At 63.8% G+C, this 227,010-nt stretch carries 208 protein-coding genes, 4 tRNA genes, 1 pseudogene and 6 riboswitches (1 of these 219 only partly in view); of the genes and pseudogenes, 112 read left to right on the top strand and 101 right to left on the bottom strand.

Translation table 11 applies throughout. The features are described 5' to 3' along the window. On the bottom strand, positions 1 to 148 hold the 5' portion of the coding sequence (locus DIC66_RS07215; protein WP_117175900.1) for a hybrid sensor histidine kinase/response regulator. 3,230 nt of this gene lie to the left of the window's left edge; the window shows 148 of its 3,378 coding nt (coding positions 1-148); the start codon lies at positions 146 to 148; the stop codon falls past the left edge of the window. A gap of 274 nt (positions 149 to 422) precedes the next feature. Between DIC66_RS07215 and DIC66_RS07210 the strand changes: the two genes are divergently transcribed. The 4 genes from DIC66_RS07210 (at position 423) to ureC (ending at position 3,561) form a co-directional block, all read left to right on the top strand. Beyond that, positions 423 to 725, top strand: a complete 303-nt coding sequence (locus DIC66_RS07210) for an urease subunit gamma (protein ID WP_117175518.1) — start codon at positions 423 to 425, stop codon at positions 723 to 725. Positions 726 to 873: 148 nt separating this feature from the next. Beyond that, complete coding sequence (locus DIC66_RS07205) at positions 874 to 1,482, top strand: HupE/UreJ family protein (RefSeq protein WP_117175516.1); 609 nt, start codon at positions 874 to 876, stop codon at positions 1,480 to 1,482. 25 nt (positions 1,483 to 1,507) lie between these two features. Further along, a complete protein-coding gene (locus DIC66_RS07200; protein WP_117175514.1) occupies positions 1,508 to 1,843 on the top strand; it encodes an urease subunit beta in 336 nt (111 codons plus the stop codon). Next, positions 1,843 to 3,561, top strand: a complete 1,719-nt coding sequence (ureC, locus tag DIC66_RS07195) for an urease subunit alpha (protein ID WP_117175512.1) — start codon at positions 1,843 to 1,845, stop codon at positions 3,559 to 3,561. The genes DIC66_RS07200 and ureC overlap by 1 nt, the downstream gene beginning before the upstream one ends. A 129-nt stretch (positions 3,562 to 3,690) precedes the next feature. Here the strand turns inward: ureC and DIC66_RS07190 are convergent, their stop codons facing one another. Both DIC66_RS07190 and DIC66_RS23580 read right to left on the bottom strand, forming a co-directional pair. Then, the gene (locus DIC66_RS07190) at positions 3,691 to 3,915 is read right to left on the bottom strand and encodes an AbrB/MazE/SpoVT family DNA-binding domain-containing protein (protein ID WP_117175510.1); all 225 of its coding nucleotides are present in this window, start codon (positions 3,913 to 3,915) and stop codon (positions 3,691 to 3,693) included. Between the two features lie 62 nt (positions 3,916 to 3,977). After that, positions 3,978 to 5,792: a methyl-accepting chemotaxis protein gene (locus DIC66_RS23580; protein WP_117175508.1), complete on the bottom strand. Its 1,815-nt coding sequence runs from the start codon at positions 5,790 to 5,792 to the stop codon at positions 3,978 to 3,980. A gap of 130 nt (positions 5,793 to 5,922) precedes the next feature. On the opposite strand from DIC66_RS23580, the gene ureE reads away from it, so the two are divergent. The 13 genes from ureE (at position 5,923) to DIC66_RS07125 (ending at position 13,761) form a co-directional block, all read left to right on the top strand. After that, positions 5,923 to 6,459: an urease accessory protein UreE gene (gene ureE, locus DIC66_RS07180; protein ID WP_117175898.1), complete on the top strand. Its 537-nt coding sequence runs from the start codon at positions 5,923 to 5,925 to the stop codon at positions 6,457 to 6,459. An 11-nt stretch (positions 6,460 to 6,470) separates the two neighbouring features. Then, positions 6,471 to 7,148 (top strand): urease accessory protein UreF, encoded by a 678-nt coding sequence (locus DIC66_RS07175; protein WP_117175505.1) that lies wholly within the window; start codon positions 6,471 to 6,473, stop codon positions 7,146 to 7,148. A gap of 12 nt (positions 7,149 to 7,160) precedes the next feature. After that, positions 7,161 to 7,823, top strand: a complete 663-nt coding sequence (gene ureG, locus DIC66_RS07170) for an urease accessory protein UreG (RefSeq protein ID WP_117175503.1) — start codon at positions 7,161 to 7,163, stop codon at positions 7,821 to 7,823. Positions 7,824 to 7,852: 29 nt separating this feature from the next. Then, positions 7,853 to 7,939, top strand: a tRNA-Ser gene (locus DIC66_RS07165). Between the two features lie 159 nt (positions 7,940 to 8,098). Then, the gene (locus tag DIC66_RS07160) at positions 8,099 to 9,319 is read left to right on the top strand and encodes a tyrosine-type recombinase/integrase (RefSeq protein WP_117175501.1); all 1,221 of its coding nucleotides are present in this window, start codon (positions 8,099 to 8,101) and stop codon (positions 9,317 to 9,319) included. A 38-nt stretch (positions 9,320 to 9,357) separates the two neighbouring features. After that, the gene (locus tag DIC66_RS23075) at positions 9,358 to 9,528 is read left to right on the top strand and encodes a hypothetical protein (protein WP_158558862.1); all 171 of its coding nucleotides are present in this window, start codon (positions 9,358 to 9,360) and stop codon (positions 9,526 to 9,528) included. A 191-nt stretch (positions 9,529 to 9,719) separates the two neighbouring features. Continuing rightward, positions 9,720 to 9,983, top strand: a complete 264-nt coding sequence (locus tag DIC66_RS07150; protein WP_338052482.1) for a helix-turn-helix transcriptional regulator — start codon at positions 9,720 to 9,722, stop codon at positions 9,981 to 9,983. Continuing rightward, entirely contained in the window at positions 9,947 to 10,177 is a 231-nt protein-coding gene (locus tag DIC66_RS23220; RefSeq protein WP_199534686.1) for a ribbon-helix-helix domain-containing protein, read from the top strand. The genes DIC66_RS07150 and DIC66_RS23220 overlap by 37 nt, the downstream gene beginning before the upstream one ends. Positions 10,178 to 10,185: 8 nt before the next feature. Further along, entirely contained in the window at positions 10,186 to 10,404 is a 219-nt protein-coding gene (locus DIC66_RS07140; RefSeq protein ID WP_147321262.1) for a hypothetical protein, read from the top strand. Further along, positions 10,385 to 11,176: a hypothetical protein gene (locus DIC66_RS07135; RefSeq protein WP_117175493.1), complete on the top strand. Its 792-nt coding sequence runs from the start codon at positions 10,385 to 10,387 to the stop codon at positions 11,174 to 11,176. The genes DIC66_RS07140 and DIC66_RS07135 overlap by 20 nt, the downstream gene beginning before the upstream one ends. A gap of 462 nt (positions 11,177 to 11,638) precedes the next feature. Further along, on the top strand, positions 11,639 to 12,046 hold the full coding sequence (locus tag DIC66_RS07130) for a hypothetical protein (protein ID WP_117175491.1): 408 nt from the start codon (positions 11,639 to 11,641) through the stop codon (positions 12,044 to 12,046). Positions 12,047 to 12,246: 200 nt separating this feature from the next. After that, positions 12,247 to 13,146, top strand: a complete 900-nt coding sequence (locus DIC66_RS22870) for a hypothetical protein (protein WP_147321261.1) — start codon at positions 12,247 to 12,249, stop codon at positions 13,144 to 13,146. A 288-nt stretch (positions 13,147 to 13,434) separates the two neighbouring features. Beyond that, the gene (locus DIC66_RS07125; RefSeq protein ID WP_117175489.1) at positions 13,435 to 13,761 is read left to right on the top strand and encodes a hypothetical protein; all 327 of its coding nucleotides are present in this window, start codon (positions 13,435 to 13,437) and stop codon (positions 13,759 to 13,761) included. Here DIC66_RS07125 and DIC66_RS07120 read toward each other — a convergent pair. The 5 genes from DIC66_RS07120 to DIC66_RS07100 form a co-directional block, all read right to left on the bottom strand. Then, complete coding sequence (locus DIC66_RS07120) at positions 13,731 to 14,756, bottom strand: bile acid:sodium symporter family protein (RefSeq protein WP_117175487.1); 1,026 nt, start codon at positions 14,754 to 14,756, stop codon at positions 13,731 to 13,733. The two genes, DIC66_RS07125 and DIC66_RS07120, sit on opposite strands and share 31 nt — an antisense overlap. Continuing rightward, the gene (locus DIC66_RS07115) at positions 14,740 to 15,099 is read right to left on the bottom strand and encodes a hypothetical protein (protein WP_147321260.1); all 360 of its coding nucleotides are present in this window, start codon (positions 15,097 to 15,099) and stop codon (positions 14,740 to 14,742) included. Before DIC66_RS07115 ends, DIC66_RS07120 begins: the two co-directional genes overlap by 17 nt. Positions 15,100 to 15,249: 150 nt before the next feature. Then, positions 15,250 to 15,672, bottom strand: a complete 423-nt coding sequence (locus tag DIC66_RS07110; RefSeq protein ID WP_117175483.1) for a hypothetical protein — start codon at positions 15,670 to 15,672, stop codon at positions 15,250 to 15,252. Then, positions 15,669 to 17,156, bottom strand: coding sequence for a S41 family peptidase (locus DIC66_RS07105; RefSeq protein WP_117175481.1), 1,488 nt, complete (start codon positions 17,154 to 17,156; stop codon positions 15,669 to 15,671). Before DIC66_RS07105 ends, DIC66_RS07110 begins: the two co-directional genes overlap by 4 nt. Positions 17,157 to 17,274: 118 nt before the next feature. Further along, positions 17,275 to 17,742, bottom strand: coding sequence for a type II secretion system protein N (locus DIC66_RS07100; protein WP_147321259.1), 468 nt, complete (start codon positions 17,740 to 17,742; stop codon positions 17,275 to 17,277). Between the two features lie 30 nt (positions 17,743 to 17,772). On the opposite strand from DIC66_RS07100, the gene gspG reads away from it, so the two are divergent. The 10 genes from gspG to DIC66_RS07050 are packed head-to-tail and all read left to right on the top strand — an operon-like array spanning position 17,773 to position 26,907. Next, positions 17,773 to 18,210, top strand: a complete 438-nt coding sequence (gene gspG / locus DIC66_RS07095; RefSeq protein ID WP_117175477.1) for a type II secretion system major pseudopilin GspG — start codon at positions 17,773 to 17,775, stop codon at positions 18,208 to 18,210. Then, the gene (locus DIC66_RS07090) at positions 18,185 to 18,685 is read left to right on the top strand and encodes a pilus assembly FimT family protein (RefSeq protein WP_117175475.1); all 501 of its coding nucleotides are present in this window, start codon (positions 18,185 to 18,187) and stop codon (positions 18,683 to 18,685) included. The genes gspG and DIC66_RS07090 overlap by 26 nt, the downstream gene beginning before the upstream one ends. Next, on the top strand, positions 18,682 to 19,071 hold the full coding sequence (gspI, locus tag DIC66_RS07085) for a type II secretion system minor pseudopilin GspI (protein ID WP_117175473.1): 390 nt from the start codon (positions 18,682 to 18,684) through the stop codon (positions 19,069 to 19,071). The genes DIC66_RS07090 and gspI overlap by 4 nt, the downstream gene beginning before the upstream one ends. Further along, positions 19,071 to 19,751 (top strand): PulJ/GspJ family protein, encoded by a 681-nt coding sequence (locus tag DIC66_RS07080; RefSeq protein WP_117175471.1) that lies wholly within the window; start codon positions 19,071 to 19,073, stop codon positions 19,749 to 19,751. Before gspI ends, DIC66_RS07080 begins: the two co-directional genes overlap by 1 nt. Then, complete coding sequence (gene gspK, locus DIC66_RS07075) at positions 19,748 to 20,755, top strand: type II secretion system minor pseudopilin GspK (protein ID WP_117175469.1); 1,008 nt, start codon at positions 19,748 to 19,750, stop codon at positions 20,753 to 20,755. Before DIC66_RS07080 ends, gspK begins: the two co-directional genes overlap by 4 nt. A 13-nt stretch (positions 20,756 to 20,768) precedes the next feature. After that, positions 20,769 to 22,016, top strand: a complete 1,248-nt coding sequence (gspL, locus tag DIC66_RS07070) for a type II secretion system protein GspL (RefSeq protein ID WP_117175467.1) — start codon at positions 20,769 to 20,771, stop codon at positions 22,014 to 22,016. Further along, on the top strand, positions 22,013 to 22,528 hold the full coding sequence (gspM, locus tag DIC66_RS07065; RefSeq protein WP_117175465.1) for a type II secretion system protein GspM: 516 nt from the start codon (positions 22,013 to 22,015) through the stop codon (positions 22,526 to 22,528). Before gspL ends, gspM begins: the two co-directional genes overlap by 4 nt. Before the next feature lie 23 nt (positions 22,529 to 22,551). Then, on the top strand, positions 22,552 to 23,379 hold the full coding sequence (gene gspN / locus DIC66_RS07060; RefSeq protein ID WP_117175463.1) for a type II secretion system protein N: 828 nt from the start codon (positions 22,552 to 22,554) through the stop codon (positions 23,377 to 23,379). A 16-nt stretch (positions 23,380 to 23,395) separates the two neighbouring features. Next, positions 23,396 to 25,501: a type II secretion system secretin GspD gene (gspD, locus tag DIC66_RS07055; RefSeq protein WP_420820481.1), complete on the top strand. Its 2,106-nt coding sequence runs from the start codon at positions 23,396 to 23,398 to the stop codon at positions 25,499 to 25,501. A gap of 11 nt (positions 25,502 to 25,512) precedes the next feature. Continuing rightward, positions 25,513 to 26,907 (top strand): GspE/PulE family protein, encoded by a 1,395-nt coding sequence (locus tag DIC66_RS07050; protein WP_117175458.1) that lies wholly within the window; start codon positions 25,513 to 25,515, stop codon positions 26,905 to 26,907. A gap of 47 nt (positions 26,908 to 26,954) precedes the next feature. Here the strand turns inward: DIC66_RS07050 and DIC66_RS23695 are convergent, their stop codons facing one another. Together DIC66_RS23695 and DIC66_RS07040 are read right to left on the bottom strand one after the other, a co-directional pair. Then, positions 26,955 to 29,939, bottom strand: a complete 2,985-nt coding sequence (locus tag DIC66_RS23695; RefSeq protein WP_147321258.1) for a methyl-accepting chemotaxis protein — start codon at positions 29,937 to 29,939, stop codon at positions 26,955 to 26,957. Positions 29,940 to 30,134: 195 nt separating this feature from the next. Beyond that, a complete protein-coding gene (locus tag DIC66_RS07040) occupies positions 30,135 to 30,929 on the bottom strand; it encodes an acetyltransferase domain-containing protein (RefSeq protein WP_117175455.1) in 795 nt (264 codons plus the stop codon). A 41-nt stretch (positions 30,930 to 30,970) separates the two neighbouring features. On the opposite strand from DIC66_RS07040, the gene gspF reads away from it, so the two are divergent. The 5 genes from gspF to DIC66_RS07015 all read left to right on the top strand — a co-directional run bounded on the left by gspF (position 30,971) and on the right by DIC66_RS07015 (position 35,997). Beyond that, positions 30,971 to 32,188, top strand: coding sequence for a type II secretion system inner membrane protein GspF (gspF, locus tag DIC66_RS07035; protein WP_117175453.1), 1,218 nt, complete (start codon positions 30,971 to 30,973; stop codon positions 32,186 to 32,188). A 175-nt stretch (positions 32,189 to 32,363) separates the two neighbouring features. After that, on the top strand, positions 32,364 to 32,825 hold the full coding sequence (locus tag DIC66_RS07030) for a DUF2844 domain-containing protein (RefSeq protein WP_117175451.1): 462 nt from the start codon (positions 32,364 to 32,366) through the stop codon (positions 32,823 to 32,825). Positions 32,826 to 32,843: 18 nt separating this feature from the next. Further along, positions 32,844 to 34,094: a DUF3443 family protein gene (locus DIC66_RS07025; protein WP_117175449.1), complete on the top strand. Its 1,251-nt coding sequence runs from the start codon at positions 32,844 to 32,846 to the stop codon at positions 34,092 to 34,094. Between the two features lie 92 nt (positions 34,095 to 34,186). After that, on the top strand, positions 34,187 to 34,630 hold the full coding sequence (locus tag DIC66_RS07020; protein ID WP_158558861.1) for a DUF2844 domain-containing protein: 444 nt from the start codon (positions 34,187 to 34,189) through the stop codon (positions 34,628 to 34,630). Then, a complete protein-coding gene (locus DIC66_RS07015) occupies positions 34,630 to 35,997 on the top strand; it encodes a DUF3443 family protein (RefSeq protein WP_117175445.1) in 1,368 nt (455 codons plus the stop codon). Before DIC66_RS07020 ends, DIC66_RS07015 begins: the two co-directional genes overlap by 1 nt. Here DIC66_RS07015 and DIC66_RS07010 read toward each other — a convergent pair. The 6 genes from DIC66_RS07010 to DIC66_RS06985 all read right to left on the bottom strand — a co-directional run bounded on the left by DIC66_RS07010 (position 35,994) and on the right by DIC66_RS06985 (position 41,331). Continuing rightward, entirely contained in the window at positions 35,994 to 36,695 is a 702-nt protein-coding gene (locus DIC66_RS07010) for a CBS domain-containing protein (protein ID WP_117175443.1), read from the bottom strand. The two genes, DIC66_RS07015 and DIC66_RS07010, sit on opposite strands and share 4 nt — an antisense overlap. Before the next feature lie 68 nt (positions 36,696 to 36,763). Then, positions 36,764 to 37,996, bottom strand: a complete 1,233-nt coding sequence (gene hemW / locus DIC66_RS07005) for a radical SAM family heme chaperone HemW (RefSeq protein ID WP_117175894.1) — start codon at positions 37,994 to 37,996, stop codon at positions 36,764 to 36,766. A gap of 21 nt (positions 37,997 to 38,017) precedes the next feature. Further along, the gene (locus DIC66_RS07000) at positions 38,018 to 38,632 is read right to left on the bottom strand and encodes a non-canonical purine NTP pyrophosphatase (RefSeq protein ID WP_117175441.1); all 615 of its coding nucleotides are present in this window, start codon (positions 38,630 to 38,632) and stop codon (positions 38,018 to 38,020) included. Between the two features lie 14 nt (positions 38,633 to 38,646). Continuing rightward, positions 38,647 to 39,375 (bottom strand): ribonuclease PH, encoded by a 729-nt coding sequence (gene rph / locus DIC66_RS06995; protein ID WP_117175439.1) that lies wholly within the window; start codon positions 39,373 to 39,375, stop codon positions 38,647 to 38,649. Between the two features lie 40 nt (positions 39,376 to 39,415). After that, the gene (locus DIC66_RS06990) at positions 39,416 to 40,330 is read right to left on the bottom strand and encodes a PP2C family protein-serine/threonine phosphatase (protein ID WP_117175437.1); all 915 of its coding nucleotides are present in this window, start codon (positions 40,328 to 40,330) and stop codon (positions 39,416 to 39,418) included. After that, positions 40,327 to 41,331 (bottom strand): serine/threonine protein kinase, encoded by a 1,005-nt coding sequence (locus DIC66_RS06985; protein ID WP_117175435.1) that lies wholly within the window; start codon positions 41,329 to 41,331, stop codon positions 40,327 to 40,329. The genes DIC66_RS06990 and DIC66_RS06985 overlap by 4 nt, the downstream gene beginning before the upstream one ends. 106 nt (positions 41,332 to 41,437) lie before the next feature. On the opposite strand from DIC66_RS06985, the gene DIC66_RS06980 reads away from it, so the two are divergent. The 4 genes from DIC66_RS06980 to DIC66_RS06965 all read left to right on the top strand — a co-directional run bounded on the left by DIC66_RS06980 (position 41,438) and on the right by DIC66_RS06965 (position 45,587). Continuing rightward, a complete protein-coding gene (locus DIC66_RS06980) occupies positions 41,438 to 42,355 on the top strand; it encodes a YicC/YloC family endoribonuclease (protein WP_117175433.1) in 918 nt (305 codons plus the stop codon). A gap of 35 nt (positions 42,356 to 42,390) precedes the next feature. After that, the gene (gene gmk / locus DIC66_RS06975) at positions 42,391 to 43,011 is read left to right on the top strand and encodes a guanylate kinase (protein ID WP_117175892.1); all 621 of its coding nucleotides are present in this window, start codon (positions 42,391 to 42,393) and stop codon (positions 43,009 to 43,011) included. Positions 43,012 to 43,026: 15 nt separating this feature from the next. Beyond that, on the top strand, positions 43,027 to 43,230 hold the full coding sequence (gene rpoZ / locus DIC66_RS06970; RefSeq protein ID WP_117175431.1) for a DNA-directed RNA polymerase subunit omega: 204 nt from the start codon (positions 43,027 to 43,029) through the stop codon (positions 43,228 to 43,230). Positions 43,231 to 43,328: 98 nt separating this feature from the next. Next, the gene (locus DIC66_RS06965) at positions 43,329 to 45,587 is read left to right on the top strand and encodes a RelA/SpoT family protein (RefSeq protein ID WP_117175890.1); all 2,259 of its coding nucleotides are present in this window, start codon (positions 43,329 to 43,331) and stop codon (positions 45,585 to 45,587) included. A 29-nt stretch (positions 45,588 to 45,616) separates the two neighbouring features. Here the strand turns inward: DIC66_RS06965 and greB are convergent, their stop codons facing one another. Continuing rightward, positions 45,617 to 46,177 (bottom strand): transcription elongation factor GreB, encoded by a 561-nt coding sequence (gene greB / locus DIC66_RS06960; protein ID WP_117175429.1) that lies wholly within the window; start codon positions 46,175 to 46,177, stop codon positions 45,617 to 45,619. 200 nt (positions 46,178 to 46,377) lie between these two features. Here greB and DIC66_RS06955 point away from each other — a divergent pair, with 200 nt between their 5' ends. After that, positions 46,378 to 47,643: a nitronate monooxygenase gene (locus DIC66_RS06955; RefSeq protein ID WP_117175427.1), complete on the top strand. Its 1,266-nt coding sequence runs from the start codon at positions 46,378 to 46,380 to the stop codon at positions 47,641 to 47,643. 373 nt (positions 47,644 to 48,016) lie between these two features. Here DIC66_RS06955 and DIC66_RS06950 read toward each other — a convergent pair whose 3' ends face one another. After that, positions 48,017 to 48,922 (bottom strand): acyltransferase, encoded by a 906-nt coding sequence (locus DIC66_RS06950; RefSeq protein ID WP_117175424.1) that lies wholly within the window; start codon positions 48,920 to 48,922, stop codon positions 48,017 to 48,019. 225 nt (positions 48,923 to 49,147) lie between these two features. Here DIC66_RS06950 and DIC66_RS06945 point away from each other — a divergent pair, with 225 nt between their 5' ends. Together DIC66_RS06945 and DIC66_RS06940 are read left to right on the top strand one after the other, a co-directional pair. After that, positions 49,148 to 49,411 carry a hypothetical protein gene (locus DIC66_RS06945; protein WP_117175422.1) on the top strand — a complete coding sequence of 88 codons (264 nt, stop codon included), beginning with the start codon at positions 49,148 to 49,150 and terminating at the stop codon, positions 49,409 to 49,411. A gap of 85 nt (positions 49,412 to 49,496) precedes the next feature. Further along, entirely contained in the window at positions 49,497 to 51,095 is a 1,599-nt protein-coding gene (locus DIC66_RS06940; RefSeq protein ID WP_233505818.1) for a methyl-accepting chemotaxis protein, read from the top strand. Here the strand turns inward: DIC66_RS06940 and DIC66_RS06935 are convergent. From DIC66_RS06935 to thiO, 4 genes are read right to left on the bottom strand one after another with little or no spacing between them, the layout of a single operon-like run. Continuing rightward, entirely contained in the window at positions 51,092 to 51,769 is a 678-nt protein-coding gene (locus tag DIC66_RS06935; protein WP_117175420.1) for a thiamine phosphate synthase, read from the bottom strand. The genes DIC66_RS06940 and DIC66_RS06935 overlap by 4 nt on opposite strands. A gap of 8 nt (positions 51,770 to 51,777) precedes the next feature. Then, positions 51,778 to 52,611 carry a thiazole synthase gene (locus DIC66_RS06930; protein ID WP_117175418.1) on the bottom strand — a complete coding sequence of 278 codons (834 nt, stop codon included), beginning with the start codon at positions 52,609 to 52,611 and terminating at the stop codon, positions 51,778 to 51,780. A 1-nt stretch (position 52,612) separates the two neighbouring features. Beyond that, positions 52,613 to 52,822: a sulfur carrier protein ThiS gene (gene thiS / locus DIC66_RS06925; protein WP_117175416.1), complete on the bottom strand. Its 210-nt coding sequence runs from the start codon at positions 52,820 to 52,822 to the stop codon at positions 52,613 to 52,615. Next, positions 52,819 to 53,904 carry a glycine oxidase ThiO gene (thiO, locus tag DIC66_RS06920; protein WP_117175414.1) on the bottom strand — a complete coding sequence of 362 codons (1,086 nt, stop codon included), beginning with the start codon at positions 53,902 to 53,904 and terminating at the stop codon, positions 52,819 to 52,821. Before thiO ends, thiS begins: the two co-directional genes overlap by 4 nt. A 152-nt stretch (positions 53,905 to 54,056) precedes the next feature. Then, positions 54,057 to 54,169: riboswitch (TPP riboswitch) on the bottom strand. Between the two features lie 78 nt (positions 54,170 to 54,247). Between thiO and atzF (DIC66_RS06915) the strand changes: the two are divergent. The 13 genes and pseudogenes from atzF (DIC66_RS06915) to DIC66_RS06855 all read left to right on the top strand — a co-directional run. Next, a pseudogene (gene atzF, locus DIC66_RS06915) lies at positions 54,248 to 55,567 on the top strand (allophanate hydrolase); the annotation flags it as partial. Between the two features lie 11 nt (positions 55,568 to 55,578). After that, entirely contained in the window at positions 55,579 to 55,806 is a 228-nt protein-coding gene (locus DIC66_RS06910; RefSeq protein ID WP_117175410.1) for an AtzG-like protein, read from the top strand. After that, positions 55,803 to 57,200 carry an AtzE family amidohydrolase gene (locus DIC66_RS06905; RefSeq protein WP_117175408.1) on the top strand — a complete coding sequence of 466 codons (1,398 nt, stop codon included), beginning with the start codon at positions 55,803 to 55,805 and terminating at the stop codon, positions 57,198 to 57,200. The genes DIC66_RS06910 and DIC66_RS06905 overlap by 4 nt, the downstream gene beginning before the upstream one ends. A 1-nt stretch (position 57,201) precedes the next feature. Further along, a complete protein-coding gene (hpxZ, locus tag DIC66_RS06900; RefSeq protein ID WP_117175406.1) occupies positions 57,202 to 57,585 on the top strand; it encodes an oxalurate catabolism protein HpxZ in 384 nt (127 codons plus the stop codon). 115 nt (positions 57,586 to 57,700) lie between these two features. Next, positions 57,701 to 58,819, top strand: a complete 1,119-nt coding sequence (locus DIC66_RS06895) for a BMP family ABC transporter substrate-binding protein (protein ID WP_117175404.1) — start codon at positions 57,701 to 57,703, stop codon at positions 58,817 to 58,819. Positions 58,820 to 58,848: 29 nt separating this feature from the next. Then, complete coding sequence (locus DIC66_RS06890; RefSeq protein ID WP_117175402.1) at positions 58,849 to 59,940, top strand: ABC transporter permease; 1,092 nt, start codon at positions 58,849 to 58,851, stop codon at positions 59,938 to 59,940. Next, entirely contained in the window at positions 59,937 to 60,857 is a 921-nt protein-coding gene (locus DIC66_RS06885) for an ABC transporter permease (RefSeq protein WP_117175400.1), read from the top strand. The genes DIC66_RS06890 and DIC66_RS06885 overlap by 4 nt, the downstream gene beginning before the upstream one ends. Before the next feature lie 9 nt (positions 60,858 to 60,866). Continuing rightward, positions 60,867 to 61,565 carry a biuret amidohydrolase gene (gene biuH, locus DIC66_RS06880; protein ID WP_117175398.1) on the top strand — a complete coding sequence of 233 codons (699 nt, stop codon included), beginning with the start codon at positions 60,867 to 60,869 and terminating at the stop codon, positions 61,563 to 61,565. Continuing rightward, positions 61,562 to 63,199 carry an ABC transporter ATP-binding protein gene (locus DIC66_RS06875; RefSeq protein WP_117175396.1) on the top strand — a complete coding sequence of 546 codons (1,638 nt, stop codon included), beginning with the start codon at positions 61,562 to 61,564 and terminating at the stop codon, positions 63,197 to 63,199. Before biuH ends, DIC66_RS06875 begins: the two co-directional genes overlap by 4 nt. Before the next feature lie 47 nt (positions 63,200 to 63,246). Continuing rightward, complete coding sequence (locus DIC66_RS06870) at positions 63,247 to 63,918, top strand: cysteine hydrolase family protein (protein WP_117175394.1); 672 nt, start codon at positions 63,247 to 63,249, stop codon at positions 63,916 to 63,918. A gap of 37 nt (positions 63,919 to 63,955) precedes the next feature. Further along, positions 63,956 to 64,681, top strand: a complete 726-nt coding sequence (locus tag DIC66_RS06865; protein ID WP_117175392.1) for a GntR family transcriptional regulator — start codon at positions 63,956 to 63,958, stop codon at positions 64,679 to 64,681. Positions 64,682 to 64,843: 162 nt separating this feature from the next. Next, positions 64,844 to 65,614 carry a Crp/Fnr family transcriptional regulator gene (locus DIC66_RS06860; RefSeq protein ID WP_233505816.1) on the top strand — a complete coding sequence of 257 codons (771 nt, stop codon included), beginning with the start codon at positions 64,844 to 64,846 and terminating at the stop codon, positions 65,612 to 65,614. Positions 65,615 to 65,626: 12 nt separating this feature from the next. After that, positions 65,627 to 66,682, top strand: a complete 1,056-nt coding sequence (locus tag DIC66_RS06855; protein WP_117175388.1) for an extracellular catalytic domain type 1 short-chain-length polyhydroxyalkanoate depolymerase — start codon at positions 65,627 to 65,629, stop codon at positions 66,680 to 66,682. A 49-nt stretch (positions 66,683 to 66,731) separates the two neighbouring features. On the opposite strand, the gene DIC66_RS06850 is transcribed toward DIC66_RS06855, so the two are convergent. The 3 genes from DIC66_RS06850 to DIC66_RS06840 all read right to left on the bottom strand — a co-directional run bounded on the left by DIC66_RS06850 (position 66,732) and on the right by DIC66_RS06840 (position 68,993). Further along, entirely contained in the window at positions 66,732 to 67,547 is an 816-nt protein-coding gene (locus tag DIC66_RS06850; RefSeq protein WP_158558860.1) for a hypothetical protein, read from the bottom strand. Continuing rightward, the gene (locus tag DIC66_RS06845) at positions 67,544 to 68,644 is read right to left on the bottom strand and encodes a WD40/YVTN/BNR-like repeat-containing protein (RefSeq protein WP_117175384.1); all 1,101 of its coding nucleotides are present in this window, start codon (positions 68,642 to 68,644) and stop codon (positions 67,544 to 67,546) included. Before DIC66_RS06845 ends, DIC66_RS06850 begins: the two co-directional genes overlap by 4 nt. Positions 68,645 to 68,723: 79 nt before the next feature. Further along, on the bottom strand, positions 68,724 to 68,993 hold the full coding sequence (locus tag DIC66_RS06840) for a MoaD/ThiS family protein (RefSeq protein ID WP_117175382.1): 270 nt from the start codon (positions 68,991 to 68,993) through the stop codon (positions 68,724 to 68,726). A 173-nt stretch (positions 68,994 to 69,166) separates the two neighbouring features. Further along, positions 69,167 to 69,401: riboswitch (cobalamin riboswitch) on the top strand. A gap of 170 nt (positions 69,402 to 69,571) precedes the next feature. Between DIC66_RS06840 and DIC66_RS06835 the strand changes: the two genes are divergently transcribed. The 6 genes from DIC66_RS06835 to DIC66_RS06810 all read left to right on the top strand — a co-directional run bounded on the left by DIC66_RS06835 (position 69,572) and on the right by DIC66_RS06810 (position 76,085). After that, entirely contained in the window at positions 69,572 to 71,371 is a 1,800-nt protein-coding gene (locus DIC66_RS06835) for a TonB-dependent receptor domain-containing protein (RefSeq protein ID WP_233505815.1), read from the top strand. Between the two features lies 1 nt (position 71,372). Then, on the top strand, positions 71,373 to 72,752 hold the full coding sequence (locus DIC66_RS06830) for a cobyrinic acid a,c-diamide synthase CobB (protein ID WP_117175378.1): 1,380 nt from the start codon (positions 71,373 to 71,375) through the stop codon (positions 72,750 to 72,752). A gap of 29 nt (positions 72,753 to 72,781) precedes the next feature. Further along, the gene (locus DIC66_RS06825) at positions 72,782 to 73,633 is read left to right on the top strand and encodes an ABC transporter substrate-binding protein (protein WP_233505831.1); all 852 of its coding nucleotides are present in this window, start codon (positions 72,782 to 72,784) and stop codon (positions 73,631 to 73,633) included. Between the two features lie 87 nt (positions 73,634 to 73,720). Beyond that, a complete protein-coding gene (locus DIC66_RS06820; protein WP_117175374.1) occupies positions 73,721 to 74,116 on the top strand; it encodes a DUF1636 family protein in 396 nt (131 codons plus the stop codon). Next, entirely contained in the window at positions 74,113 to 75,090 is a 978-nt protein-coding gene (cbiB, locus tag DIC66_RS06815) for an adenosylcobinamide-phosphate synthase CbiB (protein ID WP_117175372.1), read from the top strand. Before DIC66_RS06820 ends, cbiB begins: the two co-directional genes overlap by 4 nt. Next, positions 75,087 to 76,085, top strand: a complete 999-nt coding sequence (locus tag DIC66_RS06810; protein ID WP_117175370.1) for an aminotransferase class I/II-fold pyridoxal phosphate-dependent enzyme — start codon at positions 75,087 to 75,089, stop codon at positions 76,083 to 76,085. The genes cbiB and DIC66_RS06810 overlap by 4 nt, the downstream gene beginning before the upstream one ends. 90 nt (positions 76,086 to 76,175) lie before the next feature. Here the strand turns inward: DIC66_RS06810 and DIC66_RS06805 are convergent, their stop codons facing one another. Beyond that, the gene (locus tag DIC66_RS06805; protein WP_117175368.1) at positions 76,176 to 79,328 is read right to left on the bottom strand and encodes a bifunctional diguanylate cyclase/phosphodiesterase; all 3,153 of its coding nucleotides are present in this window, start codon (positions 79,326 to 79,328) and stop codon (positions 76,176 to 76,178) included. Positions 79,329 to 79,476: 148 nt separating this feature from the next. On the opposite strand from DIC66_RS06805, the gene DIC66_RS06800 reads away from it, so the two are divergent. Next, positions 79,477 to 80,853: an HD-GYP domain-containing protein gene (locus tag DIC66_RS06800; RefSeq protein WP_117175885.1), complete on the top strand. Its 1,377-nt coding sequence runs from the start codon at positions 79,477 to 79,479 to the stop codon at positions 80,851 to 80,853. Between the two features lie 18 nt (positions 80,854 to 80,871). Here DIC66_RS06800 and DIC66_RS06795 read toward each other — a convergent pair whose 3' ends face one another. The 8 genes from DIC66_RS06795 to DIC66_RS06760 all read right to left on the bottom strand — a co-directional run bounded on the left by DIC66_RS06795 (position 80,872) and on the right by DIC66_RS06760 (position 92,217). Further along, positions 80,872 to 81,468: an energy transducer TonB gene (locus tag DIC66_RS06795; RefSeq protein ID WP_233505830.1), complete on the bottom strand. Its 597-nt coding sequence runs from the start codon at positions 81,466 to 81,468 to the stop codon at positions 80,872 to 80,874. A 49-nt stretch (positions 81,469 to 81,517) separates the two neighbouring features. Beyond that, a complete protein-coding gene (locus DIC66_RS06790) occupies positions 81,518 to 88,282 on the bottom strand; it encodes a PilC/PilY family type IV pilus protein (protein WP_147321256.1) in 6,765 nt (2,254 codons plus the stop codon). Between the two features lie 14 nt (positions 88,283 to 88,296). Continuing rightward, positions 88,297 to 88,890 (bottom strand): hypothetical protein, encoded by a 594-nt coding sequence (locus DIC66_RS06785; RefSeq protein ID WP_147321255.1) that lies wholly within the window; start codon positions 88,888 to 88,890, stop codon positions 88,297 to 88,299. A gap of 2 nt (positions 88,891 to 88,892) precedes the next feature. Further along, positions 88,893 to 90,023 carry a PilW family protein gene (locus DIC66_RS06780; protein WP_158558858.1) on the bottom strand — a complete coding sequence of 377 codons (1,131 nt, stop codon included), beginning with the start codon at positions 90,021 to 90,023 and terminating at the stop codon, positions 88,893 to 88,895. Further along, positions 90,001 to 90,504, bottom strand: coding sequence for a type IV pilus modification protein PilV (gene pilV, locus DIC66_RS06775; protein WP_117175358.1), 504 nt, complete (start codon positions 90,502 to 90,504; stop codon positions 90,001 to 90,003). Before pilV ends, DIC66_RS06780 begins: the two co-directional genes overlap by 23 nt. 10 nt (positions 90,505 to 90,514) lie before the next feature. Further along, positions 90,515 to 91,126, bottom strand: a complete 612-nt coding sequence (locus DIC66_RS06770; RefSeq protein WP_117175883.1) for a GspH/FimT family pseudopilin — start codon at positions 91,124 to 91,126, stop codon at positions 90,515 to 90,517. After that, positions 91,120 to 91,548, bottom strand: coding sequence for a type IV pilin protein (locus tag DIC66_RS06765; protein ID WP_117175356.1), 429 nt, complete (start codon positions 91,546 to 91,548; stop codon positions 91,120 to 91,122). Before DIC66_RS06765 ends, DIC66_RS06770 begins: the two co-directional genes overlap by 7 nt. Before the next feature lie 592 nt (positions 91,549 to 92,140). Continuing rightward, positions 92,141 to 92,217 (bottom strand) — tRNA-Arg (locus DIC66_RS06760). A gap of 58 nt (positions 92,218 to 92,275) precedes the next feature. Here DIC66_RS06760 and dmeF point away from each other — a divergent pair. From dmeF to DIC66_RS06745, 3 genes are all read left to right on the top strand, one after another. Then, complete coding sequence (gene dmeF, locus DIC66_RS06755; protein WP_117175354.1) at positions 92,276 to 93,256, top strand: CDF family Co(II)/Ni(II) efflux transporter DmeF; 981 nt, start codon at positions 92,276 to 92,278, stop codon at positions 93,254 to 93,256. Positions 93,257 to 93,276: 20 nt separating this feature from the next. Continuing rightward, on the top strand, positions 93,277 to 94,464 hold the full coding sequence (locus tag DIC66_RS06750; RefSeq protein WP_117175352.1) for an MFS transporter: 1,188 nt from the start codon (positions 93,277 to 93,279) through the stop codon (positions 94,462 to 94,464). Between the two features lie 152 nt (positions 94,465 to 94,616). Continuing rightward, positions 94,617 to 95,219 (top strand): GGDEF domain-containing protein, encoded by a 603-nt coding sequence (locus tag DIC66_RS06745; protein ID WP_117175350.1) that lies wholly within the window; start codon positions 94,617 to 94,619, stop codon positions 95,217 to 95,219. Here DIC66_RS06745 and DIC66_RS06740 read toward each other — a convergent pair. From DIC66_RS06740 to hrcA, 6 genes are all read right to left on the bottom strand, one after another. Further along, a complete protein-coding gene (locus DIC66_RS06740) occupies positions 95,216 to 95,890 on the bottom strand; it encodes a methyltransferase domain-containing protein (RefSeq protein WP_117175348.1) in 675 nt (224 codons plus the stop codon). The genes DIC66_RS06745 and DIC66_RS06740 overlap by 4 nt on opposite strands. Before the next feature lie 59 nt (positions 95,891 to 95,949). Further along, positions 95,950 to 97,161 carry a type II toxin-antitoxin system HipA family toxin gene (locus DIC66_RS06735; protein ID WP_117175346.1) on the bottom strand — a complete coding sequence of 404 codons (1,212 nt, stop codon included), beginning with the start codon at positions 97,159 to 97,161 and terminating at the stop codon, positions 95,950 to 95,952. After that, positions 97,161 to 97,466, bottom strand: a complete 306-nt coding sequence (locus DIC66_RS06730; protein ID WP_117175344.1) for a helix-turn-helix domain-containing protein — start codon at positions 97,464 to 97,466, stop codon at positions 97,161 to 97,163. Before DIC66_RS06730 ends, DIC66_RS06735 begins: the two co-directional genes overlap by 1 nt. 276 nt (positions 97,467 to 97,742) lie before the next feature. Next, positions 97,743 to 97,819 (bottom strand) — tRNA-Ile (locus DIC66_RS06725). A gap of 43 nt (positions 97,820 to 97,862) precedes the next feature. After that, positions 97,863 to 98,330 carry a hypothetical protein gene (locus tag DIC66_RS06720; RefSeq protein WP_147321254.1) on the bottom strand — a complete coding sequence of 156 codons (468 nt, stop codon included), beginning with the start codon at positions 98,328 to 98,330 and terminating at the stop codon, positions 97,863 to 97,865. A 3-nt stretch (positions 98,331 to 98,333) separates the two neighbouring features. Further along, entirely contained in the window at positions 98,334 to 99,338 is a 1,005-nt protein-coding gene (gene hrcA, locus DIC66_RS06715; protein ID WP_117175340.1) for a heat-inducible transcriptional repressor HrcA, read from the bottom strand. Positions 99,339 to 99,376: 38 nt separating this feature from the next. On the opposite strand from hrcA, the gene DIC66_RS06710 reads away from it, so the two are divergent. From DIC66_RS06710 to rapZ, 3 genes are read left to right on the top strand one after another with little or no spacing between them, the layout of a single operon-like run. Then, complete coding sequence (locus DIC66_RS06710; RefSeq protein WP_117175338.1) at positions 99,377 to 100,279, top strand: NAD kinase; 903 nt, start codon at positions 99,377 to 99,379, stop codon at positions 100,277 to 100,279. A 3-nt stretch (positions 100,280 to 100,282) separates the two neighbouring features. After that, a complete protein-coding gene (recN, locus tag DIC66_RS06705; protein WP_117175336.1) occupies positions 100,283 to 101,932 on the top strand; it encodes a DNA repair protein RecN in 1,650 nt (549 codons plus the stop codon). A 29-nt stretch (positions 101,933 to 101,961) separates the two neighbouring features. Further along, complete coding sequence (rapZ, locus tag DIC66_RS06700; protein ID WP_117175881.1) at positions 101,962 to 102,858, top strand: RNase adapter RapZ; 897 nt, start codon at positions 101,962 to 101,964, stop codon at positions 102,856 to 102,858. On the opposite strand, the gene mutY is transcribed toward rapZ, so the two are convergent. Genes mutY through mutM form a run of 3 tightly spaced genes read right to left on the bottom strand, consistent with a single transcriptional unit; the run spans position 102,855 to position 106,720 of the window. After that, positions 102,855 to 103,898 (bottom strand): A/G-specific adenine glycosylase, encoded by a 1,044-nt coding sequence (gene mutY, locus DIC66_RS06695; RefSeq protein ID WP_233505814.1) that lies wholly within the window; start codon positions 103,896 to 103,898, stop codon positions 102,855 to 102,857. The genes rapZ and mutY overlap by 4 nt on opposite strands. Continuing rightward, on the bottom strand, positions 103,895 to 105,856 hold the full coding sequence (locus DIC66_RS06690; RefSeq protein WP_117175334.1) for a dynamin family protein: 1,962 nt from the start codon (positions 105,854 to 105,856) through the stop codon (positions 103,895 to 103,897). Before DIC66_RS06690 ends, mutY begins: the two co-directional genes overlap by 4 nt. A gap of 48 nt (positions 105,857 to 105,904) precedes the next feature. Then, entirely contained in the window at positions 105,905 to 106,720 is an 816-nt protein-coding gene (gene mutM, locus DIC66_RS06685; RefSeq protein WP_117175332.1) for a bifunctional DNA-formamidopyrimidine glycosylase/DNA-(apurinic or apyrimidinic site) lyase, read from the bottom strand. A 51-nt stretch (positions 106,721 to 106,771) separates the two neighbouring features. Between mutM and DIC66_RS06680 the strand changes: the two genes are divergently transcribed. The 8 genes from DIC66_RS06680 to DIC66_RS06645 all read left to right on the top strand — a co-directional run bounded on the left by DIC66_RS06680 (position 106,772) and on the right by DIC66_RS06645 (position 113,042). Continuing rightward, a complete protein-coding gene (locus tag DIC66_RS06680) occupies positions 106,772 to 108,508 on the top strand; it encodes a tetratricopeptide repeat protein (RefSeq protein WP_117175330.1) in 1,737 nt (578 codons plus the stop codon). 14 nt (positions 108,509 to 108,522) lie between these two features. Further along, positions 108,523 to 109,029, top strand: coding sequence for a lipoprotein insertase outer membrane protein LolB (locus DIC66_RS06675; protein WP_158558857.1), 507 nt, complete (start codon positions 108,523 to 108,525; stop codon positions 109,027 to 109,029). A 32-nt stretch (positions 109,030 to 109,061) separates the two neighbouring features. Next, a complete protein-coding gene (gene ispE, locus DIC66_RS06670; RefSeq protein WP_117175326.1) occupies positions 109,062 to 109,937 on the top strand; it encodes a 4-(cytidine 5'-diphospho)-2-C-methyl-D-erythritol kinase in 876 nt (291 codons plus the stop codon). A 10-nt stretch (positions 109,938 to 109,947) separates the two neighbouring features. Beyond that, a tRNA-Gln gene (locus DIC66_RS06665) sits at positions 109,948 to 110,024 on the top strand. A 79-nt stretch (positions 110,025 to 110,103) separates the two neighbouring features. Further along, entirely contained in the window at positions 110,104 to 111,081 is a 978-nt protein-coding gene (locus DIC66_RS06660; RefSeq protein WP_117175324.1) for a ribose-phosphate pyrophosphokinase, read from the top strand. Positions 111,082 to 111,177: 96 nt separating this feature from the next. Next, complete coding sequence (locus DIC66_RS06655; RefSeq protein WP_117175322.1) at positions 111,178 to 111,849, top strand: 50S ribosomal protein L25/general stress protein Ctc; 672 nt, start codon at positions 111,178 to 111,180, stop codon at positions 111,847 to 111,849. A gap of 96 nt (positions 111,850 to 111,945) precedes the next feature. After that, positions 111,946 to 112,593, top strand: a complete 648-nt coding sequence (pth, locus tag DIC66_RS06650) for an aminoacyl-tRNA hydrolase (RefSeq protein ID WP_117175320.1) — start codon at positions 111,946 to 111,948, stop codon at positions 112,591 to 112,593. Then, complete coding sequence (locus DIC66_RS06645) at positions 112,590 to 113,042, top strand: hypothetical protein (RefSeq protein WP_117175318.1); 453 nt, start codon at positions 112,590 to 112,592, stop codon at positions 113,040 to 113,042. Before pth ends, DIC66_RS06645 begins: the two co-directional genes overlap by 4 nt. Here the strand turns inward: DIC66_RS06645 and DIC66_RS06640 are convergent. Further along, the gene (locus DIC66_RS06640) at positions 113,039 to 113,332 is read right to left on the bottom strand and encodes a YfhL family 4Fe-4S dicluster ferredoxin (RefSeq protein WP_117175316.1); all 294 of its coding nucleotides are present in this window, start codon (positions 113,330 to 113,332) and stop codon (positions 113,039 to 113,041) included. The two genes, DIC66_RS06645 and DIC66_RS06640, sit on opposite strands and share 4 nt — an antisense overlap. Positions 113,333 to 113,412: 80 nt before the next feature. Here DIC66_RS06640 and DIC66_RS06635 point away from each other — a divergent pair, with 80 nt between their 5' ends. Next, positions 113,413 to 114,834, top strand: a complete 1,422-nt coding sequence (locus DIC66_RS06635; protein ID WP_117175314.1) for an amidase — start codon at positions 113,413 to 113,415, stop codon at positions 114,832 to 114,834. Between the two features lie 7 nt (positions 114,835 to 114,841). Here DIC66_RS06635 and coaD read toward each other — a convergent pair whose 3' ends face one another. The 4 genes from coaD to DIC66_RS06615 are packed head-to-tail and all read right to left on the bottom strand — an operon-like array spanning position 114,842 to position 118,856. Then, complete coding sequence (coaD, locus tag DIC66_RS06630; RefSeq protein ID WP_117175312.1) at positions 114,842 to 115,330, bottom strand: pantetheine-phosphate adenylyltransferase; 489 nt, start codon at positions 115,328 to 115,330, stop codon at positions 114,842 to 114,844. A 13-nt stretch (positions 115,331 to 115,343) separates the two neighbouring features. Then, the gene (gene rsmD, locus DIC66_RS06625; protein WP_117175310.1) at positions 115,344 to 116,018 is read right to left on the bottom strand and encodes a 16S rRNA (guanine(966)-N(2))-methyltransferase RsmD; all 675 of its coding nucleotides are present in this window, start codon (positions 116,016 to 116,018) and stop codon (positions 115,344 to 115,346) included. A gap of 9 nt (positions 116,019 to 116,027) precedes the next feature. Further along, a complete protein-coding gene (locus tag DIC66_RS06620; RefSeq protein ID WP_233505813.1) occupies positions 116,028 to 117,413 on the bottom strand; it encodes a M16 family metallopeptidase in 1,386 nt (461 codons plus the stop codon). Between the two features lie 15 nt (positions 117,414 to 117,428). Continuing rightward, positions 117,429 to 118,856, bottom strand: coding sequence for a M16 family metallopeptidase (locus tag DIC66_RS06615; RefSeq protein ID WP_117175875.1), 1,428 nt, complete (start codon positions 118,854 to 118,856; stop codon positions 117,429 to 117,431). Between the two features lie 28 nt (positions 118,857 to 118,884). Between DIC66_RS06615 and ftsY the strand changes: the two genes are divergently transcribed. The 7 genes from ftsY (at position 118,885) to DIC66_RS06580 (ending at position 126,128) form a co-directional block, all read left to right on the top strand. Further along, on the top strand, positions 118,885 to 120,006 hold the full coding sequence (gene ftsY / locus DIC66_RS06610) for a signal recognition particle-docking protein FtsY (RefSeq protein WP_117175308.1): 1,122 nt from the start codon (positions 118,885 to 118,887) through the stop codon (positions 120,004 to 120,006). Between the two features lie 75 nt (positions 120,007 to 120,081). Further along, positions 120,082 to 121,308 carry an ABC transporter substrate-binding protein gene (locus DIC66_RS06605; protein ID WP_117175306.1) on the top strand — a complete coding sequence of 409 codons (1,227 nt, stop codon included), beginning with the start codon at positions 120,082 to 120,084 and terminating at the stop codon, positions 121,306 to 121,308. Positions 121,309 to 121,345: 37 nt separating this feature from the next. After that, positions 121,346 to 122,026, top strand: a complete 681-nt coding sequence (locus DIC66_RS06600; RefSeq protein WP_117175304.1) for an alpha/beta hydrolase — start codon at positions 121,346 to 121,348, stop codon at positions 122,024 to 122,026. Then, a complete protein-coding gene (locus DIC66_RS06595) occupies positions 122,023 to 123,318 on the top strand; it encodes an Hsp70 family protein (RefSeq protein ID WP_233505812.1) in 1,296 nt (431 codons plus the stop codon). Before DIC66_RS06600 ends, DIC66_RS06595 begins: the two co-directional genes overlap by 4 nt. A 4-nt stretch (positions 123,319 to 123,322) precedes the next feature. After that, positions 123,323 to 125,062, top strand: coding sequence for an ABC transporter permease family protein (locus tag DIC66_RS06590; protein WP_199534680.1), 1,740 nt, complete (start codon positions 123,323 to 123,325; stop codon positions 125,060 to 125,062). Beyond that, complete coding sequence (locus tag DIC66_RS06585; protein ID WP_117175302.1) at positions 125,059 to 125,511, top strand: Rieske (2Fe-2S) protein; 453 nt, start codon at positions 125,059 to 125,061, stop codon at positions 125,509 to 125,511. The genes DIC66_RS06590 and DIC66_RS06585 overlap by 4 nt, the downstream gene beginning before the upstream one ends. Beyond that, positions 125,508 to 126,128 carry an ATP-binding cassette domain-containing protein gene (locus DIC66_RS06580; protein ID WP_117175300.1) on the top strand — a complete coding sequence of 207 codons (621 nt, stop codon included), beginning with the start codon at positions 125,508 to 125,510 and terminating at the stop codon, positions 126,126 to 126,128. Before DIC66_RS06585 ends, DIC66_RS06580 begins: the two co-directional genes overlap by 4 nt. A gap of 465 nt (positions 126,129 to 126,593) precedes the next feature. Here DIC66_RS06580 and DIC66_RS06575 read toward each other — a convergent pair whose 3' ends face one another. Then, on the bottom strand, positions 126,594 to 127,175 hold the full coding sequence (locus DIC66_RS06575) for a bacteriohemerythrin (RefSeq protein WP_117175298.1): 582 nt from the start codon (positions 127,173 to 127,175) through the stop codon (positions 126,594 to 126,596). An 18-nt stretch (positions 127,176 to 127,193) separates the two neighbouring features. On the opposite strand from DIC66_RS06575, the gene DIC66_RS06570 reads away from it, so the two are divergent. The 5 genes from DIC66_RS06570 to DIC66_RS06550 all read left to right on the top strand — a co-directional run bounded on the left by DIC66_RS06570 (position 127,194) and on the right by DIC66_RS06550 (position 134,216). Further along, entirely contained in the window at positions 127,194 to 127,799 is a 606-nt protein-coding gene (locus DIC66_RS06570) for a CDP-alcohol phosphatidyltransferase family protein (RefSeq protein WP_117175296.1), read from the top strand. Further along, positions 127,796 to 129,994: an FAD-dependent oxidoreductase gene (locus tag DIC66_RS06565; RefSeq protein ID WP_117175294.1), complete on the top strand. Its 2,199-nt coding sequence runs from the start codon at positions 127,796 to 127,798 to the stop codon at positions 129,992 to 129,994. Before DIC66_RS06570 ends, DIC66_RS06565 begins: the two co-directional genes overlap by 4 nt. After that, positions 129,991 to 131,118, top strand: a complete 1,128-nt coding sequence (locus DIC66_RS06560) for an FAD-dependent oxidoreductase (protein ID WP_158558856.1) — start codon at positions 129,991 to 129,993, stop codon at positions 131,116 to 131,118. Before DIC66_RS06565 ends, DIC66_RS06560 begins: the two co-directional genes overlap by 4 nt. A gap of 62 nt (positions 131,119 to 131,180) precedes the next feature. Beyond that, positions 131,181 to 133,115: a YhgE/Pip domain-containing protein gene (locus DIC66_RS06555; RefSeq protein ID WP_117175290.1), complete on the top strand. Its 1,935-nt coding sequence runs from the start codon at positions 131,181 to 131,183 to the stop codon at positions 133,113 to 133,115. A 105-nt stretch (positions 133,116 to 133,220) separates the two neighbouring features. Continuing rightward, positions 133,221 to 134,216 carry an AAA family ATPase gene (locus DIC66_RS06550; RefSeq protein WP_117175288.1) on the top strand — a complete coding sequence of 332 codons (996 nt, stop codon included), beginning with the start codon at positions 133,221 to 133,223 and terminating at the stop codon, positions 134,214 to 134,216. Positions 134,217 to 134,730: 514 nt separating this feature from the next. On the opposite strand, the gene DIC66_RS06545 is transcribed toward DIC66_RS06550, so the two are convergent. Further along, on the bottom strand, positions 134,731 to 136,773 hold the full coding sequence (locus DIC66_RS06545; RefSeq protein WP_117175286.1) for an NADH:flavin oxidoreductase: 2,043 nt from the start codon (positions 136,771 to 136,773) through the stop codon (positions 134,731 to 134,733). A 4-nt stretch (positions 136,774 to 136,777) separates the two neighbouring features. Next, on the bottom strand, positions 136,778 to 138,319 hold the full coding sequence (locus DIC66_RS06540; protein WP_117175872.1) for a trimethylamine methyltransferase family protein: 1,542 nt from the start codon (positions 138,317 to 138,319) through the stop codon (positions 136,778 to 136,780). A 101-nt stretch (positions 138,320 to 138,420) separates the two neighbouring features. On the opposite strand from DIC66_RS06540, the gene DIC66_RS06535 reads away from it, so the two are divergent. Beyond that, a complete protein-coding gene (locus DIC66_RS06535) occupies positions 138,421 to 139,356 on the top strand; it encodes a LysR substrate-binding domain-containing protein (RefSeq protein WP_117175284.1) in 936 nt (311 codons plus the stop codon). Here DIC66_RS06535 and DIC66_RS06530 read toward each other — a convergent pair. Continuing rightward, complete coding sequence (locus tag DIC66_RS06530; RefSeq protein WP_117175282.1) at positions 139,353 to 141,617, bottom strand: autotransporter outer membrane beta-barrel domain-containing protein; 2,265 nt, start codon at positions 141,615 to 141,617, stop codon at positions 139,353 to 139,355. The two genes, DIC66_RS06535 and DIC66_RS06530, sit on opposite strands and share 4 nt — an antisense overlap. A gap of 212 nt (positions 141,618 to 141,829) precedes the next feature. Further along, a riboswitch (TPP riboswitch) is annotated at positions 141,830 to 141,923 on the top strand. 37 nt (positions 141,924 to 141,960) lie between these two features. Between DIC66_RS06530 and thiM the strand changes: the two genes are divergently transcribed. Genes thiM through thiD form a run of 3 tightly spaced genes read left to right on the top strand, consistent with a single transcriptional unit; the run spans position 141,961 to position 144,327 of the window. Continuing rightward, entirely contained in the window at positions 141,961 to 142,788 is an 828-nt protein-coding gene (gene thiM, locus DIC66_RS06525) for a hydroxyethylthiazole kinase (RefSeq protein WP_117175280.1), read from the top strand. Continuing rightward, positions 142,782 to 143,456 (top strand): thiamine phosphate synthase, encoded by a 675-nt coding sequence (thiE, locus tag DIC66_RS06520; RefSeq protein ID WP_233505811.1) that lies wholly within the window; start codon positions 142,782 to 142,784, stop codon positions 143,454 to 143,456. Before thiM ends, thiE begins: the two co-directional genes overlap by 7 nt. A gap of 25 nt (positions 143,457 to 143,481) precedes the next feature. Then, positions 143,482 to 144,327 carry a bifunctional hydroxymethylpyrimidine kinase/phosphomethylpyrimidine kinase gene (gene thiD, locus DIC66_RS06515; RefSeq protein ID WP_233505810.1) on the top strand — a complete coding sequence of 282 codons (846 nt, stop codon included), beginning with the start codon at positions 143,482 to 143,484 and terminating at the stop codon, positions 144,325 to 144,327. Here thiD and DIC66_RS06510 read toward each other — a convergent pair. After that, positions 144,324 to 145,619, bottom strand: coding sequence for a purine-cytosine permease family protein (locus DIC66_RS06510; RefSeq protein ID WP_117175276.1), 1,296 nt, complete (start codon positions 145,617 to 145,619; stop codon positions 144,324 to 144,326). The two genes, thiD and DIC66_RS06510, sit on opposite strands and share 4 nt — an antisense overlap. Positions 145,620 to 145,676: 57 nt before the next feature. Beyond that, a riboswitch (TPP riboswitch) is annotated at positions 145,677 to 145,781 on the bottom strand. Between the two features lie 55 nt (positions 145,782 to 145,836). Further along, positions 145,837 to 147,591 (bottom strand): methyl-accepting chemotaxis protein, encoded by a 1,755-nt coding sequence (locus tag DIC66_RS23570; protein WP_117175274.1) that lies wholly within the window; start codon positions 147,589 to 147,591, stop codon positions 145,837 to 145,839. Positions 147,592 to 147,867: 276 nt separating this feature from the next. Between DIC66_RS23570 and DIC66_RS06500 the strand changes: the two genes are divergently transcribed. From DIC66_RS06500 to DIC66_RS06475, 6 genes are read left to right on the top strand one after another with little or no spacing between them, the layout of a single operon-like run. Next, on the top strand, positions 147,868 to 149,652 hold the full coding sequence (locus DIC66_RS06500; protein ID WP_117175272.1) for a TolC family protein: 1,785 nt from the start codon (positions 147,868 to 147,870) through the stop codon (positions 149,650 to 149,652). Positions 149,653 to 149,673: 21 nt separating this feature from the next. Further along, positions 149,674 to 150,333, top strand: a complete 660-nt coding sequence (locus DIC66_RS06495; protein WP_117175270.1) for a hypothetical protein — start codon at positions 149,674 to 149,676, stop codon at positions 150,331 to 150,333. A gap of 8 nt (positions 150,334 to 150,341) precedes the next feature. Next, complete coding sequence (locus DIC66_RS06490; protein WP_117175268.1) at positions 150,342 to 151,601, top strand: HlyD family type I secretion periplasmic adaptor subunit; 1,260 nt, start codon at positions 150,342 to 150,344, stop codon at positions 151,599 to 151,601. A 51-nt stretch (positions 151,602 to 151,652) separates the two neighbouring features. After that, entirely contained in the window at positions 151,653 to 153,041 is a 1,389-nt protein-coding gene (locus DIC66_RS06485; protein ID WP_117175266.1) for a hypothetical protein, read from the top strand. A gap of 38 nt (positions 153,042 to 153,079) precedes the next feature. Beyond that, the gene (locus DIC66_RS06480; protein ID WP_117175264.1) at positions 153,080 to 159,322 is read left to right on the top strand and encodes a calcium-binding protein; all 6,243 of its coding nucleotides are present in this window, start codon (positions 153,080 to 153,082) and stop codon (positions 159,320 to 159,322) included. 44 nt (positions 159,323 to 159,366) lie between these two features. Further along, complete coding sequence (locus DIC66_RS06475; RefSeq protein WP_158558855.1) at positions 159,367 to 161,409, top strand: peptidase domain-containing ABC transporter; 2,043 nt, start codon at positions 159,367 to 159,369, stop codon at positions 161,407 to 161,409. Positions 161,410 to 161,529: 120 nt separating this feature from the next. Here DIC66_RS06475 and DIC66_RS06470 read toward each other — a convergent pair whose 3' ends face one another. From DIC66_RS06470 to DIC66_RS06385, 18 genes are all read right to left on the bottom strand, one after another. Beyond that, positions 161,530 to 162,498, bottom strand: a complete 969-nt coding sequence (locus tag DIC66_RS06470; RefSeq protein ID WP_117175260.1) for an alpha/beta fold hydrolase — start codon at positions 162,496 to 162,498, stop codon at positions 161,530 to 161,532. Positions 162,499 to 162,543: 45 nt separating this feature from the next. Continuing rightward, entirely contained in the window at positions 162,544 to 162,975 is a 432-nt protein-coding gene (locus DIC66_RS06465; RefSeq protein WP_117175258.1) for a MarR family winged helix-turn-helix transcriptional regulator, read from the bottom strand. Next, on the bottom strand, positions 162,975 to 163,337 hold the full coding sequence (locus DIC66_RS06460) for a GIY-YIG nuclease family protein (RefSeq protein ID WP_117175256.1): 363 nt from the start codon (positions 163,335 to 163,337) through the stop codon (positions 162,975 to 162,977). The genes DIC66_RS06465 and DIC66_RS06460 overlap by 1 nt, the downstream gene beginning before the upstream one ends. 25 nt (positions 163,338 to 163,362) lie before the next feature. Further along, a complete protein-coding gene (locus tag DIC66_RS06455) occupies positions 163,363 to 164,001 on the bottom strand; it encodes a DUF2239 family protein (protein WP_117175254.1) in 639 nt (212 codons plus the stop codon). Between the two features lie 269 nt (positions 164,002 to 164,270). Further along, the gene (gene atzF, locus DIC66_RS06450; RefSeq protein ID WP_117175252.1) at positions 164,271 to 166,097 is read right to left on the bottom strand and encodes an allophanate hydrolase; all 1,827 of its coding nucleotides are present in this window, start codon (positions 166,095 to 166,097) and stop codon (positions 164,271 to 164,273) included. Positions 166,098 to 166,126: 29 nt separating this feature from the next. Then, the gene (gene uca, locus DIC66_RS06445; RefSeq protein WP_117175250.1) at positions 166,127 to 169,819 is read right to left on the bottom strand and encodes an urea carboxylase; all 3,693 of its coding nucleotides are present in this window, start codon (positions 169,817 to 169,819) and stop codon (positions 166,127 to 166,129) included. A gap of 29 nt (positions 169,820 to 169,848) precedes the next feature. Then, positions 169,849 to 170,499, bottom strand: a complete 651-nt coding sequence (locus DIC66_RS06440; RefSeq protein ID WP_117175248.1) for an urea amidolyase associated protein UAAP2 — start codon at positions 170,497 to 170,499, stop codon at positions 169,849 to 169,851. 62 nt (positions 170,500 to 170,561) lie between these two features. Beyond that, the gene (locus DIC66_RS06435; protein ID WP_117175246.1) at positions 170,562 to 171,344 is read right to left on the bottom strand and encodes an urea amidolyase associated protein UAAP1; all 783 of its coding nucleotides are present in this window, start codon (positions 171,342 to 171,344) and stop codon (positions 170,562 to 170,564) included. Positions 171,345 to 171,387: 43 nt separating this feature from the next. After that, on the bottom strand, positions 171,388 to 172,212 hold the full coding sequence (locus DIC66_RS06430) for an ABC transporter ATP-binding protein (protein WP_117175244.1): 825 nt from the start codon (positions 172,210 to 172,212) through the stop codon (positions 171,388 to 171,390). Positions 172,213 to 172,214: 2 nt separating this feature from the next. After that, positions 172,215 to 173,042: an ABC transporter permease gene (locus DIC66_RS06425; RefSeq protein WP_199534679.1), complete on the bottom strand. Its 828-nt coding sequence runs from the start codon at positions 173,040 to 173,042 to the stop codon at positions 172,215 to 172,217. 50 nt (positions 173,043 to 173,092) lie between these two features. Further along, positions 173,093 to 173,200: riboswitch (guanidine-I (ykkC/yxkD leader) on the bottom strand. 216 nt (positions 173,201 to 173,416) lie between these two features. Next, entirely contained in the window at positions 173,417 to 174,124 is a 708-nt protein-coding gene (locus DIC66_RS06420; RefSeq protein ID WP_117175240.1) for a hypothetical protein, read from the bottom strand. A 68-nt stretch (positions 174,125 to 174,192) separates the two neighbouring features. After that, positions 174,193 to 174,933 (bottom strand): N-acyl homoserine lactonase family protein, encoded by a 741-nt coding sequence (locus tag DIC66_RS06415; protein WP_117175238.1) that lies wholly within the window; start codon positions 174,931 to 174,933, stop codon positions 174,193 to 174,195. Then, positions 174,930 to 175,628 (bottom strand): cysteine hydrolase family protein, encoded by a 699-nt coding sequence (locus DIC66_RS06410; RefSeq protein ID WP_117175236.1) that lies wholly within the window; start codon positions 175,626 to 175,628, stop codon positions 174,930 to 174,932. Before DIC66_RS06410 ends, DIC66_RS06415 begins: the two co-directional genes overlap by 4 nt. An 18-nt stretch (positions 175,629 to 175,646) precedes the next feature. After that, positions 175,647 to 176,414 carry a creatininase gene (locus tag DIC66_RS06405; protein WP_117175234.1) on the bottom strand — a complete coding sequence of 256 codons (768 nt, stop codon included), beginning with the start codon at positions 176,412 to 176,414 and terminating at the stop codon, positions 175,647 to 175,649. Between the two features lie 45 nt (positions 176,415 to 176,459). Beyond that, positions 176,460 to 177,209 carry an SDR family NAD(P)-dependent oxidoreductase gene (locus tag DIC66_RS06400; RefSeq protein WP_117175232.1) on the bottom strand — a complete coding sequence of 250 codons (750 nt, stop codon included), beginning with the start codon at positions 177,207 to 177,209 and terminating at the stop codon, positions 176,460 to 176,462. Continuing rightward, positions 177,209 to 178,009 carry an SDR family NAD(P)-dependent oxidoreductase gene (locus DIC66_RS06395; protein WP_117175230.1) on the bottom strand — a complete coding sequence of 267 codons (801 nt, stop codon included), beginning with the start codon at positions 178,007 to 178,009 and terminating at the stop codon, positions 177,209 to 177,211. The genes DIC66_RS06400 and DIC66_RS06395 overlap by 1 nt, the downstream gene beginning before the upstream one ends. 1 nt (position 178,010) lies before the next feature. Then, positions 178,011 to 179,024, bottom strand: coding sequence for a fatty acid desaturase family protein (locus tag DIC66_RS06390; RefSeq protein ID WP_117175228.1), 1,014 nt, complete (start codon positions 179,022 to 179,024; stop codon positions 178,011 to 178,013). A gap of 9 nt (positions 179,025 to 179,033) precedes the next feature. Further along, on the bottom strand, positions 179,034 to 180,071 hold the full coding sequence (locus tag DIC66_RS06385) for an ABC transporter substrate-binding protein (RefSeq protein ID WP_117175226.1): 1,038 nt from the start codon (positions 180,069 to 180,071) through the stop codon (positions 179,034 to 179,036). A 53-nt stretch (positions 180,072 to 180,124) separates the two neighbouring features. Next, positions 180,125 to 180,231, bottom strand: a riboswitch (guanidine-I (ykkC/yxkD leader). A gap of 326 nt (positions 180,232 to 180,557) precedes the next feature. Between DIC66_RS06385 and zwf (DIC66_RS06380) the strand changes: the two genes are divergently transcribed. Then, positions 180,558 to 182,021, top strand: coding sequence for a glucose-6-phosphate dehydrogenase (gene zwf / locus DIC66_RS06380; protein ID WP_117175224.1), 1,464 nt, complete (start codon positions 180,558 to 180,560; stop codon positions 182,019 to 182,021). 44 nt (positions 182,022 to 182,065) lie between these two features. Here the strand turns inward: zwf (DIC66_RS06380) and DIC66_RS06375 are convergent, their stop codons facing one another. Both DIC66_RS06375 and DIC66_RS06370 read right to left on the bottom strand, forming a co-directional pair. Beyond that, a complete protein-coding gene (locus DIC66_RS06375) occupies positions 182,066 to 182,368 on the bottom strand; it encodes a helix-turn-helix domain-containing protein (RefSeq protein WP_233505809.1) in 303 nt (100 codons plus the stop codon). After that, entirely contained in the window at positions 182,361 to 182,672 is a 312-nt protein-coding gene (locus DIC66_RS06370) for a transcriptional regulator (RefSeq protein ID WP_117175222.1), read from the bottom strand. The genes DIC66_RS06375 and DIC66_RS06370 overlap by 8 nt, the downstream gene beginning before the upstream one ends. A 199-nt stretch (positions 182,673 to 182,871) precedes the next feature. On the opposite strand from DIC66_RS06370, the gene groES reads away from it, so the two are divergent. Next, the gene (groES, locus tag DIC66_RS06365) at positions 182,872 to 183,162 is read left to right on the top strand and encodes a co-chaperone GroES (RefSeq protein ID WP_117175220.1); all 291 of its coding nucleotides are present in this window, start codon (positions 182,872 to 182,874) and stop codon (positions 183,160 to 183,162) included. 54 nt (positions 183,163 to 183,216) lie between these two features. Beyond that, positions 183,217 to 184,875 carry a chaperonin GroEL gene (gene groL, locus DIC66_RS06360; protein ID WP_117175218.1) on the top strand — a complete coding sequence of 553 codons (1,659 nt, stop codon included), beginning with the start codon at positions 183,217 to 183,219 and terminating at the stop codon, positions 184,873 to 184,875. A gap of 224 nt (positions 184,876 to 185,099) precedes the next feature. Here the strand turns inward: groL and DIC66_RS06355 are convergent, their stop codons facing one another. From DIC66_RS06355 to tal, 5 genes are read right to left on the bottom strand one after another with little or no spacing between them, the layout of a single operon-like run. Next, a complete protein-coding gene (locus tag DIC66_RS06355) occupies positions 185,100 to 185,726 on the bottom strand; it encodes a DNA-3-methyladenine glycosylase I (protein WP_117175216.1) in 627 nt (208 codons plus the stop codon). Next, complete coding sequence (locus DIC66_RS06350; protein WP_117175214.1) at positions 185,723 to 186,373, bottom strand: HAD family hydrolase; 651 nt, start codon at positions 186,371 to 186,373, stop codon at positions 185,723 to 185,725. The genes DIC66_RS06355 and DIC66_RS06350 overlap by 4 nt, the downstream gene beginning before the upstream one ends. Beyond that, a complete protein-coding gene (locus tag DIC66_RS06345) occupies positions 186,370 to 187,683 on the bottom strand; it encodes a winged helix-turn-helix domain-containing protein (RefSeq protein WP_117175212.1) in 1,314 nt (437 codons plus the stop codon). The genes DIC66_RS06350 and DIC66_RS06345 overlap by 4 nt, the downstream gene beginning before the upstream one ends. Then, entirely contained in the window at positions 187,683 to 189,236 is a 1,554-nt protein-coding gene (gene pgi, locus DIC66_RS06340; RefSeq protein ID WP_117175210.1) for a glucose-6-phosphate isomerase, read from the bottom strand. The genes DIC66_RS06345 and pgi overlap by 1 nt, the downstream gene beginning before the upstream one ends. Before the next feature lie 3 nt (positions 189,237 to 189,239). Then, on the bottom strand, positions 189,240 to 190,187 hold the full coding sequence (gene tal / locus DIC66_RS06335; protein ID WP_117175208.1) for a transaldolase: 948 nt from the start codon (positions 190,185 to 190,187) through the stop codon (positions 189,240 to 189,242). 87 nt (positions 190,188 to 190,274) lie between these two features. Between tal and zwf (DIC66_RS06330) the strand changes: the two genes are divergently transcribed. Together zwf (DIC66_RS06330) and DIC66_RS06325 are read left to right on the top strand one after the other, a co-directional pair. Continuing rightward, on the top strand, positions 190,275 to 191,741 hold the full coding sequence (gene zwf / locus DIC66_RS06330) for a glucose-6-phosphate dehydrogenase (RefSeq protein ID WP_117175206.1): 1,467 nt from the start codon (positions 190,275 to 190,277) through the stop codon (positions 191,739 to 191,741). A 17-nt stretch (positions 191,742 to 191,758) separates the two neighbouring features. Beyond that, positions 191,759 to 192,607, top strand: coding sequence for a MurR/RpiR family transcriptional regulator (locus DIC66_RS06325; protein WP_117175204.1), 849 nt, complete (start codon positions 191,759 to 191,761; stop codon positions 192,605 to 192,607). A gap of 104 nt (positions 192,608 to 192,711) precedes the next feature. Here the strand turns inward: DIC66_RS06325 and DIC66_RS06320 are convergent, their stop codons facing one another. Next, positions 192,712 to 193,701 (bottom strand): porin, encoded by a 990-nt coding sequence (locus tag DIC66_RS06320; protein WP_117175202.1) that lies wholly within the window; start codon positions 193,699 to 193,701, stop codon positions 192,712 to 192,714. A gap of 230 nt (positions 193,702 to 193,931) precedes the next feature. Between DIC66_RS06320 and coq7 the strand changes: the two genes are divergently transcribed. Next, positions 193,932 to 194,549: a 2-polyprenyl-3-methyl-6-methoxy-1,4-benzoquinone monooxygenase gene (coq7, locus tag DIC66_RS06315; RefSeq protein ID WP_117175200.1), complete on the top strand. Its 618-nt coding sequence runs from the start codon at positions 193,932 to 193,934 to the stop codon at positions 194,547 to 194,549. 3 nt (positions 194,550 to 194,552) lie between these two features. On the opposite strand, the gene DIC66_RS06310 is transcribed toward coq7, so the two are convergent. After that, a complete protein-coding gene (locus DIC66_RS06310) occupies positions 194,553 to 195,002 on the bottom strand; it encodes an OsmC family protein (protein ID WP_117175866.1) in 450 nt (149 codons plus the stop codon). Between the two features lie 80 nt (positions 195,003 to 195,082). Between DIC66_RS06310 and ilvA the strand changes: the two genes are divergently transcribed. The 5 genes from ilvA (at position 195,083) to DIC66_RS06285 (ending at position 202,599) form a co-directional block, all read left to right on the top strand. Further along, positions 195,083 to 196,672 carry a threonine ammonia-lyase, biosynthetic gene (ilvA, locus tag DIC66_RS06305; RefSeq protein WP_117175198.1) on the top strand — a complete coding sequence of 530 codons (1,590 nt, stop codon included), beginning with the start codon at positions 195,083 to 195,085 and terminating at the stop codon, positions 196,670 to 196,672. Between the two features lie 21 nt (positions 196,673 to 196,693). Then, positions 196,694 to 197,593, top strand: coding sequence for a 5'-nucleotidase (locus tag DIC66_RS06300; protein ID WP_117175196.1), 900 nt, complete (start codon positions 196,694 to 196,696; stop codon positions 197,591 to 197,593). A 150-nt stretch (positions 197,594 to 197,743) separates the two neighbouring features. Next, positions 197,744 to 199,354, top strand: coding sequence for a DUF1800 domain-containing protein (locus DIC66_RS06295; protein ID WP_158558854.1), 1,611 nt, complete (start codon positions 197,744 to 197,746; stop codon positions 199,352 to 199,354). 13 nt (positions 199,355 to 199,367) lie between these two features. Next, the gene (locus DIC66_RS06290) at positions 199,368 to 200,687 is read left to right on the top strand and encodes a DUF1501 domain-containing protein (RefSeq protein ID WP_117175192.1); all 1,320 of its coding nucleotides are present in this window, start codon (positions 199,368 to 199,370) and stop codon (positions 200,685 to 200,687) included. Between the two features lie 88 nt (positions 200,688 to 200,775). Then, complete coding sequence (locus DIC66_RS06285; protein WP_117175190.1) at positions 200,776 to 202,599, top strand: ABC transporter ATP-binding protein/permease; 1,824 nt, start codon at positions 200,776 to 200,778, stop codon at positions 202,597 to 202,599. Here the strand turns inward: DIC66_RS06285 and queC are convergent. The 4 genes from queC to DIC66_RS06260 all read right to left on the bottom strand — a co-directional run bounded on the left by queC (position 202,548) and on the right by DIC66_RS06260 (position 206,254). Next, on the bottom strand, positions 202,548 to 203,294 hold the full coding sequence (gene queC / locus DIC66_RS06280; RefSeq protein ID WP_117175188.1) for a 7-cyano-7-deazaguanine synthase QueC: 747 nt from the start codon (positions 203,292 to 203,294) through the stop codon (positions 202,548 to 202,550). The two genes, DIC66_RS06285 and queC, sit on opposite strands and share 52 nt — an antisense overlap. 151 nt (positions 203,295 to 203,445) lie before the next feature. Beyond that, a complete protein-coding gene (locus DIC66_RS06270; protein WP_117175184.1) occupies positions 203,446 to 203,928 on the bottom strand; it encodes a hypothetical protein in 483 nt (160 codons plus the stop codon). Between the two features lie 194 nt (positions 203,929 to 204,122). After that, the gene (locus DIC66_RS06265) at positions 204,123 to 204,650 is read right to left on the bottom strand and encodes an anti-sigma factor (RefSeq protein WP_117175182.1); all 528 of its coding nucleotides are present in this window, start codon (positions 204,648 to 204,650) and stop codon (positions 204,123 to 204,125) included. A 59-nt stretch (positions 204,651 to 204,709) separates the two neighbouring features. Then, positions 204,710 to 206,254: an acetyl-CoA hydrolase/transferase family protein gene (locus DIC66_RS06260; RefSeq protein WP_117175180.1), complete on the bottom strand. Its 1,545-nt coding sequence runs from the start codon at positions 206,252 to 206,254 to the stop codon at positions 204,710 to 204,712. Between the two features lie 158 nt (positions 206,255 to 206,412). Here DIC66_RS06260 and DIC66_RS06255 point away from each other — a divergent pair, with 158 nt between their 5' ends. After that, the gene (locus DIC66_RS06255) at positions 206,413 to 207,306 is read left to right on the top strand and encodes a DMT family transporter (RefSeq protein WP_233505808.1); all 894 of its coding nucleotides are present in this window, start codon (positions 206,413 to 206,415) and stop codon (positions 207,304 to 207,306) included. 4 nt (positions 207,307 to 207,310) lie between these two features. Here the strand turns inward: DIC66_RS06255 and DIC66_RS06250 are convergent, their stop codons facing one another. Genes DIC66_RS06250 through acuI form a run of 4 tightly spaced genes read right to left on the bottom strand, consistent with a single transcriptional unit; the run spans position 207,311 to position 211,522 of the window. Continuing rightward, positions 207,311 to 208,234: an NAD(P)-dependent oxidoreductase gene (locus tag DIC66_RS06250; RefSeq protein WP_117175176.1), complete on the bottom strand. Its 924-nt coding sequence runs from the start codon at positions 208,232 to 208,234 to the stop codon at positions 207,311 to 207,313. Positions 208,235 to 208,253: 19 nt separating this feature from the next. Further along, on the bottom strand, positions 208,254 to 209,237 hold the full coding sequence (locus tag DIC66_RS06245) for an aldo/keto reductase (protein WP_117175174.1): 984 nt from the start codon (positions 209,235 to 209,237) through the stop codon (positions 208,254 to 208,256). Then, positions 209,238 to 210,503 carry an MFS transporter gene (locus tag DIC66_RS06240; RefSeq protein ID WP_233505829.1) on the bottom strand — a complete coding sequence of 422 codons (1,266 nt, stop codon included), beginning with the start codon at positions 210,501 to 210,503 and terminating at the stop codon, positions 209,238 to 209,240. A 41-nt stretch (positions 210,504 to 210,544) separates the two neighbouring features. Further along, a complete protein-coding gene (gene acuI / locus DIC66_RS06235) occupies positions 210,545 to 211,522 on the bottom strand; it encodes an acrylyl-CoA reductase (NADPH) (protein WP_117175862.1) in 978 nt (325 codons plus the stop codon). A 208-nt stretch (positions 211,523 to 211,730) separates the two neighbouring features. Here acuI and DIC66_RS06230 point away from each other — a divergent pair, with 208 nt between their 5' ends. Next, positions 211,731 to 211,961: a helix-turn-helix domain-containing protein gene (locus DIC66_RS06230; protein ID WP_117175172.1), complete on the top strand. Its 231-nt coding sequence runs from the start codon at positions 211,731 to 211,733 to the stop codon at positions 211,959 to 211,961. A 49-nt stretch (positions 211,962 to 212,010) separates the two neighbouring features. Here the strand turns inward: DIC66_RS06230 and DIC66_RS06225 are convergent, their stop codons facing one another. From DIC66_RS06225 to DIC66_RS06180, 10 genes are all read right to left on the bottom strand, one after another. Then, positions 212,011 to 213,405: an efflux transporter outer membrane subunit gene (locus tag DIC66_RS06225; RefSeq protein ID WP_117175860.1), complete on the bottom strand. Its 1,395-nt coding sequence runs from the start codon at positions 213,403 to 213,405 to the stop codon at positions 212,011 to 212,013. 14 nt (positions 213,406 to 213,419) lie between these two features. Further along, positions 213,420 to 216,590: an efflux RND transporter permease subunit gene (locus DIC66_RS06220; RefSeq protein ID WP_117175170.1), complete on the bottom strand. Its 3,171-nt coding sequence runs from the start codon at positions 216,588 to 216,590 to the stop codon at positions 213,420 to 213,422. Positions 216,591 to 216,602: 12 nt separating this feature from the next. Next, on the bottom strand, positions 216,603 to 217,892 hold the full coding sequence (locus DIC66_RS06215; protein ID WP_117175168.1) for an efflux RND transporter periplasmic adaptor subunit: 1,290 nt from the start codon (positions 217,890 to 217,892) through the stop codon (positions 216,603 to 216,605). 507 nt (positions 217,893 to 218,399) lie between these two features. Continuing rightward, entirely contained in the window at positions 218,400 to 219,050 is a 651-nt protein-coding gene (locus DIC66_RS06210; RefSeq protein WP_117175166.1) for a histidine phosphatase family protein, read from the bottom strand. Further along, on the bottom strand, positions 219,050 to 219,730 hold the full coding sequence (locus DIC66_RS06205; protein WP_147321251.1) for a DUF4136 domain-containing protein: 681 nt from the start codon (positions 219,728 to 219,730) through the stop codon (positions 219,050 to 219,052). The genes DIC66_RS06210 and DIC66_RS06205 overlap by 1 nt, the downstream gene beginning before the upstream one ends. A gap of 2 nt (positions 219,731 to 219,732) precedes the next feature. Then, complete coding sequence (ttcA, locus tag DIC66_RS06200) at positions 219,733 to 220,656, bottom strand: tRNA 2-thiocytidine(32) synthetase TtcA (protein ID WP_117175162.1); 924 nt, start codon at positions 220,654 to 220,656, stop codon at positions 219,733 to 219,735. Beyond that, entirely contained in the window at positions 220,653 to 221,066 is a 414-nt protein-coding gene (locus DIC66_RS06195; protein WP_117175160.1) for a dihydroneopterin aldolase, read from the bottom strand. The genes ttcA and DIC66_RS06195 overlap by 4 nt, the downstream gene beginning before the upstream one ends. Next, positions 221,063 to 221,473 carry a dihydroneopterin aldolase gene (locus tag DIC66_RS06190; protein WP_117175158.1) on the bottom strand — a complete coding sequence of 137 codons (411 nt, stop codon included), beginning with the start codon at positions 221,471 to 221,473 and terminating at the stop codon, positions 221,063 to 221,065. The genes DIC66_RS06195 and DIC66_RS06190 overlap by 4 nt, the downstream gene beginning before the upstream one ends. Beyond that, positions 221,470 to 222,255 carry an SDR family NAD(P)-dependent oxidoreductase gene (locus DIC66_RS06185; RefSeq protein WP_117175156.1) on the bottom strand — a complete coding sequence of 262 codons (786 nt, stop codon included), beginning with the start codon at positions 222,253 to 222,255 and terminating at the stop codon, positions 221,470 to 221,472. The genes DIC66_RS06190 and DIC66_RS06185 overlap by 4 nt, the downstream gene beginning before the upstream one ends. Next, positions 222,248 to 222,880, bottom strand: a complete 633-nt coding sequence (locus DIC66_RS06180; protein WP_233505807.1) for an SDR family NAD(P)-dependent oxidoreductase — start codon at positions 222,878 to 222,880, stop codon at positions 222,248 to 222,250. Before DIC66_RS06180 ends, DIC66_RS06185 begins: the two co-directional genes overlap by 8 nt. Positions 222,881 to 223,012: 132 nt before the next feature. Between DIC66_RS06180 and DIC66_RS06175 the strand changes: the two genes are divergently transcribed. From DIC66_RS06175 to DIC66_RS06165, 3 genes are all read left to right on the top strand, one after another. Then, a complete protein-coding gene (locus tag DIC66_RS06175) occupies positions 223,013 to 224,104 on the top strand; it encodes a class I SAM-dependent methyltransferase (RefSeq protein WP_117175858.1) in 1,092 nt (363 codons plus the stop codon). A 126-nt stretch (positions 224,105 to 224,230) separates the two neighbouring features. Then, entirely contained in the window at positions 224,231 to 224,599 is a 369-nt protein-coding gene (locus DIC66_RS06170) for a phosphomannose isomerase type II C-terminal cupin domain (RefSeq protein WP_117175152.1), read from the top strand. Between the two features lie 42 nt (positions 224,600 to 224,641). After that, on the top strand, positions 224,642 to 225,625 hold the full coding sequence (locus tag DIC66_RS06165) for an ROK family protein (RefSeq protein ID WP_117175150.1): 984 nt from the start codon (positions 224,642 to 224,644) through the stop codon (positions 225,623 to 225,625). 12 nt (positions 225,626 to 225,637) lie between these two features. On the opposite strand, the gene DIC66_RS06160 is transcribed toward DIC66_RS06165, so the two are convergent. Next, positions 225,638 to 226,732: a hypothetical protein gene (locus tag DIC66_RS06160; protein WP_147321250.1), complete on the bottom strand. Its 1,095-nt coding sequence runs from the start codon at positions 226,730 to 226,732 to the stop codon at positions 225,638 to 225,640. A gap of 45 nt (positions 226,733 to 226,777) precedes the next feature. Further along, the coding region (locus DIC66_RS23070; protein ID WP_199534677.1) for a phosphatase PAP2 family protein at positions 226,778 to 227,010 on the bottom strand (233 nt) is incomplete at its 5' end.

Below are 227,010 nucleotides of genomic sequence, written 5' to 3'. Positions count from 1 at the left end.
CGTTGGCAAAACCGTATTGCACCAGCAGGGTGGCGCCCACCGCCTCCAGAATCAGGAACGAAGCCGCGCCAAAGGCGGTGTTGGCCACCCGCCACTCGGACCAGCGCCGAAAGCGCTGCGGCGTGAAGCGCAGGGCGTAGTCCTCCATGGTCTCGCTGGCCACCCAGTTGTTGTAGTCGCGGCGGATTTTGACCACCCGCTGGCGGGCAGCGGGGTTGCTCTGGAGGTCTTCCGGGGACGGGGGTGGGACAGGGTGCACCCTGTTTCGGGTGCAGTTTCTGTGCCACCCCCGCGCACACTCAGCTTGCTGCAAGGTTTCAGCATGCCCGCGCGTGGGGTCAATGCGACAGGGCACGGGCCTTGCTTAGTCCTATGCATTAATCTGTAGCCTGAACTAAAGCGACACCTACGAGCACACCGCCATGGAACTGACACCACGAGAGAAGGACAAGCTGCTGATCTTCACAGCCGCTCTGCTGGCCGAGCGCCGCAAAGGCCGTGGACTGAAGCTGAATTACCCCGAAGCCATCGCCCTGATCAGCGCGGCGGTGATGGAAGGCGCGCGCGACGGCAAGACCGTGGCCCAGCTCATGTCCTATGGACGCACCGTGCTGACGCGCGACGATGTCATGGACGGCATTGCCGAGATGATTCCCGACATCCAGGTGGAAGCCACCTTCCCTGATGGCACCAAGCTGGTCACCGTCCATCAGCCAATAATATGAACACCCCCCGGCTTGCCCACTGCGTGTGGCCTCTTTCCCCCTTGCAGGGGGCAACACCAGTGGCCCGGCGGAGCCGGTTCCACGGTGTTCCTGAAAAATGCTTTCCCTCCTCCACCCTTTCAATCAACACCACGTTTTGGGAGCCCCTATGCATACGAAACTGAAAGCTCTTTTGGCCCTGTTGGCCACGGCCGCCGCATCGGGCAGCGCCCTGGCCCACACCGGGGTGGACGTGCACCAGCACATGGGTTTCATGGCGGGCTTTCTGCACCCCTTTGCCGGCCTGGACCACATGGCGGTGATGCTGGCTATCGGCCTGTGGAGCGCGCTGATTGCCAAACAGTTTGGCCGTGAAATGCTGTGGGGCCCACTGGGCTTTGCCAATGTGCTGCTGGCCGGTGCGGCCCTGGGGCTGCAAGGCATGCAGATCCCCGCGGTGGAGCCCATGATTGCTGCATCCCTGGTGGCAGCCGGTTTGCTGGTGGTCAGCAAGCTGCCGCTGCGCGGTGTGGCCGCTGCCATGCTGGCGGGTGTGTTTGCGCTGTTCCACGGCCTGGCCCACGGCTATGAGCTGGCCAACAACGCCAATGCCTTCCAGGCCCTGGCCGGCATGGTCAGCGCAACACTGCTGCTGCACACCATGGGCCTGGCACTGGGCTGGTCCTTGCGCGGCGCCAACGTCTGGGTACCCCGCATGCTGGGTGGCGCTGTGGCCGCCTTGGGCAGCGCCCTGCTGTTCCTGCAACTGACCAACTAAACCGTTTTTGATTGGGCACGCACTTATGACCCCGGGCGAAATCCTCACCGACGACGGTGAACACACCCTCAACGCCGGACGGCGTACCCTCACCCTGGTGGTGCAAAACACCGCCGACCGCCCGGTGCAGGTGGGCTCGCATTACCACTTTGCCGAGACCAATGGCGCCTTGGGCTTTGACCGTGCAGCCGCGCAGGGCATGCGCCTCAACATCGCATCAGGTTCTGCCGTACGTTTCGAGCCGGGCCAGCAGCGCACCGTAGAACTGGTGGACTTTGCGGGCGACCGCGTGGTGTATGGATTTCGCGGATTGACCCAGGGGCCATTGGCTCAAACGACAGCCCAGGGCGGAGACAAATAATGGCAACCATCGGACGCCGCGCCTATGCGGAAATTTTTGGCCCCACCACCGGCGACCGCGTGCGCCTGGCTGACACCGGCCTGCTGATTGAAGTGGAAAAAGACTACACCCTGGCTGCAGGCAGCTATGGCGAAGAAGTGAAGTTCGGCGGTGGCAAGACCATACGGGACGGCATGGCGCAAAGCCAGCGCACCAACGCCGAAGGTGCGGTGGACTGCGTGATGACCAACGCCCTCATCATCGACCACTGGGGCATTGTGAAGGCCGACATCGGCCTCAAGGGCGGGCGCATCGTGGGCATCGGCAAGGCCGGCAACCCCGACACGCAGCCCGGCGTGGACATCATCATCGGACCCGGCACCGAGGTCATCAGCTGCGAAGGCAACATCGTCACCGCTGGCGGCATTGATTCGCACATCCACTTCATCTGCCCACAGCAGATTGAGGAAGCCCTGGCCAGCGGTGTGACCACCATGCTGGGCGGCGGCACGGGCCCGGCCACCGGCACCTTTGCCACCACCTGCACGCCCGGCCCCTGGAACATCGAGCGCATGCTGCAAGCGGCCGATGCCTTCCCCATGAACCTGGGCTTTCTGGGCAAGGGCAATGCGTCCTTGCCAGCTGCCCTGCACGAGCAGGTGAATGCTGGCGTGATTGGATTGAAGCTGCATGAAGACTGGGGCACCACGCCCGCGGCCATCAGCAACTGCCTGGATGTGGCGGATGAAACCGATGTGCAAGTGGCCATCCACTCCGACACGCTCAACGAATCCGGCTTTGTGGAAAACACCATAGCCGCCACCAAAGGGCGAGGCCTGTGCGCCTTCCATACCGAAGGTGCCGGCGGCGGCCATGCCCCCGACATTCTGAAGGTGGTGGGCCAGGCCAACTTTTTGCCCAGCTCCACCAACCCCACCATGCCCTACACGGTGAACACGCTGGACGAGCATGTGGACATGTTGATGGTTTGCCACCACCTGGACGCGGGCATTGCCGAAGATTTGGCGTTTGCCGAGAGCCGCATCCGCAAGGAAACCATTGCTGCAGAGGACATCCTGCACGACCTGGGCGCCATCAGCATGATGAGCAGCGACAGCCAGGCCATGGGCCGCGTGGGCGAGGTGATCATCCGCACCTGGCAGACCGCACACAAGATGAAGGCGCAGCGCGGCAGCCTCGGTGATGACACATCCCGCAGCGACAACTTCCGTGTCAAACGCTATATCGCCAAATACACCATCAACCCGGCCATTGCCCACGGCATCAGCCACGAGGTGGGCAGTGTTGAGGTGGGCAAGTTTGCCGACCTGGTGGTCTACAAGCCGGCCTTCTTTGGCGTGAAGCCCGCACTGATTTTGAAGGGCGGATTCATCGCTTTCGCCGCCATGGGCGACCCCAATGCCAGCATTCCCACACCGCAGCCGGTGCACTACCGCCCCATGTTCGGCGCCTATGGAGGCGCCCTCACGCGCGGCTCTTTGACTTTCGTGTCACAGGCCGGGTTGAATGCCGGCATCAAGGACCGCTTTGGCCTGGCCAAGAATCTGAGTGCCGTAAAAAACATCCGCGGCGTGCGCAAGCAGCACATGGTGCACAACAGCTATTTGCCCACCATGGAGATCGACGCGCAAACGTACTCGGTGCGCGCCGACGGGCAACTGCTGACTTGCGAACCGGCCGTGAGTTTGCCGCTGGCGCAGCGGTACTTTTTGTTCTGAAAGTGGGCTTGGTTTGGCAGACTCAACGTAACTGACTAAGGTCGCCCAGCCCACTTGCGCTGCCCTGTTCTGCCAGGCTCTGGTCATGCATCAAAAGCAGCACCTGCCGGTTCATTCATTTCGTCTGGCTCATTTGGCAAGTTGATGGAATGTGTCGCGGTACTCACGCATGAATTCGCGGCCCGCCTTTAACTGCTCATCCAGTTCCGGGTCATACGGTGTGAGCGTGAGGCCATTGGTGGCTTCGGTCAGAAACAAGGTGTCTCCTCTGGCAACCTTCAGGCGTGCGAGAACATCCTTGGGCAAGATCACCCCCACCGAATTGCCGATTTGTATGAGCTTGAGTGCGGACATGGACGACTCCGGAGGGTTCTAGCGTTCGTCATATTAAGTCTGCCAGCAAGAGGATTCAAGCGCTAAAAAGTCTCCCACTCTTCATCCGCCTTGGCGCTGGCCGTCACCACCGGGGCTTTGGCAGGCGCCGGTGCAGCGGGCCGGGCCAGAGCGACCTGCGCTTTGGGTTTGGGCATGGCAGCAGGCTTGCTCCTAGCAGCCAGGCTGACGGGCTTGGAGGGCGCCAGCGCAGGGCGCGGCTTGTGTGCCAGCGGTGCGTGCGCATGGTCCACCAGCGAGCTGTGCACATTGCCCGCCAGCTTGAACACCGCCACCACCTGCACCAGGTCTTGCGCCTGTGCCTTGAGGCTGCTGGCCGCTGCGGCCATCTGCTCCACCAGGGCCGCGTTCTGTTGCGTGACCTGGTCCATCTGCGTAACGGCTTCGCCCACTTGCGATACGCCCAGGGACTGCTCGCTGCTGGCGGCGCTGATTTCGCCCATGATGTCGGTGACCCGGCGAATCGCATCCACCACTTCGGTCATGGTGCTGCCAGCCTGGTCCACCAGCACCGTGCCGTGCTCCACGCGCTCCACGCTGGCGTTGATCAGGCTCTTGATTTCCTTGGCTGCCTCGGCACTGCGCCCGGCCAGGGACCGCACCTCGGAGGCCACTACCGCAAAGCCGCGCCCCTGCTCACCGGCACGAGCTGCTTCCACCGCCGCATTCAGCGCCAGGATGTTGGTCTGAAACGCAATGCCGTCGATCACGCTGATGATGTCGGATATCTTGCGTGAGGACTCATTGATGCCCTTCATGGTGTCCACCACCTGGCTCACCACATCACCGCCACGCACTGCCACGGTGGAGGCGTTCATCGCCAACTGGTTGGCCTGGCGCGCATTGTCTGCATTCTGTTTGACGGTGGCGCTCAGTTCTTCCATGCTGGCTGCGGTTTGCTCCAATGCACTGGCCTGGCTCTCGGTACGTGCTGACAGGTCGTGGTTGCCCTGCGCAATTTCAGAGCTCGACGTGGCCACTGCCTCGGAGCCCTGGCGCACATTGGCCACCACCACGGCCAGGCGCGTCTGCATCATGTCCAGATTGCCCAGCAGGTGGCCCAGTTCATCCGTGCCGTGGCTCTTGACGGAGTGGGTCAGGTCACCATCGGCAATGCTCTGGGCCAGAATCACCGCATCCTGCACCGGCACAATCACGCTGCGCGGAATCACATAGATCAGCCCCAGGCCGACCAGCATGATGATGAGCGTGGCCACCAGCATCGCGTTCTCGGCCGAGGTAACAACGTCCGCCACCTTCTTGGCGGCACCCGCTGTGCCCTCCAGATTGAATTGGAGTATGGACTCCATGGCCGCGTAGGCACCCCGGAAGTCGGCTGGCCCTTTGTCGGCAAAAAGCTTGCGCGCCAAGCCCTGCTGTTCTTCGGTGCTGCCCGCACCGTCCACACCGGCCAACGCTTCCTTGGACAGTTTGAAATAGGTATCGCGTTTGGCCTGGTAGTCTGCATACAGCGCCTTTTCGGCATCGCCCTGCACCTTGTTTTCTTCGGTGTAGGTGAGCAGGGTGGCTGCGTAGATTTCGGTGGCCTTGGCCAGTTCGGCGTCCACGGTCTGCAGCTTGGCGGCAAATGCGGGGATGTCACTCGGGTCACGCCCGGCCAGGCGGTCACTGACCATCAGGTAATGGTCCGCCACAAAGCCCTTCATGTGGCCCAGATTTTCAATGGCCGGTATCCAGGAACCCGCCACCTCCCCGGCTTCGTATTTGACAGAGATGTTGCGATACAGGGAGTTGGCGGCACTGAGCACGGCCAACAGCAGTATCAGCGCCAAACCCACGGTGATGCGGGCGCGGATGCCCAGTCGATTGATATTCATTCGATAATGATCGCCCAGATTGGCAGCCGCCATGGAACTTAATGCACAGGCCCTTGCGGGTGTTGCAATTTTCAAACGACCTGCAGGCAGGATGCCGCAGGCACAAATGCTGCTTAGTACGCACCACACCATGATCCAAGCTTCCAAACTCATCCCCCAAGGCAAGGGCCTGGCTGCCGCCCTGCTCAAGCGCGCCAGCACCGTCGAGCTCGACTGGGACGTGCGGCAGAAAAGCCGCTTCGAGACCACCGACTCTGTCGACCGCACCGTGGGCGTGTTCCTGCAGCGGGGCACCGTCTTGCGCGGTGGCGATGTGCTGTTGGCCGAAGACGGCTCACTGATCCAGGTCTGGGCCGCACCGCAAAAAGTGCTGCGCATCACCCACTGCACAAACCACGGCACGCCGTTTGACCTGATACGCGCGGCCTACCACCTGGGCAACCGCCATGTACCCATTGAGCTCAAGCCCGACTTCCTGCAAATCGAGCCCGATCACGTGCTGGCCGAGATGCTGCGCGCCATGCACCTGATCGTGAATGAAGTAGACGCGCCCTTCGAGCCCGAGAACGGCGCCTATGCCACGGGTGGGCACGGCCACGGGCATGGACACGATCATGGTCATGCGCACGTTCATGGACCGGACTGCGACCACGGGCACGAACACTGAAGCCTCTGCCCATGCACGACATGTCCCTCATGCAGCTGATGTGGCTGGCCTCACCGGCTCTGCCCATTGGCGGATTTTCGTATTCCGAGGTGCTGGAGGCAGCCATCGATGCGGGCCGCGTCAGCAACGAGGCCGAAGCGTCAAGCTGGCTGGTGGACCAATTGCACCTGAGCCTCTCGCGCTCCGATTTGTCGGCCGTGGCCCAGGCCATTCCGGCCTGGCGCGCACAGGACCACACGCGCATTGCCCAGCTCAACGCCTGGGTGCTGCAGACGCGCGAGAGCAGCGAGCTGCGTGCGCAAACCGAGCAAATGGGCCGCAGCCTGCTGGAGTGGCTACGCAACCACACCACCGCCACCCCCGCGCAAATTGCCACCCTGGCCGCCATGGATGCCAGCTACCCCCTGGCCTATGCGCTGGCCGCCAGCAGCACGGGCGCACCGGTGCGCGACTGCCTGCTGACGTATGCCTTCGGCTGGGCCGAAAACATGACGCAGGCCGCCATCAAATCCGTGCCCTTGGGCCAGAGCGCAGGGCAGCGCATCCTGTCTGCCATCACCGCCGAAATTCCCGCGGCGGTAGACCACGCGCTGGCGCTGGATGACGACACGCGCCAAGCCTTTTCCCCCATGTTGGCGATTCTGAGCAGCCAGCATGAAGTCCAATATTCCCGTCTGTTTCGATCCTAGGAAAAACCACCCATGTCCTCCGCACTGCACCACATTCCCAACCGCACCAAGAAGCTGCCCCCCTTGCGCGTGGGCATAGGCGGCCCGGTGGGTTCGGGCAAGACCACCATTCTGGAAATGCTGTGCAAGGCCATGCGAGAGCAATACGACCTGGTGGCAATCACCAACGACATCTACACCAAGGAAGACCAGCGCCTCTTGACCGTGAGCGGCGCCCTGCCCGCCGAGCGCATCATGGGCGTGGAAACCGGCGGCTGCCCGCACACCGCCATCCGCGAGGACTGCTCCATCAACCTGGAAGCCATTGACCGCATGCTGGTGGACTTTCCCAACGCCGACATCGTGTTTGTAGAGAGCGGTGGCGACAACCTGGCAGCCACCTTCAGCCCCGAACTCTCGGACCTGACCATCTACGTGATCGACGTGGCCGCCGGTGAAAAGATCCCGCGCAAGGGCGGCCCCGGCATCACCAAGAGCGACCTGTTCGTGATCAACAAGACCGACCTGGCCCCATATGTAGGCGCCAACCTCGAAGTGATGGAAGCCGACACCATCCGCATGCGCACCACGCCCAAGGGACTCAAACCCTTTGTCATGACCAACCTGAAGACCCTGTCCGGCCTGGACACGGTGGTGCGCTTTATCGAGAGCCGGGGCATGCTGAGCGCAGCGTGAATTTGCGGCCGGTTAGAATACCGGCCACAGGAAGCTTGGCCGAGCGGTTTAAGGCACCGGTCTTGAAAACCGGCGAGGATGTGAGTCCTCCGTGAGTTCGAATCTCACAGCTTCCGCCGCAACCGCCTATCAGGCGGTTTTTTTACGTCTTTTCCAGACTCCAGTTACCCACATAAACCAAACTCTCCGCTCTATAATTCGAATCACAAAGTCTCACCGCGTCTTTTTCAATCCTACGTTTTTATGTGGGGCTTGATGTGGGGAAAGAAATTCGAATGCCAAAAATTGCCAAGCCACTGACCGCCATTGAGGTGAAGCGCCTGCAAGCGCCTGGACTCCATGCCGTTGGCACCGTCCCAGGTCTTCACCTGAGCATAGGCAAGTCTGGTTCAAGTTCGTGGATTCTCAGAACCAAGGTGGGCGATAAGCGCAAAGACATAGGGCTGGGCGGATACCCAGCAATACCGCTTGCGGAAGCCCACGCAAACGCCCGCCAAGCGCTTCAAAGCATCAAAGAAGGGGTAGACCCCGTGGCCGACAAAAAGGCCAAGCGAAACGCCATTGAATGGACTTTCAAGACTTGCGCTCTAGCCTACATAGAGTCACACAAGCCAAGCTGGAGCAACCCAAAGCACGGTCAGCAGTGGGAAAACACCCTTGCAACTTACGTGTATCCCCATTTCGGTGACAAACACGTCAAGGACGTGGACATTGCAGACGTAACGACCGCAATTCGACCAAACTGGGCCACCAAGAACGAAACAATGGTGCGAGTACGCAACCGGATTGAATTGGTGTTGTCATGGGCTGCGGCCCAGGGCTACCGACCTAGGGGACTCAATCCAGCAGCGTGGCGCGGTAACTTGGATCAAGTGCTACCCAAGCCCTCCAAGGTGAACAACCGCAAGCACCACGGGGCCATTCCCATAGCAGACATGTTCGAATTCATGGTAACGCTCGGCGGTGTTGGCGGCACAAGCGCCCGATGTCTTGAGTTCGTCATCTTGACGGCAAGCCGTTCAGGCGAAGCGCGGGGTGCAACATGGAGTGAAGTGGCCCTTGATAGCGGCGTATGGACCATTCCGGCGGAGAGAATGAAGGGACGCAGACCACATCGCGTACCCTTGAGTGCTGAAGCGCTAGCCCTTCTAAACGGGCTGGTGCGATTCGAAGATACAGACCTGCTGTTCCCAGGCCGCGACGGAAAAAAACCATTGTCGGATATGTCACTCACCGCCGTGATGCGTCGATTGAAACTAACTTCCGTTCCCCACGGCTTCCGATCCACATTCAGCGACTGGGTTGCGGAGCGCACAAGCTACCCCAGCGAAGTGAGGGAAATGGCGTTGGCCCATGCAATAGGCAACGACACTGAAGCAGCATATCGGCGCGGCGACTTATTCGACAAGCGCCGCAACCTGATGACGGACTGGGCCGCATACCTCAAGACCAAGCCGGTAACAGCTAACAACGTCGTCAACATCAAGGCGGCATGAGCCGCCCGATACCTTACCAACCCAGGAGCAACCACCCCATGAAAATGACTTTCCAGCAAACTTGCGACTTCCTGGAAGCCGCAGCGCATACCGAGCCACCCGTTGATTGCGGCAATGCCGTCTTGAATCGCGGCATTGATGCTGACGGCAACAGCTTCACGCTTTATGTTGATGCAATGAACGGGGACGGGACACTCACGACAATCTGAAATATTCTTGTCGGTGCCAGTCAAAACTTGTTGGCACTTGACTACAATAGACTTGCGGTTGAACCCTACGCAATGTAGGGAAGCAGTCATCCGTGAAGTTTTCCAGAGAGTGGGCTTGAAACAGGCCAAGTTAGTCCACTCACTTATTGCGCTATTTTTGCGCTCCTTGCAACTAAGCCGAACTCACCCTCATGGGGTTAGCTTTCGCTTGCGTGGCTGACTCCCTGAGACATTCCCTTGTGTTTCATACGGAGACAGAAATGTCCTTAAATCAGAAAATCCTTCGCCTACGCGACGTTGTCGGCACCACCGGCCTATCCAAAAGCTCAGTCTACCGCCTGCTATCCATGCAGCTATTCCCGGCTCCCGTAAAGCTCGGCCTTGCGGCTGTCGGCTGGCGCTCCAATGAGATCGAAGCGTGGATTCAGTCACGCCCAACAGTGGGGGCCGTGTGATGTGCTGTCCCGAACTGAAAATTTACCCGAGCGAAACAGACCCAGGCACAGAAACGGTGAAGCTGGAACTAGACGCGCACACCGCGCTGACGCTTGAGCAAGCGGCCATCCGAGAAGGTCTGTCACAAGGGCAGCTTATCGCGCACATGGTCGCGGACTACACAAGCCGCATTTACTTCTGGGCGGCGGCATGAAAGCTCCCATGACAAACCACGACCTAAACAGCGTCAGCGGCTTCTATGCCGTTGACCTGGACGTCTACCTTCAAACCCTCGAAGAATGCATCATCCTGCAATCGTTCGAAATGGGAGGTGGTGTCGTAATCCACTACGGTATGAGGGGCAGTTCACCGGCTTGGCTGATGGACAACCCACACGGACTGTATGCAATCTGGGTGGAAGATGCTGGCGCCGTTCACTGAAGGTGCGGGGCTGGCTAGCACCAGCCCCATTCCAGCACACAGAGTCGCGCTTGACACACTGGAAAGCGGCACCGACTACAGAGAGGAAGCGCTTAAACAAGCACTTTCAAAAGCAAGCTTAGGCGAGCTGAAACGGTCACTGCAAAAGCAAGCAGAATCCTTGAACGAAGGCGCAGCAATGCGCCTTTCTCAAGAGTTCACGCGGCGCGGAATTGCGCCAGCCTTTAGAGGCATTCCCGTCCGGGGTGACCCGTGGTGGCGGCACCCTACTGAAGAAGTTAATTTCATACTGGTGTGTGCTGACATCGAATGGCTTGCCAGCCGCTACCCAAGCCACACAACGGCATGGAAGCGCGCGCAAACTGCCTTCGACCCCAAGAAGTTGGAAGCTACTGCAAATTACCTCTGTTGGAATGGTCGCGAACCTGGACAGATTGCGATTGCACTTGGTCTGTCTGTTGACCAACAACGCCAACTAGCACGCGTTCAGTTCACCAACGTACGGCGGTGGGTTGACCAACTGCATGAGCGCCTACCCTTTGCTGAATCTGCTATCCGGCGCGAGGTGGAGTCACGCCCCTGGAAGTCTAAAGACCCAATGGAATTCACCATTAAGCGGCGGCTGGCGCTTTGGCATTGCGCAAAGCTTGCCGACGACAAGCCGCAAAGAACCGCCGACTTCTACAAAATGCAAACCGGCGAATCGATTACACGCGGAATTGTGGCGGTGCAGTTGGTCAAGTTACCTACGGTACGTCGCTCACCCCTCTAGTTTTCTCTAATAGGGATGACTCCTAGAACGAAGTTCTAGGCTATGCCAAATCAGCCGGAAACCCGCATGGAATAAGGGCCTCAAGCTATTACAACTTTCAATAATTAAGCTATGACAACTTTATTTTGGTTGTCATAGCTTCTTATCCATAGCCGTAATACCTTGAGCGCCAATGGAGACGCTCATCTTGCAAAATGAATCCCCCGACGGAATTGGAGTGACTGCATCACATGCACACAATGCAATCATTTCCTGCGCAATCAAAAGTTCCTCAAACCTGCCAGCAACCCACCCAAAAACACCCTCAATAATAGGAAGTTCAGGCAATCAAAGTCTTAGGAAATTTTGCCGACCTCCAAGGTAGAGCTTTCAATATTTTCCGATAAAAATTGTTCAAAGCTTACACGGCTCAACTATTGCCATGAGATACATTTAAAGTGTCACACTAGGGAGCAAAAATAATTGGAATCTGAGAAGTCGAACCACAAAAACATCAACAACATCACTATCGGAATTGTTGGCTTGGCGGCAGCGATAGGAGCATTCCTTGCTCCTCCAAACCTAAAGGACAAGATTGAAGGTCTTGCAATGTACGGATCACAGGAGCGCACCTGTTACCGTGAGTATGTTGGCGATCTAAAAGACCCATATTCAGCATATCTCGTCGAAAGCAGAGTTCTGGTTCGTCCAAAAGGCTTTCCAAACTTCTACCCTGTTCTCGAAAAATTCGATGAGGCGATTCAAATCACTATCGCGTCCAAGAACGGCTTTGGAGCTTACACGAAGCAACAATTTCAATGTCCAACTCGAAATGGAATAGTTGATACGACCGACACACACCTTTGGCAATTGCAATCTGAGCGGCTCTAACTGTCTCTAAAGCCCAACATTTGAACCCTGAAATAGTGGTGTTTTCACGGTACTAAAAATTTAAAAATTTGCCTTCGCCTAATAGCGATGGGGCACTTCACATTGTTTGAGGTGTCGTCTATGCATTTTCTATCAAATCTTGGCAAAGATTAAAGCGAAAATGTATTGACGAGATTCAAGACAACGATTGGAAAACCACGATGCAATTTCTTCCATCCGTAATCGGAAGTAGTAATGGCAAGGAATCAATTTTGCCGGCAGATAGCGTTTTTCAGGTTCGTCCATTCCTGAATAAGTTATGCCTTGAATATGAACATTTGCAACATTTCAAGAAGCTAGTATTTCGCCAACACCCAACATACGCTTTCGAACTTATCGAAAATGTAAAGGAAGACCCTCCAGATTTTCGAATCAAAAGAGGCGGAAAAATTATTGGACTTGAACTTACTGCTTACACGCCTTCAACTCGACGTAAACAGGTAGCTTTTTTCGGAAAAATACAGGATCAATTTCTCCAGGCTCACAGGTGCGGGGCACTAAGAAATCTACAAGGCGTCTACATTGAATTGTCATTCAAGACGGATGACGGCACCCCAAAGAAAGTGGACGAAAAAACATTCGTGGAACTTACCCAAGCGTTTAGCAAATTAAGCCCCAGAAGGGATAAAAAAAACCGTATCTGCTCCAATGGAGGCAATCCTTATCCACTCGGGGAATCTGGAGAAACCAATGACGGAGGTATTGGCTGGTATGTCTACGCCGTTTCTGAGACACCGTCTTACGGCACTGCACTCGCCAATGAAACAGGTTTCGACATCAACTATGTCTATAGGCGATGGACTGATTCCAGCGAAGTATTCGAAGAACTTCAGAATCGCATTGATGCCAAAGATCACGGTAGGAACGGAACTGAGGAATTGCTAATTTCCGCAGGGGCGCCCAGCCTAGATGGCTGGGTCATAGCGTCAGAATCGACTTGTATGGCGCATTGCATCAAGGAGTGGACTGGACCAAAGGCTAAACCGAAGCATTTGAAGCGGATTTTCTTAGACATTTGGGGTGCTGATCAATTGCATATACTGTACGAAGCAAACCAGTAGCCCATCTAACCACATTCTTTTTAAAGTGGGTAAGGATGTGGGTAAATTGAAAATTTGACCTTGAAACCCGCATGAATGCTAGATGTTCTACGGACACAGCTTCCGCCAGCCAGGCTGCCGTACGGCCCACGCCAGCTGCCCCACCCCCAGTTCAGTTTTCAAGCCACCAGCCACCCAGACCGTGGCGGTGCCGCACCCCCAGCCATACATCAGCCCATTGCATGACGCAACACTGGTGACCTGGACCAGTCTGCCCCCATACTGTGCGCAACCCAGAAGGACTGACCTATGCAATACGAAGAACGCTTTACCGACGCACAACTGGGCAAGATCATTGAAGAGGGCATGATTTACATGTGTGCCTGCCCGGCCCAGGTGGCCGAAGCCCTGCGCAAGCTGCGCGAGTTGCACCGCTACCAGCAACAGTGCCTGACACAGCCCACCAATGACGCCACCGTGCACAACGCCATTGCCACGAGCACCGTCCAGGCCCATGCCCTGCTGCAGGACTGCCTGGACCACGTTCTGACGCTTGAAAAATGGGACCGGCTCACCCTGCAAATGCCGGACAACCTGCGGGTGCGTCAGATGACTGAAATGTTGGCTGAAGACTGATCGTCCCGCGCCGCCCAGTGCTGCGCCAGCACCCCGCAGATGGCGAGCTGCAGCGGGTGGTAAATCATGATGGGGATGAGGATCAGCCCGAGCGCCGGGTTGGCACCAAAAATCAGGTGCGCCATGGGCACACCGGAGGCCAGGGTCTTTTTGGAGCCGCACAACACGGCTGCAATGCGGTCTTCATCGGGCAGGCCCATGCGCCGGGATACCAAGTTGGTCAGCCCCAGCACCACAAAGAACAGCGCAGAGCCCAACAGCACGGTCTGCAACAGCACAGTCCAACCATAGCTGTGCCAGATGCCTTGCTGCACCGAATCACTGAACGAGGTGTAGACCAGCATCAGAATCGTCACCCGGTCCACGATCTGCAGGCGCGGCTTGTGGCGCGCAGCCCAGTGCTGCAGCCAAGGCCGCGCGGCCTGACCGGCCACCAGCGGCAGCACCACCCACACGAGCAGGTTGACCACCACCGGACCCACCTCAAAGGCCGTGCCCTCGTGCCCCATGGCCCAGGCCATCCACAGAGGCGTGAGCACCACGCCAATCAGGCTCGACAGCGTGGCGTTGAACAGTGCCACCGGCACATTGCCGCGCGCCGCAGCCGTCAGCGCCACCGAGGACGACACGGTGGATGGCAAGGCGCACAGGTAAAAAAAACCCAACTGCAGGTCGGGTGCCATCCAGCCATCACTGACCTTGATCAGGGCCAGGCCCAGCAGCGGAAAGAGCAAAAACGTGCTGAGCTGAACCAGCAGGTGCACGCGCCAGCGCGAAACGCCCTCGCGCAGTGCGGCCAGCGGCAGGCCCAGACCGTTCAGAAAAAACACCAGCGCAATGCCGACTTTGTTGAGCACATCCGGATGCAGAAAGCCGCCCTGCGCGCCGGGCCCGGGCCAGACAAAGGCCAGCGCCACCACCAGCACCATGCCTTTCATGAACCAGTCGAACCTGAATTTCGGGCTTGCGGTTTTTGCTTTATTGGGTGTTGCCATGCTGCGATGCTAGTGCATGGAGCGTGCCACAAAATATCTGGCCGTCGCGTTCCAGCAGCATCAGGCGCGGTGCCACTTGTGAAGCCCTGGCCACGCCTGACTTCACGGCCACCCAGGCCCGCACGCCATGCTGGCTGCGAAAGATGCCATCTGAGAGGCGGTAGTCCACCCCATCCACCTGCATGACACCTTGGGCAGCAAAAGCGTCTTCTATGCGGGCATTGGGTACGCCATAGCCCAGCACATGGCCTCCATCGCAGGTACCGGTACTGGGCGAGTCAAAAAAGTCCAGCAGCACTGCTGCGCACAGGCAGGTGATGGCCAGAAGCACTGCGGGATTCAAGGGCGGGCGGGTCTGCACGGCACAAGGTGAACTGCAGTGCCGCCATCCCTGGCATGGTGGATCGCGGCCTGTGGTCCAAAGTGGTTGGGTTAGCGCGCAATGTGCCGCGCACCGCGCACCCGCGTGCGCCGCTTTGTCCGAACGAGAACACTATTGAGTAGGGGGAGTCGCGAGAGCGGAAAGCGCCCGGCAATGGGCCTGCTTGAGCAACTGGCGTTTTCCGCTGGACTGGTGCAACAGCCAGCATTGCCCGTCCTGGATCTGCAGGTGCAGGCGCTGCGGCTGCTCCAGATCGCGCCCCTGCAGCAAGTCCCCACTGGCCGTGTACTGGTGTCTTCTTTCAAGCACCAACTCGCTGCTGCGGGTCAGGTCGCTGTCGGCCAGGGTGACGCTGGCAAAGCCGCTCAAGGTCAGCACAGCCTGGCGCAGCTCCAGGCGCACGGCTGCATCCGGATCGATCAGCACTGCCGCTTGGGCGGGTTGTGCCTGGCCCACCTGGCAGCCGGGCAACAGCCAGGTGGCCAGCACCAGCACCAAGACCTGCCCGTGGAAGCGTGCGAGCTTGCTCTTCATGGCCTGTCCGTCAGGATACGCAACGCACGGACTCCGGGTTGCACCACAGTCGGCACGTTGGGTTCAAAGGGCGTGCCCCTGAATGCCTGCGCGCTGGGCCCCGCAGGCGCACTCGCCACGGCCGGGCAGGCGCCGGTGAGGCGATAGTGCAGTGCTGTGCTGAGCATGGTCTCCAAAGGGTCGCCGCGCCCATGGTTGAAGTCATCGGCTGCAGCGCAGGTGGGTCGGAATCCGTCGGCGTAATCACCAAAACCCGCGTTGTTGACGCCCTTGAACTGGATCGCAAAGTAGGTATAGCCGCAGTTGTCCTGCGGCACAAAGCCATAGGGCTTGCCGCGTGTGGTGCTACCCATCAAATGCACCGTCACACCGACGCCGCGCAAACTGTTGATCACCGACTCACTGGCCGAGGCCGTGTCGCGCGTCACCAGCAGCGTCACACGCGACAAATTCAGGTGCGGCAGGAGCTGGCCATTCGAGTCCAGGTCGTAGAACGGAAACGTTGTACTTCTTGCGCCCAGCTTGTCGTTGTAAATCAGGGTCTCAAAGGCCTTGCCTGCGGTGCTGGCCGGGTCGGCAATCATGGAGGCCAGGCCGTCTGCGATATACAACAATCCCCCACCGTTATAGCGCATGTCAATCACCAGATCGCTCACCTGGTCTGTCTTGAGCTGGTTGATGGCGGCAATCAGTTCCTGCTCGGACTTTGCAATATGGGTATCGAAGACAAAGTAACCAACCGTGCCATTGGCCGTGGCCAGGGTCTTCACGTTTTGCACGCTGGGAATGCTGTAGGTGCCGGCAGCCAGGGAAGTGACCAGGTTGTCGGAAAATACCAGCACGTGTGGTGCCAGCGTCCTGGGGAACAGGCCTTCGTTCAGTATGGCAACGCCAGCGCTGGTGTTGCTGGTTGCAAAGTCAACGCCGTCCACCGAAATGATTCGGTCACCCCGCTTGACGCCGGCCACCGCTGCGGGCGAGCCGGGTGCAACCTCTGCCACCACCCAGTTGCGTGGAATGGTGTTGACCAAGTCCGCCCACAGAATGCCGTAGTCCTCGGAGATTCCCGCACTGGTATCGTTCCAGGACTGTGTGGTCTGTGACCAGTGAAACTGGTCCACCAGGGCCCCCGTCGCCGTCGTGGCGTTGGTCTTCAAGACATTGAAATAGGCTTGCGGGGTTGTGTAGCTGGCCGCGTTGACGGCAGGCACATCCCGGTACCACAAGTAGGTTTCATCGACGAAGGACCGCAGGTAGGCTTTCTCCTGGTCCACAGTTCCCTGCCGGTCTGCCGTACCGGGTCTGGGGTTGGCGCACAGATGGGCCAGTTGTGCCGATGGGGCAAAGGCCGTAGCCAACGGTGGGGCACTGTTGCCGCCACCGCCACCGCCACAGGCCGCCAAGAGCATGGCCACGCACAGGGCAGCCATGCGGGCAGAGCTGGCAGTGCGCTGCCCAAAGGCCCGATTGAGAGATGTTTTCATGGGCTGCTGTGTCCGTAAATTGCGATGCGTCCAATGTGCCGGGCACCTAAACCCGCAACGAACTCCTCTGTCCAAAGGCAAACACTGTGGGCGCAACTTCGTCGCCCGGCAAAACCCCTCAGGGCTGGCGCGGCGGCAGTTCCAGCTTCAGGCCCACAGGGCCCGTGGCCTGTGTGCCCAGCGCCACAGCGCGCGCCTCAACCGACTGCAGCACCCAGCCCGCTTCCACGGCATTGCCCACGCGAAAAGGTTTGGCGGGCTTGCCATCAATGGACAGCAAGGCCACGCCCGTGCCGGAACCCAGGGCCACGATGCCGGTGAGCTTGAAGCGGCTGCTGGCCTCGGGCGCAGCGGCTGCCTCCGCCGGGGTGGTCACGGCACCCAGCAGGCGCGCAACCACGCCAGCGCCCACAGGCGGGGTGTCCTCACTGGCCAGGGGCAATGGCAGGGGCGGCCCGGCGTCTGCCACCGGCCAGCGCAAGACCCAAAACACCACACTGCCCGCCAGCAGCAGCGCCACCCCAAAGGCGGCAAGGCGTGGCATCCAGGGTGTGGCGGTGTTGGTTTGCATATTCGCGATTATCATGGTGTGGCTTTAGTCGCACTAGGTGTTCCCATGAATATTGTTGTCTCGTCCTCACGCCGCATCACCCGGGGCTTTACCCTGATCGAACTGATGGTGGTTCTGGTCATCATTGGCGTGCTGGCTGCACTGATCGTGCCCAACGTGCTGGACCGGGCCGATGACGCCCGTGTCACCGCCGCCAAGACCGATGTGGGCAACCTGATGCAGGCGCTCAAGCTCTACAAGCTCGACAACCAGCGCTACCCTGCAGGCGCACAAGGCTTGCAGGCGCTGGTGGCCAAGCCCACGGTAGATCCAGTGCCGGGCAACTGGAAGCCCTACCTCGACAAGCTGCCCACCGACCCCTGGGGCGGCAGCTACCAGTACCTGAACCCCGGCATCAAGGGTGAAGTTGACGTGTTGTCGCTGGGTGCGGACGGCAAGCCCGGTGGCGAAGGCAAAGATGCGGATATCGGCAGCTGGCAGTAACCCTGGTCCTGGCAGTCCAGCAGCAACCCGGCGGCACGGCTTCACGCTGATTGAGTTGCTGGTGGTGATCAGCATCATCGCCATTGCCAGCGCCGGCGTGGCCTTTGCCATGCGCGACAGCGCGCAAACCCAGCTTGAGCGAGAAGCGCAACGCCTGTCGGCCCTGCTGGAATCGGCCCGGGCCCAGTCGCGCACGCGCGGGGTGGCCGTGGTCTGGCGCAGCACAGCCCAGGGCTTTGTGTTTGAGGGCCTGCCGCCCGGTACCCTGCCCGGAAACTGGCTGGATGCCACAACCACCGCGGCCGCAGGCAGCCGCCTGGAGCTGGGGCCGGACCCCATCATTGCCGCCCAATCGGTCACCCTGGGCAATCTGCAGCAAAGCAGCGTGGCCTGGCGGGTGGCCAGCGACGGCCTGCGCCCGTTTACCGTGCAAAGGGCGGACGCGCCAGCCGCTGGCGCAGGCATACCGCCATGAGCCGCCAGCCCCGGCCCGGCGCCCGCGCCGCCAGCCAAGCCCGCGGCTTTACCCTGATTGAAGTGCTGGTGGCCTTGGGCATTGTGGCCATTGCGCTGACTGCCGGCCTGAAGGCTGTGGCCTCGCTCAGCCGCAATGCAGAGCGCCAGTCGGATGTGATGCTGGCGCAGATGTGCGCCGAAAACGAACTCATCAAGCTGCGCCTGGCGCGCCAGCTTCCCGGCGTGGGGGACAGCAGCAGCGACTGCGAACAGGCCGGCCAGACCCTGCAGGTGCAAACCACAGTGCGACCCACGCCCAACCCCAATTTCCTGCGCGTGGACGCCCAGGTGCTCAAAGAGACCACTCCGGTGTTCCAGATCACCACCGTGATGGGGCGCAACTGATGGCAACCTGCAAAACCCCTGCACGCCGGGCGCGCGGCTTCACCCTGGTGGAACTGCTGGTGGCCCTGGTGGTGATGGCCCTGCTCAGCCTGATGAGCTGGCGCGGGCTGGACGCCATGGCCCGCGCGCAAACCCAGACCCAGGCCCGGGCCGACGACCTGCTGGCCCTGCAAAGCGGCCTGGCGCAATGGGGGGCGGACCTGGACGCCATGGCAACCGAGCTCACCAAACCGGGTGCCACCAGCGCGCTGCCCAGCCCGCTGGAGTGGAACGGCCAGGTGTTTCGCATCACCCGTTACAGCAGCGGCACCGACGCCGGCCTGCGCGTGGTGGCCTGGGCCCTGGGCGAGGACCAGGGCCGCAAGGCCTGGCTGCGCTGGCAGTCGCCCGTGCTGCGCACCCGCGCGGAATGGCAGGCAGCCTGGCTGCAGGCCGGTGTCTGGGCGCAAAGCCCCACCGCCGCCAGCCGTGCCCGCCAGGTCAGCATCGTGCCCCTGGTGGACTGGCAGATCTTCTATTACCGGGGTGACGCCTGGAGCAACCCCGGCTCCAGCAGCGAGGCCGCCTCTGTCAACCCGGACGGTGTGCGCCTGCTGCTGACACTGCCCGATGGACAGCCGCTGGCGGGCAAGATCACCCGCGACTGGATTCGCCCCACGGCCGTGGGAGCCAAGACATGAAGCCCATCACAGCGTCGGCCACGGGCACCAGGAGGCAAAGGGGCGCGGCCCTGCTCACCGCCATGCTCACCGTCACCCTGGTGGCGACCTTTGCATCTGCCGCGCTGTGGCAGCAATGGCGCAGCGTGGAGATAGAGGCTGCCGAGCGCAGCCGCACGCAAATGCAGTGGGTGCTCAACGGCGCGCTCGACTGGGCACGGTTGATCCTGCAGGAAGACGGGCGCAATGGCGAGATCGACCACCTCTCCGAGCCCTGGGCCCTGCCCTTGCAGGAAGCGCGCCTCTCGAGCTTTCTGGCCGTGGACAAGAACAACACCGATGACGCCATGGACGCCTTTCTGTCCGGCCAGATCAGCGACCAACAAGCCCTGCTCAATGTGCGCAACCTGGTGGTGGACGGCAAAGCCAACCTGCCTGCCTTTCAGGCCTTCGGGCGCCTGTTCACCCTCCTCAACCTGCCGCGCAACCAGCTGCAGGTGCTGGTCGACCAGCTGATCGCCAGCGATGCCGCCAGTGCGGATGCCACGGCCAACTCAAAATCCGCGAGCCTGGCCCAGGCACCGCTCAAGCCCTACCGCATGGAACAGCTGGTCTGGCTAGGCCTGCCTGCGGCCACCATCAAGGCCCTGATGCCGTATGCCACCCTGCTGCCGGTGGTCACGCCGGTCAACCTGAACACCGCCGGTGCCGAAGTCCTGAGTGCCGCCCTGCCCAACACGGATTTGGCACAGGCACAGCAAATGGTCACGCAGCGGGCCACGGCCCATTTCAAGACCCTGGCCGAAGCCCTCAAGGCGGCCGGCATCCCGGACGCCACGGCGGCCCAGGTGGACACCAAGGACTACGCCATAGGCACCCATTTCTTTGCCGTGCTCGGGCGCTTGCGCCTGGGTGACAGCGCGGTACAAGAGGTTTCACTGGTCGAACGCATGGGCTCGGATGTGAAGGTCCGGTGGCGCCAGCGCGAGGCCCTGACTGCTGCGGCAACGGCATCCCTACAATGAGCATCAGCAGCCCATGTCCACACTGATACTTTCCCTCCCCTCCATTTCAGGTGCAGCCTCGCCCGAATACGACTACGTGCTCACGCCCGACGGCGAGCAACTGACGCTGCAGGGGCGGGCCGCTGCAGCCCTGCTGCCTGCGCAAGGCACGCGTGGCGCCGAGGTGGTGGCGGTGATTCCGGCGCGCGCGCTGTCCTGGCACAGCATCGCACTGCCCGAAAAGGTGTTGCGCGGCCTGCTGTCGGGGCGCACCGAGTCGGCCCGCGTGCGGGGTGTGCTGTCCGGGGTGCTGGAAGACCAGTTGCTGGACGAACCCGATCGCCTGCACTTTGCGGTGTTTGCCGCAGCACCCGGCACGGCGGACGAGGCACCCCGGGCCTGGGTGGCCGCCTGTGACCGGGCCTGGCTGCAGAGCAGCCTGCAGGCCCTGGAGGCTGCGGGCCGCACGGTGGGCCGCATCGTGGCCGAATGCACGCCCACACCGGCGGGCACGGCCCGCGCGCTGATCAACCCGGACTTGGAGCCGGCACAGATGCTGCTGTGCACCGCCCAGGGGGTAAGCCTCCTGCCCCTGTTGCCCAACACCCTGGCGCTGGCCCAGGCACAGGCCGGGCTGGAAGTGTTCGCCGAGCCGGCCGTGATGGAACTGGCGCAGAGCAGCTTTGGCAACCAGGTGGCCTTGCAGACCCGCGCCCAGCGCCTGCTGATGGCCGCCCAGTCGCCCTGGAACCTGGCGCAGCTGGAGCTGAGCGCCTCGCCCGGCGGACGCCTGCAAAAGCGCCTGGCGCTGGCCTGGCAGCAAGGGCTGCATGGCGCGGCCTGGCGACCGGTGCGCTGGGGCCTGGTGGCCCTGCTGCTGGTGCAGGTGGTGGCGCTCAACGCGCTGGCCTGGCACCAGCGCAGCCAGCAGGACCAGCAACGCGCTGCCATCCAGGGCATGCTGCAACAGACTTTTCCGGATGTGCGCCTGGTGATTGACGCACCGCTGCAAATGCAGCGCGCGGTGGACGATCTGGCACGCTCCCACGGCGCAGGTGCCGACACCGATCTGGCCCGCGTCTTCTCTGCCCTGGGAGCGTTGGTGCCCCCCACCCTGAACCTGTCGGCCATTGAGCTGACCGACAGGCAGCTGCTGCTCAGCGCCACCGGCCTGGACGCGGGCAACACGCAGCCGCTGATCGATGGTCTGGACGCGCGCGGCCTGCGCGCCCAGATTCAAGACGGACAAATCACCATCAGCCCCAAGGAAGCACGCCCATGAGCCGCCCCATCTTGGTCTGGCAACAAGCCCTGCAGGCGCGCTGGAACGCCCTGGGTGCGCGCGAGCAGCGTGGCCTGAGGCTGGCCGCTGCGGCACTGTTGGTGCTGCTGGTCTGGAGCGTGGCACTGGCGCCCGCGCTGCGCACACTGAAAAACGCCCAGACCCAAAGTGCGCAGCTGGGCCAGGCGGCCGAGCGCATGCAGGCCCTGCAGGCGCGCGCCCGGCTGTTGCAGGCCAAGCCGGTGGCTGCCCCGCAGGAGGCTTTGAAGCCCCTGCAAACCGCTGTGACGGCGCTGGGCCAGAGCGCCAGCCTGCAGGTCAGCGGCGAGCAGGCCACCCTGACCCTGAAGTCAGTCAGCGCGCAAAGCCTGGGGCCGCTGCTGGCCCCCGCACCGGGCAGCGGCAGCAGCCCGTCCGAGGCGCATTTGCAGCGCGATGCCGCCAGTGCCGAGCCGCTCTGGAGCGGCAGCCTGGTGTATCGCCTGCCCGCGCAGACGCGCACCAAACCCTGAACCGGCCCGCAAGCAACACCCGCATGGCCCGCCCCACCTTTGCCCCATCCGTGCGCCCCGCCACGCGCTCTGCAAGCGCGCCCAGCCGCGGCGTGTGGGCCTGGGCGCTGCTGGGCGGCCTGATAGGGGCCCTGTGGGCCACGCTGCAATGGGCACCGGCCGTCTGGGTGCAGCGCGCCGCCTTTGCCGCCACCAGCGGCCGCGTGGTGCTGCGTGACAGCCAGGGCACGCTCTGGCATGGCTCGGCCCAGCTGGGCTTTACCGGCGGCACCGGCAGCAGCGACAGTGCGCGCCTGCCCGGGCGCGTGCAGTGGGACCTGGGCCTGGGTCTGGGCGGCCTGCAGCTGGCCTTGCGGGCGGACTGCTGCACCCCGCAAGCGCAGCAGCTCACGCTCACGCCGGGCCTGCGCAACTGGCGCCTGCAGGTCGCAGCAGGCGAATCCACCTGGCCCGCCGCCGTGCTGAGCGGCCTGGGCACGCCCTGGAACACGGTGCAGCTGCAGGGCCCGCTGCAACTCAGGACGCCGGGGCTGACCCTGGTGTCATCGGTGGACCGCCTGTCGGTAGAGGGCTCGCTCAGCCTGGACATGCCAGCGCTCAGTTCACGCCTGTCCACCCTGCGCCCCCTGGGCAGCTACCGCCTGCAACTGCAGGGGGGCGAGCAACCCAGCCTGGACCTGCGTACGGTGGAAGGCAGCCTGCAATTGCAAGGAGTAGGCCACTGGACCGCTGCTCATCTGCGCTTTGTGGGCGAAGCCAGGGCCGATACTGCCCACGAGGCAGAACTCTCGAATCTTCTCAACATCATGGGGCAGCGCGACGGCGCGCGGTCTGTCATCACCCTGGGCTAGCCATATGCAATATCCCTTGCCATTTCGACTTGTCAATCAATGGGTACGCGCAGGTGGCCTGGTTGCGGCACTGGCCGTGTACTCCCTGTCCTTTGCGCAAGCCGACGCCCCACCGGTGCCCAAGCTGACGCGGGGCATGCCGGTCACGCTGAACTTTGCCAACGCCGAGATCGAAGCCGTGGCCCGCGCCATGTCCAGCATGACGGGGCGCCAGGTGGTGGTGGACCCACGCGTGAAGGGCACCATCACCCTCACCACGGACCAGCCCATCTCCCCGGCGCGCGCCTACAACCAGTTCCTGGCGGCGCTGCGCCTGCAGGGCTTTACCGTGGTCGAGTCAGCCGGGCTGGACAAGGTGGTGCCCGAGGCCGATGCCAAGCTGCAAAGCGGCGGCGTCAGTGTCGACGGCAGCGGCAAAGGCGGCGCTGCGGGCAACCAGATCGTCACGCAGATCTTCAAGCTCAACTTCGAGAGCGCGGCCAACCTGCTGCCCGTGCTGCGCCCGCTGATCAGCCCCAACAACGTCATCAACGTCAACCCCGGCAACAACTCGCTGATCATCACCGACTACGCCGACAACCTGCAGCGCCTGGCCCGCATCATTGCCGCCAGCGACGTGGCCAATGGCAGCGACCTGGAAATCCTGCCACTCAAATACGCCATTGCCAGCGACCTGGCACCGCTCATCCTGCGCTTGATGGACAGCGGCACAGCGGCCGCGCCCGCGGCCGGCCAGACCGACAGCGGCTTCAAGACCACCATCATTGCCGAGCCGCGCAGCAATGCGCTCATCGTGCGGGCTGCCAACCCGGCCCGGATTTCACTGGTGAAATCGTTGGTGGCGCGGCTGGACCAGCCCACGGTGCAAGGCGACGGTGGTACCGGCAACGTCCATGTGGTGATGCTGAAAAATGCCGACGCCACCAAGCTGGCCGCCACACTGCGTGCCGTGATTTCGGGTGAGGTGCGCAGCAGCGTGGCCACGGCCACCAGCGGCGGTGCCGCTGCTGCCGCACCGGCCAGCGCCACCACCGGTGGACAGGTGCAGGCCGACGTGGCCACCAATTCACTCATCATCACCGCGCCCGATCCGCAATACCGGCAACTGCGCGCCGTGATCGACCAGCTCGATGGCCGGCGCGCGCAGGTGTTCGTGGAGAGCCTGATCGCCGAGGTCAACGCCGACCGTGCCGCCGAATTCGGCATCCAGTGGCAGGGCCCCATCGGCAAGGCCGGCGACTCCACCATCGGCCTGCTGGGCACCAACTTTGGCAGCGGCGCCAAGAACATCATTGCGCTGGCCACCGGCGCTGCGGCCGGCACGGTCGCGCCAGCGGCCGGTCTGAACATCGGTGCGGCCACCCTGAACAACGGCGTCTACACGCTGGGCTTTCTGGCGCGCTTTCTGGAGCAGAACGGCGACGGCAACATCCTGTCCACACCCAACCTGCTGACGCTGGACAACGAAGAGGCCAAGATCGTCATCGGCCAGAACGTGCCCTTTGTCACCGGCCAGTACACCAATGCCAATTCGGGCGGCACCGGCTCGGTCAACCCCTTCCAGACCATTGAGCGCAAGGACGTGGGCCTGACCCTGCGTGTGAAGCCCCAGATCAGCGAGAACGGCACGGTCAAGCTGTCCATCTTCCAGGAGGTCTCCACGGTGCAGGCCTCCAGCGTGAATTCGGCCACCGGCCTGATCACCAACAAGCGCTCCATCGAGTCCAATGTGCTGGTGGATGACGGCTCCATCGTGGTGCTGGGCGGCTTGCTGCAGGACACCTACTCGGGCAACAACGACCGCGTGCCCGGCCTGGCCGACATCCCGTTCTTTGGCGCCTTGTTCCGCAGCGAAGCACGCAGCCGCAGCAAGACCAACCTGATGGTGTTCCTGCGCCCGGTGGTGATACGTGACGGCTATGCCAGCGACGTGCTGTCCAACAGCCGCTACGACCAGATGCGCGGCACCCAGCAGGACTCGCAGCCCCTGCCCAGCAAGGTGATGCCCATCAACGGGGCAGCCGTCCTGCCCGAGGCACCACCCATCAAGCCCCGGGCCAAGGCAAGCCCTGCCACGGTGCAACCACTGGTGGCACCCGCCAGCGCAAGCCCGGTGCAATAAACGCTCACCGCATGGCCTCACGCTACCCCCTGCCCTACGCCTTTGCCCGCAACCAGCAGCTGCTGCTGGAGCAGGAGGGTGACAGCCTGACCCTGTGGCTGCATGCCGCCACGCCCCCTGGCGGCATCAGCGAAACCCTGCGCAAGCACCACGCGCACCACATCGAGATGCTCAGTGCCGACCAGCTGCAGCAGCGCATCAGCGCCGCCTATGCGCAGGGCGAGTCCAGCGCCGCCTCGGTGGTGAGCGAGGTGCAGAGCGACGCCGACCTGTCGCGCATGATGCAGGAGCTGCCCGCGGTGGAAGACCTGCTGGAGAGCGCGGGCGACGCGCCCATCATCCGCATGCTCAATGCCTTGCTGACGCAGGCTGCCCGCGACGGCGCCAGCGACATCCACATCGAACCCTACGAGCGCCACAGCAGCGTGCGCTTCCGGGTGGACGGCACGCTGCGCGAAGTGGTGCAGCCCAACCGCGCGCTGCACGCTGCGCTGATCAGCCGCCTGAAGATCATGGCCCAGCTCGACATCTCGGAGCGGCGCCTGCCGCAGGACGGGCGCATCTCGCTGCGCATCGGCACGCGCGCCATGGACGTGCGCGTCTCCACCCTGCCCAGCGCGCATGGCGAACGCGCCGTGCTGCGCCTGTTGGACAAGAGCCAGGGTGCGCTCAACCTGGAATCGGTGGGCATGCAGGGCGAGGTGCTGCAGCGCATGGAGAGCCTGATTGCCCAGCCCCACGGCATCATCCTGGTGACCGGCCCCACCGGCTCGGGCAAGACCACCACGCTGTATGCGGCGCTCTCGCGGCTGGACGCCACGACCAGCAACATCATGACGGTGGAAGACCCGATCGAGTACGAGCTGGCCGGTGTGGGCCAGACCCAGGTGAACGCCAAGATCGACCTGACCTTCGCCAAGGCCCTGCGCGCCATCCTGCGCCAGGACCCGGACGTGATCATGATCGGCGAGATCCGCGATTTCGAGACCGCCCACATCGCCATCCAGGCCTCTCTCACGGGCCACCTGGTGCTGGCCACCCTGCACACCAACGATGCCGCCAGCGCCGTCACCCGCCTGATCGACATGGGCGTGGAGCCGTTTTTGCTGAGTTCGAGCCTGTTGGGCGTGCTGGCCCAGCGCCTGGTGCGCAAGCTCTGCGCGCATTGCCACGGCGCGGGCTGCGCCGAATGTTCGCAGAGCGGCTACCAGGGCCGCACCGGCATCTTTGAGTTGCTGGTCACTGATGATGCCCAGCGCGCCCTGATCCACCGCCGTGCGTCGGATGCCGAATTGCGTCAGGCTGCGATCAACGCGGGCATGGTGCTGATGCGCGACGACGGCGCGCGCCTGGTGCAAGCCGGCATCACCTCACCGGAAGAGCTGCTGCGGGTGACGCGGGATTAGCGTTCTGCAGGACAACAGCGCCCACCCGCGGGCGCCGTATCTCCGGTTCAATAAGGTTTGAAATTCGAGCCCGTCTGTGAAGCCATAAGGGAGAGCCGCCGTGGGTCGCCCCGGCGATCCGGCTTTTGCGTGGACAGACGCGGGGCCACGCTGGCCCCGGATGCGCCGGTATGGAAGAAGGCGATGCTGGTCTGGAGTTGCTCTGCCTGGTTGGAGAGCTCCTCGCTGGTGGCCGCCAACTCTTCGGCCGCTGCGGCGTTCTGCTGCGTGGCGTTGGAGAGCTGGCCCATGGCCCCACCGATTTGTGTCACCGACTCGCTCTGCTCGGTGCTGGCTGCGGCAATTTCCTGAACCAGTTCACTGGTCTTCTGGATGCTGGGAACGATTTCATCCAGCAGCGCTCCGGCGCGTTCCGCCGTCGACACGCTGCTGCTGGCCAGCGCGCTGATTTCGCGCGCAGCGTCCTGGCTGCGTTCGGCCAGCTTGCGCACCTCGGCGGCCACCACAGCAAAGCCCTTGCCATGCTCGCCCGCACGCGCGGCCTCAATGGCCGCATTGAGGGCCAGCAGATTGGTCTGGTAGGCAATGTCGTCCACGATGCCAATCTTGGCCGCGATCTGCTTCATGGCAATGACCGTCTGCGTCACGGCGGCCCCCCCTTCGCCCGCTTCCCGGCTGGCCTTGGTTGCCATGCCGTCGGTGACTTTGGCGTTGTCCGTGTTCTGGCCTATGGATGCAGAGATCGAATCAATCTGCGCACTGGTTTCTTCCACACTGGCGGCCTGCTCGCTGGCCGCCTGTGACAGGGACCCTGCGGTGGAACTGACCTGGCTGGCTGCGCTGGTGAGTGCGTTGGCGGCCTCGCGCACCTCGCCCAGCACACGGGTGAGGTTTTCCGCGGTCTGGTTGGCCCGCTCCTTGACTTCACCGAACAGGCCCGCATAGTCGCGGCTAATGCGCTGGGTCAGGTCCCCGTTGGAAAAAGCGGTCAGCAACTGGGCGATGTCGCTCAGCCCCAGTTCGCTGGTGGCCATCAGTTGGTTCATGCCGGTGGAAAGGTTGGCAAAAAAGCCGGTCTTGCCCTCAGCAGACAGCCGCTGGCTGAAGTCACCTGAGGCTGCGGCGTCTACCAGCCCGCCCACCTCGGTCTCGGCCGCCAGCTGCTCCGTGACGTCCAGCCACTGGCCAATGGTGCCCAGCTTCTCGCCGGTTGCCGAAACAACCACCGTGGTCGTCAGGTCATAGGTGCGGCTGCCGAAATGCTGCCTGGACTGCACGGTTCCACCCATGCGCTGCAGGCGATCGAGCGCCTCTTGCGGGTTGTCATAGAACATGCCCACGCTGCTGTGGATCACCTGTTCCGGGTCGAAACCCGCCAGCTTCCGGGCGAACCCCTCGCGATCGCGGCGCAAGGTCTGCTGCAGGGCCGTATTCAGGTAAATGATGGTGCCACTGTTGTCGGCAATCAGCACCGGCAGACTGACGTTGTCCAAAGCCGCCTTGACGCGTGCATTGTGGTTGGCAGCCACTGCCGCCTCCTGCATCGCCTTGCGCGCCTCGCCCACCGCATCGGTAACGCGCCTCAGTTGCCCTGGCAAGACAGCCACCTCCTGGCGGAAGTCGCCGCTGGCGTACTGACCGAGCAACTCCACCAGGCGCATGATCATCTGGGTGTAACCCATGACCAGGGTGTTGATGCCCTGGGCCATATCTGCGTAGCTGCCAGGCAGTGCCGCTGTAGCTATCTGGTGGTCGACCAGGCCCGCAGCATGTTGGGTGGCCATCTCCAGTTGTTCTTTCTGGAACTGGCCCAGCACCGCATGCATGCCGATCAGGGAGCGGACCACCTGGGCCAGCTCATCCTTCCCCAGGGGCTCGGCCGGCGCCTGGCTGAGGTCGCCATCGGCGACCTCCTGCAGATGGCGGCCGACCAACTGCAGGCCGCCGCGGGTCAGGAGAAAGAAGCTGTAGAAAAAATAGCCCGCCAGCAACAGCGTGATGAGTGCCGCGCCTCCCACCACTCCCATGCGCACTTTCATCTGGTCGATCCGCTTGACCAGCAGCGCATCCAATGCAGGCAGGCCCGAGTCGTAAAAGCCCATCAGGTTGCCCACCGCGGCCTCGCCTTTGGCAAAGTACTGCTGCGGCGTCATATCGGTCATTTGTATCAGGGCATCCGGGTTAGCAGCAAACTTCTGGAATGCCAGGGCGTCATCAAACACCTTGGTAGTCAGCTTGCCCTTGAGCTCCGGGTTCGCATCGATGGCACGCTGCAGGTACGCCTTGCTGCTCTTGATGCCATTTTCCACGCCGGCCACCCACACGGTGTACCGCTTTTCTTCATCCACGGACAGGCCGGGTCGGGCCACGGCATAGGTTCCCCAGCCCCACAGCTGGCCCAGGTCCTCAGCCAGCGGCGGCATGGACAGCACCATGGTGTCCACGAGGTAAAAAGAATCCAGGTCGGGGTCCAGCACCAGGTTGGAGTTGTCGCCGATCTTGTTGAGCAGCGCCAGAATGGATGCCGTCACCGGGCCAAAGACCGTGCGGCCATTTTCATCGGCCCCGTTTTTCGACTTCGTTGTGGCCAACCAGGCGTTCTTGAGCTTGTCGAATTCAGGACGTACCTGCAGCGGGTCGCCGTTTTGCTGGAGTTGGCTTTCGAACCCGGCCAGGGCCTCGTCGGTCTGCTTTCTGCCCTCGGCATACTTGGCCTGGCCATCAAAGTTGCCCAGCATGGCACGGGTGGCGTTGCGGGTCTTGAGCACACCTTGCAAGATGGGGCTGAATTTTTGCAGGGTCGCCACGCCAATCCGCTCGGACTGGCTGAACCGGAGCTGTTGCAACTCGGAAGAGGAATAGAAGTACCCGATCAGAAACAGGGGCGTCAGGAACAGCAGGGAAATGATCAAGGCTTTCACAACGAAGTTGTGTCGGCTCATCAATCGCACGCCCGCAGACCAGAAGGAAGAGCCGTAGACATTGGGATGGCCTGGCGCTGGATGCGTGGCGCGATGGGATTTTTGATTCACGTGTGTTTCCGCAAAAATTTATGTTGTGAGGGTGCCGGCTTGGGGTTCTGAAACCCGCCACCATCGCCGCCTGACTCAGCCCGAGGTGCGCCACGGCACACCGCTTCAAAGTCTACGGTGGTTTGATGAGCGTGCACCTCAATAGTGCAAAACTATTTGATGCCGCAGGTACTGCTCCGATTGGGTGCAGAGGCCTTACACCGGCCGCATCCAGGCCAGCAGGCTGAGCCCACCCAGCAACAGCGGCTGGTGCAGCATGTAGTAGCTCAGGCTCCAGCGCCCCAGAAATGCCAGGCCGCGCAGCGGCGCACCCGGCACCCCACGCCCCAAAGCCTGGCTGGCGCGCTCCAGGGCCGCCGCATGTCGGCATACCAGCCACTGTCCCGTAGCCAAACCGAAGCACATCACACCCAGCCAGGGAAACAGCGGCGCGTAGTCCTCGGTGATGGGCTTGTGGCTGATCAGGCCCAGCCAGTTCCAGAGCCTCTCATTTAAAAAGTCCAGCGCGGGCCACAGCGCGTGCGCCTGTTCGGCCATGCGCGGCAAGGCCAGGGCCAGCACACCCAGCAGCCACAGCCGCCAGCCAGCGCCCGGGGTGGCAGACCAGACAACCGCCAGCAGCCGCCCCAGGATCAGCATCAGGGCCATGCCGTGCAGGATGCCGAAGTAGATATAGCTTTGCGGGAACATGGCATACGAGCCGATGCTCACCGCCAGCGCGCACAGCGCAATCTGGCGCCAGCGCTTCCAGAAACGGCCCCTGCTCTGGCCCTGCTGCACGGCAATGGCCTGGCCCAGGCCGGCGCAGAACACAAACAGGCTGACGATGACCAGGCGCTGCACGGTCCAGAACGGGTCACGGTAAAAGTCGGCTTGCAGGTAGCCGAAGTGCTGCAGGTCAAAGCTGAAGTGGAACAGCGTCATCCACACCATGGCCAGGCCGCGCAGCATGTCCACAGCGGCAAAGCGGGAGGTCGGGGTGGCTTGCATGCGCCATTGTCCCTGACTTCACTCGTGATAAGGTCAGCCCCATGCCCGCCTATTCCTTCACTGCCCTGGACGATCAGGGGCAAACCCGCAAAGGCACGCTGGAGGCCGACAGCGCCAAATCGGCGCGCACCCAGTTGCGCGCGCAGTCATTTATTCCGCTGTCGGTGCAGGTGCTGGCCGGCAGGCCCCTGGCCGAGGGCAGTGCACGCGGCTGGCACTCGCGCGTGATCAACAGCAACGAGCTGGCCATCTGGACGCGCCAGCTGGCCGAGCTGGTGTCCTCCGGCCTGCCGCTGGAGCAGGCCCTGGGTTCGCTGGCCGAAGAGTCCGAGTCGGAGGCCCACCGCAACCTGAATGCCGCGCTGCGGGCTTCGGTGAATGGCGGCACCAGCTTTGCCAAGGCGCTGGAGCAGCACCCCCTGGAGTTTGCCGACATCTATGTGGCGGTGGTGGGCGCAGGCGAGCAAAGCGGCCACCTCTCGCTCGTGCTGGTGCGTCTGGCTGAGGACCTGGAGGAGCGCCAGGTGCTCAAGTCCAAGCTGCTGGGCGCTGCGCTTTATCCGGCCATCGTCTCGCTGGTGGCGGTGGTGATCGTGCTGTTTCTGGTGGGCTATGTGGTGCCGCAGGTGGCCCATGTGTTTGCCGGCAGCAAACACGCCCTGCCGTTTTTGACGGTGGCCATGATGGCCATCAGCGACTTTGTGCGCGGCTACGGCTGGCTGGTGGCGCTGCTGCTGGCGGCGGGCTCGGCCCTGCTGTGGCAGATGCTCAAGAACACCGCCTTTCGCGAGCGCTGGGACGCCGCCTGGCTCAACCTGCCCATCCTGGGCAAGCTGGCGCGCGGCTACAACGCGGCACGCTTTGCGGGCACCCTGTCCATGCTGACGGCAGCGGGCGTACCGATTCTGCAAGCCCTGCAGGCAGCAGCCCAAACCCTGAGCAACCAGGCCCTCAAGCGCGACGCGCTGGATGCGCTGGTGCTGGTGCGCGAAGGCGCGCCGCTGGCCGCAGCCCTGGCGCAGAAGAAACGCTTCCCCGGCCTCTTGTCCATGTTCGCGCGCCTGGGCGAGCAGACCGGCCAACTGCCTTCCATGCTGGACCGCGCGGCCAAGCAACTCAGCACCGAGGTGCAGCGCCGCGCCATGCACCTGGCCACCATCCTGGAGCCCTTGCTGATTGTGGTCATGGGCCTGGTGGTGATGCTGATTGTGCTGGCCGTGCTGATGCCCATCATCCAGCTCAACCAGTGGGTGAAGTAGCAAACTTCAGCGCCTGACAAGTCGCACAAAAGGCCCGGTTTACCGGGCTTTTTTTCGCCTTCCATTTCCCCGCGTTTCCAGACAATCCCCAGCAGGGATCAAGACCGCAAGGCCTCTGAACAACGGGTTACCTGCATGCCCGGATAGAGGCCTTCAGATACATGGAATTGCACATATGGTTGCAAGACACCAATGCGCAGCGTTGCGCAGGCGCGCGCTCGCTGCAATCAGCCTGCTGCTCTGTGCCGCAGCACACGCGGGGCTGGGCGGTTCGCTGGACTCGGTCTACGCCGACCAGCAGGCCAGCGGCGCTGGCAGCGCCCTCAAAACCAATCTGGCAGGTGCCACGCAGTACACGCTGCAGCAGGCCAATGGCGTCACCATCCGGCAATACGTGGGGGCCAATGGCACCGTCTTTGGCGTGGGCTGGAGTGGCCCGGTGCTGCCGGACTTCAAACGCCTGCTGGGTGCGCACTTTGCGGCCTACGACCAGGCACAGCACCAGAACACGCGCCACATCAGCATCCAGAGCGCCGATCTGGTTGTGGAAGCGGGCGGCATGATGCGCTCCTTCAGTGGGCATGCCTTGCTGCCGGGGCTGCTGCCGCCCACGCTGTCGCGTCTGGACATTCGCTGAGTGAGGGGGAGCCAGACCATGCGCCTGCCTGTCCTTTCACTCCTGCGCTGGCTGTGGGCCGGTGTGCTTCTTGCACTGGCAGCCTGCGGCGGTGGTGGTGGTGGCACCGGCAGCAATGCCGCGGCCAGCGCCATGGCCACTTTTCCACCCAGCCTGGCCAAGCTGACGGACGCCAATGTGGTGCCGGTCCTGGTGCAGTCCAGTGTTTTCCGCAACGCCAATATTCCCTACGTCTCGGTCACGGTGTGCCAGCCCAACACCAGCCGGTGCAAGACGATTGACAACGTGTTGCTGGACACCGGCTCCACCGGCTTGCGCCTGTTTGCCAGCCAGCTGCAAGCCGCACCCGCCCTGGCCCTGCCCACCCACAGCATCAATGCCAGCAGCACCATCTATGAATGCGCGCAATTTCTGAGCATGGTGGCCTGGGGTTCGGTGCAGGTGGCCGATGTGGTGATGGGGGGCGAACGTGCGCCCTCGGTACCGGTGCAGCTGATGCAGGAAGACTACGCCAGCATGCCAGCCGCCTGTGGCAGCGCACCCATGGTGTCCACCGTGTCCTCGGCCAACACCCAGGGCCTGCATGCCAACGGCATTCTGGGCGTGGGGCTGTTTGGCAACGATGCCCAGCTCTACTTCAATTGCCAGGCTGCCAGCAGCGCCTGCCAGATCTATCCGCTGGCCAGCCAGCAAGTGCAAAACCCGGTGGCCCACTTCCCCACCGACAACAACGGGGTGGCCGTGCAGTTGCCCCCCTTGCCAAGCCAGGGAGCCAGCGGGGCGCAGGGTTACCTGATTTTCGGAGTGGGCACGCAAACCAACAACCAGCTCGACGCCGCCAGCGTGGTGCCCGTGAACGCCTACACCGGCTACTTCACCACCACCTACCGTGGTGTGCCCATGCAAAACAGCTTCTTTGACAGCGGCTCCAACGGCCTGTTCTTCAACGACCCGGCGGTGTTCATGGGCAGCTGTGGCCGCGGCGCTTCCGGCTTTTACTGCCCGAGCAGCAGCATGCATTTGGAGGCCTCGGTGGCGCTGGCCACATCCAGCACCACCATCCCCTTCACCATCGACAACGCCACCCAGCTGTTTGCATCGGGCAAGAGCGTGGCCTTCAGCAACCTGGGGGGCCCCACCAGCGACAGCTACTTTGACTGGGGCCTGCCCTTCTTTTTTGGCCGGACGGTGTTCACCGTCATCGAAGGCGGCCGGGTGAACACCGTCGCAGGCAATATGACAGGTCCGCTGTACGCGTTTACCAATTGAAACCTGTGCCGACGCGCAAGGCGTGTGACCCTGGTGGTAACCTCGACCGTATGGCTTTCAAGCTACAAAATACATTCACACATTCTTCTGCAATGCGGCTGGCAAGCGCACTGGGCTGCGCGCTTTTGGGCCTGCTGTGTTGCACCTCCTGCTGGGCCAAGCTGGGTGGCGACCTGGCCTCGGTTCAGGCCGATCAACAAGCCTGGGGCGCCAGCGCCAGTCAGACCACGCTGGCCAGCGGTGCCACGCTGTTTACCCATACGCTGCCCCAAGGTGTCACCGTACGCCAGTATGCAGACGCCAACGGCCTGGTGTTTGCGGTGGGCTGGGACGGGCCCACATTGCCGGACTTTGCGCGCCTGCTGGGCACGCATTTTTCCAGTTACGCCGATGCCGTACGCCAGCAAAAGCGGGGCGTCAGCGTGCAGGGCGCCACGCTGGTGATTGAGTCAGGCGGCAGGATGGGCTCTTTTGCAGGCCGCGCCTTTTTGCCAGGACAGTTGCCAGCGCGTCTGAGCGCACAGGACATCCGCTAGTGCAGCCCCATCGATTGCAGCGCAGCGTGTGGCGCTCTGCCAGCGGTCTGGCAGCCGTGTTCCTGTCTGGATTTTTGGCCTCGTGTGGTGGTGGCGGCGGCTCCAGCAGCAGCGCCGTGGTCGCCACCTTCCCGGCCAGCCCGGCTTTGCTGAGTGATTCCAATGTGGCTGCCCTGCTGGTCCAAGCCGGGCCGGGCGCCAATGTCAACATGCCCTATGTATCGGTCCGGGTGTGCGAGCCCAATACCCGCCGCTGCACCACCATCGACAATGTGTTGGTGGATACTGGCTCCACCGGCTTGCGCCTGTTTGCCAGCCAGGTGAATGCCGCCATCACCCTGCCCGCCCACACCATCGGCAGCAGCTCGACCATCTCGGAGTGCGCGCAATTTCTCAACACCCTGGCCTGGGGGAGTGTCAAAGTGGCCGACGTGGAAATGGGGGGCCAATTGGCGTTCTCGGGTGTGGGGGTGGAGCGCGCGCCTGCGGTACCGGTGCAGCTTATGGATGCCGGCCATGCCAGCATCCCCGCGGCCTGCACCGGGGCGCCTTTGCTGGCCACGTCCACCAATGCATCCAACAACACCCAAATGCTCACTGCCAATGGCATTCTGGGCGTAGGCCTGTTTGCCAGCGACAGGCAACACTATTACGACTGCGCCTCGCCTGCCACTGGCTGCGAGCTCACAGGCTTAACAGGGGTGCGGCGCTACCCCCTCCCCGCCCAGCAGGTGCAGAACCCGGTCAGCCTGTTTGTCTCCGGCAACAACAACGGTGTGGTGATCCAGTTGCCCGCACTGCCCACAAGCAACAGTGGCGGCACGGCCACCGGCGTCTCAAGTGCGCAGGGCTATCTGATCTTCGGCGTGGGCACGCAGGCCAACAACCGCCTGAACCAAGCCAGCGTCATACCGGTCAACGCGCAGGGCAACTTCACCACGGTGTACCGGGGTGTGAGCTATGCCAGCAGCTTTTTGGACAGCGGCTCCAACGGACTCTATTTCAATGATCCAGCGCCCTCCGTACTGGCAGGCACCTGCCGCCTTGCAAGCAATGACTTCTATTGCCCCGGCAGCACGCAAAACCTGACGGCCCGCATGCAGACGGCGACGTCCAGTGCCAGTGTCAGCTTTTCGATCTCCAGCGCAGACACCTTGTTCAGCCAGAGCACCCACTTCGCATTCAGCAACCTGGGTGGAAACATGGGGGGCGAACCCATCAGCCCCTGCCCTGTGGGTGGCTGCACCTTTGACTGGGGCCTGCCCTTCTTCTTTGGCCGCACCGTTTACACCGTGATCGAAGGCAAGAGCGTCAACACCGGCACGGGAACCCTGAACGGGCCCTTCAACGCCTTCACCACCAACTAGGTCCACAAGTCCAGTGGCGGGTCGCCCACCACGGCACCCAGGATGTCGGTGCGTGACACAAAGGCCGTGACACGGCCCTGCTCGTCCACTACCGGCAAACCCGGCAGGCCGGTATCCAGCAGCACGCGCGCCAGGCGGCGGATGTCGGTCTCGGGGGCCACGCTGGGCACCGGGGTCCACATCAGGTCGGCCACGCTTTGCATCATCAGCGCCTGCCACACCAGGGCATGGGCGCCGGAGCCAGGCAGGCGGTCCGGGGGCATCAGCTCGGCCCGCGTCAGCAGGCCCACCAGAACGCCCGACGCATCCACCACCGGCGCCTGGCCCAGCTGGTGTGCGGCCAGCAGGTCCCAGGCCTGGGCCACGGTGGCGTCTTCCTGCAGGGTGATGGCACTGGCGCTCATGATGTCGCGCACCAGCGTCAAGGGGTGGCGCGCTGGCTGGTTGCTGGCGGTTTGTGCGTAGGCTGCCATGGCTTCGCGGTGGGCCACATCGGGCCTGCTGCGTGCGGCCTGCTTGTGGCCAGCACCTGTGCCGTAGACGGCATCGGCCATGGCCGACAGGCCCACGTCCAGCATCTCGCGCCCCACACCGGCAATGCGGTGACTGCGGCTGATGGCAGCGGTGGGGCCGATCTTGCGCAGCTCCTCCATGGAGCCCCGAAACAGGCGACCCGCCTTGCCATAGACCGAGAACATGTGTAGCCCCCTATTTCAACGCCAGTGTGCGCCTGCCCAAGCGCAGCCCCGCTGCGTTGGGTTGTGCATCAATTGGACAGGAAAAGGGTCTGCAAGTCACTCAAAAAATCGAAGCCCCGCACCGTGGGGCGCACGCGCGCAAAGTCGCGCTCGACCAGGCCCTTCTTCTCTGCCTCCTGCAGGGCGGCCTGGATGGCAGTGATGGGCAAACCGGTGCGCTCGCCGAAGTCGCGCAGGCCAAAGCCGTGGCGAAGGCGCAGCGCGCCCAGCATGTACTCAAAGGCCAGGTCGGCGCGCGCCACTTCGTCCTCGCTGGCCACGGCGTTGCCCTGCAGGGCCTCGTGCATGTAGCGCGCCGGGTCGCGAAAGCGCACCTGGCGTATGACGCGGTGGGCAAAAGTAAGCTTGCCGTGCGCGCCCGCGCCCAGGCCCAGGTAGTCGCCAAACTGCCAGTAGTTGAGGTTGTGCCAGCAGCGGTGGCCTTGGGCCGCATAGGCCGAGACTTCGTAGCGCTCCAGCCCGGCGGCTTCGGTGCGCTCGGTGATCTGGTCCAGCATGGCATAGGCCGCGTCGTCTTCGGGCACCACCGGCGGGTACTTGGCAAACACGGTGTTGGCCTCGATGGTGAGGTGGTAGATGGAGATGTGTGGCGGCTTGTATTGCAAGGCCGTGTCTATGTCCAAAGCGGCCTGCTCCAGCGTCTGGCCGGGCAAGGCATACATGATGTCCAGGTTGAAAGTGTCAAAGGCCTGTGCCGCCTCTTCCACCGCAGCGCGGGCCTGCGCACTGTCATGCACCCGGCCCAAGGCGCGCAAATGGTCATCGTCAAAGCTTTGCACGCCGATGGAGAGCCGCGTCACACCAGCCTGGCGGAAGGCACGGAAGCGGTCCTTCTCGAAGGTGCCGGGATTGGCCTCCAGCGTGATCTCACAGTCCGGCTCCAGGCGAAGGCGCGCGCGGATGTCGCCCAGCAGCCGGTCAATGGACGCTGGGGAAAACAAACTGGGTGTGCCCCCGCCTATGAAGATGCTGTGCACGGTACGGCCCCAGATCAGAGGCAGCGAGGCATCCAGGTCAGCCACCAGCGCATCGATGTACCTCTGCTCAGGCAGGCCGTCCTGCCCTTGGGCATGCGAGTTGAAGTCGCAGTACGGGCATTTTTTGAGGCACCAGGGCAGGTGGATGTAGAGGCTTAGGGGCGGCAGGGCCGCGAGCTGCAGGCTGCCCGGGCGCAGGTAGTGCTGGATGTCGTGCCGCGGCGCGGGCGCCTGGCCTTCGGCCGCGGGTGCGATGGGGATGATGGACACGGGACGCTTCAGTGCCTATTGGGCAGCAACATGCAACCATTGCGTGCGCATCAGCTGCACCATGATTTTGGCGGCGCGGCCGCGGTGGCTGTTGGCGTTCTTCACTTCCACCGGCAGCTGCGCAAAGGTCTGGCCGAACTCGGCAATCCACACCACCGGATCAAAGCCAAAGCCGTTGCTGCCGACGGGCTCCTGGGTCAGCAGGCCTTCGGCCCGGCCCATGGCAATCAGCGGCTCCGGGTCATAGGGCGCGCGCACCGCCACCAGGGTGCTGACCAAGGCGGCGCGGCGATTTTCCACGCCGCGCATCTGCTCCAGCAGGGCAATCACGTTGTTGGCATCGCCCTTGGGGTAGCCGAACTGCGTGGCGTAGTAAGCGGTGTCTACACCGGGCAGGCCGCCAAAATGGTCCACGCACAGGCCGGCGTCATCGGCCAGCGCGGGCAAGCCGGTGTGCTGGGCCGCATTGCGGGCCTTGGCCAAGGCGTTTTCCACAAAGGTCTTGTAAGGCTCGGGGGACTCGGGCACACCCAAGTCACTTTGCGCAATCAGGGTGCAGCCCAGCGGGCCGAACAGGGCCTGCAGCTCGGCCAGCTTGCCTGCATTGTTGGAGGCCAGGACGATTTTCATGGGCGCCCCCAACCTCAGGCAGCCAGCGCCTGCTGTTGCAGGACCATGAGCTCGCCAATGCCTTTTTCAGCCAGGTCCAGCAGGGCCGTCATCTCGGCGCGGCTGAAGGCCACGCCTTCGGCTGTGCCCTGCACTTCCACAAAATGGCCAGCACCCGTCATCACCACATTCATGTCGGTGTCGCAGGCGGAGTCTTCCACGTATTCCAGGTCCAAGAGCGGTGTGCCATCCACAATGCCCACGGAGATGGCGGCCACAGGCGCGGTGATGGGCGACTGCGCAATCTTGCCCTTGGCCAGCAGGCCATTGACGGCATCTTGCGCCGCCACAAAGGCGCCGGTGATGGCGGCAGTGCGGGTGCCGCCGTCGGCCTGCAGCACATCGCAGTCGAGCTGGATCGTGCGCTCGCCCAGCAGCTTCAGGTCAAACACGGCGCGCAGCGAGCGGCCGATCAGGCGCTGGATTTCCTGGGTGCGCCCGCTTTGCTTGCCACGCGCGGCCTCGCGGTCGCTGCGGGTGTGCGTGGCGCGCGGCAGCATGCCGTATTCGGCGGTAACCCAGCCCTCGCCGCTGCCACGCTTGTGCGGCGGCACTTTTTCTTCCACGGAGGCAGTGCACAACACTTTGGTGGCGCCAAACTCAATCAACACCGAGCCCTCGGCATGCACGGTGTAGCCGCGGGTGATCTTGATCGGACGCAGGGCGTTGGCGGCACGGTTCTGGGTGCGCGTGAATGCGGTCATGACAAACTCTCTTTTTGAAAAAGCAGCAAGCCGCCCGAGGCTAGGACTTGCGGGTGGCGGTGCGGCGTATGGCTGCGTTGATTTCGGCAATCGAGCGCTCAATGGCGGCGTCGTCCAGATCGTCATCCGACGCATCCAGAGAGCCCGTCTGCACGGTCGAGGCAAACACCGCGTTGTCCATGTTCTCGGTGGAGATGCTGCCGCGTGTGGACTCGAACACGTCCGGCGTTTCCCACTCCATGGCCACCAAGGTGACGTTGTCGCTGCTGGCTCCGGCCTTGAGCAGGGCACGCTCTGCCAGTTCCGGGGCGGCCACCGACACCGGCTTTTGCCCCAAATGGAAGACGATGTCTACATCCGGCAGGCTGCCCCACAGACCATCCGAGCACAGCAACACCTTGTCGCCCTGCTGCAGTGGCACCGGGCCGGTGACTTCATAGATTGGCTTGGTGGGTGAACCCAGGCAGGTGTAGAGCACGTTGCGGTTGATGCCCGCAGGCAGCGTGGGCGGCTTGGACGAGCCCTGGTGCTGCTCGAGGTAGGAATGGTCACGCGTGCGGGCCAGCATTTCGCCATCGCGCACAAAGTACAGGCGCGAATCGCCGCAGTGCATCCAGTGCGCCACACCTCCCTGGACAACGGCTGCCACCAGGGTGGTGCGCGGCGTATCGTTCAGGCCGCCATCGGCCGCATAGCGCAGGATCTGGCGGTGCGCCGCAATGATGGCGGTGTTGAAGAAGCTCTTGACATCCTGCAGCTCGGGCTTGGCTTCCTTCTGGTACAGGGCGGAGATGGTTTGCAGGGCGAGCTGCGCCGCCACTTCGCCTTCGGGGTGACCGCCCATGCCGTCGGCCAGCAGGAACAGGGCCGAGCTATTGGTATAGCAATAGCCCATGCGGTCTTCGTTTTTTTCGCGCCCACCTTTGCGGCTGATCTGGAAAACCGAAAACTTCATTTGGGTTTGGCGCCCATGGCGGGCATGGTGACGGGCTTCTTGGTGTCGGCCACCATGTTGTCAAACTGCATGCGCACCTTCTCGGCCACGCTGAGCTTGGTGTAGCGGCGCTCGCCTTCGCGGCTGAGTTCCTTTTGCAGGGCAAACACCGATTGCGGCCTGGAGAGTGCGTCCAGCGACATGCACCACTCCACCACCTCGATCAGGTTGTCGGAGTACACCCCGCGCAGACGCGCCAGGGCAATGGCAATGCGGTCTTTCTCCTGGCGCTGCGGCGCCTCGTTGGGCGGATAGCCCTGCATGCAGGCATACATGCAGGCGCCAATGGCGTAAATGTCGGTCCAGGGGCCCATGGAGGAGTCGCGCCGGTACATCTCGGGGGCGGCAAAGCCCGGCGTGTACATGGGGCGAATGAAGTTGCCTTCCTTGCTCAGCACCTCGCGGGCGGCGCCGAAGTCAATCAGCACGGACTTGTTGTCGTCGGTGATGAACACATTGGCGGGCTTGATGTCCAGGTGCAGCATCTTGTGCTGGTGCACGATGCGCAACCCGCGCAATATTTCATCAAACAGCGAACGGATGGTGGACTCGCGGAACACCTTGGTCTGCTTGAGTTCGCGGGCGGTGACGATGAAGTCCTGCAGGGCGGCGCCTTCCAGGTAGTTCATCACCATGTAGACGGTTTCGTTTTCGCGGAAGAAGTTCAGCACGCTGACCACCGAGGGGTGGGAGATCTGTGCCAGCGAGCGGCCTTCTTCAAAAAAGCTCTTGAGGCCCAGGCGGTACAGCGAGAGTTTTTCAGGTTGCACCTGGGGCATCAACTCGCCAGGGGCGCGTGTGGCCAGGGACGAGGGCAGGTATTCCTTGATGGCCACCTGCTGGCCTTCCGGGTCCAGTGCCAGGTACACCAAGCCAAAGCCACCTGCGGCCACCTTGCGAATGATGCGGTAGCCCCCTACGACGGTATCGGGCGGAAGAGGAGAGGGCTTGACCTTGGACATGAATTGATAGGGCTGCGTGTTCTGGCTGACTCTGTGGGCTGGTGAGACGGGCTGCGATCCAAATCAGGTTATTCTCGGGGCCCTCCCTTTGACCCGAGAACCCGCAATGCCAGTTTACAGCATGACTGGCTATGCCAGTGCACAGCACAGCACAGCCAACGCCCTGCCCAATGCCGACAGCCGCGGTCCTGCCGCAGCCCAGTTGGGACTGGAAATCCGCTCCGTCAACAGCCGTTTTCTGGACCTGACCTTTCGCCTGCCCGAAGACCTGCGCCAGTTTGAGCCCACGCTGCGCGACCTGATCATTGGCAAGCTCAAGCGCGGCAAGGTCGAGGTGCGTGCTTCCATTGAGACAACCAACGCCAGCGGCGTGCCCGAGGCCAGCCCCAAACTGCTGCAGCGCCTCAACAGCGCGCAGGACAGCATCAAGTCCTGGCTGCCGCTGGCCTCGCCCTTGAGCGTGGCCGACGTGCTGCGCTTTGCCGCCAGCGAGCAGTCGGGCGTGCGTGACTGGAGCGAAGACCTGATGCCGCTGGCCCAAACCGTGGTGAAAGAGTTGCTGGGCGCACGCCAGCGCGAAGGTGGGCGCCTCTCAAGCATGCTGAGCGAACGCCTGGAGCAGCTGCGCGCCCTGGCCGCACAGGCCACACCGCTGGTGCCTCAACTGGTGGAGCAACAGCGCCAGCGCTTTCTGGACCGCTGGAAGGAAGCCATGGCCCTGACCGAGGGCAGCACCCTGCCCGAAGCCGCCCAGGACCGCGCCCTGACCGAGGCCACCGCCTTTGCCATCCGCATCGACGTGGCCGAGGAGATCACCCGCCTGAACTCGCACCTGGATGAGATCGAGCGCCTGCTGAAAAAAGGCGGCGAGGTCGGCAAACGCCTGGATTTCCTGATCCAGGAGCTGCACCGCGAGGCCAACACCATGGGCTCCAAGTCCACTGCGCTGGAGCTGACCCATATTTCGGTGGACATGAAGGTGCTGATCGAACAGATGCGCGAGCAGGTTCAGAACATAGAATAGGCCGACTCCAGCCACCCGCAGCAAAAGCCATGTCCATGGACTATCCCGGTAATCTTTTTGTCGTCGCAGCCCCCAGCGGGGCGGGCAAGTCCAGCCTGGTCAAAGCCTTGCTGGAGCTCGACTCCCACGTACAGCCCTCGGTGTCCCACACCACCCGAGCGCCTCGCGGCCAGGAAAAACACGGGCGCGAGTACTTTTTTGTGTCCGGCAGCGAGTTCGACGCCATGGTGGCCAACGACGCTTTTGTGGAATGGGCCCATGTGCATAACCAGCGCTATGGCACCTCCAAGAAGGCGATTGAAGAGCGCATGGCACAGGGTGCAGACGTGATCCTGGAAATCGACTTCCAGGGCGCGCTGCAGATCAAGAACATCTTCTCCAACGCGGTGTGCATCTTCATCCTGCCACCCAGCTGGGACGAGTTGCGCGCACGGCTGGAGCGGCGTGGCGAGGACGCCCCCGACATCATCGAACTGCGCATGAAAAACGCACAGGCCGAGGTGATTCATGCCGATAAATTCGACTTCGTTATAATCAACGAGTTGTTTGACCGTGCGCTATTCGATCTGAAAGCCATTGTTCACTCCCAGCGGCTCAAGTTTTCGGCGCAGCGTCGTGCCCGGGCCGAAACATTCAAAGCATTGCACATCCCTTAAGTATTGGAGACATTCATGGCCCGTATTACCGTTGAAGATTGCCTGGAAAAAATCCCCAATCGCTTCCAGCTCGTCCTGGCCGCCACCTACCGCGCGCGCATGCTCAGCCAAGGCCACACCGCCAAGATCGAAAGCAAGAACAAGCCCGGCGTGACCGCCCTGCGCGAAATCGCTGCCGGCAAGGTGGGTATCGAGATGCTGAAAAAAGTGCCCCTGTAAGCACATCAGGCACCAACCAAAAACACCGCTTGCGGTGTTTTTTTTCGCTTGGGACTTTGCGCACTGCAGGGCCACTGTCCCTGCGCTACATTTGGAGCATGGGCAACGCGATTACTTCCAAGCCACCTGCCGTCAGTACGGCGGTCGCCAATGCCGCGTCCGCCAGTTTTGCCGGCCTCACCGCGCGCCTGGACTACCTGTCGGCGGGCGACGTGGAACAGGTGCGCATGGCCTACCGTTTTGCCGACCAGGCCCACCTGGGCCAGATGCGCAACAACGGCGAGCCCTACATCACCCACCCGATTGCCGTGGCCCTGCAGTGCACCGAGTGGAAGCTCGACGCGCAGGCCCTGATGGCCGCCCTGCTGCACGACGCCATGGAAGACTGTGGCGTGACCAAGGTGGAATTGATTGAGCGCTTTGGCTCCCCCGTGGCCGAACTGGTGGACGGGCTGACCAAGCTCGACAAACTGCAGTTCAACACCCGCGAAGAAAACCAGGCCGAGTCCTTCCGCAAGATGCTGCTGGCCATGGCGCGCGATGTGCGCGTCATCCTGATCAAGCTGGCCGACCGTTCGCACAATATGCGCACCCTGTCGGACATGCCCAAGTCCAAATGGAACCGCATTGCCTCGGAGACCCTGGACATCTACGCGCCGATTGCGCACCGCCTGGGCCTCAACAGCACCTACCGCGAGCTGCAGGACCTGTCCTTCAAACACCTCAAGCCCTGGCGTTACGCCATTCTGAGCAAGGCCGTGGCCAAGGCGCGCAGCCGCCGCCGCGACCTGATCCAGAAAGTGCAAAAAGAAGTGGAAGCCGTGTTTGCCGCCGCCGACATGCCGGTGCGCATCGCCGGGCGTGAAAAAACGCTGTATTCGATTTTCAGCAAGATGCAGTCCAAGCACCTGAGCTTTGCCCAGGTGACCGACATCTACGGCCTGCGCGTGCTGGTGCCTACGGTGATCGACTGCTACAAGGCGCTGGGCATCCTGCACCAGCTCTACAAGCCCGTGCCGGGGAAGTTCAAGGACCACATCGCCATTGCCAAGGTCAACCGCTACCAGTCGCTGCACACCACGCTGGTGGGCCCGGCCGGCATCAATGTGGAGTTCCAGATGCGCACCGAGGCCATGCACCTGGTGGCCGAGTCGGGCGTAGCTGCGCACTGGCTCTACAAGGCCAGCCACCCCAACGACCTGAGTGCGGACCGCACCGGCAACCAGTGGCTGCAGTCGCTCTTGGACATCCAGGACGAGACCCGTGACGCCGCCGAGTTCTGGGACCACGTCAAGGTGGACCTGTTCCCGGATGCGGTCTATGTGTTCACGCCCAAGACGCAAATCCTGGCCCTGCCGCGCGGCGCCACGGTGGTGGACTTTGCCTATGCCATCCACAGCAACGTGGGCGACCGCACGATTGCCGCGCGCATCAATGGCGAGCAGGTGCCCCTGCGCACCGAACTGAAAAACGGTGATGTGGTGGAGGTGGTCACGGCCCAGGTGTCCTCGCCCAACCCCAACTGGCTGGACTTTGTGCGCACCGGCCGCGCCCGCTCCAAGATCCGCCACCACCTCAAGACCATGGAGCAGACCGAGTCCGAGAGCCTGGGTGAGCGCCTGCTGCAGCAGGCCCTGCGCTCCGAAGGTTTTGAGTTCCTGCCCGAAACGGATCCGACCTACACGCCCACGTGGGACAAGCTGCTGCGCTTCACCGGCAACAAGACGCGCCTGGAGCTGCTCACCGACATTGGCCTGGGCAAACGCATTGCCAACATCGTGGCCAAGCGCCTGGTGCTGCTGCTTTCTGAGGCCGGCCACAAGCCCGACGCCCTGCTGCTCACGCGCGAGCGCTTTACCGCCCATGAGTCCGGCACCAGCGGCGCCATCACACTGGACGGCAGCGAGAGCGCTTCGGTTCAGTTTGCCCAATGCTGCCGCCCTATTCCCGGCGACAAGATTCTGGGCTACCTGGGGCGCGGCGAGGGTCTGGTGGTGCACCAGCACGACTGCCCCGTGGCGCGCAAACTCAAGGCCAAGGACGCCGAGCGTTTTATCGGCGTGGACTGGGCCGAAGACCCGGTGCGTTCCTTCAAGACTGGTGTGACCGTCACCTGCAGCAACGGCAAGGGCATGCTGGCCCGTATGGCTACGGCCCTGGCCGCGGCCGAAGCCGACATCATCGACATCGACATGGGACAGGAAGGCGGCCAGGAGGCGCGCGAGTTGCGCTTTCTGGTGGCCGTGCGCGATACCGCCCACCTGGAGGTGGCACTGCGCAACCTGCGCCGCGCGCAAAGCGTGCTCAAGGCGGTGCGCAGTGGCAGCGCAAACAATGGGAGCGGCAACGAAACCTGATACCGGGCCAGCCTGGCACCGGCGTCTCCTCAGCCTGGGACGGGAGCCGGGTACTGCACGGCCAGCACCTCGATGTTGCCCACCCGGTCGGGCATGACCAGTTTGAGCTCATCACCCACCCTTGCCTTGAGCAGTGTGCGTGCAATCGGTGAAATCCAGCTCACCTCCCCCTTGGAACTGTCGGCCTCGTCGATGCCGATGATGCGCACCGTGCGCTCCACCCCGGCGTCATCCGCATAGGTGACGGTAGCGCCAAAGAAGACCTGCTCATTGCCGTGGTGCACGGCCGGGTCGGCAATCTCGGCGATTTCCATGCGTTTGGTCAGGAAGCGGATGCGCCGGTCGATCTCGCGCAGGCGCTTCTTGCCGTACAGGTAGTCACCGTTCTCCGAGCGGTCGCCGTTGCTGGCGGCCCAGTGCACCACCTCCACCACCTTGGGGCGCTCGTTGTCTATCAGGTCCAGCAGCTCGGCCTTGAGCGTGGCATAGCCCTGCGGCGTGATGTAGTTTTTGCCGCCCGAGGGTATTGCGGGCAGTTGCAGTTCGTCTTCGTCCGTATCGTCGGACTCTTTGGTAAAGGCCTTGCTCATGGCATGGACTGTAGCAGCGACCACCCAGGAAAACACGGGGGACCCAAGCTTGCAACCGGGGTCATAAAATGGTCTATTGATCCAACTACGCCTGTACAGGCAACGGCCTGCCTGATAATCCGGTATGGCCGCATGATTGGCGACCGGAAAACCGGGCATACCCCCTTGAACCGCATTTTGAGACCCCGAACGGGATGGCAATGAAACGACTAGATGATTTTCGGCTGCGCTTTGGCAAACAGGAACTGGTGCCCATCATGATTGGCGGCATGGGCGTGGACATCTCCACGGCCGAGCTGGCCCTGGAAGCCGCCCGCCTGGGCGGCATAGGCCACATTTCTGACGCCATGGTGCAGGACGTGTCGGACCGCCGCTTTGACACCAGCTTCGTCAAGGAAAAGACCAAGCTCTACAAGCACAACATCGACAACTCCGACAAGAGCCTGGTGCAATTCGACCTGGGCCGCCTGGCCGAGGCCACCAAGCTGCACGTGGGCAAGACCATGCAGGCCAAAAAAGGCCCGGGCATGGTGTTTGTGAACTGCATGGAAAAGCTGACCATGAACGGGCCCAAAGAGACCCTGCAGGTGCGCCTGAACTCCTCGCTGGATGCTGGCATTGACGGCATTACCTTGAGTGCCGGTCTGCACCTGGGCTCGTTTGCCCTGATGGCCGACCACCCGCGCTTTCGCGATGCCAAGCTGGGCATCATCGTGTCTTCGGTGCGCGCGCTGCAACTGTTCCTGCGCAAGACCTCGCGCCTGAACCGCCTGCCCGACTTCATCATCATCGAAGGGCCCCTGGCCGGCGGTCACCTGGGCTTTGGCCTGGACTGGGCGCAGTTCGACCTGGCCACCATCGTCAAGGAAATCAAGCTCTATCTGGAAACCGAGAAGCTCGACATTCCGCTGGTGGCAGCCGGTGGCATTTTCACCGGCACCGACGCGGTGAACTTCATGGAAATCGGCGCCTCGGCCGTGCAGGTGGCCACACGCTTCACCGTGGCCCACGAATGCGGTCTGCCCTCCAAGGTCAAGCAGGAGTACTTCCGCGCCAGCGAGGAAGACATCATCGTCAACACGGTATCGCCCACTGGCTACCCCATGCGCATGCTGAAAAGTACGCCCGCCATTGGCTCCGGCATTCGCCCCAACTGCGAGGCCTACGGCTACCTGTTGGACGGCAACGGCGGTTGCGCCTACATCAACGCCTACAACGAGCAGATCAAGATCCATCCGGATGGCAAGAACATCTCGGTGGTGGACAAGACCTGTCTGTGCACCCACATGCGCAACTACAACTGCTGGACCTGCGGCAGCACCACCAACCGGCTCAAGGACACGACCTACAAGCTGCCGGATGGAACGTATATGGAGCTCAGTGCGGAGCACATCTTCCGCGACTACCAGTTCAGTGTGAACAACGAAATTGCCATGCCGGAGATGCCGGAGCTGGTCAAAGCGTAAAAACCACAAGAGGCCGCAAGGCCTCTTTTTTTTGGGTGCTTGTTTGTGTGTCGCTGCGGTGGCATTTTCTCTCTCGCTGCACGGAAAGGGGGTATGCCGGGCACCTCATGGCGGAGTACCGCAAATCGGCGCCCGGCATACCCCCTTCCCGCGCGTCCCCGTGTGAACCAGCGTTGCAAGACATCGCGCGCCGGTTAGGACCATTGGCAGGTTGAGCTGTGGGTACCCGGCGTTCGGTATTCACCGGCAAGCGCAGCAACGCTCCAGTGAGCAGGTGGGGCAAGGGCGGGCGACGATTTGTGGTACTCCACCATGAGGAGCTCGCCCTTGCCCCACCTGCGCACCCACCCGCAGGCACACAAGGAACCCGGACTCAGACGCGCCTGGCCCCCGCCAACATCGCGCCCAACTCCGCATCCTTGTGCTGCCAGACTTCGTCCAACCAGCGGTGGAAAGACTTGCGCAACGCCCGGTCGTTCTCGTAGTCGCCAGTACAGAACTCCAGTGGAATCTCCACCTGCCGCACCCGCAGCACCGCACGTGAGGACTGACCGCACAGGTACTGCCAGAAGGTCGGAATACCGTCGGGGTAGGCAATGGTGGCGTCCACCAGGGAATGGAACTGCGCGCCCATGGCATTGAGTGCCATGGCCATGGCGCCGGCCTTGGGCTTGAGCAGGTGCACATAGGGCGAGGCCTGGGTATCGTGCTTGTCTTGCGTGAAGCGCGTGCCTTCCACAAAGTTCATCACCGAGGTAGGCGTGCGGGCAAACTTGGCGCAGGCGCGGCGCGCGCTGTCACGGTCGTCGTTGCGCAGGTTGGGGTTCTTGCGCAGGGCCGCGCGCGAATGGCGCTTCATGAAGGGGAAGTCCAGCGCCCACCAGGCCAGGCCGATCACCGGCACATAGAACAGTTCGGCCTTGAGAAAAAACTTCAACACCGGTATGCGGCCGTTGAGCGCGTCCTGCAACACAAAGATGTCCACCCAGGACTGGTGGTTGCAGTTCACCAGGTACCAGTCGTTGTAGCGCAGGCTCTCCACGCCCTCGATGGTCCAGTCGGTGCGGTGGGCCAGGCGCATCCAGGCGCTGTTGCAGCGCGTCCAGGCCGAGGCAATGCCGTTGATCAAAGGGTCCAGGCGCGACAGCGCAGCCTCAAACGGCAGCACAGCCTTGCACAGCGCCAGCACAAACAGCAGCAGACACCAGAACAAGGTGTTGATGGTCAGCACCAGAAACGACAGGGCACCGCGAACCGCCGGTGGCAAAAAACCCAACATGTAGACAACCCCAGAAAGTCAGCCAAGCGCCCTCAGGCTGAAGGCATGGGCTGATTGTCGCAAACATTGTGCCCGCCATTCCCTCAGCCACGACTTGGCTGCTGGCGGATGAATGTATGAATGCGGACAATACGCAAAGCATGGGGCCATGCGTGAAACCATAGTGGGCACTCCAAGCCACAACCAGGCAGCACAAGACTGCCAAACCGCCCCAAGGAGTACCCCATGAACACGCCCTCCACACCGCCCGACCGCAACCAGCTGAGCAGGAATCTGGTGCAAGAGCTGCTCGACATGCGCGATGCGCTGGTCACACTGAGCCTGACCCTCAAGGACTGGCAGTTCGAGCTGGACCAGCAAGGCCGCAAGGCCGCACAAAAAGAAGCCGATGCCATGCTCAACCCCATGCGCCTAAAACCACAGCCCCAGCCACAGCCGCAAGAAGATCTGATGCACATCAAGAGCCCCCGCAATAGTTCACCCGGCTGAAGCCGTGTGGCCTAGCATGGCGTTTACCGGTTGATTCACATCGCCATATCGGCGATATCCCAGAGGTAGCCGGCAATATCAAGCCATGCACATTTCTTCCTCACGCTGGTCCGGCCTGGGCCTGCAACGCAAGCTGCAACTCCTGATCCAGGGCATTTTGCTGGTCATCCTGCTGGCTGCCCAATACTGGATATCCGACGCCATCCAGCACCGCTCCCTGCGGGCAGCCGAAGACCGAACCGCCACCGTGGCCGATGGCGTGATCAATGCGCTCAACACCCTGATGTCCACCAAAGTCGAAGGCCACGATGTGATTGACGACCCCAAGGTGCGTGAACTCTTTATCCGCAAAATGGGTGAGTCCGAACGACTCAAGGAGTTGCGCGTGGTGCGCGGCAAGGGCGTGATCGACGAATTCGGCCCCGGCCTGCCCAACCAGGCGCCGGTGGATGACATGGACCGCAGCGTGCTGGCCAGCGGCGTGACGGCCTACCGCATGGATGACAGCCAGGCCGGTGCCACCACCCTGCGCGCCGTGATTCCCTACATCGCCCGCAAAAATTTCCGCGGCTCCAAATGCCTGGAGTGCCATGGCGTGGATGAAGGTGCGGTGCTGGGCGTGGTCAGCATCACCTCGGATATTCAGGCCGACCGCGAGAGCCTGCGCCACATCAACCTGCTGCTGTGGTTGGGCCAGGGCTTGCTGCAGATCGTGCTGTTTTTTGCCATTGGCGCCATCGTGCGCAGCCAGCTGAGCTCACTGGGTGCCGAACCCTCGGAGGCCACCGAATTGGCCAAGCGGGTAGCCGCAGGAGAACTCGACACCCCTATCCGCCTCAAGCCCCAGGATGACCACAGCATGATGGCCCAGCTGGGTTTGATGCAAACCAGCCTGTCGCAGATTGTGGCCAAGGTACGCCATGGCTCGGAAGGTGTTGCGATTGCCAGTGCAGAAATTGCGCAGGGCAACCACGACCTTTCGGCCCGCACCGAGCAGCAAGCTGCAGCGCTGGAGGAGACTGCTTCGTCCATGGAACAACTGGGTGCTACCGTGCGGCAAAACGCCGCTTCGGCCACCGAAGCCAATCAACTGGCAGCCAATGCCACGCAGGTCGCTGAACGCGGTGGCGCCGTGGTGGGCCAGGTGGTGTCCACCATGCGCGGCATCAACGAATCGTCCCACCAGATATCGGCCATCATCAGCGTGATTGACGGCATTGCCTTCCAGACCAACATCCTGGCGCTCAATGCGGCGGTGGAAGCCGCGCGTGCCGGTGAACAGGGCCGCGGCTTTGCCGTGGTGGCCTCGGAGGTGCGCTCGCTGGCCGGACGCAGTGCCAGTGCCGCCCGGGAGATCAAGGCCCTCATCCAGACCAGCCTGGACAAGGTGGAACAGGGCAGCGAACTGGTGGACCGGGCCGGAGCCACCATGACCGAGGTGGTGGACTCCATCCAACGCGTGGCCGACATCATGGCCGCCATCACCACCGCCAGCAACGAGCAGGCCAGCGGCGTCATGCAAGTGGGCCAGGCCATTTCGCAAATGGATGAGGCCACCCAGCAAAACGCGGCACTGGTGGAAGAAATGGCGGCGGCAGCCGGCAGCCTCAACACCCTGGCGCAGGAGTTGGTGCAAACCGTGTCGGTGTTCAAACTGGCCGGGGCCGCGCAAGCGCGCAGCTAGGCCGGGCCTGCCAGGCGCAAGCCACAGAGAGCCGCCTCCTGCGGATTGCTGGCCTGCGTCACGGCGCTGACCACGGCCACGCCGTTCACCCCACAGGCCATCACGCCGGGCAGGCGCTCCAGCGATATGCCGCCTATGGCCACGACGGGACAGGGGCTGACGCCCTGCGTCCACACCCGCAGCTGCTCCAGACCCACCGGGGCATAGGGCATGACCTTGAGTGTGGTCGGGTACACCGGGCCAATGGCCAGGTACGAGGGCTGGGCCAGGCTGGCCAGTGACAGCTCTTGCGGGGTGTGGGTGCTCAGCCCCAGGCGCAGGCCGGAGCTGCGCAAGGTGGCGCGCTCGGCATCGCTCAGGGCGGCCCAATCTTCCTGCCCCAAGTGCACGCCGTAGGCGCCCTCGGCCACGGCCTCGCGCCAGTGGTCGTTGATGAAAACCTGCGCTCCGGGCGTGGCGCGACCGGCGGCTACGGCTGCACGAACCTGCTGCTGTATGGCCGCCGCCCGGTGGTCTGCGTCTTCGCCTGTGTCTAGCGGTTTGAAGCGCAGCTGCACGGTGCGCACGCCCCATTGCAGCAGCTGCGCCACCCAGGTGGCGTCAGGCACCACCGGGTAAAAGCCCAGGCGCGCGGTCAAGGATGCAAAGGGTGTTTCGGGTGTGGTGAGCGGCATGGGTTTCCTCAGGGCGCATGCCAGAAGGGCATGCCTACGGTGGGGGTGGATGCCTGGGCGGAACTGCGCTCGGGCATGGGTGTGGAGAGATATGCGTTGCGGCCGGCGGATACGCCCTCTGCAAAGGCACGCGCCATGCGCACCGGGTCACCGGCCTGTGCCACGGCGGTATTGAGCAGCACCGCATCAAAGCCGAACTCCATCACCTGCGTGGCGTGCGATGGGCGGCCCAGACCGGCGTCCACCACCAGCACAGCATCGGGCAGGCGCCTGCGCAAAGTCTCCAGCGCATAGGGGTTCATGGGGCCACGGCCGCTGCCAATCGGCGCGGCCCAGGGCATGACAGCAGCGCAGCCCGCGCCATGCAGGCGCTGCGCCGTGACCAGGTCATCGGTGGTGTAGGCAAAAACGGCAAAGCCTTCGCGCACCAGACGCGTGGCGGCGTCCAGCGTGGCCGCCAGATCGGGCTGCAGGGTGTAGTCATCGCCAATGACTTCGAGCTTGATCCAGGGCGTGCCAAAAATCTCGCGCGCCATCTGGGCCAGCGTGACGGCCTCGTCGGCGCTGTGGCAACCGGCGGTGTTGGGCAACACGTGGCAGCCCAGCGATTGCACGCGCTGCCAGAAGTGGTTGCCGCCACCGCTCTCGGGCTGCAGCCGGCGCAGGCCCACGGTCAGCACCTCGGTGCCGCTGGCGGCCACTGCCTCGCTGAGCACCTGCAGCGAGGGGTAGTGGGAAGTGCCCAGCAGCATGCGGCTGCTGAGGGTGACGCCACCCACCGTCCAGGGGCCGGTGGCCACAGGGTTCAAGGTGTCGGCCGCTGGTGTCGAGGGAGTTTGCATGTCAGCCTCCGGTGATGGGTGCGATCACATCCACCCGGTCGCCGCTCTGCAGGGCGCGCTGGGCCCACTGCGTGCGCGGCACGAAGGTGTTGTTGATGGCGCAGGCAAAGGCAGCATTGAGCTGGTGGCCGCGCTCTTGCAACAAGGCCTGCAAATGGGCAGCCCGGGTTTGCACCGGTGCGCCGTTGACGTAGATGTCATGGGGGTTCATGGACTCAGTTTCTCCAGTGTGTGCATCAAAGATTCCACCAGGGCCGGTGCGCACAGGTAGCCGTGGCGGTACAGGCCGTTGATGTGCCAGACACCGTCTCGCAGGGTGCAGGCGGGTTGGTCGTTGTCCAGGGCCGGGCGCAGGGCGGCAGAGGCCTGCAGCACACGGGCTTCGCCGAAGGCGGGGTGCAGGCTGTAGAGGGCGCTGCCCAGCTCCAGCATGGAGCGCAGCGTGATGGGGCCGCTGTCCTCGGACTCCAGTTCCGTGGCCCCCACCACAAAGACGTTGTCGGGGCGCGGCACCACATACAGCTGGTAGCGCGGGTGCATCAGGCGCACCGGGCGCTGCAGTACGACGCCACGGCATTCGACGCGCAACACCTCGCCGCGCACGCCCCGCAGTTCGCCTAGCAGCGGCTTGCTGCCTACGCCGCGGGCGTCCACCACCAAGTCCGCCGCAATCTCCAATGCCTCTGGGCCACGGGTGGCAAGCAGTCGGTTGGCCTGCAGGGTGTGCACAGTCACGCCCTCATGCCACACCACGCCCAAGCGGTCCAGCGCGTGTGCCAGCGCCACCATCCACTGGTCGTTGGCCAGCTGGCCTTCGCCCTGCAAATGCAGGCCATGGCCAAAGCGCCCGGCCAGGGCGGGCTCCAGCGTGGCCAGTTGTGCTGCGTCCAGGCTTTGCACCTGCTGCTGGAAGGCCGCCGGCAGCTTGTGCTGCAACAGCCGCGTGAAGTGGGCCAGCGAACTCTGGTCCGGCGCGTGGGCCACCACCAGCGAGCCCTGCTGGCGGTAATACACCGGTGACGCCGCAGCAGCCGGGCTGCTGGCCTGCAGCTCTTCAATCCACTGCGGCCACAGCGCCATGGAGCGCTGGCCCAGTTCAAACACCACGGCGTCCGACACGGCCAGCTCTGCCAACGGCGAGAGCATGGCTGCAGCCACCATGGACGCTGTGTCCTGCGCCGCGCGGCTGCGCACATCCAGCAAGGTGACGCGGCAGCCCGCGCGCAGCAGGCGCCAGGCCAGCAGGCGCCCGGCCAGACCGGCACCGGCAATGGCCACGTGCAGCCCACCCAAGGCCGCGCCTGCTACCGGCGTGCGCGGACCCGCAAAGGTGCGTTGCGGGGCTTGGGTAGCTGAAGCGTTTGGGTGCAAGGCGATCTCCGGATCAAGGTGGAGCCTGCCTGGGCGACCGGTGGTGCTGTGCGTCAAACGCCAGGAATGGGCCGGTGCCAAGTTGCGTTGTTCCCTACGCGGGAATGACCCCGATCAGGTTCAGCGGGTTCCACAAAAACAGTGGTCTCAGCCCCGACTTTCGTCTTGGGCGCCCCGACAAGCACGCGCAGTGTAAGCGATGTACGCGAGGCCTGTGGCATAGCTCTTGCATCGCATCCTTGGATACAAGATTGGATGCCTGAATATGGTGCAAGCCCTCTCGACCGCCATCTCGACTGCCCAGCAAGCCCCCGCCGATCTGGCCGCCCATGCCTGGATCAGCCGCGTGCAGGCGAGCGCACCCCTGGTGGCGCAGGGACCGCTGAGCGGCCTGACCTTTGCCGTCAAGGACAACATCGACGTGGCCGGCCTGCCCACCACGGCGGCCTGTCCGGCCTTTGCGCACCTGCCCCAGGAGAGTGCCACCGTGGTCACACGGCTGCAGCAGGCCGGTGCACAGGTTCTGGGCAAGACCAACCTGGACCAGTTTGCCTGTGGCCTCAACGGCACGCGCTCGCCCTATGGCGCGGTGCCCAATGCCTTTCACCCAGACTACGTATCAGGTGGCTCCAGCTCCGGCTCGGCCTATGTGGTGGCCACCGGCCAGGTGGACTTTGCGCTGGGCACCGACACGGCCGGTTCGGGCCGGGTGCCGGCGGGCCTGAACAACATCGTCGGCCTCAAGCCCAGCAAGGGGCTGATCAGCACCCGGGGCGTGCTGCCTGCGGCGCAGAGTGCGGACTGCGTGTCCATCTTTGCGCGCAGCGTGGGCCTGGCCGCAGAGGTACTGGCTGTGGCCATGGGGCATGATGCCAAAGACCCCTATTCACGCGTCCTGCGGCTCTTGAGCAGGCCCTTCCCAGAGGCCTTTGCCTTTGGCGTGCCCGATGTGCTGCAGTTCTTTGGCGACGCACTGGCCGAGCAGGCCTTTGCCCGCGCCGTGCGCCAGTTGCAGGCTCTGGGCGGCAGGCCGGTGACTGTGGCTTATGCCCCGCTGGCCCAGGCCGCCGCCCTGCTCTATGAAAGCGCCCTCGTGGCCGAACGCTACGCCGCCATCCGCAGCTTTTTCGACGCACATGAAAAGGAAGTGATGGAGCCGGTGCGCAGCATCATTGCCAGCGGCCGCCAGTACAGCGCGGCCGACGTATTTCAGGCGCAGGCGCAGTTGCAGTCCCTGGGCCAGCAGGCCCACACCATGTGGACCGATATCGATGTGCTGCTGCTGCCCACCGCCCCTACGCACTACACCATAGAGCAGATGCAGGCCGACCCGGTGGCCCTGAACCGCAACCTGGGCACTTACACCAACTTCGTCAACCTGCTGGACTATGCGGCGCTGTCGGTGCCCAGCGAAATCCGCCCCGACGGCCTGCCCTTTGGCATCACCCTGGTGGGCCCCTGCGCCAGTGACTGGCAGCTGGCCGAACTGGGTCAGCGCTACCACCATGCCACGGGCATGCTGCAAGGCGCACTGGCCACGCCGCTGCCCGCACCCACCACCATCCCCCATATCGACACCACGCCCTGGAGCCCCGCATGAACGACGCCGATGTTTTGGCCTATGTGAAAGCTGCCGCGACGCTTTTGCAACTGCCGCTGGACGACGCGCGAGCGCACGCGGTAGCCGGTCATTTGGGCCGCACCCTGCTGCTGGCGCGCCAGCTCGAAGCCTTCCCCATGGCACTCCAGGAAGAGCCCAGCGAGATCTTTTGCCCGGCCGAATTTCCTGCGCTGCGCGACAGCGACTACCGGAGCGCCCCATGAGCGCAGCCACCCCCACCACCGTGCAACTGGCACGCGCCATTGCCAGCGGCGAGCGCAGTGCACGCGAGGTGCTGGAGGCCACGCTGCAAACCATTGAAGCCACCAACCCCCAGGTCAACGCCTTCATCGACCACACCCATGCGCGTGCACGGCGCGAGGCCGATGCGGTGGACGCCCTGCGCCAGTCGGGCGCCGTCCTGCCCTCCCTGGCCGGAGTGCCCTATGCCGTGAAGAACCTGTTTGATGTGGAAGGCCTGGTCACCCTGGCCGGCTCCAAGGTCAACCAGGGCATGCCGCCTGCACAGGCCGATGCGGCATTGATCACGCAAATGCAGAAGGCCGGTGCCGTGCTGGTGGGCACGCTCAATATGGATGAGTACGCCTACGGCTTCACCACCGAAAACTCCCACTACGGCCCCAGCCACAACCCGCACAAGCTGGCGTGCACGGCCGGTGGTTCCTCGGGCGGCTCGGGGGCGGCCGTGGCCGCAGGCCAGGTGCCGATTGCCCTGGCCTCCGACACCAATGGCTCCATCCGTGTACCAGCTTCATTTTGCGGCGTGTGGGGCCTCAAGCCCACGTTCGGACGCCTCTCGCGCCGGGGCAGCTACCCCTTTGTGCACAGCATTGACCACCTGGGCCCGCTGGCCGATTCGGTGGAGGGCCTGGCCCTGGCCTATGACGCCCTCCAGATGCCCGACTCCCAAGACCCCGGCTGCCACGCGCTGCGCGTGCAGCCCGTGGGCCAAATGCTGGGCCGGGGCAGCCAGGGCCTGCGCATCGCGCGCCTGGGCGGCTACTTTGAAGAGCTGGCCACGCCATCTGCCACCGAGGCCGCAACCACCGCCGCACGCACGCTCAACACCCCGGAAATAGCACTCTGGCCGGACGCCGCACTGGCGCGCGCGGCCGCCTTCATCATCACCGCCAGCGAAGGCGGGCGCCTGCACCTGGCGGATCTGAAAACCCGCCTGGACGACTTTGAGCCGCTGTCGGTGGACCGCTTTCTGGCCGGTGCCCTGCAGCCCACTGCCTGGTACCTGCGCGCCCAACAATTCCGCCGCATCTACCGCGAACGCGTGCTGGCGCTCTTCAAGGACTGGGATGTGCTGGTCGCCCCGGCTACACCCTTGAGCGCGCCGCTCCTGGGTGCAGAGTGGCTGGACATCAACGGGCAGCAGATGCCCTGTCGCCCGTCAATTGGCCTGCTGTCGCAGCCCATCTCGTTTTCCGGCTGCCCGGTGGTGACGGCGCCGCTGTGGCCCAGCGGCACTGGCGGCATGCCCATCGGCGTGCAGCTGATTGCCGCCCCTTGGCGCGAAGACCTGGCCCTGCGCGCCGCCCAGAGCCTGCAGGACGCAGGCATTGCACACCTCAAAACCGTGAAGCTCTGACATGGACATCAATATCCCCCACGTGCTGCAAGAGCTGCAGTCCATCAGCGACCAGTACGAGGCCGCCCTGGTGGGCAACGATGTGGCCGTGCTGGACACGCTGTTCTGGAACAGCGAGCACACGCTGCGCTATGGCGTGGGCGAGAACCTGTACGGCTATGCGGCCATCCAGGCCTTTCGCGCGGCGCGCCCATCCACCGGCCTGGCGCGCACTGTTTTGCGCACCTGCATCACCACTTACGGGCATGACTTTGCCACGGTGAACATCGAATTCCAGCGCACAGGTGCCAGCCGCAGCGGCCGCCAAAGCCAGACCTGGATGCGCACGCCCGCAGGCTGGAAGGTGGTCAGTGCCCATGTCAGCCTGCTCGAAGCCGCGCCCTGAAACCGCCGCCGAAAAAACCGGCACAGAATTTGCACACCATCTTGTATCCAAGAATAGTCGTGGATTTTCCGCACTGTTTTGGACCTCCCTCAACCCGCCACCAGGAACCCAGACCATGACACTGCAGAACCCCAACCGCCGAGATTCCATCAAGACCATCGCCGCACTGGGCGCCGCCAGCACGCTGGGCTCCTGGAGCACCCTGGCGCTGGCCCAGAAGCCCATCACCGTGGGTTGCATCTATGTGGGTGCCAAGGACGACTACGGCTACAACCAGGCCCAGGCCGAAGCCGCTGCTGCCATCAAGAAAATGCCGGGCGTGAAGGTGGTGGAAGAAGAGAACGTGCCCGAAACCGCCGCCGTGCAAAAGTCCATGGCCGGCATGATTGCGCAGGACGGTGCCAGCGTGCTCTTCCCCTCCAGCTTCGGCTACTTTGACCCCCACATCCTGGCCCTGGCCGGCAAATACCCCGACGTGCGCTTTGCCCACTGCGGCGGCATGTGGACCGAGGGCAAGCACCCCAAGAACGTGGGCAGCTACTTTGGCTACATCGACGAGTGCCAGTACCTCAACGGCGTGATCGCCGGCCACATGAGCAAGAGCGGCAAGATCGGCTTTGTGGCGGCCAAGCCCATCCCCCAGGTGCTGCGCAACATCAACTCCTTTTTGATGGGCGCGCGCTCGGTCAAGCCCGGCATCACCTGCTCGGTGATCTTCACCGGTGACTGGTCCATCGCCGTCAAAGAAGCCGAGGCCACCAACAGCCTGTGCGACCAGGGCGTGGACGTGATCACCATGCACGTGGACGGCCCCAAGGTGATTGTGGAAACCGCGGCCAAGCGCGGCAAGATGGTCTGCGGCTACCACGCAAGCCAGGCCAAGCTAGCCCCCAACGCCTACCTGACCGGAGCCGAATGGAACTGGCTCACCGCCTACAAGGCCGTGATCGAAGCCGCACAAAGTGGCAAGCCGCACCCCAATTTCATCCGCGGCGGCCTGAAGGAAGGCTACGTGAAGATGTCGCCTTATGGCGCCATGGTGACGGACGCCGCCAAGAAGCAGGCCGACGACGTGAAGGCCAAGATGGTTGCCGGCAAGTTCGACATCTTCAAGGGCCCGCTCAAAGACAACAAGGGCAACATCGTGGTGCCCGCAGGCAAGACCTTTGCGCAGACCGACATCGAGCTGGAGAAGATGAACTACCTGGTCGAAGGCGTGATCGGCTCCATCTAAAGCCTCACCACCTGCAGAGGCACCCCGCCATGCGCGAATCCCTCAAAGACATCCTGCTGCCGGTGCTGGCCATCGCAGCAGCCTTGCTGGTCTTCGGCGGCTTTGTCAGCCTCTCGGGTGTGAACCCGGTCGACGTCTGGGTGATCCTGTTCAAGGGCGCGTTTGGCGACTGGTTCTCCTGGCAGAACACCTTGCAGCGCGCCGCGCCCCTGATGCTCACCGCCCTGTGCGTGGTGGTGCCGGCACGCGCCGGCCTGGTGGTGATTGGCGGCGAGGGCGCGCTGGTGCTGGGGGGCCTGGCCTGTGCTGCCCTGCCCTATGCCGTGCCCCTGCCCGACAACATCGTGGGCACCACGCTGGTGTTTGCCGCAGGGGCTCTGGCGGGTGCGCTGTGGATTGCGCTGGTGGGCTGGCTGCGCCAGTACCGCGGCATCAACGAGACCATCAGCAGCCTGCTCATGGCCTATATCGCCATTGGCCTGTTCAAGCATCTGGTGGAAGGCGTGCTGCGCGACCCGGCCAGCCTGAACAAGCCCTCTACCTACGCCCTGAGTGAGGGCATGCGCCTGGGCGGCATTGCCGGCTCGGACATCCACTGGGGCCTGGTGCTGGGCGTGCTGGCCTGCCTGGCCTGCGGCCTGTGGTTGCGCCAGACGGCCTCGGGCTTTGCCGTGCGTGTGGTGGGCGGCAACCCGCGCACCGCGCAGCTGGTGGGCCTGCCGGCCTCGCAGCTGGTGCTGATAGCCTGTGCCGTGGGTGGTGCCTGCGCCGGCCTGGCCGGTGCCGTGGAGGTAGCAGCGGTGCACACCAATGCCAATGCGTCGCTCATCACGGGCTATGGCTATGCCGGGATTCTGGTGGCTTTTATTTCGCGCCAAAACGCCTTTGCCGTGATCCCCGTGGCGATTCTGTTTGGCGGCTTTGGCGCAGCGGGTAGCCTGCTGCAGCGCCGCCTGGGCCTGCCCGATGCCTCGGTGCAGGTGCTGCAAGGCATTGCCTTTGTGCTCATCCTGGCCAGCGAGGCGCTGCGCGACCTGGACTGGAAGCAGATTGTGCTCACCCCCCTGCTGCGCTGGCGCAGGCCGGTGGCGGTGATGGGCGAGAAGGAGATACACCTATGACCCCGGATATGTGGATATCGCTGGCCGCAGGCATTGGCGGCGGCGCCCTGCGCGTGGGCGTGCCGTTTCTGTTCGTCAGCCTGGGCGAATGCCTGACCGAAAAATCCGGCCGCATCAACCTCGGCCTGGAAGGCGTGCTGGTGCTGGCCGCCATGGCCTCTTTTGGCGGCGCTTACCTCACCGGCAATGCCTGGCTGGGCGTGCTGGCCGGTGCAGTGGCCGGCGGCCTGCTGGCCGCACTCCACGGCCTTTTGTGTTCGCTGCCGCGCGTGAACGACGTGGCCACCGGCATTGCCCTCATGCTGCTGGGCACGGGCCTGGCGTTTTACCTGGGCAAGCCGCTGATGCAGCCGCAGGCCCCGCAGATTCCGGCCATTGAGCTGGGCAACTGGAGCGATTCGCCGGCCGTGCGTGCAGCCCTGCAAATCAACGCCTTGCTGCCGGTGGGCCTGCTGATTGCCGTGGCCCTGTGGTGGGCCTTTGGCCGCACCCGCTACGGCCTCTTGGTGCGCCTGACGGGTGACTCGTCACATGCGGCGCGTGCACTGGGCTATTCGGTGGGCGGCATACGCCTGATCGCCACCAGCGTGGGCGGCATGATTGCCGGGTTGGGCGGGGCGTCGCTCACCCTCTTCTACCCCGGCAGCTGGAATGAGGGCATCTCCAGCGGCCAGGGCTTGATTGCCGTGGCGCTGGTGATTTTTGCGCGCTGGAGTCCGCTGCGCTGCATAGGCGCGGCCGCCCTGTTTGGCGGCGCCGGTGCCATTGGCCCGGCCCTGCAGTCGGTGGGCGTGAGCTGGGGCTACCACCTGTTCAACACCGTGCCCTATGTGCTCACCCTGCTGATCCTGGTGCTGACCTGCAAGCCCGGTGCCGTGGCCGTGGGCAGCCCGGGCGAACTCTCCAACACCCGATAAAGCCGCACCATGACGCACCCCGCCCAAGCCGTTGCCGCCAACCCCTACGCCTGGCCTTTCAATGGCGACTTGCGGCCGGATAACACCGCCCTGATCGTCATCGACATGCAGACCGACTTTTGCGGGCCCGGCGGCTATGTGGACAAGATGGGCTATGACATTGGCCTGACCCGCGCGCCGATTGCCCCGCTGCAAACCCTGATGGCGCGCATGCGAGAGCTGGGCTACCTGGTGATGCACACGCGCGAGGGACACCGCCCCGACCTGTCAGACCTGCCGGCCAACAAGCGCTGGCGTTCGCGCCAGATTGGCACCAACGGTGTGGGCATTGGCGACGCCGGGCCCTGCGGGCGCATCCTGGTGCGCGGCGAGCCGGGCTGGGAAATCATCCCCGAGCTGGCGCCGCTGCCCGGCGAGGTGGTCATCGACAAACCGGGCAAGGGCTCGTTCTACGCCACCGACCTCGAGATGGTGCTGCACACACGCGGCATTGCCAACCTGATCCTGGCCGGCATTACCACCGACGTCTGCGTGCACACCACCATGCGCGACGCCAACGACCGCGGCTTTGAATGCCTGCTGCTCTCCGACTGCACCGCCGCCACCGACGTAGGAAACCACCTGGCCGCGCTGAAGATGATCACCATGCAGGGCGGCGTGTTCGGCGCACATGCCACGTCTGCTGAACTGCTGCAGGCGTTGCAATGAGCGCATCCGACTTGATCCCCCCGCAAAAGGCGCACACCGGCGCGCTCACGCTGGAGACCTACCAACTCACCAAGCGCTTTGGCAGCTTCACCGCCATGGACAGCGTCACCATGCGCGTGGAGCCCGGCAGCGTGCACGCGCTGCTGGGTGAAAACGGCGCGGGCAAGAGCACGCTGGTGAAATGCGTGGCCGGGTTTCAAAGGGCCGAAGAGGGCAGCATTCTGATTGACGGGCGCGAGCAGGACATTGCCAACCCGGTGGTGGCGCGCGCCCTGGGCATAGGCATGGTGTACCAGCACTTCACGCTGGCCCCGGGCATGAGCGTGGCCGAGAACCTGCTGCTGGCCGGCAACAGCGTACCCGCGCTGATTGACTGGAAAACCAAGCGTGCCGAGCTGCAGGCCTTTCTGGCCACCACACCCTTCAGCCTGAACCTGGATGCCAAGCCCTCGGAGCTGGCCGCCGGAGAAAAGCAGAAGCTCGAATTGCTCAAGCAGCTCTACCTGCGCCCGCGCCTCTTGATACTGGACGAGCCCACCTCGGTGCTCACGCCGCAGGAGGCCGACGAGGTGCTGGGCCATGTGCGCGCGATTGCGCGCAGTGGCGCCTGCTCGGTCATCATCATCACGCACAAGTTCCGCGAGGTCATGGCCTATGCGGACACTGTGACCGTGCTGCGCAAGGGCTGCGCCGTGCACCATGCGCAGGTGGCCGACTCCAACCCGGAGCTGCTGGCGCGCGCCATGATGGGCGAAAGCGCCGAGCCGCGCGTACAGGCGGCGGCAGCGCCGGCCGAAGCAGCCGCACCGATGACAACGCCAACTGCCCCGGCGCCCGAGGCCGCAAGCACCACGGCAGACCTCACAAGCAGCACGCCGCCCGCACTGCACGTGCAAGCCTTATCAGCGATGGGCGACCGCGGCACCATGGCCCTGCATGGCATCAGCCTGCAGGTGCAGGCCGGAGAAATTTTGGGTGTGGCCGGCGTCTCGGGCAATGGCCAGCGCGAGCTGGTAGAGGCCCTGGTGGGCCAGCGTGCACGCGCCTCCGGCACGGTGCAGGTTTCGGGCCAGCCCTATGCCGCCACGCGCGAGCAGAACCGGCGCCTGTATGTGCGCAGCCTGCCCGAGGAGCCGCTGCGCAATGCCTGTGTGGGCGACCTGTCGGTGGCTGAGAACATGGCGCTGCGCGACTTTGACCAACCCCCCTTGAGCCGCAGCCGCTTCCTGGGCGGCCTGTTGCAGTTTGCTGCCTGGCGCAGCCGCGCACGTGACTGGATTGCCGAATACGGCGTCAAGACCCAGGGCGAGAATGCGCCCATCCGCAGCCTCTCGGGCGGCAATGTGCAGCGCGCCGTGCTGGCCCGCGAACTCGCAGGAGACATCAAGGTGCTGATAGCCGCCAACCCGGTGTTCGGCCTGGACTTTGCGGCCGTGCGCGACATCCACGAGCGCATCGTGCAGGTGCGCACGCGCGGCGCCGGTGTGCTGCTGGTCAGCGAAGACCTGGACGAACTGCTGGAGCTGTCCGACCGCATTGTGGTGATGAGCGAAGGCCGCATCGTGTTTGAGACCACGGCCGCACAGGCCGACCGCCAGCAGCTGGGCGCCCACATGGGCGGCGGCCACCACTAGCCAGGCCATCGTCCATATTGCCCGCACAGCCCACCACCGGAGCCCCCATGGCAGCAAACCTTTCCCTACCCGCCACGCCCTTTGCCTTTCCCTTTGAGGTCAAGCACACAGCCCTGGTCATCATCGATATGCAGCGCGACTTTGTGGAGCCCGGCGGCTTTGGCGAGACCTTGGGCAATGACGTGGGTCTGCTGCGCCCTATCATCCCGGCCTGCCAACGCGTGCTGGCGGCCTGGCGCGCCCACGGCGGTCTGGTGGTGCACACGCGTGAGGCGCACAAGGCCGACCTGTCGGACTGCCCACCGGCCAAGCGCACACGCGGCAACCCCAGCCTGCGCATTGGTGATGTGGGCCCCATGGGCCGCATCCTGGTGTCCGGTGAGCCGGGCAACCAGATCATCCCCGAGCTCACGCCGCTGGCCTCCGAGATCGTGATCGACAAGCCGGGCAAGGGCATGTTCTATGGCACCGCGCTGCACGAAATACTGAAGGGCCGTGCCATCAGCCACCTGATCTTCATGGGCGTGACCACCGAAGTCTGCGTGCAGACCTCCATGCGCGAAGCCAATGACCGCGGCTACGACGGCCTGCTGCTGACCGACTGCACCGAGAGCTACTTCCCCGCCTTCAAGGCCGCCACCATCGCCATGGTGCATGCCCAAGGCGCCATCGTCGGCTGGACGGCTGCCAGCGAGGAACTGTTGGCGGTGCTGGGCTGATGCTGCGCAGGCAAGGCCGGTGTTAGAGTTCCCGGCCATGAAACCTGCTCCCAAGAAAACACCTGTCAAAAAGGTGACTGTGCAGCGGCGTTCCGCTGCCGACGATGTGTATGAAGAAATCAAGAAGGACATTGCCGAGTTCCGCCTCATTCCGGGCGACCGCATTACCGAAAGCGCGCTCAGCCTGCGCCTGAATGTGTCGCGCACACCGGTGCGCCAGTCACTCTACCGCCTGCAGCAGGAGGGCTATGTGGAGGTGCTGTTTCGCAGCGGCTGGCGCATCCTTCCCTTTGACTTCGAGAAGTTCGAGCAGCTCTACGACCTGCGCCTGCTGCTGGAGTCCGCCGCCGTGGACCGCTTGTGCGATGCCGGCGTGGCGCGCAGTCCAAAAGGCCAGGCACGCATAGACGCCCTGGCCGCCATCTGGCTGGTGCCAGCAGACGAGCGCAGCAGCGACACCGTGCAGGTCAGCCAATGGGATGAGGACTTCCACTGCGCGCTGGTGGAGGCCAGCGGCAACCAGGAGATTGCCCGCGTGCACCGCGACGTGACTGACCGCATCCGCATCCTGCGCCGCCTGGACTTCACCAAGCAGGCCCGCATAGACGCAACCTACGACGAACACGCCAAGATCCTCAAGGCCATCGGGCGCCAGCGCGGCGACCAGGCCACGCTGCTGCTGCGCACACACATAGCGACCAGCCAGGCCGAGGTGCGCAAGATCACCCTGCACGAGGTGTTCATGGCGCGGCAAGGCAAGTAGGGGCTGCAGCAGGGTGGCATAGCGGCTTGCCCGCTATGTGTGCTGGCATACCGACAGGGCTGTCGGTGCAGAGTGCAATGGAGGACATCTGGAGCACCCATGGTGCACCGGACAGGCGCTGCTTGTATTCAAGGGTGCCCCGCAAACCAACAGAAAGATTTCTTGACCAAAGCACCGTCCACAGCCGCGCCCAATCCGCTTCTCAACCAGATTCTTGCCGCGTTGCCGGCTGCCGACTACGCGCGCTTGCTGCCCGACCTGGAGCGCGTGCAGCTGCCGCGGCGCTGGACCATGTCGGAGTCCGGCGACCATGTGAACTATCTGCACTTCCCCACCTCGGGCATTGTTTCGCTGATCTATGCGCTGGAAGATGGATCGTCCAGCGAGATTGCGCTGGTTGGCAATGAGGGCCTGATCGGCATCTCCATCTATATGGGCGGCGAGAGCCTGCCCACCAGCACTGAAGTGCAATGTGCGGGCGAGGCCTATCGCCTGAGCCGCAATGTGATGAAGCGCGAATTTGCGCTGGGCGGCCAGCTCCAGCACCTGGCGCTGCTGTACACACAGGCGCTGATCGTGCAGACATCGCAGATGGCGGTATGCAACCAGCACCATACCGTGGAGCAGCGGTTTTCGCGCTGGATCCTCATGAGCATGGACCGGCTGCAGGGCAACAAGATGACGGTCACCCAGGAACAGATTTCGCTGCTGCTGGGTGTGCGGCGCGAAAGCATCACCCTGGCCGCAGGGGGGCTGCAAAAGGACGGCATCATCAGCTATGCCCGTGGCAGCATCACCGTAGTGGACCGCCCGCATTTGGAGGCGCGCGCCTGCGAGTGCTACCGGGCAGTCAAGGAAGAATGCGACCGGCTGCTGCCGCACCCGCATGCCAGCAAGGCCGACGCGAGCCCGGTCGCTGTGGCGCGGACGTAGCGCTTCGATGCCATGCGCCTGCTACGCCCCCTCTCCAGCCGCTCCTTGAAGCGCACCCTGGCTGCGGCTACCCGCACAGCGGTGCGCGCGGCCGCCAAGGCCATCACACAGGCGCTGCACATCCCCAAAAGGGCAGCTGCCAAAAAAGTGCTCGTCAAAAAGCCGCTGCGTGCTCCTGCCCGCAAGAACCCGGTCCTGGTGAGCGGCATCGCTGGTGGTTTGCGTTACCGGCTTTTTGTGCCCGCCGACATGCGGCGCGGCGAACGCCTGCCCCTGATGGTGATGCTGCACGGGTGCACACAGGATGCGCAGGCGCTGGCCACCAGCACGCGCATGAACCAGCTTGCGACCCGCGAGCGCTTTGTCGTGCTCTACCCCGAGCAGGACCGCCTGTCCAATCTGCAGGGCTGCTGGAACTGGTTCCAGACCAACACCGGCAAAGCCCAGTTGGAGGCGGACGCCATTGTGTTGGCCATCGACCACATCTGCCGCACCCAGGCCATCGACCCGGAGCGCATCGCTTTGGCAGGGCTCTCGGCCGGGGCCGGAATGGCTGCACTGGTGGCAACCCGCCACCCGCAGCGCTTGCGGGCCGTTGCCATGCACTCGGGCATCGCCCCGGGCCTGGCCCACTCCACGGCAAGTGCCTTGGGCGCCATGCGCGGCCTGCACATCGCGGAGCCGTTGGCGGCACTTGCGGCGGACCAACATCTGCCCGCGCTGCTGGTCATACAGGGCGGGTCGGACCCCATCGTGGCACCGGTCAATGGCGCCAAAGCGGCACAACTCTGGGCGACACACGAAGATGCGACGCCCGGACGCCCACGCACGCTGCAACGCGGTGCCCGTTACCCTGTGACGGTGACCGACTTTTTCACCCGGGGTCGGCTGGTGAGCACCCTGTGCGAGATTGACGGGCTGGGCCACGCCTGGAGCGGCGGCGCCGCAAGCCAGGCCTACTCCGACCCCAAAGGCCCCGACGCCTCACGCATGATCTGGGCCTTTGCGGCCAGGCAATTTGCCCTGCCCGCAGCGCCAGGAGCTTTGCCACTGCGTCAGGCCGCATGATGCAGGGGACAGTGGCACCGGTATCGCAAGCGTGGTTTGGCGTTGCGGGTTACAGGGCATCAATCACTTCGACCACGACATCGCCGGTAGGAACCCGCTTGGCCCTTCCCGTGTCATCCACCAGCACCACCGCCTTGGAGGTGTAGAAAATCACCCGGCCAGCGGCGATGCGCGCTGCATCCTTGGTGAGTGCGACGCAGTCTGCATACCGGGGAGCGGACGCACTGGAGTCTGCCGCCAGCCTGGTACTGCGGCGCAGGGCATCCAGCGTTTGGACGGGGCGGCACTGCGCCGGGCCCAGCACCCACTTCTCGATGTGGGCCTTGCCCGCGCTCATCCCGATGACAGGAACGATGGCCAGTACCGCTGCCAGCAACACCGTGGCCAAAATACCCAAAAGCGACAGCAGCGGCGAAAGCAGAACCCACAAACCCAGCAGCGCGTAGCGCATGAGGTAGTGCCTGGCCGTAAGGCCCCAATGCAAACGGCTCGCTGGCTTGGTGGACCTGGCGGGCGTGGCCTGTGGGTCCGGCTTCCTGGGTGGCTCGCAGAACCAGCCAATGCCGCCCAACAGCACCAGCAATCCGACGATGACACCCAGCAAAGGCGCGAAAGACCGGTAGACACGCAGGATCAGGGAGCCGTCCGCAAGTGCTTGTGTCAGCGCAGGGATCATCTCCAGCATGGCGATGCTGGCCAGGTCCATCAGCTCGAAAGTCGATTCAAAAACCGCGGCATGCGGGATGGCAAAGGTGCTCTCTACCGCCAGTGACACACCGTAGCCCAGCAGCACCAGGGCCACGGTGCCAAAGGAAACCAGGCCGGCCCCGAGTGCGACCCAGTTCACAGGCTGCCGGGTTGTCACGTCCGCTCCCAGGCCAACGCCGCCACCGGCGGCAGGTCGCGCGAGATGCAGTGCCATTGCTCACCCGCATCCGGGCTGATCCACAGCCCGCCGGTGGTGGACGCCATGGCCAGCGTTTGCCGGTCCGGGGCCAATTCCAGGCCATGGCGGTAGACCAGGTGGTAGGCATCGCTCTGGGGCAGGCCCTGGTGCAGCAAGGTAAAGCTTTTGCCACCATCATCGGTGCGCGTGACCACCATGCGTGCCCCCACCGGATAGCGGTGGGTATCCGACTGGGCCGGCACGAACCAGGCCCGCAGCGGGTCTTGTGGATCGCAGGCCACGGCAAAACCAAAGGCCGAGGGAACGGGTGGCACCAGGCCGGTCCACAGCCGCCCGCCATCGGTGGAGCGGTACATGCCGCAGTGGTGCTGCACCCACAGCACATCGGGGTGCGCGGCGCACTGCAGCATGCGGTGCGGGTCCTGGGTGTTGGGGTCTTGCGCGCTGCCAGCGGGCAGGTAGTCGGCCACCATGCCGTCGGCCATCAGCGCCCAACTGGCACCGGCGTCCCGGGTCTGCCAGACCCCGCCGCAGGAAATAGCCACGCGGATGTGCTGCGGATCACGCGGATCCACCAGCACCGAGTGCATGCCGGGGTAGTCATTGCCACCACCCATCCACTGCAGGCGCCGCGGGTCCTCCCAGAGCGCGCGGCACAGGGCCCAGCTCTGGCCGCCGTCTTCCGACTTGAACAGGCCCGCGGGCATGCAGCCGACCCACAAGGTGCCGGGTGTGGTGGCGGCACCGGGTGTGAGGCTCCAGACCAGTTCCACGTTCCAGGGCGTGGGGTCGTTGGCCAGCGGGCCGCTCTGCGGCTTGGGTGGAAAGGCTGGTGTGGCGATGTCACACCAGTTGCGGCCCTGGTCCGTGCTTTTGCGCAGCTTGGCGCCAAAGTGGCCCAGGCGCAGGGCGGCGTACCAGTGGCCGGTGCGCGGGTCGGTCATGGCCTGTGTGACCGGGTCGCCGGCAAAATGGTGGGCGGTGAGGGACCAGGCGGCGCCCGCGCCGCGCAGTACCAGCAGGCCTTTGCGGCTTGCTACCAGCAGGGTTTGCATGGGCAGTCCTTTCGCTTCTGTTCAATTGGTTTTGGCTTTGGCTTTGGTTGTTGCTTTGCTGGTGCTTGCAGCCTGCGGTCTAGCCGCCCGTCAGCGCCTGTATCACCAGCACGCGGTCACCGGGCTGGAGCAGCCGCTCCAGATTCTGGCGGTCCAGCACCAGGGTCTGGTTGATAAATACGGCCACATGCTTGCGTATGCCGCGCTGGTCGTCAAACACATAGGGGGCCAAGGCCGGGGCGGCCAACAAGGCGGCCTCCAATACGGCACGCAAGCTGCCCGCAGGCACGCTCTGCGGCGCACACTCCACGTGGCGACGCAGGCTGGATGCAAACTCCACAGTGACCATGGCAAGCCTTTCAAGGGTTGGACAAAGTATGGCGCTGCGGGGGCGGGGCGACAAGGGGCAGGCCCGGCAGCCAACCCGAAGGGAATCGGCACATGAAAACACCTGCCTTCCAGATGCAAGGGCCCAGGCATTTTGAACGCAGTGGACCCAGCCCGAAGCCCGTCCTGAATTGACGTACACTTCCGCCCGTTGGTGCTCGCGGTGTGGTTCACACACCGCAGTTCAACGGGAATCAGGAGGGTTGTACCCCGCAAGGCGCGACCTAACCTGAGCTGCCCCCGCAACGGTAAGTGGACGAATCCTGTATTCCGCTTCCATCACGGCCACTGAGTGTCTGCACAGACATTTGGGAAGGCGATGGAAGTCTGTCCACCAGCCCGGATACCGGCCAATACGGTGGAGTCACGTCACAGATGTGCCTTCTTTACGCCCATGCACTGTCGGGGAAGACGGTGAGGGCTTTGTTGAATTGCATCCTTCTCATGAAAACCCGTACGTCCCGTGCGTGCCAGGTCATGCTCAGCGCACTTTCGCTGACCGCATGTTCCATAGCCACGTTTGCCCAAACCAACCCCACTATGCGTGACGTGGTTGTCACTGCCAGCCGCGTGGAAACACCCATCACCGATGTGACAGCCGATGTCACCACCATCGACCGGGAAACCCTGGACCGGGCAGGCCAGACCTCCTTGCGCGAGGTGCTGGGCCAGCAACCCGGAGTTCAGTGGTTTGGCAGCGGCAGCTATCGCTCATCAACAGGCATCTACCTCAGAGGCGCCTCTCCCAGCCAATCGATTGTGCTGGTGGATGGCATTCGTATCGGCTCCGCCACGCAAGGCACCGCCGCGATTGAAAACATCCCCCTGGACCGCATTGACCATATCGAAATTTTGCGTGGTGCAGCCTCTGCCCTCTATGGCCCGGACGCCGTGGGCGGCGTGATCCAGATCTTCACCAAGAATCCCACGCAGGACCTGCAAGCCAGTGTCACCGTGGGTGCCGGGTCCAATGGGCAATTGAAGTCTGCTGCGGCCCTGAGCGCGACCACTGGAATTTTTTCTTACGGTCTGGGTGTGACCCAGGAGAAGGCGACCGGCATCAGCACCAACATCAATCCCGCCTCCAGCGGATTCAACGCGGATGCCGATGGGTTCAACAGCCTCAGCTGGGATGCCAAGTTGATTGCCCGCCTGAACACAGACCAGACCGTGACACTCAGCACCATCCAGAGCCAGACCAGCTACCAATTCGACGCGATACCGTCTCCCAATCCCCTGGGTCTGACCAAGGCCAGCTCGGACGCCTGGTCCAAACCTGTGCTGAACGATGTGGCCTTGAAATGGGACGCCAAGTGGACTTCTGATTGGACGTCCACCGTGTCCCTTGGTACCGCCGACGACCAGTCGGTGACCGAGTATTTCCGTCTCTCCGATGGTGCTTTTGGCGGCAGCACCAAATTCAACACGCACAGAAACCAGGTCAGCTGGCAAAACAGCCTGCACATCGGCAACGATGTTCTCACGGCCATTCTGGATGCGCGCAATGAATCGGTGGACAGTTCGACTGCGTACAAGGTATCCCAGCGGGATATCAGCGGGACCATGTTGTCCTATGCCTGGAATCGACCCGTATGGAACGTGTTGGCGGTGCTGCGGGAGGATGAGAACTCCCAGTTCGGCAGCTTTGTGGACTGGGCACTGTCCGGTGGCTACAAAGTCGCTGAGGGCCTGCGCACGGTGGCCAGTCTGGGCACCAGCTACCAGGCCCCCACGTTCAACCAGTTGTACTACCCGAGTACGCCAAGCTTTGCTGGCAATCCCGCATTGACACCCCAACGCAACCGGGCCTCGGAGCTGGGGCTGAAATACGACGCGGCCAACCTGTCGTGGTCCGCCATCACCTACTACAACGAGGTCCAGGGCTTCATCGATCCGGCAACCAACGTCCAGAGCTCCAAGGCCGTGCTGCAGGGCGCAACGCTGAGCGCGCAAATCGACGCCGGGGATACGACGTATGCCGCGTCCTATGACTACGCCGACCCGCGCTCATACTCCGCCACGCCCTCGCTCAACAACCTGCGCCTGGTGCGGGTGGCGCAAAACGTGCTGAAGGGCAGCGTCAACCACCGGATCAATGCCTTCCACGTATTTGCAGAGTTCAACCTCTCCAGCGAGCGGGAAGATGCCAAGGTGGTTGGCAGTGGCCGCGAAACCCTGCCGGGCTATGCCACCCTGAATGTGGGGGCCGACTGGAAGGTACGCAAAGACGTCAAACTCCTGGCGCGTCTGAACAACGCGACGGACACGTCCTACATGTTGGCCAATGGCTACAGCATGCCAGGGCGCAATCTGTTTGTCTCCATGGTCTGGTCCAACTGACATGGCGCAATCCATCTGCCCAGCCATCCTGATCGCGGCCCCGGCTTCCGGCCAAGGCAAGACCACCGTCACGGCGGCCCTGGCGCGCTTGCATGCGCGCCAGGGCCGCCGGGTCCGGGTTTTCAAATGCGGGCCGGATTTTCTGGATCCGTTTTGGCACACCATGGCCAGCGGCTCACCGGTCTACCAGCTCGATCTGTGGATGACCGGCGAGCAGGACTGCCGCAACCGCCTGGCAGCCGCCGCAGCCCAGGCGGACCTGGTCATTGTGGAAGGGGTGATGGGCCTCTTCGATGGCACGCCCAGTGCTGCGGACCTGGCCAAGCTCTTGGGCATTCCGGTGCTGGCGGTGGTGGATGCCTCCGCCATGGCTGGAACGTTTGGGGCCCTGGCCTTCGGGCTGCAGCACTACCTGGACGATCTGCCCTGGGCCGGGGTTCTGGCCAACCGCGTGGCCAGTGCCGGCCATGCCGAGATGCTCAAGACCAGCCTGAAAAATCCTTCCCAATGGATGGGCGCCTTGATGCGCGATGAAGGCATCAAGCTGCCCGAACGCCACCTGGGCCTGACGGTGGCCAGCGAGGTCAGCGACGGCCTGCAGCGACTGGACCTTGCGGCCGACGCACTGGCCACCACGCCCCTGGGCCAGATGACGCTGCAAGACCTTGGCCGGTGGAGCGTGAACTTCGGGCCCTGTGACAACGCTCTGCCGCCAGCGGATCCTGCCTGCGGCGACAGCCTGCCCAATCAGCAGCGCCTGGCGGGTGTGACGATAGCCGTTGCGCGTGATGCGGCGTTCTGTTTTATCTACAGCGCCAATCTGGATTGCCTGGAGCACCTGGGTGCCCGGTTGAAATTCTTTTCACCGCTGCAGGACGCGGCTCTGCCGGACTGCGATGCGCTGTGGCTGCCGGGTGGCTACCCGGAGTTGCATGCCCGGACCCTTGCCGACAATGGGTCGCTGCGAAACAGCCTGCAGCAGCATGTGGCTGCGGGCAAACCCGTGTGGGCCGAGTGCGGGGGCATGATGGCGCTGTTTGACACGCTGGTCACAGCCTCCGGCGAGGAGATCGCGCAGTGGGGCGTGCTGCCCGGCCGGGTGACCATGCACAAGCGACTGGCGGGCTTGGGTCCTCAGCAACTGGCGCTGCCAGGCGGCACCCTGCGCGGCCACACCTTCCATTACTCCACCACCGAGTCTGTGCTGACGCCCCTGTTGCGCACCCAGCGTCCACACGGCGTGGACCCGTCGTATATGGGCGAGGCGGTGTGGCAGCAGGGATCGGTGATGGCCAGCTATTTCCACGCCTGGTTTGCCTCCTGCCCGGACGCCGCAGCGGATCTGTTTGCCCCGAGAACCGTAGCATGCGTTCCCTCATGAGCGCGCTGAAGGGTTCCTGCGTGCGGGCCATGGCCTGCGGCGCCCTGTGGATGCTGTCGGCATGGGTTGCCCCGGCGTTGGCTCTGGAGATCACGGACGACCGGGGGACCCGGGTGGCATTCACCCAGACGCCGCAGCGCATCGTGAGCCTGCTTCCCTCGCTGACCGAAACCGTGTGTGCCTTGGACCGCTGCAATCTGCTGGTAGGGGTGGACCGGTACTCCAACTTTCCGCAGAGCGTGCTGAGCCTGCCGCAACTCGGCGGTGGCATGGACCCCAACGTCGAAGGCATCGTGATGCTCAAACCCGATGTGGTGCTGGCCGCACCCAACTCCCGGGCCAGCGAACGCCTGCGCGCCCTGGGCATACCGGTGCTGGTTTTCGAGACCAAGACGCACGCCGACGTGCGTCGCATTCTGGAAAAACTCGGCCAGTTGCTGGAGGTGCCAGATGCACAACGCGTCTGGCGCGCCATCGATGCGGGCGTCTCTGCCGCGGCCCAGTCCCTGCCGGCCAGCGTCAAGAAGGTTCGGGTCTACTTTGAAGTGAACCGCGGCCCGTTTGCCGCTGGCGAGTCTTCCTTTATTGGTGAGACCCTGTCCCGGCTGGGCGTCAAAAACATTGTGCCCACCCGGATGGGCCCCTTTCCCCGCCTCAACCCGGAGTACGTGGTGCTGGCCAATCCGGACCTCATCATGGTCGGCGAGCGCAACCATGCGGGCATGGAAGGCCGACCCGGCTGGAGCCATATACGCGCCATCAAAGACCACCGTGTGTGTGTGTTCGCCGTCGCAGATTCCGATCTCATCGTGCGGCCCGGGCCCCGCATGGCACAGGCCGCGCGGGTGATGGCCAGTTGCCTTGCCAACCAGAGGCCCTGATCCGCTGCTGACCCTGTGAATGCCCTCCAGACCGGCAACTCCGCGCCGTTTGGAATCGACGATAACTGCTTGAACCGGACGACCCTGATGCCCACTACCGAAATGATTGTTTGCACGACCTGCCGCCCACCTGGTGCGTCGCGCGAGTTGCCGGCCCACGGCCTCACCCTCTTTGAAGCGGTGCAGGACGCACTGCTGGCGCGTGAAGGCGATGGTGCGCAGCCCCTGGATCTGCAGCTGCGTGGCCTGGCGTGCATGAGCGGCTGTTCGCGTGCCTGCACCGTCGCCTTGCAGGCACCCGGAAAATTCACCTACTACTTTGGCGATCTGGTCGCGGATGCCGAGACCGCAGAGCAATTGATTGCCTGCGCCCAACTGTATGGCGCCAGTGGCGATGGTTCCCTGGCCCGCAATGCGCGGCCCGAGCGTCTGCAAAGCGGCATGCTTGCGCGCTTGCCGCCGGTCGGTGCGGGCCCGGCATGAGTGAGTGGCCGGCCCTGTCTGCGCTGGTCGCATTGCTGCTGGCGCTGGCCGTGGACACATGGTGGGGTGAGCCGCCGGTGCGCTTGCACCCGGTGGTATGGATGGGGCGCGCACTGGGCTGGGCGGGTCAAGGGCTGCAGCGCCTGGCCAGCCAGCGCGTGGACAACACGGACTACACCGCCTGTGGGCTTGGGGCACTCGCCTGGTGTGCGCTGGCACTGGTCGTGCTGGGCATGTCCTGCGCATGCGTGTGGATGCTGCAAGGCCTGCCCTGGTGGTGCGCCAGCCTGCTGCTGGGCCTGCTGCTCAAGCCCATGCTGGCCTGGAACATGTTGAAGAGCGAAGTGCAGGCCGTGGAGCACGCCTTGGGCCGTTCGCTAGCCACCGGCCGTGAGCGGCTGTCGTGGGTGGTGAGCCGCGACGTGGGTCAGCTCAGCGCAACCCAGGTGCGCGAAAGCGCCATCGAGTCACTGGCAGAAAATCTCAACGACTCCGTGGTGGCCCCTATCTTCTGGTTTGTGCTCTTGGGCCTTCCGGGCGCAGCGGTCTACCGCTTTGCGAACACGGCCGACGCCATGTGGGGCTACCGTGGCATCTACAAAGGGCAGAACTGGGAATGGGCTGGCAAATGGGCGGCGTGGGCCGACGACCTGCTCAGTTGGGTACCGGCGCGCATCACGGCGCTGCTGTTGCTGGCAGCCCGTGGCGGGCCCGGGTTGGCGCTGTTGGCCCGGCTGGGGACCGAGGCACGCCATACCCCCTCACCCAACAGCGGCTGGCCCATGGCGGCCATGGCGCTCAAGCTGAATGTGGCACTGTGCAAACCCGGCGTTTACACACTGAATGCGCCAGGGCGTGCGGTGGAGTCCGGCGATGTGTCAGCCGCCATTGGCTATGCATCGAGGGCCTTGCGCTACCTGGTGGCCATCGTAGCCATCGCCCTGATCGGGACAGCCGTTGGGGCCTGCGCATGACCTCCGCGCCTCGCATCCATGGCGGGCCTGACGCCCTGGGCGTGCCCTTGTATGACTTCTCTACCAACAGCAACTCCTGCGGGCCCTGCCCGCAGGCCATGGCCGCGGTGCAGGCCGCCAATGCCACGCGCTACCCGGATGCCAGCTACACCGCGGTGCGCGAGCAACTGGCCGCATTCCACGGAGTGGACAGCTGGCGTGTTGTATTGGCCGGAAGTGCCAGCGAGTTCATCTTTCGCATGACGGCCTGGACGGTGCAGCAGGGAGGCCGCAGTGTGTGGTTGCCGCAGCATGCCTATGGCGACTACGCACACGCAGCGCGCAGCTGGGGCCTGCAGGTGGCGTCAACACCCGAGACGGCCGACCTGGTTTGGGTCTGCGACCCGTCGAGTCCCTTGGGGCAGACATTTGACGCATGGCCCTTGCACAAGGGGCAACGGGTGTGCGACTGCGCCTACGCGCCGCTGCGACTGGAGGGCACATCCCGCGCTACGGCCAGCCAGCAAGATTGCCTGTGGCAGATGTTTTCTCCCAACAAGGCCTTGGGCTTGACCGGCGTGCGCGCAGCCTATGCCATTGCGCCGCTCAATGGGCAGCAGGCGGCGCAGCAACTTGAGGCCTTGGCACCGTCATGGCCGGTAGGTGCACATGGTGTGGCCATGCTGCTGGCCTGGGTAGAAGCCGACACCCAGGCCTGGTTGCAGCAAAGTCTGCAGACCCTGCGTGCCTGGAAGTTGCGACAGGTCGGGCTGCTGCAGGCCATGCACTGGCATGTGGAGCCAAGCGTCACCCCCTTTTTTTGTGCACGCCCTGCATTGGAAATCGACGCCCCAACCCTGTGTGCCGAATTGCGCGCACAGGGGATCAAGCTGCGCGACACCACCTCGTTCGATCTGCCAGGCTACCTGCGCTTGGGTGTGTTGCCGCCGCATGCACAGGACGCACTGCTGGCGGCCCTTCACCGCCCCCCAATGGCTGGCGTGCGGCACGCTTGAAAACCTGCCGTTCGACGGTGCCCCTCTCGCTCAGACGGGTCACCAGCGACGGACCCAGGATGCCGGTCTGCCGCAAGTACGGTGCACGCCTTAGCGCGCCTTTCTGCGCTCCGCCCCCTCGGGCTGCCCCTTGATCCATTGCACGAAGTCGGGTACGGCCAGCGGACGGCTGAACCAGTACCCCTGCAGCTCGTCGCAGCCCAACGCAATCAGCGACTGCGCCATGGGTCCGCTCTCTACGCCCTCGGCCACCACCGACAGGCCCAGCGTATGGCCCAGGGCGATGACGGCATGCACGATGGCGGCGTCGGCGCTGTCGTCCAGCATGCCCAGCACAAACGACTGGTCCACCTTGAGCTTGTCGATCTCGAAACGCTTGAGGTAGGCCAGGCTGGAGTAGCCGGTGCCAAAGTCGTCAATGGCGATGTTCACGCCCAGGCGTTTGAGGGCCGACAGCTTCTCCTGCGCCGAGCTGGGGTTATCCATCAGGTGCGATTCGGTCAGCTCCAGTTCCAGCCGGTTGGCAGGCATGTGTGTCTCGCGCAGCACCTGGCCGATCTGGTCCACCAGATCGGCATCGGCCAGCTGGGCGGCCGACAGGTTGACCGACAGCTCCAGCCCGGTGAACAGGCCCTCGGCCTCAAACGCCATCCATTGGCGGCAGGCCTCGCGCAGCACCCACAGGCCTATGCTCTTGATCAGGCCGGTCTCTTCGGCCAACTGGATGAACTGCCCCGGCGGCACCTGGCCGAGCACCGGGTTGCTCCAGCGCAGCAGGGCTTCTGCCCCCTGCACCTGGCGCGTTTTGGCGTTGATGCGCGGCTGGTAGTGCAGCGTGAACTCGTGGTGGTCCAGCGCCTGACGCAGCTGCGCCTCCATGACCTGGCGGGCCATGACGCGGTTGTTGGTCTCCAGCGAAAAGAAGCGCGAGGTGTCGCGCCCGGCCGACTTGGCCTCGTACATGGCAGCGTCGGCCAGGCGCAGCAGCTCGCTTTGCTCGGTGGCATCGTCCGGGTACATGGCCACGCCCACGCTGCAGGACACGTTGAGCGTGTTGCCCTCCACCACCGTGGTCTGGCGCAGGGCTGGAATGAGGCGCTGGTTGACGGTGACGTCAAGCTCCTCGCGCCCGGCCACATGCCGCATGATGACCACGAACTCGTCACCACCGAGGCGGCACACCGTGTCTTCGGCGCGCACCGACTGCACCAAGCGGCGCGAAACAGTGCGCAGCAGTCCGTCGCCGATGTGGTGGCCCAGCGTATCGTTGATGAGCTTGAAGCGGTCCAGGTCCACAAACAGCACAGCCAGCTTTTCGCCGCTGAACTGGGCCTCTGCAATGGCCTCGCTCAGGCGTTGGTGGCACAGGGCGCGGTTGGGCAGTTCGGTCAGCACATCATGCTGGGCCAGGAAGCGGATGCGCTCCTCCTTGGCCTTGCGGTCGGTGATGTCGATCGAGATGCCGATGTAGTTGACCACCTCGCCTGCGGTGGCGTTCTTGTGCACGGCCGAGATCATCAGCCAGGCCGGGTACAGGCCGCCGTTCAAACGGCGCATATGCACTTCGCCCTGCCAGGATTCCTTGTCCCTGAGCACCGACCAGATGGCGTCCACCTCGTCGCCCAGCAACAGTGCCAGGTCCTCGCCCACCACTTCGTGGAAATCGTAGGCGGTGGAGCGGCAGAAGGCGCGGTTCACGCTGATGATCTTGCGCGCCTCGTCCATGATGATGATGCTCTCGCTGGAGGCCTCGAACACCTTGGCCCACAGCTCCAGCCTTTGCTCCATCTGCTTGAGCTTGTTGATGGGGGTGAAGGCGGTGAGCACCGCGTCCTGCCCCTGGAACTTGAGCCGTCTGGCTGACAGCACAGCCCAGGAAGGCGTGGCCGTTCCCATCCAGCGCACCTCGAATTCATCCACCACGCCCGAGTCGGCCAGGCGCTGAAAAAAGCGGCCGCGTGCACCGGCGTCCAGACCGGCCCGCCACGGGTCCTTGCTGCTGCCGTTGAGCCAGGGCAGTGCCGGGTTGTTGGCATGCAGCACGTCATGTTCGGGGATGGATGTGACCAGCACGGGAATGGGCAGGGCCTCCACCAGCTCCATCTGCGCGGCCGAAGCGCGGGCATTGGCGATCAGCTCCTGCTGGGTCAGGCGGTCCTGGTCCAACTGGGCCAGCATGCCGTTGAAGGCGGTGTAGAGCTGGCCAATCTCGTCCTTGCTGTGCCAGCTGGCACGGTGCGTGTAATCGGTGGAGCGGCGCACCAGGTCTGCCACACGGGCCAGGCTTTGCAGCGGCCTGGCAATCTGGCTGGCCACCAGATAGACCAGGCTCAGGATGCCGCACAGCAAAACCAGCGCCGTGCCCAGATGGATCCACATGCGCGTGAACAGCCCCTCCACCCGGCGCTGCAGCAGGCCCTTGAGTTCGACAATGCAAACATCCCACGACTGGTCCAGCGCCAAGACCGTGCTTTGGTAAGCCGCATCCAGATGCGCTGACTGGCTGAAGGTGGGCTCACTTTCCACCGAGTCCTTGACCGCTTGCTGAAAAAAGCGCCCTTGTTCCAGCAGGCGCTGGCGCGTGTCATGCAGCGCTGCATTGAGCTGCGGCGTGCCGGCCAGCGCCACCTGCTCGTAGTCCGACTCCAGCCCCTGCAGCACCACATCCAGACGCCCCACCAGGGTGAGCTGCTGTGCCGCCTGGGCCTGGGCATTGGACTTCCAGACGCGGCTCTGCATGAACTGCCGGGTTTCATGCAGCACCTGCAGCAGTTCGGGAAAGCGCAGGATGGATAGCGACATCACGTAGTAGCTGTCCAGGTCCGGGTCGAGGATCAGGTTGGACTGGTTGCCCACCGTGGTCAGCAGGTCGCGCCCCAGGGTCAGGGTGGTGGCCTTCTGGGCTTCGGTGCGGCTGCTGCCCAGTGCACTCACAAAGCGCTGCGCCAGGTTGCCGGTGCGAAAGTTCACATCACTTTCCTCACGCGCCTTTTGCAGTTCGGCCTGAGCCGCGGCGGTTGGCATGGGCGGTGAGTCCATGAACACACTGAGCAGATTGAGGCGCACCGCATCGGTATAGCTGGCGCCCACAATTTCCTTGCGGGCGAAGTCGATGGCCAGGTATTTTTCCTGAATCAGGATGCTGGACACATAGATCACCGCCGTCAGATCCAGCAGATAAATCAGCGTCAGCTTCTGTCCCACACTCAGCTTGCCCAACCACCCCGATACCTTCTTCAGCATGCAACCGTCCTTATGGTTCTCACACGAGGTCCAACGCGTGTTGAGATGTTGAAGGACAAGCAACTTCCGCACCACATTGGTGAAGCCGCACTGCACTTGGCAGGGGCTATCCGGTGGTAGATTCAAGCCAACGATACAGGTCATGCCCATGCAAAAACCGCTGATCCACTTCACCACCCAAGCCGGTGGCCTCAAACTATCAGAGCTGATCAGCGCCCTGAGCCACGCGCTGGATGTAACCGAGGGTCAGCCCGTGGGCCACTGTGTGCGCTGCTGCTGGATCGGCATGCACATAGGCCGCGAGATCGGCCTGCAGGAGCAGCAGCTCTGGGAGCTGTACTACACCTTGCTGCTCAAGGACCTGGGCTGCAGCAGCAATGCCGCACGCATCTGCGAGCTCTACATGACCGATGACCTGAGCTTCAAGCACGACTTCAAGCAGGTGGGTGACAACCTCTCGCAGGTGGTGCGTTTTGTGTTGCAGCACACGGGTCTGAAGGCGGGTCTGGCTGAGCGCTTCAAGGGCGTGCTCAACATCCTCAAAAACGGCACCGAGATTTCACGCCAACTGGTCCAGACCCGCTGCCAGCGCGGCGCCGAAATTGCGCGCCTGCTGCGTTTTTCCGAAGGCATTGCGCAGGGCATCTACAACCTGGACGAACACTGGAACGGCCAGGGCAAGCCCGGTGGTGTGGCGGGCACAGACATCCCGGTGTACGCACGCATCGCCCTGCTGGCCCAGGTGGTGGATGTGTTCTACACCGGCGGCAACAAGGAGGCTGCCTTGGCCGAGGCCGCCAACCGCAGCGGCCAGTGGTTTGACCCGGCCCTGGTGGCCGCCCTGCAGCGCCTGGACGCGCAGGAAGGGTTCTGGCGCACCCTGCAGTCCGACACCATCGACCAGGCTGTGCAGGCGCTGGAGCCCAGCCAGTACGAGGTGCCGCTGGACGACGACTACCTGGACGACATTGCCACCGCCTTTGGCCAGGTGGTGGACTCCAAGAGCCCCTACACCAGCGGCCACAGCACACGCGTGGCGCTCTACACCGACCTGATTGGCGAAACCCTGGGGCTGGACCCGGCACGCAGGCGCTGGCTCAAGCGCGGCGCCTTGCTGCACGATGTGGGCAAGCTGGGCGTGAGCAACAGCGTGTTGGACAAGGCCGGCAAACTCGATGAGGCCGAGTGGGCCGAAGTGCGCGGCCACGCCGCCCTGACCGAATCCATCCTGTCGCGCATTGGCGCCTTCAGCGAACTCGCGCGCATTGCCGGTGCGCACCACGAGCGGCTCGATGGAGGTGGCTACCCGCATGGGCTGCAGGCCGCTGACATCGCCATGGAGACCCGCATCATCACCACCGCCGATATTTTTGATGCCATCACCGCCGAGCGCCCCTACCGTGGCGCGGTGCCGGTGGACCAGACATTGGACATGATGCAAAAGACGGTGGGCACGGCGCTGGATGCGGACTGCTTTGAGGCCCTCAAGAAGGCCATGCAAAACGTCACTTCACTGGGCCAATAGCCCAGGCTTGGCTGCGGCCTAGCGTTGCCCCGCCACGCTGCCGCCCCGGTTCATGGGCATGAACTCCACCTGCACCACCAGGCGGCTCTTCACGCCCAAGCCACCCAACAGGCCCGGGCTGAATTGGGCTTGTTTGAAACCCGCAATGGCAGCGGCCTCAAAGAAGCCAGGCGGCACAGCGCTGACAACGCTCACGTCTTCCACCGTGCCGTTGCCGGCCACCACGATGGCCAGCGTCACTGTGCCTTCGCGGTTGTTGGCAGCCAGCGGATATTCCAGTGTTACCGAAGACACCACGGTGGGTGAGGCGTCCAGCTCCGAGTCGCTGTAGACCCGCTCCGTTGCAAGGGGCGCGGGCGCCGCAGCTGCGGCCTGCAAGGTCGGCAATGGGGCCACGGCGGGCACAGCCACAGGCTCGGCCTGCACTGCGCCGGGGTCCGGGTCTGCCGTGGCCAGGCTGCGCTGGCCCTGCCCTGCTTCATAGGTAAACAGGCGGGCTTGCAGGCTGGACACCGGCGGCTGGGCCAGGCCAGCGTTGTCCAGACTGGCCTGCGCATAGTGCACCAGGGCAAAACCCGCAGCGTGCATGCCCACCGACATCCAAAAGGCATGCACCAGCTTCAACAGTCCCCCTGCCTTTCAACACGCATGGCCAGGGCTCTGCCTACTTCTTGATTTCGCGCCAGCTCACGCGCCGCCCAATCGGGTTGGGTGGCTCCACGGGCACTTGCTTCTGGGTGACAGAGGCGTCCGAGCCCACACTGGTTGCGATCACACGGCCATCGGGCAGTACCACGAAGCCAACACCCACACTGAGGGAATCGGCCAGGAACATCGAGGCCACGTCATCAGGGCTGGACGCGGCCGCCAGTCCCGTCAACAGGCCCAGGAAGTTGATCCAGCTGTAGCCACCGGCCTGGCAGGCGGAGTTGGAAGGCACGTTGCTGACAAACACCAGGGTACCGGCCACGATGAAGGGGTCCACATTGATGCGCTCGCCCGAATCTGGCAGGTCAACCACCCAGCCATTGGTCAGTGCGCAATTGGCGGCAGACCCCGAGCAGCTGGTGCTGCGGGTGGTGCCGCTCTTGGTCAGGCTCACCGTGCGCAAGGAGCCCCGCAGGTCGGTGTAGGGGGAGGTGGCAGCCAGCAGGTCCACAAAACCGTAGATGGATTGAACCTGCGTGGTGCTGGTGTCGCTGCTACCCAGCAGCTGCCCGGTGGCGGCCACGACCATCGTGTTGCCATTGACCTCGGCCAGTTGCAGGCGGGTGGTGATGGGCTGGGCAACGCCCGACGCGTCCTTGGCCGTGGCCACCAGCGTGGCCTCCTTGCCCACGGGCGCCAGATTGTCATTGACGTCAAAGCGCCAGATGTTGCCGTACAGGTCGCCGCCGTATACGCGCAGCGTGGTGTTGTCCAGCGCACCGTTGGCTACGTAGTTGTTGAGCTCACGCAGGCCACTGGGGCTGGTGGAGGTGCCCACGCCGGTATCGAGCTTGCTGATGATCTGCCCGGTGATCGCATTGAGCACATAGAGATAGCCGTGGCCATCACCCGAGCCGGTGGGCGAGCCCATGTTGTTGTAGCCCGAGGTCAGCAGCACAACCCAGGTTCCGTCCACCAGTTTGGTAATGATGGGGCGGCCAAAGGACAGGCCCAAATGGCAGTCGGTGCCCGTGGTGCTGGTGCTGGCGCTGGCGGCATCAAAGCAATTGCTGCCCTGGCTGAACTCCCACAGCGACTTGGGGTGCACCGGGTCGCTCACATCCAGCGCGTAGTAGCTCTTGCCGCCAGCGTTCAGGCCACCCACCAGAATCGTCTTCCAGGCAGAGGCGGTGGTGTCATACACATCGCCATAGGCAGGCGTTCCGTCCACAAAGAACCGGTGGTTGGCCTTGTAGTCCACGTCGGCCAGTTGGTACAGGTTGGGTATCACCGCCTGGGGCACATAGGCCCAGGCCTCGGCACCGGCGTTGGCGTAGTTGGGATCCGTAGACACAATCGGTGCGTAGATGGCATGCAGCATGCCGTCGTTGGCTCCCACGTAAATCATGGGTGTGCGCGCCGCATTGGCCGTCTTGTAGGCACCGTAGCCGGTATCCGCATAGGAAAACCCGGGGCTGCCCACAAAGGTCGCCACCGAGCCCACGATGTCGCCCAGCACATGTTCGCGCTTGCGGTACAGGTAGCTGGGGTTGTTGGGAACAAAGGCTTCGGTGGGAACTTCAAAGCCGCGTTGGCCGCGGATGAAGTTGACCATGTTGGCACCCGCCGCAGGCACGCGCTGGTCATTGGCGCCACCGTTGGTCATCGTCGGATACTGGCCCAGGCTGGCCACGGCCACCGATCCAAACATGGCCTGTTGCGTCGCATCCAGTCCGGTATCTGCCGCGCCGGCAGGCAAGCCTGAAACACAGGCCTTGGTATTCCAGCTGAAGTTGGTCAGGTTGTTGGTGGCGCCCGCCTTGCGCATGACAATGGTGCGGTTGTCACAGGCGGCAAAGGTCAGGGCATCGAGCTTGTCCTGTGCAGACCAATCCTGGGTGCTGGAAATGGTGCCGGTAATGACATCAATTTTCTGCGCCGTGACATTGCCGGTCCATTCCTTGGTCTTGAAGCTGGTGATGAAACCCTGGTTGTTGTTGGCAACCGGCGTGCTGGTGGTCAGCCCGGCGCCGCCACCGGAACCCGCCTCGGTGTCAATGCGATTCAGCGCAGCAGCCAAGCCGTCCACCACAGCCGCTGTATTGCTGGCGCTGAAGTACCGACCCCGGCCATCCACTGCGGCGTGCCAGAAGTCATCAATCGACCTGGGATCGTCATAAGGCTTGGCCTTGCTGGTGTCGATGTTGGGCCAGGCAGGCCAGTTCAAAGTGGCCGTGGGGGGTATGGCCGGGGGCACTACCACGGGGGGACGGATACGTGAGAAATCACCGGTCGGGCTGGTCATGTAGTCGGACTGGTAATTCAAGGTGCCCGAGACGCCCAGGCCCAGCGCAAAGGTGGTCATATGCTGCCAGGGGGCACTGTCATCCAGAGGCTGGGTACCCAGAGTAGCTGCCGGGTTCTCAAATCCGGGGCCTGTGCGCAAATCGGTCACGTAGTAGTACTGCGCCACGTCGGCCAGCGAATTGGTCGAGCCGCCAGCCACATTGGGCGAGTTCACGACACAGGGCCAGCCGCTGCATCCTGTGGGCAAGGTGGGCTGTGCCGTCGGTGTTGCAGGTTGCACGGCAACACCCGGGGCGTAGCACATGCCGTCCACGTCAGTCGCCGTGGTGGTGGTGACGACAGGGGGTTCGCTGGGCGGGTTGGTAACAACCGTGCTGCCACTCAGGTACTCGGTCAGGACCGAGGTGGTGGTGGCTATCTGGAACTTGTTGCCATTCACCACATCACAGCTGGTGGAGGTGTAGTTGTTGCCGCCCAGCAGCACACCTGGCAATGCAGCTGCTGCGGTGCAGTTGGCAACCGGCACCAGGTCCGGGCCTGTGGACAAGGTTGAGCAAGCCGTCTCCACATAGGGGGCCACATTGGCCGACGACAACTGGCATTGGTCTGTCAGCGCAATGATGGGGGCGGGTGTGGTGCAGGTGGTCTGGATGTAGTTGGGCGCGCCACCATTGGGGTTGGCGGGGCAATTGGTGGCGTTGGGCGCCACAACCGTGGGCCCGGTGTTGCTGGTGGTGCAAGTGGTCAGCACGTAATTGTTGCCGGCTGATTTTTCGATGCGTGAACAGGCCGAGGTGGGTGTGGGCGGCGTGTTGTTCACCGAGCAGCTTGTGGTAACCCAGTTGGGCGAGACGGCCGTTATCGGCGTACAGGTTTCTACGGGTGTGGGCCCGGTGGTGGTGGCCGGGCAGAGGGTGGTCCGCCATTGGTTGCCACTGCCGCCGACAGCGGCCGTGCAGCCCGCCGCTGTAGGCGCAGCGGGGGTCGGGCCGGTGTTGTTGGCCGCGCAGGTGGTCGTCTTCCAGCCGTTCCCGGACGTGGGCGCAATATTGGTGGTGCAGGTCGAAGGATTCACACCGGTGGGGCCGGTAGTTGTGAACGTGCACACCGTCGCTGTGTAGTTGTTGGTGCTGCTGGCCGGAATATTGGTGCAGGTCGTGGGGTCCACCGCGGTGATGGCCGAATTGACCGGCGTGCAGGTGGTTGTGAATCCGGTCGTTGCGTTAAAGCCGGCGGGGCAAGCGGTAACCGTGGTATCCACGGCTGTGGGGCCGCTCACCGTGCGAATGGCTGAACAGGTGGTTGCCGTCCACGATGGCGCGACGGCAGTCACCGGCGCACAAGTGGCTACGGCTGTGGGCCCCGTGGTGTTGATCTGGCAGACGTGCTTGACCCAGGGCGCGGAGGTGCCTGGATTGTCGACACAGGTTCCCGCCTGCATCGGCGTGGTGGCGGTGCGGTTGGTACAGAAAGTGGTTACCCCACCCACCGTGCCAGCCACACAGGTGCCAGGCTGGACAATCGTGGTTGCGCTGGTGACCTGGGTGCAGGTGGTGGTAAGGCCGGTGCCGCTGGTGCTGGAGCCCACGGTGCAGGCCATGACCGTGGGGCCACTCACTGGCGCATCGGCACAGGTGGTGACAACAAAGTTGGGGCTGGCGCTGGTGCCGGCCGTACAGCTTGCCACATTGGTCGGGCCGGTGTTCACCGGGGTGGGGCAACTGGTACTCAGGTAGGGGTAGCTGGTGCCCGCATTGACAGCACAGGTATTGGGAATACCGGCGTTGGTAGTGGTGGTGGTGGATGTGCACACCGTCTTGATGTAGTCGGGCGCCGTCAAGCCAGCATCGTTGGTGCAACTGGCATACGGCACGAAGTCATTGAACGTGACCTGGTCGCACACCGTGGCGATAAAGCCGGGGCCTGTGGCCGTCACCGGCGTGCAGCTTGCCACCGCAGTCCGGGGGCTTGTCACCACCACGGCGGGGCAGGTGCGGGTTATCCAGTTGTTGAGCGCGCTGCCGGTCTGCAAGGTACAGGTCGCCACCGGTGTGGGGCCTGTGGTGACCGTGCCAGGGCAGGTGATGCCCACCCAGTTGTTGGTACTGGTCGCTGTCTGGGCGGTGCAACTTTGTACCGCAACGGTATTGGTTGGATTCGCATTGCAGGTGGTGGTAATCCAGTTGGGACCGCTGGGACCACTGGCGGCGCAGGTCTGCACCGCTGTCGGACCCGTGGGGTAGTTGGTGCAGGTGGTGGTGGTATAGCTATTGGCCAACGTGGGAGCGATATTGGAACAAGTAGCGGCACTGATCGGGGTCGGGCCGGTGGTGATGGCGGCACTGCAGGTGGTTGCCACATAGCTGTTGCCCGCGCTGGCCGCAACGTTGCTGCAGGGTGAGGGCACTGGCGTCGGGCCAGAGGAAACACCGCGGCAAACGGAGGTGGTCCAGGAGTTGCCGGACGTGGCCGTCGGGGACGCGCAGACTGCAATCGGAGCCTCGGCAGTCGTCACGGGGGTACAGGTGGTTTTCTGGAAGTTGTTGCCCGCAACCGGTTCAATGGCGCTGCAGGTTTGCACGGGCGTGGGCCCGCTGACCGTGGTGGTGGCACAGGTGGTTACCGTGTAATTGTTGCCCGAGTTGGGCGTAGAGGCTGCCGTGCAGCTGGCCACCAGCACATTGGTGGTGGTGACTGTGTAGCAGGTAATGTTTCCACCGGGCGTGCAGCTGGCCGTGGGGGTAGACCGCTCGGTGCTGCCATCGTAGCTGTTGAGCTGCGAGGTGGATTGGCGCGTCTGGGTGACGGTTTGGTCTGTGCGCGAGGTGGATTGCAGCCACTGCTGGGTGCTTGCGGTTTGGCGTGAGGTGCTGACCTTGGTCTGGCTGGTGCTCTGAAAGTTCTGTGTCACCGTCGCCTTGGGCTGGCTGGTCAGTTCATCCTGGCGCTGCTTGGTCTGGAAATTCTGGGTGGTCGCCTTGCGCATCTGCTGCGTGACCTTCAGGTTTTGCGTGGTCGACTTGGTTCGTTGCGTCTGCGTCTGGGACGTGGTGATGGTGTACTTCTCCACCCAGGTCGTGATGTCCACGGTTTGCGCCGTGCTTTGCTTGACCTCGGTCACCGTGGCATCCGTGCGCTTGGTCTGCTTCTTGGTGATGCTGGTGGACTGCAGGGTCTGGGTGGTGCTCTTGTTGATCTGGCTGGTGCTTTGCAGATTTTGCTGGGTAGCCACCAGCGCTTGCGTGGTGTTCTGGAAGGTCCTGGTTTCGGTCTTGGTGATTTGCGCGGTGGACTTGTTGCGGTAGCCGCTGTCACACAGGGCCGTGGTGTAGGTGTTGAACTTGTTGGTGGTTACGCGCGTGGAGGTATTGCCGCCGTCCCAGACACCGTAGGGGGTGTAGCCGCTGTCTCCGGTAAAGGCGCCGTCCTGGTTGCCAACCAGGGTCGTGCCATCCAGTTGTACCGGCCCTGCGGTTTCCGAACCGACGTTCCAATAACCGTCGGTGGTCATCAGGGTGTAGTTCTTCTGGCAGGCGTATTGCACCGGGTCACCGGCCATGTCCTTGTTGATGCCGTCTTGCTTGCCTGCGTAATGCCGCCCCACCCGCGCCAAGCCTTCGCGCATGGGAGACGAGCCACCGGGCACCTGGGCATTGACCTTGGCGTACCAGGCGGCCTTGTTGGCGGATGTGAAATCGGCAATGGCCAGGTACTTGTCTGCCGCCACCGGCACACCCGGATTGGCCGTTACAAAACCAACCCGGTAGCGGCTGGTGATGGGGGCAAACGCCAGGCCCACACTGGTCTTGGCCATGGCCATGCGGGTGCGGTAGTAGGTGTACCAGTTGGCAAAGTTTTGCTGCTCTGAGGCGCCCACCAGGATACGTGTCCACGTACCCTCACCAGCTGTGGAAAAACCGGCGGCCTGGTCTTTCGTCGCCACATCGGGCTGTGTACACGGAAGTGTGGTGGCCTTCAGGACTTCCGAGCCTGAGTACACATAGTAGTAAGCGGCTTGCGGCGTGTCGTTCGCCTCGGTATTGCCACGGTCACGGGTGGCGTTGTCGTAAGCCTGGAATTGGGTGCCGAGATTCTTGGTGGACGTATCCGTGGAATAGTAGTTGTACCGTGCCGCAGTGAAGGTGGGCGTTGCCAGATTGACCCCGTACGCGTCCTTGGGCAGACCGTAGGTGGTGTTGGGGTTGTAGTACAGCGTGTTGCACTGGTAACTTTTGTAGCCGATCGGCAGCTTGTCATTCAGCGTGTCGATGTCATCGGGCATGTGGGAGAAACCCATGGACTGCGAGGTGTCCATCAACAGCATGATATTGGGCTTTACATCGACGGTGGTCGTGCCCGCAATGGGCTTGTTGGCAATGTCCGTTTGGGCGTAAGAAAGTGGCACTGCCGGGAGCAGGGCCAGCAGAGCCATGAGGGCGCGACATACATACGACACCGTAAATTTTGGGTACATGGCTCTCTCCAGATTCAATACATGATCACTTGCACGTAACTCAGCGTGTTGCGTGGTCCTTCAACGCGCGTGGTGATGCGAAAGTAGGGACGCGGCACCACCACAATGGCGGGGCCGCCCGCACCACCACCACCACTGCCCAGCGAGGTGCCCGCACCCACCGCATTGAGGCTGGAGGGGCGCACACAGGTCTGGGCCGGCAAATTGAACGAGCCGGTGATCGAGCACAGGCGATGGATGACGTACAGCACGCGGTTTCCCGAGCCGTCATCCGAAGTGGCCTCCACCGCATTGGTGCCGGCCGACCAGTTGTAGGTCATGGGGTCAAACGCGGTGTTCCAGGTCGAGTAATACCCCACCGTGGCCTGGTCAGCGGACAAGGCCAGCGAGGTCTGGCCCACCAGCCAGTTGCGTGCCTGCTCCACACCCATGTCGCCCGCCGAGGTGGCGTTTTTCTTGAAGGCCAGATTGCCCGCGATGCCCATGCTGCCGGTGGTGGCGCGCAGCATGGCCGTCACCGCAAAGGCCATGGCCACGATGGCAATGATGGCCACGATCAGCACAATGCCTTGCTGCTTGCGTGGGGCTGTGGATCTGGGTCGCTGCATTTTCATGATGTTTTGCCCCAGATCATGTTGCGCAGGGGCACCATGGTTTCGTAGACGCGGTAGCGGTAGCGTGTCCAGTCATCGGCAATGGCGGCCGGTGCGGCTGTACCGGCCGAGCCGTCGAGGTTCAGCATGGTGAAGTTGCCGCCTGCCCAGGTCGGCGGCGAGGTCCTCGGTGTGACATTGTCTTTCTCAAGCTGGCTGCTGCGTGCGAGCACTGCGATGCGCACGGCCAGAACCAGGGTCCAGTCGGTCGGTTGCGTGTTGGTCCATTCCGTCGAGTCCACTCGCCCGTTGTTGTTGGCGTCAACACCGTATTGGGCCTGCAAGTTCACAACTCCCTCGGTAACTTCGGAGGCAGCGGTGTCCCGCAAGAGGTTGGTGCGGGTCAGCACGCCCGCAGCAGTCACGGCCCACTGCGTGAGCTGGGCACCTGGCCCCAGGTTGTAGATCTCTCCACCATCCGGATAGGCGGTACCCGCCACGCCAGAGTTCAAGGTCGGGGTGACCGATGTGTTGCTGTATACATTGGTATAGGCGGCCGTGCCGTGTTCAATGGATACGCTGTCCGCCGCCGTGTTGCCGGTTACTTCAAACAGGCTGCAAGCCCGCGGTGTATTGCCGGCAACCACCACCAAGTCTCCTGCATTGAAGCCTGTGCGGTATTGCAGCGTTTTATTGGTGCTGGTGGACGCGTTGACCTTCTGGATGTTGACAACGAAAGCCGAGTTGCCATACAGCACACGCACCACGTCCGGCGCACCACTGGCACTATCTGTGATGAGCACCGGCGCAAATACAAAGTTGAAGGTCGGGGTGGTGAGCACACTGTTGTATGCCTCCACGGTGCAGCCAATCGTCGCCGCACTGGCATTGCCAAAGCCCATGCCGCTGAGTTGCATGTCGCGTTCAATTTCGGCTATGCCGATGCCGCCCGATACCTGGGCGCTGCTGCCTGCCGTGATGGTGCGCCTGCGGCCATCCCACACGGCCAGGACCTGGTAGATGGCAACAATTGCCATCAGCGACAAGGCCATGCCAACCAGCAACTCAATCAGGGACAAGCCCCGCATTCCCCGATGCAGGCTCTTGGCATGCAGACGCATGGCGCTAGTCGAAGTTTTGGTTGACATAGGCGGAGTAGGTGTGGCGGCGCGCCGCGTTGTCGTTGGGCCCTTGCCAGCAGATCGTGACGGTGACTTTGTTGTGGCCGGTGCCAGCCGTCGTATCCACCAGCACTTGCTGCATGGCGGCCGTGGAACCCGGCAGGCGCCCTGCTCCCGTGCGAACATCAGCCACCCAACTGGTCACACTGGCATTGGTGGAGGCCGTGCCGGAAAACGCGCAGGCACTGTCGGTGTCGGGTTGATGCTGAAAGGCCAGCAGTGACGCATTGAAATTGGCAGCACTGGAGTTGTCTGCCGTGACGCGCATGGTCTGCACAATGACGCTGGCAAAGTTGGAAGCCTCTGCGCGGCTCTGCGCATCGGCCTGGGCCACTTGGGAAACACCCATGGCCTTCACCATGCCCAGAATGCCAACCACAAAGAGCAGCAAGGCAACCAGCACTTCCACCAGCAACATGCCGCCTTGTTTTTTGGGAAGTATTCTCATGGTTTTGGCCTTAACTGCATCTGCGCGTGTCACCCGCGGCGGTGGCGGCAGGGTCACAGGCCTTCACCTGTCCGCCGGGCGAGACGACAACCCGCAGGCACTTCACCGGACCTGCGGTTGCACAAGCCCCTGTGCTGCTGCCGAAGTTCACGGTCCACGGAGCCGTCAAAGAGGCTGTGCCTGTCCCGCTGAACGTGACAGAGGCCAAAGCCACTGCACTGGACGTGGCGCTGATGGTCACCGAGGACGTACCGTCACTGCGGTTGGAGCCCTCACGGATGTTTTTGCCTTCCACAAAGGTGTACACCGGCGTTGCGTCGTCGCTCATTCTGCGGACCATCCAGCTGCCTGCTGTGGCACTGGTATTGGTGGTGCTGACGTTGGCTGCCGTGGGCGCGTCGGTGGTCAGAATCAGCTGCACCCTTTGGTTGGTGCGTATGGCTTCCAGGCGCGCCTGCTGGGCGCTGGCATAAAAGCTCTCGGCAATGCCACGGACCTTGGAGTTTTCACTATAGGAAGCAAGAGATGGCGCACCCAAGGCAATCAGTGCGGACAAGATGGCCAGCGAGACCATGGCCTCTATCAAAGTGAAGCCGCGCAAGGTGCGGCAGGGTCTTAGCATGAGCCGTCTTTTTTGACGACCCAGCAGGTAGTACTGGTGGTCCACCCGGTGGGGACGCCGGTGGTTGCACGCACATTGCTCTGGTCAATGGTGAAGACAAATCCCGACATGGAGCCTGCGCCGGTCGCAGTGACCGTGTAGGCACTTGCCGTCAAAGTGGGGCATGTGAATGTGAATAGCGCAGTGGCGGTGGGGAGCGGCGCCACCGTACCGTTGGCGCATGCACCGACATAGGTCCGGTTATCCTGAAAAAACTGTTCCATCTTGACGCGCATGTCAGACAGGTTCGCCACTGACTCCGTGATGCGCCCCCTGAGAATATAGTCGGTATATGCGGGGATGGCGATGGCTGACAATATGCCAATAATAGCCACGGTAACCATGACTTCTATTAATGTGAAACCGACCTGCCTGATTTTCATATTAGTCTTTCAATCCAAAAATCCATTGACTACGGGAGTGCAAGAAATCGCCGCTATGGATTTTCAAAGTTTGCTGTAACTTGCATCCACTGCGAGGCCATGGATATACCAGACATATTGAATGTGCCTGGTATTTGCAAATAGGTTGCATCATTCCCAATCCGGCTTGTTGGTATATTCATTTACAACACATCCGTACTTGCCAGGTGTACGCAATGCTCCAGTAGTCCTGCATTTATATTTGCAAAAAAGCCACCCGGACCCTCAGTGGGTTGCTGTTTATTTCAAGGGTTCTGCTTCAAATTAAAGCATATCACACGGTAATTTCGGCAATTGTAAGGATAACTTACACTTTCATTGAACACTGATAAGCACATTATTCACATCCAGCGTCCGCAAATGAATATGCACATTTATTCGCACAATATGCCAGCCTATTTTTAAAACGCTCTGCACACCCACGGCAGACGTCATTGTGCGATTAATGGCACATATTCAATGCAATGGGGCGGGTAGAGAAAGATGCGCGCAAAACAATGCGGCTGAAAAATCGAAAAAGCCCCGGAACATTGCTGTTCCGGGGCTATCGATATGGTGCGGCTGGCAGGAATTGAACCCACGACCCCTTGGTTCGTAGCCAAGTACTCTATCCAACTGAGCTACAGCCGCCAAGCCTCGAAGTATAGCACAGCATTTTCGCGGTTTTGGCGTGGCAGAATGAATCGATATGCAAAACGACAATCTTTCCGAATGGATGCACGAACACAGCTTTGACCAGACCAACCCCTTGGCCGAGCGCAGCACCCGTCTTGTGATGTGGATCACAGCTGCCATGATGGTGGTGGAGATTGCGGCGGGCTGGTGGTACAACTCCATGGCCCTGCTGGCCGATGGCTGGCACATGAGCTCCCATGCCGTGGCCATTGGCCTGAGTGCTTTTGCATACGCTGCGGCCCGGCGCCACGCAAAGGATGTGCGTTTTGCCTTTGGCACCTGGAAGATCGAGGTGCTGGGTGGTTTTGCCAGCGCCATCTTCCTGTTGGGCGTGGCGGCGCTGATGGTGTTCGGCTCGATCGAACGTCTGTTGGCGCCCCAGGCCATTCAATACAAGGAAGCCATTGCCATTGCCATCGTGGGCCTGTTGGTCAACCTGGTCTGCGCCCTGATTCTGGGCAAGGCCCACAACCACGGGCACGACCACCATGACCACCACGGCCACGCGCACGACCATGGTCATGCCCATGGTGCGCACCAGGACCTGAACCTGAAGTCAGCCTATATCCACGTGATTGCCGATGCCGCCACTTCGGTGCTGGCCATTGCCGCGCTGGTGGGCGGTTGGCTGTTTGGCTGGTCGTGGCTGGACCCGGTGACGGGGCTGGTGGGCGCGCTGCTGGTGGCGGTATGGGCCAAGGGCCTGATAGCAGAAACCGGCAAAGTGCTGCTGGACCGCGAGATGGACCATCCTGTGGTGGAAGAAATCCGCGAGGTGGTGCAGGCCAGTGGTGCCGATGGCACCCTGACGCGCATTACCGACCTGCATGTCTGGCGCGTTGGCAAGAATGTGTACTCGTGTGCGCTGTCTGTGGTCACGCAAGACGCGGCACTCACGCCTGCCCGGATACGCGAATGCCTGGCAGTGCATGAAGAGGTGGTGCATGCCACCATTGAAATCCAGCAGTATCCCGGCACGCCCAAGCAGGCCTGACCGCCACCCACGCCACAGACATGTCCGCCCGCTCCTTCCAGTTGCTGCGGCAGATTCCCAAAGGCGTGTGGGTATTGGGGTTCGTCAGCATGCTCATGGATATCTCCTCAGAGATGGTGCACAGCCTGTTGCCACTTTTCATGGTGACGGTGCTGGGTGCCTCGGCCTTTACCGTCGGGGTGATTGAAGGCCTGGCCGAGTCCACGGCGCTGGTGGTGAAGGTGTTTTCTGGTGTGCTCAGTGACTACCTGGGCCGGCGAAAGGCCCTGGCGGTCTGCGGTTACACACTGGGCGCCCTGAGCAAACCCCTGTTCGCCATGTCCAATGCCATGGGCCTGGTGGTTACGGCGCGCCTGCTGGACCGTGTGGGCAAGGGCATACGCGGTGCGCCGCGTGATGCTCTGGTGGCCGACATCACACCACCCGCCATGCGCGGCGCGGCCTTTGGCCTGCGTCAATCACTCGACACCGTGGGCGCCTTTCTGGGCCCGCTGCTGGGTGTGGGCCTGATGCTGCTGTGGGCCAATGATTTTCGCGCCGTGTTCTGGGCTGCCGTGGTGCCTGGCCTGTTGGCCGTGGCGCTGCTGCTGTTCGGCATCAGGGAGCCGCAAGCACAGCACAAAGGGCCGCGCAGCAACCCCATCAACCGCAGCAACCTGCGGCGTCTGGGTCGCGCCTACTGGTGGACGGTACTGGTGGGTGGTGTGTTTACCCTTGCGCGCTTCAGCGAAGCCTTTCTGGTGCTGCGGGCCCAGCAAAGCGGGGTGGCCCTGGCGCTGGTCCCCTTGGTGATGGTGGCCATGAACCTGGTGTACGCGGCCAGCGCCTATCCGTTTGGCAAACTGTCGGACCGGGTAAGCCACAGCACATTGTTGTTGTGGGGCTTGCTGGTGTTGGTGGCAGCCGACCTGGTGCTGGCGTCGAGCAGCCACTGGATGGCGCTGCTGGCGGGCATTGCGTTGTGGGGAATCCACATGGGAATTACCCAGGGTTTGCTGGCCACGATGGTGGCGGATACGGCGCCTGCCGATTTGCGTGGCACAGCGTATGGCTTCTTCAACCTGGTGAGTGGACTGGCCATGTTGGTTGCCAGCGCATTGGCAGGTTGGCTATGGGACCGGTGGGGTGCTGAGTTCACGTTTTACAGCGGTGCGGCACTGTGCGGTCTGGCGGTACTGTGCCTGGCGGCCAAGCCGCGCCAGGCGTAGCCCAACGCCATTTGGAATGAATCAGTGCACAATTCCTGCAATTGCATCTGCTTACCGGAAACACTGGCGCGATTGCAGCAATACATTGAAAATACAAACAAACAACAGCTACAGCCTTGCTAACTAACGCACTTATTGTCGTGGCACTTGCCATGGGAGCGACGATCCTGATCCTATCCATCAGGCTTGGACGCGCCCGTGCGATCGAACGCACCCTGCGGCAATCACTGGACTCCATGCAGAGTGCCGAAAAGGCACTCAAAGAACGGGCCTATTACGACCACCTGACCGGACTGGCAAACCGCGCACTGCTGGTGGACCGCTTTCATCTGGCCATTGAACGCTCCAAGCGAAGCCGTGTGCCCTTCGCCACGGTGATGATCGACCTGAACAACTTCAAGGCGATCAACGACACCCATGGCCACGCTGCAGGCGACCAGGTTTTGGTTGTCATAGGCAAACGCCTGCTGGAAACCGTGCGCGCCTCGGACACGGTGTCGCGCCTGGGCGGTGATGAATTCGTGCTGATTATTGAATCCGTGGAAGACCGCCGCGAACTGGCCCAGATCGGCCAGAAGCTGATCGACATGCTGGCCGAGAAGGTGCCACTGGACTCGGGCACCGTAGTCAGCGTAGGCGGCAGCCTGGGCTTTGCGCTCTACCCCGGCGACGGCGCCAGCATGGACACCATGCTGCATGTAGCCGACCAGGCCATGTACGACTGCAAGACCTCCGGGATGATGCCGCTCTTTTAGGCACGCAGGCCGGTCAGCAAGCTAAAGCCGGCGGGCGTCAGCATCTTGCTGGCATCGGGGAGGCGACCCGCGGCGGACAGTTCGGCTGCGGTGCGCTTGCGCAGCACGATCTCTATGGCGCACTCCCCCACCGGTGTGCACGTCTGGTCAAAGCGCGGCAAGGCATAGCGAAAGCTGGCATCCAGCAATTCGAGCTTGAGCACCTGCACAGCAGCACCCAGGCGCGGCAGCAACTCCAGCAGGTTCACGCTTTGCTGGCTCCAGGAAGCAGATTTCCAGAGTGAAAACGTCCATTTGTGGTCGGCGTTGAAGGTGGACGGAAAGCGACCCTGCTCATACAGGTCTTCATCCGGCACCACGCACACCATGTGCCCGCCCGGTTTGAGCACGCGAAACCAGTTGTGCAGGGCCTGGGCCGGATCCCGCATGTGCTCCAGGCAATGCGAGGAATGCACGAAGTCCAGGCTCTCGTCAGCCACGCCGGCCAGCATCTGGGCATCCCCATCGGGCATGTCCCACGCGCGCACCTGGCCCATGGATGGAAAGAGTTCGCGGTACAGGGAAATGGGGTCATTGCCGGCACCGATGTCGATACCTTCGCCCACAAAGTAACGGGTGGCAAAGCGGCTGTCGTGCAGACGCCGCATCATGGACTTACTGGCTTCACGCATGGAGGGGTCCTGTCTGAATGAAAACAAATCGGCGGCGAGTATAGGCCGCACGGTTTTCATTAGTCACGCAGACCCTGTACGCCTTCGGCCCAGGCCATGAGCATGCGTTTACCGATATCTTCAAAGCCGGGGTGTTGCTTCATCGCCCGGCGGACTTGGGGGCCCACATCGGCCACAGCGTCACTGATGGCTTGCACCAGTTGCTGTTGCTCCTTGGGCTGAAGGCCGAAGGTGGCGGCAATGAACTTCTGCAGATTCTTGCCCGGTGCCCAGGTCTTTTTGCCACTGAATTCAATGCCCGGCGGGTTGTGCCCGAAACCCGCGTAGACGCTGGTGGTGAGCATGTCGTAGGCGGGCGACAGGTGCACGTCGGCCCGGCTGGTGTACAGCAGGGCCAGGTTCTTCGCGTGGCAATCGGCATTGCGCAGCGCGTAGGTCAGCAGCATGGTGGTGGCGAGCTGTCGGTAAGTATCCAGCCGCTGCGTACCAGGCACGTGGTCGCGCACGGCTTTGGCAATGCGCTCCCAGGTGGTGTCGTACTTGGCGGCGGGGCGCAGGCCCAGCAGGCTGCAAAAATCTTCCATGCCCCAATGGGCCTGGCCCTGATCGTCCACGTCGAAGCGGTGGACCACCAAGGCCTGGCCATCATCAGACACTTCGGTCTTTGCGGTGGGCATCACGCGACTGGCCACCTGCATACACAGGTGCTCGTTCAAGGCCACGAAAGGCAGTTGGGCGCTGGAGCCCTTGATGATGTGGCGGCGCGTAACAAGGCTGGCTTTCTTGTGCCGCGCCAAAGGCGAAACGCCTTCAGTCTGCGCGTCCAGAAATTTGGGCACCACGCCCGATACGCCGCTGGTGGCGTGCGCACGTACCAGGGCAGCAAAGGCGGCCTCCGAGTTGTCGCCCTTGAGCAGCGCGGCCACTTCTATGGGCTTGGCGGGTTCATCAAGGGCTGCGCTGGGTGCAGCCACTTGCAAGCGGCCCACCATGTTGCGGCCAATCACGGACAACAACGCAATGGGGCTTGCCCCGATGTGCGGGCCGAACTGCTCTTGCAGCACCTGGAGCAAATAGCCCTCAGGCAGGTTCATCTGCAGCACCGGTGGGAGCTGGTCATCCCACACATAGCTCTCGGTACGCACTGGCATGGTGAGCGAAACAAAGTCATTTGCCGCCACGTCAGGGCGGTAGGTGAGCACGCTCTTGAAGTCGCCAGACTGCTCCAGCGTGGCTACCTCACGACCCAGCACATAGACGGACAACTGCATCAGCGTTTGCCCTCGCCGCTGTCGTTCGGTGTGGCCACCTTGCGCCCGAGCCTGGACTGCGCGCGTTCGCGCCGCAGTTCATCGAGATTGCCCGACTGGCCTTGGGCTATGACGTCCAGCTCGGCCCCCAGAACAGCCAGCACCGCCAGCAGCTTGCGTGAGCCGAACTCTGCCGCCCTGCCTCGCTCAAAGCGCGACAGGGATTCGGCCGTCACGCCAGCCTTGGACGCGACATCGCCCTGCTTGAGGCCCAGCAGTTTGCGCCGTGTGGCAACGGATTCACCGAGTTCTTGGAGGGTTTGCAATTGATATTTACATCAAGTTTTTTGGATGGAGGCCAATTTTTGATCTAAATGTCAAAATTTGCAAGTGCCATGACCACTATTGATGCCGTTTGGGTATGGACAGTGCGGCGCCCTATCCGAGCGGTATGAGGGCCTGTCTGCGTCAGGACGGTGTGAAGTACAAGGAGGCGTGCCGAAGTCTAGATGACAGCTGCATAGCAGATACACAAAACGCATGCGCGTCTGAATGCCGTCTATCTGGAATGTATGAAGCCCAACGTGCGTTGATGCAATAAATGGTAGGGCGTGAGTGACTTGAACACTCGACCAAAGGATTATGAGTCCTCTGCTCTAACCAACTGAGCTAACGCCCCAACCGAAGGCGAGATTGTAAGGGCAAGCCAGCGACCGAAAGCCTCAGGCGGCCCACAGACTGATGGCGGCGAACTGGCCGGCGTAGTCGTGGTTGTGTTTTTCGATCAGCGCATGCAGCGACATCAGCGTCTCGAACGGGAAAGCCGCTCCATCGTCACCCTTGCTGGACTGCAATACCGCGCTCACGTAGGGGGCGAATTCAGCGCCGCCCCACAGGGTGTCGATCTTCTGGGCCATCACGGGGAACACGGCGCTGAGTTTCTGGAAGTCTTCGTTGTCCTGCATTTTTGGCTTCTCATCGGGATGCAGCTTGCCGTGCAGGTCTTCCAGGCGGAGCAAGGCTTTGAGCACATCCAGCGGGAAGCCCTGCTTGGCGCCGCTCTGTGCCGCCTCGATCAGTTCCTTCATATAGGGCTTGAATTCCTTGCTGCCCCACAGGCGCTTGATGTTGGCGCCGAACATGGGGAATGTGGTACTTACCAGAACGTAGTCAGGGTGCTTGGAAATCATGCTTTATTTATGGTGACTCAGGGCATTGCTCATCAGCTTGGACGTGATGTCCACGATCTGGATCATACGGTCATAGGGCATGCGGGTCGGGCCTATCACGCCCAAAGTTCCCACCACCTTGCCGTCCACCTCGTAGGGGCTGCTGACGATGGACAGGTCCTCAAAGGGCACCACCTGGCTTTCGCCGCCAATGTAGATGCGCACGCCCTCGGCCTGCCCGGCAATGTCCAGCAGGCGCATGAGTTGGGCCTTTTGCTCGAATAGATCGAAGGCGCGGCGCAGGTGGCCCATGTCACTGGAGAAGTCGGACACCGACAGCAGGTTGCGCTCGCCGGCAATCACCACCTCATCCTCGGTGTCTTCAATTGCCTCGGTGCTGACATTGACTGCGGCCTGCATCAGGGCGGCGATCTCGGAGCGCAGGCTCTCCACCTCGCCCTGCAGACGCCCGCGCACCTGGTCTATGTCCAGGCCCACGTAGTTGCTGTTGAGGAAGTTGGCGGCCTCTATGAGCTGGGCCTGGGTGTAGTCCACCTCGGTGTAGATGACGCGGTTTTGCACATCGCCCTCGGGCGAGACGATGATGACCAGCAGACGCTTTTCCGAGAGGCGCAAAAACTCCATATGCCGGAAGGCCGAAGACCGGCGCGGCGTGATCACCACGCCCACAAACTGCGACAGGCTCGACAGCAGGTTGGCCGCGTTGGAGATGACCTTTTGCGGCTGGTCCGGCGCCAGGCTGTGGCTGGAGTACTGCGTGGGCTGCACCGTGAGCATGGTGTCCACAAACAGGCGGTAGCCGCGTGCGGTGGGGATGCGCCCGGCCGAAGTGTGGGGGCTGACGATCAGGCCCATCTCTTCCAGGTCCGACATGACGTTGCGGATGGTGGCGGGCGACAGCTCCAGGCCCGAGGCTTTGGAGAGCGTTCGGCTTCCCACCGGCTGTCCGTCGGCTATGTAGCGCTCCACCAGAGCTTTCAGCAACATCTTGGAACGTTCATCGAGCATCGGATCATTTTAGTGATGTTTAGTGATCTAATTTGGAAATGAAGTCGCCGACCCAATTCCGCCAGGTCGCCCTGGTGGGCAAGTACCAAAGCACCATCTCCGGACCAGCCGGCGCGCACTCGCGCCAGGCACTGGAAGAGATTGCCAACTACGTGCTCGACCTGGGCTGCGATCTGGTGCTGGAGGCCGACACCGCCACCAACATGGGCATGAGCCGCTATGCCACCCTGAACCTCGAAGACATTGGCCGCCACTGCGACCTGTGCCTGGTGGTGGGTGGCGACGGCACCATGCTGGGCATAGGCCGCGAACTGGCCCAATACAAGGTGCCGCTGATCGGCATCAACCAGGGCCGCTTGGGCTTTATCACCGACATCCCCTTCGACCAGTACAAGGCCGTGCTGCGGCCCATGCTGGCCGGCGAATACGAGGAAGACCAGCGCAGCCTGATCCGTGGGCGTGTGATGCGCGACGGCATCTGCGTCTTCAGCGCCCTGGCCATGAACGACGTGGTGGTGAACCGCGGCGCCAGCTCCGGCATGGTGGAACTGCGGGTGGAGGTGGATGGGCACTTTGTGGCCAACCAGCGGGCCGACGGCCTGATCATCGCTTCGCCCACCGGCTCCACGGCCTATTCACTGTCGGCGGGTGGGCCGCTGATGCACCCGGCCATTGACGGCTGGGTGATCGTGCCGATCGCGCCGCACACCCTCTCCAACCGCCCTCTGGTGCTGACCAGCGCGGGCGAGATCGCCGTGGAAATTGTGGCCGGGCGCGATGCCAGCGCCAGCTTCGATACGCAAAGCCTGGCCTCGCTGATGCACGGCGACCGCATTGTGGTGACGCGCTCCGAACACAAGGTGAAATTTTTGCACCCCAGGGGTTGGTCTTACTTTGATACGCTGCGGCAAAAAATGCACTGGAATGAAGGAGTCATCTAAGCCATGGCCTTGAAGCGTATCGTCCTGCGGGACTTCGTCATCATCAGCGAGTTGGAGCTGGATCTGGAGCGCGGCTTTACCGTGCTGACCGGTGAGACCGGTGCCGGCAAATCCATCCTGGTGGACGCCCTTCAGCTGGTGACCGGCGCGCGCGCCGATGTGGGCGTGATCCGCGAGGGCGCTGCACGCACCGAAGTCAGCGCCGAATTCGACAACGCCGCCGGACTGCAAGCCCTGCTGGACGAAGCGGGCTTTGAGGCGGGTGACTCCCTGCTGCTGCGCCGCACCGTGGACACACAGGGCAAGAGCCGCGCCTGGGTCAACGGCAGCCCGGCCACGGCCCAGCAACTGCGCAGCATTGGCGAGCACCTGATAGACATCCACGGCCAGCACGCCTGGCAGAGCCTGACCCGACCGGACGCCGTACGCGGCCTGCTGGACGCCTATGCCCAGGTCAATACAGCCGAGTTGGACAAGCGCTGGAGCGCCTGGCGGTTGACACAAGCCGCGCTGGACAAAGCCACAGAGGCGCAGGACTCGCTGCAACGCGAGCGCGAACGCCTGGCCTGGCAGATAGGAGAGCTCGACAAGCTCAACCCCCAGCCCGATGAATGGGCAGACCTCAACGCGAGCCACAGCCGCTTGGCCAACGGGCAGGCCCTGCTGGATGCCGCCCAGGCCACGGTAGAACTGCTGGACGATGCCGAAAGCAACGCCCTGCAGGCCCTCCACAGTGCGCTGCAGTCCCTGCAGGCCCAAGGCCATCTGGAGCCCGAGTTTGCCGACCCCATTGCCGCACTGGCCTCCAGCGTGGCCCAGGTAGAGGACGTGGCCCACACCCTGCGCGGCTATGCCCGGCGCACCGAGCTGGACCCGGAGCGCCTGGCCGAGCTGGACGCCCGCATGACGCTGTGGGTGTCGCTGGCGCGGCGCTACAAGCGCGCACCCGACGAGCTGCCCACGCTGCTGGCGGGCTGGCGCGAAGAGCTGGCGCAACTGGATGCTGCAGCCGACCTGCAAGGGCTTGAAGCCGCCGAGCGCAAGGCCCAGGTTGCCTTCATGAATGAGGCCAAAAGCATTTCCAGCCAACGCAGCAAGTCCGCACCCAAGCTGGCCAAGGCCATCACCCAGGCCATGCAAGGCCTGGGCATGCAGGGCGGCCAATTTGCCGTGGCACTGGAGCCATTGGTCCAGCCGCAGCAAAGCGGCCTGGAAGAAGTGCAGTTTCTGGTGGCCGGCCATGCGGGCAGCACGCCGCGCCCGGTGGGCAAGGTGGCCTCGGGTGGTGAACTCTCGCGCATGGCGCTGGCCATTGCGGTGACCACCAGCCAGCTGGGCACGGCCCAGACCCTGATTTTTGACGAGGTGGATTCGGGTGTGGGTGGCGCCGTCGCTGAGACCGTGGGCCGCCTGATGCGCCAGCTCGGTGTGGACCGCCAGGTGCTGGCAGTGACCCACCTGCCCCAGGTGGCGGCCTGCGCCGACCACCACATGCTGGTGTCCAAACAGCTGCAAGGCAAGTCCACACTCAGCACCGTGTCCGCTGTGCTGGGCGAAACCCGCGTGGGCGAGATTGCCCGCATGCTGGGCGGCGAAAAACTCTCCAGCACCACCCTGGCCCATGCCAAGGAAATGCTGCAGGCCGGGGCATGAGCCGGGTGAGCACCGCGCAGCCCCACCCCATGGAAATCGTGCTGATCACCGGCATGTCGGGCTCCGGCAAGTCGGTGGCCCTGCATGCGCTGGAAGACGCTGGCTTCTATTGTGTAGACAACCTGCCGCCAGAGCTGCTGCTGCCCTTTGTGGAACTGGAAATGCAGCACCAGGCACACCGTCTGGCCATTGCCATGGACGTGCGCAGCGCGACCTCCCTGCCCCAGGTACCGCAGCATCTGGATGCCTTGCGGGCACGCGGCATTGCTGTCAAGCCGCTGTTTCTGGATGCCACCACCGATACCCTGGTGCGCCGCTATTCGGAGACCCGGCGCAAGCACCCGCTGTCGCAGGCCGGCATGCGCCGGACCGCTGGCACCGATGCGCAACTGGACACGGATGAGCGCCGCGCCCTGGTGGAAGCCATTGAGCTCGAACGCAGCCTGCTGGCCGCCCTGCGCGAGCAGGCCCATGTGATCGACTCCAGCATGATCCGCGCCGCGCAGTTGCAGGGTTATGTAAAGGCGCTGGTGTCCGCCACCAGTGACCAGCTCACGCTGGTGTTCGAATCCTTCGCCTTCAAGCGCGGCGTGCCCACCGATGCCGACTTTGTGTTTGATGTGCGCATGCTGCCCAACCCGCACTACGAGCCTGAACTGAAGGCCCTGACCGGGCGCGACCAGCCCGTGGCCGACTTTTTACAGGCCCAGCATGATGTGCAGCGCATGTTGCAACAGCTGTGCGCCTTTCTGGAAGCATGGCTGCCCGACCTGGCGCGCGACAACCGCAGCTACGTCACAGTGGCCATCGGCTGCACCGGTGGACAGCACCGCTCGGTCTATCTGGTGGAGCAACTCGCAACGCACTTTGCAGGCCAGTGGGCCACGCTCAAGCGCCATCGCGAGATGGATGCAAGGGTGGTTTAGGTACGCTCCAGCAGCTTGCGCACCGGCGCGGGCAGGCCAAGCCCAGGCCACTCCAGCGCACTGACCCAGCGCCCCTCGCCCAGCTGCGTGGTTTCTTTCAGCGGCACACGGCAGGCATGCAGGTGCAGGTCCTTGTGCGTGAGCACATGGGTGAAGGCCGGTTCGCACACCAGCTGCTGTTGCGCCTGTGGCGTCAGGGTCTGGCGCAGGGCGTCTTCGCTGTCGAATAGTGGCAGGCAATACAGCCCGCCCCAGACACCAGGAATTGGCCTGCGCGCCAACCACACTGCGCCCGATTCGCTCTGCGCCCATAGCAGCCAGAGCGCCTGGCTGCTGCGCTTGAGCTTGCGGCTGCGCACCGGGTAGCGCTCGGGGTCACCCGCCTTGCGGGCAGCACAGGCGCCAGCCACGGGGCAGACATTGCACAGTGGTTTTTTGGGTGTGCAGACCATGGCGCCGAGGTCCATCATGCCCTGGGTGTAACGCGCCATGTCCTTCGCGGCATGTGCAGGCGTGGGCAACAGGGCCGAGGCTGCAGCCCACAGTGCGCGCGCATTGGCCGCAACCGCCACATCGGCATCAAAGCCCTGCACGCGGGTCACCACACGCTTCACGTTGGCATCCAGAATCGCCACCCGCTCGGAAAAGCACAAAGAGGCAATGGCGGCGGCCGTGGACGGGCCAATACCCGGCAGGCTGGACAGTGTTTCTGCGTCCTGCGGAAAGGCGCCGCCATGCACCTGCACGACCTGTTGGGCGCAGCGGTGCAGGTTGCGCGCCCGGCTGTAATAGCCCAGTCCGCTCCACAAACCCAGCACAGCGTCCTGGCTGCCAGCGGCCAATGCGGCCACATCGGGAAAGGTGTCCAGAAATCGCGCGAAGTAGTCCTTCACAGTTGCCACCTGGGTTTGCTGCAGCATGATTTCCGACAGCCACACACGGTAGGGGTCGCGGGTGTTTTGCCAGGGCAGGTCGTTGCGTCCCTGGGTTTGCTGCCACTGCACCACGCGCGTGGCGAAGTCGGCCTTGTCTGACTTCACGCGGAGGCGGTTTCCAGATCCAGCGACTCGGCAGTGGCTTGCGGGCTGTTGATCAGGTGTGAGGTCAGCTCCATCAGCTTTTGCTCCAGTTGGTCCAGGCCGGTTTCCTGTTGGGCAATTTCATCCAGCCGCTCATCCAGGCCGCCGGCAGCCTGCTGGATGCGGTCTACCGCGTCCATGCGCCGCACAAAGGCACGGCGACGCTCGCGCAACTGGGCGTCCAGTTGGGCCGCAGCCGACTTGCTCCAGAACTCCACCTCGCTCAGGGCTGACTCGTGGATGCTGCGCACCCGCGCGGACAGCGCCCGCACCAGCCGGTCAGAAAACTCGGGCTGGGCCAGCTTGAAGACGTTGCTGATGCCCAGGTACTGCAGGTGGCTGCGCTGCGCCATCTCGAAATCGTTCAGGTAAAAGTTCAGGTCGGGTTCCTGAATGGCCTGCAGTGAAAAGCCATATTCGGTATTGAGCTGCGTGAACATCACCGAGAGCATGCTGTGCATCTCGGCCGTCAGTCTTTGCACCGTGGCAAAGTTGGCGCGCAGCCGGGTGAAGGTTTCGCCATAGGCTTTTTTCACGCCCAGCTTCAGGCCTTTTTGGGTCAGGGCTTCTATGAGCTGGCCCATCTCGGCCTTGAGCACCTTGGCACCCAAAATATCGAACACCTCCTTGAGCAACTTGAGGTGCACCGAGCGCACCGCATGCAGCTTGGCACCGCCCAGATCAAAGTCGATCTGCTCCTGCGCGATGCGGCTCTTCATGTGTTTGATGACACCGGCGTTCTTGCCCTTGAGGCCTTGGAGCTCCATGCTCTGCTCGGTGAGGTCGCGCTTGCGGATGTGGATGGTGCGGGCTGTATCGGTGCGCAGCTCGGAGATGCCGTTGTTCATGGCCAGGCGCAGGATGCGCTGGCGCTCCAGCAGCATGCCTTCGCCCAGGGCGTTTTCCAGCAGACCCAGGCAGCTCTTTTGCAGCAGCGCCTCGTCCTGGCTGACCTTGGCCACCAGCCCCTTTTGGGCTGACACTGCAATGACCTGCTCGGCGCGCAGACCCAGAATGTCCGCCGTGGTGGCCTTCTGGCGTTCGATTTGCGCGCTGATCTGCTCGGGCGTGCTCAGTTCGTCCCACAGGGTGTCGATCTTGTTGAGCACCACCAGCCGCGCCTCGGTGCCGGTGCTGTCGGACACCAGGTGCTCGCGCCAGATGGCCAGGTCCGACTTGGTGACACCGGTATCGGCGCCCAGGATGAACACCACGGCCTGGGCTTGCGGTATCAGGCTGACGGTCAACTCGGGCTCGGCGCCAATAGCATTGAGCCCCGGTGTATCCAGAATCACCAGGCCCTGCTTGAGCAAGGGGTGCGCAATATTGATCAGGGCATGGCGCCATTTGGGCACTTCCACCAGGCCGTCCGCATCCACCAGCGGATTGTCTTCCGGCGCCTGGCTGTGCCAGAAGCCCAGGGCACGGGCCTCGTCCTGCGTCACCTTGCGGGTCTGCGAGACCATCTCGAAGGAGGCGGCCAGCTGCTGGGGGTTGTCTACATCCAGGTCTATGCGTGTCCATTGCTCGGGCACCATGCGCCATTCCATCAAGGCCTGGGGTTGCAGCCGGGTTTCTATGGGCAGCAGGCGCAGGCAGGGTGGCACTTCGGCGTCATAGCCCATTTCGGTGGGGCACATGGTGGTGCGGCCGGCGCTGGCGGGCATGATGCGCCGGCCATAGCCGGCAAAGAAGATGGCGTTGATCATCTCCGACTTGCCGCGTGAGAACTCGGCCACAAAAGCCACCATCACCTTGTCGGAACGCACCTGGGACTCCAGGCGCTTGAGCCGCTCCTGCACGGCTGTGTCGAGCAGATCGTGGTCATTCAGCCATTCGCCCAGCAATTTCAGGCGCAGCGCAAATTCACGCCGCCATGTACCGTGCTGGTCAAGTTGCTCATTAAATGAAGTGGCCAAGTGTCCCCCTGCGATGGGCCAATATAGCATTGCAAACCGGCTTGTTAACTAGGGCTTCTGGCATTGCGGGCAGAAAAAGGTGGAGCGCTGGCCCTGGCGCAAACCCTTGATGGCGGTGCCGCAGACGCGGCAGGGCTGGCCCTGGCGGCCATAGACCATGGCGCCCTCCTGAAAGTGGCCGGATTCGCCCTGCGCGTTGGAGAAATCGCGCAATGTGCTGCCGCCCTTTTCCACCGCCAGCGCCAGCACCTGGCGAATGGCGGCCTTCAATCGCAGCGCGCGCGGTCGGCTCAGGCGGTTGGCACGGGTGGTGGGCCGGATGCCCGCCAAAAACAGGGCTTCGGACGCATAGATATTGCCCACCCCGACCACCACCTCACCGGCCAGCAAGACCTGCTTGATAGCGGTCTTGCGCTGCTGCAGGGCCTGGTAGAACGTGGCAGCATCAAAGCCGTCGCCCAAGGGCTCCACGCCCAGGCGGCCCAGCAGCTTTTGCGCGATGGCATCGGCTTCACTGGGCGCAAACACCACGGCGCCAAAGCGTCTGGGGTCGTTCAGACGCAAGGTACCCTGCGTGGTGAGCAGGTCAAAGTGGTCGTGCTTGCCGGCTTCTGCCAAGGTGTCCGCAAAGACCACACTGCCCGACATGCCCAGATGCACCAGCAGCAGGCCCTCGTTCAGGTCAATCAGCAGGTACTTGCCGCGGCGGCGCACCGCCTGCACCACCTGCCCCTGGAGCTGCGCAGTCGCTATGCCCAAAGGCCAGCGCAGGGGTTTGCCCAGGCTGGCCGAGAGGACGGTGGCACCCCGGATGCGGGCCTCGAAGCTCAGGCGGGTGACTTCTACTTCGGGCAGTTCGGGCATGGGGTGGTCGCTGGTAAACGAAGGCTTTTCGTGTTGGATTATTATGACCCGATGACTCCACCCAAGCGCCTCAAGATTTCCACGCTTTTGCTCATGCTGGCCTTGAACTGGCCTTTGGCCCGGGCACAGACGGAGGCAGCACCGCTGAACTCGGAACTCAACAGCAGCCTGATGTACGAGCTGTTGCTGGCCGAGATGAGCTCTTACAACAATGACGCGTCATCCGCCTTCCAGCTGATGCTGGATGCGGCGCAAAAAGACCGGTCCGAGCAGTTGTATGAACGCGCGGTAGAGATCGCCCTGCGGGCACGCGCCGGAGAGTCTGCGCTGCAGGCGGCAATGGGCTGGAGCCGCCAGTTTCCCGCCTCGCAGAGCGCCAACCGCTACCTGCTGCAAATTTTGATTGGCTTGAACAAGCTGCCAGAAACCGTAGAACCCACGAAACGCTACCTGGCAGCACTGCAACCCAAGGAGCGGGCCGCCGCCATTGCCCTGCTGCCGCGGTACTTCGTGCGCGTCGACGACAAGAAGGCTGCGACCAAAGCCGTAGAACAGGCACTGGCTTCTGAACTGACAAACGCCACCACGGGTGCAGCCGCCTATGCAGCCATAGGCACCTTGCGCCTGCTGGCCGGTGATGGCACGGGTGCGCTGGATGCGGCCAAAAAGGGTGCCGCCGTGAACCGCAAGGCCGAAGAGCCGTTGCAACTCGCGCTGGCGCTGATAGACCCCGGCTTGCCAGGCGCCGAGGTGCTGGTGATGAGCTACCTGAAAGCGGGGGCCCGGCCCGAAGTGCACATGGCCTACGTGCGCAAACTGCTGGAAGCGCAGCGCTATGCCGAAGCCCGGACGCAGGTGCTGCAAGTCAACGCCACACATCCTGACTTCGACGAGGCCTGGCTTGTGCGTGGCTCACTGGCGCTGCAAGATAAGCAGCTCGCCGACGCACAGACATCACTGACACGGTTCGTGCAATTGCGTGTGGCGGCCAACACCTCCAGCGACAGCCCGGCTGCCAACGACCGGGGCCTGTCGCAGGCGTATTTCTTGCTGGCGGATATCGCCGATCAGACACAAAAACCCGACGAGGCGGAACGCTACCTGGCCCTGATTGAAAGCCCGCAGGAAGCCATCCGGGTGAGCATACGCCGGGCCAGCCTGTTGGCGCGCCAGGGCAAGCTGAGCGAGGCGCGCGCCCTGATACACGATGCTCCGGAAACCCTGGCAGAGGACGCTCGCACCAAAATCAATGCCGAATCGCAACTGCTGCGCGACTACAAGCAGTTTGAGCTGGCCTACCATTTTTTGAAGGATGCGCTGCAGGCCAACCCCACCGACGTGGAACTGCGCTACGACCTGGCCATGGCAGCCGAAAAGCTGGACAAGATCGACGAGATGGAGAAGCTGCTGCGTGAAGTCATCGCCCTGCAACCCGATTACAAGCATGCCTACAACGCCTTGGGCTATTCGCTGGCGGACCGCAAACTGCGCTTGCCCGAGGCCAGGGAGTTGGTCAAAAAAGCCCTGCAATTCGCACCCAATGACCCCTTCATACTCGACAGCCTGGGCTGGGTGGAGTTTCGCAGTGGCAACCTGAGCGAGGCCGCAAAAATTCTGGAAGGCGCTTACGAGAGCCGCCAGGACGCCGAGATCGCAGCCCACCTGGGCGAGGTACTTTGGAACATGGGCCAGCAGGACAAGGCCCGTGCCATCTGGAAAAACGGCCTGCAACAAAACCCGGACAACGACACCTTGCTGGAAACCCTCAAACGCCTGAGCCCCCTGTGATACCAGCGATGCTGATGTGTCTGCGCCCCAGCCTGCGCTCTTTTCAGCAGGCGTGTCTTCTGGTGGCGCTGGCGTGCCTCGCTGGCTGTGCCACCCCACCTTCTGCACCCAAGCTACCCCTGGAGCAAGAGACCCACTGGCAGGGCAAGCTCTCACTCAAGGTGTACAGCAAGCCGGTTCAGGCCCTTGCTGCCAACTTTGACCTGCAGGGCCGGCCAACCAAAGGGGAGTTGGTACTGACCTCCCCCCTGGGCACCACGCTGGCCCGCATGCAGTGGGACACCGACTTCGCCACCCTCACGGCCAACGGTGAACAGAAGAACTTCAACTCCCTGCAAGAGCTGGTTCGCCAGGCCATCGGCTCCGACCTGCCTGTGGCCAGCCTGTTTGCCTGGCTACAGGGGCGTGATGACGCAGCCCCCGGCTGGCAGGTGGACCTCAAAGACCTGGAAAACGGCCGCATCCAGGCCCACCATATCGAAGCCGTGGAAGCCGAGCTGAAAATCATCCTGGAACGCTGAGGCGCCCGTTGTCTGGCGCGGATAATGCCGCCATGCAGTCGCTCTACGACCTTCCGGCCCCGGCCAAACTCAATCTGTTCTTGCACATCACCGGCCGACGCGATGACGGCTACCACCTGCTGCAGTCCGCCTTCATGCTGATTGACTGGTGTGACACCCTGCACTTCGAGGTCCGCAACGATGGCCTTATCAGCCGCGAAGACCTGAGCTGGACACTGCCGCCCGACGACCTGACGGTGCGGGCCGCCCGCGCCTTGCAGGCCGCAACGGGTTGCACGCAGGGTGCACATATCGGGGTTTTGAAATCTGTTCCGGCGCAGGCTGGCATGGGGGGCGGCTCGTCAGACGCAGCCACCACCCTGCTGGCGCTGAACCGCCTGTGGGGCTTGCAGCTGCCGCTTCAGAAGCTGATGGAAATCGGCCTGAAGCTGGGTGCCGATGTGCCCTTCTTTTTGAGCGGTAGCCATGGATGGGTGGAAGGCATTGGCGAGCAAATCTCTCCGCTAGAATTGCCGCTTGCGAAGTTTGTGGTGGTAAAGCCTGCAGCCGGTCTGGATACCAAATTGATTTTTTCGGACCTTGAGCTAAAACGCGATTCTTTGCCTGCTATAATCACAGGCTTCGCTGCAGACGCACTGTCCTTTGGACAAAACGACCTGCAAGCCGTAGCCCAGAAGTTGTGCCCCGGTGTGAATCAAGCCCTTGTGTGGCTTGCATCCCAAGGACTCAACGGACGGATGACCGGCTCGGGAAGTGCGGTGTTTGCGCACTTGTTGCACGAGATAGATTTGGATAGCGCACCTGGCGCCATGCAAGTCAGGCTGTGCAGTAGTTTGGATGTTCACCCGCTGAAGGGTTGGGCAGACAGCGATGGAAAAACTGGTTTATCGGTGGCTAGCGTTCGCTAGGCACCCGTGTAGGGGAGTCGCCAAGTTGGTTAAGGCACTGGATTTTGATTCCAGCATGCGAAGGTTCGAATCCTTCCTCCCCTGCCAAATCTGTTGCCGGACCGCTGTCCGCAACGGAATGCGCAAAGTTACGAAGTAAACCCAAAACCTTTTCGCTGGATTCCGCATGCAGGCACCTACTCCTCCCGATTTCATGGTCTTCACCGGCAATGCCAATCCTGGCATGGCTGCGTCGATAGCGCACAACCTCGGCATTTCGCTGGGCGCGGCCACAGTCGGTCGTTTCTCGGACGGCGAAGTCACCGTTGAAATCAACCAGAACGTGCGTGCACGGGACGTGTTTGTGGTGCAAAGCACCTGTGCCCCCACCAACGAAAACCTGATGGAACTGCTGATCATGGTGGATGCGCTCAAGCGCGCATCGGCCGAACGCATCAGCGCCGTCATTCCGTACTTTGGTTATGCCCGACAGGACCGCCGCCCACGCTCTACCCGCGTGCCGATCACGGCCAAGGTGGTAGCCAATATGCTGCAGGCTGTGGGCGTGGCCCGCGTGCTGACCATGGACTTGCACGCCGACCAGATCCAGGGCTTTTTTGACATCCCCGTAGACAACATCTACGCCTCGCCCGTGCTGCTGGGCGATCTGCGCCAGAAGAACTACGAAGACCTGATCGTGGTCTCGCCCGACGTGGGAGGTGTGGTGCGTGCCCGTGCGCTGGCCAAGCAGCTCAACTGCGATCTGGCCATCATCGACAAGCGCCGCCCCCGCGCCAATGTGTCTGAAGTGATGCACGTGATCGGTGAAATCGAAGGCCGCAACTGCGTCATCATGGACGACATGATTGACACCGCCGGTACCCTGGTCAAGGCCGCCGAAGTGCTGAAGGCCCGCGGCGCCAAGAAGGTGTATGCCTATTGCACACACCCGATTTTTTCGGGCCCCGCCATTGAGCGCATTGCCAGCGGCGGTGCACTCGATGAAGTGGTGGTGACAGACACCATCCCCCTGAGCACGGCCGCCATGCAGTGCACCAAGATTCGCCAACTCACCGTGGCTCCGCTGATCGCAGAGACGATCCAGCGCATTGCCAAGGGTGAGTCGGTCATGAGTTTGTTCTCGGACCAAGAGAACCTTTTCTAAGGTTCGGGACAAAAGCAGGCGCCGCTGCAGTCTGCAGTCGGCGTTTTTTTAAACCGGAGTCGCACTGGTCGCGGTGGACTCCTACAGGAGTAAGTTATGAAATTTGTCGCTTTTGAGCGCGCTAAGCAGGGCACGGGTGCGAGCCGCCGTCTCCGCAATACCGGTCGCACACCTGGCATTGTTTACGGCAGCAACATTGACACCACGCTGATCGAACTCGATCACAACGCGCTGTGGCATGCCATCAAGAAGGAAGCCTTCCATGCTTCCGTGCTGGACATGGAACTCAACGGTACCGAACACAAGGTTCTGCTGCGTGACGTGCAAATGCACCCCTACAAGCAGCTCATCCTGCACATCGACTTCCAGCGCGTGGACGCTTCCACCAAGCTGCACATGAAGGTGCCATTGCACTTCTTCGGTGACGATCTGTCCCCCGCCGTCAAGACCGACGGTTGCATCGCCAACCACGTGCTGACCGAAATCGAAGTGCTGTGCCTGCCCACAGATCTGCCTGAGTTCATCAAGGTAGACCTGAGCGGCCTGAAGAAGGGCAAGTCCCTGCACCTGGCCGACGTGGTTCTGCCCAAGGGCGTGACTGCTGTGACCCACGGCAAGAACAACCCCGTGGTGGTCTCCGTGGTGCTGATCGCTGGCGCCGTGGTCGAGGCACCTGCTGCTGACGCCGCTGCTGCTGCACCTGCCGGCAAGGGTGGCAAGCCCGCAGCCAAGGCCGCTCCGGCTGCCAAGCCTGCTGCCAAGAAGTAATCAGCTTTTTGCGCCAGCCTCAACGGCCCACCTCGGTGGGCCGTTGTCATTGGTAAGCCTGTTTCCCGCACCGCCTGTTTCCCCTACCATCCCCGCATGATCAAACTGTTTGTCGGCCTGGGCAATCCCGGCCCGGAATACGAAGCCACCCGCCACAACGCCGGTTTCTGGTGGATTGATGCCGCGGCGCGCGCGCTCAAGGTGCAACCGGTCATGGACCGCAGCTACCACGGCCTCGTGGCACGCACCACGGTGAATGGCCAGACCGTCTGGTTGCTGGAACCGCAGACGTTTATGAACCTGTCGGGCAAGTCGGTGGCCGCACTGGCGCGCTTCTTCAAGATCGCGCCCAACGAAATTCTGGTAGCCCACGACGAGCTGGATGTGCCACCGGGTGAGGCCAAGCTCAAGCTGGGCGGCAGCCATGCCGGGCACAACGGCCTGCGCGACATCCACGCCCAATTGGGCTCACCAGACTACTGGCGCCTGCGCCTGGGTGTGGGCCATCCCGGGGACAAGTCCGAGGTGGTGGGCTGGGTGCTCAAGAAGCCCTCGCTGGACCACCGCATCGCCATAGACCAGGCTATTGACCGCTCGCTAAAGGCCTTGCCGCAGTTGCTGGCCGGCGAGATGGACCGGGCCACCATGCTGATCCACACCAGCAAGCCGCCCCGGCCCAAGTTGCCCAAGCCCGCTGCTCCCGCTTTGGCAGACTCTGATTCGCAACCCAAGGAAGAACCATGAAGAGTTTCAAATACCTTGCCCCCGTTTTCCTGGCCCTGTTGCTGGCCTGCCTGGGCGCCAATGCCCAGCAGGTCTACCGATGCGGCAGCAGCTACAGCCAGTCGCCCTGCCCGGACGGCGTGGCGGTATCCGCGGACGACCCACGCACCGACGCACAGCGCGCAGCGGCCAAACAGGCACTGAGCCAGGACAAGGCCCTGGCAAAGCAACTGGAGGCGTCACGCCACAAGGAAGAGGCCCAGGCGCTGGCCCTGGACCGCGCGGCTTTGGCCCGGGCCAAAGCGGCACACAACAAACCGGATGTCCAAAAGCCTGTGGCGGCCAAGCCCCACAAAAAGCCGGCCAAGGCCCGCAGCGCCAAGGTACCGGAGCCCGGCGTTTTCACCGCCACCGTGGGCAAACCAGCCCCCAAAAAGAAGGCCAAAAAGCCCACTGCCACCAAGCCTTAGGCTGGCGGCAGGTCAGACGGGGCCGACGACGGGGCTTTGCCCGCAGCAGCCTGCAAACGCTGGTACTTCTGCCACAGGGTTGGCTGGTCTTCCACATGCTGCGGGTTGACGGGAATGCAGGCCACCGGACACACCTGCACGCACTGGGGCTCATCAAAATGGCCCACGCATTCGGTGCACTTGTGCGGGTCTATTTCGTAGATCTCGGGCCCGAGGTAAATCGCCTCGTTCGGGCACTCGGGTTCGCACACATCGCAGTTAATGCACTCGTCGGTGATGATCAGTGCCATAGGTGTCTCGTTTGCATGGACTGATTATCGCAAGCTGGCTGATAATCCGGCCGTCACAACATCAATCACCTACTGACAACATGAGCACCGCCACCGAGCAATCCCTGCCTCTGCACGAATGGAGCGCAGCAGCCCTGGTGGCAGCCTACAGTTGCCGCGCGCTGTCGCCGGTGGAGGTGGCACAGTCGGCACTCAACCACATGGCGCAGTGGGAGCCGCATATCCAGGCCAGCTACCTGCTGCGCCCCGAGCGCACCCTGGAGGCTGCCCGCGCATCAGAGTCCCGCTGGCTCAGCCAGCACCCCTTAAGCGCCTTGGATGGCGTGCCCGTCACCCTCAAGGACAACATCGCCACACAGGGCGACCCCTGCCCCTTGGGTACGCAGGCCACCGATGGTGCGCCAATGGCCGCAGACTCGCCGCCCGCAGCCCGCCTGCGCGAAGCCGGCACTGTGCTGCTCTGCAAGACCACCATGCCCGACTACGGCATGCTGTCCTCCGGCGTCTCCAGCTTTCATCCGCTGGCACGCAACCCCTGGGACACCCGCAAGACGCCCGGGGGCTCCAGTGCCGGGGCCGCCGCCGCTGCGGCCGCAGGCTATGGCCCGCTGCATGTGGGCACCGACATCGGTGGATCCCTGCGCCTGCCCGCCAGCTGGTGCGGCATCTTCAGCCTCAAGCCCAGTCTGGGGCGTATCCCGATAGACCCGCCGTTTACCGGGCGCGCTGCCGGCCCCATGACCCGCAGCGTGGGCGATGCGGCGCTGATGATGCGTGCCCTGTCCTGGCCGGACGAGCGCGACAGCATGAGCCTGCCCTTTGCGGCCATTGACTGGAACAACTGGGATACCCCCTTGAGCCAGCTCGACGGCGTGCGCATAGGCCTGCTGCTGGATGCCGGTTGCGGCCTGCCGGTGGACCCGGAGGTGCAGTCCGCCGTGCTGCGCGCAGCGCGGCTGCTGGAGAGCACCGGTGCCATCGTCACGCCCATGCAGCCCTTTCTGACGCGCACCATGTTGGACGGCATGGACCACGCCTGGCGCATGCGCTCCCACCTGGACCTGGCAGCCTTGCCCGAAGAACGCTGCGCGTTGGTGCTGCCGTATATACGCGCCTGGGCCGACAGCGCGGCCGGCATGACCGGCACCCAGGTCTTCAAGGCCATGGCCCAGTTCCACGCCACCCGCGTGGCCACGGTGGCGGCCTGCAATGCCTTTGACTATGTGATCTCGCCCACCGCGCCGTGCGTGGCCTTTGAGGCCGAACTGCCCTCGCCCACCAACGACCCCTTGCGGCCGCTGGAACACATCGCCTTTACCGTGCCCTTCAACATGTCAGAGCAGCCGGCCGCCAGCATCAACTGCGGCTATACACATACCGGTTTACCCATAGGGCTGCAGATTGCCGGAAGGCGCTTTGACGATCTGGGTGTTCTCCAGCTCAGCCGTGCATTTGAGGTACTGCGTGGGCCGCAGCAGCCATGGCCTTCGCCACCGGTTTAAACAGCACTCAGGCTGCCAGCTTGGCGGCCAGACGCTCAAACACCTGCGGTGCCACAAACTGCCGCACATCCCCTTTGAGGGTGGCAATCTCGCGCACCAGGGTGCTGCTGATGAACTGGAAACGCGAATCGGGTGTGAGGAACAGCGTGTCTACGTCAGGTGCCAGCGCGCGGTTCATGCCAGCCAGCTGGGCCTCGTAGTCAAAGTCGGTCACCGAGCGCACGCCGCGCACCATGACCCTGGCGCCTTGGGCCACCGCAAAATCGCGCACCAAGCCGCTGAAAGACTCCACCCGCACATTGGCCTGTGCAGCGAACACCGTGCGCACCATATCCAGCCGCTCGTCCAGGGTGAACAGCGTCTTCTTGTGGTGGGCTGCAGCCACCGCCACGACCACACTGGAAAACAGCCGGGCGCTGCGCGAGATCAGGTCCTGGTGACCCAGGGTCATGGGATCAAAGGTGCCGGGGAACACGGCAATCACGGGCTGGACCATGGTCGCACTCCAATCAGGGGGTGGTAGACGGGGGCGTAAGCGGCACGGGTAAAGCCTCTGGGCCCGAGGCCAGACGCAAGAGGTGCGCATGAACAGCACCGGCCTTGAGGTATTTGTGCACCAGCAGGCCCATGGGCGCTAGCAGCTCGTCGGTCCATTTGGTCGGGCCTTCCAGGTACACCCAGCCATTGGGAGAGAGCGCCTTGGTGCAGGCGTTGAGCGCAATCTCCAGGATGGGCGCATCAAAAGGCGGGTCCAGAAAAATCAGGTCGCAACTGGCCGGCGTTGCCTGGCGTACGCAGGCCACACCGTCGCCGCGCTGCAGTTGCACTGCTGTGGCGGCAAGCTGGTCCTTGGTCTTTTGCAGTTGCGCCACCAGGGCCGTATCTGACTCCACCAGCACCACGTTGGTGGCGCCGCGGGAAGCGGCTTCAAAACCGAGCACGCCCGTTCCCGCAAAGGCGTCAATACAGCGCCAGCCCGTCAGGTCCTGGCCCAGCCAGTTGAACAGGGTCTCGCGCACGCGGTCGGGGGTGGGGCGCAGGCCTGGCTTGTCGGACACTTTGAGTTTGGTGCGCTTCCACAGGCCGCCAATGATGCGGACTTCATGGGACTGCACGGCGCGCGGGCGGTGCACCCGTTTGGGCTTGCTGGCGGGGGATGCTTTTTTGGTTGCTTTGGTGCTCATGGGCATAGCTTAGTTGAGTTTCGCGTCCTCAGCCCCCAGCACCACCGTCACCATTTTTTCTGGCTGCAGCTTGCGACTAAAGGCGGCGCGTATGTCCTGCACGGTGAGTTTTTGCACCTGCGCCGTCCAGGTCTCCAGGTAATCCAGCGGCAAGTTGTTCCAGGCGATGTTGGCCACGTTGTCCAGCAGCTTGCGGTTGCTGTCCAGGCGCAGGGCAAAGCCGCCTATCAGGTTGTCCTTGGCCGCCTGCAGTTCCAGGTCGGTGGGGCCCTTGGCCACAAACTTCGCCAGCACCTCGCGCACCAGGTCCAGCGCCTGCTGCGCCTGGTCGGGCCGGGTCTGCAGGCCTATGGTGAAGGCGCCGGCGTGCAGGCCTGGCGCAAAGCCGCTGTACACGCCATAGGTGAGGCCGCGCTTTTCGCGCACCTCTTCGGTCAGGCGCGCAGTGAAGCCGCCACCACCCAGGATGTGGTTGCCCACGGTGAGAGCAAAGAAGTCGGGGTCATTGCGCTTGTAGCCGGGCTGGCCCAGCAGCACATGGGCCTGGGCTGAGGCGAAGGCGATGCGCTCTTCATGCGCTGCGGCCAAGGGGGCCACTTCCGGCACGGGAGGCAGCGCGTCGCAACCGGTGCTGGGCAGGTGCGACAGCAACTTGCTCACCAAGGCGTCGGCCTGCGCGCGGCTGAGTGCGCCCACCACACTGACCTTTGCGCTGCAGGCCCGCAGGGCTTGCGCATGCAGGGCCTGCATGTCGGCCGCGCTGATGCGGGCCAAGGTTTCTTCGGTACTCTCGGCGCCATAGGGGTGGTCACCATAGACCGCACGGGCAAAGGCGCGCCCTGCCAGTGTGGCGGGCCGGGTGTTGGCTTCCTTCAGGCTGGCCACCAGCTTGGGGCGGTCGCGCAGCCAGGGCGCCTCGGGAAAGCTGGCATCGCCCAGTTGGCGGGCGGCAAGAAGCGTGGCTTTTTCCAGCAGGTCCGGGTAGGTCAGCGAGCGCAGTGAAAAGCCCAAGCGGTCGGCGCTCGCGCTGCCACCAAAGCTGGCGCCCAGATCGGCCCAGGCGTCGCTCAGTGCGTTTTCATCCATCGCGGGCTCGGCTCCCCTGGCCTTGACGCCATAAGCCGTGCTGGAGGCCATCAGATTGGCCAGGCCCGGTTTGCCCCGGGGGTCACGCCGGCCACCGGCATCAAAGTCGATTTGCACGTCCACCATGGGGATGGCCGGGCTCTCCACCAGATAGACCTGGGCACCCGAGGGCTGGGTCCAGTGGCTGATGGGAATGGCGGCGTAGCTGGCAAAGGCCAGGCAGAGTCCTGTGGCAAGGGCCAAAGCCGAACGCAGGGCAGCCCGTGCCACAGGTGGCGGGCTGGCGATTGAAAACATGGCGTGGTTCATGGGGGCTTTACGGGTTCAATGGCGCAGTCCGGCGGGAGCGGCGCGGGGCTTGCGGGTTTTGTCCAGCGGCTGCGGCAGCAGGGTGGCCACCGTCAGCGCGTCATCCCCAAAATATTTGGCCGCCACGGCCTGCACCTGCTCGGCCGTGACGGCGCGCAGGCGGGCGATGAGCTTCTCGTCGGCATCGGTGGGCATGCCACTGGCCCAGTTGGCGCCCAGGATGCGCGCCTGGTTGAAGACGCTGTCCTGCTTGTAGACCTCGCTGGCAACCCACTGGTTTTTCACACGCTGCAACTCGGTGGCCTGCACGCCATCCTTCGCCAGCAGCGCCACTTGGGCGCGCAGGGCGGCTTCCACCTGGGCCGCCGTCTTGCCAGCAGAGGGCACGCCATAGAGCATGCACATGGCAGGTCCGCGTCCACCCAGTCCGCAGTAGGCACCGGCACTGTCGGCCACATGGCCGTCGGCCTGGGTCAGGGCGCGGTCCAGGCGGGCGTTGTCGTAGCCGCTGAGCACGGCGGCCAGCACCGTCAGGGCCAGGGCGTCGTTGCTCTCGGTGTCGGCCTCGCTGTCCAGCGCGGCGGGCGCGAAGCGGGGCGTCTTGAAGGCCAGGGTCACGCTGGCCTGCTCGGCCGGGGCCTTGAAGTCCAGGCGGCGCATACCGCTTTGCTCGGGCTCCACACGCGGCTTGCGCTCGGGCAGGGCGCGTGCAGGAATGCTGCCGTAGTACTTTTCTGCCAAGGCCAGCACGGCCTGCGGCTCCACGTCACCGGCCACCACCACAGCGGAGTTGGCCGGGGTGTACCAGCGCTGGTAGAAGGCACGGGCGTCGTCGGGCGTCATGGCCTCCAAATCGCTCATCCAGCCCACGATGGGGCGACGGTAGGGTGAGGCGGTGTAGGCCACGGCGCTCAGGGCCTCGCCCAGCAGGGCATGCGGGTTGTCCTCGGTACGCAGGCGGCGCTCTTCCTTCACCACTTCCAGCTCTTTCTTGAAATCGGCATCGCTCCACTGGTTGTGGGCAAAGCGGTCGGCCTCGAGCTGCATCACGTCCTGCAGGCGGGTGGCAGGTATCTGCTGGTAGAAGCCGGTGTAGTCCTTGCTGGTAAAGGCGTTTTCGCGCCCGCCCAGGGCGGCCACCCGGCGCGAGAACTCGCCCGCCTTCACGGTGGGCGTGCCCTTGAACAGCATGTGCTCCAGCACATGGGCCACGCCACTGGTGCCGTCCACCTCGTCCATGGAGCCCACGCGCACCCACAGCATGTGCACGGCGGTAGGGGCGCGGTGGTCGGGCCGCACGATCAGCGTCATGCCGTTTTTCAGGGTGTATTGGTGCACGCTGGCGGCCTCAGGCAAGGGCGCGGCATAGGGGCTGGCACAGAGGCCCAGTGCCATGGCGAGGCCGGAATAGGTGCGTACGAACCAGTGATTGATGTGTTTCATAGAATGGGCCATTCTAAGAACGGCACCCATGTTCAGCTTTTTCAAGAAAAAAACCCCTGCGATTGCTCCGGTGGCTGCGGCCCCGGTGGTGGATGTGCCTCCTCAAGCACCCGCCCAAACCCCGCCTGTCACTGGAGTCGGCCCCGGCAGCGGTGCGCCCGGCCTGTCCGTCACGGCCGCCACAGGCTCGCTGATTGGCAGTGTGTTGGCGGCACCCATTGGGGTCCCCAGCACCCCCGCACCCGCGCCCGAGCGCCAGGGCTGGATGGCCAAGCTCCGGGCCGGCCTGGGCAAGACCGCCTCCAGCCTGTCCGGCGTGTTTGGTGGCAGCAAGATTGACGAGGCCCTGTACGAAGAACTGGAAAGCGCCCTGCTGATGGCCGACGCTGGTGTCTCGGCCACCCAGTTCCTGACCGACACGCTGCGCAAAAAGGCCAAGTCCGCAGGCGTTGACAACCCCGTGGCGCTGAAGAACCTGCTCATCAGCATCGTGGCCGACCTGCTGCAGCCGCTGCAAAAGCCGCTGGTGATTGGCCAGCACACGCCCACTGTCATCATGGTGGCGGGCGTTAATGGCGCGGGCAAGACCACCTCGATTGGCAAGCTCACCCGCCACCTGGCCGAAGACGGCGCCAGCGTGCTGCTGGCCGCGGCCGACACCTTCCGCGCCGCTGCGCGCGAGCAGCTCAGCGTCTGGGCCGACCGCAACACCGTGGAGATCATCAGCCAGGCCGGTGCCGACCCAGCCGCCGTGAGCTTTGATGCCGTGAGTGCAGGCAAGGCACGCCGCAAGGACGTGGTGCTGATTGACACCGCCGGGCGTCTGCCCACCCAACTGCACCTGATGGAAGAGCTGAAAAAAATCAAGCGCGTGATCCAGAAGGCTGACGGCACCGCGCCGCACGAGGTGCTGCTGGTGATTGACGGCAACACCGGCCAAAACGCTGTCTCCCAGGTCAAGCAGTTTGATGACGCGCTGGGGCTGACCGGCCTGATCGTGACCAAGCTGGATGGCACGGCCAAGGGTGGCGTGCTGGCAGCCATTGCGCGCGAGCGGCCCATTCCGGTGTACTTCATCGGTGTGGGTGAACAGCTCAATGAACTGGAAACCTTTAACGCCCGCGAATTTGCCCAGGCCCTGCTGGCCTGACAGGCCCAGAGCCCCCCTGCAGCGTCACGCTGCCGCACGCACTACCCCTCGCCTCACCGCACCCTTGAACACGCCATGAACACCACGCCCACCACCCTCACCCGCCGCAGCGCCCTCACCCTGCTGGGCGGCAGCGTGGCCGCAGGCCTCAGCACCGCAAGCGTCGCCGCCGACGCCAACAGGGCCAGCTGGGCCACCCTTGCAAAAGAAGCACGCGGCCAGACCGTGTACTTCAACGCCTGGGCGGGCAGCGACACCATCAACGCCTACATCCGCTGGGCCGCGCAGCAGGTGCAAGAGCGCTTTGGCGTGCGCGTGGAGCATGTGAAGGTCAGCGACGCGGCTGACGTGGTCAAGCGCGTGCGCAGTGAAAAGGCGGCGGGCAAACAGGACGGCACGGTTGACCTGGTCTGGATCAACGGCGAAAACTTTCTGGCCATGAAGCGCGAAGGCCTGCTGTACGGCCCCTTCACCGACCGGCTGCCCAACTTTGCACTGGTGGACACCCGGGGCAAGCCCACCACCACGCTGGACTTTGCCGAACCCGTGGCCGGCATGGAGGCCCCCTGGGGCATGGCGCAGCTGACCTTTCTGGTGGACAGCGCCCTGACCCCGAAGCCGCCACAGAACATCACCGAGCTGCTGGCCTTTGCCCGCGCCAACCCGGGCCGAGTGACCTACCCGCGCCCGCCTGACTTCCATGGCACCACCTTTCTGAAGCAGTTGCTGCTGGACCTGAACAGCGCGCGTGACGCCTTCTACAAGCCGGTGACGCCTGAGGCCTTTGCCCGCGCCAGCGCGTCGCTCTGGGCCTACCTGGACAGCCTGCACCCGCAGCTGTGGCGCGCAGGCAAGCAGTTTGCCAACAACGCCGCCACCACTCGCCAGATGCTGGCCGATGGTGAGCTGCGCTGGGCCCTGACCTTTAACCCCAATGACGCTGCCAACGAAATTGCCGCCGGCCGCATGCAGGCCAGCGTTATGAGCTACCAGTTTCCCGGTGGCACGATTGGCAACACCCACTTTGTGGCCATCCCGGTGAACGCCAGCGCCAAACAGGGCGCCCTGGTGTTGGCCAACTTCCTGCTCAGTGCCGAGGCGCAGGCGCGCAAGGCCGACATCAGTGTCTGGGGTGACCCCACCGTACTGGCGGTGCCCCGCCTGAGCGCGCAGGACCAAAAACTGTTTGTGGGCAAAACCGTGGCGGGTCAGGTGCACAATGCAGCCCCTGCCATTCCCGAACCCCACGGCTCCTGGATGGCGCCCCTGGAAAAGGAATGGCTTGACCGCTACGGCGCCTGAACGCCCCACCCATTCACCGAGCCCCGCAAGAACCCCCATGCAAACCCCACTGCTTCCCTGTTTTGAAACAGAAACCGCCGCATCGCCCACGGCCACCGTCATCCTGCTGCACGGCCTGGGCGCCGATGGCCACGACTTTGCAGCTCTGGTGCCCGAGCTCAACCTGCGGGGCTGCCAGGGCATACGCTTTGTGTTTCCCCACGCGCCCTCCATGCCTGTGACGGTGAATGGTGGCTATACCATGCCGGCCTGGTACGACATCACCGGCACCGACCTGGTCAGCGGCCAGGATGCCGCAGGCATTCAGCATTCCGAGCGGGCCATACGCGCCCTGATCGACCAGCAAATCGAGCGCGGCATACCTGCCGAGCGCATCGTGCTCTCCGGCTTCAGCCAGGGCGCGGCCATGGCCTTGCACACCGGCCTGCGCCTGCCTTTTGCGCTGGCGGGCATCATGGCCCTGTCGGGCTACCTGCCGCTGGCCGAGCGCCTGGCCACAGAGCGCGCTGCGGCCAATGCGCACACCCCCATCTTTCTGGCCCACGGCACGCAGGACAGTGTGGTGATCCCGCAGCGCGGCGAAGACACGCGGGATGCCCTGCAGACTCTGGGCTACCCGGTGCAGTGGAACAGCTACGCCACCGGACACAACCTCACCTCTGAAGAAGTTGAAGACATGGGCGCCTTTTTGCGCCTGGTGCTTCCTGCGCTGGCGTGAGCAACGCAACTCCCTCCACCGGCACCCGCCAACACCTGGTGCTGGGTATTGACTTTGGCACCTCCAACTCGGCCGCCGCGTTGATGGATGGCAAGGGTGTGCTGCAAGTGGTCCCGCTGGACGGCACGCGCGCCGAAATGCCCACCGCCCTGTTTTTCAACAGCGAGACCCACAGCGTGCAATACGGCAGCGAGGCCATGCAGGCCTATTTGTCCGGCACCGAGGGCCGCTTGCTGCGTTCCCTCAAGAGCCTGCTGGGTAGCGCCCTGATGGACGAGCACACGGCCGTGGGCGACCACAGCCTGCGCTACTTTGACATCGTGGTGCTGTTCTTCAAGGAACTCAAGCGCCGCTGTGAGGCCCATGCGGGCCAGACCCTGACGCATGCCATGCTGGGCCGCCCGGTGCACTTTGTGGATGACAACCCCGAGCGCGATGCGCTGGCCCAAGCCACCCTGGGCCGGGCTGCATTGGAGGCCGGCTTCACCCACATCGACTACCAGCTCGAGCCCATTGCCGCCGCCCTGGACTACGAGCAGCGCGTGGACCGCGAGACCGTGGCCTTGGTGGTGGACATTGGCGGAGGCACATCGGACTTCACCGTCATCCGGCTGAACCCGGCGCGCAGCACGCAAGCCGACCGCCGCGCCGACATCCTGGCCACCACCGGCGTGCACATAGGCGGCACCGATTTTGACCGCCTGCTCGACCTCTCCACCGTCATGCCGCGCCTGGGCTACAGGCACTTGGGGCGCGGCAACCGCCCGGTACCCAACAGCGTTTTCTTTGACCTGAGTACCTGGCACCTGATCCACCAGGCCTATACCCGCAAAGCCATGCACTTTGCCAAGGAACTCTGGAGCGACTTCACCGACCAGAGCCTGCATGCGCGGCTGATGGAGGCGCTGGAGGGCCAATACGGCCACCGCATGCTGGCCGAGGTGGAGGCTGCCAAGATTGCCTGCTCCATCAGCGGCCAGGACGCCGCCGTTCAGCTGGATTTTTTGGATGACGCGCCCGCACCCCACGTCACTGCAGAAGGCATGGACGCCGCCTTGCAGGACGCCATTGCCCAGGTGGTGCGCTGCGCCCAGGACTGCGTGGCGGCCTCCGGCCTGGAGGCTGTGGATGTGGTCTACCTCACCGGTGGCTCTTCGGCCCTGCGGCCCTTGGTGGCGGCCCTGCAAGTCGCCATGCCGCAAGCCACGCTGGTGACGGGCAACCAGTTTGGCGGCGTGGCCGCCGGGCTGGCCTATGCGGGTTCTTGTGCGGGTTCGGTGCTGCGGGACTGACTGCATGCAGCGCATACACCCAGCAGCAGCCCTTTTGCTGGGCCTGGTGGCTGTGCCCCTGCTCTGGAGCCTGGGGCAGGCTGGATGGGTAGCGTGGGATGCAGAGGCCTGGCATGCCCTGTGGCTGGAGCGCCAGACCCTGAGCGCCCTGGGCTTGAGCCTGTGGACGGGCCTGGCCAGCGCGGCCCTGGCCACACTGGCCTGTGCCTGGCTGCTGTCACGCACGGCCACCCTGACGCAACAGCAGCGGCTGCAGCGCCACCAAACCTGGCTGCTGGCTGTGCCCCATGCCGCCTTTGCCATGGGGCTGGTGCTGCTCATCGCGCCTTCGGGCTGGCTGCTGCGCCTGCTCTCGCCCTGGGCTACTGGCCTTGCCGCGCCACCGCCCTGGCCCACCACGCAGGACCCCTGGGGCTTGGGGCTGATTGCCGTGCTCACGCTGAAAGAAATTCCGTTTCTGTTGTGGTCAGCCAGCAGCCATCTGCTGCGGCCCGAGGTGGCACAGCGCCTGCAGCGCGAACTGCAGCTGGCCAGCACCCTGGGCTACGCGCAGCAAGCGGCCTGGTGGCGCATCGTCTGGCCGCAACTGCTGCCGCGCTTGGCCGCGCCCCTGCTGGCAGTGCTGGCCTACAGCCTGACGGTGGTGGATGTGGCGCTGGTCATAGGCCCGGCCTCCCCGCCCACGCTGGCGGTGCTGTGCTGGCAGTGGCTGCAGGACGCCGACGTTGTGCAAAACGCCAAAGGCGGTGCCGCAGCCTGGGCCCTGGCCGGCCTGGTGTTGCTGTGCGCCGCAGTGGCTTGGGCGCTGTTGCACGCGGCGGTGTGGCGGCGCTGGCGCAGCAGTGGCGTGCCACCGCAAACGCAGACGCAGACGGCGCAGCGCACTGCCAAAAGCCTTGCGGGGCCTTCCCCGCAGTGGCCCCTGATGCTGCTGGCGGGCATTTATGGCGCCGTGCTGCTGGCGTTACTGCTGGGCAGCTTCATCGGCAGCTGGCCCTTCCCCCAGCTGCTGCCCGCGCGCTGGAGCATGGCTGCCTGGGCCACGGTGTGGGACAGCACCGGCACGGTCTGGACCACGTTGTGGCTGGCTGCAGGCAGTGCCGCTTGTGCCCTGCTGTGGGTGGTGGCCTGGCTGGAGCTGGCGCCTGCGCCATGGCATGCCCGCATGCAGACCCTGGCCTACGCGCCGCTGGTATTGCCCGGCCTGCTGTGGGCCATAGGCCTGCACCGCCTGGCTCTGGCCTGGGGCTTGGATGGCAGCGCCAGCGGTGTCTGGCTGGCGCACACCCTGGCCTGTCTGCCCTATGTGCTGCTGAGCACGGTGGGCGCCTACAGCGGCTTTGATACACGCTGGTGGCAACTGGCTGCCAGCCTGGGCCAGACGCGCTGGCAGTTTGTGCTGCGTGTGAAGTGGCCCCTGCTGCGCGCCAGCCTGGCCGCCGGTTTTGCCGTGGGCTTTGCGGTCAGCGTGGCGCAGTACCTGCCCACGCTCTATATCGGCGCAGGCCGTCTGGCCACCGTCACCACCGAGGCCGTGGGCCTGGCCGCTGGCGGCCAGCGCAAGCTGATGGCAGCCTTTGCCTGGCTGCAGTGGCTGCTGCCGGTGCTGGTGTACATGGTGGCTGCGCGCTTGGGGCGTGGCCGGCGCTTTGGCCGCCCGCCCGGTGCCCCAACACCACCTTCATCGCCGCCTTCACACCGACCACCGTCGCAAGCTTCCCGCTTGGGCACAATCCAGCCATGAGCGAGCCCAAGCCTGTTGCCCCCCTTACGCCCTTAGGTGCGCCCGCACCCGCGCCGCCCGTGCCCTGGCACACCCTGCCGCATGCGCCCGCGCCCGGCACCCTGCTGGGCCAGCAGGGTGCCTTGCAGGACGGGCAGGTGCTCATGCAGCACGTGTTTGCGGCGGCAGACAGCGCACAGCAACACCCTTTTCGCGTGCTGCTGCTGCGCAGCGGCCTGGAAATCAAAGCCTATGTAAACCGCTGCGCCCACTTCGGCGTGCCGCTGGCCAGCCGCCAGGACCTGCTGCAGTTCCAGCCCCACACCAGCCTGACCTGCAACGTGCACTACGCCCGCTTTCGCTGGAGCGATGGCGTGTGCGACCGGGGTGACTGCGAGGGTGATGCGCTCATAGCCATCCCCCTGCAGTTGGATGCCGACGGCGCCATCCGCATTGCCGCCATCGCATGAGCTTATCAATAGCCGTGCGCACCCTGGCCAGCCCGGCCGGCGTGTTGCTGCGCGACCTGGGGCTGGAGATTGCCCCCGGCAGCGTGCACACGCTCATGGGAGCGAGCGGCAGCGGCAAGTCCAGCCTGCTGGCCGCCGTCTGCGGCACGCTGGATGCATCCATGCGCTTTGAGGGCAGCGTGTATTTGGGCGGCCAGCGGCTGGACACGCTGCCCACCCGGGCCCGACGCGTGGGCATTCTGTTCCAGGACGACCTGCTGTTTCCCCACATGACGGTGCGCGAGAACCTGCTGTTCGCCCTGCCCCGGGGCGAAGCAAAAACCCGCGAGGCCTTGATGCTGCAAGCCCTGCACGACGTGGAAATGTCCGACTTTCTGCACGCCGACCCCGCCACCCTGTCGGGCGGCCAGCGCGCCCGCGTGGCCCTGGCCCGCGCCCTGCTGGCGCAGCCGCAGGCCCTGCTGCTGGACGAGCCCTTCAACAAGCTGGACGCCGCCTTGCGACAACGCATGCGCGCACTGGTGTTTGGCCTGGTGAGCGCCCGGGGCATACCGGCGCTGCTGGTTACGCATGACGCGCAAGATGTGGCCGATGCGGCGCTGGTGACGCGGCTGTAGCTTGCCGCCAATCAGCGCTTTTGCCGAAGACCAACCGTTGCCACGGCAACATTGGCCGGCCATGGCTTCTGGGTGAATGGCTCCGTAGCAGCCGTCATTTCCACACCGGACAAACGGGACTTGTCTGGGCGGATGCCCACTATCTGCACAGCGGGCGATTCATTGAATCTTCAGACCAAAGTCTGAAAACAAAGCAACCAAAGTGAGCCCGGAAAAAGACCTTCAACAGTGTCGCGTCTGGCACGCGACTTTTAGTATTCCTGCATTGGCAAACAGGTAGCCACAGAAGGTGAACCTGGGCCGCCGAGTGTGAAGGCAGGGTGCCTGCATACAACCATAGTCACATCAGGAGTTCCACATGAAAGTTCAAACAGGTATCAAAGCTGGTCAACACGGCCTTGAAGGCGTTCGCATCACCAACAAGCGTCCCACTGGCAAAGGCGGCGTTTAAACACGAAGCAAGACCTAAGCAGGCGCTACCGCCCCATTGCGCCTGACATACACCGCAAAGGGACGGTCGTAGTTGGCTATGTGCTTGGCAAGCGACAGGGCCACAAAATCTTCAAGCTCTGCCTGTGACAGCACGTCCATCCCCACAACGTCCAGTATCTTGTCTAGGTTGCTGACTAGCCGTTCATGCTCTTTGATGTGCGTCGCGGTGTAGGGGAATTGGGTCTTGTGCATCAAGGCTTCTTCGTTCACAAAGTGATGCTTGGTGTATTGCGAGAAAACCTTGCCGGACGCGTGCATGGACTGGCGCTCACCCGCCATCAGAAACTGGTTGGCCAATTGAAACCACTCCTGGTGCTCTGCGTCCATCGTGCAGTCACCAACCATGTGGGTGTCTTTCCAGTCGAGTGCCATGCGAATCTCCTGCGTGCTCTTTGCCCCATCTTCATCCGGGCCGCGCTGTGAGAGATTGACTGGCATCAACAGAGCGGCCGATTGATACCGCAGCGCAACAAACACCAACAACGTGTTGCGCAAATGGCGCCTTTCTGCCCCAAGCAGGGCACCTCCATCGCGCGGTACCATGCGCTTAGTCATGCCCCATAACCCCCCTTCATGCTAGACCGCTTCGCCACGGCCCTGCTTCGCCCCGCCATGGTTGCGGCCGCCCGCGCGCTCAGTGGGGCCGGCATCGGTGCCAACCTGATCACCCTGACGGGTTTTGCCATCGGCATGGCGGCCGCGCTGGCCATTGGCCTGCAGATGTATTTGGCCGGAGCGGCGCTCATATTGCTGTCGCGCCTGTGTGACGCGCTGGACGGTGCGGTGGCACGCCATACACAGGCCACCGATGCGGGCGGCTTTCTGGACATTGCACTGGACTTTCTGTTTTACGCCAGCATCCCGCTGGCCTTTGCCATTGCGCAGCCAACGGATAACGCGCTGCCAGCGGCGGTGCTGCTGACCGCCTTCATGGGCACAGCCTCGAGCTTCCTGGCCTACGCCGCCTTTGCCGCCAAGCGCGGGCTGGCCAGTCTGGTGTGGCCAGACAAGTCGCTGTACTTTCTGGGCGGCCTGACAGAGGCCACCGAAACCCTGGCGCTGTTCTTGGCCATGTGCCTGTGGCCGCAGCACTTTGCGCCCCTGGCCTATGGCTTTGCCTGTCTGTGCGCCATCACCACTGCCACGCGCATCTGGTGGGGCTGGAGGTCATTCCAATGAAGGCCTCACGCTGGTTGCTTCTGGGCGTTTTGGCTGCGGCCGTGGCCCTGTTCTTTGGCCTGGGCTTGCACCGCTACCTCAGCCTGGCCACCTTGCAGCAGCGCCACGCCGAGTTCGCTGCCCTGTATGCCCAACACCCCTGGGACGTTCGGGCAGGCTACTTCCTGCTGTACCTGGCGGTGGCGTCGCTCTCCTTGCCGGGCGCCGCCATCCTGACGCTGGCCGGCGGCGCCGTGTTTGGTTTTGGCTGGGGCCTGCTGCTCACCTCCTTTGCCTCCAGCCTGGGCGCCACCCTGTCGTTCTGGCTGGCGCGCTGGCTGCTGCGCGACCTGGTGCAGAGCCGCTTTGCCGTGCAACTGCAGGCTATCAATGCCGGGCTGCAAAAGGAAGGCGCGCTCTACCTGTTTGGCCTGCGCCTGATACCGGTGGTGCCGTTTTTTCTGATCAACCTGACCATGGGCCTGACCGCCTTGCGCAGCTGGACGTTTTACTGGGTCAGCCAGCTCGGCATGCTGGTGGGCACGGCGGTGTATGTGAATGCGGGCCTGCAACTGGCCAGCCTGCAGAGCCTGTCGGACGTGGCCAGCCCCGCCCTGCTGGGCTCGCTGGTGTTGCTCGGCCTGTTCCCGCTGCTGGTAAGCGCCGTCTGGAAGCGCGTGGAGCAGCGCCGCGTGTATGCGCCTTGGCGCAGCCACAAGCCCAAGACGTTTGAGCGCAACCTGGTGGTGATAGGTGCCGGTGCCGGGGGGCTGGTGTCGGCCTATATTGCCGCCGCCGTGCGCGCCAAGGTCACGCTGGTGGAGGCCTACAAAATGGGCGGCGACTGCCTGAACTACGGCTGCGTGCCCAGCAAGGCCCTGATACGCACGGCCCGCGTGGCACAACAAATGCGCAAGGCGGGCGACTGCGGCCTGCAGAGCAACGCGCCCGTGCTCGATTTCAAGGCCCTGATGCAGCGCATCAACCAGGTGGTGGCCGACATTGCCCCGCACGACAGCGTGGAACGCTACACCGCCCTGGGCGTGGATGTGGTGCAGGGCTACGCAACCATCACCAGCCCCTGGACGGTGGAGGTGGCCCTGAACGGTGGCGGTACGCGCACGCTGACCACCCGCAGCATCGTGGTTGCCGCAGGCGCACAGCCGGTGGTGCCGCCCTTGCCGGGCCTGGCGGACGTGGGCTACCAGACCAGCGACACCCTGTGGGCCCACCTGAGCACCCTGGACAGCCTGCCCAAGCGCTGGGTGGTGCTGGGTGGCGGGCCGATTGGCTGCGAGCTGGCCCAGGCCTTTGCGCGCCTGGGGGCAGAGGTAACGCAGGTGGAAATGGCCGATCGCCTGCTGCTGCGCGAAGACGACGAAGTGTCCGCACTGGCCCAGGCCGCATTGCAGGCCGATGGGGTGCAGGTGCTCACCGGCCACAAGGCGCTGCGCTGCGCGTTGCAGGGCGAGCGCAAGGTGCTGGTATTGCAACCACAGGGCCCGGGCGCTGCACCAGGCAGCTCGCACGGCGCCAGGCAAGAGCTGCATGTGGAATTCGACCTGCTGCTGTGCGCCGTGGGCCGCAGCGCCCGCCTCACCGGCTACGGCCTGGAGGCGCTGGGCGTGGACACGGCCAAGACCGTGCTCACCGATGCGCACCTGCAAACCGTCTACCCCAACATCTATGCCGCAGGCGACGTGGCCGGCCCCTACCAGTTCACCCATGTGGCCGCGCACCAGGCCTGGTATGCCACGGTGAACGCCCTGTTTGGTGATTTCAAACGCTTCAAGGTCAACTACCGGGCTATCCCCCAGGCCACTTTCACCGACCCGGAGATGGCCCGCGTGGGCCTGAACGAACGTGAGGCCACTGACAAAAAAGTGCCCTATGAAGTCACCCGCTTTGACATCGCCGAGCTGGACCGTGCCATTGCCGACGGCACGCAGCGCGGTTGGGTCAAGGTGCTGACGGTGCCGGGCAAGGACCGCATTCTGGGCGTGACCATTGTGGGCGCACAGGCCGCCGAGCTCTTGGCCGAATACGTGCTGGCCATGCAGCATGGCCTGGGGCTGAACAAGATTCTGGGCACGGTGCACAGCTACCCCACCCTGGCCGAGGCCAACAAATACGCCGCAGGCCAGTGGCGCCGTGCCCACCAGCCCGAAGGCCTGTTGCGCTGGGCCCAGCGCTTCCACGCCTGGAGGCGGGGTTGAGCACAGCGGCTGCCAAAGGCCCTGCGCGCCAACTGTTGCTGCTGGGCGCCGGCCACGCTCATGTGCAGGTGCTGGCGCAAATGGCGCAAGCCCCTTGGACCGGTGCGCAGATCACCCTGATTGCTCCCTATGACCGGCAGCTGTATTCCGGCATGGTGCCCGGCTTTGTGGCCGGCCACTACGCGCTGGACGACTGCGTGATTCCGCTGCAGCCCCTGGTGCAACGCAGTGGCATACGCTGGCTGCAGCGCAGCGTGAGCGCGCTGGACGCGCAAGCACAGACCGTGCAGCTCGACGATGGCAGCGTGCTGCACTACGACTGGCTGTCTATCAACACCGGCCCGGTGCAGAACCGCGCGCTGATCGAGCAGAGCTTGCCAGGTGCGCGCGAACATGCGCTCTTCATACGCCCCATCGAGGCCTTTGGCGCGCTCTGGCCACAGGTGGTGCAGATGGGACAAAGCCGTGCCCTGCGCATTGCCGTGGTGGGTGCAGGTGCAGCCGGCATGGAGCTGGCCATGGCCATGCGCCACTGCCTGCCGGGTGCGGCCATCACCCTGCTGTGTGGCGATGTGCCGCTGGGCGCGGGCTACAACGCAGGCGTCCAGGCCAAGCTGCGGGCGGCCCTGCTGAAACGAAAGATCACCCTGCTGCCAGACAGCGCGGCGGGTCTGCGCAGCGGCGAGATTTTGCTGGCAAGTGGCGCCAGCCTGGCCTGCGATGTGCCGGTGCTGACCGTGGGCGCACAGGCCCCGGCCTGGCTGCAGCCCAGCGGCCTGGCGCTGGACGCCCAAGGCTTTGTGGCGGTGGATGCCTGCCAGCGCTCCACCAGCCACGCCCAGGTGTTTGCCGCAGGGGATGTGAGCAGCCGTGTGGACCGCACACTGGCGCGCAGCGGCGTCTACGCCGTGCGGGCCGGACCGGCCCTGGCCACGAATCTGGCCGCCACGCTGGCCGGGCAGCTGCTTCTGGAACACCAGCCACCCCAACACACGCTCAACCTGATCTCCTGCGGCGACCACTTTGCGATTGCAAGCTGGGGCGAGCACAGCGCACAGGGGCGCTGGGTCTGGTGGCTCAAGGACTGGATAGACCGCCGCTTTCTGGCACGCTACCGTTTGTAGCCCGGCTAGGCGACAATGCACCAAGAACAATCCGCAGCTGCCAGACGGCCGCCGCACAACGCATGAAGTACCTGCCCCAACAGATCCTGTTTGTGCTGCGCCTGGAGCTGCAATTCTTCCTGCGCTTTCCCAAGCTGATTGCCGCCACCTTGATGGTGGTGCTCATCCCGGCGCTGTACGCCTTTATCTACCTCAGCAGCATGTGGGACCCGGCCTCGCGCATCAACACCCTGCCCGTGGGCTTGGTCAACCTGGATGCGGGTGTGGAGTACCGCGGCCAGGTCTTCAACGCGGGCTGGGAAGTCGCCAACACCCTGCGCCGGCGCCAGACCTTCGGCTTCAAGGACTTTGACAGTGAGGGCGCCGCACGCCAGGCCGTGCGCAGTGGAGCGCTGGCCTTTGCTCTCATCATTCCACCGGACTTCAGCTCCAATGCCATTCCCGGCCATGAGGCGGGTGCAGGCAAGCTGACGGTGGTCAGCTCGGAAGGCAACAACTTTGAGAGCGCCCTGCTGGCGCGCAACTTTGCCCGCGAACTGGGCCACGATGTCAATGAGAGCCTGAACGAGCGGCGCTGGAAGCTGGTTCTGCTCAATGCCGCAGGATCGCAACGCAGTGTGGATCGCCTGCGTGAAGGCGTGGAGCAGTTGCAGATCGGCGCGCATGAGCTGAGCAAAGGCATGCTGCCACTGCTCAACGGTGCACGCCAGGCGGCCACGGGTTCGCAGCGTGTCAACAGCGGCGTGGACCAGCTCAGCAGCGGTGTCAAACAATTGGGTGGCGGCCTGCGCACACTGGATGCCAAGCGCCCGCGCAACAGCGAGCTGGACAAACTCAAAACCGGGGCTGAACAGCTGGCTGCCGGACACGAGGAGCTGGGCCGGGGCATGGCCGAATTGCAGACCGGCAGCCAGGGCGTGCGCAGCAGCGTGGCCAGCTTCCGGGACCAGGCCCGCGACAGCCTGCTGGTGCCGTCCAAGGTAGGTGACAACCTGGACTTGCTGCTGACTGGCGTGACCCAGCTCGACACCGGGTTGCACGCTGCCTCCGACGCCCAGGGCAGGCTGTCCGACGGCGCAGACAAGCTCAGCTCTGGCGTGGGTGCACTCACCACCGGCGTGCGCGCCATGAACCTTGGCGTTCGCAGCATGGTGCAAAAGTTGCCCGAGGAGAGCCAGCTTGACGAACTGGACCACGGCACCGACACCCTGGCCAGTGGCACGGCCGCACTGGCCACCGGGGTGCAGGCCAGCAAGCAGGGGGCCGACCGCCTGAGCGCCGGTCTGGACCTGCTGGCCACCTCGCTGCCCGCCGATGTGGACAAGCCCGATGGCAGTGCGCAGGGACTGGCCAACTCGGTCAGCCCGGTGGTGGAAATGGAAGCCCCGGTGGCCAACAGTGGAAGCGCCTTTGCGCCCAACATCCTTCCGGCCGCACTCTGGCTGGGTGCGGGTGTGGCGGCCTTTTTGATCCATGTGCGCTCGCAGCCCAAGCATGCGCTGCATTTCTCCAATCCGGCCAAGCTGGCGGGCAAGATCGCCATTCCCACTGCGGTGGTGTTGCTGCAGGCCGCCATGGTCTACGCCACCGTGGTGTGGGGCCTGCATATCCGCATCGCAGAGCCGGGCCTGTTCACGCTGACGCTGTGCCTGTCGTCGGTTACCTTTCTGTGCATTGTGATTGCGCTGACCCGCGTGATGGGTGACGCAGGCAAGGCCCTGTCGATGATTTTTCTGGCGGTGCAACTGTCAAGCTCCGGCGGCATCCTGCCCGTGGAGCTCAGTGGCACGCTGTTCAGTGAGATCAGCCCCTGGCTGCCCCTGACCTGGGTGGTGCGCGCCATGAAGATCAGCATGTTTGGCGCCTACGGCGGTGAATGGCAGCACCCCATGTCGGTGATCGCACTGACCTGCGGGGCCGCGCTGGTCAGCGCCTGCTGGCTGGGCCGCTGGCGTTATGTGCGGCCGTCCGCCATGCGCCCGGCGGTGGATTTTTAGCAACAGGGCGGTAAAGACAGCGCTCATTGCTGCGCAAGGTTCTGTGGCTATGTTTGAATGGAGCGGTGGTTAGCCGATTGAAAAACTATTACACAGGAGGCCTTCATGGAATCTCGCAGCGTTGTTCCTCAGTCTTCCCCGTTTCACTTGCCCGTGGCGCAGATGCGCCGCGTCTTCGCCCCCGAAGACGTAGAGCGCAAGCTGGCCAAGCTGCAGTGCGATGAGCACGATAGCCTGCGCACCACCTACCGCCGCATGCTGGAGCGCGGGCCGCAGCGCTTCCAGGTCAAGCCCTCGGGTGTGCCCGACATGGCCGAGCTGTACCAGACCCTGCCCAACTTCACCGAGGTGCTGGACGACGTAAAGCGCCACGTGGCCCTGGCGCAGGACTGCCCGGATGGCATTGAAGTCACCCCCATCTTGCTGCTGGGCCAGCCCGGTATCGGCAAGACCCATTTCGCCAAGAAGCTGGCAGACCTGCTGGGCACCGGCATGACCCTGGTGCCCATGAGTTCCATGACCGCAGGCTGGCTGCTCTCGGGTTCGAGCTCGCAGTGGCGCGGCGCCAAACCGGGCAAGGTCTTCGAAGCGCTGGTGGACGGCGAATACGCCAATCCGGTGATCGTGGTGGATGAGATCGACAAGGCCAGCGGCGACGCCCAATACGACCCGCTGGGTGCGCTCTACAGCCTGCTGGAACACGACACGGCGCAAAACTTCACCGACGAGTTTGCCGAAGTGCCCATAGACGCCAGCCAGGTGATCTGGATCACCACTGCCAACGACGAGCGCAGCATCCCCGAGCCCATCCTGAACCGCATGAATGTGTTCGAGGTGCAAGCCCCCACCCTGGAAGCGGCGCGCCAGATCGCCCGCAACCTGTACCAGAGCATTCGCGGTGAACACGGCTGGGGCGCCCACTTCGCCCCCGAGCCGCAAGACGATGTGCTGGACCAGCTCTGCGAACTGCCCCCGCGCGACATGCGCCGTGCCCTGATGACCGGCTTTGGCAACGCGCGCCTGGAACGCCGCGACGCGATCCGCGTGGCGGACCTGCCCAAGACGGGCAGCAAGAAGGGGCAGATGGGGTTTTTGCAGTAGTTTCCTTGCGTCAGCGCTGCCAAGCGCCTTGAGCTTCCTGCTATGAGGCTACTTAGCGCGCTGCGCGGGAAGGGGATACGCCGGGCGTGCAATGACTGGTCTTTGGTATTTCCCTGGCAAACCAGTAACACCACTGTGAGCAGCTGGGGCAAGGGCGGGCGACGATTTGTGGTACTCCACCATGAGGAGCTCGCCCTTACCCCAACTGCGCCCCCACCCGCAGGCGAGGGGCCTCACCGATAACGATCCGAGTGTCCGTCCGAGCGGTGCCTCTCATAACCACCCCGATCACCGTGGTCACCATGGCCGCCCCACCACAGCGGGCGGATCACACAAGCGCTCGTAGACAGGGCCAGGAAAACCACTGCCAACAAACCGGCCAGACGACGAATCAATTTCACAATGCACTCCTTGGGTGAAAAATTTCACCGCAGCTTATGCAACGTGCGCGCTCTATCGCCGACTGACCGCGTGGCCCCTCCCCGCAGTAAAGGCCGGGTAAACGGTGTAAGCGCTATAGATCCTTCACCAGCCGCAATGCATCGTAAATAGCGGCATGCGTGTTGCGCGCCGACACCGCGTCGCCAATGCGAAACAATTGGTAGCCCTGCCCCACATCACCGGAATGCGGCTGCGGCTTGCCGGCCAGCAACGCGTCGTAATCCACCGCGCCGGTGTTGAGCGCATCGGCCTTCAGGTCCAGGTACAGATCGTCCAGTGGGCGCGTGCCGTGGTTGATGATGACCTGGTCCACCAGGCGCGTCTGGTGCACGCCGCCGTAGTCGCTGCCCACATGCGCGAGCAAGCCATCGGGCGTGCGCTCCACATGCGACAGGCGGTAGGTCACGGTGAAGGTGACGTCCAGCTTTTGCAGGCTGCGCATATAAGGCACCAGGTTCATGGCCATGACCTCGGGGGCAAAGCTGCGGTCAGGCGTCATCACCTCCAGGTGTGCGCCACTGGCGGCCACCACGTCGGCGGCCTGCAGGGCGGCGTGGTCACCGGCGTCGTCAAACAGCAGCACGTTCTTGCCGGGTTTGATGGCACCGCTGATGATGTCCCAGGTGCTGTCCACCAGCTCGTTGCCGCTGGACAAAATCTCGGTGTGCGGCAGTCCGCCGGTGGCGATGATGACCACATCCGGCCTTTCTGCCAGCACACGCTCTCTGTCGGCCAGGGTGTTGTAGTGGAACTGCACACCGGCCTCTTCGCAGCGGGCCACCCGCCAGTCAATGATGCCGATCATCTCGCGCCGGCGCGGGCTCTGCACCGTCAGACGGATCTGGCCACCGGGCTTGTTGGCTGCTTCCAGCACCACCACCTCGTGGCCGCGCGCAGAGGCCACGCGGGCCGCCTCGACACCGGCGGGGCCTGCGCCCACCACTACTACTTTGCGTTTCAACAGCGCCCGGGGGATGCTGTGCGGCATGGTCAGCTCGCGCCCGGTGGCCGGGTTGTGCAAGCAATAGGCCTCGCCACCCTGGTAGATGCGGTCTAGGCAGAAGTTGGCGCCCACGCAAGGGCGTATGGTGTCCTCACGGCCCTGGATCATCTTGTGCACGATGTGCGGATCGGCCATGTGGGCGCGGGTCATGCCCACCATATCGAGCTTGCCGCTCTCAATGGCAAAACGTGCCGTGGTCACGTCCTGGATCTTGGCCGCATGAAAAGTGGGGAAACCGGTGGCTGCGCGTATGGCTCCGGCAAATTCCAGATGCGGCGAGCTGCGCATGCCCTGCACCGGAATCAGGTCGGTCAGGCCCGCGTCGGTATCGATATGGCCGCGCACCACGTTCAGGAAGTCGATCAGGCCGCTGTCTTTGAGGCGCTTGGAAATCTCCAGGCCCTCCTGGGGTCCAAAGCCGCCGGGCAGGTCTTCGTCACCGGTGTAGCGCACGCCCAGAATAAAGTCCGGGCCCACAGCCTTGCGGATGTCAGCCAGCACCTCAAAGGTGAAGCGCAGGCGGTTGTCCATGCTGCCGCCATAAGGCGCGTCCAAGTGGTTCGTCAGGGGCGACCAGAACTGGTCCATCAAATGGCCATAGGCCTGAATCTCCAGGCCGTCCATGCCGGCTGCCTGCATACGCTGGGCAGCGGCCACATAGTCGCCCTTGATGCGCGCAATGTCCCAGTCCTCCATCTTCTTGGGGAAGGCGCGGTGCGCGGCCTCCCGCTCATGCGAGGGCGAAAGCGCGGGCAGCCAGTCGCCCTTGTTCCAGCCGGTGCGCCGCCCCAGATGGGTGAGCTGGATCATCACCGCCGTGCCGTGTTCGTGGCAGGCGTCCACCATGTCTTTGAGGTAGGGAACCACTTCATCCTTGTACGCCAGGATGTTGTTGAACACCGGCGGGCTGTCGCGCGACACCGTGGCGCTACCCGCCGTCATGGTGAGGGCAATGCCGGCTTTGGCACGCTCTACGTGGTAGGCGCGGTACTTGGCCTTGGGCATGCCATCTTCGGGGTAGGCCGGCTCGTGCGAGGTGATCATCATGCGGTTTTTGAGCCGCAGGTGTTTGAGCTGGAAGGGTTGCAGCAGGGGATCATTTTCGGGGTTCATATTTTCAATACCATTGGTCTGTCATCGAGGCCTTCTTGCGGTTCACATAGTCCTGCAATGCGTCATCGGTCGCAACATCCATGCCGGGCGCCTCGTAGTCGGCGAGCGCCGTTTTCCAGCGTGTGTTCGCGCGGGTGGCGCTGTCCGTGCTGCCCGCCTCCACCCAGGATTCAAACGGCGTGTTGTCGGAAATGCTGGAGTCATAAAACGCGGTGGTGTAGTTGGCCATGGTGTGGGCGCTGCCCAGGTAGTGGCCGCCGGGCGTGACCTCCTTGAAGGCATCCATGGCCAGGGTGTTGTCGTCCACCACCACGCCGCCCAGGTAGCTGTGCAGGGCGCCGCAGAAGTCAGCGTCCATCATGAATTTCTCGTAGCTCATGGACAAGAGGCCGTCCAGAAAGCCCGCCGAATGAAGAATGAAATTGGCACCGCAGTGGATAGCCGAGAGCATGGACATTACGCTCTCCTGCATGGCCTGCCCGTCGGGCAGTTTGGAGGTGGTGAACGAGCCGGCGCAGCGCAGCGGAAGGTTCAGGCGGCGCGCCAGTTGGCCAATCACCATGGAGCCGATGGCGGGTTCGGGCGTGCCAAAAGTGGGCGAGCCCGAGCGCAGTGACATGCTGCTTAAGAAATTGCCGTAGATCACCGGCGCGCCCGGGCGCTCCAACTGTGTGATGGCGCAGCCCACCATGGTTTCGGCATGCGCCTGGGCAATCGCTCCCGCATTGGTCACCGGCCCCATGGCGCCGCCCAGAATGAAGGGCACGATGACAGCGGCCTGGTTGGCGCGCGCATAGGCCCGCGCCGACTTGGTCATGGTGCCGTCCCACAAGAGCGGCGAGTTGACGTTCACATTGCCCAGGATGACGCAGTTCTGGTCCACAAAATCCTTGCCGAAGAGGATGCGTGACATCTCGATCGAATCCTCCGCCCGCTCCTCAGACGTAATGGAGCCCATGTAGGCCTTGTCCGAATAGCGCATGTGGGCATAGACCATGTCCAGGTGACGCTTGTTGACGGGCACATCCGTGGGTTCGCACACCGTGCCTCCGCTGTGGTGCAGCCAGGGGCAGGCGTAAGCCATCTTGATGAAGTTCTGGAAGTCTTCCAATGTGCCGTAGCGCCTGCCGCGGTCCAGGTCCATGACAAAGGGCGAGCCGTACGACGGTGCGAACACCACGTTCTTGCCGCCGATCTGCACGCTGCGCTGCGGGTTGCGGGCGTGCTGGGTGAATTCGCGGGGTGCTGTCTTGAGGATTTCGCGCACATGGCCGGGTTCGAACGTCACGCGCATGCCGTCAACCTTGGCCCCGGCTTTCTTGAACATCGCCAGGCATTCGTCATCGTCGCGGATGTCCAGACCCACTTCGGCCAGAATGCGTTCGGCCGTGGCTTCGATTTTGAGCAGGTTTTCCTCGCCCATCACGTCGTAGGTGGGGATGTTTCGGCTGATATAGGCCGGGCCGTTGATCTTGGCCTTGGGGTCACGCCGCTCGCGGCCGCCTGCGCGGCGGTGCTTTTTGTGTTCTGGTGCTTCGGTTGCCATGGTGGTGGGTTCATTCGTTTTGTGGGCCATTACCAAACGATATGCCAAGAGAGCCCTGCTGTGAATGGCAATCCGCCTCATGCTTGCCATAAACTCAGCTCATGCCAAGCACCCATTCCACCCATGCGCCCCGCCCGTCCCACAGCGCCAAACCCAACCAGTCCCTCAACAACCTCTTGGTCTTTGAGTCCGCAGCCCGGCGTGGCAGCTTTACCCGCGCGGCCGAAGACCTGCACATCAGCCAGCCTGCCGTCAGCCATGCCATGCGCTTATTGGAGGCGGACCTGGGTGTAGCCCTGTTCGAGCGCCAGCACAAGGGCGTGCGGGTGACGGAGGCAGGCCAGTATTTGCTGGAGCAGGTGGGCATGGGCCTGTCGCTGATCGACCAGGCCTTGCGCGAGGTGCGCAGCATGCAGGCGCACCAGGTCACGCTGGCCGTGTCCACCGCCACGGCCACCTGGTGGCTGTTGCCGCGCATTGCGCGCTTCAAGCAGCTGCACCCGGACATTGAGCTGCGCGTCATCACCACCGACACCGACCTGGATATGGCGCGCGAGCGCATTGACCTGTCCATCACCCTGGGCGCGGATGACTTTGCCAACTACCAGAAGTGGCATTTTGTGGACGAGGAGATCTTTCCGGTGTGCAGCCCCAAGTTTCTGGAAAGCAATCCGCTGCCCGATCTGCAGTCCCTGGCCAACAGCCCGCTTTTGCTGCTGGAGGAGCGCTATGCGCCGCGTATGGACTGGAAGGAATGGCTGGCACGTTTCAATACGCGCCTGCCGCGCAAGCCGCAGTTGTTTCGCTTTAACGACTATTCCATCGTGCTGCAGGCGGCCATCGAGGGCCAGGGCGTGGCGCAAGGCTGGCGCCACATTGTGCAACCGCTCATAGTGCAGGGGCTGCTGGTGCGCCCGCTACACCACAGCGTGACCACCGACCAGCCCCTGTTCATCACCGCGCCGCAGGGCAAGGCCCTGCGGGCGGATGTGATGTACCTGAAGGACTGGCTGGTGGCCGAGGCAGCGACGACTTAAGCCGCCAGCACGGGCGGATTGACCAGGGTCCCAATGTCAGTCACCTGGGCGGGCGGGAAGATGCAACCCCAGACCGGTGTCGTGGTCTCGGTTGCAACACCCACTTCCAACGGAGTGACGTTCGTCTGGGCGACCGTGTTGAAAAGACAGACCGTAAAGCGCAAATCGATGCAGGAACCGGTGAAGAACGGATCGACGGGAACAGCCTCAATAGCAGTCGCGACAACCGGATCAACGGCCGTCGAGACAATATGTTGAATGCCAGTCAGGACAACCGGATCAACAGCCGTCACGACCTGGACCTTCTGGTCGTCCAAGGGATACGGGATCGCCGGGCCGTGGCCGTTGGCCACGGTGTAGTCGACAAAGCTCTGCAGTTCAGACTGCGTGTCCAGGGCAGTGCGCAATACACCGCCGGTGTGTTGAAGGGCTGTATTGATCGCAGCCATTTGGTCAACGTAGGAACCCGTGATGCCCAGGGTCTGCAGGTCCTGTATGGTCAGCGGCACCGGCGGCGAGGTCGGGGGCACACCTCCGACATTCAGGGTGCCGATCCATGACATCACGTGGTGCGCGGCATCGGCAATGGCCTGCAGTTCCGGCACGGTGTCCACTTGGGCCTTGGCGCTGGCATCCACGACACTGTTGAGCAGATGCAGGTTGTGTTCAAGGCCGAACTGGGCAACCACGATCTTGACGTCCACCCCCACCGCAGCCCACTGCGCAGCCGTAAGTGGCGTGGCGGTATTGTCAGACACACCATCGGCACTCTGGAGGATGGCGCTGTAGGTGTCCACAATCTGCTGCAACTCCTGCGGCGTGTCGGCCAGCAAGCCGGTCACGCCACTGCTGTTGAGCACGCTGTTGATGGAAGTCAGATTGCTGCTGTCCACGCCATGCACACCGACATGGCTATACACGCTGGCGCTCAATGTGGTGCTGTTGGCGGAGTTGTGCAGGGCTTCGGTGCTGATCCACGCCAAGGCGCTGTTGGAGTCGCCACCCACCGTGGCGTCCACCAAGTGCTGCAGGTCGTTTTGGCTGCCCACGTCGGAGTCATGTGAAATGGCTTGCAAGACGGTTCGAACGGCTGCGATGTTGGCGCCGGTCACACCGGTGACTCCCAGGGCGGCCATGTCTATCACGCTCAAGGTAGCCGCTTCGGTTGCACTGCCGCCGGCTGCAGCCATCACATGGTTGGCGGCATTGGCCATGGCCTGCAGTTCGGGGACGGTGTCCACTTTGGCCCTGCTGCTGGCGTCCACCACGCTGTCGAGCAGGTGCAGGGCGCTGCTACCAGCGGCCGTGGCGGTGTTGCTGATGCCGGTCACGCCCACTGCGCTGAACTGCGCGCCGGTGAGCGCCATGCTGGTGTTGCCCGCTGTGCCATCGGCACTGCGCAGGATGGCGTTGTAGGCGTCCACCATCGGCTGCAGACCATGCAGTGCAGAACTGGCGTCAAAGGCCTGGCTGTTGATGGCACTGTTGATAGAGGCCAGGTTGCTGCTGTCCACCCCGGCCACGCCGGCGGTGGCATAGACCTTGGCACTCAGCGTGGTTGCGTTGGCGGAGTTGAACTCTGCCTCCGCCAGGATCACTGCCTTGGCGCTTTCGGCACTGGTGCCCAGAACGGCATTGACCATGCTTTGAAGCCCGTAGCGGGTATCCACCTCGGAGTCGTTACTCACCGCGCGTAGCACCGTGCGTATGGAACGCAAATTGGCCGCAGTCACACCCGTAACCCCCAGGGCAGCAAAGTCCTGCGCGCTCAAGTTTGCGGACTGAAACACGTTGCCGCCAGTGGCTGCCATCACATGGTTTGCCGCATGGGCCCGGGCCTGCAGTTCGGCCACGGTGTCTGCGGCTTGCCTGCCCACGCCCAAGAGCGAGTCATCCAGCAGGTGCAGGGCGGTGCCATTCACTGCAGGGCCGCTCACGCCGGTGACGCCGATAGCGACGTATTGCGCAGCGCTGACCACGGGGATGGGTACGCCGCTGTAGCCGTCGGTCACCTTCAGTATGGTGTTGTAGGCATCCACAATGGCCTGCACTTCGGCGGTGGTGTCGGCCCGGGCGCCCGTAACGGCGGCACTGTCGAGCGCGCTGTTGTAGGCGGACAGAAAGGCGGATTGGGCACCGGTCACACCGGCAGCGGTGTATGTCTCCAAAGGAAGTCCGCTCTTGGTGGCGTTGTTCCGCTGGGCGGCTGCTCGGATGGCAGCCAAGGCGGGTGCGTGGTCTATGGTGAGGGGTGAAGTCATGGCTTTTCCTGATTGGAAGAGGGGAACAGGTTGTTGAAGGTCCCGTCGCTGCAGGTCAGTGACGAAGTGGGCGCAGTGTTGGACAGTGGCGCGTTTTTGCAGAGGCGCTTTGTCCAACACAGAACAAAGATGGAAACAAGGCCTGCAAATGCGGATAGCGCATACACCCATCCAGTCAGCCGGACCGAAGCGCATCTGCTTTGACCGATAATCCTGCCTGCTAGAGGTGCCGCCTGGGGCGGCTGAGAAATACTCTTTGAACCTGATCTGGGTCGTGCCAGCGTAGGGAAGCTCGCTTCACTGCACCGCGCATGGTCCATTTCCTCCACACCACAGGACGACCATGACCATGCTGAAAGCCTCCGACATCTGGAACGACATCACCGCTGTGCGCGAGCGCGCACCGCTGGTTCACAGCATCACCAATTTTGTGGTGATGAACCTCAACGCCAATGTGCTGCTGGCTGCAGGCGCCTCGCCCGTGATGGCGCATGCGCACGAAGAGGTACTGGACATGGTGGCCATTGCGCAGTCGCTGGTGCTCAACATCGGCACGCTGGAGCCCGCCTGGATCGAGAGCATGCGCCTGGCCCTGGGCGCTGCCAGCCAGCGCGGCATCCCCACGGTGCTGGACCCGGTGGGCGCGGGCGCCACGCCCTACCGCAATGCCAGCATCGCCCTGCTGCTGGACACGGCCTCGCCCACGGTGATTCGCGGCAACGGCTCCGAGATCATGAGCGTGGCCGGCTCCAATGTGCAGACCAAGGGTGTGGACAGCGGCGCTGCCGCCAATGACGCCCTGTCGTCGGCGCGCGCCCTGGTTGAGCGCACCGGCGGCACGGTCTGCGTGAGCGGTGCCACCGACCACATTGTGGATGGCGGGCGCTGGGCCCTGCTTGCCAACGGCCACCCCTGGATGACCAAGATCACCGGCGTGGGCTGCTCGGCCACGGCCCTGATTGGCGCCTTTTGCGCGGTGCAGCCCGATGCCTGGCGCGCCACGGTGTCGGCCATGGCGCTGATGGGTGTGGTGGGCGAGGTGGCGGCCGAGAAGGCCGTGGTGCGCCGCCAGGGTGTGGGCAGCATGCAGGTGGCCATGCTCGACGAGCTGCAACTGCTGGACCAGACTACCTTTGAGCAGCGCCTGAAAATGGAATTCAAACCTTGGTAGACCCGGTGCTTCCAACAGCCACGCCCTGGAGCCGCACACGGCTGCAGCAAGCGCTGCGCCTGTACCTGGTGACCGACCAGGCCAGCCTGCTGGGCCGCACGCTGGCCGATGTGGTGCTGGCTGCCGTGCACGGCGGCGTGACCTGCGTGCAGCTGCGCGAAAAGCATCTGGGCAGCCGCGACTTCCATGCCCAGGCCATGGCCCTGATGGACTTGCTGCGCCCGCTGAATGTGCCGCTCATCATCAACGACCGCATTGACATTGCGCTGGCCTGCGGCGCGCAGGGCGTGCACCTGGGGCAAAGCGATTTGCCGGTGCAACGGGCGCGCGCGCTGCTGCCGCCCGAGGTGTTTATCGGCTGGTCGGTGGAAACCCTGGAGCAGGTGGCGCACAGCGTGGCCCTGCCGCTGGATTACCTGGGTGTGAGCCCGGTGTACGCCACGCCCACCAAGACCGATACCGCCACGCCCTGGGGCCTGGACGGTTTGAAAGAAGTGCGCGCCGCCACCGCGTTGCCGCTGGTGGCCATAGGCGGCATCCACGCGGGCAACGCGGCAGAGGTGCTGGCCGCAGGTGCCGACAGCCTGGCCGTGGTCAGCGCCGTTTGCTCGGCAGCCGACCCACGCGCCAGCGCCCAGGAACTCAAGAGATTGATAGATGCCCGCTGACTTGCCACTCCAAACACCCGTCCAAATGCCCATCCACCAGGTTTCCTTTCATTTCCCGCGCGTGCTCTCCATCGCTGGCTCGGACAGCGGCGGCGGTGCCGGTATCCAGGCCGACCTGAAGACCATCAGCGCCCTGGGCTGCTTTGGCATGACGGCCATCACCGCGCTCACCGCGCAAAACACCCAGGGCGTGCGCGCCATCCACGCCGTGCCGCCGCAGATGCTGGCCGACCAGATCGACGCCGTACTGGAAGACATAGGCGTGGACGCCGTGAAGATCGGCATGCTGCACTCGCCCGACATTGTGCGCACGGTGGCCCAGGCGATTGCGCGCCACGCCATGCACAACGTGGTGTTTGACCCGGTGATGGTGGCCACCAGTGGCGCCGTGCTGATTGACGACAGCGCCATCGCAGTGCTGGTGCAGGAACTGTTTCCACAGGTTGCGCTGATCACACCCAACCTGGACGAAGCCGCCCTGCTGGTCAAGCGCCCCCTGCAGTCAGAGGGCGATATGCAGGAAGCCGCCACCACCCTGCTGGCCATGGGCGCGCGGGCCGTGCTGCTCAAGGGCGGGCATCTGCAGGGCGAGGTGGTGAGCGACCTGTTGGCCGTGGCCGGCGGCCAGACCCTGTGGATGCGCGATGCCCGCATCCACACGCCCAACACGCATGGCACGGGCTGCACGCTGTCTTCGGCCATCGCATCCCATCTGGCCCTGGGGCAGGATCTGGTGCAGGCGGTGCAATCCGCACGCCGCTACATCCGCGGCGCCCTGCTGCACGGTGCACAGGTGCGCACCGGCCACGGCAGCGGCCCGCTCAACCACGGCTACGCGCCCGTGGCTATGGTGCTGCAGACCGCGCCTTAAGCGGCTCTGCGCGTGGCGATGGCCAGCGCGCCGGTCAGCAGCAGCGTGGGCAGCGTGGCACCCCACTGCGGCGCCAGATGCGTCAGCGTCTGGAACAGGGCAATGCCCAGCAGCCAGATGCCAGCGGCAGCATAGTCCACCTTGACGGACTGTGTGCCCCGGGGCGCGGCGGCAAAACCCAGCCGCCCCAGAATCACGCCATACAGCGGCACAAACACCGAGCTCAGGATCAGAAGAAACGGCTCCAGCCCGTGCATGGGCAAGACCAAAGCCAGGCCCGTGCACAGCAGCGCCAGGCCCAGGCCCCAACTGCGGATGGACCACTGCGGCAACAGGCTGTGGCTGGAGACAGCGCCGCTATACACGTCGCCATAGGCGTTGTCGATCTCGTCCACCAGAATCAGGGACAGCGCAATCAGGCCGCCCTGCGCCAGCAGCAGCGTGGCCACCAGGTCGGCGCCCGGCGCCGAGACGCTGGCCACCATCACACCCAGCGCATAGCACCAGACATTGGCCACGGCATAACCCACCCAGGTACCGCTGAAGGCACTGCGTCCGCTCTTGGCGTGGCGCGCGTAGTCGGCCACCAGCGGAAGCCAGGACACGGGCATGGCAATCACCAGGTCCATGGCCGAGAGCAGGCCCATGCTGCCGTCACCGGCGCGCTCCACAAAGGTGTTCCAGCCGCTGGCCTGAACCTTGGCGCCAAACTGCCAGCTCAGCCAGAGCAGCGAGGCAATCACCAGCGGCAGGCCGTAGCGGCCAATGATCTTGCGCACCAAATGCGTCATGGAGCCCGAGAGCATGAGCGCCAGCACTGCACCCCACAGCACGGTGGTGGCTGCCACACCGGCGGCGCCATCGAGTTGCCAGCCCAGGGACTGCTTGCCGATGGCGGCCGTGCCGTCGCGCATGATGACCAGCTCAAACGTGGTCCAGCCAATCAGCTGCGCAATGTTCAGGAAGACCGGCAGGCGGGCAAACCAGCTGCCATAGGTGCGGTGCATCAGCCCGGCGCTGGTCAGGCCGCTGTCGGCCCCCAGCTTCGCGGTCCAAGCCAGCAGACCCGCGCCCAGGGCTGTGCCCAGCAGAATGGCCAGGGCCGCATCGCGCGTGCCCACGGCGGGCACCAGGTAAGCGCCCATTTGCATGACCAGCAGGCCCACGCCCAGACTGAACCAGAGCGAGGCGTGGTCCCGCCAGGCAAAGCTGCGCTCGCTGGCGGGCAGGCTGCTCAGAGCCTGGTTGGTTTTTGAGGGGGAAGAACCGGTGTGGGGGCCGGTGGGTGACATTGCCATACGTTTGCTCCAAGCAAATGGTTGGCAGGAAGGCATGCGCCACGGCGAACACCGCTTGTGCATTTGCTTCCCTGCGCGAGGATTACCTCAATCAGGTTCAAAGGGACTGTCTCAGTCGGCTGCGCCTGCGCGAAGCCAACACCCCTAGCGAATGTGTTTTTTCAGAACACCGCGCAATTGTAGGCGGTATGGGAACCGGGCCGCGCCGGGGCTAGAAGGTCTCCCAGTCGTCATCCTTGCCGGGTGGCACGGTGCTGGCAGCCGCAGCGATGGCTTTGGGCGAGGGCCTGGCCGGCTTGGTCTGGGCAGGCCGGGGCGCCATGCCGGCCAGGCGCTTCGGTGCGGTTGGCTTGGCAAGCACCTGCGGCACATGGCGCGGGACCGCCGCTCTGCGCAACGGGGCGGCCGGGGCGACCGCGGACTCGCTTCCCAGCTTGAACTGGGCCACCACCTGCACCAGATCGCCCGCTTGGGTCTTGAGGCTGGTGGCCGCCGCTGCCATTTGCTCCACCAGGGCCGCGTTTTGCTGCGTCACCTGGTCCATCTGGTTGACCGCCTCGCCCACCTGGTTCACACCGGCCGCCTGCTCGCTGCCTGCGGCACTGATCTCGCCGACGATATCGGTCACGCGGCGAATGGCTCCCACCACCTCCTGCATGGTGGCTCCGGCCTGGTCCACCAGCAGTGTTCCATGCGCCACCCGCTCCACACTGGAGCCGATCAGCAGCTTGATCTCCTTGGCCGCTTCGGCGCTGCGCCCGGCCAGCGCCCGCACCTCGGAGGCCACCACCGCAAAGCCACGGCCCTGCTCGCCTGCACGGGCAGCCTCCACCGCCGCATTCAAGGCCAGGATATTGGTCTGGAAGGCAATGCCATCAATCACGCTGATGATGTCGCCAATCCTGCGCGAGCTGTCGTTGATGCCCTTCATGGTCTCCACCACCTGGCTGACCACCTCACCCCCCTTGATGGCCACGCTGGAGGCGTTCTGCGCCAGCTGATTGGCCTGGCGCGCGTTGTCGGCATTGTGCGAAACCGTGGAGCCCAATTCCTCCATCGAGGCCGCCGTTTCCTCCAGGGCACTGGCCTGGCTCTCGGTGCGCGAAGACAAGTCCTGGTTGCCCTGGGCAATCTCGGCGCTGGCGGTGGCCACCCCTTCGGAGCCCAGCCGCACATGGGAGACCACAGTCACCAGCGACTGGCGCATGGCCGCCATGGACTGCACGAGCCGGGCCACTTCATCCTGCCCTTGGGCGGCAATGTCACGCGTCAGGTCGCCCTGGGCGATGGCATCGGCCAAGGACTGCGCCTGGTTCAAGGAGCCGGTGATGCTGCGAATCAGGAGGTAGCCGAAAAGCGATGACAGCAACAGCGCAGCCAGAATCGTGCCGAAGGTCCAGGTCACCGTGGCCTGGTAGTTCTGGTCCTCGGCGTCATAGGTCTTCTTGGCTTCGGAGACTTGCAGTTCAATCAGCGCATTGACCGACTCGCGCAGCGGCAAATAGACCTCGGGCACCACCTCGATGGCGATGCGACTGGCTTCCTTGCTGTCTTTGGCCTGCAGGGCTGCCACCATGGGCTGCAGTGCCGCCGACTCCATGCGGTCCCGCAGCGCCATGTACTTTTGCGACAGCACTTTTTCTTCCGGCGTGAGGTAAGTGGCCTGGTAGGCGTCCCAGTCGTTCTTCATGCCCGCTGTGTTGGTGTGCATTTCTTCGACGAACCGGGCAACCGACTCCGGCCTGGGGTCGGCCACCGCACTGACCATGGCAATCTGGTTGCGCTGGTTGTGGCGCATGACTTCGGCCAATTGCGACAGCGCCACGGTGCGGTCCTGGTAGACGGTCTTCAGGGCAGCGTTGGCTTCAGCCAGGCTCCTGACACCCAGAATGCCGATGCCCAGCATCAAGATGCACAGCATGGCGATCAGCAACCGCAGGCGCGTGGCAATGGTGAGGTGTTTCATGCCCTGACTCCCTGGAAAGAAGGATTGATATGGAGGGACTCACCCTCACAAACCCATCTTTGCAGTTCAATACAAAATGTGCAACCAATCGCACATTTTGTATTGAAGCCTCTTGGGCCAAGGCCGGAGCTGCGGGGTCAAGCATGTCCATTCGTACAAAAGTTGCAGAAATGAAAGTTTCCGTCTTATTTTTGTGTGACACTATTTTCTATTAGGGTAATTAGCTACTCCAACACATAAATTTCAGGGCGCGTCCATATGGTGGTGACTAGAGGCTTGAGACTGAATCGGCTCCTGGGAATAGGAATCCTGCTGGGTTCCTCGACCGCGTTTACAGCCGAACCACCGCCTGGCACCGCCTCCGAACCCCTGCTGTCACGGCCCAACAAGACACTGACAGCCGCTGCGGCAGCCGCTGCTGCTGCTTCGCAAGCCGCGGGAGCCGCAGCCACGGCCGCCGCCGCAGCCGCTGCGGCAGCTTCGGCCGCGGTGGACGCCGTAAACGCCGTCATGGGCAACACCCGCCGCGTGGCGCCCATCAGCGCCGAGGCCGATGCCGCAGCCATGGCGGCCACCGCCGCAGACCAGGCAGCAGAAACCGCTGCCATGGATACGGGCAAAAACAACAACGACGAAGCCAGACGCTTCACTGTTCCAAGCGAGCGCAGCCTGATCGGCATTGCCGGCGCCTTTGAAGTGCAGGTCTTCACCCGATCGCACGCGACCTATGTCACCGGCCTGTCCAGCATGGAAGGCGTGGGCGCCGAGCCTGCCACCATGACCGATGCCATTGATCTGGCACAGGCCGTCAAGGCCTCGCTGGGTTTCAACCGCGACGTGCTGGCCGCTGGTGCCAAGCTTGACCAGGCCGTGGCCCAGACCGGCCAGGCCAAAGCCTTCTTGCTGCCCAGCCTGGTGCTGAACCTGAAATCGGGCCAGGAAAGGTCGGAACCCGGCGTGCTCACCGATCCGGCCACCGGCAAGGTGGTGCCCGTCAGTGACCACAACCGCTCGGACAGTTCGCTGACCCTCAAGCAGCCGCTCTATGACGGCCCCAGCTTCGGGGACTGGAAGCGCCGCCAGGTAATCGAGCGCTCGCGCATGGCCAGCCAGTCAGCCAGTGTGGGTGATGCCTACCTGTCCACGGTAAATGCCTATCTGTCCCTCTCGTCCAGCCGCATCCTGTCGGACATGGCGCAGGACTACCAGGTGCAGCTCGACGAGCTGTTCAAGTATGTGGACAAGCGCGCAGCCGCTGGCGTGTCCAGCAATTCCGACAAGGAACGGGTGCGTGCGCGCAGCCTGAACGCGCAGTCGGCCCGCCTGGAGCAGGAGTCGGCCCACGCCGCCGCCGGCGTGGAGTTTGTGCGCTTGGTCAATGTGGTGCCTGGCTCCTTGCGCCTGCCCGAGCCGGAAGACGTGGGCCTGTCGGTGGTCCCGGCTAGCCTGGATACGGCCATCACCCAGGCCCTGCAATCCAACCCGGACATTGCTGCGGCCGATGCCGAAGTGCGTGCGGCGCAGTTGGACCTCGATGCCGCCAGCAAGCGCTTCCTGCCGCGCCTGGACCTGGAGTATTCCGCCAATGAATCGGTGCATGCCGGTGGCGCTGCAGGCAGCCAGAAGGACCAGCGCCTGATGCTCTCGCTGAACTGGGCGCTGTTCAGCGGCTATGGCGACCGCCGTTTTAACGACGAGAAGGCCGCGCGCTACAACGAGCTGAAATACAAGCTCGATGACCAGCGCCGCAAGGTGCTGCAGACCCTCACCAGCCAGTACGCACAGCTGGGCGTCACGCGCAAACGCATTGCCTCGGGCTACCTGGAGCTGCAGTCCACGGCCTCTGCAGCCCGGGCCGTCTCCAACCGCATGCTGTCGGGCAACCAGTCGCTGCTGGATGTACTGGACGTATTTGACCGCTACTACCAGGTGCGTGTGCGTCTGGTGAACCTGCACGTGCTGGAGATCAGCAGCCTGGCGCAGATCGCCCGCCTGCTGCAAGGCAGCCCGAACCGGGAAGCGGGCTGGGACACAGCCGCACCGGTGGCCAGCCTCAACTAACGCCAGTCTGGAGCAAGACCCATGTCCATTGAAGCCAGCAGCGACGACGGCGCCGACATTTTCTGGCCCGGCTATGTCGATGCCGTAACCAACCTGGTGCTCAACCTGCTGTTCATGCTGACCATCATGATCGTGGCAGTGTTCATGTTCGCCCTGGAGCTCAGCCGCCACAAGGATGCCGCCTCGGCCGCCGATGTGCCGCCGGCCTCCAAGTCCGAAGCGCCCATGGACCCCAAGCAGCAGGTGATCGCCCTGCAAAAGGAAGTCGATGCGCTCAAGCTGCAGGTGCTGCAAAAGAATGACAGCCCGAAGGACCAGAAGGTCATCACCGCCAAGACACCGCTGGCCGTGCCGGACAAGGTGCTGCGCGAGCTGACTCCGGCGGGCGGCGGTGTGATCGTCAACTTCGAGAAGGACGCCGTGCTGCTGAGCGCGCCGGAATCCGAGACCCTCAAGGCCGCACTGGGCCCCATGATGGCCAGCGGTGCGGCGCGCGTGGAGATCCTGGTGCCCACCGGCTTTTCCGAGGCCAAGCGCATTGCCTTCTACCGGGTGATGGCCGTGCGCAACCAGCTCATCAAGGCGGGCATGGCGCCCGACCGGATCGAGGTACAGATCCGCGATGGTGCGGCCAGTGCCGAGAACTCCCGCGTCATGGTCTCCCCGGTGGTGAAGAAGTAGGGCCGCCCATGCGATTGCCGCGCTCCCTCCAGCCACGCCAGGCCTTTGTGCTCATCGTGCTGGCCGGCAGCACCTGCCTGCTGGCCTGGGCCGCGTTGGCCCGGGTGGATGTGATCGTGCGAACCGACGGGCGCATCGTGCCGGCCGGCAAGGCGCAGATCGTGCAACACCTGGAAGGCGGCATCGTGCGCAACATCCTGGTCCACGAGGGCGAGGTGGTCAAGGCCGGGCAGATCCTGCTGGAGCTCTCCGACATCCAGGCCCGCTCCACCGTGCAGCAGGAGCGCTCGCGCTCGGCCATGCTGCGTGGCCGCGAGGCGCGCCTGCTGGCCGAGTCCACCGGTGCGGGCAGCCTGGTGTTTCCCAAAGACCTGGTGGACGAGGAAGTGCGACGGGCCGAGACGGCTGCCTACCAGTCGCGCCGCGCCCGGGTGGGTGAAGAAGTAGCCGCCCTGCGCGGCCAGACCGCGCAAAAGCGCGGCGAGATTGCCGAAACCGAAGGCCGCAGGCGCAACCTGCTGGCCGAAGTGGAAGTGGCACAGCAGCAGCTGCGTGTGCTCGAAGGCCTCAAGCGCAACGGCGCGGCCTCCAATATGGAAGTGCTGGACAGCCAGTCGCGCCTGCAGCGCCTGCTCTCCCAGATCACCGAAGCCGAAGCCACCCTGCCGCGCCTGCGCGCCGCGGTGGCCGAATCCGAATCGCGCGTGGGCGAGGTGCAGGCCAAGTTTCGCGCAGAGGCCTCGGGCGAGCTCACCCAAATCCGCGGCGACCTGGAGAAGTCGGGCTTCGAGCTCAACACCACCACCGACCGCCTGGAGCGCAACCGCGTGCGCGCGCCGGTCTCGGGTTTTGTGAACCGCCTGCAGGTGGCCACCATAGGTGGCGTGGTGCGCCCGGGTGAGGCACTGATGGAGATCACCTCGGACGACAGCGGCGTGCTGATCGAGGCCAAAGCCCGCCCCAATGACCGCGCCGGGCTGCACAGCGGCCTGCCCGCGCGGGTGCGCATAGGCGCCTACGACTACGCCACCTATGGCGCCCTGGACGGCAGCGTAACCGAGGTGAGCGCCGACACCCTGACCGACGAGCGCGAAGGCCGCTACTACCGCGTGATGGTGAAGATCGCCTCCAAGGGCCACTCCCCCCTGGCTGCCGTGCCCGGCATGACGGCCGAGGCCGACATCGTGGTGGGCAAGCGCACCGTGCTGTCCTATGTTTTTTCTCCGCTGATGCGCTTTCGCGACGGCGCCTTCCGCGACCCGGTCTGAGCCTGACCGGACACCCCCCAACCCAAACCATCCAGAACCCGGAACCCTCCTATGTACAAACGTTTGCGAATCTATTACGTCTACACAGCGCTGCCGTTTTTGATGCTGATCCTGGGTGCCATCCTGTATCGCGAACCGATCATCAAGACCATCACGGCCAACCCGCATCCGCAGCTCAACTACCTGATCTTCGCCATCATCCTGGCCGGTGGCTGCCTGATCCTGATGAGCGTGCACAAGCTGATGTACGAGGGCCAGAAGCTGGCCGAGTTTGTGGACGCACGCCGCTCCGGCATGAGCCCCTCAGGCCAGCAGGAAATGGCCCTCAACTGCGACGCCGACATCGCCTACGTGCTGCGCATGGTGGCCGCTTCCAGCGGGCGCACCATCTCGCACCAGGAGCAGATTGCCCTGGAAAACGAGCTGCACAAGGCGGCTTCCCGCCTGGGCAGCCGCAACGCCCTGCCCCAGTTTCTGGGCGGCCTGCTGGTGGGCATGGGCCTCTTGGGTACCTTCATCGGCCTGTTGGCCACGCTGGACGACATTGCCATCCTGATTGCCAGCTTTGGCGACCTGGACATGAAGACCGCCGACCCGATTGCCGTGTTCGGCCTGATGGTCAAGCGCATGGAGGCACCCATGCACTCCATGGGCATTGCCTTCTCGGCCTCCATGTACGGCTTGCTGGGCTCCATCATCATTGGTTTCATGATGGTGTCGGTCAAGCGCTGCATGGGCGACATCATGTCCACGCTGGGCTCGGAAGTGGCGCAGCACATCGAGTTTGCGCTGGCCCGCGAAGGCTTTGCCTACAGCAAAAGCGGCATCCGCCTGAACCTGGCCAAGCGCGCTGCCGAAGGCCTGCCACCGGATGATTTCCTGCCCTCGCAGTTTGGTGCACCCTTTGAAGCCTCTGCTGAAGCCGCCGCTGCCCCCAGGAACACAACGGTTGACCTGCCCGTGGACATGCCGGACGCCGTGGCTCCCATGGTGGCCGCAGCGATGATGGGTGCCGCCAACGGAGATGCGACCAGTGCCCAACTGCAGCAATTCGCAGCGCGCGCCATGCAGGAGGGCATCTCGGAAGAGGTGCGCGTCATGCGCCGCATTGAAGAGCGCCTGACCGAATCGGCCAAGCTGCAGGAACGCAGCCTGAATGCCGAGATGGACGACTTCCGCAAGCAGCGCGGCGAGTTCCTGCGCTCGCTGGCCGAGAACACCGAGGCCGCCAACAACTTCCGTCTGGAAATGCAGCGCGTGGGACGCCAGATGGGCTCCATGCTGACCCTGATGGAAAAGGCCAACGAAAACAGCGTGGAACAGATGAGCGAACTCAAGCTCTCGCTCAACGACAGCGCAGTGGAAACCCAGCGCCTGCTGGCGGCCCTGATTACGGTGGCCAACGCCACCTTCGAATCCCAGCGCGACGTGCGCAAATAGCATCCGTTTGAACCGGCACGGCACCAGGAGTACAGACCATGGCAACCCAGAACACCAGCAAGGCAGCCGTTGAGGGCAACGGGGCCGCCTTGGCCGACAACGCCAGCGGCACCCAGCCCGCCGTGACCGGCCCGCTGATCCGGGTCGTGAATGCCAATGGAGCCATCAAGATCAACGAGGCCCTGGGCGTGCTCAAGGCCGTGGATGTGGCCGACGTGGACCTGCTGCTGACCTTTGGCAATGGCGACCATGTGGTGATTGCCAATGGCGCGCTCGACGCCCTGACGGCCAACCCGCCGGATGCCTTCTTCAACAACAACGACAAGATCAACCTGTCGGACCTGTTCAAGCTGGTGGGTGTGGCCAATGTGGCGCAAACCGGCAGCCTGCGGCTGGTGACGGAAAACATTGACGCCAACCCGCCGCCCCCCGAGGACCAGGCGCCGGTGGAAGCACCGGCCCCTGCGCCCATCTCGCGCCCCATCACCACCGCCAGCGGCGGCAAGAGCGTGGGGCCCGGCACCGGTGCGGGCGAAGGTGAAGGCGAAGTGCCCGCCACGGTGGTGCCACTCAATGCGCCGCCGCCTGCGGTGTTCCGCTCGGGGCGCTCCACGCAATCGGTGAGTGACCTGCTCAGCGGCGCGGGCCAGCCCATCGTCACGCAAAGCCTGTACACCTCCAGCGAATACAAGGTCACGCCCAGCGGGCGCAGCGGCATCCCGCTGGGTGCCTATGACCCGCTGGGCACCTCGGTGCAGCTCGAAGTGCGCGCCAGCGCCTCGGCCCAGTCCACACGCGAAGTCGTCAACGGCACAGCGGGCGACGACAGCATTGGCTTCAACAGTGCCTTCAGCAGCAGCGCGCAGCAATGGAGCAAGACCCTGCACGTCACGCCCACGGCGTTTTCTGGCGTCACCGACATCCAGTTTGTCTTCAATGCGGCCAAGATTGCCCAGATTCCAGGCTTCAACCTCGAAGGCGTTGGCGTCACCCGCGACTCGCCCACCTCCAATTCCTGGCATGTGACGCCCACGGCCGGCATGCTGACGGCCGGCTTTGATGTGAACCTGGTCTACAACGTCACCGACAGCAGCGCCATCATCGACTTCGGTGCCGACGTCATCGTCACCGGCCTGTCCGGCGTGCTGGCCTTTGAGGTCACCAACAACCTGAACTTCACCTACCGCAACGCCGTGAGCGTGACCGACTTCACCGTCACCAGCTCCACCGGCGACCCGCTGATGGTGCTGCCCAGCGCAGGCGTGGGTGTGGAAGTGTTTGCTGGCGACGGCAATGACACCGTCTTCACCGGCGCCGGGCCCGACCTGGTCCATGGCGGCGACGGCAACGACACCCTGAGCGGCGGCACCGGCAACGACACGCTGGACGGCGGCACCGGCGCAGACGCCATGGATGGCGGCCAGGGGATTGACACCGCCACCTATGAAAACGCACTGACCGCCGTGGTGGCTACGCTGGACACCAGCCTGGGCGTGGTGAGCACCGGCGAGGCGGTGGGCGACACCTACCTCAATATCGAGAACCTGCGCGGCTCGCAGTTCAACGACACGCTGATCGGCGACGCGCAGGCCAACGTGCTGCAGGGAGGCCTGGGCAACGACATCCTGATGGGCCGTGGCGGCTCGGACACGCTGGACGGTGGCGGCGACGTTGATACGGCCAGCTACCAGTACGACACCTTTGGCGTATCCGTCAGCCTGACCACCAACCTGGGCACCGGCGGCGAGGCCGATGGCGACACGCTGGTTTCCATCGAGAACCTGACCGGCGGCTCGGGCGCCGACACGCTGACGGGCGATACCGGTGTGAACATCCTCAACGGCGGCCTGGGCAACGACTCCCTGGAAGGCATGGGCAGCGCCGATGTACTCATTGGCGGTGGCGGCACCGACACGGCCAGCTATGCGCATGCCTCGGCGGCCGTGCTGTCCTCGCTCACCACGGCCTTCAGTGCCGGGCCTGCGGTGGTGCAGGACGGTGACGCCAACGGGGACACCTACAGCGGCATTGTCAACCTGACCGGTTCAGCCTTCAGCGACGTGCTGATTGGAGACGCCAATGCGAATGTGATCAGCGGCGGCAATGGCGATGACGTGCTCGAGGGCATGGCTGGCACCGACAGCCTGGCGGGCGGATCGGGCAACGACACGGCCAGCTATGCGCATGCAGCCACGGGCGTGGTGTCTTCGCTGACCACCACCTTCAGCACTGGCGTTGCGCCCGTGCAGGCCGGGGACGCCGCAGGCGACACCTACACCAGCATCGAGAACCTGACCGGCTCGGGCTTCAACGACACGCTGGTCGGCGACGGCAACGTCAACATCCTGACGGGCGGTGCGGGCACCAACGTGCTCGAAGGCATGGGCGGTGCCGACGTGCTGATTGGCGGCACCGGAACCGGCAGCGACTCCGACACCGCCAGCTATGCCCATGCACTGACCGCCGTGGCCGCGTCTCTCACGGCCAGCCTGGCGGGCTTCAGCGCCTCGGGTGATGCAGCGGGCGACAGCTACACCTCGATCGAAAACCTGACGGGCTCCATCTTCAACGACACGCTGGTGGGTAACGCCGGCAACAACACGCTGGACGGCGGCAGTGGCGATGATGTGCTCGAGGGCCTGGGCGGTGCCGACGCGCTGGTGGGTGGCACCGGTGTCAACACGGCCAGCTACGAACACGGCACTGACCAGGGCGCCGGGGTGGGCGTGGTGGCCTCGCTGGCCAACGCCAGCCTGAACACCGGCGATGCCGCGGGTGACACCTACAGCGGCATCCAGAACCTGACTGGCTCGGCCTTTGCCGACACCCTGACGGGCGACGCCCTCGACAACGTCATCAACGCAGGCGATGGCAATGACGTGCTGCTGGGCGGTCTGGGCACCGATACGCTCAACGGCGGCAGTGGTGATGACAGCATCAGCGACGGCCTGGAGGGCGCAGCCCGCATCACCGCAGGCTTGGGCAACGACACCATCACCATCACCGGCGATGACAGCGTCATCGACATCATCGATGCCGGTGCAGGCACCGACACCCTGGTCTGGGCCTTTGCCGGCTCGCAGCGGGTGGACGTCAATATGTTCACGGGCTCTGTGTACTATTACGGCCCGGTTTCCGGCACCAACACCAACTTCAGCGGCTTTGAAAACTTCACGGCAGCGGGCACCAACAATGCCTATGTGTATGCCAGCAACCTGGACAATGTGCTGGCTGGCGGCAGCACCGCCAACGACTGGCTGGACTACCGCTATGCCCTGGCCGGTGTCAACATCAACATGGGTACCGGCGTAGTCACGGGAGGCAGCGGCAATGACAACGTTTCGGGCTTTGAAAACATCTGGCTGGGCAGCAACTACAACGACGTGATCATTGGTGACGCCAACAACAACACCATTCGCGGCTGGACTGGCGCCGACATTCTGGACGGTGGCCTGGGCATAGACACCTACCTGCTGGACGCGGTGAACTTCAACGTCAGCAATTCCACCACGGCGTCCTTGCTGACGGCTGCGCAAAACGCCGCCATGGGCATCGTGATGGTGGGCGAGGCTGCGGGTGACGTGGTGACCAACTTTGAGAATATCCAGGGCGCCACCGGCGACTTCCTGTACGGCAACGGCGGTGACAACATCATCAACGGCCGCGGCCTGCTCGAGGGCTTCAAGGGCAATGACCAGATCCAGGGCACCAACTCCACCCTCTCCTTTGCCAGCTATGCCAACGCCGGCAACAGCTACCTGGCGGCCCAGGGCATCACCACCGGCGCGGGCGTGGGCGTCACCGCCACCCTGACCACCAGCTTCACGGTGGGCCCAGCCGTGTCTGCCACCGGCGACGCCGCGGGCGACACCTACAACGGCAACATCAACGGCCTTACCGGATCAGCCTTCAACGACGTACTGATTGGCAACGGCAATGCCAATGTAGTGGATGCCGGTGCCGGTGATGACACCCTGGAAGGCCTGGGCGGCGCCGACATCTTCAAGGGCGGACTGGGCGTGGATACCGTGACCTACATCCACTCGACTGCGGGTGTGCTGGTGGACCTGTCGAACAGCGGCTCCTTCACCCAGACCAATGACGCCTCAGGCGACCAGTTCTTCGGCATTGAAAACCTGACCGGCACCAGCTTCAACGACACCCTGCTGGGCGACGGCAACAACAATGTGCTGGATGGCGGCACCGGCATCAACACCCTCAACGGGGGCGCCGGTTTTGATATCGCCAGCTACGCCAGTGCCACTGCGGCGGTGGCCATCACCCTGGGTGCGGGGGGTGCCGGCACGGTCACCGGCGGCGGCGGCACCGGCCGCACCGACACCCTGATCGGCATCGAGCAGGTGATTGGCTCGCGCTTTGCAGACGCCATCACCGGCAGCAGCAGCGACGACTGGATCGATGGCGGCATAGGCGCTGACGTGATCAATGGCGACGCCAACAGCAGCGTGGGCGACACCATCAGCTACGCCAGTGCCACCGGCTTTGTGACCATGGTGCTCAACAGCTCCAGCTCGGACGGCAAGACGCTGAGCAACTTTGAGAACATCTTCGGCTCGGCCTATGGCGACGTGCTGACAGGGGATGCCGGCGACAACGTGATCGAAGGCGGCCTGAGCAATGACACGCTCAATGGAGGCGCCAACACCGCCGTGGGTGACACGGTGAGCTATGCGTTTTCTGCCGCCAGCGTTACCGTGAATATTTCCGGCGCGGTGGTGCTGGGCATTGCCACCGGGTCCACCGGCGGCGAAGGCATCGACACACTCAGCAACTTCGAGAACATCACCGGCTCGGCCTTTAGCGACATCCTGATCGGTGATACCAATGCCAACCGCATCGACGGCGGCAACGGTGATGATGTGCTCGTGGGCGGCGCCGGGGCTGACACCCTGGTGGGCGGCGCGGGCCTGGATACGGCCTCCTATGCCAGCGCCACCAGCGCAGTCACCGTGACCATCAACGGCACGGGCACCCTGGGCGATGCGGCGGGCGATGTGCTCAGCGGCATGGAGAACGCCATCGGCTCAGCCTTCGACGACACCCTGACCGGTGATGGCGGCGACAACACCTTCAATGGCGGCCTGGGCAGCAATGCGATGAACGGCCTGGGTGGCGTGGACACCGTGGACTACAGCGGCGCCACCGGGGCCATGACCGTCAACTTCAGCAACGGTGGCATCAACGCCACCGGCGGCGCCGTGGGCAGCACGCGCAGTGACAGCCTGTCGAATTTCGAGAACATCCTGGGCTCGGCTTTTGCGGACAACCTGACCGGTGACGGCGGCAACAACCTGTTTGAAGGGGGCCAGGGGGCCGACACCCTGAACGGTGCCGTCGGCACCGACACGGCCAGCTACCTGCGCTCATCGGCCGGCGTGAACGTCAGCCTGCTGCCCGGTGCCACCAACACTGGTGGCGACGCGGCCGGCGACGTGCTCACCAACTTCGAGAACCTGCAGGGCTCGGCCTTCAACGATGTGCTGACTGGCAACACCGGCCCCAACGTACTGGATGGCGGTGATGGCAACGACCTGCTGATCGGCGGGGCGGGCTCCGACCAACTGATAGGTGGTGCCGGTATCAACACGGTGTCGTATGCCACAGCGGGCGCTGGTGTCACAGCCAACCTGGCCACAGGAACCGGCACCGTGGGCGATGCCCAGGGCGACACCTTCTCGGGCATACAGAACCTGACCGGCTCGGGGTTCAACGACACCCTGGTGGGTAACTCCCTGGGCAACACCATTGTGGGGGGTGCCGGCAATGACAACATCTCCATATCGGGCTCCAGCAGCGGCAACAATATTTTTGACGTGAGCTCGGGCAAGGACACGGCAGTTGCCGGCAGCGGTGACGACCTGTTTCTGGTGGACATCGCCACGGCCAACCTGCCCACGCGCATCAACGGCCAGGGCAACACCCAGGTGCTGATCGGAGGAGGCGACACGGTGCAACTCTCCGGGCTGACCAGTTCCCCCTACAGCCTGTCCACCCTGGCCGCCGTGAGCGACAACATGGAAATCCTGAACCTCAAGGACGGCACCAACACCCGCCTGGACATCGCCAGCGTGGATGTGCGCAACTTTGTCGATGGTGGCAACGGCTCGCAGATGTGGATCAAGGCCGACACGGGCGACACCCTCAACATCGGCGTGGCCGCGGGCGAAACCGTGCAGAGCTTTGCAGTGTCCGGCGGCACCGACTATCTGGTGTTCAATGCGGGCGCGCAGGTGGCACAGATCCATTGGCAGACGGCCTGATGACGGACGCGGCAATCAGCAGTTCCCCTCCCCCTCCTTCTGGCATGGACCGCACAGCGGTGCTGGCCGCCATCGACGGGCATTGCGGTGCCGACCGCGCCCTGGCCACGCGCCTGCAAGCCCTGCTGACGGCCCTGCTGGACCAACCCGACACCTGGAGTGAACAAGCCCGCAGCGCAGGTGTGTCGGGCCTGCCCGCGCGCCACAAGCAGGGCCTGTTGTCCGAGGTTCTGGAGCTGCCCGGCGACCTGGCCATCGTGCGCCTGTCCGCCGGCGGCCTCGTGCTGCTGCGCCACCAGGACCAGCGCTGGCAAGCCCTCAACGCACTGGGCGAGCCCAGCCAGGACCTGTCGGATGCCGACCGCGCCCTGAGCGTGCAGGCGCTGCTGCTGTACCTGCCAGAGGCGCCCGCCACGCAGCGCTTCGGCTCGCTTGCCGCGCTGTGGCCGCAGTTCCGCCGGGCTTGGGCCGAGGTGGGTCTGGCCAGCTTCCTGGTCAACAGCGGGCAGCTCCTGCTGCCGGTGTTCTCCATGCTGGTTTATGACAAGGTGGTGAACAACGGCGTGTTCGAGACCCTGTGGGCGCTGGTGATCGGCATGCTGATCTACCTGGTGACCGACACCGCGCTGCGCCTGGTGCGTGCCTGGTCCATGGAGCGCGTGTCCGAAGACCTGGCACGGCGCAGCGACGAAAACCTGTGGGAGCGGCTGGTGGCGCAAAAGGACGTGGGCAGCGGCGTGGCCCGGTTTCTGTCCAACTACCGCGACCTGAGCAGCTCGCGCGACTTTGTGTCGTCCACCTATTTACTGATGCTGGCCGACCTGCCCTTTTTGCTGATGTACCTGCTGGTGGTGGCCCTGGTGGCTTGGCCGCTGGCGATTGTGGCCACCCTGCTGGTGTTGCTGTACAGCGGCATCGGCTACGCCGTGCAGATGCGCAACAACCGGCTGGGCCGCGAAGCCGAAAAGCAGGTCACCCGCAAGCTCAGCTACATGGGCGAGATGCTGCAGGCCCTGGACGTGGTGCGCACCGTGCCCGGCGCTGGCAGCTTTGTGCGGCATTGGCGAGAGCTGTCGGACCAGTCGGCCGAGGTCGAGGGCCAGCGCCGCCTGAGCAATGGCCACATCGGCATCGTGGCCGCGGGCATGCTGAGCTTTTCCACCATTGCCATGCTGTGCGCCGGTGCCTATCTGGTCAATGCCAAGCTGCTGTCTGTGGGCGGCCTGATTGCGGCCAACCTGCTGACCTCGCGCGCCATGTCGCTGGTCACCTCGCTGTTTACCGTGGTGGGCAAGTGGAAAGACTTTGAGCGCGCCGCCGCGCGCATGGACGCCAGCCTGGCCCCGGTGCAGCCGCACGAGACCACGGCCCGCCCCAGCGTGCACGGCCAGATTGCCGTGGTGGGCCTGACCAAGGCCTACAAGGACCGTCCCACCGCGCTGGACCACATCAGCCTGACCATACGCCCGGGCGAGCGCATTGCGCTGCTGGGCAAGCCGGGTGCGGGCAAGTCCACGCTGTTGCGCTGCATAGCAGGTTTGAGTCAGGCCGACTCCGGACAGATCCTGTTCGACGGTCTGGCCCTGGACGACATTGCACCGGCCGACCGTGCGCGCTGGCTGGCCTGGAAGGCACAGGACCCGGCCATTTTTGCCGGCACGCTGGAGAGCAATATCCTGGTGGCCGGCAGTGCCGCCCACACGCAACGCTTTGTGCAGGCCCTGGCCGTGTCGGGCCTGGATGAGGAACTGCAAAAAGGCCGCATGAGCCTGGGCATGCAGCTCAGCCCCCATGGCAGCAACCTGTCTGGCGGCCAGCGCCAAAAGGTGGCCCTGGCCCGCGCCCTGGCCCAGCCCTGCCGCATCCTGCTGCTGGACGAACCCACCCTGGGCCTGGACCCCGACGGCGAACGCCTGCTGGCCACCCACATCAACCGCCTGCTGGCTCCTGAAGACGTGCTCATCATGACCACCCACAGCGCCACCATGCTGGCCGCCGTGCAGCGCGTGGTGGTGCTGGATGGCGGGCGCATCATTGCCGACGGGCCGCGCGAGAAGATTGTGCAGACGGGGCCTGGGGCTGGATGATAGACACCGGTCTGGCGTGCCTGTTCATTTGCACGCATGCCCCGCGCAATAAATTCGGACTGCTGCTGGCGGCCAAGAATTGCATAGGAATGGCAAGGCAGCAAATTGATACCTGCGGTGTCAGCAGGCTCCAAGAAGCACGCCTGCGGACATTCGTCGACGTTCCTCTGCGCACGGGGGTACCTGGTTCGCATGGTTGAACATACGGCGTGCGTTATCTGCGATGGCTGTGGCCACCAACCCAAAAAGCGCTGGTGGTAAATCGTGGCCCATTCCCTCGACGATGCGTAGCTCAGCTCCATCAATATGGGCTGCCGTGTCCCTCCCGGCTTCCGGGGAAACCAGTGGGTCGTCTGAGCCATGCAACACAAGCGTCGGAGCACTTATTTTGGCCAGTCGTGCTCTCAAGTCGCCGGTTGCTGCGATGGCTGCGATATGCCGCCAGAACCCGCTCGGGTTGTAGGCGCGTTTGACTTCCGCCAAGGCTTGATCGCGTTGTGCAGAAACGTCGACCGGATAGCCCCGCCCGGCAATCACCTGAGAAAAGGCTACGCAATGTGCGAGATAGGCCTGTTCGTCCTTTAACGGATGGGGCGCGGGCGATGTCATCGCTGCCATCACTGCAGGACTGGCCTGCGGCAGATCGCGATTGCCAGTGCTCGACATCATGGACACCAGAGACAGAACGCGTTCAGCATGTTCACTGGCCATCAGTTGTGCAACCATGCCGCCCATGGATCGCCCCACCACGTGCGCCTGTCTGATCTTCAACGCATCAAGCAGTCCTATAGCGTCCTTCGCCATATCGAAGAGTGTGTAAGGCACATGGGGCGCTTCGCCACGGGATACTGCGTCGGAAATTGCAGCGAAATCGGGCGTAGACGCGCTATCGAAGTGGGTTGAGAGGCCAGCGTCGCGGCTGTCAAAGCGAATCACGCTAAAGCCTTGGTTTGCCAATATCTGGCAAAACGGTTCACTCCAGCGAATCATCTGCGTACCCAGACCGGAAATCAGCAGAACCACTTGCGCGTCGGTATTGCCAAAGCAATCGTATGCAATTTCAATCCCGTTCGCTTTAATTTTGGGCATGGCCTGTGGTCCTTAAATGTTCGTGTATCGCGCGGTTTGCGTTGCTCATGAAAGCGCCAGGCTGGACGTGCTCGCAAGCGTTACCAGTGCTGCGGACACCGTGGCAACCACAGCGGGGGCGATGGAGGCGACGGCTTCGGTGCACAGGCTGTCGGCCGTTTCGCGCGCGGTGTTCACCAACGCACGACCGGCCGGGCGAAGCACGGCCTGACGATCGCTACCCGCGCCCTCGCGCACCACCAGGCCTACCTTTTCGAGCAAGATCAACTGACGCAGCACAGCCGATGGAGGCTGACCCAGCGGCCGCACCAGGTCCGGGATGCTTACCCGACCACCGTCCGCTTGCGCGAGCAAATTCAGCAACGCAAAGTCGTTGAAACTGATGCCGTGGTAGAGCCCCAACGCGTCGTCAAGCTTGCGTTGCAGGCTGGCGTGGGCATGGTGCAGTGCCAAACAGAAATCGAGATGCGTGTTCATCACGGTTTACTCCCCGGCTCGTCGTAGCCGAGTGCGCCGTGACACGGGATTTCCTGGCGCCACAGGCTCACCAGCATGTCCAATTCCTGTGCGGCATTGAACGCGGGGTCTTCGCTGGGTTTGACTCTGTCGAGCACCTCGAAGAGAAAGCTGTTCTCGCCATGTTCGACCCAATCCTGCGCAAGCCGCGTATTGCGATGCTGGCTATGCCGCAATTCGAAATGATGTCGGTTGAGTGTGCCCTGTACGTTCGTACTTCCGGCAACCAGCGCCCGGCCTGTGATCTGGTTGCGGATCGCATAGACACCGGCTCGGGTTGTCGTCTCCAGGTACTGACGTTTCAGTGCTTTATTGTTTGTCATCGTTGATCCTGTTTGTCTCAATGGGTCATCGCGCAAGTGAGGACACGTCTGGCAGCGACAGCGGGTAAGCCAGGTACCGGACGTAATCGCGAACGTCGGCCGGCCAGGCTTCTGTCTGTTGGCGGAACTTTTCCGCATCGTTTGCGAACAGCGCCCGCGAGGCCTCTTCAAAACCGGCCATATCCCCAGCCATGGTGGACATGAAGTGGTAGGCACATTCATTTGCCTGGCGTTGCCGGGCCCGGTCCACATTGGCCCGGCGTGCCTCATCAACCAGTTTGCGCAAAGTCACCGAGGCACCGCCCGGCTGTGCAGTCAACCAGTCCCAGTGGCGTGGCAGCAGCGTGACTTCCCGCGCGACAACCCCAAGCTTGGGCCGACCACGGCCACGTGGCTCACCCGATTCCCCGGAACTGACCGATGCCGATCCGCTTTCCTGAAGCTGGGGCCCCTCCGGCGGCAGACGGGCCAACATCTCGGCATCGCTGCCCCGCATGTCGATATCGACAACCTGGCCCGTCTGGTCGCAGAAGGTCAGCAGCGGAGTGGGACCATCGGACTCCAGAGCGTGTTTCACAGCCAATGCATTGACCGCCAAGCTGCCAGAGGCAATTCGCTTGTGGCCGTTAAAGCTGGTGTAGGAAGGCGTAGCGGTATCAGTCACAGTGAGATCAGTTTTGATTTGGATGGACGAATATTACCCGGGTTAAATTATTTCGTCAATAACACCCGGGTAAAAATTGGCCATTTGTGCCAAGCCAGACCTGATGACGGCGCTATGCCGCTTTACCCCATGCCAAGAACAACTTCAGCTCCGCAAGAAAATTGGCAAGCAGAAAGCTGTCGCCGAAGAAAGGCCGCGACCGCTGCGATGCAATGATGGGTAGTGCGCGGGAGCGATCTCGACTTCGCAGATACCCGGCAACAGGCAGATCAAGACTGCTGCGCCAAATACGCCCTCCACCCTCCCAGGTGCGTGATGTCTTCAGCATTGAGTAGCGCATGGTGTTCGCACACAAAGCCCTGCACCGCACTGCCGTCTTCCAGCAGCACCGTGCCTATACCCAGGGGTGCGGGAATGCCGGCCACGAAGGAGCCAAATTCACTGGCGGGCAGGGTCCAGATTTCCAGCGCGATCGCACCGCCGCCTTCTGCCACGCGCACCATGCCGGGCCGCTTGGGTGGGCCGCCGGGCAGGGCCACAAATTTATAGAACGGCGCACTTTTGGTGGCGCGCAGCAGCTGCGCGCCGCGTTGCGTGAGTTGCCCGTTCAGCGGCAGGCCGCTGAGGTGGGCGCCGCACACGGCCACCTGCACCAGTCCGGAGGGGAAGGGCTTGGTGTCGGGCGTGGCCCCGGGCAGGCGGTGCGGCGCGTGGCGCGTGGCACCCACGATGGGCACAGCGCGGGCGTGCAGGCGCGCGGCCAGGTCCAGCAGGGGCAGGTCTTGCCCGGCCGGGGCCACCAGGGTGATGCCCCAGGGCATGTGGTCCATGCTTTCGCCCATGAAGCCGGTGGGCACGGCCACGGCGGCCAGGTCCAGCAGGTTCACAAAGTTGGTGTAGTGGCCCAGGTTGGAATTCAGGCGGATGGGGTCGGCCTCCACCTCGGCAATCTTGTAGGCGGTGCTGGCCGTGGGGGTGACCAGCAGGTCGATGCCGTCCCACACCGGGCGGGTCAGGCGCTCCATGTCCTTGAGCTTGTAGAGCGCGGCAAAGGTGTCGGGCGCGGTGATGGCAATGCCCTTCTCGGTGATGGCGCGGGTGACGGGGTGCAGGGAGCCGGGGCTTTTCTCGATGAAGGCGCGTATGGCCTGGTAGCGCTCAGCCACCCAGGGGCCTTCGTACAGCAGCGTGGCCACCGCGCGAAACGGTGACAGGTCCACGCTGACGGGCGTGCCACCCAGGTCAATCAGATGCTGCACAGCGCTGGCAAACTGCGCCGGGCCGTCCGGGTTGCCGTGAAACTCCAGGTCTTGTGCGCGCGGCACACCGAACCGAAAGCTGTTCGCCGCGCCGAAGTTGTGGCCATAGGGGCCGAAGCTGCGCGAGTAACTGTCACCCGCATCCTCGCCCTGCGCGGCAGCCAGCACGGCGGCGGCATCCCCGGCCGTGAGGGCAAACACCGAGACCGCGTCGATGCTGCGGCAGGCCGGTATCACGCCGGTGGTGGGCAGGCGCCCGCAGCTGGGTTTCAGGCCCACGAGGTTGTTGAGCATGGCCGGCACGCGGCCCGACCCGGCCGTGTCCGTGCCCAGCGAAAAGCTGGCCAGGCCCAGGCCCACGGAGACGGCCGAGCCGGCCGAGGAGCCGCCCGACACATAGTCCGGGTGGATGCTGTTGCGGCAGGCGCCAAAGGGCGAGCGCACGCCCACCAGGCCGGTGGCGAACTGGTCCAGGTTGGTCTTGCCCACCGGAATAGCGCCAGCGGCGATCAGGCGCTGCACCACGACGGCACTGACCTCAGGCGTGTACGCATAGTCGGGACAAGCGGCCGTGGTGGGAATGCCGGCCAGGTCGATGTTGTCCTTGATGGCAAAGGGGATGCCATAGAGCGGCAGGCTGTGCGGGTCCCGCCCCTCCAGCGCGCTGGCATAAGCCAGCATTTCATCCAAGGTGAGGCGGCGGATCCAGATGTTGCGCTGGAGCGCGGCGTCTTCGGCCAGCATGGCAGCGTGCAGCTGCGTGATCAGCTGCGCGGGGGTGAGCGTGCCGTCCAGATAGGCTGCGCGCAAGTGGGGGATGGAGAGATCGAGTCGCATCACAGGTCCTTCAACAATGGTTCGGGTATTCATATTTTTTTCTGGCGCATCAGCACCAGGGCCTGGCCTGCGGTCACGGCGTGACCCTCAGCGCAGAGCAGCTGCTCCACCACGCCATCCAGGGGCGCGAGCACGGCGATTTCCATCTTCATGGATTCCAGCACCATCAGGGTCTGGCCGGCAGTCACCTGCGCGCCTACGGCCACCTGCACGGCCCACACGCCGCCGGACACCTGGGCACACACCACCTCGCCATCAAAGGCCTCGGCCGCGGCGCTGCTGGCGTCCGACGCGCTTTCCGCATCCGGGCTCTCGGACACACCGGCCGCGCGCCAGCGTTCGCGCTCGGCCTCGAACGCGGCCTGCTGCACGGACTTGAAGCGCTGGATGGGCTCGGCGTTGTCCGCCAGGTACTGCCGGTAGTCGGACAGGCGAAACGTGCCCTCTTCGATGCGCAGCTGCACACGCCCGGCTACGAAGTCGCGCCGGTAGTCCAGCAAGGCCTGCGCCTCCATGGGATAGAAGCGGATCTGGTCAAAAAAGCGCAGCAGCCAGGGCTTGCCGGGCACGAACTGCGCGGTGCTGCGCCAGCGGTTCCACATCTGCACCGTGCGGCCCACAAACTGGTAGCCGCCCGGGCCCTCCATGCCATACACGCAGAGGTAGGCGCCGCCTATGCCCACGGCGTTCTCGGGCGTCCAGGTGCGCGCCGGGTTGTACTTGGTGGTGACCAGGCGGTGGCGCGGGTCCAGCGGCGTGGCCACCGGCGCGCCCAGGTACACATCCCCCAGGCCCAGCACCATGTAGCTGGCGTTGAAGACGATGTCATACACCGCCTGGATATCGCTCAATCCGTTGATGCGGCGTATGAACTCGATGTTGCTGGGGCACCAGGGCGCATCCGGCCGCACCGACTGCATGTATTTTTCAATCGCCAGTTGCGTGGCCGGGTCATCCCAGGACAGGGGCAGCCAGACCGTGCGGCTGGGCACCTCGATGTCGGCCGTGCTGGCCAGACGACTGCCCGCCTCCAGCAGCACGTCCATGAGCTGCGCCAGTGGCAAGGTCTGCGGCGCGTAATGCACCTGCAGCGAGCGGATGCCGGGCGTCAGGTCAATCACCCCGGCCAGCGTGCCCGCGTCGCGCAAGGCCTGCAGCTGCACCATGAGGGCGTGGACCCGAAAGCGCAGGTCGATGTCCAGTTTGAGTTCGCCGAACTCGATGAGCAGATAGGCATCCCCGGCGCGGCGGTAGACCACCTCGACGGCATCGCCCTGGGCCGGTGTGCGGTGCACGATGGGCCCGTCCAGGGGTTGGCAGCGGGTGGCTGTGGCGGGTGTTTCAGCAGGTGCTTGGGCGGCTGTTGGCGCCAGCACCGCGTTCTGTGCCTGCGCCAGTTCCAGCGCCTGCTCGTGCGCCAGCGGTACAAAGCGCACGGTGTTGCCGGGTGCCAGCTGGCCCAGCTTCCACAGCTCGGCCTGCACCACCGTGGCCGGACAGACAAAGCCACCCAGGCTGGGGCCGTCCGGGCCCAGGATGACGGGCATGTCGCCGGTGAAATCGATGGCACCCACGGCATAGGCGTTGTCGTGGATGTTGGAGGGGTGCAAGCCGGCCTCGCCGCCATCGTGCCGCGCCCAGGTGGGCTTGGGGCCGATCAGGCGCACGCCCGTGCGGCTGGAGTTGTAGTGCACCTGCCAGTCGGTGGCAAAGAACACCGCGATGTCGGCTTCGGTGAAGAAGTCGGGCGCGGCATGCGGGCCCATCAGCACGCCGATAGTCCAGTGGGTGCTGAAGGCGGGCACCAGCGCGGCAGCATCAAATGCTTGCGCGCCTGCCGCTGCGCCAGGCACGGGCAGCCCAGGCGCTGCGCTTACATCAGCATTGAGCACCAGCGCCTCTGCGCCCTGCTCTGCCCCCACATGCAGCACATCCCCCGCGCGCAGCACGCGCCCGCCGTGGCCGCCAAACTGCCCCAGGGTGAAGGTGGAACGGCTGCCCAGGTACAGCGGCACATCCAAGCCACCAGCCACTGCCAGGTAGGCGCGGCAGCCCGCGCCCAGCAACTTGCCAAGGCGCAGGGTTTGGCCGGCCTGCACGGAGAGCGGCACGGCACAAGGCACGGCCACGCCGTCCAGCGTGAGCTCCATGGCCGCACCCGTCACCACCAAGCGTTGCGAGCTGCGAAAGCGCAGCGTGGGCCCGGCCACGGTGATCTCCAAAGCGGCTGCGCCCTCGGGGTTGCCCAGCAGGCGGTTGGCCAGGCGCAGGGCCAGGCTGTCCATGGGGCCGGAGGGCGGCACGCCCACATCCCAGTAGCCCAGGCGGCCCGGCCAATCCTGCACCGAGGTCTGCACGCCGGGGCTTGTCACCTCAATGGCGCAGCTGACCGACTCAAAACTTGCCAGGCTGCGCGTGGTGTGCGTGCCCTGTACGAAGGGCACGAAGTCCATCACGTTTTGCAGGTATTCCAGGTTGCTTTCCAGCCCGCCCAGGCGCGTGTCCTGCAGGCCCTGGGCCAGCAGCTGCAGGGCGTGTTCGCGGGTATCGCCATGGGCAATCAGCTTGGCCAGCATGGGATCGTAAAAGGCGCTGACCTCGGTGCCGCGCTCCACCCAGGTGTCCACGCGCAGCTGCTGGGGGAACAGCACCTCGGTGAGCAGACCGGTGGAGGGCAGAAAATTGCGCGCCGGGTCTTCGGCATACAGACGCGCCTGGATGGCGTGGCCGCGTGCCTCAACCTGCAGGCTGCTCAAGGCAGGCAGGTCGCCACTGGCTTGGCGCACCATCCACTCCACCAGGTCCACCCCGGTCACCGCTTCGGTGACGCCATGCTCCACCTGCAGGCGCGCATTCACTTCCAGAAAGAAGAATTCCTGCGTGGCTGCGTCCACCACAAACTCCACCGTACCGGCCGAGCGGTAGCGGGCACTGGTGGCCAGGGCGCAGGCGGTCTGCAGCAGTTGCGCGCGCACCTCGGGCCTCAGATGCGGCGCGGGGGTTTCTTCCACCACTTTCTGGTTGCGCCGCTGCAGCGAGCAGTCGCGCTCGCCCAGGGCGATCACACCACCGGCGCCGTCGCCAAACACCTGCACCTCGATGTGACGGGCGTTTGCAATGAAGCGCTCCAGGAACACCCCGGCGTTGGAAAAATTGCTTTGGGCCATGCGCTTGACGGAGGCGAAGGCTTCGCCAAGGGTTGCGGCATCCGGGCACATCTGCATGCCAATTCCCCCTCCCCCGGCGCTGCTCTTGAGCATGACGGGGTAACCAATGGCCTCTGCAGCTTGCAGCGCCTCTGCCAGGTCCTCCAGCAGGCCGGTGCCGGGCAGCAGCGGCACGCCCGCCTGGGTAGCCAGGGCGCGCGCCGTGTGCTTGAGGCCGAACAGGCGCATCTGCTCCGGTGTGGGGCCCATGAAGGCCAGACCGGCGGCTTCCACCGCGGCGCAGAAGTCGGCGTTCTCGGACAGAAAGCCGTAGCCGGGGTGGATGGCCTGGGCGCCACTCTCCAGCGCGGCTGCGATGATGCGCTGCTGGTTCAGGTAACTGGCGGACACGGCGGCCGGGCCAATGCATACCGATTCACCGGCCATGCGCACATGCAGGGACTCGGCATCGGCCTCGGAATACACGGCCACGGTGGCCACGCCCAGGCGGTCCAGCGTGCGCATGACGCGGCAGGCGATGGCGCCGCGGTTGGCAACCAATACTTTTGTGAACATGGAGCTCTTTGCTTGTGTGGGGGCGGCGCTTATTGGGGGTCCCAGACCAGACAGCGAATCGGTGTGGGGTTGTAGGCGTTGCAGGGGTTGTTGAGCTGCGGGCAGTTGGAGATCAGCACCAGGAGGTCCATCTCGGCGCGCATCTCCACGTACTTCCCGGAGCCGGAGATGCCGTCCTCAAAGGTGAGTCCGCCTTCGGGCGTGACCGGCACATTCATGAAGAAGTTGATGTTCGACGCAATGTCACGCTTCTGCAAACCATAGGGGTTGTTGGCAATGGCCGCCATGAAGCTGTCGCGGCAGGCGTGCATGGTGCGTTTTTCCAGGGCGTAGCGCACGGTGTTGCTCTCACACGAACAGGCGCCGCCCAGGGTGTCGTGGCGCCCGCAGGTGTCGGCCACGATGGTGCACATCAAGTGGCCCTCGCTGCTCATGAGCTGGCTGCCCAGGCCCAGGTACAAAGCCTTTTGCGCCTGGATGGTGTGGGTCAGGCTGTAGTGCTCTTCGACGTCGTGGGCGTTGTAGAACAGCGTGTCCACAGCCTGGTTGCCTTCCAGATCGACGATGCGAAATATCTGGCCTTTGGCCAGGGGCTTGAGCCAGGCTTCACCGGCCAGCACGGTGTCATCAAGCACGGCGCGGGCGGGGTCCAGCAGGCTGGTTTGGGTGGTGGGTGACATGGGTGTGTCTTTCAAAATACGGGGTTGCGTTCGGGCCTGTGGCGTGTGCGAAAAGCAGCGGCTTAAAGAAACCAGCGCTCGGTGTTGATAAAGCCGCGGTCGTTCTCCGGGCAGTGCAGGCGGCACGGGTCATCGGCACCGGCCGTGCCCGAGCGCCACACCGTCATCTGCACATCACCGGGCTGGTACACGGGGGACGGGTCCAGCGGATGGGGGGCGGTGGCCAGCACCACCAGCAGGTTCATCTCGCAGCGCACATCCACGTACTGGCCGGATTGGCGATGGCTGGCATCGAAGGTCAAAGCGCCTTTTTCATCCGAGCGCACTTTGCTGAAAAAATTGACGTTGGCACCCATGTCGCGACGGCCGAGGCCCCATTTGTTGAGCTCCACCTCCAGGCTGTCCTGGCCGTTGCGGTGCATGGCGTTGCGTTGCTGCTGGTAGCGCGCCTCGCCATACTGCGCAGCAATGCCCGCGGCATTCGACACGCCGGAAAACGTGTCGTGCCAGCCACAGCTGTCCTCGGGAATAGAGCACAGCACGCGGCCCATGTCGGAGTACAGGGCGTGGCCCTGGGTGAGGAACGCGGTGTGCTGGGCCTTCAGGGTATCGGGCATGTTGTAGCGCTCGGTCTTTTCTTCGAGGTTGAAGAAGAGGGCTGCCACGTTGGCGCGGCCCTGCACATCGGTGAGGCGCAGGGTGTTACCCCGGCGCAGCACGCCGGACCAGTGGGCGCCGCCGTTCAGGTGCTCGTGCCAGAGCACCAGGTCTTCGGAAAACGCGGTGGAGTGCGCGGGCACGGCGGCACGGGCCAATGCGGGCAAGGTGGCGAAGGTGGTTTGCATGGTGTGATTCAAAAAGGGCTGCGTTGATCGGTGGGTACTGCCGTTAATGGGCCGCCAGGTTCAGGCGCTCCAGCATGTCGGTGTCGGTGGCCAGACCCGTGCTCTCGCGGATGCGCTGCAGGATCTCGGCGCGCAGGTCGCGGAACACAGGGCTTTGCTTCATGTCCTGCGTGCGATCGGCGGGCAGGGGCACGGGGAAGATGCTGTGGATGCGCCCGGGCCGGGGCTGCATCAGCACCACGCGCTGGCCCAAATAAATGGCCTCTTCCACGTCGTGGGTGACAAACACGATGGTGGTTTTTTCCACGCGGTGGATGTGCAGGATCAGGTCGTGCATGACCTCGCGTGTCTGCGCATCCAGCGCGCCAAAGGGCTCGTCCATCAGCAGCACCGAAGGCCGGCCCATGAGGGCGCGGGCAATCGCCACGCGCTGCTGCATGCCGCCCGACAGTTGGCTGGGGTAGGCCTTTGCCACCTTGGACAGGCCGATCAGATTGAGCAGCGCATCGGCACGGCCCGAAGCGGCTTCCACATCGGACGAGCTCAGGTCCTCGCGGTTGACTTTCAGGCGGCGGCTGAACTTGATGTTGTCGATGACGCTCAGCCATGGGTACAGGCTGTAGTGCTGGAACACCATGGCGCGGTCCGCACCCGGGCTGTGGATGGACTTGCAGTCGCACTGCAGCTCACCGCTGGAGCGGTATTCCAGCCCGGCGATGATGCGCAGCAGCGTGGACTTGCCGCAGCCCGAGGCGCCAACGAGCGTGACGAATTCGTTGTCCTCGATGTCCAGGCTCACGTCCTGCAGGGCCGCCATGGGTGCGCCCTCAAACACCTTGCCGACGTTGTGAATATGGAGTTTGCTCATGACTAGCCTTTGAGGTGTGCCCAGGGATACAGGCGGCGATGCAACCAGCGAAAACCCTGGTCCATGAGCAGGCCAATCAGGCCGATAAGGATGATGCCGGCAAATATCGTGTCGGTCTTGAGGAAGCGCTGCGCTTTCAGAATCGCGTAGCCCAGGCCGGAGTTGGCGGCCACCAGTTCGGCCACCACCAGATAGGTCCAAGCCCAGCCCATGGTGATGCGGAAGGTATCCAGAATGGCGGGCCGTGCCGACTGGCCCAGCACCAGGCTGATCATCTCGTTGCGGGTGGCGCCCATGGTGAGGGCCGCCTCGATTTGCGCCATGGGCACCAGGCGCACATTCTCGGCAATCATCAGCACCATTTGGAAAAACGTGCCGATAAAAATGATGGAAATCTTGGCGCTCTCGCCAATGCCAAACCACAGCATCACCAGCGGAATAAAGGCCACGGCGGGCATGTAGCGGATGAAGTCGGTGAGCGGCTCCAGCAAGGCTTCCACCGGGCGGAAGGCACCTATGAGCACGCCAATCGGCAGGGCCAGCACGGCCGACAGCACGAAGCCGGCCAGCACGCGGTAGATGCTGATGCCGGCGTCCTGCAGCAGGTCATCTTCCAGCAGCCAGGTGACGGAACGTTGCAGCACTTGCAGCGGCCCGGGCAGAAACACGCTGTCCACCCCGCCATAGGCTGACACCAGGCCCCAGGCCACAAAGGGCAGAAGCAGGCCGAGTGCGGCAAACAGCCAGTATTGGCGGCGCGACAGGTATCCGGCAATGCGCCAGATGCCGGGGCGTCTGGCGCCCGTGGTGGCGGGGATGGGGGTCGTCACGGTCAGCTCCCGAAGTTGAACATAGCAAGAGAGGACGGCTCACCACCATCTTCTCCCGGGCTTTTGTCCCTCCGTGGAGCCGCAGCGATGTGCGGCCGACAGCTCTCGGACCAGACAGCGCAACTGGTATTGCGCCCGGAACCCTAGCGGTCTTTTCAAGTCAAGCGCGGTGTGTTGGCACCTCTCGCCTCTCTTGCTTTGGATAACGCAACTTCGATGCCAGTTTTGTGAGGACTCTGCCACTGGGGTGAATGCTTCCGTTCGTGTCCCCCGAACCGGGCTGCGCCCGGTTCTCCTCCTTTACCTCACTGCAGCACCCACCCCAGCGTCATAGTCAGCCTGCCCGGTTGGCGCGCAAAGAAAGCTCCGCACTGTTATGGCGCGTCAGTCCACTCCAACACCTTCCATGCACTGACCTGGTTCGCCAACTGCACAGTTGCTGTGTGCTCCCCTGTGCGCTGCAAAGAAAGAGGCAGCGCCAGACCTTCAAGCTCCGGCACCAGAGAGTGCTCGATGTGCCATACGCCTTGTCGCAAAGACCCAAAGGAAATTTCAAAGTCCTGCCACGGCCGCACGCGCATCACGCAGGAGCCTGTTTGCAGCAAACGCTCGCCACTGTCGGCGCCGGTGATGGTGGTGCCAGCCAGGGCAATGCACACACCCACAGACTCGGGCATGCGCTCCCACACCTCCAGGTACTCTGAGTGGATGCCGCGCTCTATCACCCGCTCTGGCGTCTCGAAGACCATGGTGCCCGTGTCGGGGGTGGGACGGGGCGGCAGGAAATCAAAACGGCGATGCCAGGTGCAGATTTCGGTGTCGCCTGCGTGGCTGATTTCAGTGACGCCGCTAAAGCCTTGTTGGCTTTGGCGTTGGGCCAGTGTGGGCGTGCCGTCCGCGTTGCGCGCAGAGCTTGGCACGCGCAGGTCGGCATGCCACTGGCCGGTTTGCATCCAGCGCACACAGGTGCTGGCGTCGCGCAGTGTGGGGGTCTCCAGCAGGGTGCGCACCCAGACGCCGCGGTAGTGGTCGGGCACCTTGGGGAAAGAAACAGAGGCGGCAGATGGGGCTTCAGTCTTCATTATTCGAAAGGCTCCGGGAAGGTTTTATTCAGCGCGCGGTAAAACGCCATGTCGTGGTTGGGCCAAAGTCAGGCGCCGGTCTCGGCGGCCAGTTTTTTGAGGCTGCGGATGCTGTCTATGGCCTGCTGCTCGCGGCCATGCCACAGGGTGCCGGGGGCGATTTCATCGTCCAGGTTTTCCTGCAGGTCCGCAGCATCCCCGGCCAGCAGAATCGGCGGGCCTTTGGGCAATTCGATCCACATCGACATGTGGCCGGCGGTGTGGCCCGGGCTGGGCACGGCCTGCACGCCTGGCAGCAGGCTGTAGGCGCCGTGCTGCACCTTGAACTGCAGGGGTGTGCCCGCGTCGTCCACCAGGTCATCGGCAAACACGGCCCCATCGGCACCGCTGCGCGCCACCTCCAGCTCGTCATGCTGCACATGGATCTCGGCACCGCAGCCGCAGCGCCGCAGTTCTTTCAGTCCCCCGGCATGGTCGAAGTGCAGATGGCCCACGAATATCACGTCCACATCGGCGGCAGTCAGCCCCAGGCGCGCCAGGTGGTGGGGAATGCGCTGCGCTTCTTCCATCTGCGGAGCACCGAACGCGAAGACCGCGGGGTTGTAGTGCTGCGCGCGCAGGGCCGCATTCTGGATCTTGTGGTAATCGCAGCCCACGTCATAGAGGATGCGGCCCTGCGTGGTCTCTATCAGGTAGGCCAGGATGGGCGCTTCGATCTGCTGGCCGCGCCCCCGGTTGTAGGTGGAGATGGTCTTGTCGTAGACGTGGGTGGCGGTGAGCAGGGGCCAGAATTTTTTTACCTGCGTCATGGGGTGCTTCCCTGCGCTTGTCCCATGTCTTGTCCATGCCACTGCGCGAGTATGTCTTCGGTACTGCACACGCGGCCAAAGATCCCACCCTCCACGCCCACCATGGCCAGGGCCGGCTCCTGCAAGGCGGCCTCGCTGGCGGCAGTGGCATCGGCCACCACGCTGCAGGCATAGCCGCGGTCCACGGCTTCGCGCAGGGTGCTGTGCACGCAGACTTCGGTGGTCACGCCGCACAGCACCAGCTGGCGTATGCCGCGTGCGCGCAAGCCGCTTTCCAGCGCCGTGCTGTAGAAGGCGCCGTAGCCGGGCTTGTCGATCACCCACTCGCCCGGCAGGGGCTGCAGCGCATCGACAAAATCATGTCCATATTCACCGCGTATCAACAGGCGCCCCAAGGGGCCCTGGCTGCCAATTGGCGCGCCCCCGCGCACACTGCGCGCCAGCTTCTCGGGTGGGCAGTCCGACAGGTCGGGCTTGTGGCCTTCGCGCGTGTGCACCACCATCACGCCGAGATGGCGCGCTGCCGCCAGCAGCCGTTCGATCTGCGCAATCGGCTGCGCCAGACTGCCTACGTCCAGGCCCGCGTTGTCGGCATAGCCGCCGGGGCTGCAGAAGTCGCGCTGCATGTCGATAACGAGCAGGGCCAGCGATTGCAGGTGAATCGGCGGAACAGGGGGTGTACGGCTGGGCTGCATGGGCAGGGTTGTTTGCCGCTAGCTCTTGAAGCCGCTGCGAATGGCCGCCGCAATGCGCTGCGCCACTTCGCGCGCCAGCAGACTGCCCTTGGCCGCGTCCGAGCCGCGCGCCGAAGACAGCACGCCCGAGGGCGGAACCCAGTCGGTACGGATGGGGTACATCTCGTAGGGCGGAAAGTTGGGCGTCACGTCCTCGGGCAGCAGGTCCATGCGCACCAGGCTGGGGTGGTAGTGCAGCATCATGGAGGTTTCCAGCACGGCCGCGTGCTCCAGCGCAAAGCCGGGAAAGCCCTCGGGGAACACATCGGCCAGGGTGCTCTCGGTCATGAAGTCCCAGTACTCCAGGCGCATGACTTCCAGCGTGCCCTGTGGACCGATGTCGCGCAGGCCCAGGTCTATGCCCTCGATCAGAAACCACTGGTTCTCGTAATGGCCGTTGAGGATGACCAGGCGCTTCAGGCCGTGCCGCGCAAACTCGCGCACGGCATCGCGCACCGAGCCGATCAACGTGGCCGCGTCCACACTGGTGGTGCCACAAAAATGCTGGCCGCCGCCGCACTTGGGCTGGGACTTGTAGCCATACGACAGCGTGGGCGCCACCAGGCCGCCCACCAGCGCGGCCGCGTCGGCCGCCACAGCCGCCGACAGCAAACCATCGGTACCCAAAGGCAGGTGCGGCCCGTGCTGCTCCAGCGCGCCCACGGGCAGGAAGACCGGGGGCTGCTCGGAAGTGATGCGGGCTTGGTAGTCCACCCAGGAGAGTTCGTTCATCCAGACAGTTGCCATGGTGTGTGTCCTTTACAAAATGAAATCAGGTGGGTCTGACAGCGCTCAGCCCATGAGCGCGCCGCCGTTGGGGCCCAGAACCTGGCCACAATAAAAGCGCGCCATGTCGGAGGCCAGGAACAGGGCGGTGGCGGCTATTTCTTCGGGCTCGCCAAAGCGCTGCATGGGGATGTCCATCTCCTTGGCGCGCCATTCCGGGCTCATGTGCTCGGCATCCAGCATGGCGGTGTTAATGGGCCCGGGCGCAATCGCGTTGATTCGGATATGCGGCGCAAACTCGCGCGCCAGCGAACGCGTAAGACCAATCACGCCAGCCTTGGCCGCGCAATAGGGCGCGAACTGCGCGCGGCCCAGAATGCCCAGCTCGGAGGCGATGTTGATAACCACGCCGCTGCCCGCCTCCACCATGGCCGGCAGCACGGCGCGACAGAGCAGGAATACCGATTTCAGATCGGTGCCCAGCATGCGGTCCCAGTCCGCCTCGCTGGTTTGCAGAAACGGTTTCTCCTGGATGATGCCGGCGTTGTTGACCAGGATGTGGACGGGGCCCAGCGCTTGGGTGGCTTGCTGCAGCAGGCGTTCCACATCGGCGGCGCGGCTGACATCGGCCTCGCAGGCGAAAGCCTTGCCGCCTGCGGTTTCGATCTCAGCGACTACTGCGTCGGCATCGGCTGCATGGCCCAGGTGGTTGATGACCACGCAAGCACCGGCCTGCGCATACGCCAATGCGATGGCGCGGCCTATGCCGGAGCTGGCGCCGGTGACCAGCGCGGTGCGGCCTTTTAAAGAGAGCATCACGCCATCACCTCGCCGTTGCTGGCCACCAGGGACTGGCCGGTGAGAGGCGCGGCATCGCTGCTGGCCAAAAATAAATACACGCCAGCAATGTCATCCGGCGTCAGCATCGTGGGCAGGGCTTGCAGGGCGAGCAGGTCTTTTTCCACGGCGGCCTCGGTGCGGCCCTGGGCCAACGCCATGGCAGTGAGCGAGCGCATGGCGGCGTCCGTCCGTATCCAGCCCGGGCACACAGCGTTCACGCGGATACCGCGCGGCGCCAGCTCAAAAGCCAGGGCGCGCGTGAGGCCAATGACGGCGTGCTTGCTGGCCACATAGGCCGAGAAGCCGGCCACGCCCGTGCGGCCCCAGATGGAGGACTGGTTGATGATGCTGCTACCCTGCCCCATGCACGGCAACACGGCGCGCGTGAGGCGCACCATGCTGCCCACGTTGTTGTCCAGCAGCGCACTCCAGCGCGCCATGGCATCAGGCGCATCGCTGTCCAGTGGCGTGGGGTACTCCACACCGGCGTTGTTGAGCAGCACGTCCAGCGTGCCATAGCGTTTTTGAAAGTCTTGCGCGAAGGCGGCCACCTGCGCGTCGTCGCCCAGATCGCAGAATGCTGTGTGGATGCTCGCGCTCGGCACGGCATCTGCACCCAACTGATCTGCCAGCACCTGCAGCGCCTCGACACTGCGGTCCAGCAATATCAGCCGAACGCCCTGCGCGGCAAAGGCGCGTGCCAGCCCCGCACCTATGCCACCGGCAGCGCCGGTGATCAGCACCGTTTTGCCCTCCAGCGCGTAGTGCGGGCGCACGTCAGACCGCCGTTAAAAACGACACGCCCACAGCACCCAGAAAGCCATCGGCACGGCGTGCGTTGCTCGGGTCCAGCACTTCACCGTAGTTGGATGACAGCACGCGCTTGACGCGGTTGATATGAAAGCTGCGCAGCAACTCGCCCACGGTAATCACCTGCGCGTAGTCATCCGGGTACAGCTCCTTGTGGAAAGCGGGCAGTCGGTACCAGGGCGCGGTGGGGCGCTCGTGGTGGGCATTGTGAAAGCCGAAGTTCAGCCAGATCAGGTTGAGCCAGCGGTTGTTCAGGCCCACCACATCGCTGTAGGTGTTGGCCTGCTCATAGGCCCGGTCACGCAGCTTGTCAGCGGGGATGGGGGTTTCGTCCAGGATGGGATAGGAGTCGTAGGTGTGCTGGAAGCAGTCGGCAAAGCGCAGAAAGGTGATGAACAGCCACTGCGACAGGCAATACAGCACCGCAGCCTTGGGTGACCAGACCATCAGCAAGGCAAAGGCGCTGAGGCGCACGGCGATGATGGCCAGCATGCGGGCGCGCTGGTCGCGCCGCTTGGGCTCGGTGAATGGCAGGGCAATGACAAAGCCGCGCATCAGGTATTCCACTGCGGGAAAGTAGGCCCACTCCAGCGCCAGCACGCTATTGCGAAACCAGGCCGGCGAAGCGCGCAGAAAGGCTTGCACATCAAAGGTGATGACGTCGGCCCGCTCCACGTGGTGGCGCATGTGCTTGCGCCGCATGTCGGCAAAAGGGGCGTAGCAGCTGCCATTGAGCCAGGTCATCAGAGTGCCCCAGCGCTCGTTGGTGCGCTGCACTTTGAAGATGGCGTTGTGGGCCAGTTCGTGGATGTAATAAGCAGACCAGATCAGGGCCTGGGTGAGCAGCACAAAGCCGATGGCGTTGGCCCACCACGGGGCCGCGCCAATAAGCGCCAGGCCACCCACGTAGCCGACCAGGGTGAAGCTCAGCGCTGCCACATTGGGCAGGACGCCGTCGGGGTATCGGAACAGGGTGGCCATGGCAGCGGCTTACTTCTTGGTCAGCGCGGTGACAAACTGCGCATCAAAAGTGGACTCGGTGGTGGGGATGGTCTTGATCTGGCCCTTGGCCTTTAGCAGGTCACCAATCACTGCGCCACTTCCAAAGTAGGACGTGGTTTCCTTGGACTGCACAAAGGCCTTGGGCATCTCGGCCAGCGGAATGTTGTACACGCCGGAGAGCTGTTCCTTGACTTCCTTGGCCGACACACCCATGAACTTGCCAATGATCTTGGCAGCCTCATCGGGCTTGGCTTTCATATAGGCCATGCCGTCCAGGTAGGCCTTGATGATGCCGCTGATCTCGGTGGGCTTGGCCTTGATGACCTTCTCGTCAAACACCATCACGTCGGCAATCAGGCCGGGTGCATTCTTGGAGGAGAACACCACCTTGAATTTCTTGCCGCCGCCCTGGCTCAGGATTTGCGACAGGCTGGGCTCGTAGGTCACGCCAATGGGCAACTGGCCTGAGGCCATGGCAGCGGGCACGGCTTCGGGCGTCATGCTGACCCCATTGATGTCCTTGTCGGTCAGGCCATTGCTCTTGAGCGCGTAGGACAGCAGGAAGTCCGAAGGCGAGAGCGGGTTGAAGCCGATCTTCTTGCCCTTGAAGTCTTTCACGGTCTTGATGCTGGCGTCGGCCACGATGGCGTCGCCGCCGTTGGAGTAGTCGATGGGCATGACGACCTTTTGCATCTTGCCGTCCGCCACCTGGCCCACCACCTGGTCATAGGTCAAATGGCCGCCGTCGATGGCGCCGCTGGCAATGGCCGCCGGGATCAGGGCCGGGTCGGTGAAGACCTGCAGCGAGACCTTGAGGTTGTACTTCTTGTACAGGTCCAGGGCTTCGGCGACGTAGAAGGGGCCGTAGCCGATCCAGACCACGGTGCCGATTTTCATTGACGTGGGACCGGCCGCAAGAGCGGAGGCAGTGGCCAGCGTGGCGCACAGACCCAACAGGGTCTTGAGGCCGACGCGCTTGCTCGGGCTGTTCAGGGTACGGGCAGGGACTTGATGGAAAGCGCTCATGTGAAAACTCCTTGGTTGGATGACAGGCGCAGGAAGAGACGATCGATGAATCGTTCTCCCGGGCTTTTGTCCCTCCGTGGAGTCTCTTGCGAGACCGGAGCACTCTCGGACCAGACATCAAAGGGCGACACCCCCGACCGGAACCCTAGTGCTCCTACGCTAGAGCAATCGTGAATACATCCACAGATCGCACTTCTTGCTGACGTACTGCTACGCAAGTGGCATGCCATGTTGGCAAAGTGGCTGTGGTGGCTCTGGCCAGCCCGCAGTGCACGCAAACAGGTGCATAGACAGCGCGTCGCACTTCCCTTTTTGTGCCGTGCAAGGGGCTGTGCCGTGTTGTGGTGCATGGCGGGTGCACTGCTTTGGCCGCGGCGCGGGTTGCCGCACAGGCGAGGCGGCTGGAGTCGGTTGGCGGCGGATAGAACAAGGCTGGTGTGAATGTTGCGTCCTCCCCGGGCTTTTGCAGTGGAAAGAACCCAAAGCATGGCAAAGATTCCCCCGGGCGTTGGCCCCCGCTTCCCGCAGGTGGTGGTGTTGTTTGGTGCCACGGGCGACCTGGCCAAGCGCAAGCTGCTGCCGGGCCTCTACCACCTGGCCAGTGCGGGCTTCATTCCGGGCTGCCGCATCATTGGCGTGTCGCTGGATGACATCGATGCCGATGCCTTCCGCTCTGTGGCCCGCTCGGCGCTGGACGCGTTTTTCAACCGCAAGATCACACCGGGTGACTGGGATGCCTTTGCCGGCAGCCTGGACTATGTGCCCCTGTCGGCCGGCCCGGCAGCCCTCAAAGCGGCAGTGGACGCCGCACGCGCCAGCCTCGGGGGCGAGACCCGGCTGCTGCACTACCTGAGCGTGCCGCCCAGCGGGGCCCTGCCGGCCGTGCGCATGCTGGGCGAGGCCCAGTTGGTGGAGGGTGCGCGCATCATCATGGAGAAGCCCTTTGGCGTGGACCTGGCCAGTGCCGTCACACTGAACGGCAAGTTGCACGAGGTGTTTGCGGAGGAGCAGATTTTTCGCATTGACCACTTCCTGGGCAAGGAGCCGGCGCAAAACATCCTGGCCTTCCGCTTTGCCAACGGCCTGTTCGAGCCGATCTGGAACCGCAACTTCATTGACCATGTGCAGATCGACGTGCCCGAGACGCTGGGCCTGGGCAAACGCTCGGGCTTCTACGAGCAGACCGGCGCCTACCGCGACATGGTGGTGACGCACCTGTTCCAGATCCTGGCCTTTATTGCCATGGAGCCACCCACGGCGCTGGAGCCCGCGCCCATCAGCGAAGAGAAGAACAAGGTGTTTCGCAGCATGCTGCCCATACAGCCTTCTGACGTGGTGCGCGGCCAGTACAGCGGCTACCGCGATGAGGACGGCGTGGACCCGCAAAGCGAGACCGAGACCTTTATTGCGCTCAAGTGCTTTATTGACAACTGGCGCTGGGCCGGTGTGCCCTTCTTCCTGCGCACCGGCAAGCGGCTGGCCGAGGGGCAGCGCATCATCTCGATTGCCTTTCGCGAGCCACCCAAGAGCATGTTCCCGGTAGGCTCGGGCGTGGGTGCGCAGGGCCCCAACCACCTGACCTTCGATCTGGCCGATGCTTCCAAGATGTCGCTCTCGTTTTACGGCAAGCGCCCCGGCCCCGGCATGCGCCTGGACAAGCTCAGCCTGCAGTTCGCCATGCGCGACACCGGACTGATGGGCGAGGTGCTGGAAGCCTACGAGAGGTTGATCCTGGACGCCATGCGCGGCGACCGCACCCTGTTCACCACGGCCGACGGCATTGAGCGGCTGTGGCAGGTGTCACAACCCCTGATGGAGGCGCCCCCGCCCGTGCGCCTGTACGAGCCCGGCTCCTGGGGACCGAAGTCCATTCACCAGCTGATCGCACCGCATGCCTGGCGGTTGCCGTTTGAGCGGGCCTGGAGAAACCCGGATCAGACGGGGGGTTGAGGGCGGGCTATCGGCCGGACAAACCTGCGCGAGCCCACTTCATTTCATGCCACCAAACGCATGACTTCCGGTGAATGCGCAGCAATGCGCAACAATGTCCTGGCCGCACCCGATGGTTCACGCCGACCTTGCTCCCAGTCTTGCAAGGTCCGCACTGACACGCCCAACAAGTGAGCAAACTCAGACTGTGACACGCCCATTTTGGTCCGCGCCTCTGCGGCCGAGGTCAAAACAACCTCCGTCGTACGTGCGGCTTTGCCTGCTTTCATTTGACGAACCGACTGCAGCAGGTCGCTTTGGAACTGCTGCATTTCCTTGTCCACCGACTTGGCGATTGCCTTAGCCATATTCCACCTCGTATTTAAGTTTTGCCAAAAATTCTACGGGAAGGTTGTCGAACTTTGCCTTTGCGTACACGATCAACAACCAGATACGACCTTCGACTGTGTTGAAGTAGATGACCCGTGCACCTCCGCGCTTACCCATACCGCCCCGACTCCAGCGCACTTTGCGGCAGCCGTGCGAGCCCGGCACAACATCACCTGCCAGCGGGTTGGCTGCAATCCAGTTGATGAACTCGGTACGCGCGGCATCCGACCACACGACCGCTGCGTACCTTTGAAAAATTTCGGTTTCAGAGACCGTGTGCATGGCTCGATTATACGGCAGTGCCGTATTAAATCAAGAAGCCCGATCTGGGACAAGCTCTTGAATCCCCCCCAAACACCCTTATCATTAGCACTCAGCTCAGACGAGTGCTAACATCGCCGCCTGAACCCGACACCGGTGCCTGCTCTGTGCAGTGGGCGCCTTGTTTTTTACCTCTGTTTCAAAACCAAGGAGATTCCTCATGAAACTGCGTCCTCTGGCCGACCGCGTGATCGTCAAACGCGTTGAAAGCGAAACCAAAACAGCCTCCGGCATCGTCATCCCCGACAACGCCGCTGAAAAGCCTGATCAAGGCGAAGTGCTGGCAGTTGGCCCCGGCAAGCGCAATGACAAGGGCGAAATCGCCGCTCTGACCGTCAAGGTTGGTGACCGCGTTTTGTTCGGCAAATACAGCGGCCAGACCGTCAAGGTCGATGGCGACGAGCTGCTGGTCATGAAAGAAGACGATTTGTTTGCAGTGGTTGAGAAATAAGTTCTCCCCCGCACAACAAGTCCTTTTTAACTTTTAAATTTTTGGAGTCCTAACATGGCAGCAAAAGACGTAATTTTCGGCGGCGAAGCCCGCGCACGCATGGTTGAAGGCGTGAACATCCTGGCCAACGCGGTCAAGGTCACCCTGGGCCCCAAGGGTCGTAACGTGGTTCTGGAGCGCTCTTTCGGCGCCCCCACCGTGACCAAGGACGGTGTGTCCGTGGCCAAGGAAATCGAACTCAAGGACAAGCTGCAGAACATGGGCGCGCAGATGGTCAAGGAAGTTGCTTCCAAGACTTCTGACAACGCTGGTGACGGCACCACCACTGCTACCGTGCTGGCCCAGGCCATCGTGCACGAAGGCATGAAGTACGTGACCGCCGGCATGAACCCCATGGACATCAAGCGCGGTATCGACAAGGCTGTGGAAGCCCTGATCGCCGAACTGAAAAAGGCTTCCAAGCCCACCACCACCACCAAGGAAATCGCACAGGTTGGCTCCATCTCCGCCAACAGCGATGAATCCATCGGCACCATCATTGCCAACGCAATGGACAAGGTCGGCAAAGAAGGCGTGATCACCGTGGAAGACGGCAAGAGCCTGCAAAACGAACTCGACGTCGTTGAAGGCATGCAGTTTGACCGCGGCTACCTGTCGCCCTACTTCATCAACAACCCCGAAAAGCAATCCGCTTTGCTGGACAACCCCTTCGTGCTCCTGTTCGACAAGAAGATCAGCAACATCCGTGACCTGCTGCCCACCCTGGAGCAAGTTGCCAAGGCTGGTCGTCCCCTGCTGATCATTGCTGAAGATGTCGAAGGCGAAGCCCTGGCAACTCTGGTGGTCAACACCATCCGCGGCATCCTGAAGGTGGTGGCTGTCAAGGCTCCTGGCTTTGGCGACCGTCGCAAGGCCATGCTGGAAGACATCGCCATCCTGACCGGTGGCAAGGTGATCGCTGAAGAAATCGGCCTGACCCTGGAAAAAGTGACTCTGGCTGACCTGGGTTCCGCCAAGCGCATTGAAGTGGGCAAGGAAAACACCATCATCATCGACGGCGCCGGCGCTGCTGCTGACATCGAAGCCCGCGTCAAGCAAGTGCGTGTGCAGATCGAAGAAGCCACCTCCGACTACGACCGTGAAAAGCTGCAAGAGCGCGTGGCCAAGCTGGCCGGCGGTGTTGCCGTGATCAAGGTTGGCGCTGCCACCGAAGTCGAGATGAAGGAAAAGAAGGCCCGCGTGGAAGACGCACTGCACGCTACCCGCGCTGCTGTGGAAGAAGGCATTGTGGCTGGCGGCGGCGTGGCTCTGCTGCGCGCCAAGCAAGCTGCTGGCGAGATCAAGGGTGCTAACGCTGACCAGGACGCCGGTATCAAGCTGGTGATGAAGGCCATCGAAGCCCCCCTGCGCGAAATCGTCTACAACGCAGGTGGCGAAGCCTCTGTGGTGGTGGCTGCTGTGTTGGCCGGCAAGGGCAACTACGGCTTCAACGCTGCCAACGACACCTACGGCGACATGATCGAAATGGGTATTCTGGACCCCACCAAGGTGACCCGTACTGCCCTGCAGAACGCGGCTTCCGTGGCATCCCTGATGCTGACCACCGAGTGCATGATTGCCGAGTCTCCCAAGGCTGACGGTGGCGGCATGGGCGGCGGCATGGGTGGTGGTGATATGGGTGGGATGGGCGGCATGGGCGGCATGGGCATGTAATTGCTCGCCTTGCCTGAGGTTCCAGGCCGTCGTTGCAAGGGCTTGCCGTAGCGCTGCTACTGTCTGCGCCCTTGCGCCTAGGCCTGGAACCTCATGCTGCGTTGGAGTGGCTTTATGTCACTCCTTCAAAAACAAAACCCCGCACGGTGCGAGCCTTGCGGGGTTTTGTTTTGGGGGAACGCTTTTGCATTTGCTTTTGCTTTTGCTTTTGCTCTTGGCGCCTTTTACAGGGTGTTGGGGTCGAAGGCTTTTCTGGCTTGCAGTGCTGCTTCGCGCACAAAGCACGTTTCCTCATGGTCGTTGACCAGGCCCATGGCTTGCATGAAGGCGTACATGGTGGTGGGGCCTACGAACTTCCAGCCGCGCTTTTTCAGGTCCTTGCTGAGAGCAACCGATTCGGCGCACTGCGTCATGCTGCGCAGGGTCTCGCGGGTGATGCGTTGGGGGCGCGATTTTGGTGACGGCTCGAACTTCCAAAAGTAGGCGGCCAGGGAGCTTTCGGACTCCAGCAGCTTCTCGGCGCAGCGGGCGTTGTTGATGGCGGCCTCGATCTTGCCGCGGTGGCGGACTATGCCTGCGTCCTGCATCAGGCGCTCGATGTCCTTGTCGCCAAAGCGGGCCACTTCAGCCAGCCGGAAGTTGGCAAAACCGGCTCGGAAGTTCTCGCGTTTCTTCAGGATGGTGATCCAGGAGAGGCCCGACTGAAAACCTTCTAGGCAGATCTTCTCGAACAGGCGCCGGTCTTCATAGACGGGAAAGCCCCATTCGCTGTCGTGGTAGTCGCGGTAGATTTGCGAGCCATCCACCCAGAAGCAGCGGATGGGCTGTTCGCTCAAGTTGGGATCGGTCATAGGCTGCACTGTAGCTTCAGTTCTTCCGTCAGTTGCTCGGCGGAAGTGAAGTGGATACCCGCCCAGCCCAGGGCACGAGCGGCGTCCACATTGGCCTTCAGGTCGTCAATGAACACCGTGCTGCCCGGCACCAGCCCGTAGCGGGACTGCAGAAGGCTGTAGATGCCGGGGTCGGGCTTGCTGCACAGCACGTCGCCGGAAAAAATGCCGCCATCAAACTGGCCCAGGAACGCGTGCTTTTGCTCCAACTCGCGCGCATAGGGCACGGGCATGTTGGAGAGGAAGTACAGGCCGCGTACGCTGCCCCCGCTTTCACTCTGGGCTCTCTCTCCCAGCTGGCGTCTGTCGTGCAGGGACCGCAGCACAGCCACCGTGTCCTGCATGGGCTGCAGGCGCTCGCCAATGCTGTACACCAATGCCTGCAGCCGGGCCGGGTCCAGCCGCAGGCGACTGGCGGTGCGGCTTATGACGTTATCCATCTCCATCAGGCCACGGTCAAAGTTGTGCCAGTCCTGGTGACTGAACACGGCATGCGCCAGTTGCCGGGCATCGGCCTCGGTGCCAGCGCGCTCCGGAAACACATCGGCCACGATATCGGCCGGGCGCCAGGTGAACAGCACCGCGCCAAAATCAAACACCACATTCATTGCGAAGAACTCTCAGTCAGGTTGTCCCGCAGCGCACGCCGCAGGGCCGCGCCCAATTTGCCTGGCCGCGTGTGGCTGATTTTCACCTGTGGCGTGGCGTGCCAGTTGGCACAGCGCTGGATGGCCGCTGCGACATCGATGGTTTGTGCATCGGTCCACGCGCAGCCTGCCTGCGCGTGCAGGGCCTTGACCTCGAACACGCCCTCGGCGCGGTGGGCCTTGGCGTCCAGCCGGCCTATGAGCTCACCACGGCACAGAATGGGCAGCACAAAGTAGCCGTGGATGCGCTTGGCCTCGGGCGTGTAGCACTCCAGCCGGTAGTCGAAGCCAAACAATGTGAGTGCCCGCTCGCGGTCCCAGACAATGGGATCAAAGGGCGATAGCAAGGCCGTGTGCGTGGCCTCCAGCTTGCCCGCCAGGGCCTTCTTCAGCAAGGCGCTCTGGTTGCTGTGCACATAGGCTGGCACGCTCCAGCCCTCGACAGCCACGCGCAGCATACGGCCTTGTTCCACCAGGACGTCGAGGTCGGTGTCTTTAAGGCGTGGCTTGCTGCGGTAATAGTCATGCACCCAGCGCGCCTGGGTGAGGCCCAAGGCTGCCACGGATTTTTCGGTGAATTGCGCGCGCACCTCGGCCAGCGTGGGCGCTCGCACAGAGCGCTCGGCCGACGCCAAGCGCACGCTAGGCGTCAGCGGATCAACAATCGGATCCTGGTTGCCTGCCAGCACGTTGAGCTGCGGTGCCACCCGCTCTGCCAGGTCGTACACACGCTGAAACTTCTCGCGCCGCGCCACCATCAGCTCGCCAGAGGCAAACAGCGCCTCCAGCCAGCGCTTCTCATCCTTCCAGCCCCACCAGGCAGACGGTATGCCTTCGGGGCGCTCAAAGTCGGACGACTTGACCGGCCCGTTGTCGCGGATGAGCGCCAGCAGTTTGTCCAACTCGGCACGCTGTTTTACATGGGATTTTTGGGCGTTGACCAGACCCCAGTGTTTGCGCGCCTCGCGGTTGTACAGGCGGTGGGCCAGCAGGTCCTCTGCGGGTGCAAAGCAGGCCTCGTGCGCCCAGGTCTCGAACAGCGCGCCTTGTGCCAAGGCCTCGTCCAGCCAGTGCTGCGGGTAGGCGCCCAAGCGGGAGAACAGCACCAGGTAGGGGCTGCGCGCCACCACGTGGATGGTGTCGATTTGCAGCAGGCCCATGCACGCCACACTGGCCCGCAAGCCTGCACGCGTAGCGGGCTTGGATGCGGGCTGCAACAGGCCTTGGGCAGCGAGCTGCAGCTGCCGCGCCTGCGGCAGCGTCAGTTCCATCAGGCGCGCAGGCGCGCCAGCAGGCCTGCGGTGGAGCCGTCCAACCCACTCGCGTCACCGCTGTAGATGCGTGCCTCAATGTCCTTGGCCAGCACCTTGCCCAGTTCCACACCCCACTGGTCAAAGCTGTTGATGCCCCACAGGCTGCCGCTGACAAACACGCGGTGTTCCTGCAGTGCAATCAGCGCGCCCAATGAGGCTGGCGTCAAATCGTCCAGCAACAAGAAAGTGCTGGGGCGGTTGCCGGGAAAATTCTTGTGGCCACCCGCATCGCTTTTGCCAACCATCAGCGCCTGGGCCTGCGCCAGCACATTGGCCAGCAGCAGGGGCTGGTGCAGCGCCAGGTCGTGGCGCGCTTTTTTAACCGCCACAAATTCCATGGGAACCACGTCCGTGCCCTGGTGCAGCATCTGGAAGTAGGCGTGTTGGCCGTTGGTACCCGGCTCGCCCCACAGCACCGGCGAGGTACCGAAGGGCAGCGCCGCACCTTCGGCATCCACCTGCTTGCCGTTGCTCTCCATCTCCAATTGCTGGAGATAGGCCGGCAAGCGACGCAGGGCGCTGTGGTAGGGCGCAATGCTGCGGCTGGTAAAGCCGTGGAAGTTGCGGTACCAGACATCCAGCAGCCCCAGTCGCACCGGCAGGTTCTGCTCCAGCGGGGCGGTTCGGAAGTGCTCGTCCATGGCGTGTGCGCCAGCCAGGAATTCGCGGAAGCCCGCCGAGCCGATGGCAATGGCCAGCGGCAGGCCGATGGCCGACCACATGGAGTAGCGCCCGCCCACCCAGTCCCAAAAACCAAAGGTGGTGGTGATGCCAAAGGCATTGGCTGCTGCCACGTTGGTGGTGAGTGCGGCGAAGTGGCGCGCCGTGTCGGTGCCGCCCTGCGCTGCAAACCAGGCCTTGGCCGAGTTGGCATTGGTCATGGTCTCTATGGTGGTGAAGGTCTTGCTGGCCACCAGGAACAGCGTGCTCTCCACCTTGACCTTTTTGAGCACGGCTGCCAACTCATGCCCGTCCACATTGCTGACAAAGTGCAGGCGTTTGCCCGAGGTGGCAAAGGCATCCAGCGCCACCACGGCCATCTGCGGGCCCAGGTCGGAGCCGCCGATTCCGATGTTCACCACGTCAGTAATGGCAGCGTCCGCATGCACGCTGTCGGCATAGGCCAGCATGGCGTTCAGGGTGCTGTGCACCTTGGCCAGCTCGGTGGCACGGTGACTGCCGTCGTTGCTGGCAGGGGCCGGCGTGCGCAGCAGCACATGCCAGACTTCGCGGCCCTCGGTGTTGTTGATCTTGTCACCGGCAAACATGGCATCGCGGTGCTCGGCCACGCCGCTTTGGCGTGCCAGGTCCATCAACAGGCTTTCAGTGGCCGCGTCGATGCGGTTCTTGGACAGGTCCGCAAACACCAGCGGTGCGCTTTGGCTCAAACGTTCAAAGCGCCCTGCGTCCTGCACAAACGCGTCGCGCAGGTCAAAGCTTTTGCCAGTGGCCGCATAGGCCGCTTGCAGTTGGGCCCATGCGGGCGTGCGATCACATCGTGTACGTGCCATGGTTCAGGCTCCCAGCAACAACTGTTCCAGTTTGATGGCATCCACGCAGAAGGCGCGAATGCCTTCAGCCAGCTTTTCGGTGGCCATGGCGTCGTCGTTCAGGGCCAGGCGGAAACCTGCCTCATCAAAGAACACATGCGGCAGGTCCAGCGTCTGGGCTTTGCTGGCATCCAGGGCCTGCACCAGAGGTGCATCGTTTGCGGCCAATACGGCCAGCAGATCGGGGCTGATGGTCAGCAGGTCGCAGCCTGCCAGTGCGGTGATCTGGCCGACGTTGCGAAAGCTCGCACCCATCACTTCGGTGGCAATGCCGTACTTCTTGTAGTAGTCATAAATCTGCTTGACCGACTGCACGCCGGGGTCGTTGGCACCTGCCATGTCGGCCTCCACCCACTTGGCGCCAGCCGTCTTTTTGTACCAGTCGTAGATGCGGCCCACAAACGGGGAGATGAGTTGCACCTTGGCCTGGGCACAGGCCACGGCCTGGCTGAAGGAAAACAGCAGGGTCAGGTTGGTGTGTATCCCCTTGCGCTCCAGCTGCTCGGCGGCCTGGATGCCCTCCCAGGTGGACGCCACCTTGATCAGCACGCGGTCGATATGAATGCCTTCGGCCTGGTACAGCTCGATCAGGCGCTCACCGCGCGCCACCGTGGCATTGGTGTTGAAGCTCAGGCGTGCATCCACTTCGGTAGAGACCCGGCCCGGAATGATGGACAGGATCTCGCAGCCAAAGCGCACCAGCAGCCGGTCCATGATCTCGTCCAGCGGGCGGTCACGGAACTGGTTCACCGTGTCTTGCAGCAGCGGCGCGTACTCGGGCTTTTGTACGGCTTTGAGAATCAGGGAGGGGTTGGTGGTGGCATCCTGCGGCTTGAAGGCGTCCAGTTGCTTGAAGTCACCGGTATCGGCCACAACCGTGGTCCATTGCTTGAGCGCGTCGAGTTGGTTCATGTAGGCAGCTTTATTCGTTAAAAGGCGCTTGAATTATCAATGAAACAAAGTTACATTTCAACGTCAATATTTATGTAACTTCAAATCATGAGCTTTGATCTCGTACTGTTTGGTGGAACCGGTGACCTGGCATGGCGCAAGCTGATGCCGGCTTTGTTCCAAGCCTTCCGCCATGGCACCTTGCCCGAAGGCGGACGCATTATCGGCGTGGGCCGGGAGGACTTGGGCAACGAAAAATACCGCAGCCTTATCCAGGCCCGTTTTGACAACGTGGACCTGGCCAAACGCCCCAGTTCTGAGGAGTTTGGGCGCTTTGCCGCCCTGCTCGAATTTGTGCAGATGGACCTGTCCAAGCCCGACGACTACGGCAAGCTGGCAGCCAAGCTGCACGAGCGCGACACCAAGACGGTGGTGATGTACGTGGCCACTGCCCCGGCCCTGTTCACCACCGTGTGCGAGCAACTCGCCGCCGCTGGCCTGAACACACCCAAGACCCGCGTGGTGCTGGAAAAGCCCTTGGGCCATGACCTGGCTTCCAACCGCGCCATCAACCACACGGTGCGCAAGTTCTTCGAGGAAAAGCAGGTCTTCCGCATTGACCACTACCTGGGCAAGCCTGCGGTGCAAAACCTGTTTGCCCTGCGCTTTGGCAATGCCCTGTTCGAGCCCCTGTGGCGCCGGGAACACATTGCCAACATCCAGATCAGCATTGCCGAAGACCTGGGCGTGGAAAGCCGTGGCGCTTTCTATGAGAACACCGGGGCGCTGCGCGACATGGTGCAAAACCACGCGCTGCAACTGCTGTGCGCCATTGCCATGGAGCCGCCTATCAACTCGCATGCCGATGCCATCCGCGATGAAAAGCTCAAGGTGCTGCGCTCCCTCAAGCCCTGGACCAAAGAGTCTTTGACGCACGACGTGATCCGCGGCCAGTATGCAGCGGGCACCAGCGGCGGACAAAAGGTGCCCGGCTACCGCGAGGAAACCGGCGTCAGCCCAAGCAGCAATACCGAGACTTTCGTGGCCCTGCGCACCGAAATCTCCAACTGGCGCTGGGCCGGTGTGCCCTTCTACATCCGTACCGGCAAACGCCTGGCCGGACGCGAAGGCAGCATCGTGGTGAACTTCCGCGCCACCCCGCATGCCATCTTCAACTCCAACACCAATGTGGCCAACAAATTGGTGATCCACTTGCAGCCCAAGGACGGACTGGAGCTTCACCTGCTGGCCCAGGGCCAGGCCAACCGCAACGTGCGCGGCGCGGCAGCCCAAACCCTGGCCCCGGTGCAACTGGACCTGGACTTTGACAAACGCTTTGGCTCCGAGCGCGTGGGCGCGTATGAGCGCTTGCTGCTGGACGTGATCGACGGCCGCCTGAATCTGTTTGTGCGCAGCGATGAGCAGGAAGAAGCCTGGCGCTGGGTCGAACCCATGATTGACCACTGGACCAACGACCCGCAAGGCCCGCGCCTGTATGCCGCTGGCACCTGGGGCCCCAGTGCGTCCAGCGCCATGATCGCCCGCGACGGCTTTTGCTGGAGCGAAGAGTCTTAAATTTCTGAAAGCCCCCCATGCTGGAACGCATCAAAGCCTCCCTGCCCTCCCTGGCACCCGCCGAACAGCGGGTGGGCAAGCTGTGCCTGGCCGACCCGCGCATTTTTGCCAAACTGCCAGTGAGCGAGCTGGCCGACCGGGCCCATGTGAGCAAGCCCACGGTGGTGCGCTTTTGCCGCAGTGTGGGCTATGACGGCCTGTCCGATTTCAAGCTGAAATTGGCGGGCACCGTCAACGAGGGCGTGCCCTTCATCCACCGCAGCGTGGACGCAGATGACAAGACCAGCGACGTCATGGTCAAGGTCATCGACAACACGGTGGCCGCCTTCCTGAAGTACCGCAACGACGCCAGCAGCATGGCCATCGAGAAGGCCGTCAACGCCCTGGTGGAAAGCTACACCGCGGGCAGGCAGATCCAGTTCTTTGGCGTCGGCAATTCCGGTGTGGTGGCGCTGGATGCACAGCACAAGTTCTTTCGCTTGGGCATCAACACCAACGCCTACAGCGACGGCCACATGCAGGTCATGAGCGCGTCCATCCTGGGCGCCGGGGACTGCGTGGTGGTGATCAGCAACTCGGGCCGCACACGCGACCTGATGGACGCCTGCGACATCGCGCGCAAGAACGGCGCTACAACAATAGTCATCACCGCCAGCGGCTCACCCCTGGCCAGCGCAGGCCATATCCACCTGAGCGCCGACCACCCCGAAGGCTTCGACAAGTACAGCCCCATGGTCTCGCGCCTGCTGCACCTGATGATCATCGACATCCTGGCCACCTGCGTGGCCCTGCGCATTGGCGGCGGCAAGCTGCAACCGCTGCTGAGCGAGATGAAGCACAACTTGCGGAACAAGCGCTACGCCTGAGCACGCGCCAGCCACTCCATCCAGATCAACAAAAAACCCCGCTGCATTGCTGCAGCGGGGTTTTTAACTTGCTTCATTGAAAGCTGGCTTACGCCAGCATCAATTTAGAAAGTGTGGTCGAGGTACACACGGGTTTGTGTGTCTTTACCGTAGCCGAGACCGCTGTTGGCGACATTGTCCCAAGAACGGTAGCCGACCAGCACGGTGGTGCGCTTGCTCAGAGCGTAGGAAGCGCCCAGGCCCATGCCAGTGCGAGTTCCGTCAGCGCGGCCAGCAACAACGGTTCCGTCCAGGTCATCCTTGGAATTGCCCCACTCGCCACCAACGGTCAAAGCGCCGAACGGCACTGCGAACGACAGGTAGGTGTCAGTGGTGGAACCCTTGACCTTCTTGGCAACTTGGAAACCCAGGCCAAACTTGGCAACGCCCAGATCGTAGCTACCAGCCAGAGTCAGCTTGTTGTCCAGAGTCAGGAAGGTGCCGCCGTCTTTGTTGTCGTACAGGTTGTAGGCTGCATAAGCACCCAGAGCACCAGCAGCGTACTTGGCGCTGATGGAGTTGTTGCCTTGGCCGCTGTTACCAGTGGATCCAACGCCTTCACCCAAACCAGCTGCGGACTCAGAGTGCTTCACAGCCACGGCAACGGGGCCGATGGGCATGGACCAGGACACGGAGTCACGGTCGCTGTTGGCAGCGAACAGTTTGCCGTCTTGACCCAGCCAGCCTGGTGCAACAGCAGCCAGGGTACCGGACAAGGAACCGTTTTGCTCTTCAGCAGCCAGCTTGAAAGTGCCAGCACCAGTGATGATGCTCAGGTCAGCGTTGGTGCCATACAAAGCGCCACCTTCTTCGGAACGGTCCAGACCTTCGATGCCCATGTTGGCAACAGCCTTCATGCCGCCGCCGAGGTCTTCAGTTGCGTTGAAGAAAATACCGGACGTGTTCACACCCAGACCAGAAGAGGTAGAGTCGGAACCGGCACCAGCGGTGGTGGTGCTCTTGTAGCCCATGGCCAGTTCACCAGTGATGGTGACTTGAGCGAAAGAAGCGCCAGAAGCAGCCAAAACTGCCAGTGCAACGAGAGTCTTTTTCATGTAAATATTCTCCAAGGTTTAACAAAGGGCTCCAGGAGGAACCCCGGGCCAACCTCCTAGATCAAGGAAGTTGTATGTATTGCACCAGAGCGGAGGGGGTTTTGCAAAGGAAAGCGGCAAATTAAGCGTGGCCCACCGTGCTTTCGTTGCAAGGCTGCAACAATTTGTATCGGGCTTGCAAAGCGCCTGCCTGCTCTACACTTATCGGCAACTTTGGGACTGACTTGACTATGGACTCCTTCTTCATTGCCGCCGACACCGCCCTGCGCACCCTGTTTGCCAAGCCACGCGCTTCTGCCGCCTGCGCCACCCTGCCCGAAGGTCCTACGGAACTCAATGACGCAGAAAAGCGGAAGGCCGCCGGGTTGATGCGGGTGAACCATGTGGGCGAGGTGTGCGCGCAGGCGCTGTATGCCGCGCAAGCCCTGTCGACCCGCAACCCGGAGTTGCGCCAGCAGTTCAACAAGGCCAGCGCCGACGAAGTGGATCACCTGGCCTGGACGGCCGAGCGACTAGAGGAACTGGGCTCGCGCCCATCGCTACTCAACCCGCTGTGGTACGCCGGTGCTTTTAGTCTGGGGTTGCTGGCCGGGCGCATGGGCGATGCGGTCAGCCTGGGCTTTGTGGTGGAAACCGAAACCCAGGTGGGCGCCCACCTGAAAAGCCATCTGGACAGCCTGCCCGCAGGCGACCATGCCTCGCGCGCCATCGTGGCTCAAATGCACGACGATGAGATGCGCCATGCCCATGAGGCGCAGGCAGCGGGGGCGACGGAGCTGCCTGCGCCGGTGAAGCACCTGATGCGCGCAACCGCCAAGGTGATGACCACCGTGGCCGAGCGCATCTAGGCTTCAGACCTCCAGCAGGTCGAAGCTGGTGCTGATCTCGGCCGTCTTGGCCAGCATGATGCTGGCCGAACAATATTTCTCGTGGCTCATGGCTATGGCGCGCTCTACCGCCGCAGCGGGCAAGCCCTTGCCACTGACAGTGAAGTGCATGTGGATCTTGGTAAACACCTTGGGGTCCACCTCGGCACGCTCAGAGGTGAGCTTGACGCTGCAACCCTGCACGTTATGGCGACCGCGTTTGAGGATCAGTACCACGTCATAGGCGGTGCAGCCACCGGTGCCGGCCAGCACGGTTTCCATGGGTCGCGGCGCCAGGTTCTGGCCACCGTTCTCAGGCTTGGCGGCATCGGGTGCGCCATCCATCATCAGGGTGTGGCCACTGCCGGTTTCGGCCACAAAACCCATCCCCGAGCGTGTACCCAGGGCCCCGGTCCAACTGACTGTGCATTCCATGTTCTTCATCCTTGGTGAGAGCAGCGCGCAACGGCGCCGAATGAGGCGGGATTATCATGCAAGGCTGTATTGAGCCCGCTATGACCACTCCGAAACGCAAACACCTCACCCCCGCCGACTACCTGAAAAAGATCCTGACCGCCCGTGTCTATGACGTGGCGCGAGAGTCCGCGCTGGAGCCCGCCAAGATTTTGAGCAAACGCATCCACAACATGGTGCTGCTCAAGCGCGAAGACCAGCAGTCGGTGCGCAGCTTCAAATTGCGCGGGGCCTACAACAAGATGGCGCACCTATCGCCGGAGCAATTGAAGAAGGGCGTGATCTGCGCCTCGGCTGGCAACCACGCCCAGGGCGTGGCCCTGAGTGCCACCAAGCTGGGCACGCGGGCGGTGATCGTCATGCCCACCACCACACCGCAGGTGAAGGTGGATGCGGTGCGCGGCTTTGGCGGCGAGGTGGTGCTGTTTGGCGACAGCTACACCGACGCCTTCAACCACGCCCTGTTGCTGCAGAAGAAACAGGGCCTGACCTTTGTGCACCCCTTTGACGACCCGGATGTGATTGCCGGCCAGGGCACGATTGCCATGGAAATGCTGCGCCAGGTGCAGACCCTCAGCGGCCAGGAAGGCGCCTTGAAGGGTGCGCGGCTGGACGCCGTGTTTGTGGCCATTGGTGGGGGCGGGCTGGTGTCGGGCGTGGCCAATTACATCAAGGCGGTGGACCCGCGCATCAAGGTGATTGGCGTGCAGATGAACGACTCGGATGCCATGGCGCAGTCGGTCAGTGCCAAGAAGCGCGTCACCCTGCCCGATGTGGGCCTGTTCTCGGACGGCACGGCGGTGAAGCTGGTTGGCGAGGAAACCTTCCGCGTGGCCAAGGGCCTGGTGGATGAATTCATCATCGTGGACACCGACGCGGTGTGCGCCGCCATCAAGGACATCTTTGTGGACACGCGCAGCATTGTGGAGCCCAGTGGGGCCCTGGCCGTGGCGGCCATCAAGCAGTATGTGGACAAGCACAAGACCAAAGGCGAAACCTATGGCGCCATCCTGTGCGGCGCCAATATGAACTTCGATCGCCTGCGCTTCGTGGCCGAACGCGCCGAAGTGGGCGAGGAGCGCGAGGCCCTGTTTGCTGTGACCATCCCCGAAGAGCGCGGCAGCTTCAAACGCTTTTGCGAGCTGATTGGCGAATTGCCCGGTGCAGCGCGCAGCGTCACCGAATTCAACTACCGCATGAGCGATTCCAAAAAAGCCCATGTGTTTGTAGGCCTGACCACCCATGGCAAGGGCGAGTCCACCAAGATTGCCGCCAACTTCAACAAGCACCGCTTCCAGACCCTGGACCTGACGCACGACGAACTGGCCAAGGAACACATACGCCACATGGTGGGCGGCAGCTCGCCCCTGGTGCACGAGGAGCGCCTGTTGCGCTTTGTCTTCCCCGAGCGGCCCGGCGCGTTGATGAAGTTCCTGAGCCTGATGCGCCCGGGCTGGAACATCAGCCTGTTCCACTACCGCAACCAGGGCGCAGACTACGGCCGCATCCTGGTGGGCCTGCAGGTGCCCAAAGCCGATGACAAGGCCTTTGCCAAGTTCCTGCAGACGCTGGACTATCCCTATGTGGAAGAGACCGCCAATCCGGTCTACCGCATGTTCCTCCAGCAATAATTTTTCAAAAGGAACCACGCCATGGCCATGAATCTCGACGGACGATTGGTGGTGGCCATTTCCAGCCGCGCCCTCTTCAACTTTGAAGAAGAGAACCAGGTGTTTGAGCAAGGCGACGACCGCGCCTACATGCAGTTGCAGCGCGAGCGCCTGGACATTCCGGCCAAGCCCGGCGTGGCTTTCTCGCTCGTGAAGAAACTGCTGGCCTTCAACGAGACGCCTTCACAGCGGGTGGAGGTGGTCATCCTCTCGCGCAACGACCCGGTCAGCGGCCTGCGCGTGATGCGTTCGGCGCAGTACTACGAGCTGCCCATCATCCGCTGCTCGTTCACCCGCGGTGAGGCGCCCTGGCGCTACCTGAAACCCCTGCACGCCAACCTGTTCCTGAGCACCCACCTGAGCGATGTGCGTGCGGCCCTCAACGCCGGTGTGCCCGCCGCCCAGGTCTACCCGCACTCGGCCCATGCCAGCCAGGCGCACCCGGGCGAAGTGCGCATTGCCTTTGACGGCGACGCCGTGCTCTTCAGCGACGAGGCCGAACTGGTCTACCAGAACCAGGGCCTCAACGCCTTCCAGCAGCACGAGATGGACAAGGTCACCCTGCCCCTGCCCGATGGCCCGTTCAAGCCCCTGCTGGTGGCGCTACACCGCATGCAGCAGGCCGAGATTCCGCACATGCGCATACGCACCGCCCTGGTCACTGCGCGCAGCGCCCCGGCGCACGAGCGCGCCATCCGCACGCTGATGGACTGGAACATCGAGGTGGATGAAGCCATGTTTCTGGGCGGGCTGGACAAGGGGGAGTTCCTGCGCGAGTTCGAGCCCGACTTCTTCTTTGACGACCAGACCGGCCACATCGAATCCGCCGCCCGCCACGTTCCCAGCGGCCATGTGGCCAGCGGCACGCGCAACGCGGATTAGGCGCAACACGGGCATGGCCATGCGCCCGCCAGCGTGACTCCTGCAACGAATCACAAAGAGCAGGTAAAGACGGGGGCCAATGGTCGTCGCAAGCTGCTTCGTTGGCGTTGGGCAATGGCACACTGTCCCATCACTGCGGAACCACACAAAATGCGACTCCAAGCCCCGCCCACTCTGCACCGACGCCAGGCCCTGCAAACCATCGCACGCTGTGCCGCTCTGGCCACCGGTGGCGTGGCACTTGCTGGCTGGGCGCAGCCCCCCGCGCAAGCACCCATGGCCGCACCGCCCGCAGGATTGCCAGGCGGCACAGCTGCTGCAGTGGACCGGGTGGTTGCAGAACAGTGGCGCGTGCTGTCCCGCCTGGGCTATGGCCCCACGGCCAGCCTGGTCCAGGAGCTGCAGGCCGCCAGCAACCCGCGTGCCTGGGCCCTGCAGCAGATCGACACAGCCCAGCGTGCCAGCCAGTCCGCGCCCATGCTGTCCGCTGAGCTGCAGGACATCAACGCCCCATTGCCGCAGATCTTTGTGGGCGCACAACGCGAACGCCAGGCCCGCGCCAGCCTGAAGGCCACGGGCGACACCGCCGAAAAAAATGCCAGCACAGCAGATACGCCCAACATGGACGCACGCCAGCGCCTGGACTTCTCGGTTCCCGCCGAGCCACAGAACTTCAACCGCAGCATGATTGAGAAGACGGCCGTCTGGCGCCTGCAGGCCAGCAGCCAGCCCGCGCAGGAGAACATCCTGCTCGCCCGCATGACCGAGTTCTGGTTCAACCACCTCAACGTCTATATCGGCAAGGGCGCCGTGCGGCCCTTTGTGGGCCACTACCTGATCCACGTGGCGCGCGCCCATGCCTTGGGAAAGTTTGAAGACCTGCTGCTGGCCAGCGCGCGCCATCCAGCCATGCTGCATTACCTGGACCAGGCGCAAAGCGTGGCCAATGGCACGCGCGGTGCGCAGGGCAGCACCCGCGGCCTGAATGAAAACTACGCCCGCGAACTGATGGAGCTGCACACCCTGGGGGTGGACGGCGGCTACACGCAGAACGATGTGCACGAACTCGCGCGCGTGCTCACCGGCTGGACCGTGGGGCCCAATGCAGCAGACGGCTTCCGCTTTGCCCTGCGCACGCATGACGGTGGCAACAAGCGCGTGCTGGGCCACAGCTACCCGGAAGGCCTGTTGGGCCGGGGCGAAGCCGAGGGCGAGCAGGCCATCCGCATGCTGGCGCGCCAACCGCAAACGGCCCGGCGCCTGAGCCTGCGGCTGGCGCAGTTTTTTGTGGCCGACCAACCATCGCCGGCGCTGGTCCAGCGCTTGAGCAAGACCTTTCTGGACAGCCAGGGCGACATCAAAGTGTGGCTGCAAACCCTGGTGCAATCGCCCGAGTTCTGGGACCCGGCCAACCGCCTGTTCAAGACGCCCATGGACTTTGCCTGCTCGGCCCTGACCGCCACCGGTGCCGCGCCAGACCGCCGTGCCCTGCTGCTGACCCTAGGCTTTTTGAACAACGCCGGCCAGCCCCTGCACGGCTGGCAAACGCCGGACGGCTACAAGACCGATGCCGCCACCTGGCTCGCGCCCGAAGCCCTGACGCGCCGCGCCGACTACGCCCTGGCCCTGGGCAAGCTGGGCGGCGACCTGGATTTTTTGCGGCCCTACCTTGGCGCGGCCACGCTGGACACCGTGGCACGCCAAAAGCCGGGCTTGCAGAACGGCCTGCTGCTGGCCAGCCCCGAGTTCATGTACAAATAAGCGGAGGCACACCATGCCCGATTCCCAAGACCTCCAGCACCCCAAGTCCTTCCAGCACTTGCCCATGCAACCCACGCACCTGCCGCGCCGGCAGTTCCTCTCCACCCTCCTGGCCGCGGGCAGCGCCTGGGCCGCACCCATGGCCTGGGCACAGGGCCAAGGCAGCGCAAGCGATGGCCGCCTGGTAGTGGTGTTTTTGCGCGGTGCCTATGACGGCCTCTCGGCCCTGGTGCCGCACGGCGACCGCAGCTACTACGCCATGCGTCCCACCATTGCCATTGCCGCCCCCGACGGCACGGCACTAACCACGCTCAGGCTGGATGACACCTTTGGCCTGCACCCTGCCCTGTCCGCCCTGCAGCCGCTGTGGCAACAGGGTGTGCTGGCGGTGATTCCAGCCGCTGGATCGCCCGACCCTACACGCTCCCACTTCGATGCCCAGCACCAATGGGAAATCGGCAGGCCAGGCCACAGCGGCGCAGCCACTGGCTGGCTCAACGCCTTGGCCAGCCTGCGCACAGCCTCAGACAAAACACAGGCCGCAGCACTGGGCGTGGGCGAAGCCAATCCGCAAATCCTCTCGGGCCCGGCAATGGTGCAACTGGTGCCACGTGGCCAGGCCGCCACGCGCCAGGGCGCCCTGGGCGATGCCCGCACACACGATGCCGTGATGCAGCTCTACGCCGGGCAGGACGGCCTGTCGCAGGCCTTCCGGGCCGGGGCCCAGAGCCGCATGCAAACCGCCCAGACCCTGAGTGCCGACATGGCGGATACCGGCATGAACACCAAAGAAATGCAGGCCGCCAACAACGGTGCAGGATCGGCCCAGGGCCTGTTGCTGGACGCGCAGCATCTGGGCACCCTGATGCGCCGCGACCGCCAACTGCGCCTGGGCTTTCTGTCCGCCGGTGGCTGGGACACCCATGCCAACCAGGGTGCCGCCACGGGCGCACTGGCCAACAACCTGGGCAACCTGGCCGCTGCATTGGTGCAACTGCGGCGCGACTTTTCACAGCCCAACGATGTGATCGTGGTGTGCAGCGAGTTTGGCCGCACCAGCGCCGAAAACGGCACACGCGGTACAGACCACGGCCACGGCAATGCCCTGTGGCTCTTGGGCAACCGCGTGCAGGGCGGGCGCTGGCACGGAAACTGGAGCGGCCTGGCGCAGGGCAATCTGCACGAGGGGCGTGACCTGCCGGTGCACCACGATTTCCGCGGCGTGCTGGCGCATGTGCTGCGCAGTACCCAAGGCCTGGGCAACTCTGAACTGGAGCGCATGTTCCCCGGCTTCGCCTGGGATGCGGCGCTGGACGGGCTGATGCGCACCTGAACCCCACGGTGGCAACAGCCCCTCCACACGCCCTTGCCTTTGGCAGCGGCTAACATCGCGCCCACGTACACAGTCAGGGATCACCGGCATGTCCACCAACTCCATTAGCAGCACGCCAAGTCCGTCCAGCGGGCCGTCGACCGACACCCTGGCCGGCAAATGGGCCGCCACCAAACAGCAAACGCAGCGCGTCTGGGCCCTGTCCAAGCCCTACTTTTCCTCCGAGCACAAATGGCAGGCGCGCGGCCTGCTGGCAGCCATCGTGGCGCTCAACCTGGCGCTGGTGTACATGAGCGTGCTGTTCAATGACTGGAACAAGCTGTTCTACGACTCCCTGCAGGACAAGAATGCCGCCGTGTTCTGGGAGCAACTCGGGCGGTTCACCTACCTGGCCTTTGCTTTCATCGTGATTGCGGTCTACAAGTTTTATTTGACGCAGTTGCTGGAGATGCGCTGGCGCGCCTGGATGACCAGCCACTACCTGCAGCGCTGGTTGAAGGACCAGGCGTTTTACCGCTTTGAGCTGGCGCGTTACACCCCCGGCAATGGCCAAGGCCAGGTACCCGACAACCCGGACCAGCGTATCCAGGAAGACATCGGCAGCTTCACCGGCTCCACACTCTCGCTCTCCATGGGGCTGCTGAATTCGGTGGTCACCCTGGGCAGCTTTGTGGGCATTCTGTGGGCGCTCTCGGGCGGCTTCACGTTTCACGTCCAGGGCAGCGAATACGTCATCCCCGGCTTCATGGTCTGGATGGCCCTGCTCTACAGCGTGGTGGGCAGCGTGCTGACCCATTACATTGGCCGCCCGCAGATCGCACTGAACTTCCAGCAACAAAAGGTGGAGGCCGATTTCCGCCACCGCCTGTTGCGGGTACGCGAGTACAGCGAATCCATCGCCCTGGACCGGGGCGAGACGGTAGAAAAAGCCCAGCTGGAGCTGCGCTTTGGCCGCGTGCTGGCCAACTACCTGGCGCTGATCCGCGCGCAAAAGCGGTTGATCTGGTTCAACAGCTTTTTTGGCCAGGCCGCCACCGTCTTCCCGTTTCTGGTGGCTGCACCGCGTTTTTTCAGCGGCGCCATCCAGTTGGGTGAGCTGATGCAGATCTCCAGCGCCTTTGGCCAGGTGCAAGGGGCACTCAGCTGGTTTGTGGACAGCTATAGCAGTCTGGCGACCTGGCGTGCCACCACCGACCGGCTGACCAGTTTTGAGGCTGCTTTTCAGGCAGTGGCACCGGTGGCCGATGCCGTCACCGCGCCGGCAGACGTTGCCGTGCGGGCCGACGACCTGAACGTCTGTCTGCCCACGGGCGCGGTGCTGCTGGCCCACACGCAGCTGCAGGCCAAGGCGGGTGACACGGTGCTGCTCAGCGGCCCTTCGGGCAGCGGCAAGTCCACCCTGTTCAAAAGCCTGGCGGGCATCTGGCCCTTTGCCAGCGGCACGGTGGAGCGCGGCGCCGATGCCATGTTCCTGCCACAGCGCCCCTACTTTCCGGACGGCCCGCTGCGCGATGCCCTGGCCTACCCGCAGGCCGCCAGCACGCACACCGATGCCCAACTCAGCCAGGCGCTGGTGGAAGCCATGCTGCCGCATCTGGCCGACCAACTGGACCGCAATGACGCCTGGAGCCAGAAGCTCTCGGGCGGCGAGCAGCAGCGCCTGGCCTTTGCGCGCGTGCTGCTGAAAAAACCAAAATGGGTGTTTGCCGACGAGGCCACCAGCGCGCTCGATGAGGCGTCCGAGGCCACGCTGTACCAGCGCCTGACCGCTCTGGTGGCCCAGCGCCAGGGCGGCCTGGTGTCGATTGCCCACCGCCCCGGCGTGGCCGCTTTTCACCAGCGGCGCTGGGTGCTGGAGCCTCAGGCTGAGGGTGGCGAGGCCAGGTTCCGCTTGGTCGAAAAACCCGCATAACCCCGGGCCCGCAGTTCGCAGGCCGGGCAGGTGCCGCAGCCATAGCCCCAGGCCTGGCGGTGGGTGCGGTCGCCCAGGTAGCAGGTGTGGGTGTGCTCCACGATCAAGTCCACCAGGGCCTGGCCGCCACCTTTTTGGCCGGTCTTTTCACCTAGCTCCTGTGCCATCTCCCAGGTGGCTGCCTTGTCTATCCACATCAGCGGCGTCTCGATCAGAAAGCGCTGGTCCATGCCGAGTGACAGGGCCAGCTGCATGGCCTTCATGGTGTCGTCGCGGCAGTCGGGGTAGCCAGAGTAGTCGGTCTCGCACACGCCCGTTACCAGCACCTGCAGCCCGCGCCGGTAGGCCAGGGCGGCCGCCAGGGTGAGAAACAGCAGGTTGCGCCCCGGCACGAAGGTGTTGGGCAGGCCGTTGGCTTCCATCTGGAAGGCGGTGTCGCGGGTCAACGAGGTTTCGCTCACCTGACCCAGCATGGACAGATCCAGCAAATGGTCTTCGCCCAGCTTGGCCGCCCAGGCTGGGAACTGCTGGCGCATCTCACGCAGCACGTTCAGGCGCGCATCCAGCTCCACATGGTGGCGCTGGCCGTAGTCAAAGGCCACGGTCTCCACGCGCTCGTAGCGCGACAGGGCATGGGCCAGGCAGGTGGTGGAGTCTTGTCCACCGGAAAAAAGTACAAGGGCAGTGGTGTGCATGGCCGCCATGTTAGGGCATGGGCGCGCCGCAAGCAGGGAGCCACACGAAGTGGGCGACCGTGGGGGCTATGTTTTGCCGCCGGGCCGCCCCAAGGCAAAATGCGGCCCCCTTGGGGGGCAGGAAGCGACACGCAGTGCGCGACCGTGGGGGCTACAACTTCTCGTTTTTCTTGATTTTGTTGGGCTGATAAACCAGCAGCTGCTTGGCCAGATCGCCCGGGATCTGGGTGGGCTCCGTGGGCGTGGTGCGGGTGAGCTGGTTGCTGACCTGCTCCACCTGTATGGCACTGGCGCTGGCGGTCCACATGGACTTCAGGTTGTCCAGCAGCACTTGCGAGATCGGCTTCTGGGGTGGTGTTTCCACTTTTTCGGCAGCGGGCTGGTGTGCTGCCCAGTCATGGGGGACCTGCTGGCTGGAGGCGCTGCGCTTTACCGGGTCGGCCACGCTGGTGTAGGTGGGTTCCCCCTCGTAGGGTCGCGCCTGCAAACTGGACTGCAGCGCCGGGTTCACATGGTTCACCACGCTGGGGGTGGGAGTCAGCGGAGGGCTGGCCTCCACACCGGGATTGACGGGAGCGACCGGAATGATGGCGCCAGCCTTTGACGGCACCACGTCCGCAACCACAGGGCGCAAATTCGGGCTTCGTTCAATGGATGGCAGCGACACTTTGGTTCAGGCTCCAGGCCTCTCCGGTTACTTTTTTAGGTGGACGTACCTTTGATAACGGCAGATTTAGGGGGTTATTTAGGCCTATTTTTAATATTTTTAAAAATAGTTGATCTCAGGCTGTGAAGTGGCAGCCCCGGCAAGCTGCCCAATAGAAGGCCTCAGAGCGCCTTGCGGATGACGCTGCCCGTCAAAAGATAGGGCAGGCGCGGCCCCTGGGCCTGCGTCACGCCGCCCCGGGCTTCCACGCTCATGCCCAGTTTGGACACGGCATCCAGGGCGCTGGCCGTGGCGGGCAGGCGCAGGGTTTTGAGCTTGGGCGGCAAAACGCCCAAAGACTGCGCGGTGCCGCTGGCGGGCAGGGCCCAGAGTTGCATGCTGTCCTCCTGCCCTTCCACCACGCTGTTGAGGCGTTGCAACTGCAAATAGGGCTGACCAAACTCCTGCGTCACCAGCATGGCAGGCTCGCCCTTGTCATCCATCAGCACGGCCACGTACTGCAGCTGTGCGGTTTGCTGCACTTTTTGCTGCAGATCGTGAATCTGCGCCACAAACTGCTCGTACATGCTGACGCCGGCCGTAGCACCCACCGCCAGCAGCAGCAGGCAGAAATAGGTGGCGGCGCGCCAATAGCCTTTGTGGCCCCGGGAGCCGCTGGGCTGTGGGGGCGTGGAGTCGGTGGCTTGCATGGGGGCGTTTCCGGGTTGCCAATCAACACCGTGTTGACGGGCGTTGATTGTGACAGCCCTCAGGCGCGCCGGGCCTCGGGCTGGTCCTGGGTTTCCAGCATGGAGCCGGTCTCCACAAAGCGGCTGTGCCAGGACAGGGCCTCGGTCAGCAGATGCGGCGTGTGCTTGCCGCCCTTGCTGGCCAGGGCGCGTTCAAAGTAGTCGCGCAGCGCGGGGCGGAAGTCGGGGTGGGCGCACTTCTCGATCACCAGGCGGGCGCGCTGGGTGGGCGAGAGGCCGCGCAGGTCGGCCAGGCCTTGCTCGGTGACGATGATTTCCACATCGTGCTCGGTGTGGTCCACATGAGAGACCATGGGCACGATGCAGGAGATGGAGCCGTCCTTGGCAGTGGAAGGCGTCATGAAGAAGGACAGGTAGGCGTTGCGGGCAAAGTCACCCGAGCCGCCAATGCCGTTCATCACGCTGGTGCCCATGATGTGGGTGCTGTTGACGTTGCCGTAGATGTCGGCCTCGATCATGGCGTTCATGGCAATCACGCCCAGGCGGCGCACCAGCTCGGGGTGGTTGCTCATCTCCTGCGGGCGCAGCACGATGCGCTTGCTGTAGAAGTCAATGTTGTCATTGAACTCCTTGAGCGCGTCTGGGCTGAACGACAGCGCCGTGGCTGAGGCCATGCTGAGCTTGCCGGACTTGAGCATCTCCAACATGCCGTCCTGCAGCACCTCGGTGTAGCTGGTCATGTTCTCGAACGGGCCCGCATTCAGGCCGCTGAGCACGGCATTGGCAATATTGCCTACGCCCGACTGCAGGGGCAGCAGTTCCTTGGGCAGGTGGCCCAGCGCCACTTCCTGCGACAGGAATTCGATGATGTGGTTGGCGATGCGCTGCGAGTTTTCGTCCGGCGCGGCAAAGGCGCTGTTGCGGTCCGGCTGGTGGGTCTTCACCACGGCCACCACCTTGCTCCAGTCGACTTCCAGGTAAGGCTGGCCAATGCGGTCGCCCGCGTGCAGCAGCGGGATGGGCTGGCGCTGGGGCGGAATGCGGGTGCCGTAGTAAATGTCGTGCATGCCTTCGAGGCCGGGGTTTTGCAGCGAATTGACTTCCAGAATGATCTTGTCTGCCAGCTGCAGCCAGGTCTTGTTGTTGCCAATCGAGGTGCTGGGAATCAACCGGCCATCTGGCAGCACACCGGCCACTTCCACCACCGCCACATCGAGCTTGCCCAGAAAGCCAAACCATGCCAACTGCGCCACATGGGAGAGGTGGATGTCGGTGTACTGCATCTGCCCGGCATTGATCTGCTTGCGCACCGTCGGGTCCGACTGGTAGGGCAGGCGCATGGAGATGCCATCGGCCTCGGCCAGCACACCATCCAGCTCCGACGCTGTGGAGGCGCCGGTCCACAGGCCGATGCGGAAATCCTCACCCGCGGCATGCAGCTTCTTGATGCGGTCTGCCAGGGCCTGGGGTACCAGCTTGGGGTAACCGGCCCCGGTAAAGCCGCTCATGCCGACATGGGTGCCAGCAGGTATCAGGGCTGCGGCGGCCTCTGCCGACATGGTTTTGGAGGAAAGGGTGTCGGCGTCGAAATGAAGGCTTTGCATATTGGAATAGACTGGATGTTGGGCTGAAGGAGCGATCCGTACCTCGCGCGCGGAATGGCGCCTATCTTAGCAGCCCCAAGTTCATTTCCTAGGGTTTACCCTGAGCTACACTCCCTACAATGCCCCTCCCTGCCGCGTCGGCTAGCTCCACCCGCCCTTTGACCACCAACGCCAGGACCCTGGCTGGCATCGGTCTGCTGCTTGCTGCGGTGGCCTGTTTTGCCGTGCTGGACACCACCACCAAGCGTGTCACCGTCGGTGCGCCTTTGCTGATGGCCGTGTGGGCCCGCTATTTCTTTCAGGCACTGGTGGCCTCGGCACTGATACTGCCCCAAAAAGGCTTGGCGGTTTTGAAGACGGACAACCTGGGGATGCACCTCACACGCGGCGCGCTGCTGATGGTGGTGACCCTCTTGGCATTTTCCAGCCTGCATGTGATGCCGGTGGGCGAGTTCACTGCCATTGTCATGACCACGCCCTTGCTGGTCACGCTGCTGGCGGCACGCCTGCTGGGCGAGTATGTATCGCCCATGCGCGTGGCCCTGGTGCTGGGCGGCTTTGCGGGAACCGCCATCATCGTGCGCCCCGGCGGCGGTACGCTGGATTTTTACAGCTGGCACATACTGCTGCCCCTCGGGATGGTGGTGGCCAATGCCGGTTTTCAGTTGCTGACCAGCAAAATGGCGCGTACCGAAGCCGCCATGACCACCCAGTTCTACACCAGCTGGGTGGGCGCACTGCTGGCCAGCATTCCGCTGTATTGGTTCTGGACCACCATTGACAACCCGGCCCTGTGGCTGGGCCTGTTGGTCATGGGCCTGGCCGGAGCTGCCGGGCATATGCTCATGATCATGGCCTTCGAGCGCGCCCCCGCTGCCACGCTCATGCCCTATATGTACCTGCAAATCGGCTTTGCCATGCTGGGCGGCTGGTTCATGTTTGACCACATCCCGGACCACATGTCGCTGCTGGGCATAGGCCTGATTGCCGCCTGCGGCACGGCCGGTGGCCTGCTCACGCTGTACGAATCACGCCTGCGACGCGAACCCTGAGCGCTCACTCAACTGGCCGCGTCCCGGGCGCCAGCACCACCGCACTCAGACCTGCCACCAGCTCCGGCAGCATGGGCACCATGGTGTCCGGCCCGCCCTGCTTCACGGCCATGCCAAAGCTGTTCTTGACAGCATTGCCCAGGGGATTGGACACCCCCGCGTCATCGGCCATGGACTCCAGGTAACGCAGGTCCTTGAAGGCGTTGGTCAAGGTGAACTTGTGTGCCTCCCGGTTGCCGTTCAGGGTGTATTCCATGAAGGTCTGGTAGAACAGGTTGTCCATGCGGCCGTTGCGGATCACCGCATCAAACATGGCCGGCGTGATGCCCACGGCCTGCGCCAGGGTCAGGGCCTCGGCATACAGGGCGGCATAGCCCAGCGATACAAAGTTGTTGATCAGCTTCATGCGGTGGCCCGTGCCCGTGGCGCCCACATGCACGATGCGGCCCGCCCAGGTCTGCAGCAGGGGCTCAATGCGTTTGAACACGGCGAGATCGGCACCCACCATGGTGTCGAGCGTGCCGGCCCAGGCTTCCTTGGGCGTGCGGCTCAAGGGCGCATCCACCAGGTGCACACCCACGGCCGCCAACTCGGCGGCCAGCGCCGTGGTGGAGGTCGGGTCCGAGGTGGAACAGTCCACCACCACGCTGCCAGGCTGCAGCCCGGCCTTCAGCCCCTGCGGGCCGCGTATGAGGGTCTCCACATCACGCGAACCCGTAACACACAGGAACACCACCGAGGCCTGGGCCGCCAGCTCAGCGGCCGAGGCGCACAGCACGGCGCCGCGTTGCTGCAAATCGGCTGTGGCGGCACTGGCGGTGCGTGCATAAATGGACAGCGCATAGCCCTTGTCCACCAGATTCTTGGCCATGCCGTGGCCCATCAGGCCCAGGCCGATAAAGCCGACGGTCTCGCGTGTGTGCGTCATAGGTGTCTCTTCTGTCGTGTTACCAGCCCTGGTGTACCCAGGGCTTGGCGTGTTGTTCATAAACCGTCTGCACGGCCTGCATCTGCTCCGGGGTCAAGGCCGGCAGGTCCGCGGCGCTGACGTTGTCGGCCACCTGGGCTGCGCGCTTGCCGCCGGGTATGGCGCAGGTCACGGCCGGGTGCATGGTGAGCCAGCGCAGGGCGAACTGGGCCATGGTCATTCCCGCAGGAACCAGCGGGCGCAGGGCCTCCACGGCGGCCAGCCCCTTGGCATAGTCCAGCCCGGAGAAGGTTTCACCCTTGTCGAACTGTTCGCCCTGGCGGTTGAACTGGCGGTGGTCATCCGCAGCAAAAGCGGTCTGTGCCGTCATCTTGCCCGACAGCAAGCCTGATGAAAGCGGCAGACGCGCCAGAATGCCCACGCCCTTCTTTTGGGTTTGCTCAAACAGCAAATCGGCGGGGCGCTGGCGCAGTATGTTGTAGATGATCTGCACGCTTTGCACGCCGGGGAATTCGATGGCCTTGAGGGCCTCTTCCACCTTCTCCACGCTCACGCCGTAGTGGCGCAGCTTGCCCTCTTGCTGCAGTTCGTCCAGCACGCCAAAGACTTCGGGCATGTAGTACACCGGCGTGGGCGGGCAGTGCAGTTGCAGCAGGTCCAGCGCTTCCACGTTCAGGTTGCTCAGGCTGCGCTCCACAAAGGCGCGCAGGTTCTGGCGGTTGTAGCCCTCGGCCACATGCGGACTCAAGCGCCGCCCGGCCTTGGTGGCAATATAAAAAGGCTCGCTGCGCTCTTTGCGCAGGCGCGCCAGCAGGCGCTCGCTGCGGCCGTCGCCATACACGTCGGCGGTATCAAAGAAGTTCACACCCAGGTCCAGCGCCTGGTGCAGCGCGCCCATGGATTCGGCGTCATCCACATCACCCCAGGTGCCGCCTATGGCCCAGGCGCCAAAGCTGATGGTGGAGACCTGCCAGCCCGTGCGGCCCAGTGTTCTGTATTGCATTTATGTTTTCCGGTTGAAGCATTCGACGATAGCACCCAGGCGCGAGCCGTCGCCGGGATGGGCCAGGGCCAGCAGCCAGGCGCGGCGCAGCAAAAACACCACCACCGCGGCGTTGAGCAGGTTGAAGGCAATGCCATTCAAAAAGGCGGCGCGGTAGGAGCCTGTGAGGTCAAAAATGGCACCCGACATCCAGCCCCCCAGCGCCATGCCAAACAGCGTGGCCATCAGCACCGTGCCCACCCGCGCACCGGCCTGCTGGGGCAGGAAGTACTCGCGCACGATGAGCGCGTAGCAGGGCACGATGCCGCCCTGGAACAGGCCAAACAGTCCCGAGATCACATACAGCGGCACCAGGCCCTTGAAGGGCAGAAACAGCGTGAGCGCCAGCAGTTGCAGCAGCGAGCCGATCAGCAGGGTGATGAGCCCGCCCAGCCGATCGGAAATCCAGCCCGACACCAGACGGCTGACGATGCCCGCGCCCAGCATGAGTGAGAGCATTTGCGCGCCCTCGGTGGCGCCAAAGCCCAGGTCGCTGCAATAGGCCACGATGTGGACTTGGGGCATGGCCATGGCCACGCAGCAGGACAGACCGGCCACGCTGAGCAGGCCGGTGAGCAGTGAAGGGTTCAGGTTGAGTGGCCGCTCGGACACGGCCGCGCGTGCAGCCAGCCCCTGCGCACCTGCAGCCGGGGCCGCAGGCGCAGCGGCGCCCACGGCGGCCAACAACACCGGCGCGCGGCGCTTGAGCACCCAGGCCAGCGGCAGAATGCTGGCAAAGCAAAAGTAGCCAATGGCGGCATACGCCTCGCGCCAGCCCCACAAGCCCACCATGTGCTGCGCAATCGGCGGCCACACCGCACCGGCCAGGTAATTGCCGCTCATGCAGATGGCCAGCGCAATGCCACGGCGCCGGCTGAACCACTGCGAGGTGTCGGCCACCAGCGGCGCAAACGTGGCCGAGCTGCCCAGCAGGCCGATCAGCAGGGCCTGCGCCAGATTGAACTGCCACAGGCTGTGGGCAGAGCCCGCCAGCAAAAAGCCGCAGCCCAGCGCCACACCGCCCACCAGCACCGGCACCATGACACCAAAGCGGTCCGCCAGACGCCCCATGAGAATGCCGCCCAGCCCAAAGCCAACCAGGGTGACGGAGTACGGAAACGAGGCCTCTGAGCGCCCCACCCCAAACTCCTGCTGTATGCGCGGAAGCACCACGGTAATGGCATACATGCCGCTGCCGCCAATCGTCATCAGCGCCAGCGACACCAGCAAACGCAGCCAGGCGTAGGCTGATTCGCCCTGGGGCTGGTCTATGGCTTCACCACCACGCGGCCGCGCACCTTGCCGGCCAGCAGGTCGGCGGCCACGGCGATGGCGTCTTCGAGTGCAATCTCCGAGGTGATCGCGTCGAGCTTGGCCACGTCCAGGTCGCGCGCCAAGCGGGCCCAGGCCTCTTCGCGTTTGGCAAGCGGTGCCATCACGCTGTCAATGCCGTAGAGCGTGATGCCGCGCAGAATGAAGGGCGCCACCGAACCGGGGAAATCCATGCCCTGTGCCAGGCCGCAGGCGGCCACCGCACCGCCATACCGGGTAGTCGCACAGGCATTGGCCAGGGTGTGGCTGCCCACGCTGTCCACCACCGCGGCCCAGCGTTCCTTGGCCATGGGCTTGCCGGGGGCCGATAGTTCGGCGCGGTCGATAACGTGGCTGGCACCCAGCGACTGCAAATAGGCCGTCTCTTGCAGGCGCCCGGTGGAGGCGGTGACCGTGTAGCCCAGCTTGGACAGCAGGGACACGGCCACGCTGCCCACGCCGCCGTTGGCGCCGGTGACCAGCACCTCGCCGTCGGCGGGCTTCACGCCATGCTTTTCCAGCGCCATCACACACAGCATGGCGGTATAGCCTGCGGTGCCTATGGCCATGGCCTGGCGGGTGCTGAAGGCCGCAGGCAGGGCCACCAGCCAGTCGCCCTTGACGCGCGCGGTCTGCGCCAGCCCGCCGCTGTGCGACTCGCCCACGCCCCAGCCGTTCAGGATGACCTTGTCGCCCACCTTCCAGCGCGGGTTCTGGCTGCTGTAGACGGTGCCCGCAAAGTCAATGCCGGGCACCAGCGGAAAGCGCCGCACCACGGGCGACTTGCCGGTAATGGCCAGTCCGTCCTTGTAATTCAGCGTGGACCATTCGACACCGACGGTCACGTCGCCCTCGCCCAGCACGGCGTCGTCAATGCTTTGTACCGTGGCGGCATAGGCGCCCTCAGTCTTGGTCAGCAAAATACCTTTGAACATCTTGTCTTCCTTCTTCAGTTTCACGTAAGCGCTGTTGGCGAGTATGAGCGCATTCTTGGGCGATCGATTCGACGGTGATTTTTATGTGCGCCATGGTGCATAGCGAGCAACCTTGCCCACAATGTGTATGCTGTGGGCCTCGCCTTGCATCATGTGCGAATAAATGTGTTCCCAACTTGGCAACCGTCGCCAGATCGGCGCATCAAATATGAACGAAATTAACTACAAGAATATTGTGGGCGAAAAGATCAGGGCCCTGCGTAAAGGCGCAGGCCTGTCACAGGAGGTACTGGCACAGCGCTGCGGTATTTTTCGCACCTACCTGAGCCGGATCGAGTCCGGCGCAGCCAACCCTTCCCTGGTGGTTCTTGTCACCCTCGCCAACGCGCTGGACGTGGAGCCCCACGCCCTGCTGATGCTGGAAGCAGGATCGAAATAGACTGGGCCCGCCAAGACCTGCGGCTGGTCTTGCAGCCGCAGGCAAGCGCCTATTTTTCCCCGGCTGCTTTCCAGCCACCACCCAATACGCGGTAGAGAGTTGCCAGGTTTTGTTGGACCTGGCTAGTCAACTGCAGTTCGGCCTGCTGCAGGGCAAACAGCGAACGCTGGGCATCCAGCACCTCCAGATAGCTGCTGGCGCCGTTCTTGAAGCGCAGCCCGGTCAACTGGGTGCGCTCTGCTTCAGCCCGCGTTTGCGCCTGCAGGGCAGCGAGTTGCTGGCCCAGGGTGGCGCGGCCTGCCAAGGCGTCAGCCACTTCCCGGAAGGCCGACTGTATGGCCTTCTCATAGTTGGTCACAGCCACCTCGCGCGCCACCTTGGCCGAGGCCAGATTGGCCTGGTTGCGTCCTGCATCAAAAATTGGCAGCAGCAACTGCGGCGCCAGACTCCAGCCAAAGGTGCCGTCCTTGAACAGGTCGGCCAATGCGTTGCTGACACTGCCAGCGCTGGCGGTGAGCAGTATCTTCGGGAAGAACGCGGCGCGTGCGGCACCGATGTTGGCGTTGGCGGCCAGCAGTTGCTGCTCAGCCTGCACCACGTCGGGCCTGCGCAACAACACCTCTGAGGGCAAGCCCACCGGCAGGTCGGCCAGAGCCGCAGGCGGCGGCACCGCTGCGATCAGATCAGCAGGCGCCGTCTGGCCCAGCAGCAGGTTCAAGGCGTTTTCATCCAGCAGCCGCTGGCGCGTGCTTTGCGCCAGGCTCACCCGGGCGGCCTCCAACAGGGACTGGGCCTGGCTCAGGTCCAGTTGCGAACTGGCACCCTGGTCAAAGCGCAGCTTGAACAGGCCCTGCGACTCTTCCCGCGTCTTCACGGTTTGCTGTGCCAGTGTGGCCAGGGCCGTGTCGGCTTGCAGGGCAAACCAGGTATTGGCCACCGAGCCAATGAGGCTGATCTGCGCGGCCCGGCCGGCTTCGGTGCTGGCCAGGTACTGCGAAAAGGCTGCGTCGGACTGGCTGCGCAAGCGGTCAAACAAATCGACCTCAAAGGACGTTACCAACAGGCCGGCCGAATAGCTGCTGGTAGTGGCACCACCCCCCACGGTCTGGCGTGTCAGGCCCAGGCCGGCGTTCACCGTGGGCCAGCGGTTGGCTTTGCTGGCATCGACCAGGCTGCGGGCCTGTTCCACGTTGAGCAGGGCCACGCGCAGATCGCGGTTGTTGTCGAGCGCGATCTGAATCAGCTTTTGCAGGCGTGCGTCGGCAAAAAAGGTTTGCCAGGGCAGGTCGGCCGCAGCCGTTCCTGCCGGGGCTGCACCCACGGGGGCGGCGGGGAATTGTGCGGGCACGGGGGCTGCAGGCCGCTCGTAGTTTGGTGCCATGGAGCCGCAGGCCACGAGGGATGCCGCCAGTGCCGTCAGGCCCATGTGTTGGAGAGTGTTCATGAGGTTCATAGCGGTCAATCCGGTTCCACAGCCACGGGGGCGGCGAGTTCACCCTCTTGCTTCTCGTGGGCGTACATGCGGCGCTGGCGCTCGCTGCCCTTGAAGATGCGGCGCACCACCACAAAAAACACCGGCGTAAAGAACACCGACAGGGCAGTGGCGGTGATCATGCCGCCCATCACACCGGTACCAATGGCGCGCTGGCTGGCCGAGCCCGCACCACTGGCCAGCACCAAAGGCACCACGCCCAGGATGAAGGCCAATGAAGTCATCAGGATGGGGCGGAAACGCAGGTGCACGGCCTTGAGCACCGCCTCCACCAGGTCCATGCCCTGCGCCACCAGGTCCTTGGCAAACTCGATGATCAGCACCGCGTTTTTGGCGGAGAGGCCAATGATGGTGATCAGGCCCACCTTGAAGTAGATGTCGTTCTCCAGCCCGCGCAGGTGCGCGGCCAGCACCACGCCCAGCATGCCCAGGGGCACCACCAGAATCACGGCAAAGGGAATCGACCAGCTCTCATAGAGGGCTGCCAGGCACAGGAACACCGCCAACAGCGAGAAGGCAAACAGGATGGCGGCAGTAGAGCCCGAGAGCTTTTCTTCGTAGGTCTGGCCGGTCCACTCGTAGGCAAAGCCTGCGGGCAACTGCGCGGCCAGGCGTTCCATTTCGGCAATCGCCACACCGGTACTCTGGCCCGCTGCGGGTTCACCGGAGAGGCGCATGGTGGGGAAGCCGTTGTAGCGGATGGTCTGCATAGGGCCGGTGATCCACTCGGTATGTGCAAAGGCCGAGAACGGCACCACCTGGCCCGTGCTGTTGAGCACGTTGAGGCGCAGCAGGTCATCGGCCTGCATGCGGGTGGACGCATCGGCCTGCACCACCACACGCTGCAGGCGCCCGGCATTGGGGAAGTCGTTCACATAGCTGGAGCCCAGCGCGGTGGAGATAGCACTGTTGATGGCGGTGAAGTTCACGCCCAGGGCACTGGCCTTGTTGCGGTCGATGTTGAGCTGCAACTGCGAGGCGTCTTCCAGACCGTCCGGGCGCACGCCCTTGAGCAGCTTGCTTTGTGCGGCCATGCCCAGCAACTGGTTGCGCGCTGCCAGCAGGGCCTCGTGGCCCATGCCGCCGCGGTCCTGCAGGCGAAAGGCAAAGCCGCTGGAGCTGCCCAGCTCCGGAATGGGAGGCGGCGAGAGCGGGAAGATGAAGGCATCGCGGATGCCCATCAGGCCACCAAAGGCGCGCCCGGCCAGGGACTGCGCGGAGCTTGCGGCACCGGCGCGTTCCTTCCAGTCCTTCAGGGTGATAAAGCCCAGGGCCGCGTTCTGGCCGCTGCCGGCAAAGCTGAAGCCCAGCACGCTGACCATGTCGGCGACTTCGGGCTGCTTGAGCATGAACTGCTCCACCTGTGTCATCACGCCGCTGGTGCGGTTGACGGTGGCACCCGGGGGCAGCTGCACGTTGACCAGAATGGTGCCCTGGTCTTCATTGGGCAGGAAGGAACTGGGCAGGCGGCTGAACAGCAGGCCCACACAGGCGATGAGGACGGCATAGATCACCAGGAAGCGGCCGGTGCGCTTGAGGATACGCGCAACCCAGCCCTCGTAGCCGTGCGTGACGCTGTTGAAGCCGCGGTTGAACCAGCCAAAGAAGCCGCTCTTGGCATGGTGGTGACCTGCTTGCACCGGTTTCAGGATGGAGGCGCACAGGGCCGGTGTGAACGACAGGGCCATGAAGGCCGAGATCACAATCGCGCTGAGCATCACCACCGCAAACTGGCGGTAGATATTGCCCACCGAGCCGCTGAAGAACAGCAGCGGCACAAACACCGACACCAGCACCACGGTCACGCCGATGATGGCGCCCGAGATCTGGCCCATGGCCTTGCGGGTGGCCATGAGCGGGTGCAGGCCCTCGGTGCTCATGATGCGCTCCACGTTTTCCACCACCACGATGGCGTCGTCCACCACAATGCCGATCACCAGCACCATGCCGAACATGGTGAGCACATTGATGGAGTAGCCCAGGCCCAGCAGCACGCCAAAGGTACCCAGCAGGGTGATGGGCACCACCAGCGTGGGGATGATGGTGTAGCGGATGTTCTGCATGAACAGGTACATCACCAGGAACACCAGCAGCACCGCCTCCAGCAGCGTCTCCACCACCTGGCGGATGGAAATTTCCACAAACTTGGAGCTGTCGTAGGGAATGGTGGCCTTCACGCCGGGCGGGAAGAATTTGGAGAGTTCATCCAGGCGCACGCGGATGGCCTTGGCCGTGGCCAGCGCATTGCCGCTGGGCGACAGCTGCACGCCGATGCCGCTGGAGGGTTGGCCGTTCAGGCGCGCCTGGGTGCCGTAGGACTGGGCGCCGAGCTCAATGCGCGCCACATCGCGCAGGCGCACGCTGGAGCCATCGGCATTGGCGCGCAGGATGATGTTGCCAAACTGCTCGGCCGAGGTCAGCTGGCCCTTGACCACCACCGCAGCAAAAATCGACTGGCCGGGCAGATTGGGCAAATCGCCAATGGTGCCGGAGGTGACCTGGGCGTTTTGCGCGGCGATGGCTGCCGTGACGTCACCGCTGGAGAGCTTGTAGCCCACCAGCTTGGCCGGGTCTATCCAGATGCGCATGGCGCGCTCGGTGCCAAACAGCTGGGCCTGGCCAACGCCGGGCACGCGCTGGATTTCGGGCAGGATGTTGCGCGAGGCATAGTCGCCCAGCGCCACCGGGTCAAAGTCCGGGTTGTCCGACGACAGGATGGCAAACAGCAGAAAGTTGGAGCGCGCCTTGTCCACGCGCACGCCGTTTTGCGTCACCACCGAGGGCAGGCGCGGCGCGGCGCGGCTGAGGCGGTTTTGCACATCCACCTGCGCCAGGTCGGGGTTGGTGCTGGGGTCAAAGCTGAGCTTGATGGAGCCACTGCCATCGGCCTGGGCCACCGACTCCATGTAGAGCAGGCCGGGCGAACCATTCATCTCGCGCTCGATGACCGAGAGCACGCTGTTTTCCAGCGTGGTGGCAGTCGCACCGGGGTAGGCAGCAGACACCACGATGGAGGGTGGCGCCACCGAGGGGTACTGGGCCACGGGCAACTGCCGGATGGACACGGCACCGGCCACCACGATAAAGAGGGCAATGACCCATGCAAAGATGGGCCGGTCAATAAAGAAACGCGCCATGGTGCGGGCCTCTTACGGTTTGGCCGCAGCGGAAGCCGCTACCGCAGGGGCACTGGTTGCTGCCGCAGGGGCACTACCAACCGCCGCAGGGGCGCTGGCCGTGCCACCGGCAGGCGCTGCACCCGGCGGGGTCCATGGCACGCCCTTGACCGGGGCCTTGCCCTGCATCTTCTGGAAGCCATCCACCACCACCTGCTCGCCGTCGTTGAGTCCGCTCAGAACCACCCACTGGTTGTTCTTGCCCGAACCGACCTTGACCGTACGTGTCTCCACCATGCCGTCGGCACCCACCACTTTCACGCTGTCACCTTGGGAGGTACGCTGCACCGCCTGCTGCGGCAAGAGGATGGCGCCAGCAACGGCGGCCTGCTGCAACTGCGCGCGCACATACATGCCCGGCAACAACACGCCCTTGGGGTTGGGCACCTCGGCACGCAGGGTAATCTGGCCCGAGGTCGGATCCACACTCAGGTCGGAAAACAGCAGCTTGCCCGCCAACGGGTACACGCTGCCGTCATCGAGCACGATGCGCACCTGGGCTGCATCGGCCCCCCCGGCGGACTTGAGTGCTCCGCTGGCAATGGCTGCACGCAAGCGCAGCACATCGGCCACTGGCTGGGTGAAGTTCACATACATGGGGTTGATTTGCTGCACCAGCGCCAGCGGTGTGGCGTCTCCCTGCCCTACCAGTGCGCCCTCGGTTACCAGCGCACGGCCAATGCGACCGGAGATGGGCGTGGTGACGGTGGCGTAACCCACATTGATCTGGGCGCTCTGGATGGAAGCCTTCGCTGCGGCCACATCGGCCTCGGCCAATTTTTGGGCGGCCACGGCGGCCACCATTTCTTGCTTGCTGATGGCATTGGCCTCGGCCAGCGGCTTGTAACGCTCGGCCTGGGCCTGGGCCTGGGTCAGGTTGGCCTCGGCACGGGCCAGGGCGGCTTGGGCGCCCGCCAGCGTGGCCTTGTAGGGAGAGGCATCAATCTGGAACAGGGTCTGGTTGGCCCGCACTTCGGAGCCTTCACGGAACAGCTGCTTTTCAAGAATACCGGCAACGCGGGCCCGCACCTGCGCCACACGCGAGGCCTCGGTGCGTCCTGGCAGCTCGGTCTGCAAACCCACGGTGGCGCGCGAGACGGTGACCACACCCACCTGGGCCGGCGGCGGAGCCTGGTTGCCCGCAGCGGCAGGCGGTGCGGCCGACTGGCCACAAGCGGCGAGCAAACCGGCTGCGCCCAGCATCAGCAGATGGGCGTCTGCGCGACGCAAAAAGGAAACCGTGGCATTTTTCAATGCATGCATATTGAACCCCCAGGGAATGAAATCGGGGCCACGTGGCCCCGGCTTGGAAAATTGCGAGAAGTTGCAACAGGTGTTGCGCATCAAGGTGATTTCAGTATATCGATAAGGGGTAAACCCTGAGTAAACACAAACTACCATTTTTGTGAACACATTGGGCAAGGCCTGTTTGGCGTGAGGTCTTGTGGTTCGCTGGATGTTTTGTTTTTGCGCGCTGCGCGGGGAGGGGATACGCCGGGCACCTCATGGTGCGAGCACAAATCGGCGCCCGGCGTATCCCCTCCCCGCGCGACCCCTGGAGTGCGCAACGTTTTCTGCACGTGCGCCGAATGGTGCGCACTAGCCGGTCTGGTTCTTACCTTTTCAGAGCAGCAACGCTCCTATGAGCAGGAGGGGCAAGGGCGGGCGACGATTTGTGGTACTCCACCATGAGGAGCTCGCCCTTGCCCCTCCTGCGCACCCCCCTGCAGGCGCGGGGCTTGCGAAGGACTTTGTATGCCCAATACGCCCTCAGGCCCCGAACTCGTCGCGCTCCTCGCCATCCAGATGCCGGGTATCGGCCCAGCCCACCAGCGTCAGCGCCTCGGGTGTCCACAGCAGGCGGTTGATGGCGGTGTTGCCCAGTTCCCAGGTGCGCGCAGCACTCACACTTTGCTGCGTGGCCAGGCGGTACAGCATGTCGAGCACGCCGCCATGCGCCACCAGCACGATCTGCTCTCCCGGGTGGCGCGCGGCAATGTCGTTCACCGTGTGGCCTACACGGGCCATCACCTGCACCGGACTCTCGCCGCCCAGGGGGGCAAAGTGCGGATCGCGGATTTTCCAAAGCCGGGACTCATCGGGCCACTGCGCTTCAATCGCGGCATAGGTGTGGCCCTCGAACTTGCCAAAGCCGCGCTCGCGCAATCCCGTGTGGGTTTGCACCGGGGCATGCAGCGCGGGCTGGGCCGCCGCAATGGCCTGCGCGGTGGCATGGGCGCGCGACAGGTCGCTGGAGTAGATGGCATCCAATGCCTCATCGGCCAGAGCCTCGGCCACGCGCTCGGCCTGCCAGCGGCCCTTGTCATTCAGGCCGATGTCGATCTGGCCCTGGATGCGGGTAGCCACGTTCCAGTCGGTCTCGCCATGGCGCACGGCGATGATGCGGGTGGCGCCGGACACTAAGGCGTTCCGGGTGCTTCGGGTGCTTCGGGCGGCTGGCCCGGCAGCTCAATCACCACCTTGCGCGGACCTGCGGGGGGTGTCGGGTAGCCGTTCAGTGCGGCATCCAGAATCACCGGCAGCAGGTTGCCACTGTCGGCCCAGGGGCCATCAAAACTGGCCGTGGTCTCAAAGGCCAGTTGGCCGGTGGCGCTGTCGCGCAACAGAAAGCGCACGGTATGGCGGTACCAGGTGGGCTCCAGCGACAGGGCCAGGCTGCTGCGGTGGTGCATGCCACGGGAACCCCAAAAACTGCCCACCGCGACCTGCGGGTAAGGCGACACCATGGCCGTGATGTTCACGCTGACCTGGACCGCATAGCGCGCACTGGGCGCGGCGGAAGCGGTGCCGGCAATGGCACCCGATACCAGCGGCGCGGGTGTGAGGCCCACCTTGGCGAGGGCCTGCGCGGCCAGCGCTTCGATCTGGTCCTGGGCAACGGATGCGCTCTGCGAGGGCAGGCGCTCAAAGCGGTAGAGCGCCGGGCGCACCGCAGGCACTGCTGCCGTGAAACTCTGCACGTCGCTGTCAATCATGCGCGGCAAGGCGCAGCCCGTGAGGGCGGCGCACAGCAGGGCCAGGCCGGCCATGGCCAGTGTGCGACCCGGTATGCGAGCAAGGCAGCGTGTCAAGGCGGTCATGGTCAGGCCGCCACCACCTGCAGGCCCGGCAGGGTGGGCGCGGTGAATTCCTCGGCGTCGAAGGCCTTGTCACCTTCTTCGTCCTCCACACCGGTGGCAGACACACCCTTGAAGTCAAACAGCTTGGGGTCCATCAGGTGCGAGGGCGCCACGTTTTGCAGCGCGGTGAACATGGTCTCGGTGCGCCCGGGATACTTCTTCTCCCACTCGCGCAGCATGTTTCCGATCTGCACGCGCTGCAGGTTTTCCTGGCTGCCGCACAGGGTGCAGGGGATGATGGGAAACTGGCGGTGCGTGGCCCAGCGCACCAGGTCTTTTTCGGCCACGTTGGCCAGCGGGCGTATCACCACAAACTCGCCGTTGTCGCTGGTGAGCTTGGGCGGCATGCCCTTGAGCTTGCCAGCGAAGAACATGTTCAGAAAAAAGGTCTGCAGCATGTCGTCGCGGTGGTGGCCCAGGGCCAGCTTGTTGCATTGGAGCTTCCTGGCCACGCCGTACAGAATGCCCCGGCGCAGGCGGCTGCACAGGCTGCACATGGTCTTGCCTTCGGGGATGTTGCGCTTGACGATGCTGTAGGTGTCCTGCGTCTCAATGTAGTACTCCACGCCCAGGTTCTTCAGGTACTCGGGCAGGATGTGGTCGGGGAAGCCGGGCTGCTTCTGGTCCAGGTTGACGGCCACCAGTTCAAACTTGATAGGCGCGCGCTGCTGCATCTTGAGCAGGATGTCGAGCATGCCGTAGCTGTCCTTGCCGCCGGACATGCAGACCATGACGCGGTCGCCCTCCTCGATCATGTTGAAGTCCATGATGGCCTGGCCCACCTGGCGGCACAGGCGCTTCTCGAGCTTGTGGGTTTCGCGCTCGATCTTCATCTGCTTGTCTGCAGAGACTGCAGGCGCCTCGTCTTCGACCCAGACAGCACTCATCGTAAATCTCCTTGCGGCACAGTGGCCCAGTGTCCGGTTTCCATGCGGATGGCGACCTCGCAATCGTCAAATATTTCGAGCTTGGCAATCTTCACCCGCGCACCCACCACGCCGGGCAGCTGCATCAGGCGGTGGCTGAGCTTGCCAATCAGCGTCTCCAGCAGGTTCACATGCTCGGAGGTGCACTCGTCGATGATGAGCTGGCGCACCTTGCGGTAGTCCAGCACATGGTTGATTTCATCGTCTTCGGGCAGCAGCGGCTGGCAGCCCAGGCACAACTCGGCGTCCACCTGGATGGGTTGCGGCTCGATTTTCTCAGACTCCAGAATCCCCAGGCTGGCGTCAAAGCGCAGTCCGGTCAGGGTCAGGGTCTGGTTGCCGGTGGATTTGTTTGCGCTGACTTGGCTCATGTGTTTTCTTTCATACGGAAGACCTCAACCCCCACCCCCGCGCTGTCCGGATACACGTCGGGCTTGCAGCTCGACAGCCGCACCGCCCACACCTGCGGATGCTCCAGCATGCGGGTGGCCAGGTCATCGCACAGGGTTTCCTGCAGGTCCACATGGCCGCTGGCCACGCGCCGGGCGATCACTTCGCGCACAAAGTCGTAGTCCACCACTTCCGACAGGCTGTCGGTCTGGGGGGTGGATTCGGCATAGGGCACAAAGAGCTCCACATTGAAAATCACACGCTGGGGCTGGCCCTTCTCAAAGTCGTGGGCGCCGATTTGCACCGACACCGCATGGTCCCTGAGAAAGATGCGCCGGCACGACAGGATCAGCCGGCTTAAGGGGTCGGTACGGGGGTCAAGGGTCATGTTGCGGGAGTTCCATTGTCGGCAAGGGCAAACATCACATCGCGTGTCAAAGGGACCAGATGTTGTCCATTGTCGACAGCCAGCGTCACGCCGGTGATGCAGGGGTTTTCGGCCAGGAAGAGCACGCTTTGGGCCACGCGCTGCGGGTCCAACGCGGTTTGCATCAGGTTGACCTTGCCCGATCGCTCAAAGTTGTCCTGGGTCTGCGGCCCGCTGATGAACATCAGGCCGGGTGCCACACCACACACGCGCACACGCGGCGCCAGGGCCTGGGCCTGCAGGGCCACACTGCGCTCCAGGGCCAGCTTGGAGACGGTGTAGCTGAAGTAATCGGGGTTGAGGTTGAACACCTTCTGGTCCAGCACATGGATGATGCTGCAGTCGCCGGCCTGTGCATCGGGCGGCAGCCGCGCGGCCACCAGTGCCGAGAGCGACAGGGGCGCAATCAGGTTGACTTCGAGCTGGCTGCGTACCAGATCCATGTCCAGACCGGTGGCACGGTCTTCCGCAAACATCGAGGCGTTGTTGACCAGGCAATGCAAAGCCCCGCCCTGGGCCACGACCTGCTCCAGCATGGAGGCGCGCTGGGCCTCCACCCGCAGATCGGCCCGCACTGCATAGGCGGCAAAGCCTGCGCTGCGCAACTCTTCTACCAGGGCATGGGCCACATCGCCCGAGTGCTGGTAGTGGCACCACACCTCCCAACCGGCGTGGGCAAAGGTGCGGCACAGCAGTGCGCCCAGACGCTGGGCGCCGCCGGTGATGAGAACGCGCTTAAGCATGGTGGGTGGCAGGGGTTGTAGCGGGGTGCACCGGCTGCAGTGCGGCGGCTGCTTGCTGAGCGGTGCTCACGCTCACCACGCGCAGCAGCGGCTGCAGGGTCAGCTCCAGCACGGCATTGGCCGCACCCAAAGCAGCCTTGGACAGGCTGTAGGACAAAAAGTCCGGCGTCTGGTTGCGCAGCTTCTGATCCAGCAGGTTCACCACCGCGCCGGTGGCCTCCGGTTGGCGCTTGCGGCGCTGGCTGATGTGGGTGTGCAGGGCCTGGCTCAGCAAAATGGCCGCACCGGTGTTGCTGCGCATGTGCTTTTCCATGGCGGCAAAGCTGAAGCTGGCAGCGGTGTCGTGCTCGAAGGTGGTGGCGCAGTTGACCACCGCATCCACCTGGCCAAAGGCCTCGATCACCGCGGGCAGCAGGTTGCGCACCGCGGTTTCGTTGCCCAGGTTGCTGCGCAGGGCTTGCGCGCCGGGTGTGAGGGCAGAGCAATCGGCCACGGTGCGGCGCGCTTCTTCTACGGAGTCGCGGTAGTGCACGGCCACGCGCCAGCCCTGTTCGGCCAGCAGCAGGGCGATCTCTCGCCCCAGCAGCTTGGCAGCGCCGGTGACCAGAACAACAGGGGGCAACACAGTGTGGGGAGCAGAAGCAGACATTGGGGGACAATCCAGCGCGATATGACAACAGCTCCGAGTTTACCCACCCCCCCTATATCCCTGGCTTCGACCGAGGCGACTCGCCTGGTGGCCGCGCTGCACGCGCGCATGGCCACCGAGATGCAGCAAGCCGGTGGCTGGCTGGGATTCGATCGCTTCATGGAACTGGCCCTGTACGCCCCCGGCCTGGGCTACTACGCCAATGGCTCCACCAAGTTCGGCACCCTGCCCCAGGGCACGCGGCAGACGGATGGCAGTGTGCAGGGCGCGGGCAGCGACTTTGTGACCGCACCCGAGATGACGCCACTGTTTGGCTACGCCCTGGCGCAACAGGTGGCCCAAGCCATGCATGCAACCCAGTGCTTCGAAATCTGGGAGTTTGGTGCGGGCACCGGCGCCTTGGCCCTGCAACTGCTGACGGCACTGAAAGCCATGGGCCAGCGCGTGGACCGCTACACCATTGTGGATTTGTCCGACAGCCTCAAAGAGCGCCAGCGCCACGCCCTGCGCGAACACCTGGAGGTGGCGCACTGGGCTGCCGCCCTGCCCGAGCGCATGCAGGGCGTGGTGCTGGGCAACGAGGTGCTGGACGCCATGCCGGTGCAACTCTTGGCGCGCACACAAGGGCTGTGGAGTGAGCGCGGCGTGGCGCTGCAGGACGGCGCCTGGGTCTGGGCGGACCGCCCCACCAGCCTGCACCCACCGCTGGACATTGAGGGCCCACACGACTACCTGACCGAGGTCCACCCCCAGGCCGAGGCCTTTGTGCGCACCCTGGCCGAGCGGCTGGAGCGTGGCGCCCTGTTCTTCCTGGACTACGGCTTCCCCGAAGCCGAGTACTACCACCCGCAGCGCCACATGGGCACGGTGATGTGCCACCGCGCCCACCAGGCCGACGCCGATCCGCTGCAGGCCGTGGGCCTGAAAGACATCACCGCCCATGTGAACTTCACCGGCGTGGCCGTGGCCGCACAGGACGCCGGGCTGGAGGTGCTGGGCTACACCACACAAGCGCACTTCCTGATGAACTGCGGCCTGGTGGACCTGATGCAAAACGCCCCCCTGCCCGAACGGGTGGCCGCACAAAAGCTGATTCTGGAACACGAGATGGGCGAGCTGTTCAAGGTTATAGGCCTGGTCAAAGGCCCGCTGTTCGAGGCCCTGGGTTTTGCCCACGGCGACCGCACACACCGCCTGTAACGTGTCTGGCGCAGCGCCTGTGGCAGGTAACCCGGCAGTAACCCGAACGAATTGAAGATCCGGCAAAAAGAAAGCGCTTTCAAAGACACGTCATGCGTTAGCATTGCAACTTCATTTTTGACCAGCATGACCAGCACCACACGCACCCACACGATTGAACGCACCCAGCGCCCCTGGGGCTGGTTTGAAACCGTGTCCGAGGTGGCCGGCAACAAGATCAAGCGCATCGGCGTCAACCCTGGCCAGCAGATCAGCCTGCAGCGCCACCACCGGCGCGCCGAACATTGGGTGGTGGTTCAGGGCACCGCCCAGGTCACCCTGGGCGAGCGCGTGTTTGAGCTGGGCGTGGGCGGCCACTGCGACATCGCGCTGGGCCAGGTGCACCGTCTGGCCAACCTGACACAGGAAGCAGTTGAAATTGTGGAAGTGCAGTTTGGCGCCTACCTGGGCGAAGACGATATCGAGCGCCTGCAGGACGACTACGGACGACAATAAACCAGTCAAAAAAAAGACAACGCAAGACAACAAGAGACAAGCATGAACCAAGCAACACTGGACGCAACCATTCATTTGCCCGTGGGCAGCCCTCCCCTGGCCTGTGTGGACATAGGCGGCACCAAGGTGGCCATTAGCATGGCCGACCACCGCGGCATCAGCGGCAAGGTGTCCGAGCCCACTGCCAAGGAAGGCAACAACGACGCCCTGGCCCAGCAAATCATCCGCATGATTGGCGAGAGCTGCGCGTTGGCCGGCATTCCGCTGTCCAGCGTGGGCTCGGTGGGCGTCTCGTCCTGCGGCCCGTTTGTGCTCAACGACGGCCTGGTGGAGTTGGCCGCACCCAACATCTGCGGCGGCCTGGCCGGCAAAGCGCGCGGCCTGCCCAATGACTGGATGAGCGCCCTGCTGGAGGCACCGCTGCGCGCGGCCTTCAAGAACGTGCGCGTGGAAAACGACGGCGTGGGGGCCCTGGAAGCCGAGCGCCGCTGGGGCGCGCTGCAGGGCCTGCGCAACTGTGCCTATGTGACCTGGAGCACCGGCATCGGCATGGGCCTGTGCGTGGACGGCCACATCCTGCGCGGCAAGAACGGCAATGCAGGGCACGGCGGCCATATCTTTGTGTCTGACAACGATGAGGCCTTGTGCGGCTGCGGCCTGGTGGGCGATGTGGAAGCGCTGGTAGCAGGCAACGCCATTGCCAGGCGCTTTGCCGCGCAAGGCTATGCCGATGCCTCGGCGCTGTTCACGGCCGCGCGGGCGGGCGACGCCCGCGCCATAGAAATCATTGATGCGCTGTGCCATGTCATGGGCCGCGCCCTCTTCAACATCACCGCGCTCATGGACCTGCAGCGCATTGCCCTGGGCGGCAGTGTGTTCTGGCACAACCAGGACTACCTGCTGCCGCGCCTGCAGGCCTTCATGCATGGCAAGCTGCCCGCACTCACCAATGGTCTGGAGATCGTGCCCGCCGGGCTGGGCGAGCGCGTGGGGGACTTTGCGGCGCTGGCGCTGGTGATGCGCTGAGCCTGCGCCGGGTCAGGCGCGCTGCGCGGACATTTTTCCGCACCCCTGAAACAGAATCTTGCCCGCCATCACGCCCTTCACCTCGTCCATGGAATCGATGGCAATGTCCACCATGGAGTAGCCCTCGGGCCGCTCTATCCATTCCCCGCTTTTCAGAACCAGCTTGCGTTTGTCGTAGCTGCCGCTGACGGTGTAAGACCCCGTGGGGCCGGTCTTGCCGGGCAGGGGGTGAAAGGCCACGGTACCCGTGACCGAGTCGGCAAGGGATGAGAGATTGAGCGTCAGGCCGGTTGGCCCCTGGCTGCAAGTGTAGCTGCCCTCCCAGGTGCCCGAGAGCCGGGGGTAGGGACCGGACGGTATTTTCACGTACTGGTTCAAGGCCTTCGGGTCTACCATTCCGTACAGGTGGCCATGGCAGCTGCCCTTGTCCCCCAGCACCAGATCCGGCGTGATGGAGGTCCACAACAAGGCCTCGGCATCAAAGGGCTGGAAGCGCGGCTTTCCCTGGACCCGGTCCCCGGCCTTGATCTGGAGGTTCTTTCCCTGTTCAGAAGCGCTCACGTCAAACGCCCAATACGCATCCGCAGAGTCCTTGCGGATCATGGCAGGGAACAGGACCACCAGCCCCTGCAGGGCGCCGGCCTCGGGCCGCAGCATCAGCCGCATGCCATACTTTTCACCGCCGCAGTTGACCGTGCCCTGCCAGGTGCCGGCACTGGTCCACACGCCCGCACTGCCCTTGCCCCCGGGCGACGCATTGCCATACACGGTGGACCCGGCAAACCCGCGGATGCGTTTTTCATGCTGGGCCAGGGCCAGGTTGTTGTCCGCCAAATTCTGGGCGCTCGTCTTGCGGGCCTCCAGTTCCGCCTGCAGCTTTTGCCGGGTGACGTGCTCCCGGTACTTGCTGCTCGCAAAATCGTAGGCACCGTAAATGGCCAAACCCACCAGCCACAACACAAAACATTTCGCCAGCAGCATGCTCATGGAGGACGGGCGCCCGCCATTCTGGCTGCGGTAAATGGCCTCCCCCAGGGCGGCGCCCTCCATGGCGTTGACCATGGCACCGCCAACGGCGCCATTCAAGGATTGATTTTCGTTTGACATGCGTTCTTGCTCGGGTGGTACGGGTGCCGCGCGAATGGGCGCAAATCAGGGCTTGAACTTCAGCGCCAACACCGCCTGGGCAGCGCACTGCCCCTGCGGCTTGCCGCCTTCGATGGCGAAGCGGTAGTGGATGCCGGCATACAGGCGTGAGGCGGCTGCCTCATCGGCTGCGGCCTTGAAGTTTTTGAAGGTGCGCGGGCCCCAGCCCCTGTCGTTGTGGGTGTTGTCCACGAAGGCCGTGTTGGTACCAAACTCACGCTCCAGGACGGCAGCGGCTG

The organism is Rhodoferax lacus (genome assembly GCF_003415675.1).
Lineage (GTDB): Bacteria > Pseudomonadota > Gammaproteobacteria > Burkholderiales > Burkholderiaceae_C > Allorhodoferax > Allorhodoferax lacus.
This window is presented reverse-complemented; position numbering and strand designations above follow the sequence as displayed.

Bases quoted from the DNA above. Each gene is read 5' to 3' on its own strand.
- DIC66_RS06680 (WP_117175330.1), top strand. From the start codon at position 106,772: ATGACTCCACCCAAGCGCCTCAAGATTTCCACGCTTTTGCTCATGCTG.
- DIC66_RS06390 (WP_117175228.1), bottom strand. From the start codon at position 179,024: ATGGCCACCCTGTTCCGATACCCCGACGGCGTCCTGCCCAATGTGGCA.
- biuH (WP_117175398.1), top strand. From the start codon at position 60,867: ATGACGCACCCCGCCCAAGCCGTTGCCGCCAACCCCTACGCCTGGCCT.
- thiS (WP_117175416.1), bottom strand. From the start codon at position 52,822: ATGAACCCCCATGACATCTACGTCAACGGCGCACCGGTGCAAACCCGG.
- coaD (WP_117175312.1), bottom strand. From the start codon at position 115,330: ATGGTCCAGCCCGTGATTGCCGTGTTCCCCGGCACCTTTGATCCCATG.
- DIC66_RS06735 (WP_117175346.1), bottom strand. From the start codon at position 97,161: ATGCAGTTGTCCGTCTATGTGCTGGGTCGTGAGGTAGCCACGCTGGAG.
- DIC66_RS07205 (WP_117175516.1), top strand. From the start codon at position 874: ATGCATACGAAACTGAAAGCTCTTTTGGCCCTGTTGGCCACGGCCGCC.
- DIC66_RS06410 (WP_117175236.1), bottom strand. From the start codon at position 175,628: ATGCAGCCCAGCCGTACACCCCCTGTTCCGCCGATTCACCTGCAATCG.
- DIC66_RS06870 (WP_117175394.1), top strand. From the start codon at position 63,247: ATGGCAGCAAACCTTTCCCTACCCGCCACGCCCTTTGCCTTTCCCTTT.
- DIC66_RS06490 (WP_117175268.1), top strand. From the start codon at position 150,342: ATGCGATTGCCGCGCTCCCTCCAGCCACGCCAGGCCTTTGTGCTCATC.
- DIC66_RS07190 (WP_117175510.1), bottom strand. From the start codon at position 3,915: ATGTCCGCACTCAAGCTCATACAAATCGGCAATTCGGTGGGGGTGATC.
- DIC66_RS06550 (WP_117175288.1), top strand. From the start codon at position 133,221: ATGGAATCTCGCAGCGTTGTTCCTCAGTCTTCCCCGTTTCACTTGCCC.
- recN (WP_117175336.1), top strand. From the start codon at position 100,283: ATGGCCTTGAAGCGTATCGTCCTGCGGGACTTCGTCATCATCAGCGAG.
- gspN (WP_117175463.1), top strand. From the start codon at position 22,552: ATGGCCCGCCCCACCTTTGCCCCATCCGTGCGCCCCGCCACGCGCTCT.
- DIC66_RS06250 (WP_117175176.1), bottom strand. From the start codon at position 208,234: ATGACGCACACACGCGAGACCGTCGGCTTTATCGGCCTGGGCCTGATG.
- DIC66_RS06770 (WP_117175883.1), bottom strand. From the start codon at position 91,126: ATGCTAAGACCCTGCCGCACCTTGCGCGGCTTCACTTTGATAGAGGCC.
- DIC66_RS07000 (WP_117175441.1), bottom strand. From the start codon at position 38,632: ATGAAAATCGTCCTGGCCTCCAACAATGCAGGCAAGCTGGCCGAGCTG.
- ftsY (WP_117175308.1), top strand. From the start codon at position 118,885: ATGTTCAGCTTTTTCAAGAAAAAAACCCCTGCGATTGCTCCGGTGGCT.
- DIC66_RS06465 (WP_117175258.1), bottom strand. From the start codon at position 162,975: ATGAACACGCATCTCGATTTCTGTTTGGCACTGCACCATGCCCACGCC.
- uca (WP_117175250.1), bottom strand. From the start codon at position 169,819: ATGTTCACAAAAGTATTGGTTGCCAACCGCGGCGCCATCGCCTGCCGC.
- DIC66_RS06375 (WP_233505809.1), bottom strand. From the start codon at position 182,368: ATGGCTAAGGCAATCGCCAAGTCGGTGGACAAGGAAATGCAGCAGTTC.
- thiD (WP_233505810.1), top strand. From the start codon at position 143,482: ATGCCCATCCACCAGGTTTCCTTTCATTTCCCGCGCGTGCTCTCCATC.
- DIC66_RS06955 (WP_117175427.1), top strand. From the start codon at position 46,378: ATGAAACGACTAGATGATTTTCGGCTGCGCTTTGGCAAACAGGAACTG.
- DIC66_RS07040 (WP_117175455.1), bottom strand. From the start codon at position 30,929: ATGCAAGCCACCCCGACCTCCCGCTTTGCCGCTGTGGACATGCTGCGC.
- DIC66_RS06910 (WP_117175410.1), top strand. From the start codon at position 55,579: ATGAACGACGCCGATGTTTTGGCCTATGTGAAAGCTGCCGCGACGCTT.
- DIC66_RS06840 (WP_117175382.1), bottom strand. From the start codon at position 68,993: ATGGTCACTGTGGAGTTTGCATCCAGCCTGCGTCGCCACGTGGAGTGT.
- thiM (WP_117175280.1), top strand. From the start codon at position 141,961: ATGACCATGCTGAAAGCCTCCGACATCTGGAACGACATCACCGCTGTG.
- DIC66_RS06535 (WP_117175284.1), top strand. From the start codon at position 138,421: ATGCCAAGCACCCATTCCACCCATGCGCCCCGCCCGTCCCACAGCGCC.
- DIC66_RS06540 (WP_117175872.1), bottom strand. From the start codon at position 138,319: ATGGCAACCGAAGCACCAGAACACAAAAAGCACCGCCGCGCAGGCGGC.
- DIC66_RS06585 (WP_117175302.1), top strand. From the start codon at position 125,059: ATGAGCGAGCCCAAGCCTGTTGCCCCCCTTACGCCCTTAGGTGCGCCC.
- gspI (WP_117175473.1), top strand. From the start codon at position 18,682: ATGAGCCGCCAGCCCCGGCCCGGCGCCCGCGCCGCCAGCCAAGCCCGC.
- acuI (WP_117175862.1), bottom strand. From the start codon at position 211,522: ATGTTCAAAGGTATTTTGCTGACCAAGACTGAGGGCGCCTATGCCGCC.
- ispE (WP_117175326.1), top strand. From the start codon at position 109,062: ATGCAGTCGCTCTACGACCTTCCGGCCCCGGCCAAACTCAATCTGTTC.
- DIC66_RS06555 (WP_117175290.1), top strand. From the start codon at position 131,181: ATGAAGTACCTGCCCCAACAGATCCTGTTTGTGCTGCGCCTGGAGCTG.
- DIC66_RS06745 (WP_117175350.1), top strand. From the start codon at position 94,617: ATGGGAGCGACGATCCTGATCCTATCCATCAGGCTTGGACGCGCCCGT.
- DIC66_RS06265 (WP_117175182.1), bottom strand. From the start codon at position 204,650: ATGCAAGCCACCGACTCCACGCCCCCACAGCCCAGCGGCTCCCGGGGC.
- DIC66_RS06750 (WP_117175352.1), top strand. From the start codon at position 93,277: ATGTCCGCCCGCTCCTTCCAGTTGCTGCGGCAGATTCCCAAAGGCGTG.
- DIC66_RS07200 (WP_117175514.1), top strand. From the start codon at position 1,508: ATGACCCCGGGCGAAATCCTCACCGACGACGGTGAACACACCCTCAAC.
- DIC66_RS06405 (WP_117175234.1), bottom strand. From the start codon at position 176,414: ATGGCAACTGTCTGGATGAACGAACTCTCCTGGGTGGACTACCAAGCC.
- DIC66_RS06170 (WP_117175152.1), top strand. From the start codon at position 224,231: ATGACCAGCACCACACGCACCCACACGATTGAACGCACCCAGCGCCCC.
- DIC66_RS06740 (WP_117175348.1), bottom strand. From the start codon at position 95,890: ATGCGTGAAGCCAGTAAGTCCATGATGCGGCGTCTGCACGACAGCCGC.
- rsmD (WP_117175310.1), bottom strand. From the start codon at position 116,018: ATGAGCACCAAAGCAACCAAAAAAGCATCCCCCGCCAGCAAGCCCAAA.
- DIC66_RS06185 (WP_117175156.1), bottom strand. From the start codon at position 222,255: ATGCTTAAGCGCGTTCTCATCACCGGCGGCGCCCAGCGTCTGGGCGCA.
- DIC66_RS06830 (WP_117175378.1), top strand. From the start codon at position 71,373: ATGGCGCAATCCATCTGCCCAGCCATCCTGATCGCGGCCCCGGCTTCC.
- DIC66_RS07020 (WP_158558861.1), top strand. From the start codon at position 34,187: ATGCGGCTGGCAAGCGCACTGGGCTGCGCGCTTTTGGGCCTGCTGTGT.
- pth (WP_117175320.1), top strand. From the start codon at position 111,946: ATGATCAAACTGTTTGTCGGCCTGGGCAATCCCGGCCCGGAATACGAA.
- DIC66_RS06190 (WP_117175158.1), bottom strand. From the start codon at position 221,473: ATGACCCTTGACCCCCGTACCGACCCCTTAAGCCGGCTGATCCTGTCG.
- DIC66_RS07120 (WP_117175487.1), bottom strand. From the start codon at position 14,756: ATGGCAACACCCAATAAAGCAAAAACCGCAAGCCCGAAATTCAGGTTC.
- DIC66_RS06640 (WP_117175316.1), bottom strand. From the start codon at position 113,332: ATGGCACTGATCATCACCGACGAGTGCATTAACTGCGATGTGTGCGAA.
- DIC66_RS06370 (WP_117175222.1), bottom strand. From the start codon at position 182,672: ATGCACACGGTCTCTGAAACCGAAATTTTTCAAAGGTACGCAGCGGTC.
- DIC66_RS07050 (WP_117175458.1), top strand. From the start codon at position 25,513: ATGGCCTCACGCTACCCCCTGCCCTACGCCTTTGCCCGCAACCAGCAG.
- DIC66_RS06590 (WP_199534680.1), top strand. From the start codon at position 123,323: ATGCAGCGCATACACCCAGCAGCAGCCCTTTTGCTGGGCCTGGTGGCT.
- DIC66_RS07030 (WP_117175451.1), top strand. From the start codon at position 32,364: ATGGTTGCAAGACACCAATGCGCAGCGTTGCGCAGGCGCGCGCTCGCT.
- cbiB (WP_117175372.1), top strand. From the start codon at position 74,113: ATGAGTGAGTGGCCGGCCCTGTCTGCGCTGGTCGCATTGCTGCTGGCG.
- groL (WP_117175218.1), top strand. From the start codon at position 183,217: ATGGCAGCAAAAGACGTAATTTTCGGCGGCGAAGCCCGCGCACGCATG.
- DIC66_RS06225 (WP_117175860.1), bottom strand. From the start codon at position 213,405: ATGAACACTCTCCAACACATGGGCCTGACGGCACTGGCGGCATCCCTC.
- gspM (WP_117175465.1), top strand. From the start codon at position 22,013: ATGAGCCGCCCCATCTTGGTCTGGCAACAAGCCCTGCAGGCGCGCTGG.
- greB (WP_117175429.1), bottom strand. From the start codon at position 46,177: ATGAGCAAGGCCTTTACCAAAGAGTCCGACGATACGGACGAAGACGAA.
- DIC66_RS06165 (WP_117175150.1), top strand. From the start codon at position 224,642: ATGAACCAAGCAACACTGGACGCAACCATTCATTTGCCCGTGGGCAGC.
- DIC66_RS06605 (WP_117175306.1), top strand. From the start codon at position 120,082: ATGAACACCACGCCCACCACCCTCACCCGCCGCAGCGCCCTCACCCTG.
- DIC66_RS07175 (WP_117175505.1), top strand. From the start codon at position 6,471: ATGCACGACATGTCCCTCATGCAGCTGATGTGGCTGGCCTCACCGGCT.
- DIC66_RS06215 (WP_117175168.1), bottom strand. From the start codon at position 217,892: ATGCATGCATTGAAAAATGCCACGGTTTCCTTTTTGCGTCGCGCAGAC.
- DIC66_RS07110 (WP_117175483.1), bottom strand. From the start codon at position 15,672: ATGAAGAGCAAGCTCGCACGCTTCCACGGGCAGGTCTTGGTGCTGGTG.
- DIC66_RS07080 (WP_117175471.1), top strand. From the start codon at position 19,071: ATGGCAACCTGCAAAACCCCTGCACGCCGGGCGCGCGGCTTCACCCTG.
- DIC66_RS06565 (WP_117175294.1), top strand. From the start codon at position 127,796: ATGAAGGCCTCACGCTGGTTGCTTCTGGGCGTTTTGGCTGCGGCCGTG.
- DIC66_RS06835 (WP_233505815.1), top strand. From the start codon at position 69,572: ATGCGTGACGTGGTTGTCACTGCCAGCCGCGTGGAAACACCCATCACC.
- DIC66_RS06800 (WP_117175885.1), top strand. From the start codon at position 79,477: ATGCAAAAACCGCTGATCCACTTCACCACCCAAGCCGGTGGCCTCAAA.
- ureE (WP_117175898.1), top strand. From the start codon at position 5,923: ATGATCCAAGCTTCCAAACTCATCCCCCAAGGCAAGGGCCTGGCTGCC.
- DIC66_RS07210 (WP_117175518.1), top strand. From the start codon at position 423: ATGGAACTGACACCACGAGAGAAGGACAAGCTGCTGATCTTCACAGCC.
- DIC66_RS06645 (WP_117175318.1), top strand. From the start codon at position 112,590: ATGAAGAGTTTCAAATACCTTGCCCCCGTTTTCCTGGCCCTGTTGCTG.
- DIC66_RS06285 (WP_117175190.1), top strand. From the start codon at position 200,776: ATGTCCACCAACTCCATTAGCAGCACGCCAAGTCCGTCCAGCGGGCCG.
- coq7 (WP_117175200.1), top strand. From the start codon at position 193,932: ATGGACTCCTTCTTCATTGCCGCCGACACCGCCCTGCGCACCCTGTTT.
- DIC66_RS06790 (WP_147321256.1), bottom strand. From the start codon at position 88,282: ATGTACCCAAAATTTACGGTGTCGTATGTATGTCGCGCCCTCATGGCT.
- DIC66_RS06325 (WP_117175204.1), top strand. From the start codon at position 191,759: ATGCTGGAACGCATCAAAGCCTCCCTGCCCTCCCTGGCACCCGCCGAA.
- DIC66_RS06430 (WP_117175244.1), bottom strand. From the start codon at position 172,212: ATGAGCAAACTCCATATTCACAACGTCGGCAAGGTGTTTGAGGGCGCA.
- ilvA (WP_117175198.1), top strand. From the start codon at position 195,083: ATGACCACTCCGAAACGCAAACACCTCACCCCCGCCGACTACCTGAAA.
- DIC66_RS07010 (WP_117175443.1), bottom strand. From the start codon at position 36,695: ATGTTCTCGGTCTATGGCAAGGCGGGTCGCCTGTTTCGGGGCTCCATG.
- gspF (WP_117175453.1), top strand. From the start codon at position 30,971: ATGCCCGCCTATTCCTTCACTGCCCTGGACGATCAGGGGCAAACCCGC.
- DIC66_RS06290 (WP_117175192.1), top strand. From the start codon at position 199,368: ATGCCCGATTCCCAAGACCTCCAGCACCCCAAGTCCTTCCAGCACTTG.
- groES (WP_117175220.1), top strand. From the start codon at position 182,872: ATGAAACTGCGTCCTCTGGCCGACCGCGTGATCGTCAAACGCGTTGAA.
- rph (WP_117175439.1), bottom strand. From the start codon at position 39,375: ATGACCGCATTCACGCGCACCCAGAACCGTGCCGCCAACGCCCTGCGT.
- DIC66_RS06440 (WP_117175248.1), bottom strand. From the start codon at position 170,499: ATGTCACCCACCACCCAAACCAGCCTGCTGGACCCCGCCCGCGCCGTG.
- DIC66_RS07140 (WP_147321262.1), top strand. From the start codon at position 10,186: ATGACAAACCACGACCTAAACAGCGTCAGCGGCTTCTATGCCGTTGAC.
- DIC66_RS07160 (WP_117175501.1), top strand. From the start codon at position 8,099: ATGCCAAAAATTGCCAAGCCACTGACCGCCATTGAGGTGAAGCGCCTG.
- DIC66_RS06195 (WP_117175160.1), bottom strand. From the start codon at position 221,066: ATGAGCCAAGTCAGCGCAAACAAATCCACCGGCAACCAGACCCTGACC.
- DIC66_RS06475 (WP_158558855.1), top strand. From the start codon at position 159,367: ATGGACCGCACAGCGGTGCTGGCCGCCATCGACGGGCATTGCGGTGCC.
- DIC66_RS07105 (WP_117175481.1), bottom strand. From the start codon at position 17,156: ATGAAAACATCTCTCAATCGGGCCTTTGGGCAGCGCACTGCCAGCTCT.
- DIC66_RS06935 (WP_117175420.1), bottom strand. From the start codon at position 51,769: ATGCCGCTCACCACACCCGAAACACCCTTTGCATCCTTGACCGCGCGC.
- DIC66_RS23075 (WP_158558862.1), top strand. From the start codon at position 9,358: ATGAAAATGACTTTCCAGCAAACTTGCGACTTCCTGGAAGCCGCAGCG.
- DIC66_RS06845 (WP_117175384.1), bottom strand. From the start codon at position 68,644: ATGCAAACCCTGCTGGTAGCAAGCCGCAAAGGCCTGCTGGTACTGCGC.
- zwf (WP_117175206.1), top strand. From the start codon at position 190,275: ATGAGCTTTGATCTCGTACTGTTTGGTGGAACCGGTGACCTGGCATGG.
- DIC66_RS06495 (WP_117175270.1), top strand. From the start codon at position 149,674: ATGTCCATTGAAGCCAGCAGCGACGACGGCGCCGACATTTTCTGGCCC.
- DIC66_RS06635 (WP_117175314.1), top strand. From the start codon at position 113,413: ATGAGCACCGCCACCGAGCAATCCCTGCCTCTGCACGAATGGAGCGCA.
- pilV (WP_117175358.1), bottom strand. From the start codon at position 90,504: ATGAGAATACTTCCCAAAAAACAAGGCGGCATGTTGCTGGTGGAAGTG.
- DIC66_RS06415 (WP_117175238.1), bottom strand. From the start codon at position 174,933: ATGACGCAGGTAAAAAAATTCTGGCCCCTGCTCACCGCCACCCACGTC.
- DIC66_RS07100 (WP_147321259.1), bottom strand. From the start codon at position 17,742: ATGATAATCGCGAATATGCAAACCAACACCGCCACACCCTGGATGCCA.
- DIC66_RS06260 (WP_117175180.1), bottom strand. From the start codon at position 206,254: ATGCAAAGCCTTCATTTCGACGCCGACACCCTTTCCTCCAAAACCATG.
- DIC66_RS06985 (WP_117175435.1), bottom strand. From the start codon at position 41,331: ATGTCCAAGGTCAAGCCCTCTCCTCTTCCGCCCGATACCGTCGTAGGG.
- gspG (WP_117175477.1), top strand. From the start codon at position 17,773: ATGAATATTGTTGTCTCGTCCTCACGCCGCATCACCCGGGGCTTTACC.
- DIC66_RS06980 (WP_117175433.1), top strand. From the start codon at position 41,438: ATGCCAGTTTACAGCATGACTGGCTATGCCAGTGCACAGCACAGCACA.
- DIC66_RS06825 (WP_233505831.1), top strand. From the start codon at position 72,782: ATGGCCTGCGGCGCCCTGTGGATGCTGTCGGCATGGGTTGCCCCGGCG.
- DIC66_RS23580 (WP_117175508.1), bottom strand. From the start codon at position 5,792: ATGAATATCAATCGACTGGGCATCCGCGCCCGCATCACCGTGGGTTTG.
- atzF (WP_117175252.1), bottom strand. From the start codon at position 166,097: ATGCGACTCGATCTCTCCATCCCCCACTTGCGCGCAGCCTATCTGGAC.
- gspL (WP_117175467.1), top strand. From the start codon at position 20,769: ATGTCCACACTGATACTTTCCCTCCCCTCCATTTCAGGTGCAGCCTCG.
- DIC66_RS06345 (WP_117175212.1), bottom strand. From the start codon at position 187,683: ATGGAACTGACGCTGCCGCAGGCGCGGCAGCTGCAGCTCGCTGCCCAA.
- DIC66_RS06615 (WP_117175875.1), bottom strand. From the start codon at position 118,856: ATGAAACACATCAATCACTGGTTCGTACGCACCTATTCCGGCCTCGCC.
- DIC66_RS06320 (WP_117175202.1), bottom strand. From the start codon at position 193,701: ATGAAAAAGACTCTCGTTGCACTGGCAGTTTTGGCTGCTTCTGGCGCT.
- DIC66_RS06600 (WP_117175304.1), top strand. From the start codon at position 121,346: ATGCAAACCCCACTGCTTCCCTGTTTTGAAACAGAAACCGCCGCATCG.
- DIC66_RS06570 (WP_117175296.1), top strand. From the start codon at position 127,194: ATGCTAGACCGCTTCGCCACGGCCCTGCTTCGCCCCGCCATGGTTGCG.
- DIC66_RS06675 (WP_158558857.1), top strand. From the start codon at position 108,523: ATGTGTCTGCGCCCCAGCCTGCGCTCTTTTCAGCAGGCGTGTCTTCTG.
- DIC66_RS06245 (WP_117175174.1), bottom strand. From the start codon at position 209,237: ATGCAATACAGAACACTGGGCCGCACGGGCTGGCAGGTCTCCACCATC.
- DIC66_RS07090 (WP_117175475.1), top strand. From the start codon at position 18,185: ATGCGGATATCGGCAGCTGGCAGTAACCCTGGTCCTGGCAGTCCAGCA.
- DIC66_RS06965 (WP_117175890.1), top strand. From the start codon at position 43,329: ATGGGCAACGCGATTACTTCCAAGCCACCTGCCGTCAGTACGGCGGTC.
- DIC66_RS06530 (WP_117175282.1), bottom strand. From the start codon at position 141,617: ATGACTTCACCCCTCACCATAGACCACGCACCCGCCTTGGCTGCCATC.
- DIC66_RS07135 (WP_117175493.1), top strand. From the start codon at position 10,385: ATGCTGGCGCCGTTCACTGAAGGTGCGGGGCTGGCTAGCACCAGCCCC.
- DIC66_RS07025 (WP_117175449.1), top strand. From the start codon at position 32,844: ATGCGCCTGCCTGTCCTTTCACTCCTGCGCTGGCTGTGGGCCGGTGTG.
- rapZ (WP_117175881.1), top strand. From the start codon at position 101,962: ATGGAAATCGTGCTGATCACCGGCATGTCGGGCTCCGGCAAGTCGGTG.
- DIC66_RS06895 (WP_117175404.1), top strand. From the start codon at position 57,701: ATGACACTGCAGAACCCCAACCGCCGAGATTCCATCAAGACCATCGCC.
- DIC66_RS06355 (WP_117175216.1), bottom strand. From the start codon at position 185,726: ATGACCGATCCCAACTTGAGCGAACAGCCCATCCGCTGCTTCTGGGTG.
- DIC66_RS06950 (WP_117175424.1), bottom strand. From the start codon at position 48,922: ATGTTGGGTTTTTTGCCACCGGCGGTTCGCGGTGCCCTGTCGTTTCTG.
- DIC66_RS06420 (WP_117175240.1), bottom strand. From the start codon at position 174,124: ATGAAGACTGAAGCCCCATCTGCCGCCTCTGTTTCTTTCCCCAAGGTG.
- DIC66_RS06480 (WP_117175264.1), top strand. From the start codon at position 153,080: ATGGCAACCCAGAACACCAGCAAGGCAGCCGTTGAGGGCAACGGGGCC.
- DIC66_RS06435 (WP_117175246.1), bottom strand. From the start codon at position 171,344: ATGCAAACCACCTTCGCCACCTTGCCCGCATTGGCCCGTGCCGCCGTG.
- queC (WP_117175188.1), bottom strand. From the start codon at position 203,294: ATGCACACCACTGCCCTTGTACTTTTTTCCGGTGGACAAGACTCCACC.
- DIC66_RS06175 (WP_117175858.1), top strand. From the start codon at position 223,013: ATGGCCACCGAGATGCAGCAAGCCGGTGGCTGGCTGGGATTCGATCGC.
- DIC66_RS06205 (WP_147321251.1), bottom strand. From the start codon at position 219,730: ATGACCGCCTTGACACGCTGCCTTGCTCGCATACCGGGTCGCACACTG.
- ttcA (WP_117175162.1), bottom strand. From the start codon at position 220,656: ATGAGTGCTGTCTGGGTCGAAGACGAGGCGCCTGCAGTCTCTGCAGAC.
- DIC66_RS06710 (WP_117175338.1), top strand. From the start codon at position 99,377: ATGAAGTCGCCGACCCAATTCCGCCAGGTCGCCCTGGTGGGCAAGTAC.
- DIC66_RS06785 (WP_147321255.1), bottom strand. From the start codon at position 88,890: ATGCAGCGACCCAGATCCACAGCCCCACGCAAGCAGCAAGGCATTGTG.
- DIC66_RS06780 (WP_158558858.1), bottom strand. From the start codon at position 90,023: ATGTCAACCAAAACTTCGACTAGCGCCATGCGTCTGCATGCCAAGAGC.
- DIC66_RS06765 (WP_117175356.1), bottom strand. From the start codon at position 91,548: ATGAAAATCAGGCAGGTCGGTTTCACATTAATAGAAGTCATGGTTACC.
- DIC66_RS06855 (WP_117175388.1), top strand. From the start codon at position 65,627: ATGCGCCTGCTACGCCCCCTCTCCAGCCGCTCCTTGAAGCGCACCCTG.
- DIC66_RS06820 (WP_117175374.1), top strand. From the start codon at position 73,721: ATGCCCACTACCGAAATGATTGTTTGCACGACCTGCCGCCCACCTGGT.
- dmeF (WP_117175354.1), top strand. From the start codon at position 92,276: ATGCAAAACGACAATCTTTCCGAATGGATGCACGAACACAGCTTTGAC.
- DIC66_RS06575 (WP_117175298.1), bottom strand. From the start codon at position 127,175: ATGACTAAGCGCATGGTACCGCGCGATGGAGGTGCCCTGCTTGGGGCA.
- gspK (WP_117175469.1), top strand. From the start codon at position 19,748: ATGAAGCCCATCACAGCGTCGGCCACGGGCACCAGGAGGCAAAGGGGC.
- DIC66_RS07125 (WP_117175489.1), top strand. From the start codon at position 13,435: ATGCAATACGAAGAACGCTTTACCGACGCACAACTGGGCAAGATCATT.
- DIC66_RS07150 (WP_338052482.1), top strand. From the start codon at position 9,720: ATGGGGTTAGCTTTCGCTTGCGTGGCTGACTCCCTGAGACATTCCCTT.
- DIC66_RS06160 (WP_147321250.1), bottom strand. From the start codon at position 226,732: ATGTCAAACGAAAATCAATCCTTGAATGGCGCCGTTGGCGGTGCCATG.
- DIC66_RS06220 (WP_117175170.1), bottom strand. From the start codon at position 216,590: ATGGCGCGTTTCTTTATTGACCGGCCCATCTTTGCATGGGTCATTGCC.
- DIC66_RS06905 (WP_117175408.1), top strand. From the start codon at position 55,803: ATGAGCGCAGCCACCCCCACCACCGTGCAACTGGCACGCGCCATTGCC.
- DIC66_RS06940 (WP_233505818.1), top strand. From the start codon at position 49,497: ATGCACATTTCTTCCTCACGCTGGTCCGGCCTGGGCCTGCAACGCAAG.
- DIC66_RS06385 (WP_117175226.1), bottom strand. From the start codon at position 180,071: ATGAGCGCTTTCCATCAAGTCCCTGCCCGTACCCTGAACAGCCCGAGC.
- DIC66_RS06805 (WP_117175368.1), bottom strand. From the start codon at position 79,328: ATGCTGAAGAAGGTATCGGGGTGGTTGGGCAAGCTGAGTGTGGGACAG.
- DIC66_RS06460 (WP_117175256.1), bottom strand. From the start codon at position 163,337: ATGACAAACAATAAAGCACTGAAACGTCAGTACCTGGAGACGACAACC.
- mutM (WP_117175332.1), bottom strand. From the start codon at position 106,720: ATGCCCGAACTGCCCGAAGTAGAAGTCACCCGCCTGAGCTTCGAGGCC.
- rpoZ (WP_117175431.1), top strand. From the start codon at position 43,027: ATGGCCCGTATTACCGTTGAAGATTGCCTGGAAAAAATCCCCAATCGC.
- DIC66_RS23570 (WP_117175274.1), bottom strand. From the start codon at position 147,591: ATGAAACACCTCACCATTGCCACGCGCCTGCGGTTGCTGATCGCCATG.
- hpxZ (WP_117175406.1), top strand. From the start codon at position 57,202: ATGGACATCAATATCCCCCACGTGCTGCAAGAGCTGCAGTCCATCAGC.
- DIC66_RS06890 (WP_117175402.1), top strand. From the start codon at position 58,849: ATGCGCGAATCCCTCAAAGACATCCTGCTGCCGGTGCTGGCCATCGCA.
- DIC66_RS22870 (WP_147321261.1), top strand. From the start codon at position 12,247: ATGCAATTTCTTCCATCCGTAATCGGAAGTAGTAATGGCAAGGAATCA.
- pgi (WP_117175210.1), bottom strand. From the start codon at position 189,236: ATGGCACGTACACGATGTGATCGCACGCCCGCATGGGCCCAACTGCAA.
- DIC66_RS06945 (WP_117175422.1), top strand. From the start codon at position 49,148: ATGAACACGCCCTCCACACCGCCCGACCGCAACCAGCTGAGCAGGAAT.
- DIC66_RS06875 (WP_117175396.1), top strand. From the start codon at position 61,562: ATGAGCGCATCCGACTTGATCCCCCCGCAAAAGGCGCACACCGGCGCG.
- zwf (WP_117175224.1), top strand. From the start codon at position 180,558: ATGGCAAAGATTCCCCCGGGCGTTGGCCCCCGCTTCCCGCAGGTGGTG.
- DIC66_RS06400 (WP_117175232.1), bottom strand. From the start codon at position 177,209: ATGCTCTCTTTAAAAGGCCGCACCGCGCTGGTCACCGGCGCCAGCTCC.
- DIC66_RS06295 (WP_158558854.1), top strand. From the start codon at position 197,744: ATGCGACTCCAAGCCCCGCCCACTCTGCACCGACGCCAGGCCCTGCAA.
- DIC66_RS06810 (WP_117175370.1), top strand. From the start codon at position 75,087: ATGACCTCCGCGCCTCGCATCCATGGCGGGCCTGACGCCCTGGGCGTG.
- DIC66_RS06300 (WP_117175196.1), top strand. From the start codon at position 196,694: ATGGCCATGAATCTCGACGGACGATTGGTGGTGGCCATTTCCAGCCGC.
- DIC66_RS06580 (WP_117175300.1), top strand. From the start codon at position 125,508: ATGAGCTTATCAATAGCCGTGCGCACCCTGGCCAGCCCGGCCGGCGTG.
- DIC66_RS06865 (WP_117175392.1), top strand. From the start codon at position 63,956: ATGAAACCTGCTCCCAAGAAAACACCTGTCAAAAAGGTGACTGTGCAG.
- DIC66_RS06510 (WP_117175276.1), bottom strand. From the start codon at position 145,619: ATGTCACCCACCGGCCCCCACACCGGTTCTTCCCCCTCAAAAACCAAC.
- DIC66_RS06990 (WP_117175437.1), bottom strand. From the start codon at position 40,330: ATGAAGTTTTCGGTTTTCCAGATCAGCCGCAAAGGTGGGCGCGAAAAA.
- DIC66_RS06720 (WP_147321254.1), bottom strand. From the start codon at position 98,330: ATGATTTCCAAGCACCCTGACTACGTTCTGGTAAGTACCACATTCCCC.
- ureG (WP_117175503.1), top strand. From the start codon at position 7,161: ATGTCCTCCGCACTGCACCACATTCCCAACCGCACCAAGAAGCTGCCC.
- DIC66_RS06310 (WP_117175866.1), bottom strand. From the start codon at position 195,002: ATGGAATGCACAGTCAGTTGGACCGGGGCCCTGGGTACACGCTCGGGG.
- DIC66_RS06885 (WP_117175400.1), top strand. From the start codon at position 59,937: ATGACCCCGGATATGTGGATATCGCTGGCCGCAGGCATTGGCGGCGGC.
- DIC66_RS06655 (WP_117175322.1), top strand. From the start codon at position 111,178: ATGAAATTTGTCGCTTTTGAGCGCGCTAAGCAGGGCACGGGTGCGAGC.
- DIC66_RS06660 (WP_117175324.1), top strand. From the start codon at position 110,104: ATGCAGGCACCTACTCCTCCCGATTTCATGGTCTTCACCGGCAATGCC.
- gmk (WP_117175892.1), top strand. From the start codon at position 42,391: ATGGACTATCCCGGTAATCTTTTTGTCGTCGCAGCCCCCAGCGGGGCG.
- DIC66_RS06350 (WP_117175214.1), bottom strand. From the start codon at position 186,373: ATGAATGTGGTGTTTGATTTTGGCGCGGTGCTGTTCACCTGGCGCCCG.
- DIC66_RS06620 (WP_233505813.1), bottom strand. From the start codon at position 117,413: ATGAACCACGCCATGTTTTCAATCGCCAGCCCGCCACCTGTGGCACGG.
- DIC66_RS06230 (WP_117175172.1), top strand. From the start codon at position 211,731: ATGAACGAAATTAACTACAAGAATATTGTGGGCGAAAAGATCAGGGCC.
- DIC66_RS06485 (WP_117175266.1), top strand. From the start codon at position 151,653: ATGTACAAACGTTTGCGAATCTATTACGTCTACACAGCGCTGCCGTTT.
- DIC66_RS06470 (WP_117175260.1), bottom strand. From the start codon at position 162,498: ATGCCCAAAATTAAAGCGAACGGGATTGAAATTGCATACGATTGCTTT.
- DIC66_RS06930 (WP_117175418.1), bottom strand. From the start codon at position 52,611: ATGCAAACTCCCTCGACACCAGCGGCCGACACCTTGAACCCTGTGGCC.
- ureC (WP_117175512.1), top strand. From the start codon at position 1,843: ATGGCAACCATCGGACGCCGCGCCTATGCGGAAATTTTTGGCCCCACC.
- hrcA (WP_117175340.1), bottom strand. From the start codon at position 99,338: ATGCTCGATGAACGTTCCAAGATGTTGCTGAAAGCTCTGGTGGAGCGC.
- DIC66_RS06545 (WP_117175286.1), bottom strand. From the start codon at position 136,773: ATGAACCCCGAAAATGATCCCCTGCTGCAACCCTTCCAGCTCAAACAC.
- tal (WP_117175208.1), bottom strand. From the start codon at position 190,187: ATGAACCAACTCGACGCGCTCAAGCAATGGACCACGGTTGTGGCCGAT.